General features: G+C 70.4%; 180 protein-coding genes and 3 pseudogenes (1 of these 183 cut by a window edge). 80 read left to right on the forward strand and 103 right to left on the reverse strand.

All coding sequences use genetic code 11. The features are described from left to right. Window positions 1-675: 675 nt before the first annotated feature. Complete coding sequence (locus LXT23_RS39490; protein ID WP_253985625.1) at window positions 676-3162, forward strand: PAS domain-containing sensor histidine kinase; 2487 nt, start codon at window positions 676-678, stop codon at window positions 3160-3162. On the opposite strand, the gene LXT23_RS39495 is transcribed toward LXT23_RS39490, so the two are convergent. Beyond that, window positions 3159-3635 carry an FBP domain-containing protein gene (locus LXT23_RS39495; RefSeq protein ID WP_253985626.1) on the reverse strand — a complete coding sequence of 159 codons (477 nt, stop codon included), beginning with the start codon at window positions 3633-3635 and terminating at the stop codon, window positions 3159-3161. The genes LXT23_RS39490 and LXT23_RS39495 overlap by 4 nt on opposite strands. A gap of 257 nt (window positions 3636-3892) precedes the next feature. Between LXT23_RS39495 and LXT23_RS39500 the strand changes: the two genes are divergently transcribed. Genes LXT23_RS39500 through LXT23_RS39510 form a run of 3 tightly spaced genes read left to right on the forward strand, consistent with a single transcriptional unit; the run spans window position 3893 to window position 7002 of the window. Then, window positions 3893-5416: a flavin-containing monooxygenase gene (locus tag LXT23_RS39500; RefSeq protein WP_253985627.1), complete on the forward strand. Its 1524-nt coding sequence runs from the start codon at window positions 3893-3895 to the stop codon at window positions 5414-5416. Between the two features lie 39 nt (window positions 5417-5455). After that, window positions 5456-6301, forward strand: a complete 846-nt coding sequence (locus LXT23_RS39505) for an SDR family NAD(P)-dependent oxidoreductase (RefSeq protein ID WP_253985628.1) — start codon at window positions 5456-5458, stop codon at window positions 6299-6301. Then, a complete protein-coding gene (locus LXT23_RS39510; protein ID WP_253985629.1) occupies window positions 6298-7002 on the forward strand; it encodes a QsdR family transcriptional regulator in 705 nt (234 codons plus the stop codon). Before LXT23_RS39505 ends, LXT23_RS39510 begins: the two co-directional genes overlap by 4 nt. A gap of 12 nt (window positions 7003-7014) precedes the next feature. On the opposite strand, the gene LXT23_RS39515 is transcribed toward LXT23_RS39510, so the two are convergent. Continuing rightward, window positions 7015-8289: an APC family permease gene (locus LXT23_RS39515; protein WP_253985630.1), complete on the reverse strand. Its 1275-nt coding sequence runs from the start codon at window positions 8287-8289 to the stop codon at window positions 7015-7017. A 161-nt stretch (window positions 8290-8450) separates the two neighbouring features. Then, window positions 8451-10979 (reverse strand): ATP-binding protein, encoded by a 2529-nt coding sequence (locus LXT23_RS39520; RefSeq protein WP_253985631.1) that lies wholly within the window; start codon window positions 10977-10979, stop codon window positions 8451-8453. A 486-nt stretch (window positions 10980-11465) separates the two neighbouring features. Between LXT23_RS39520 and rsgA (LXT23_RS39525) the strand changes: the two genes are divergently transcribed. Beyond that, window positions 11466-12557: a ribosome small subunit-dependent GTPase A gene (gene rsgA / locus LXT23_RS39525; RefSeq protein WP_253985632.1), complete on the forward strand. Its 1092-nt coding sequence runs from the start codon at window positions 11466-11468 to the stop codon at window positions 12555-12557. A gap of 192 nt (window positions 12558-12749) precedes the next feature. Here the strand turns inward: rsgA (LXT23_RS39525) and LXT23_RS39530 are convergent, their stop codons facing one another. Genes LXT23_RS39530 through LXT23_RS39555 form a run of 6 tightly spaced genes read right to left on the reverse strand, consistent with a single transcriptional unit; the run spans window position 12750 to window position 23054 of the window. After that, window positions 12750-13760 carry a hypothetical protein gene (locus LXT23_RS39530; protein ID WP_253985633.1) on the reverse strand — a complete coding sequence of 337 codons (1011 nt, stop codon included), beginning with the start codon at window positions 13758-13760 and terminating at the stop codon, window positions 12750-12752. Beyond that, entirely contained in the window at window positions 13757-15337 is a 1581-nt protein-coding gene (locus LXT23_RS39535) for an AAA family ATPase (RefSeq protein ID WP_253985634.1), read from the reverse strand. Before LXT23_RS39535 ends, LXT23_RS39530 begins: the two co-directional genes overlap by 4 nt. Then, window positions 15337-16572: a restriction endonuclease subunit S gene (locus LXT23_RS39540; RefSeq protein ID WP_253985804.1), complete on the reverse strand. Its 1236-nt coding sequence runs from the start codon at window positions 16570-16572 to the stop codon at window positions 15337-15339. Before LXT23_RS39540 ends, LXT23_RS39535 begins: the two co-directional genes overlap by 1 nt. A gap of 5 nt (window positions 16573-16577) precedes the next feature. After that, window positions 16578-18086, reverse strand: a complete 1509-nt coding sequence (locus LXT23_RS39545) for a type I restriction-modification system subunit M (RefSeq protein ID WP_253985635.1) — start codon at window positions 18084-18086, stop codon at window positions 16578-16580. Further along, window positions 18083-21496 carry a DEAD/DEAH box helicase family protein gene (locus LXT23_RS39550; RefSeq protein ID WP_253985636.1) on the reverse strand — a complete coding sequence of 1138 codons (3414 nt, stop codon included), beginning with the start codon at window positions 21494-21496 and terminating at the stop codon, window positions 18083-18085. Before LXT23_RS39550 ends, LXT23_RS39545 begins: the two co-directional genes overlap by 4 nt. 52 nt (window positions 21497-21548) lie before the next feature. Beyond that, a complete protein-coding gene (locus tag LXT23_RS39555) occupies window positions 21549-23054 on the reverse strand; it encodes a sigma-54 interaction domain-containing protein (RefSeq protein ID WP_253985637.1) in 1506 nt (501 codons plus the stop codon). Window positions 23055-23205: 151 nt separating this feature from the next. Here LXT23_RS39555 and LXT23_RS39560 point away from each other — a divergent pair, with 151 nt between their 5' ends. From LXT23_RS39560 to rsgA (LXT23_RS50510), 3 genes and pseudogenes are all read left to right on the forward strand, one after another. After that, window positions 23206-24903: a hypothetical protein gene (locus LXT23_RS39560; protein ID WP_253985638.1), complete on the forward strand. Its 1698-nt coding sequence runs from the start codon at window positions 23206-23208 to the stop codon at window positions 24901-24903. 115 nt (window positions 24904-25018) lie between these two features. Then, window positions 25019-25207 (forward strand): annotated as a pseudogene (locus LXT23_RS39565) (IS3 family transposase); the annotation flags it as partial. 654 nt (window positions 25208-25861) lie between these two features. Next, window positions 25862-26302: a GTPase RsgA gene (gene rsgA, locus LXT23_RS50510; RefSeq protein ID WP_253985639.1), complete on the forward strand. Its 441-nt coding sequence runs from the start codon at window positions 25862-25864 to the stop codon at window positions 26300-26302. A gap of 51 nt (window positions 26303-26353) precedes the next feature. On the opposite strand, the gene LXT23_RS39575 is transcribed toward rsgA (LXT23_RS50510), so the two are convergent. From LXT23_RS39575 to LXT23_RS39600, 6 genes are all read right to left on the reverse strand, one after another. Then, window positions 26354-26890 carry a heme NO-binding domain-containing protein gene (locus tag LXT23_RS39575; RefSeq protein ID WP_253985640.1) on the reverse strand — a complete coding sequence of 179 codons (537 nt, stop codon included), beginning with the start codon at window positions 26888-26890 and terminating at the stop codon, window positions 26354-26356. A 149-nt stretch (window positions 26891-27039) separates the two neighbouring features. Further along, a complete protein-coding gene (locus LXT23_RS39580) occupies window positions 27040-27333 on the reverse strand; it encodes a hypothetical protein (RefSeq protein WP_253985641.1) in 294 nt (97 codons plus the stop codon). A 91-nt stretch (window positions 27334-27424) separates the two neighbouring features. After that, on the reverse strand, window positions 27425-29488 hold the full coding sequence (locus tag LXT23_RS39585; protein WP_253985642.1) for a PAS domain S-box protein: 2064 nt from the start codon (window positions 29486-29488) through the stop codon (window positions 27425-27427). Between the two features lie 11 nt (window positions 29489-29499). Further along, complete coding sequence (locus LXT23_RS39590) at window positions 29500-31029, reverse strand: sensor histidine kinase (protein WP_253985643.1); 1530 nt, start codon at window positions 31027-31029, stop codon at window positions 29500-29502. Between the two features lie 11 nt (window positions 31030-31040). Continuing rightward, window positions 31041-31502 carry a response regulator gene (locus tag LXT23_RS39595; protein WP_253985644.1) on the reverse strand — a complete coding sequence of 154 codons (462 nt, stop codon included), beginning with the start codon at window positions 31500-31502 and terminating at the stop codon, window positions 31041-31043. Between the two features lie 205 nt (window positions 31503-31707). Further along, entirely contained in the window at window positions 31708-32463 is a 756-nt protein-coding gene (locus LXT23_RS39600; RefSeq protein ID WP_253985645.1) for a class I SAM-dependent methyltransferase, read from the reverse strand. A 213-nt stretch (window positions 32464-32676) separates the two neighbouring features. On the opposite strand from LXT23_RS39600, the gene LXT23_RS39605 reads away from it, so the two are divergent. Further along, window positions 32677-33279, forward strand: coding sequence for a hypothetical protein (locus LXT23_RS39605; RefSeq protein WP_253985646.1), 603 nt, complete (start codon window positions 32677-32679; stop codon window positions 33277-33279). A gap of 141 nt (window positions 33280-33420) precedes the next feature. Next, window positions 33421-34794 (forward strand): TAXI family TRAP transporter solute-binding subunit, encoded by a 1374-nt coding sequence (locus LXT23_RS39610; RefSeq protein ID WP_253985647.1) that lies wholly within the window; start codon window positions 33421-33423, stop codon window positions 34792-34794. 436 nt (window positions 34795-35230) lie between these two features. Here LXT23_RS39610 and LXT23_RS39615 read toward each other — a convergent pair whose 3' ends face one another. The 5 genes from LXT23_RS39615 to LXT23_RS39635 all read right to left on the reverse strand — a co-directional run bounded on the left by LXT23_RS39615 (window position 35231) and on the right by LXT23_RS39635 (window position 40514). Continuing rightward, window positions 35231-36169 carry a TolB family protein gene (locus tag LXT23_RS39615; RefSeq protein WP_253985648.1) on the reverse strand — a complete coding sequence of 313 codons (939 nt, stop codon included), beginning with the start codon at window positions 36167-36169 and terminating at the stop codon, window positions 35231-35233. Window positions 36170-36321: 152 nt separating this feature from the next. Continuing rightward, window positions 36322-37128, reverse strand: coding sequence for a LytR/AlgR family response regulator transcription factor (locus tag LXT23_RS39620; protein WP_253985649.1), 807 nt, complete (start codon window positions 37126-37128; stop codon window positions 36322-36324). Further along, window positions 37125-38258 (reverse strand): sensor histidine kinase, encoded by a 1134-nt coding sequence (locus LXT23_RS39625; RefSeq protein ID WP_253985650.1) that lies wholly within the window; start codon window positions 38256-38258, stop codon window positions 37125-37127. Before LXT23_RS39625 ends, LXT23_RS39620 begins: the two co-directional genes overlap by 4 nt. Window positions 38259-38361: 103 nt before the next feature. Further along, the gene (locus tag LXT23_RS39630) at window positions 38362-38910 is read right to left on the reverse strand and encodes a hypothetical protein (protein WP_253985651.1); all 549 of its coding nucleotides are present in this window, start codon (window positions 38908-38910) and stop codon (window positions 38362-38364) included. A 14-nt stretch (window positions 38911-38924) separates the two neighbouring features. Continuing rightward, window positions 38925-40514 carry a carboxypeptidase-like regulatory domain-containing protein gene (locus LXT23_RS39635; RefSeq protein ID WP_253985652.1) on the reverse strand — a complete coding sequence of 530 codons (1590 nt, stop codon included), beginning with the start codon at window positions 40512-40514 and terminating at the stop codon, window positions 38925-38927. Between the two features lie 218 nt (window positions 40515-40732). Here LXT23_RS39635 and LXT23_RS39640 point away from each other — a divergent pair, with 218 nt between their 5' ends. Beyond that, a complete protein-coding gene (locus LXT23_RS39640; protein ID WP_253985653.1) occupies window positions 40733-43633 on the forward strand; it encodes a PAS domain-containing sensor histidine kinase in 2901 nt (966 codons plus the stop codon). An 8-nt stretch (window positions 43634-43641) separates the two neighbouring features. On the opposite strand, the gene thrA is transcribed toward LXT23_RS39640, so the two are convergent. The 4 genes from thrA to LXT23_RS39660 form a co-directional block, all read right to left on the reverse strand. Continuing rightward, window positions 43642-46110: a bifunctional aspartate kinase/homoserine dehydrogenase I gene (gene thrA, locus LXT23_RS39645; protein WP_253985654.1), complete on the reverse strand. Its 2469-nt coding sequence runs from the start codon at window positions 46108-46110 to the stop codon at window positions 43642-43644. Window positions 46111-46487: 377 nt separating this feature from the next. Continuing rightward, window positions 46488-47513 (reverse strand): inorganic phosphate transporter, encoded by a 1026-nt coding sequence (locus tag LXT23_RS39650; protein WP_253985655.1) that lies wholly within the window; start codon window positions 47511-47513, stop codon window positions 46488-46490. Window position 47514: 1 nt separating this feature from the next. After that, complete coding sequence (locus tag LXT23_RS39655; RefSeq protein ID WP_253985656.1) at window positions 47515-48141, reverse strand: DUF47 domain-containing protein; 627 nt, start codon at window positions 48139-48141, stop codon at window positions 47515-47517. A gap of 185 nt (window positions 48142-48326) precedes the next feature. Continuing rightward, a complete protein-coding gene (locus LXT23_RS39660) occupies window positions 48327-48740 on the reverse strand; it encodes a nuclear transport factor 2 family protein (RefSeq protein WP_253985657.1) in 414 nt (137 codons plus the stop codon). Window positions 48741-48913: 173 nt separating this feature from the next. On the opposite strand from LXT23_RS39660, the gene LXT23_RS39665 reads away from it, so the two are divergent. The 3 genes from LXT23_RS39665 (at window position 48914) to LXT23_RS39675 (ending at window position 52116) form a co-directional block, all read left to right on the forward strand. After that, window positions 48914-50512 (forward strand): sigma-54-dependent Fis family transcriptional regulator, encoded by a 1599-nt coding sequence (locus LXT23_RS39665; RefSeq protein WP_253985658.1) that lies wholly within the window; start codon window positions 48914-48916, stop codon window positions 50510-50512. Window positions 50513-50709: 197 nt separating this feature from the next. After that, window positions 50710-51177, forward strand: a complete 468-nt coding sequence (locus tag LXT23_RS39670; protein WP_253985659.1) for a VOC family protein — start codon at window positions 50710-50712, stop codon at window positions 51175-51177. A 24-nt stretch (window positions 51178-51201) separates the two neighbouring features. Continuing rightward, on the forward strand, window positions 51202-52116 hold the full coding sequence (locus LXT23_RS39675; protein ID WP_253985660.1) for a pyridoxamine 5'-phosphate oxidase family protein: 915 nt from the start codon (window positions 51202-51204) through the stop codon (window positions 52114-52116). On the opposite strand, the gene LXT23_RS39680 is transcribed toward LXT23_RS39675, so the two are convergent. From LXT23_RS39680 to LXT23_RS39690, 3 genes are all read right to left on the reverse strand, one after another. Then, complete coding sequence (locus LXT23_RS39680; RefSeq protein ID WP_253985661.1) at window positions 52092-53147, reverse strand: zinc-dependent alcohol dehydrogenase family protein; 1056 nt, start codon at window positions 53145-53147, stop codon at window positions 52092-52094. The genes LXT23_RS39675 and LXT23_RS39680 overlap by 25 nt on opposite strands. Window positions 53148-53226: 79 nt before the next feature. After that, a complete protein-coding gene (gene trxA / locus LXT23_RS39685) occupies window positions 53227-53553 on the reverse strand; it encodes a thioredoxin (protein ID WP_253985662.1) in 327 nt (108 codons plus the stop codon). Window positions 53554-53675: 122 nt separating this feature from the next. After that, window positions 53676-54560, reverse strand: coding sequence for a LysR family transcriptional regulator (locus LXT23_RS39690; RefSeq protein ID WP_253985663.1), 885 nt, complete (start codon window positions 54558-54560; stop codon window positions 53676-53678). Window positions 54561-54726: 166 nt separating this feature from the next. Here LXT23_RS39690 and dusA point away from each other — a divergent pair, with 166 nt between their 5' ends. Both dusA and LXT23_RS39700 read left to right on the forward strand, forming a co-directional pair. After that, a complete protein-coding gene (gene dusA / locus LXT23_RS39695) occupies window positions 54727-55725 on the forward strand; it encodes a tRNA dihydrouridine(20/20a) synthase DusA (protein WP_253985664.1) in 999 nt (332 codons plus the stop codon). 38 nt (window positions 55726-55763) lie between these two features. Beyond that, window positions 55764-56720 carry an alpha/beta fold hydrolase gene (locus LXT23_RS39700; protein WP_253985665.1) on the forward strand — a complete coding sequence of 319 codons (957 nt, stop codon included), beginning with the start codon at window positions 55764-55766 and terminating at the stop codon, window positions 56718-56720. Between the two features lie 96 nt (window positions 56721-56816). Here LXT23_RS39700 and LXT23_RS39705 read toward each other — a convergent pair whose 3' ends face one another. From LXT23_RS39705 to LXT23_RS39720, 4 genes are all read right to left on the reverse strand, one after another. Further along, a complete protein-coding gene (locus LXT23_RS39705; protein WP_253985666.1) occupies window positions 56817-57260 on the reverse strand; it encodes a hypothetical protein in 444 nt (147 codons plus the stop codon). A 213-nt stretch (window positions 57261-57473) separates the two neighbouring features. Then, window positions 57474-59297 carry a bifunctional metallophosphatase/5'-nucleotidase gene (locus LXT23_RS39710; RefSeq protein WP_253985667.1) on the reverse strand — a complete coding sequence of 608 codons (1824 nt, stop codon included), beginning with the start codon at window positions 59295-59297 and terminating at the stop codon, window positions 57474-57476. Between the two features lie 108 nt (window positions 59298-59405). Continuing rightward, window positions 59406-62207: a TonB-dependent receptor gene (locus LXT23_RS39715; RefSeq protein WP_253985668.1), complete on the reverse strand. Its 2802-nt coding sequence runs from the start codon at window positions 62205-62207 to the stop codon at window positions 59406-59408. A gap of 29 nt (window positions 62208-62236) precedes the next feature. Next, a complete protein-coding gene (locus tag LXT23_RS39720) occupies window positions 62237-63217 on the reverse strand; it encodes a hypothetical protein (protein WP_253985669.1) in 981 nt (326 codons plus the stop codon). 169 nt (window positions 63218-63386) lie between these two features. On the opposite strand from LXT23_RS39720, the gene LXT23_RS39725 reads away from it, so the two are divergent. Next, window positions 63387-64118 (forward strand): PaxA, encoded by a 732-nt coding sequence (locus LXT23_RS39725; protein WP_253985670.1) that lies wholly within the window; start codon window positions 63387-63389, stop codon window positions 64116-64118. Window positions 64119-64141: 23 nt separating this feature from the next. On the opposite strand, the gene LXT23_RS39730 is transcribed toward LXT23_RS39725, so the two are convergent. The 3 genes from LXT23_RS39730 to LXT23_RS39740 form a co-directional block, all read right to left on the reverse strand. Then, window positions 64142-65077 carry a bestrophin family protein gene (locus LXT23_RS39730; RefSeq protein ID WP_253985671.1) on the reverse strand — a complete coding sequence of 312 codons (936 nt, stop codon included), beginning with the start codon at window positions 65075-65077 and terminating at the stop codon, window positions 64142-64144. 83 nt (window positions 65078-65160) lie between these two features. After that, window positions 65161-65724 carry a CGNR zinc finger domain-containing protein gene (locus LXT23_RS39735; RefSeq protein WP_253985672.1) on the reverse strand — a complete coding sequence of 188 codons (564 nt, stop codon included), beginning with the start codon at window positions 65722-65724 and terminating at the stop codon, window positions 65161-65163. After that, complete coding sequence (locus LXT23_RS39740) at window positions 65724-66659, reverse strand: arginase family protein (protein ID WP_253985673.1); 936 nt, start codon at window positions 66657-66659, stop codon at window positions 65724-65726. Before LXT23_RS39740 ends, LXT23_RS39735 begins: the two co-directional genes overlap by 1 nt. A gap of 211 nt (window positions 66660-66870) precedes the next feature. Here LXT23_RS39740 and LXT23_RS39745 point away from each other — a divergent pair, with 211 nt between their 5' ends. Further along, window positions 66871-67503, forward strand: a complete 633-nt coding sequence (locus LXT23_RS39745) for a hypothetical protein (RefSeq protein ID WP_253985674.1) — start codon at window positions 66871-66873, stop codon at window positions 67501-67503. Here LXT23_RS39745 and LXT23_RS39750 read toward each other — a convergent pair. Both LXT23_RS39750 and LXT23_RS39755 read right to left on the reverse strand, forming a co-directional pair. Beyond that, on the reverse strand, window positions 67481-68206 hold the full coding sequence (locus LXT23_RS39750; RefSeq protein WP_253985675.1) for a tetratricopeptide repeat protein: 726 nt from the start codon (window positions 68204-68206) through the stop codon (window positions 67481-67483). The two genes, LXT23_RS39745 and LXT23_RS39750, sit on opposite strands and share 23 nt — an antisense overlap. An 8-nt stretch (window positions 68207-68214) precedes the next feature. Next, window positions 68215-69744 carry an acetyl-CoA hydrolase/transferase C-terminal domain-containing protein gene (locus LXT23_RS39755; protein WP_253985676.1) on the reverse strand — a complete coding sequence of 510 codons (1530 nt, stop codon included), beginning with the start codon at window positions 69742-69744 and terminating at the stop codon, window positions 68215-68217. Window positions 69745-70014: 270 nt separating this feature from the next. Here LXT23_RS39755 and LXT23_RS39760 point away from each other — a divergent pair, with 270 nt between their 5' ends. Then, complete coding sequence (locus LXT23_RS39760) at window positions 70015-72234, forward strand: M3 family metallopeptidase (RefSeq protein WP_253985677.1); 2220 nt, start codon at window positions 70015-70017, stop codon at window positions 72232-72234. 39 nt (window positions 72235-72273) lie between these two features. Here LXT23_RS39760 and thiD read toward each other — a convergent pair whose 3' ends face one another. Continuing rightward, complete coding sequence (gene thiD / locus LXT23_RS39765; protein ID WP_253985805.1) at window positions 72274-73083, reverse strand: bifunctional hydroxymethylpyrimidine kinase/phosphomethylpyrimidine kinase; 810 nt, start codon at window positions 73081-73083, stop codon at window positions 72274-72276. A 123-nt stretch (window positions 73084-73206) separates the two neighbouring features. Further along, entirely contained in the window at window positions 73207-74997 is a 1791-nt protein-coding gene (locus tag LXT23_RS39770; RefSeq protein WP_253985678.1) for a glycosyl hydrolase family 18 protein, read from the reverse strand. Window positions 74998-75214: 217 nt separating this feature from the next. Between LXT23_RS39770 and LXT23_RS39775 the strand changes: the two genes are divergently transcribed. The 4 genes from LXT23_RS39775 (at window position 75215) to LXT23_RS39790 (ending at window position 81516) form a co-directional block, all read left to right on the forward strand. Next, entirely contained in the window at window positions 75215-76672 is a 1458-nt protein-coding gene (locus tag LXT23_RS39775) for a M20 family peptidase (RefSeq protein ID WP_253985679.1), read from the forward strand. A gap of 257 nt (window positions 76673-76929) precedes the next feature. Further along, a complete protein-coding gene (locus LXT23_RS39780; protein ID WP_253985680.1) occupies window positions 76930-78663 on the forward strand; it encodes a DUF4215 domain-containing protein in 1734 nt (577 codons plus the stop codon). 204 nt (window positions 78664-78867) lie between these two features. After that, on the forward strand, window positions 78868-80322 hold the full coding sequence (locus LXT23_RS39785; protein WP_253985681.1) for a hypothetical protein: 1455 nt from the start codon (window positions 78868-78870) through the stop codon (window positions 80320-80322). A 57-nt stretch (window positions 80323-80379) separates the two neighbouring features. Next, window positions 80380-81516 carry a tetratricopeptide repeat protein gene (locus LXT23_RS39790; protein WP_253985682.1) on the forward strand — a complete coding sequence of 379 codons (1137 nt, stop codon included), beginning with the start codon at window positions 80380-80382 and terminating at the stop codon, window positions 81514-81516. Here the strand turns inward: LXT23_RS39790 and LXT23_RS39795 are convergent. The 5 genes from LXT23_RS39795 to LXT23_RS39815 all read right to left on the reverse strand — a co-directional run bounded on the left by LXT23_RS39795 (window position 81508) and on the right by LXT23_RS39815 (window position 92304). Beyond that, window positions 81508-82191, reverse strand: coding sequence for a carbonic anhydrase (locus LXT23_RS39795; RefSeq protein ID WP_253985683.1), 684 nt, complete (start codon window positions 82189-82191; stop codon window positions 81508-81510). The genes LXT23_RS39790 and LXT23_RS39795 overlap by 9 nt on opposite strands. A 158-nt stretch (window positions 82192-82349) precedes the next feature. After that, a complete protein-coding gene (locus LXT23_RS39800; protein ID WP_253985684.1) occupies window positions 82350-83057 on the reverse strand; it encodes a hypothetical protein in 708 nt (235 codons plus the stop codon). A gap of 115 nt (window positions 83058-83172) precedes the next feature. Further along, window positions 83173-83982 carry an SAM-dependent methyltransferase gene (locus LXT23_RS39805; protein ID WP_253985685.1) on the reverse strand — a complete coding sequence of 270 codons (810 nt, stop codon included), beginning with the start codon at window positions 83980-83982 and terminating at the stop codon, window positions 83173-83175. 46 nt (window positions 83983-84028) lie between these two features. Next, window positions 84029-86449 carry a penicillin-binding protein 1C gene (gene pbpC, locus LXT23_RS39810; protein WP_253985686.1) on the reverse strand — a complete coding sequence of 807 codons (2421 nt, stop codon included), beginning with the start codon at window positions 86447-86449 and terminating at the stop codon, window positions 84029-84031. 113 nt (window positions 86450-86562) lie between these two features. Further along, window positions 86563-92304 carry an alpha-2-macroglobulin family protein gene (locus LXT23_RS39815; protein ID WP_253985687.1) on the reverse strand — a complete coding sequence of 1914 codons (5742 nt, stop codon included), beginning with the start codon at window positions 92302-92304 and terminating at the stop codon, window positions 86563-86565. Between the two features lie 325 nt (window positions 92305-92629). Here LXT23_RS39815 and LXT23_RS39820 point away from each other — a divergent pair, with 325 nt between their 5' ends. The 8 genes from LXT23_RS39820 to LXT23_RS39855 all read left to right on the forward strand — a co-directional run bounded on the left by LXT23_RS39820 (window position 92630) and on the right by LXT23_RS39855 (window position 101187). Next, window positions 92630-93778 carry an ABC transporter substrate-binding protein gene (locus LXT23_RS39820; RefSeq protein WP_253985688.1) on the forward strand — a complete coding sequence of 383 codons (1149 nt, stop codon included), beginning with the start codon at window positions 92630-92632 and terminating at the stop codon, window positions 93776-93778. Between the two features lie 21 nt (window positions 93779-93799). Beyond that, a complete protein-coding gene (locus tag LXT23_RS39825) occupies window positions 93800-94822 on the forward strand; it encodes an ABC transporter ATP-binding protein (protein WP_253985689.1) in 1023 nt (340 codons plus the stop codon). A 3-nt stretch (window positions 94823-94825) separates the two neighbouring features. Continuing rightward, window positions 94826-95785 (forward strand): ABC transporter permease, encoded by a 960-nt coding sequence (locus LXT23_RS39830; RefSeq protein WP_253985690.1) that lies wholly within the window; start codon window positions 94826-94828, stop codon window positions 95783-95785. Further along, window positions 95775-96602 (forward strand): ABC transporter permease, encoded by an 828-nt coding sequence (locus tag LXT23_RS39835; protein WP_253985691.1) that lies wholly within the window; start codon window positions 95775-95777, stop codon window positions 96600-96602. Before LXT23_RS39830 ends, LXT23_RS39835 begins: the two co-directional genes overlap by 11 nt. 70 nt (window positions 96603-96672) lie before the next feature. After that, window positions 96673-98097 (forward strand): gamma-aminobutyraldehyde dehydrogenase, encoded by a 1425-nt coding sequence (locus LXT23_RS39840; protein WP_253985692.1) that lies wholly within the window; start codon window positions 96673-96675, stop codon window positions 98095-98097. A 22-nt stretch (window positions 98098-98119) separates the two neighbouring features. Beyond that, window positions 98120-99394: a 4-aminobutyrate--2-oxoglutarate transaminase gene (gene gabT, locus LXT23_RS39845; protein ID WP_253985693.1), complete on the forward strand. Its 1275-nt coding sequence runs from the start codon at window positions 98120-98122 to the stop codon at window positions 99392-99394. Between the two features lie 270 nt (window positions 99395-99664). Next, window positions 99665-100282 carry a hypothetical protein gene (locus tag LXT23_RS39850; RefSeq protein ID WP_253985694.1) on the forward strand — a complete coding sequence of 206 codons (618 nt, stop codon included), beginning with the start codon at window positions 99665-99667 and terminating at the stop codon, window positions 100280-100282. A 116-nt stretch (window positions 100283-100398) separates the two neighbouring features. Next, window positions 100399-101187, forward strand: coding sequence for a type VI immunity family protein (locus LXT23_RS39855; RefSeq protein WP_253985695.1), 789 nt, complete (start codon window positions 100399-100401; stop codon window positions 101185-101187). 12 nt (window positions 101188-101199) lie between these two features. Here the strand turns inward: LXT23_RS39855 and LXT23_RS39860 are convergent, their stop codons facing one another. Genes LXT23_RS39860 through LXT23_RS39875 form a run of 4 tightly spaced genes read right to left on the reverse strand, consistent with a single transcriptional unit; the run spans window position 101200 to window position 105574 of the window. After that, window positions 101200-101439, reverse strand: coding sequence for a hypothetical protein (locus LXT23_RS39860; protein ID WP_253985696.1), 240 nt, complete (start codon window positions 101437-101439; stop codon window positions 101200-101202). An 8-nt stretch (window positions 101440-101447) separates the two neighbouring features. Next, window positions 101448-102437 carry an FAD binding domain-containing protein gene (locus LXT23_RS39865; RefSeq protein ID WP_253985697.1) on the reverse strand — a complete coding sequence of 330 codons (990 nt, stop codon included), beginning with the start codon at window positions 102435-102437 and terminating at the stop codon, window positions 101448-101450. A gap of 18 nt (window positions 102438-102455) precedes the next feature. After that, complete coding sequence (locus tag LXT23_RS39870) at window positions 102456-104930, reverse strand: xanthine dehydrogenase family protein molybdopterin-binding subunit (RefSeq protein WP_253985698.1); 2475 nt, start codon at window positions 104928-104930, stop codon at window positions 102456-102458. After that, window positions 104930-105574, reverse strand: coding sequence for a (2Fe-2S)-binding protein (locus LXT23_RS39875; protein WP_253985699.1), 645 nt, complete (start codon window positions 105572-105574; stop codon window positions 104930-104932). Before LXT23_RS39875 ends, LXT23_RS39870 begins: the two co-directional genes overlap by 1 nt. 217 nt (window positions 105575-105791) lie before the next feature. Here LXT23_RS39875 and LXT23_RS39880 point away from each other — a divergent pair, with 217 nt between their 5' ends. Next, window positions 105792-107402, forward strand: coding sequence for a flavin monoamine oxidase family protein (locus LXT23_RS39880; RefSeq protein WP_253985700.1), 1611 nt, complete (start codon window positions 105792-105794; stop codon window positions 107400-107402). Between the two features lie 294 nt (window positions 107403-107696). Here LXT23_RS39880 and LXT23_RS39885 read toward each other — a convergent pair whose 3' ends face one another. Then, window positions 107697-107864 (reverse strand): hypothetical protein, encoded by a 168-nt coding sequence (locus tag LXT23_RS39885; RefSeq protein WP_253985701.1) that lies wholly within the window; start codon window positions 107862-107864, stop codon window positions 107697-107699. 32 nt (window positions 107865-107896) lie between these two features. Further along, a complete protein-coding gene (locus tag LXT23_RS39890) occupies window positions 107897-108490 on the reverse strand; it encodes a DUF1989 domain-containing protein (RefSeq protein ID WP_253985702.1) in 594 nt (197 codons plus the stop codon). Window positions 108491-108502: 12 nt separating this feature from the next. Here LXT23_RS39890 and LXT23_RS39895 point away from each other — a divergent pair, with 12 nt between their 5' ends. Next, complete coding sequence (locus tag LXT23_RS39895) at window positions 108503-109669, forward strand: hypothetical protein (protein ID WP_253985703.1); 1167 nt, start codon at window positions 108503-108505, stop codon at window positions 109667-109669. A gap of 328 nt (window positions 109670-109997) precedes the next feature. Here the strand turns inward: LXT23_RS39895 and LXT23_RS39900 are convergent, their stop codons facing one another. Together LXT23_RS39900 and LXT23_RS39905 are read right to left on the reverse strand one after the other, a co-directional pair. Then, entirely contained in the window at window positions 109998-111065 is a 1068-nt protein-coding gene (locus LXT23_RS39900) for an STAS domain-containing protein (protein ID WP_253985704.1), read from the reverse strand. A 192-nt stretch (window positions 111066-111257) separates the two neighbouring features. Beyond that, complete coding sequence (locus tag LXT23_RS39905) at window positions 111258-112286, reverse strand: kinetoplast-associated protein (RefSeq protein ID WP_253985705.1); 1029 nt, start codon at window positions 112284-112286, stop codon at window positions 111258-111260. 296 nt (window positions 112287-112582) lie between these two features. Here LXT23_RS39905 and asnS point away from each other — a divergent pair, with 296 nt between their 5' ends. Next, window positions 112583-113983 carry an asparagine--tRNA ligase gene (asnS, locus tag LXT23_RS39910; RefSeq protein ID WP_253985706.1) on the forward strand — a complete coding sequence of 467 codons (1401 nt, stop codon included), beginning with the start codon at window positions 112583-112585 and terminating at the stop codon, window positions 113981-113983. A 171-nt stretch (window positions 113984-114154) separates the two neighbouring features. On the opposite strand, the gene LXT23_RS39915 is transcribed toward asnS, so the two are convergent. The 4 genes from LXT23_RS39915 to LXT23_RS39930 form a co-directional block, all read right to left on the reverse strand. Continuing rightward, window positions 114155-115873, reverse strand: coding sequence for a CotH kinase family protein (locus LXT23_RS39915; protein ID WP_253985806.1), 1719 nt, complete (start codon window positions 115871-115873; stop codon window positions 114155-114157). A 204-nt stretch (window positions 115874-116077) separates the two neighbouring features. Beyond that, window positions 116078-116704 carry a LysE family translocator gene (locus LXT23_RS39920; RefSeq protein WP_253985707.1) on the reverse strand — a complete coding sequence of 209 codons (627 nt, stop codon included), beginning with the start codon at window positions 116702-116704 and terminating at the stop codon, window positions 116078-116080. 101 nt (window positions 116705-116805) lie between these two features. Continuing rightward, a complete protein-coding gene (locus LXT23_RS39925) occupies window positions 116806-117276 on the reverse strand; it encodes a heavy metal-responsive transcriptional regulator (RefSeq protein WP_253985708.1) in 471 nt (156 codons plus the stop codon). Then, complete coding sequence (locus LXT23_RS39930) at window positions 117245-117694, reverse strand: hypothetical protein (RefSeq protein ID WP_253985709.1); 450 nt, start codon at window positions 117692-117694, stop codon at window positions 117245-117247. Before LXT23_RS39930 ends, LXT23_RS39925 begins: the two co-directional genes overlap by 32 nt. Before the next feature lie 192 nt (window positions 117695-117886). Here LXT23_RS39930 and LXT23_RS39935 point away from each other — a divergent pair, with 192 nt between their 5' ends. Together LXT23_RS39935 and LXT23_RS39940 are read left to right on the forward strand one after the other, a co-directional pair. Then, window positions 117887-120649: a TonB-dependent receptor domain-containing protein gene (locus tag LXT23_RS39935; protein WP_253985710.1), complete on the forward strand. Its 2763-nt coding sequence runs from the start codon at window positions 117887-117889 to the stop codon at window positions 120647-120649. Window position 120650: 1 nt separating this feature from the next. Further along, window positions 120651-121958: a hypothetical protein gene (locus LXT23_RS39940; RefSeq protein ID WP_253985711.1), complete on the forward strand. Its 1308-nt coding sequence runs from the start codon at window positions 120651-120653 to the stop codon at window positions 121956-121958. A 6-nt stretch (window positions 121959-121964) separates the two neighbouring features. Here LXT23_RS39940 and LXT23_RS39945 read toward each other — a convergent pair whose 3' ends face one another. Then, window positions 121965-122636: an abortive infection system antitoxin AbiGi family protein gene (locus LXT23_RS39945; RefSeq protein WP_253985712.1), complete on the reverse strand. Its 672-nt coding sequence runs from the start codon at window positions 122634-122636 to the stop codon at window positions 121965-121967. Between the two features lie 313 nt (window positions 122637-122949). Between LXT23_RS39945 and LXT23_RS39950 the strand changes: the two genes are divergently transcribed. Further along, window positions 122950-123246 (forward strand): ArsR/SmtB family transcription factor, encoded by a 297-nt coding sequence (locus LXT23_RS39950; protein ID WP_253985713.1) that lies wholly within the window; start codon window positions 122950-122952, stop codon window positions 123244-123246. A gap of 89 nt (window positions 123247-123335) precedes the next feature. Next, window positions 123336-124418, forward strand: a complete 1083-nt coding sequence (locus LXT23_RS39955; RefSeq protein ID WP_253985714.1) for an alkene reductase — start codon at window positions 123336-123338, stop codon at window positions 124416-124418. 22 nt (window positions 124419-124440) lie between these two features. Here LXT23_RS39955 and LXT23_RS39960 read toward each other — a convergent pair whose 3' ends face one another. Continuing rightward, window positions 124441-125814, reverse strand: a complete 1374-nt coding sequence (locus LXT23_RS39960) for a cytochrome P450 (RefSeq protein ID WP_253985715.1) — start codon at window positions 125812-125814, stop codon at window positions 124441-124443. A gap of 193 nt (window positions 125815-126007) precedes the next feature. On the opposite strand from LXT23_RS39960, the gene LXT23_RS39965 reads away from it, so the two are divergent. The 3 genes from LXT23_RS39965 to LXT23_RS39975 all read left to right on the forward strand — a co-directional run bounded on the left by LXT23_RS39965 (window position 126008) and on the right by LXT23_RS39975 (window position 128858). Then, window positions 126008-126355 carry a TonB family protein gene (locus LXT23_RS39965; RefSeq protein WP_253985716.1) on the forward strand — a complete coding sequence of 116 codons (348 nt, stop codon included), beginning with the start codon at window positions 126008-126010 and terminating at the stop codon, window positions 126353-126355. Window positions 126356-126375: 20 nt separating this feature from the next. Continuing rightward, entirely contained in the window at window positions 126376-127110 is a 735-nt protein-coding gene (gene deoD / locus LXT23_RS39970) for a purine-nucleoside phosphorylase (RefSeq protein ID WP_253985717.1), read from the forward strand. 197 nt (window positions 127111-127307) lie between these two features. Continuing rightward, complete coding sequence (locus tag LXT23_RS39975; RefSeq protein WP_253985718.1) at window positions 127308-128858, forward strand: LysM peptidoglycan-binding domain-containing protein; 1551 nt, start codon at window positions 127308-127310, stop codon at window positions 128856-128858. Here the strand turns inward: LXT23_RS39975 and LXT23_RS39980 are convergent, their stop codons facing one another. The 4 genes from LXT23_RS39980 to LXT23_RS39995 form a co-directional block, all read right to left on the reverse strand. Continuing rightward, the gene (locus LXT23_RS39980; protein WP_253985719.1) at window positions 128859-131546 is read right to left on the reverse strand and encodes a hypothetical protein; all 2688 of its coding nucleotides are present in this window, start codon (window positions 131544-131546) and stop codon (window positions 128859-128861) included. It lies immediately after the preceding gene. Between the two features lie 65 nt (window positions 131547-131611). After that, on the reverse strand, window positions 131612-133156 hold the full coding sequence (locus tag LXT23_RS39985) for a caspase family protein (protein ID WP_253985720.1): 1545 nt from the start codon (window positions 133154-133156) through the stop codon (window positions 131612-131614). After that, window positions 133156-133905 (reverse strand): zf-HC2 domain-containing protein, encoded by a 750-nt coding sequence (locus tag LXT23_RS39990; RefSeq protein ID WP_253985721.1) that lies wholly within the window; start codon window positions 133903-133905, stop codon window positions 133156-133158. The genes LXT23_RS39985 and LXT23_RS39990 overlap by 1 nt, the downstream gene beginning before the upstream one ends. After that, entirely contained in the window at window positions 133902-134387 is a 486-nt protein-coding gene (locus LXT23_RS39995; protein WP_253985722.1) for an RNA polymerase sigma factor, read from the reverse strand. Before LXT23_RS39995 ends, LXT23_RS39990 begins: the two co-directional genes overlap by 4 nt. A gap of 86 nt (window positions 134388-134473) precedes the next feature. Here LXT23_RS39995 and LXT23_RS40000 point away from each other — a divergent pair, with 86 nt between their 5' ends. Beyond that, window positions 134474-135352 carry an alpha-ketoglutarate-dependent dioxygenase AlkB gene (locus LXT23_RS40000; protein ID WP_253985723.1) on the forward strand — a complete coding sequence of 293 codons (879 nt, stop codon included), beginning with the start codon at window positions 134474-134476 and terminating at the stop codon, window positions 135350-135352. 7 nt (window positions 135353-135359) lie between these two features. Here LXT23_RS40000 and LXT23_RS40005 read toward each other — a convergent pair whose 3' ends face one another. From LXT23_RS40005 to LXT23_RS40020, 4 genes are read right to left on the reverse strand one after another with little or no spacing between them, the layout of a single operon-like run. Then, entirely contained in the window at window positions 135360-136616 is a 1257-nt protein-coding gene (locus LXT23_RS40005) for a DEAD/DEAH box helicase (RefSeq protein WP_253985724.1), read from the reverse strand. A 58-nt stretch (window positions 136617-136674) separates the two neighbouring features. Further along, complete coding sequence (locus LXT23_RS40010; RefSeq protein WP_253985725.1) at window positions 136675-137583, reverse strand: VWA domain-containing protein; 909 nt, start codon at window positions 137581-137583, stop codon at window positions 136675-136677. A gap of 35 nt (window positions 137584-137618) precedes the next feature. Beyond that, window positions 137619-139019 carry an adenylosuccinate synthetase gene (locus tag LXT23_RS40015; RefSeq protein ID WP_253985726.1) on the reverse strand — a complete coding sequence of 467 codons (1401 nt, stop codon included), beginning with the start codon at window positions 139017-139019 and terminating at the stop codon, window positions 137619-137621. A 48-nt stretch (window positions 139020-139067) separates the two neighbouring features. Then, complete coding sequence (locus tag LXT23_RS40020) at window positions 139068-140690, reverse strand: right-handed parallel beta-helix repeat-containing protein (protein WP_253985727.1); 1623 nt, start codon at window positions 140688-140690, stop codon at window positions 139068-139070. Window positions 140691-140943: 253 nt separating this feature from the next. Between LXT23_RS40020 and LXT23_RS40025 the strand changes: the two genes are divergently transcribed. Further along, a complete protein-coding gene (locus tag LXT23_RS40025) occupies window positions 140944-141648 on the forward strand; it encodes a hypothetical protein (protein ID WP_253985728.1) in 705 nt (234 codons plus the stop codon). Between the two features lie 69 nt (window positions 141649-141717). Here LXT23_RS40025 and LXT23_RS40030 read toward each other — a convergent pair whose 3' ends face one another. The 4 genes from LXT23_RS40030 to LXT23_RS40045 all read right to left on the reverse strand — a co-directional run bounded on the left by LXT23_RS40030 (window position 141718) and on the right by LXT23_RS40045 (window position 145879). Further along, entirely contained in the window at window positions 141718-142914 is a 1197-nt protein-coding gene (locus tag LXT23_RS40030) for a hypothetical protein (protein WP_253985729.1), read from the reverse strand. 79 nt (window positions 142915-142993) lie between these two features. After that, window positions 142994-143689, reverse strand: a complete 696-nt coding sequence (locus LXT23_RS40035; RefSeq protein ID WP_253985730.1) for a MotA/TolQ/ExbB proton channel family protein — start codon at window positions 143687-143689, stop codon at window positions 142994-142996. A 193-nt stretch (window positions 143690-143882) separates the two neighbouring features. Further along, window positions 143883-144860 carry a VWA domain-containing protein gene (locus LXT23_RS40040; protein ID WP_253985807.1) on the reverse strand — a complete coding sequence of 326 codons (978 nt, stop codon included), beginning with the start codon at window positions 144858-144860 and terminating at the stop codon, window positions 143883-143885. After that, on the reverse strand, window positions 144860-145879 hold the full coding sequence (locus LXT23_RS40045; RefSeq protein ID WP_253985731.1) for a protein kinase family protein: 1020 nt from the start codon (window positions 145877-145879) through the stop codon (window positions 144860-144862). Before LXT23_RS40045 ends, LXT23_RS40040 begins: the two co-directional genes overlap by 1 nt. A 35-nt stretch (window positions 145880-145914) precedes the next feature. Here LXT23_RS40045 and LXT23_RS40050 point away from each other — a divergent pair, with 35 nt between their 5' ends. Then, entirely contained in the window at window positions 145915-146373 is a 459-nt protein-coding gene (locus LXT23_RS40050; RefSeq protein ID WP_253985732.1) for a putative toxin-antitoxin system toxin component, PIN family, read from the forward strand. Here LXT23_RS40050 and LXT23_RS40055 read toward each other — a convergent pair. Together LXT23_RS40055 and LXT23_RS40060 are read right to left on the reverse strand one after the other, a co-directional pair. Further along, window positions 146349-147881, reverse strand: coding sequence for an NADase-type glycan-binding domain-containing protein (locus tag LXT23_RS40055; protein WP_253985733.1), 1533 nt, complete (start codon window positions 147879-147881; stop codon window positions 146349-146351). The genes LXT23_RS40050 and LXT23_RS40055 overlap by 25 nt on opposite strands. After that, window positions 147878-148873: a cytochrome c family protein gene (locus LXT23_RS40060; RefSeq protein ID WP_253985734.1), complete on the reverse strand. Its 996-nt coding sequence runs from the start codon at window positions 148871-148873 to the stop codon at window positions 147878-147880. Before LXT23_RS40060 ends, LXT23_RS40055 begins: the two co-directional genes overlap by 4 nt. A 76-nt stretch (window positions 148874-148949) precedes the next feature. On the opposite strand from LXT23_RS40060, the gene LXT23_RS40065 reads away from it, so the two are divergent. Beyond that, a complete protein-coding gene (locus LXT23_RS40065; RefSeq protein ID WP_253985735.1) occupies window positions 148950-149963 on the forward strand; it encodes a zinc-dependent alcohol dehydrogenase family protein in 1014 nt (337 codons plus the stop codon). 150 nt (window positions 149964-150113) lie between these two features. Beyond that, the gene (locus tag LXT23_RS40070; protein WP_323379133.1) at window positions 150114-151607 is read left to right on the forward strand and encodes an ATP-binding protein; all 1494 of its coding nucleotides are present in this window, start codon (window positions 150114-150116) and stop codon (window positions 151605-151607) included. Window positions 151608-151643: 36 nt separating this feature from the next. Here LXT23_RS40070 and LXT23_RS40075 read toward each other — a convergent pair whose 3' ends face one another. Next, window positions 151644-153716, reverse strand: a complete 2073-nt coding sequence (locus tag LXT23_RS40075) for an RIO1 family regulatory kinase/ATPase domain-containing protein (RefSeq protein ID WP_253985737.1) — start codon at window positions 153714-153716, stop codon at window positions 151644-151646. Between the two features lie 273 nt (window positions 153717-153989). After that, window positions 153990-154541 (reverse strand): DUF4833 domain-containing protein, encoded by a 552-nt coding sequence (locus LXT23_RS40080; RefSeq protein WP_253985738.1) that lies wholly within the window; start codon window positions 154539-154541, stop codon window positions 153990-153992. A gap of 291 nt (window positions 154542-154832) precedes the next feature. Here LXT23_RS40080 and LXT23_RS40085 point away from each other — a divergent pair, with 291 nt between their 5' ends. Next, window positions 154833-155588 (forward strand): EF-hand domain-containing protein, encoded by a 756-nt coding sequence (locus LXT23_RS40085; RefSeq protein ID WP_253985739.1) that lies wholly within the window; start codon window positions 154833-154835, stop codon window positions 155586-155588. Between the two features lie 5 nt (window positions 155589-155593). Here the strand turns inward: LXT23_RS40085 and LXT23_RS40090 are convergent, their stop codons facing one another. Beyond that, window positions 155594-156766 (reverse strand): hypothetical protein, encoded by a 1173-nt coding sequence (locus tag LXT23_RS40090; RefSeq protein ID WP_253985740.1) that lies wholly within the window; start codon window positions 156764-156766, stop codon window positions 155594-155596. 192 nt (window positions 156767-156958) lie between these two features. Between LXT23_RS40090 and LXT23_RS40095 the strand changes: the two genes are divergently transcribed. The 6 genes from LXT23_RS40095 (at window position 156959) to LXT23_RS40120 (ending at window position 165304) form a co-directional block, all read left to right on the forward strand. Further along, window positions 156959-159739 (forward strand): response regulator, encoded by a 2781-nt coding sequence (locus tag LXT23_RS40095; RefSeq protein WP_253985741.1) that lies wholly within the window; start codon window positions 156959-156961, stop codon window positions 159737-159739. Between the two features lie 113 nt (window positions 159740-159852). Beyond that, window positions 159853-161271 carry a glutathione-disulfide reductase gene (gene gor, locus LXT23_RS40100; protein ID WP_253985742.1) on the forward strand — a complete coding sequence of 473 codons (1419 nt, stop codon included), beginning with the start codon at window positions 159853-159855 and terminating at the stop codon, window positions 161269-161271. A gap of 256 nt (window positions 161272-161527) precedes the next feature. After that, window positions 161528-162256, forward strand: coding sequence for a DUF6310 domain-containing protein (locus tag LXT23_RS40105; RefSeq protein ID WP_323379134.1), 729 nt, complete (start codon window positions 161528-161530; stop codon window positions 162254-162256). Between the two features lies 1 nt (window position 162257). Then, window positions 162258-163016 carry a DUF5953 family protein gene (locus LXT23_RS40110; protein ID WP_253985744.1) on the forward strand — a complete coding sequence of 253 codons (759 nt, stop codon included), beginning with the start codon at window positions 162258-162260 and terminating at the stop codon, window positions 163014-163016. A 207-nt stretch (window positions 163017-163223) separates the two neighbouring features. After that, window positions 163224-164519 carry a DNA polymerase beta superfamily protein gene (locus LXT23_RS40115; RefSeq protein ID WP_253985745.1) on the forward strand — a complete coding sequence of 432 codons (1296 nt, stop codon included), beginning with the start codon at window positions 163224-163226 and terminating at the stop codon, window positions 164517-164519. Then, the gene (locus LXT23_RS40120) at window positions 164516-165304 is read left to right on the forward strand and encodes a nucleotidyltransferase domain-containing protein (RefSeq protein WP_253985746.1); all 789 of its coding nucleotides are present in this window, start codon (window positions 164516-164518) and stop codon (window positions 165302-165304) included. Before LXT23_RS40115 ends, LXT23_RS40120 begins: the two co-directional genes overlap by 4 nt. Before the next feature lie 45 nt (window positions 165305-165349). On the opposite strand, the gene LXT23_RS40125 is transcribed toward LXT23_RS40120, so the two are convergent. Beyond that, on the reverse strand, window positions 165350-166615 hold the full coding sequence (locus LXT23_RS40125) for a chitosanase (protein WP_253985747.1): 1266 nt from the start codon (window positions 166613-166615) through the stop codon (window positions 165350-165352). Between the two features lie 141 nt (window positions 166616-166756). Next, window positions 166757-167677 carry a hypothetical protein gene (locus tag LXT23_RS40130; protein WP_253985748.1) on the reverse strand — a complete coding sequence of 307 codons (921 nt, stop codon included), beginning with the start codon at window positions 167675-167677 and terminating at the stop codon, window positions 166757-166759. A gap of 194 nt (window positions 167678-167871) precedes the next feature. Here LXT23_RS40130 and LXT23_RS40135 point away from each other — a divergent pair, with 194 nt between their 5' ends. Next, on the forward strand, window positions 167872-169098 hold the full coding sequence (locus LXT23_RS40135) for a hypothetical protein (RefSeq protein WP_253985749.1): 1227 nt from the start codon (window positions 167872-167874) through the stop codon (window positions 169096-169098). Between the two features lie 17 nt (window positions 169099-169115). On the opposite strand, the gene LXT23_RS40140 is transcribed toward LXT23_RS40135, so the two are convergent. From LXT23_RS40140 to LXT23_RS40150, 3 genes are all read right to left on the reverse strand, one after another. Continuing rightward, a complete protein-coding gene (locus LXT23_RS40140; RefSeq protein WP_253985750.1) occupies window positions 169116-169493 on the reverse strand; it encodes a hypothetical protein in 378 nt (125 codons plus the stop codon). A 131-nt stretch (window positions 169494-169624) separates the two neighbouring features. Continuing rightward, on the reverse strand, window positions 169625-171589 hold the full coding sequence (locus LXT23_RS40145; RefSeq protein ID WP_253985751.1) for a protein kinase domain-containing protein: 1965 nt from the start codon (window positions 171587-171589) through the stop codon (window positions 169625-169627). Window positions 171590-171689: 100 nt separating this feature from the next. Next, window positions 171690-171944, reverse strand: a complete 255-nt coding sequence (locus LXT23_RS40150; protein WP_253985752.1) for a peptidase associated/transthyretin-like domain-containing protein — start codon at window positions 171942-171944, stop codon at window positions 171690-171692. A gap of 464 nt (window positions 171945-172408) precedes the next feature. On the opposite strand from LXT23_RS40150, the gene LXT23_RS40155 reads away from it, so the two are divergent. Next, window positions 172409-173206 carry a hypothetical protein gene (locus LXT23_RS40155; protein WP_253985753.1) on the forward strand — a complete coding sequence of 266 codons (798 nt, stop codon included), beginning with the start codon at window positions 172409-172411 and terminating at the stop codon, window positions 173204-173206. A gap of 6 nt (window positions 173207-173212) precedes the next feature. Here LXT23_RS40155 and LXT23_RS40160 read toward each other — a convergent pair whose 3' ends face one another. Further along, on the reverse strand, window positions 173213-176335 hold the full coding sequence (locus tag LXT23_RS40160) for a poly(A) polymerase (RefSeq protein ID WP_253985754.1): 3123 nt from the start codon (window positions 176333-176335) through the stop codon (window positions 173213-173215). Between the two features lie 150 nt (window positions 176336-176485). After that, window positions 176486-177811, reverse strand: coding sequence for a BamA/TamA family outer membrane protein (locus LXT23_RS40165; RefSeq protein WP_407692943.1), 1326 nt, complete (start codon window positions 177809-177811; stop codon window positions 176486-176488). Window positions 177812-177957: 146 nt separating this feature from the next. On the opposite strand from LXT23_RS40165, the gene LXT23_RS40170 reads away from it, so the two are divergent. Together LXT23_RS40170 and coaA are read left to right on the forward strand one after the other, a co-directional pair. Further along, entirely contained in the window at window positions 177958-178689 is a 732-nt protein-coding gene (locus LXT23_RS40170) for a M90 family metallopeptidase (protein WP_253985756.1), read from the forward strand. Between the two features lie 71 nt (window positions 178690-178760). Next, entirely contained in the window at window positions 178761-179714 is a 954-nt protein-coding gene (gene coaA, locus LXT23_RS40175) for a type I pantothenate kinase (protein WP_253985757.1), read from the forward strand. Between the two features lie 4 nt (window positions 179715-179718). Here coaA and LXT23_RS40180 read toward each other — a convergent pair whose 3' ends face one another. After that, window positions 179719-181329, reverse strand: a complete 1611-nt coding sequence (locus LXT23_RS40180; RefSeq protein ID WP_253985758.1) for a tetratricopeptide repeat protein — start codon at window positions 181327-181329, stop codon at window positions 179719-179721. A 122-nt stretch (window positions 181330-181451) separates the two neighbouring features. Beyond that, a complete protein-coding gene (locus tag LXT23_RS40185) occupies window positions 181452-181925 on the reverse strand; it encodes a GNAT family N-acetyltransferase (RefSeq protein ID WP_253985808.1) in 474 nt (157 codons plus the stop codon). 105 nt (window positions 181926-182030) lie between these two features. On the opposite strand from LXT23_RS40185, the gene LXT23_RS40190 reads away from it, so the two are divergent. Together LXT23_RS40190 and LXT23_RS40195 are read left to right on the forward strand one after the other, a co-directional pair. Beyond that, complete coding sequence (locus LXT23_RS40190; protein ID WP_253985759.1) at window positions 182031-183101, forward strand: AbrB family transcriptional regulator; 1071 nt, start codon at window positions 182031-182033, stop codon at window positions 183099-183101. 76 nt (window positions 183102-183177) lie between these two features. Next, complete coding sequence (locus tag LXT23_RS40195) at window positions 183178-184041, forward strand: NAD-dependent protein deacetylase (RefSeq protein ID WP_253985760.1); 864 nt, start codon at window positions 183178-183180, stop codon at window positions 184039-184041. Here the strand turns inward: LXT23_RS40195 and LXT23_RS40200 are convergent. Both LXT23_RS40200 and LXT23_RS40205 read right to left on the reverse strand, forming a co-directional pair. Further along, window positions 184038-186089 (reverse strand): radical SAM protein, encoded by a 2052-nt coding sequence (locus LXT23_RS40200; protein WP_253985761.1) that lies wholly within the window; start codon window positions 186087-186089, stop codon window positions 184038-184040. The genes LXT23_RS40195 and LXT23_RS40200 overlap by 4 nt on opposite strands. A 121-nt stretch (window positions 186090-186210) precedes the next feature. Then, window positions 186211-187596: an aldehyde dehydrogenase family protein gene (locus LXT23_RS40205; protein ID WP_253985762.1), complete on the reverse strand. Its 1386-nt coding sequence runs from the start codon at window positions 187594-187596 to the stop codon at window positions 186211-186213. Between the two features lie 187 nt (window positions 187597-187783). Here LXT23_RS40205 and LXT23_RS40210 point away from each other — a divergent pair, with 187 nt between their 5' ends. Both LXT23_RS40210 and LXT23_RS40215 read left to right on the forward strand, forming a co-directional pair. Further along, complete coding sequence (locus LXT23_RS40210; protein WP_253985763.1) at window positions 187784-188992, forward strand: serine hydrolase domain-containing protein; 1209 nt, start codon at window positions 187784-187786, stop codon at window positions 188990-188992. Continuing rightward, window positions 188992-189933 (forward strand): class I SAM-dependent methyltransferase, encoded by a 942-nt coding sequence (locus LXT23_RS40215; RefSeq protein WP_253985764.1) that lies wholly within the window; start codon window positions 188992-188994, stop codon window positions 189931-189933. The genes LXT23_RS40210 and LXT23_RS40215 overlap by 1 nt, the downstream gene beginning before the upstream one ends. A gap of 33 nt (window positions 189934-189966) precedes the next feature. On the opposite strand, the gene LXT23_RS40220 is transcribed toward LXT23_RS40215, so the two are convergent. Together LXT23_RS40220 and LXT23_RS40225 are read right to left on the reverse strand one after the other, a co-directional pair. Then, window positions 189967-191403, reverse strand: a complete 1437-nt coding sequence (locus tag LXT23_RS40220; RefSeq protein ID WP_253985765.1) for a serine/threonine protein kinase — start codon at window positions 191401-191403, stop codon at window positions 189967-189969. A 177-nt stretch (window positions 191404-191580) separates the two neighbouring features. Then, window positions 191581-192222, reverse strand: coding sequence for a TetR/AcrR family transcriptional regulator (locus LXT23_RS40225; protein ID WP_253985766.1), 642 nt, complete (start codon window positions 192220-192222; stop codon window positions 191581-191583). A 180-nt stretch (window positions 192223-192402) separates the two neighbouring features. Between LXT23_RS40225 and LXT23_RS40230 the strand changes: the two genes are divergently transcribed. Then, complete coding sequence (locus LXT23_RS40230; RefSeq protein ID WP_253985767.1) at window positions 192403-192720, forward strand: DMT family transporter; 318 nt, start codon at window positions 192403-192405, stop codon at window positions 192718-192720. A 1380-nt stretch (window positions 192721-194100) separates the two neighbouring features. Here LXT23_RS40230 and LXT23_RS40235 read toward each other — a convergent pair. The 3 genes from LXT23_RS40235 to LXT23_RS40245 form a co-directional block, all read right to left on the reverse strand. Continuing rightward, window positions 194101-195315 (reverse strand): hypothetical protein, encoded by a 1215-nt coding sequence (locus LXT23_RS40235; protein ID WP_253985768.1) that lies wholly within the window; start codon window positions 195313-195315, stop codon window positions 194101-194103. A gap of 276 nt (window positions 195316-195591) precedes the next feature. Continuing rightward, entirely contained in the window at window positions 195592-195762 is a 171-nt protein-coding gene (locus tag LXT23_RS40240; RefSeq protein WP_253985769.1) for a hypothetical protein, read from the reverse strand. A gap of 614 nt (window positions 195763-196376) precedes the next feature. Beyond that, on the reverse strand, window positions 196377-196850 hold the full coding sequence (locus LXT23_RS40245; RefSeq protein ID WP_253985770.1) for a tetratricopeptide repeat protein: 474 nt from the start codon (window positions 196848-196850) through the stop codon (window positions 196377-196379). A 255-nt stretch (window positions 196851-197105) separates the two neighbouring features. On the opposite strand from LXT23_RS40245, the gene LXT23_RS40250 reads away from it, so the two are divergent. Beyond that, window positions 197106-198251, forward strand: coding sequence for a serine hydrolase domain-containing protein (locus LXT23_RS40250; RefSeq protein ID WP_253985771.1), 1146 nt, complete (start codon window positions 197106-197108; stop codon window positions 198249-198251). Between the two features lie 10 nt (window positions 198252-198261). Here the strand turns inward: LXT23_RS40250 and LXT23_RS49910 are convergent, their stop codons facing one another. After that, the gene (locus tag LXT23_RS49910) at window positions 198262-198909 is read right to left on the reverse strand and encodes a transposase (protein ID WP_256561633.1); all 648 of its coding nucleotides are present in this window, start codon (window positions 198907-198909) and stop codon (window positions 198262-198264) included. Window positions 198910-199691: 782 nt separating this feature from the next. Between LXT23_RS49910 and LXT23_RS40260 the strand changes: the two genes are divergently transcribed. Genes LXT23_RS40260 through LXT23_RS40275 form a run of 4 tightly spaced genes read left to right on the forward strand, consistent with a single transcriptional unit; the run spans window position 199692 to window position 203783 of the window. Then, window positions 199692-199904 (forward strand): hypothetical protein, encoded by a 213-nt coding sequence (locus tag LXT23_RS40260; RefSeq protein WP_253985773.1) that lies wholly within the window; start codon window positions 199692-199694, stop codon window positions 199902-199904. A gap of 24 nt (window positions 199905-199928) precedes the next feature. Beyond that, window positions 199929-201326, forward strand: a complete 1398-nt coding sequence (locus LXT23_RS40265; RefSeq protein ID WP_253985774.1) for an MFS transporter — start codon at window positions 199929-199931, stop codon at window positions 201324-201326. Continuing rightward, window positions 201323-202393 carry an ornithine cyclodeaminase family protein gene (locus LXT23_RS40270; protein WP_253985775.1) on the forward strand — a complete coding sequence of 357 codons (1071 nt, stop codon included), beginning with the start codon at window positions 201323-201325 and terminating at the stop codon, window positions 202391-202393. The genes LXT23_RS40265 and LXT23_RS40270 overlap by 4 nt, the downstream gene beginning before the upstream one ends. Window positions 202394-202400: 7 nt before the next feature. Continuing rightward, a complete protein-coding gene (locus LXT23_RS40275) occupies window positions 202401-203783 on the forward strand; it encodes a hypothetical protein (protein WP_253985776.1) in 1383 nt (460 codons plus the stop codon). A 107-nt stretch (window positions 203784-203890) separates the two neighbouring features. On the opposite strand, the gene LXT23_RS40280 is transcribed toward LXT23_RS40275, so the two are convergent. Further along, window positions 203891-205033, reverse strand: a complete 1143-nt coding sequence (locus tag LXT23_RS40280) for a M57 family metalloprotease (RefSeq protein ID WP_253985777.1) — start codon at window positions 205031-205033, stop codon at window positions 203891-203893. Between the two features lie 1905 nt (window positions 205034-206938). On the opposite strand from LXT23_RS40280, the gene LXT23_RS40285 reads away from it, so the two are divergent. Continuing rightward, the gene (locus tag LXT23_RS40285; RefSeq protein ID WP_253985778.1) at window positions 206939-209863 is read left to right on the forward strand and encodes a hypothetical protein; all 2925 of its coding nucleotides are present in this window, start codon (window positions 206939-206941) and stop codon (window positions 209861-209863) included. A gap of 58 nt (window positions 209864-209921) precedes the next feature. On the opposite strand, the gene LXT23_RS40290 is transcribed toward LXT23_RS40285, so the two are convergent. Together LXT23_RS40290 and LXT23_RS40295 are read right to left on the reverse strand one after the other, a co-directional pair. Continuing rightward, the gene (locus tag LXT23_RS40290; RefSeq protein ID WP_253985779.1) at window positions 209922-211271 is read right to left on the reverse strand and encodes a hypothetical protein; all 1350 of its coding nucleotides are present in this window, start codon (window positions 211269-211271) and stop codon (window positions 209922-209924) included. After that, on the reverse strand, window positions 211217-211549 hold the full coding sequence (locus tag LXT23_RS40295) for a hypothetical protein (RefSeq protein WP_253985780.1): 333 nt from the start codon (window positions 211547-211549) through the stop codon (window positions 211217-211219). Before LXT23_RS40295 ends, LXT23_RS40290 begins: the two co-directional genes overlap by 55 nt. Window positions 211550-211957: 408 nt before the next feature. Here LXT23_RS40295 and LXT23_RS40300 point away from each other — a divergent pair, with 408 nt between their 5' ends. Both LXT23_RS40300 and LXT23_RS40305 read left to right on the forward strand, forming a co-directional pair. Next, on the forward strand, window positions 211958-212512 hold the full coding sequence (locus LXT23_RS40300; RefSeq protein ID WP_253985781.1) for a serine hydrolase domain-containing protein: 555 nt from the start codon (window positions 211958-211960) through the stop codon (window positions 212510-212512). 14 nt (window positions 212513-212526) lie between these two features. Beyond that, on the forward strand, window positions 212527-213468 hold the full coding sequence (locus LXT23_RS40305) for a class I SAM-dependent methyltransferase (RefSeq protein ID WP_253985782.1): 942 nt from the start codon (window positions 212527-212529) through the stop codon (window positions 213466-213468). 33 nt (window positions 213469-213501) lie between these two features. Here the strand turns inward: LXT23_RS40305 and LXT23_RS40310 are convergent, their stop codons facing one another. Then, window positions 213502-214938: a serine/threonine protein kinase gene (locus LXT23_RS40310; RefSeq protein WP_253985783.1), complete on the reverse strand. Its 1437-nt coding sequence runs from the start codon at window positions 214936-214938 to the stop codon at window positions 213502-213504. A 131-nt stretch (window positions 214939-215069) separates the two neighbouring features. Beyond that, the gene (locus LXT23_RS40315) at window positions 215070-216158 is read right to left on the reverse strand and encodes an alkene reductase (protein ID WP_253985784.1); all 1089 of its coding nucleotides are present in this window, start codon (window positions 216156-216158) and stop codon (window positions 215070-215072) included. Between the two features lie 34 nt (window positions 216159-216192). On the opposite strand from LXT23_RS40315, the gene LXT23_RS40320 reads away from it, so the two are divergent. The 5 genes and pseudogenes from LXT23_RS40320 (at window position 216193) to LXT23_RS40340 (ending at window position 220532) form a co-directional block, all read left to right on the forward strand. Beyond that, window positions 216193-217230 carry an AraC family transcriptional regulator gene (locus LXT23_RS40320; protein ID WP_253985785.1) on the forward strand — a complete coding sequence of 346 codons (1038 nt, stop codon included), beginning with the start codon at window positions 216193-216195 and terminating at the stop codon, window positions 217228-217230. A 614-nt stretch (window positions 217231-217844) separates the two neighbouring features. Then, a complete protein-coding gene (locus tag LXT23_RS40325) occupies window positions 217845-218483 on the forward strand; it encodes a hypothetical protein (protein ID WP_253985786.1) in 639 nt (212 codons plus the stop codon). Between the two features lie 537 nt (window positions 218484-219020). Beyond that, the gene (locus LXT23_RS40330; RefSeq protein ID WP_253985787.1) at window positions 219021-219260 is read left to right on the forward strand and encodes a hypothetical protein; all 240 of its coding nucleotides are present in this window, start codon (window positions 219021-219023) and stop codon (window positions 219258-219260) included. Window positions 219261-219297: 37 nt separating this feature from the next. Further along, window positions 219298-219990 (forward strand): annotated as a pseudogene (locus tag LXT23_RS40335) (amidohydrolase family protein); the annotation flags it as partial. Window positions 219991-220082: 92 nt separating this feature from the next. Then, a complete protein-coding gene (locus LXT23_RS40340) occupies window positions 220083-220532 on the forward strand; it encodes a GFA family protein (RefSeq protein WP_253985788.1) in 450 nt (149 codons plus the stop codon). 335 nt (window positions 220533-220867) lie between these two features. Here the strand turns inward: LXT23_RS40340 and LXT23_RS40345 are convergent, their stop codons facing one another. The 4 genes from LXT23_RS40345 to LXT23_RS40360 form a co-directional block, all read right to left on the reverse strand. Further along, the gene (locus LXT23_RS40345; RefSeq protein ID WP_253985789.1) at window positions 220868-221176 is read right to left on the reverse strand and encodes a hypothetical protein; all 309 of its coding nucleotides are present in this window, start codon (window positions 221174-221176) and stop codon (window positions 220868-220870) included. A 173-nt stretch (window positions 221177-221349) separates the two neighbouring features. Beyond that, window positions 221350-222981: an invertase recombinase-like protein gene (locus tag LXT23_RS40350; protein ID WP_323379135.1), complete on the reverse strand. Its 1632-nt coding sequence runs from the start codon at window positions 222979-222981 to the stop codon at window positions 221350-221352. A gap of 227 nt (window positions 222982-223208) precedes the next feature. Then, window positions 223209-223643, reverse strand: a complete 435-nt coding sequence (locus LXT23_RS40355) for a RidA family protein (RefSeq protein ID WP_253985790.1) — start codon at window positions 223641-223643, stop codon at window positions 223209-223211. A gap of 113 nt (window positions 223644-223756) precedes the next feature. Next, a complete protein-coding gene (locus LXT23_RS40360) occupies window positions 223757-224095 on the reverse strand; it encodes a winged helix-turn-helix transcriptional regulator (RefSeq protein WP_253985791.1) in 339 nt (112 codons plus the stop codon). A gap of 77 nt (window positions 224096-224172) precedes the next feature. On the opposite strand from LXT23_RS40360, the gene LXT23_RS40365 reads away from it, so the two are divergent. Next, on the forward strand, window positions 224173-225096 hold the full coding sequence (locus LXT23_RS40365; protein WP_256561656.1) for an NAD(P)-dependent oxidoreductase: 924 nt from the start codon (window positions 224173-224175) through the stop codon (window positions 225094-225096). A gap of 131 nt (window positions 225097-225227) precedes the next feature. Here LXT23_RS40365 and LXT23_RS40370 read toward each other — a convergent pair whose 3' ends face one another. Further along, window positions 225228-225704: an imm11 family protein gene (locus LXT23_RS40370; RefSeq protein WP_323379137.1), complete on the reverse strand. Its 477-nt coding sequence runs from the start codon at window positions 225702-225704 to the stop codon at window positions 225228-225230. Window positions 225705-226634: 930 nt separating this feature from the next. On the opposite strand from LXT23_RS40370, the gene LXT23_RS40375 reads away from it, so the two are divergent. Then, window positions 226635-226835: a hypothetical protein gene (locus tag LXT23_RS40375; protein WP_253985794.1), complete on the forward strand. Its 201-nt coding sequence runs from the start codon at window positions 226635-226637 to the stop codon at window positions 226833-226835. 56 nt (window positions 226836-226891) lie between these two features. Here LXT23_RS40375 and LXT23_RS40380 read toward each other — a convergent pair whose 3' ends face one another. After that, window positions 226892-227653 carry a hypothetical protein gene (locus LXT23_RS40380; RefSeq protein WP_253985795.1) on the reverse strand — a complete coding sequence of 254 codons (762 nt, stop codon included), beginning with the start codon at window positions 227651-227653 and terminating at the stop codon, window positions 226892-226894. Window positions 227654-227861: 208 nt separating this feature from the next. Here LXT23_RS40380 and LXT23_RS40385 point away from each other — a divergent pair, with 208 nt between their 5' ends. Next, on the forward strand, window positions 227862-229346 hold the full coding sequence (locus LXT23_RS40385; protein WP_253985796.1) for a TIGR02996 domain-containing protein: 1485 nt from the start codon (window positions 227862-227864) through the stop codon (window positions 229344-229346). On the opposite strand, the pseudogene LXT23_RS40390 reads toward LXT23_RS40385, so the two are convergent. Beyond that, window positions 229338-229442, reverse strand: a pseudogene (locus LXT23_RS40390) (metallophosphoesterase); the annotation flags it as partial. The gene LXT23_RS40385 and the pseudogene LXT23_RS40390 sit on opposite strands and share 9 nt — an antisense overlap. A gap of 348 nt (window positions 229443-229790) precedes the next feature. Here LXT23_RS40390 and LXT23_RS50515 point away from each other — a divergent pair. Then, entirely contained in the window at window positions 229791-229919 is a 129-nt protein-coding gene (locus tag LXT23_RS50515; RefSeq protein WP_407692942.1) for a transposase zinc-binding domain-containing protein, read from the forward strand. 289 nt (window positions 229920-230208) lie between these two features. Next, window positions 230209-230686, forward strand: the 5' portion of a protein-coding gene (locus tag LXT23_RS40400; protein ID WP_256561638.1) for a transposase family protein. Its footprint extends 77 nt past the window's final position; 478 of the gene's 555 nt are visible here — the first part of the coding sequence; the start codon lies at window positions 230209-230211; its stop codon lies beyond the right edge, outside the window.

Below are 230686 nucleotides of genomic sequence, written 5' to 3' on the forward strand. Positions count from 1 at the left end.
AGCACGGGGCAGCACGGCGGGATCGGGCAGCAAGGGCGGCGGGTAGGGCGGGGCAGCACGGGGCAGTACGGCGGATCGGGGTAGCAAGGGCGGCGGGTCGGGCGGGCAGCAAGGGCGGCGGGTTGGTCGGGCAGCACGGGCGGTGGGCAGCACGGGGCAGCAAGGGCGGCGGGTTGGTCGGGCAGCACGGGGCAGGAAGTACGGGCGGTGGGCAGCACGGGGCGGCAAGGGCGGCGGGTCGGGCGGGGCAGCACGGGGCAGTACGGGCGGCGGGTTGGTCGGGGCAGCACGGGGCAGTACGGGCGGCGGGTCGGTCGGGCAGTACGGGCAGCACGAGCAATACGGGCAGCAGCGGGGTAGGGCAGGGCAGCAAGCGCGGTACGGGGCAGTACGGGCGGCGGCGGGTAGGTCGGTCGTGGTGTACGGGCGAGGCAGGTGGGGCTCGCTCCAATCAGACGGCTCGGGCGTGGTGGATGGGGAAGAGGGAGCCGGTCCTCGGCGGAGGAGTGCTTTCGTGAGGGCCGGTTCGTCTCATTCAAGACCCTGCCGTGCGCCGAGCCGGAAGGCCGTCATCCAGGCGTGCACCGGGAGAACAGCTCACACGAGACAAAGCCTCGCCTGAGCGGATGACGCCTGGGGCGCATCGTGTTGGGTTCGATGGGGCACCCCCCATCCATGACGCCCTCCTCGGTCCTGCCCCAGCTCCAGCGGCTTCTCGATCTCGAGCGCATCCATGCGCCCAGCGAGCCGCCAGCGGATGCGCTCCTCCATCGGCTGCTGGCCACGCTGGATGCGGCGCCGGTGCTGCTCTCCTATATCGACACGCAGTATCGCTATCGCTTCTGCAACCGCGCTTATGAAACGTGGTTCGGTCATCCGCGCGAGCACTACGTGGGACGCACCATCCCGGAGGTGCTCGGTCAGAAGGCTTTCACGGCCATCCGCACCGAGGTGGAGGCGGCGCTCGCCGGCCAGATGGTGCGCTTCGAGCGGGTGGTTCCCTATCAGCATGGTGGCGCCCGCACGGTGGAGGCCTCCTACCTTCCCCACGTCCTCTCGGACGGGAGCGTTGCCGGCTACGTGGGGCTGGTGGTGGACATCACCGAGCTCAAGAGCGGCGCCGAGGCGAAGCGCCTGGCCGGTGTGCTCGAAGAGAGCGAGGCCCGTCTGCGGATGGTGCTGGAGGCCGGCTCGTTCGGCACGTGGGAGCTGGACCTCGCGACGGACCAGCACCGCTGGGACGCGCGCACCCGCGAAATCTTCGAGGCCCCCGGGGACGCGCCGGTGCCCCACGAGGCCTTCCTCGCCTCGGTGTGCGCGGATGACCTCTCGCGGGTGCGGGCGGGCGTGGCGCGCGCCCGGCGTGATGGCGTCTTCAGCCTGGACGCGGACCTCTGCGTGCACGGGTGGCAGACGGGACGGCAGCGCTGGCTCGCGGTGCGCGGCCGCGTCCACGCGGATGCCGCCGGCCGGCCCTCGCGCATCCTGGGCACGGTGCTGGACATCACCGAGCGCAAGCGGGCCGAGACGCGTGAGCGGCGGCTCCATGCCGCCGTCACCGCGCTCGCGCGCACCACCTGGCCGGAGGAAGTGGGGCGCGTGTTGCTGCGCGAGGCCGCTGGCGCGCTCGGCGCGGCCAGCGCCTCACTGGTGCTGGTGAGCGAAGACGGCCAGCACCTGGAGCTCCAGGCCGCCCAGGGCTTTCCCGAGGAGGCGCTGGCCGGGTGGCGCCGCTTTCCGCTCGACACGCCGGTGATGTTCGGCGAGACGGTGCGCGAGCGGCGGCCGGTGCTGCACATGAGCCTCGCGAGCCTCCTCACCGACTACCCCGCCCTGTCCGGCGCGGGCGAGAGCCTCGTCGGCCGCTCCTTCGTCTCCGTTCCCCTGCTGCTGGACGAGCAGGTGGTGGGGGCCATGGGCCTGAGCTTCGCGCGCGAGGACGCCTTCGATGCGGAGGACGTCTTCTTCCTCCAGTCCCTCGCCGGACAGGGCGCCCTCGCCGTGGAGCGCGCGCGCCTGCTCGCCGCCGAGCGCAAGGCGCGAGCCAGGGCGGAGGCGCTGCAGGCCGCGCTGGAGGCCGAGCGCCGCCAGCTCGCCTCGGTGCTGGAGCACCTGCCCGTGGGCGTCATGCTGGCGGAGGCTCCCTCGGGGCGCATCCTCAAGGCCAACCCCCATCTGGACGTGGTGCTGCGCAGGCCCTTCAGCACGGCGGAAACGGTCGCCGGGTACTCGGAGGCGTACCCGGCCCGACACCTCGATGGCCGCCCGGTGCTCCCGGAGGAGTGGCCGCTGGCGCGCTCCGTCCAACACGGCGAGACGGTGCGTGGCGAGACGGTGGAGCTGGAGCGCGGTGACGGCACGCATGGCATCGTGGAGCTGTCCTCCGCGCCCATCCTCGGCGCCGACGGACAGGTGGCGGCCGCCGTGGTGCTGGTCAGCGACGTCACCGAGCAGCGCCGCAACGCGGAGGCCCTGGAGCGCTCGGTGGCGCTGCGAGAGCAGTTCGTCAGCATCGTCAGTCATGACCTGCGCAGCCCCCTGCAGGCGGTGCTCACCAGCGCCGCCCTCCTCCAGCAGCAGCCGGAGCAGGGACCCGAGCGCGTGCGCCGCAACGCCACCCGCATCACCGCGAGCGCGGAGCGGATGGCGCGCCTCATCCGGGACCTGCTCGACCTGGCCCGCGCGCGCAGCGGCACCCTCATGCCCCTGCAGCCCCGCTCCGGGGTGCTCGAGGACGTCATGCGCGCGGCGGTGGCGGAGCTGGAGGTGGCCTACCCGCGCCGTGCCATCTCCCTCGACGTGGAGGGAGATACCGAAGGCCTGTGGGACGCGGACCGGCTGGAGCAGGTGGTGGGAAACCTCGTGGCCAACGCGCTCACCCACGGCGACCCGGAGCACCCCGTGCAGGTGCACCTGCGCGCGGAGCCTGAGCGGGTGGAGCTGTCCGTGCGCAACCGCGGCCGCCCCATCTCCCCCGAGCAGCTGCCCCGCCTCTTCGAGCCCTTCGCGCGCGGTGACGCCACCGGCGCGCCCTCCGGGCTGGGGCTGGGGCTGTTCATCGTGCGGGAAATCGTCGCGGCGCACGGCGGCCAGGTCTCCGCCCGCTCGTCAGAGGCGGAGGGCACCGTCTTCACCGTGGTGCTGCCCCGGCAGGCCGCCTAGACGGCGGGCTGGGGGCTGGGCTCGATGCCCAGCGCCTCCTGGGCGAAGCGGAACATGCGTGCGTTGAGCCGCTCGACGACTTCGAGCGGGTGGCGCCCGTCGCGGTCCGCCGCGTCCTCCAGCTTCTCCCGGCAGCGCAGGTCGACGCAGAGCGTGACGCCCACGCGGCGCCGGTTGTCCACGTCCGTGGTGAGCAGGCCCACCTCATGGGAGGCGCCGGAGTTGTGGCACCAGTCGCACATGCGGGTGGCCGGCTCCCCGCCGGGCGGCTCGCGCCGGAAGATGATGCCGATAGGCTTGCGGCTGCCCGGCGCGGAGAAGATGAGGTACACGCGCGCCCCGGACGTCTCGGTCCACGCGAGGTAGTCCCGGACGAAGAGCGGGAAGGTGATGCCCTCGGGCATCTCGATGACCCGGCGGTCCCGCGGTCTGAAGGACTCGATGAGTGCCCGGTCGGTCTCGAAGCGAAACACGGCGGCTCCTTTGGGAAGGCCTGCACTAACAGTCGACCCTCGCGGTAGCCACCCCAACCAGGCGGGCAGCCGGGGCCACCCCCGTCCGAGCCAGGAGCGCCGGGGCGGGCAGGAGCCGTCCCCCCACCGTGAGTCGTCCTCCGTCACTAAATCAACGGTGCGTCATCTTGCGGATTCGACGCATCTGGCGCCATGCTGGGACGCTGTAGCAGGGGCTCCACGGCCCGTGTGCTGGAACCTTCCACCCGGAGACCGCCATGTCCCCTCGACCTGCGCCGCACTTCCACGTCGCCATCGCGGGGAGCGGCTTCGGCGGCCTGGGCATGGCCATCCGGCTCAAGCAGGAGGGCCAGCAGGACTTCGTCATCTTCGAGCGGGCGTCGGAGGTGGGCGGCGTCTGGCGCGACAACTCCTATCCGGGCTGCGCGTGTGACGTGCAGTCCCACCTCTACTCGTTCTCCTTCGCGCCCAACCCGGGCTGGTCCCGCTCCTACTCGCCCCAGTCCGAAATCCACACGTACCTGCTGGGCTGCGCCGACCGGTACGGCATCCGGCCGCACATCCGGTTCAACCATGCGCTGCACTCGGCCCGGTGGGACGAGGGCGAGCAGCGCTGGCACCTCGAGACGTCACAGGGGCCCTACACGGCGGACGTGCTCGTCTCCGCCGTCGGAGGGCTGAGTGAGCCCGCCATCCCCCGGCTGCCCGGAATGGAGACGTTCCAGGGCAAGGTGATGCACTCGGCGCGGTGGGACCATGGCCATGACCTCACCGGCCGCGGGGTGGCCGTCATCGGCACCGGGGCCTCCGCCATCCAGTTCGTCCCGGCGATTCAGCCGAAGGTGGGCCGGCTGCTGCTCTTCCAGCGCACGCCGCCCTGGGTGATTCCGAGGAAGGACCGGGCCATCGGCAGGGCGGCGCGGTGGGTGTTCCAGCGGGTGCCGGGCGCGCAGCGGCTGCTGCGCGGGGTCATCTACGGGCTGCGGGAGCTCACCGCGTTCGGCTTCACCAACCCGTGGCTGCTCAAGCTCCTCCAGCATCAGGCCGTCCGGCACCTGAAGCAGTCCGTTCCGGACCCGGTGCTGCGCGCGAAGCTCACGCCGAGCTACACGCTGGGCTGCAAGCGCATCCTCCTGTCGGATGACTACCTGCCGGCGCTCACCCGGCCCAACGTGGACGTCATCACCGAGCCCATCCGCGAGGTGCGGGCGCACGCCATCGTCACCGCGGACGGCGTCGAGCACGCGGTGGACACGCTCATCCTGGGCACCGGCTTCCACGTGACGGACATGCCCATTGCCCACCACATCCGGGGGCGCGGCGGGCGCACGCTGGTGGAGGCGTGGGGCGGCACCATGAAGGCGCACCTGGGCACCACGGTGAGCGGCTTCCCCAACCTCTTCTTCCTCCTGGGGCCCAACACGGGGCTGGGCCACACCTCCGTCATCCTGATGATTGAGAGCCAGATAGAGCACGTGCTCGGCGCGCTCCGCTACCTGGAGGGCCGGGGCCTGGCCGCCGTGGAGCCCACCGCCGAGGCGCAGGCCGCGTTCGTCCAGGACGTCGACAGCAAGCTGGCCGGGACGGTGTGGATGCGGGGCGGCTGTGAGAGCTGGTACATGGACGCCACGGGCCGCGTCTCCACGCTGTGGCCGGGCACCACGTATGCGTTCCGCCGCCGCGTCGTGCGCTTCGAGCCTGGCGAGTACCTCGCCATTGCGCGCCACCGCCTTCCCGCCCCCGCTCCCCGGCGGAGCCTGCCGGCCCTGACTGGCGCCTGAAGCATCACCGAGGTTCCCCTTTCGCAGCGGAGGCAGTCCATGAAGTCCATCAAAGGCAAGGTCGCGGCCATCACCGGGGCGGGCTCGGGGATTGGCCGGGCGACGGCGGCGCTCTTCGCGCGCAACGGCTGCAACCTGGCGCTGTCCGACGTGAATGAGCAGGGCCTGTTCGAGACGGCGGAGCAGTGCCGCGCGCACGGCGTCCAGGTCCGCACCACGCGGGTGGACGTGGCCCAGCGTGAGGCGGTGCATTCCTGGGCGGATGACGTGGCGAGGGAGCTGGGCGCCGTCCACGTCGTCGTCAACAACGCGGGCGTCGCCCTGGGCGCCACCATCGAGGACACTCGGTACGAGGACTTCGAGTGGCTGATGAACATCAACTTCTGGGGCGTGGTGCACGGCACCAAGGCCTTCCTCCCGCACCTCAAGGCGGCGGGGGAGGGGCACATCGTCAACGTCTCCAGCGTCTTCGGCCTCATCGGCGTGCCCACGCAGGCGGCCTACAACTCCGCGAAGTTCGCGGTGAAGGGCTTCACGGAGGCGCTGCGCCAGGAGTTGGAGGTGGAGTCGCTGCCCATCGGCGTCACCTGCGTCCACCCGGGCGGCATCAAGACGAACATCGCGAAGAGTGCCCGGCTGACGCACCGCAAGGGGTGGGTGGACGCGGCCTCCAACGCGGACTTCGAGAAGTCCTTCGCCACCACGCCGGAGCGCGCCGCGTCCGACATCCTCTCCGCCATCCTGAAGAACCGGCGGCGCCTGCTCATCGGCGGTGACGCCGTCGTCATCGACCTCATGCAGCGGATGCTGCCCTCGCTGTACCAGCGGCTGATGGTGGTGGGGGCGAAGCGCCGGCGGCGCAAGCTGCTGGAGCAGCAGCCATGAAGACGCCGCGCGGCCAGGGGCCCGGTGCCGCGCGGAGGCCGGCGAAGCGTCCGGCCCCCTCCGTGCGGCGCACGCGGCCGAGCGCCCGGCTGACGCCGCTGGCCCGGCGGCTGGAGGCCCCGTCGCGAGCCACGCCCAGGGACTTGTTCGCCCTGGCGCTGGACTGGTGGACGCAGGGCGAGCGCTTCGACATCGGGAAGATGGCGCGGGTGCTGGGCGTCAGCCGCGCCACGGTGTTCCGCTGGGTGGGCACCCGGGAGCTGCTCTACGGGGAGGTCATCTCCTCGCTGTTCGAGGAGGCCCTCACCCGCGCCCGGAGCGAGTCGCGGGCCGAGGGGCCGGAGCTCATCGCGGATGTCACCTCGCGGCTGTTCCAGCTGCTGGTGACGCACGAGCCCCTGCGCCGCTTCGTCCAGCAGGACGCCGAGTACGCGATGCGCATCCTGATGTCGCGCAGCAGCACGGTGGAGCAGCGCTGCGCCGCCAGCGTCCGCGCGGCGCTGGAGGACGGCGTGCGGGCGGGCCTCATCCGGCCGGTGATGGAGCTGGACGCGCTGGCGTACGTCATCATCCGGATTGGCGAGTCCTTCCTCTACCGCGACGCCCTCACCGGAGACCCGGTGGACGTGGAGTCCGCCATCACCGCCATCCGCGTCCTCCTCACCGTGGAGCGGGAGGACGGGCAGGCGCGCCGCCGCTGAGGGCCGCGCGCGCTACTCCGGGGTGTCCGTCCGGGGAGGGCTGCGCAGCGCGTACAGCACGCCGCCCACCGCGAGCGCCACCGCGCCAGCGATGAGGTTGCGCGGCTGGGCGCTCAGCGCGAAGACGACGCACAGCGCGGCGGCCGCCACCGGAATCACCGGCCCGCCGGGAATCCGGAAGGCGCCCGGCTGCTGCTGGAGCTTGCGCCGCAGCACGGGGACGGCCAGCGCCGTGCCGAAATACGTCGCCAGCCGCGCCACCACCGACAGCGTGGCGAGCACCTCGAACGAGCCGGAGAAGGCCAGGGGCAGGGCGATGGCCGTCTGGGTGAGGATGGCCACCGCCGGGGTGCGGGTGCGCGGGTGGAGCGTCGCCAGCGCGCGGGGCCCGAAGCCGTCGCGCGCCAGGGCATAGAGGTAGCGCGGCCCCGCCAGCACCGTGTTGCTGTTGGTGCCGAGGATGGAGAGCACCGCGCCCACCGTCATCAGCAGCCCGCCCCCGCTGCCCAGGAAGCGCGCGGCCGCGTCCGCCAGCGGCGTCTTCGCCCCCACCACGCCCGGAAGGGTGCCCAGGGCCACCCACTGCACCGCCGTGTAGATGAAGGTGACGACGCCAATCTGCACGACGAGCGCGAAGGGCACGTCCCGCTTGGGGTTCTTGAACTCTCCGGCCGGCGCGGCCGTGTTCTCGAAGCCCGCGTAGGCGAAGAGCAGCAGCAGCACCGCGGCCCCCAGGCTGCCCTCGGACGTGGGGGCGACGGAGGCCGCCTGCTCCCACGACACGAAGAAGATGCCCACGCAGATGAAGACCAGCAGCGGCACCGTCTTGGTGATGGCCAGGAACACGGCCGTGCGCGCGCCGGACTTCACGCCCGCGACGTTGATGGCCGTGAGCAGCAGCAGCGGCAGGGCGATGGCCAGCGTCCGTCCCAGCCCCTCGTTGGCCTGCGGCCACAGGTACCCCAGCGCCCGCGCGAAGCCCGCGGACAGCGAGGCCACCGAGGAGACGCGCGCGAGCCACGTCATCCACCCCACCTCGAAGCCCACCAGGTCTCCGAAGGCCTCGCGCGTGTAGACATAGGCGCTGCCCGGCCGGTCGAAGTAGCTCGCCGCCTCCGCGAAGCAGAGCACCAGCATCAGCACGCCCAGCCCCGCCAGGACGATGGCGCCCACGCTCGCCGAGCCCAGGTTCGCCGCCGCCGCCGCCGGCAGCAGGTACACCCCGCTGCCGATGACGTCGTTGATGGAGAAGCCCACGATTTCCCAGCGGGAGACCGCGCGCTTCATCCCGAGGTCCGCGGGGGCCGGGGTCGCGGACGCCGCGGCCGGGGGTGGGGGAGTCGTCATTGGTGGAGGAATGCCGGCAGGGGTGGGGCGACGCAGGATAGTCGGACCCACGCCCCTTGTTGCCTGAATTCCTGAGAGGACGGGAAAAAGTGGCGGCCGGGTCAGCGATTCGGGCGCAGCGGCAGCACCACCTCGAAGCACGCCCCCTCGCCCGGGTGGCTCTCCACGCGGATGGTGCCTCCGTGGGCCTCCACCAGCTGCCGGGCGATGTAGAGGCCCAGGCCGAGGCCGCCGTAGTGGCGCTCGGAGATGGCGCGCTCGAACTTGCCGAACAGGCGCGGCAGCGCGTCGGGGGAGATGCCGATGCCCTCGTCCCGCACGGTGATGACGGCCTGGGGCCCGGCGGCCGTGGCCTCCATGTGGATGGGCCTGCCCGCGCCGTACTTCAGGGCGTTGGAGAGCAGGTTGCCGAAGACCTGCTCCAGCCGCGCGCGGTCCCAGTGGCCCATCACCTCCGGTGGGGCCTTCAGCTCCACCGTGCAGCCCGCCTTCGCGCACTCCGCCTCGAAGGCGGTGGCGACGTCCCGCAGCAGCGAGGCGAGGTCCACCGGCTCCAGGTGGACCTCCAGCTGGCCGGCGCTGATGCGCGAGACGTCCAGCAGGCCATCGACGAGGTGGGTGAGCCGCTTCGTCTGCGTGCACACCGCGTCGAGCACGGGCATGACCCTGCCCGCCGGAAGCATCCCATCGGGCGCCGCCTCCGCCTGACGCTGCAGCGCCTGCACCTTCAGGGTGATGGGCGTCAGGGGCGTGCGCAGCTCGTGGCTGGCCACGGAGATGAACTCGTCGCGCAGCCGCACCGCCTCCCGCGAGGCCTGGTACAGCCGGGCGTTCTCCACGGCGAGCGCGGCGCGCCGGGCGAGGTCCTCGGCCAGACGCACGTCCGCCTCCGTGAAGTGGCGGCCCGACTCGGCCTGCGCCAGCGACAGGGCCCCCAGCACCCGGCCGCGTGCGACGAGCGCCACGGTGATGTACGCGCACACGCCCAGCTCCCGGGCGAGGCGCGGGCGCTCCATGTCTCCCCAGGTCGACTCCACGAGGGCTTCCTCGGGGATGTGGCCCATCCAGTCGCTCTCGCCGGTGCGGAGCACGTGGGCGATGCCGCGGCGCCCCTCCGGGCGCAGGGGGTGGCGGCTCACGAAGTCCCGGACGTACTGCTCCTTCTCCGGGTCCGAGTGCGCGACGGCGAGGCGCCGGAAGCGGCCTTCCCCGTCGAGCACGTCCACCGCGCACCAGTCCGCGAGCGTGGGCACCGCGAGCCGCGCGAGCTGCCGGAGCGTGGTGTCGGTGTCCAGGGAGTTGCCCAGCAGGGCGCTCGCCTCCGCGAGGAAGCGGCTCGCCTCCGAGGCGCGCCGGGTGTCGTCGACGTCCGTCGCGGTGCCGAACCACTTGAGGAGGCGGCCCTGCTCGTCCCGCATGGGGAGGGCCCGCACGAGGAACCAGCGGTGCTGGCCGTCCGCGCGCCGCATGCGGTACTCCACGTCGTACGGCTCGCCCGTGCGCAGGCAGTGGGCCCACTGCTCGGAGGCCCGGGGCCGGTCGTCGGGGTGGATGAAGTCCGTCCACGTCACCGCGAGCGCCGCCTCCACGGTGCGGCCCACGTAGGCCGCGAAGACCTGGTTGATGTAGTCGGTCGTCCCGTCCGGCCGGGCCGTCCACACCACCTGGGGCATGGACTCGGCGAGGCTGCGGTACTCGCGCTCGCGCTCGCGCAGCGTGCGCTCGATGTCCTTGAGGTGGGTGATGTCCTGGAACGTCACCACGGCGCTCGCGGCGCGCTCGCCCAGCGGGGGCACCTGCGCGACGTCCGTCAGCAGCACCCGCTTGCCCAGGGGCGTGTGCCCGATGAACTGGAAGCCGGTGACAGTCTCTCCCCGGGCGGCCCGCACCGCGGGAAGCCCGGAGACGGGGATGGGACGCCCTTCCAGGTCCGTCGTGGTGAAGTCGCGGGCGTACTCCGCTTCCGAGGCCGTCCTGGGAAACGCACCGCCCCAGTGCTCGTCCGCCTTGTCGTTGGCGAAGAGGATGCGGGCCGTCTCCGCCTCCACCAGGACGAGCGGCACCGGCAGCCGGCGCAGGATGGACTGGAGCCACTCCTGCTGGGCCACCAGCGTGGCGTTGAGGTCATCCACCCGCCGCCGCTCCTCCTCCGCGCGCTGGAGCGCCTGGAGCTCTCGCGCGCGCAGGTCCTCCCGCTCCAGGGTCCTCGCGTGCCACAGCTCGAGGAACAGGGTCACCTTGGCCTTGAGCTGCTCCGGGAAGAGGGGCTTCTGGAGGAAGTCCACCGCGCCCGCCTGATAGGCGTGCACGACCTGGAGCGTGTCCGCGGGGCCGCCGGTGATGAACAGCAGGGGCAGGGCGTGGTGTCGTGACTCCTCGCGGATGCGCCGCGCCGTCTCGAAGCCATCCCAGGCGCCCGAGAGCCGCAGGTCCAGCAGCACCGCCACGAACTCGTGGCGGGGGAGCACGTCCAGCGCGGCTTCACCCGACGTCACGCACACGAGCGTGACGCCGAGCGGCTGGAGCACGCGCTGGAGCGCGAGCACGTCGGCCTCTGAGTCCTCGACCAGGAGGATGGCGGGAGCGGCCCTGCTGGATGTCACGCCGCGCACGTCGAATGCGGCACTCACGAGTGATGGCCCTCCGAAGGTGGGTTGCGGGGACAGCGGCCAGGGGTCGTCTTGCCTGGACGGGGGGCGTGTCCCGGCCGGAACATGGGGCCTCCCCCTGGGGCACGCCAGCCCCATCGCGGATTTCCTTGCGGCCGGTCCGGGCACCGCTCCGTCCCCTCGAAAGGCGCCTGGATTCGCGGCTCCAGAGTGCGGGATTGTGGACGCTTGGGGGCAAGGCCGGCGGCGTGCACGGGGCAGGTGCAGGGGCGCGGGAGGGTTGATATGCAGGGGGTGCCGGGCGGCGATGGACGCTGCCCCGCCAGTCCTCGGAGGCACGATGAACTCGCCCATTGCCCGTGACGCGGTGGAAGTCCTGTTCGCCCCGAGGGCACGGGCCGCCTAGGCGGTCTCTCGAGAAGGTCCGACGCAGCGCGGTCCCGCTCCCTCCGGGTGCCCTGAAATCCAGGTGCGCCTCAGGCACCGCTCTGTTCGGAGTTCCTTCCAGTGTCCATTGATTCTCTCGGCTGGGGTCCAGACCTCGCCCACGCATTCTCCGCCGTCCTGTCGCAGTCCTCCCTTCCCCTCGTACCCGGCCGCGTGGTGCGCCAGGCGCGCGGGCTCCTCTCCGTCCAGACGTCCGGGCAGGTCCTCCTCGCGCGGACGGCCGGACGGCTCCTCCACCATGCGCCCGACGCCGAGGCGCTGCCCACCATCGGTGACTGGGTAGCGCTGCAGCTGCCTGGCGGCGGCGGGGGCGAGGCGCTGCTCCACGCGGTGCTGCCCCGCCGGGGCGTCCTCATGCGCCGCGAGGCGGGCAGCGAGCGGGAAGGCCAGCTCATCGCCGCCAACCTGGACGTGGTGTTCCTGATGGCCGGGCTGGATGGGGACTTCAACCCCCGCCGCATCGAGCGGGCGCTCTCCCTGGCCTGGAACAGCGGGGCTTCCCCCGTGGTGGTGCTCAGCAAGGCGGACCTCGCGTCCGACCTGGCCGGGCACGTCCTCGAGGTGGAGGCGCTGGCGCCCGGTGTGCCCGTGCTCACGCTGAGCGCGCACAGCGGGGAGGGCGTCGAGGCGCTGCTCGCGCTGCTTCCCGCGGGGAGGACGGGCGCGCTGCTCGGCTCCTCGGGCGTGGGCAAGTCCACCCTCGTCAACCGGCTGCTGGGCGAGGCGCGGCTGACCACCCAGGCGGTCCGCGCCGATGACAGCCGGGGCCGCCACACCACCACACACCGCGAGCTGTTCGTGCTGCCCCACGGCGGGCTGCTCATCGACGGGCCCGGGATGCGCGAGCTGGGCGTGTGGGGTGAGGAGGAGGGCGTGGGCCAGGTGTTCGCGGACATCCTCGCGCTGGCGGAAGACTGCCGCTTCACGGACTGCGAGCACCGGAGCGAGCCGGGCTGCGCGGTGCGGGGCGCCGTGACGGCGGGCACGCTGCCCCAGGCGCGGGTGGACAGCTTCGAGAAGCTGCGGCGCGAGCAGGCCCATCAGGCGCGCCAGACGGACGCCGTCGCGCGGCGCGAGCAGAAGCGCAGGGAGCGCAACAACACCGTCCTGGGCTGGGAGGCGGGGAGGGCCAAGCGGCGCGGCCGTGACTGAGCGCTGAGACGGGACGGAGGCGGCGGGGACGCTCCCCGCCGCTTTCAAGCAGTAAAGAGCCTCGTGGCGCCGCAAGGTGCCACGGGTTTTCTTTTGTGCGGCCGAGCGCGTCCATGGACCGGGAAGCAGCGCATCCTCAGCATGGCTTGCCTCCCCTCTCCCTCATGTCTTGAAGAACGCGGCCCCCTAGGATCAAGGGCCATCAGCTACGACCGGAGGAGCCCCCGCGAAGCGGCTGTCCGCAATCAAGCGGTAGGCCGTGCCCCCCTCGCGGTACTCCGCCCAATGCGCGGCGTATTGCTCCTGGGTGAGCACTATCAGGTCGTCCGTCTGACGCGCTCCAGGCTCGCTCCGGTCAAGCCCGGTCAGCAGTGCGACGCCCCCCACTTCCGTCAGCACATAGCGGTTGTGCGGCCTGACTCTCCCTGAGCCTTCGGCCCATGCGAACACCCGAGCACTCACGCCCGGCTGAAGGAGTGGCTGAAGGCGCCGCTCGCACGCCGCCAGCCTGTTCCTCGCCAGCTCCTCCTCCGTCACACGGCGGCTCTGGACTCGCGCGGCCTGTTCAATGTCCTTGGGCTTGATCTCGAAATGGACCTGAATCAGGAGTTCGCCAACGCCGCGGCGCTTCTGCGCCACAAGCAGGTACTCCCTCATGGGCTCGAAGAACGCGGCAACCTCTACGTCGAAGTAGGGGTCGACGAACCGCAACTGCCTTGCGCAGCGGAGCACCGGCGCGAGCGCATTCGCCAGCTCTCGCGGGTGCCTCATGACGGGTGGAGCCGGAGGCGTCCAGGCAGGAAAGTCTTCCTCACCGAGTCGCTCCGCGACCACGAGATACGGCTCCGTGCGGGTGGATGTCCGGACGACAATCCCCCCGAAGGGGTACTGGCTGTGCTCGCGAGTGGCGGCCTCCAGCCAGGACTCTCCCTCTGCGAGCCTGCCACTCCGCTTCGTGCCGGACTGCTGGAGGTGCCGGAGCAACACCTCCAGGTTTTTGCGCGCTCGCTGTGCCTCCGCCGCCCCACCCTCGGCGAAGCTCGCCTGCAGCGCGCCCATCACGAGCTTCGCCCAGGCGGGGAAGGGGAACGCACAGGCCACGCGCCTTTGCCCCAACCCCATCTGGCAGAGAAAGGGATAGGCGACCCGGCGGTCATGCCAGGACGCCACCAGCTCCGGCTCGAGTGCGAACTCGTGAATCACGACCCGTAGACCTCCGCGAAGCGCTCGTCGAAGAATCCCCGGGGCCACGAGTCGAGGAACTCACCGTGCTCATCGACCCGGAGCCGTCGGATGCGGACACCCTCGGGAGTACTCTCCACGTACAGCACGCTCAGCATGTCCGCCGAGAAGGCCGGCGCCCCCTCGGGGAGGGTCTTCTCGGTCGTCTCGCGGATGCGGCGGAGCAGCCGCAGGATGAGGTGCTCGCTGTGAGTCTCCACCAGCACAGTGCGCCGTGAGCCTTCGCGCGTGGCGGCCTCGCTATACAGGTCTCCCAGGCCGACCTGGACCGCCGGATGGACGTGGATCTCCGGCTGCTCCACCAGCGAGAGCCCCCCACGCCCCTCGAGCGCCGCGACCACGACGGGGAGGACCTGGGAGATGCCTGCCCCCACCTCGGACGGCAGCACCAGATTGCCCACGCCGGTGTCGAGCAGCAAGCGGCGCACCGTCTTGTCGACGTGGCCCGCGGACAGCTCCTCTGCCGTGGCGGCATGCTCAAAGAGCTGCTGGACGACGACCTGGCACCCGGCGCCAAGCCGCTTCAGCCAGGTGTTTGTCCGCTCGACAAGGGTTCCGCGGTCTGCGAGCAGCAGCTCCCAGGCGGCGAGCCCGTCGGCCCAACTCGTGAGCCGGCCCGCGCGCTCGTAGAGAAACCCACGCGGAGGAACTGTCCGCAGCGGGCCGATGTAGAGCGCGTCCCGCAGCGACGACAGAAGCTGGGCGATGGTCCCGAGCACGACCATCTCCAGGAAGATCCGAACCTGGGCGGCGACCGCGACCTTCTCCTCGGTGTCGTCGCCCACCGCAATGACCCTTAGGGGCTCGTCCACGGGTGGGAGCGCGGAGCGACGCGACCGTGAGACGGCGAAGACGGGCTGCGAGCGCCCGTGGCCGAAGCCAGAGCCATCTCTGAGCCCGGAGCCAGCGACGTGCCCACCTCCCTCGGACTCCATTGCGCGGTGGAGCACCTCCTGGGGAACGGCGATCTCCGCCCAGCCTTCCTCGACGTCGCGTGCCGGCTCGGCGATAAGTGGGTGCTCAAGATTCACCCGGACGTTGAGTGGCTCGCCCTCGCGGAGGGAGGTTCCCGTCTCCAACCAGACGAGCGGTTCCGGCGCCCCCGCCACGCCAATGACCGCGCTCTCGACGAGCGGCCCCTGGTAGGTCGTGGTGGTCCTGTGGCGGATCGTCAACTCCAGCCAAGCGGACTCGACCTCGTCGTCAAGGTCTGGGAATGGGAATCCAGTGAGGTCCCTGCCGAACCGCTCCAGGTTGCCGGGGGTCGCGAACTCGGCTTTCAGCACGATAGCCCGATTACTCTCGTGCCGATGAACGAGTCGCGCGAACCCACCCAGTTCGAGCACGCTCCCACCGAGTTCAGTGCGGTCCACATCCGCGTTGCCGTGCTCAAGAACCTCGTGCAGGTAGAGCAACGCTTGGAGCACGGTGCTCTTTCCCGCGCTATTCGCGCCGAAGAGGAGCGTGAGCGAGGCGAAATCGATGCGCTGGCTCGAGGCGATACCCTTGAAATTCTCGATTTCAAGAGCGCTCAGCATCAGTTCACCTCCTTTGGCTGAAAGGCTCGATAAACAAGCGACGCGAAAAAATCGTTGGCAGTCTCGCGTGCAATCTCAAGCTGACGCGTCATTGCACGGATGCGCATCGTCGTTTCTGCAAACTTGCGCTGCCGTTCAAGTGGAGGAATTGGCAAGAGCAAGCTCTTGACCAAGCCGAGATTGAGCCCATGCATGATTGCTCCACGATTCGAGGCCGCAATCTGACTCAGAACTTCTGGATGGCGGAACAACGCCTGGGAGACGAACTCAGGTTCTGCCTGAGATCGATCTAGGGTTATTGTCGCCAGATGCTTCGTTGTGATCGCGGTTGGAATGTCATCGGGCACGACTGCCGAGCGCCCCGTAGTCCCCATGATCGTTACAATCACATCCCCAGGGAAAACCGTGTACCGACGCAGACGCTCGTATTTCTCCGGCGTGACGAATCTCCGCTCACCCCAAGCGAATCTGTTCTGAACAGCGTTATCAATTCCGAGAACGGCAACACCCTCGTCAGCAAACTCCGAATGCAGCAAGTCACTTCCGAAGGGGCCAGTACGCATCGAGTTCGGGCGAGAGGCCGCGAGACTCCCGACCGAACGCACATTCCAGGTTCCGTAGTCTGCCGCACCAGGCCCGACCATGTCCAAGAACGCCGAGCGCAGCAGTTCCTCGGTGAGTGCGATGGCATCCTTCCGCTTGCGGCGGATGGCGTCGGCCTTGTCGAGAATGTCGGCGATGCGGCGCTGCTCTGGAAGCGGAGGAAGCGGAATCTGCATGTCCCTCAGCTTCGCACCGCTGATTTTTGGCATACTACCTGCGGCGCCAGTAGCCATTCGGTCAAAGAATCTCCGACCATGCGGCGAATTCATATATCGCCAGACCCATCGCGTCGTCGCTTCGTCGGCAAAGCGCAATCGCATCATCAAGTCTGGATATATATATTCCTTCGGTGGTCCGTCATAGATCGCGGCGGTTCCAACAAGCTCCGCCGTGTTTGCACGTTGCACCAGCAGATCGCCAGGCTCTAGCCATGCCCACGAGTCCTCTGGAATCGTTTCGTAAAGAGGCTTGATGGTATCGGCAGAGAGTATGAAGTACCCTGCGGTAGTCGCACTCAGTTTGAGAGAGCGCGTTCCTTGTGCATCTGGCCCCGTTGCTGGCGAATAGCCGTTTGTCGGACCTTCAACCGCGATCTCTCCTAACCGAGCAAGCCGCCATCCAGGAGGAAGCATCTCAGTCACAGCTTTGCCTCCAGGTCGCTCAAATCCTTCGCAATCTGTGCCTCCAGGCAGCGCAGCCTCGCAAGAATCTCTTTCGGCGGGTCGTATTTGCTCTCTTCGTGCTGATCCTCCCTATACCGGTTGATCGACAGGTCGAAGTCCTTCCCCTCGATCTCCTTTACCGGCACCATGAAATGCTTCGCCGTGCGATCAGTGTCCTTCATCACGCTCCGCTTCCGCCAGCGTGCGAGCGCGTCGGGCAGGTCGTTCTCCTTCACCGGGTCGCGCTTGTCGTCGAGCGAGAAACCATCAGCCTCGACCTTGTAGAAGAACACATGGTCCGTCTTCCCGCCCTTCGTGAAGACGAGAATCGCGGTCGACACACCCGCGTAGGGCTTGAACACCCCCGACGGCAGCGAAATCACAGCCTCGAGCTGGTTCTCCTTCACGAGCAGCTTCCGGATCCCGGTATGTGCCTTCGACGAGCCGAAGAGCACCCCGTCTGGAACGATGGTGGCGCTCCGGCCGCCCTTCTTCAGCATGCGAAGGATGAGCGCCACGAACAGCAGCTCGGTCTTCTTCGTCTTCACCGCCTGCGTGAGCGTCGGGTGGACGTTGCCTTCGTCGAGGCTTCCCTTGAACGGGGGATTGGCGAGGATGACGTCAAAGCCACCCGTCGCCTGCTTCGGGAACTTCTCGGGGAACGCATTCGAGAGCGTGTCCTGGAAGTGGATGTCCGGATTCTCCACACCGTGGAGCATGAGATTCATCGAGGCGATGCGCAGCATCGTCGCATCGAAGTCGAAGCCGTGGAACATGCCACGCTGGACATGCTCCCGGTAAGGTTCGAGCAAGTCGCCAGTGTAGAGGGTCTCCCCAGTCTCAACCTTCAGCCTGCCCTCCGGCGAGGTGTGCGTCTCCAGCAGGTACTGCATCACGCTGACAAGGAAGCCGGCGGTGCCGCACGCTGGGTCACCGACGGTCTCCGTCGGCTTGGGCTCGAGCAGTTCGACCATAAAGCGGATGACATGGCGGGGCGTGCGGAACTGGCCATTGATGCCGGCGGTCGTGAGCTTGCTGAGCAGGTACTCGTAGAGGTCACCCTTGGCGTCACCATCGGTGATGGGCAGCTTGTCAATCATGTTCACGGCCGACACGAGCAGGCTCGGCTTATGAATCATGAGTTGCGCATCCTTCATGTACTCGGAGAAGGTCGTTCCGCCGTTGAGCTTGCGGAAGTGCGGGAACACCTCGTCGCGCACTACGCGCAGCATCCCTTCCGCGTCCTTCTGCTTGAAGTTCTTCCAGCGCCGCGGGTCGTCCCTGCCCGAGAAACGTCCCTGAAACGGCTTCTTCGTGCGCTCCGCCTTCCGCTCGCCGGTGGTCTCCATGACGTCGAGCAGGCGCGCGAACATCAGGAAGGAAATCTGCTCAATGACCGTCAGCGGATTCGTGATGCCGCCGGTCCAGAACTCGGTCCAAAGCTTGTTGATATCGCTCTGATACTGGGCTGAATGGGTGCTCATGAGGCCTGGCTGGTGGGGGGGCGGTCACCCGGGGCCGCCCGCTTGGGTTCGAAGGTGCTCAGAATGGCGAGGAACTCATCGACGGCACCGGGCTCGGTGAAGATGCCATCGACGCTCTCCGCATGGAGAGTGGTAAAGGGCGGCTCATAGAGGCGCTCGATTTCGATGCTGCCGTTCTGCGCGATGTGGTTCTGCACGGCCTGCAGGAAGCGGAGTTGCTGGGACGAGAGCCGCGGGTGCTTATGAACGAACGCGGTGAACGCCCGCTCCACTGCTGCCGCGTCCAGCCCGACGAGTCCACGGAACACGGTCAGCAGCGAGCTCCGTGTCTCCGGGTCATGGCCCACGAGGTGTTTCACGTTGGCCTTGTCGTCTACCTCAAGAACGAGCCGCGCGAGCTCTTCCAGCTCTTCCTCCCGCACGGTGCCGCCCGCGCGAATGCGCTGGAGAGTCGGGTTCTCGGCCAGGCGCTCGCGCAGCACCGCCTCGACACGCCGCTTGTACTCAACCAGGTCGAGCCCTTCGAGGCGGGGGATGTAGGTCGTCGCGGAGAAGTCCGCGTCGTCCACGTCGAAGACCTGCGGCGCGACGCGAGTGACCGGCGGGAGCTGCTGGTACTTCATGATTCCCCGCAGCTCCCGGCGGAGCCCCTCGAGCTGATGGACTTCGACCGAGGCCCAGAACTCCCTGCTCCGCACCTGCTGGATGGGCTCGGCAAGCGCCCTGACCGGGTTCTGATTCTTGGCCAGCAGCTCCACGGCCTCCTGCACCCGGGCCCGGAGGTCCTGCACCTTGGGTGCGCTTGGCCCTCCGCGGACCAGCTCGACTTCGAGCCGCGTCATGAGCAGGTCGAAGCGGTAGGCATCCTCGTCGCCGCGGATGTTCCGCAGGTGCTGGAGGGGCGCCGCGATGGACAGGAGGTCCGATTTCGTCGCGGCGGCGAAGTGGTGTACCCGGTCGCCATCCGCCAACATTTCGAGCTCCCGCCACTTGTCACGCGCATCAATGCTGTTCGTGTCCCGCGCGGCGCGGACATCCCCGATGATGAGCGCGGCGGCGGCCTCGAATGTGAAGGAATCCATCCTGTCCAGCGCGACCTGGGCCAGCTCGACGCGCGCCTCGAAGAGCTGCTGCAGCAGCGACTTCTGCGGCGAGGGCTGCGTCTCCTTGTACTTCTCATCGAAGTACCAGAAGTTCGACCAGAGGTCGAAGACGAGGAACTCCGTCTTGTCCCGGCCGGGGCCGAAGAGGTTTTTTCGGAGCCGCGTCCCGCGACCAATCATCTGCCAGAACTTCACGTAGGACTTCACCGGCCTGGCCAAGACGAGGTTCACGACCTCGGGGACGTCGATGCCAGTGTCGAGCATGTCCACCGAGATGGCGATGGTGAGCTCGCTGTCCGGCTTCTTGAAGTCGTCGATGAGCTGGTCGGCTCTGGGCTCCTGGTTGTCGATGACGCGGCAGAAGGTGGAGCCGTACTGCGGGTACAGCTCGCTGAACACCTCCGCGAGGTGGAGGGCGTGGACGTGGTTCCGCGCGAAGACGATGGTCTTCCCGACGTGGCTGCCGGTGGCCTCGCGGATTCCCTCCTCCATCAGCGAGCGCCAGATGAAACGCGTCGTGTCCTTGTTGAAGAAGAGCTTGTCGATGTCCTCCGCAGCGAAGTCCACCTGCTCGGCCGCTGGGTCCTGGGCCTCAAGCTGCTCACGCTGCTCCTCGGTCATCTTCCAGTAGCGCGCCCCCTCTACGCGGAACTGGCTGCTGAGCACGCGCACCCGGAAGGGCACGAGGAACGGCGGCTTCGAGTTGACCGCATCGTCGTAGCTGAAGTGCGAGGTCGGATCCTTGTCCTCGCAGCCGAAGAGCTCGTAGGTGTTGCGCTCGATGAAGCGGACGGGCGTCGCGGTGAGGCCGACTTCCAGGGCGTCGAAGTACTGGAATAGCGCGCGGAACTTCTTGTAGATGCTGCGGTGTGACTCGTCGGCGATGATGAGATCGAAGAAGCCGACGTCGAACTCCTCGAAGCACTTCATCATCGCCGGGTAGGTGGCCAGGTAGATGCGCTTATCGCGGTCTCCCGACGTGGTGCTGTCCACGACGACGCGCGGCTCGCCTGGCATGAACTCCTTGAAGACGCGATCCGCCTGCCTGCGCAGCTCCCGCCTGTCGCAGAGGAACAGGATGCGCTTCACCCAGCCGGCCCGCATCAGCACGTCACAGAGCGAGATGGCCACGCGCGTCTTGCCGGTGCCCGTCGCCTGCACCAGGAGCGCCTTGCGGAAGTTGAGGGTGAAGCGCTCGCAGACCTGCTTGACCGCCTCAAGCTGGTACATGCGGTTCGCGATGTCGAGGTTGGGCTCGACCATGGCGAGCGGCTTCTTGTTCGTCCTCTGGTGGGTGAGGTACTCGAGGCTGTCCTTGGAGTAGAAGCCGTATACCTTGCGCCACGGGTACTTCTGCGCGTCGTCCCACAAAAAGATGTCGACGCCGTTGGTGTAGAAGATGACCGGGCGGACTCCGCTCTCCTGCTCGAGGCTGTGGGCGTACATGCGGGCCTGCTCGGCGCCGGCACGGGCCTCCTTTGCGGTCCGCTTCGCCTCGATGACAGCCAGCGGCTTGCCGTCATCGCCGTAGAGCACGTAGTCAGCCACCCCCACTCCGGAGTCCGTCGGCAGGCGCGACAGCGGCACCTCCTGACCCACCTCGGCGGTGCTCTTGCCGTCCGGCCCCACGTCCCATCCCGCCGCCAGGAGCGCATGGTCGATGAGGCGGCGGCGCGTCGTCTCCTCATTGAACTGGAGGAGGGATGCGACGTTCTGCCCCTCCGCCTTGAGCCCGGCCAGCTCGGTGGCGTGCTCGGTGGCGGCGCGCTCCGCGTCGAGCCGCTTCCGGGTCTCCTCCTCCAGCGCGGCGAGCACCGACTCGTACTTCGCCTCGGCGAGGCGCAGCTTCTCGAGTGCCTCCCTCGTCTTGCCGGCGGCTCCCGGCTCCGGTGGGGGCGCCACGTACGCCGGGGCATCCTGGCGGTCCCCCCCATCAACCTGCACGTGGAACCAGCGGGCGATGTCGAAGAGCTGGGCGAGGCAGCTGAGCGAGAGCTGGCTCGTGATGGGGCGCCGGGGGTGGGCGGCGTGGTTGCCCCCCTTGCGTACGGCGTGGAGCTTGTTCTGGACGACCTCGGGAACGGACTGCCGGAACGGCTCTGCGGTCATCAAGTCGTTCAGGTTGTCGGAGAAGGGCGGCTGCAGCCGGTACTTCGTATAGATGGCGGCGACCGCGTGCTCGACGAAGCTGCGCTGCTTGATGAGGGAGCTGGCCGGGTCCTCGTGCGCGTAGCGCTCCGCGAAGCCCGCGAGGTCCGCGAGGACGGCGCGCTTGGCGCGGAGGAACTCGAAGTTCTGTGACTTCATGTTCGCGCGCTCCATGCTGACCATGCCGGCGTTCCTATCAATGACCGTGCCATCAGTCGTGGACCTCGTACTTCGCAAGCCAGTTCGTGAGGGTCTGGTAGCTTGGCAGCCCCACCAGCTCCGCCGCACGGGTCTTGTTTCCCTGAGCTTCGTCCATGGCGCGGCGCAGGTAGTCGCGAGCGACGTCTCTCAACAATTCCGGCAGGTTGAAGCCACCACCGAGCGGCCTGCCGAGCACGTCCCGCCGGCTGGAGGCGGCCACGGGGAGCAGGGCCTCACGAGTGTCCTCAACGGAGATGGAGGCGCCCTCGCTCCAGATGGCGGCGCGGCGCAGGGTGTTGAGCAGCTCGCGCACGTTACCGGGCCAGGCATGTGAGAGGAGAAGATTCCTTGCACCAGCGGAAAGCTTCTTCTCCCGGTATGCCGGCTCGCTGGCCGCCTCGCGGTTCACCTGTTCCAGAAGGTGGTCGATGAGCGCACCCAGGTCGCCGACGCGCTCCCGAAGCGGCGGAATCTTGAGGACGGCAACGGCGAGCCTGTAGAAGAGATCCTCGCGGAACCTGCCTGCGGCGATCTCCTCCGTGAGCGTCCTGTGAGTGGCGGCGATGATGCGGACGTCGACCTTGAGCGGCTTCGTGGCGCCCAGGCGCGCAACCTCGCCCTCCTGGAGCACGCGCAGCAGCTTCACCTGAGCAATGCGGGGAAGCTCGCCGAGCTCGTCGAGGAAGAGCGTGCCGCCGTCGGCGGCTTCGAAGTAGCCCTTGCGCGGCTGCTTCGCGTCGGTGAACGCACCCTTCTCGTGGCCGAAGAGCTCGGACTCGACGAGCTCTGCGGGGATGGCACCGCAGTTGACGGCGATGAAGGGGCGCTCGTGCCGGGGGCTCGCCCGGTGGATGGCCCGCGCGAGCATCTCCTTGCCCGTGCCAGACTCGCCCTCGATGAGCACGGGTACGTTGCGGAACGCGACGCGGCGCGCGCGCTGGATGAGCCGCGCCATCACCCGGCTCCGGTGGATGATGTCGGCGAATTCGGGCGCGGCCGGAGGCTCGCCCGCGCTGGCCTGGCGCAGCCGCTCGTCCTGCTCGCGCAGCAAGTCGGGGATGAAGTCCGCCGAGATGTCGAAGGGCACCGAGACGGTGCGGACGCCGTGGGCCCTGGATGACTCGATGAGCTCGGCGGGGAAGCGTGTCTTGCCGAGGAGAATCCAGACGGCCGCCATGGCCGGCGTGCCGGGGCTCAGGTGAAAGGAGAGCGCGACGTCGCGGGGGCGGTCGTTCAGCGCGCGCTGCACTCCGCGCACGGCGGCCTCGTGAATTTCACCAAACTCCGTGGGGCCGCTGAGCCGCTCGTACAGGACCTCGATGCGCGCCTTCGTCCGGCCTCCGAGCCACTTCACGTAGGGTGAGACCTGGGAGGCCTCGTAGTCCGACAGCAGGAAGGCCTCGTCGAAGGCGCGGGCGTCGAGCGCCTGCGCGATGGGGCCCGCGCCCACCTCCTCGCCCTCGGTGGGGGCCCGGAGGTCAGTCCTTCCGACCCAGGCGACAAGCACCTTGCGCATGGGGAGACGCTACAAGCTCTCTTGCCTCTGAACAATAAATCTTGTTGACCTCCTCCAGACTGGCCTACCTGCTCCGAGAGTGGGAGCGACCCGGCGAGTGGGCGCTCCATCGCTGGCGCGGCCCATGCAGTGGGTGCCCGCCATGACAAACATGATTCGCATCCCACAGGTTGAAGTCTCCGTTGTCTGTACCTCCGAGCAGGTCGCGGCGGAGGTGCGCGACCGTCGCCCGGACAGCCTCGCCCTCTTCGGCGACCTCGGCGAGGGGCAGCGGGAGCAGCTCGTCCTCGACGCGTGGAGCATCGGCTTCCGGGCGCTCCATAACGCGCATACCGCCGCACAGGAGGCGAAGCTGAAGGACGTGGGCGAGGCCCTCGTCTCGGACGTCGACAGACAGCTCCGTGCCCACGTCGACCAGCAGCAGGAGATGATGGCCTCCGTGCTCCGGACTTTCTTCGACCCGAAGGACGGGCAGGTGACGCAGCGCCTTGCGGCCTTCGTCGAGGACCAGGGCGTTCTCGCGCGGCTGCTCGACAGGTATCTCGGCCCGGGAAACAGCGTGCTCGCCGAGGCCCTCGCGCGGCAGGTGGGTGAGACGAGCCCTCTCTTCAAGAAGCTGAGCCTCACTGAGAGCGACGGCCTGGTGAAGGTCCTCGAGGGGCAGCTCCGGGTGGTGATGAACCACGGACACGCGGAGTTGGTGCGCGCATTGGACCCGCTCGCCGAGGATGGCGCCGTCGCCCGGTTCCTCCGCAGCCTCCGCGAGGAGCTGAAGGGGGCCGACGAGGACCGCGCCAAGCAGCTCTCTGCGGCGCTCGCCGCGCTGAACGCGAACGACGAGAATTCGCTCCTGAGCCGCCTCGTGCGCGAGACGCACCGTGCCCGCCAGGAGGTGCTGTCGGCGGTGAATCCGGACGCGCCCGACTCGCCCATGTCGATTCTGAAGGCGAGCCTCACGAAGCTCCTCCAGGAGCAGGGCGCGACGCAGGGGGCCCTCGCCCGGCAACAGGAGGAGCGCCAGGCACGCTTCGAGAAAGAGGTCCGCGAGGCGCTAGCCCGCATCGAGACCCGGCGGGCCCAGGAGCAGAAGAGCACGCGCGGCGGGCTCGTCTTCGAGGACGCGGTCGTCTCCTTCCTCCAGGACGCCACGCGGGCAGCTGCCTGCGTCCTGGACGTGACGGGCGCGACGGCAGGCATTGGCCGGTGCAAGAAGGGCGACGCGGTGCTCCGGTTCACCGACGAGAGCGCCTTCGCCGGGGCGTGCGTGGTGTTCGAGGCGAAGCGTGACGCGACCTACACCGTGCAGAAGGCACTCGATGAACTCGACGCCGCGCGCAAGAACCGGGAGGCCGTCGCGGGCGTGTTTGTGATGGCACGCTCGCATGCGAGCGAGACGTTCCCGAGATTCATGCGCTACGGGAGCAATGTCCTCGTGAGCTGGGACGAGCAGGATCCGGCGACGGACGCCTACCTTCAGGCGGCCGTGCTCCTCGGGATGGCGCTTGTCACGCGTAGCCGCACGACAGGCGACACGGGCGACATCACCGCCCTGAGGGACGTCGAGACGCGCATCGAAGCCGAGCTCACTCGCCTCGAAAAGGTGGAGAAGTACGGCGACGCCATCCGCAAGAACGTGGATGGCATCAGCGACGAGGTACGCAAGGCCCGGAAGGCCCTCGACGTTCTGCTCCGGAAGGCGCAAGACACCCTGCAGGCGCTGAAGGTCGAACTCCACGATGAGGGGGCCGAGCGCGGCTCGCCGATTGGGCTGCCGAACGGCGCCTTCCGGGCGCCGGTACTGCCCCTCCCTGGTGTCGCAGTGGCATCCCTTGCCTCGTTGAACGACTAAACCATCCGGGTAAATCTTGGCCTACCCTGCGAGGGCGAGCAGGAGTCATCAAGCGTCGGAAGCCGCATAGGCGGCCCAACTGCTTCAGGAGGTGGATGACAGCAAATGGGCTTGCGCGGACCGCGGCACCTCGAAGACCTCCAAGCCCGTGGCCCTGCTGATGGCGGACCTGAGCATGACGAAGACGTATTCCAGGCCCCATGTCTCCAGCGACAACCCCTTCATTGAGGCGCACTTCAAGACGCTGAAGTACTGGCTTGGCTTTCCTCAACGCTTCGGCTGTCTCCAGGACGCCTGCGACTTCTTCTACGGCGCTGGCGGCTGCGGCGCCCGAATCTACAAGAGCTGGAACTACTGAGCTGACGTAGCAGCGGCCCGCTCCGGATGTGCACCGGAGCGGGCCGTCCTCCGGGCGTCGTGCCCTCGCCCCATCCGCTGGCTATGGACTGTCGTCGCGAGCCGCGGGGCCCGAAGTGGCAGGACGTGACGGAGTCAGGGCGGGGAGGTAGCACGCGCCCTTGTATTCAACGCCGCCCCACTCATCACAATCCTTCACGTCCACGGGGAGCTTCGTCCAACAGCCGCCATTGAGGCGACCTGCACCTTACCGGGGCAGCGGCCCTTGTCGTCCGGACGCCGCTGCCCGGGGAGGGGCTTCGGTGGCAGGTCTGCCGCGATGCAGGACCACACGGAGGGGGTTTTCTTCGGCCCCACCGGCGCCGTCAGCGCGGAGTCCCCGTGGGCCACGGTGCCGCCATCCTCTGACTCTTCCTGCTCCGCAAGGAAGGCCGCTGCGGGCTCCTCGAAGGGACTCACGTTCGGCAGCCCCCTGTCGCTCAGCGCGAGTGTAGCTCCGAGGCCGACGGCCGCGAACCCCGACCACTTCTGCATTCGAGGGGGCTGCACCGTGACGCGCTGGGGGAGGGGAGAGAGGCGCGCGGGCCGCGGCTCTTCTCCTGTGAAGAGCGGCACGTCCGCCTCGCTTCCGGAGGTCCGCGCCGACGACAGCCGGGGCCGCCACACCACCACGCACCGTGAGCTCTTCGTGCTGCCCCACGGCGGGCTGCTCATCGACAGGCCCGGGATGCGCGAGCTGGGGGTGTGGGGTGAGGAGGAGGGCGTGGGCCAGGTGTTCGCGGACATCCTCGCGCTGGCGGAGGGCTGCCGCTTCACGGACTGCGAGCACCGGAGCGAGCCGGGCTGCGCGGTGCGGGGCGCCGTGGCGGCGGGCACGCTGCCCCAGGCGCGGGTGGACAGCTTCGAGAAGCTGCGGCGCGAGCAGGCGCACCAGGCGCGCCAGGTGGACGCCGTCGCGCGGCGCGAGCAGAAGCGCAGGGAGCGCAGCAACACCCTCCTGGGCTGGGAGGCGGGGAGGTCCAAGCGGCGCGGACGTGACTGAGCGCTGAGACGGGACGGAGGCGGCGGGGGCGTTTCCCGCCGCCTCCGTCCTTTACCGGGCGCGTCGGACCTGGAACTCGCAGCTCGGCGCGCCCTTCGTCATGCACTGGCTCTCGAGGACCTCCACGGGCTGCTCCATCGCCCGGCCGATGCCCCGGATGAAGCCGATGCCCACGGCGCACAGCTGGCGCTTGGACATATAGGACACCTGCACCAGGTCCGGCGCCACGCGGCGGCAGACCAGGTGCGGCGGCGTGGCCAGTGGATCATTCCGCACGCGGTCGTGGATGCGCTCCACGTGCTCGACGAGGTCGAGCACGCTCCACTCCGGCTGGATGACCGCCTTGTAGCCGCGCAGCAGGTTGGGGGCGATGTACTCGCCGAAGTCCTCGAGGATGGCGCGGGCCGGCTGGCCCGTCAGCTTCGAGGCCGCGGTGACGAGCGCCACCGCCTCTTCATCCGGATACGACTTGAAGGCGAGATAGATGCGCTTGGGAAGCCGGGCCTCCCTGAGCAACTTCTCCCAGCCCTGCTCTCCCATCCGGGCAAGGGTGTAGCGGTTCAGCTCATTGAAGATGATGCCGTGCATGTGGGGGTGTGGGCTCCTGAAGAGGCGTGGCGACCCACGCCTCATGGCCCGGAGTATCCGCTCACATGTTCCGAGGGCTGTAGCGCTGGCCGAGCAGCGGACGAGCGGGGCTGACGTGACTTCCCCAGGTCACCACCCACCCCTCGGCATCAGTACGTCTGCCAGCCGCTGTCCTTGCAGGTGGAGGGGCAGTGGGCCTCGCACCGGCTCTGGGCGCGGGGCTTCGACATGGTGGCGTACTCACACGCCAGGGACTCGTACTCGAAGAGCTCCCCGTCGTTGGGGCACGTGTAGTAGCCGTAGCTGCAGATGTTCGCGTGCACCTCGCCGGGAGCCTCGGCGCCCTCGGGCGCCTGCTCCTGCTCCACGGGGCCGCCACAGCCCACGCTCATCACGCTCACCAGCACACCGCACATCGCCAGCCACTTGCTCATGGTCTTCATGGTCGAAATTGCTCCGTCAATGAGGGCCCTGGAATCCGGGCACTCTGTCAACGAGGCAGGGGCTGAATCTTCCTCTCTTCCTTCCCCATGCTCATGCCTGGACGGCTCGTGCGGGAGCCCCCTCCGCCCCGAGCTGTAGCTCCACGCGCGGCAGGGTGAAGTGGAAGGTGGCGCCCTTGTCCACTTCGCTCTCGGCCCAGGTGCGTCCACCGTGGCGGGCGACGATGCGCCGCACGTTGGCCAGGCCGATGCCCGTTCCCTCGAACTGGTCTGCCCGGTGCAGCCGCTGGAAGACGCCGAAGAGCTTGTCGACGTACTGCATCTCGAAGCCCACGCCGTTGTCGCGCACCACCACCTCGACCTCCTCCTCCCCCACGCGAGCCCAGACCTCGATGACGGACTCCTCACGCGTCTTCGAGTACTTCAGCGCATTGGAGAGCAGGTTCCTGAGCACCAGCCGCAGCAGCGCCGGGTCTGCCTGGACTTCGGGCAGGTTCCCCACGCGCCACTGCACCTTGCGCCCCTCGGCCTCCGGCGCGAGCTCGCGCTGCGCCTCCGCCACGGCGTCCCGCAGGGACACCGGCGCCTTCTTCAGCTCGGTGCGGCCCATGCGGCTGAAGTCGAGCAGGTCATCCACCAGCTTGCCGCCCTGCCGGGCCGCGTCCGCGATGGTCTTCACGTGGCGGCGGCCGGTGGCGTCCAGGCTCTCGCTGGAGCGCGACTCGAGCAGCTGGGCGAAGCCCATGATGTGCCGCAGGGGCGCGCGCAGGTCGTGGCTCACCGAGTAGCTGAAGGACTCCAGCTCCTTGTTGGCCTCCAGCAGCGCCGCGGTGCGCTCCTGCACCCGCCGCTCGAGCTGCTGGTTGAACCGCCGCATCTCCTCCGCGGCCTGCCTGCTCTCCGTGATGTCGATGACGCTGCCGATGTAGCCCAGGTACTCGCCGGACGGGCTGAAGCGGGGCGAGGCCGCGTCGATGGCCCAGCGGTACTCCCCGTCCTTCCGCTGGAGCCGGTACTCGAGCTGGAAGGGCGCCTGCTTCGCGTTGGCCGCGAGGAAGACGTCCTGGGCCCGCTTCACGTCCTCCGGGTGGGTGGCCGACAGCCACCCGAAGCCCAGCCCCGTCTCCTCGGTCTGCCCCGTGAACTCGTACCAGCTCTTGTTGAGGTAGGTGCAGGAGCCCGAGGGGTCCGTCACCCACAGCATGACGGGGGCGTGGTCCGCCATGTTGCGGAAGCGCTCCTCGCTCTCCTTGAGCGCGGCCTCCATCCGCTTCTGCTCGGAGATGTCGTGGCCCTGGACGAAGATGCCCGACACCTTGCCATCCGCGCCCAGGATGGGCTGGTAGATGAAGTCCAGGTACGCCTCCTCCGCTGGCGCGTCGGCGTGCCGCTGCAGGGTGATGCGCACGCCGCGGCCGACGAAGGGCTCACCCGACGTGTAGACACCGTCGAGCAGGCCGATGAAGCCCTGTGCCACCACCTCGGGGAGCGCGTCCCGCACGGGCTTTCCCACCAGGTCCCGCCGTCCCACCAGCTGCTCGTAGGCGGGGTTGGTCAGCTCGAAGACATGCTCCCGGCCCCGGAGGAAGGCCATGAAGCTGGGGGCCTGCTGGAAGAGGCTCAGGAGGTGGCGGCGCTCGGAGTCGAGCACCCGATTGGCTTCCTGGAGCTTCCGGGCCCGGCCCAGCACCCCGGCCTCCATGGCCACGGCCGCGGCGGACCCCTGCCGCTCCTCGGCGGCCTGCTTGAGCTGCTGGAGCTCCGTCACGTCGACGGTGTGCTGGAGGATGTGGGTCACCTCGCCCTGCGCATCCAGCAGGGGCGTGTGGGTGGCGCTCCAGAAGCGCTCCACCACCACCACGCCCTGCTCGGTGTGCATGGGGACGCGGTAGGGGATGAGCGCCAGGACATCGGCCGCCCGCGTGGCGAGCACCCGCTCCAGGGAGCCGCGCAGCATCTGCACGCTCGCGTTGTTGGGGTCGTTCGGGTCGTGGGGAAAGAGGTCGAAGACGCCCCGGCCCTGGAGGTCCTCGAGCCGGCTCGCGGTGGCGCGCAGGTAGGCCTCGTTGGCCGTCACGTAGCGGAGCTGGCGGTCCAGCACCATGTAGGGGTTGGGCGAGAGCCGGAAGAGCTCCGCGAAGTCGAGTGGGCGCATGGAGGGGACCTCTAGGCGGAAGGGGCGCCGCGCGGCAGGCGGACGGTGAAGCAGGTGCCCTCGGCGGCCGTGGAGCTCACGTGGAGGGTGCCGCCATGGGCGCGCACGATGCTGTCCACGATGTACAGCCCCAGCCCGATGCTGCGGGTCTGCATGTCCGCGCGCACCGTGCCGCGATTCAGCGGCTTGAACAGGTCGGGAAGCCGCTCGGGGGGAATGGGCTCGCCCGGGTTGTGGACCTCGAGGAGCACCGCGTCCTCCTCGCCCCGGGTGCGCACCGTCACCACGCCGTCCCGGGGGGAGTACTGGAGCGCGTTGCCCACCAGGTTGGAGATGACCTGGGCCATCCGGTCCGGGTCCCACGCGCCTTGCGTGTCGCCCTCCTGGGTGAGCTCCAGCCTGCGCTCGGGATGGGCATGGCCCAGCTCGTCGAGCACCTGGCTCGCGAGCGCGTGCAGGCACAGCGGAGCGCGCTCGACGGGGATGCCGCCCAGCCGGGCCTGGGTGAAGTCGAGCAGGTCGCGAATCATGCGGCCCGCGCGCTCGGCGCTGGAGAGGATGCGCCGCACCGCGCCGGTGACCTTCTCCTCCAGGCCCTCGCGCTTGAGCAGCATGGCGGCCCCCAGGGTGATGGCATTGAGGGGGTTGCGCAGGTCGTGCGAGACGATGCCGATGAGCTGCTGCTCGAACTCGATGCGCCGCTTCACCTCTTCCTCGGCCTGCTTCTGCTGGGTGATGTCGGTCAGGAATCCCTCGAAGTAGTCCGGCCCTCCTGGCGGACCGGGCCGGGGCAGGGAGCGGCTCCACAGCCAGCGCTCCTCGCCCTGCCGGGTCCGGATGCGGTAGGTGAGCGTGAGCTGCCGCCGCTCGGCGAGCGCGGCCTTCGCTTCCCGCTCCAGCCGCTCCACGTCCTCCGGGTGGACGATGCTGTCCCAGCTCAGCGGCCCGCCCTCGGAGAAGGCCTCGGCGGGCCACCCGGTGAGCGCCAGGCACCCCTCGCTGGCGAACTCGAGGCTCCAGGGGTTGACGCCCGCCTTGCGCCGGAAGGCCATGCCCGGGAGGTTGGCCATGAGGGTGGAGAGGGTGTGCTCGCGCTCCTGCAGCCGGGCCTCGGCGCTCCGGCGCTCCGCCCGCTCGCGCGCCTCGCGCAGGGCGCGCTGGATGCTCGGCACCAGGCGCTCCAGCCGGTTCTTGAGCACGTAGTCGGTGGCGCCGCGCTTGAGCAGCTCGATGGCCCGCTCCTCGCCCAGGGCGCCCGAGACGAAGAGGAACGGCACCTCCGGACAGCGGTGGTGGCTGATGGCCAGGGCGCTCAGCCCGTCGAAGCCTGGGATGCTGTAGTCGGAGAGGACGAGGTCGAAGCGGCGCTCGGTCAGGGCCGCATGGAAGCTCTCGGCGCTGTCCACGCGGTGCAGCTCGAAGTCCAGCCCGTCCGCCTCGAGGCGCGCCGCGATGAGCTCGGCGTCCAGGGGGCTGTCCTCCACCAGGAGCAGGGCCAGCCTGTCTTCCGGTGCCTGCTCCTGGACGCGACGCTCCGCCAAGGCACGACCCCTCATGGCATGTTGGACCTGCGGAGCGAGCCCGGAGGTGGCTCGTTCACCACCGCCCAGAACAGCCCCAGCTCCTTCAGGGCCTGGACGAACTGGGGAAAGCCCACGGGCTTCACCACGTAGGCGTTGACGCCCAGCCCATAGGAGCGCGCCAGGTCGGCCTCCTCCCGGCTGCTGGTGAGCATCACCACCGGCACCGACTTGAGCTGCGGGCTCTGCTTCACCTGCTCGAGCACCTGCAGGCCATCCACCTTGGGCATCTTCAGGTCCAGCAGGACCACGGCCGGCAGGCCGGGCGGACGGTTGGCGAAGACCCCCTCATATTGCAGGTAGTCGAGCGCCTCACGGCCATCCCTCACCCACACCACCTCGTTGGCGAGCCCCGTCTCAGCGAACGCCTCCAGGGTCAGCTCCGCGTCGTTGGGACTGTCTTCCACGAGCAGCACGCGCTTCAGTTCCACCATCGGAGCTCCTCCCTATCGTGATTGACGAAAACCCCCAGCTTCGGATGTCCGAGGCGCGCGCGGAATTTCCATTGGTCAACAGCCCGCCCCGAGGTCCGGGGGCCGGCTGTCCAGCAGCCTGCTCGGACGGGCAGGGGGCGCACCGCGGGTGTGTGGCGGGGGCCCGGACGGTGCTGGCGTCCGGGAGCCGTGGCGCGTCACGAAGCTACGGCTTGGGGATGAGGATCAGGTCCTCGTCCTGCTCCAGGCGGTACACCCCATCGGCGCCCCGGCAGCGCTCGGCGTGCACGCGGACCTTGTCCTCGAGCGCGCGCACCTGGTCCGCGCTCATGGCCGCGAGCTGCGCCGCCGTGAAGCAGCCCTCGAGCACGAAGAAGCGGCAGAGCGTGTACATCTCCTCGAAGGTGTTCGTGGAGAACCCGGCCATCGTCGGGATGACCTCGTGCGGCAGCCGCAGCCGCCGCGCCGTGGCGGCGACATGCTCGCTGAAGACGAGGGTCTGCGTGAAGTCACGGCACAGCTCGTAGGTCGGCCCGCGGGAGGCGGCCATGACGAGCAGGCACGAGCCCCCGGGGCGGGTGAACGAGAGCAGCCTGTCGATGAACCCGCCCCAGTCGGAAGGGGGCACGTGGTACATGACGTGCGAGCACAGGACGAGGTCGTACTGCTCGGGCGAGTGGAAGCGCTCCAGCGGCTCGAGGAGGACCTTCGCCTTCTCGTGGGCGAAGCCGACAAGCTGGTCCGGGTTGGGCTCCACCAGCGTGAGCGAGGCGAAGCGCGGCGCGAGCCGCTCGGCCACCTTGCCGGACCCGGCGCCCACGTCCAGCAGGGTGGGGTGCTCCGGCAGCCGGGAGCCGAGCCGCTCCTCGACGACCCGGGCGATGTTCTCGGGGTGGCGCGCGGTGGCCGCGAGGATGCGGAACGCGGTGGCGTACTCCTGCTGCGACATCGTGATTCCCATGTGAGATTCCTCTTCCCGTTGTGCCGCTGAACGCCAGTGCTCGCGGAGTCCAGGACGGTAGCTCCCATGGGGGGGTCGTCGCACCCCAGGCGGAGCGACGCCGTGAGATTCTGATGCCATTGCGTTGCGCACGGCGGCACTGGTGGGGCGTGTTGTGAGCTGTCAGGAATGGAGAATAGAGTTTGCGCTTCTCTTCGCTGGAGCCTTCCCCGCATGCAAGCCTTCAAGCACGCTGTCTGGGTTTGTGCCGCCGTGTCCCTGTCCGCCTGTGGTGTCCCCGAGGAGCCCTCCCAGCAGGAGGCGCTGGCGGAGCAGCAGGCCGCGCTGGTCACCGGTACCTCGCAGGGCTGCACCTTCACCATCTCCAGCGCGCAGATTCCGAATGTCCTTCCGCCGCGCTGGCGCGTCACCCTGACGCGCTCCGCCTCGGTCACCTGCGCCCCGGGCGCGGGCAGCCTGGTGCTGGGGGAGTCCTACAACCCGCCCAGCATCGCGCTGCTGGCGAACAGCCTGGGCGTGGCCACGGCCTTCCCGTACAAGCACTCGCCGAGCGGCAGCTCCAACATCCAGTGCAAGGTCAACCACATCGACCCGGCCACGCTCGCGGTGGTGCGTGACACGAACATCGTCGCGTACTTCGGCATGGGCAACATCACCAGCTGCAACCTGGACCAGACGGATGCGGGCGCGACGCTGGTTGTCTATGGGATGAAGACGGGCGCCCTTCCGGGCGAGGTCGGCAACAAGGCCAACTACGTGGCCACGTACTACGACTTCTTCACCAGCACCACGCCGCCCGTCTACTACACCTATTGACAGACGCGGCCGCGGCTCCGGATAACGCGTGAAGTCCGTGAGCACCTGGGCCCGCGCTCCCGTCGGGCCTGGTCGCTCCCTTGGGGCCCATACGACCTGGGTGGGCCCTGAAGCACGGGTGGCGTCTATACTCGGCGCCTCATGAAGACTGACAAGCTCAAGGCCCAGCTCCGGCGCACGCTGCGGCGCGACCTGTGGATGACGCTCGGCCCCGCGCTGGCCCTCATCGCCATCGCGTTCGCGGTGACGTTCTACTTCGTCAAGCCCGCGCCTCCGAAGACGATTGTCATCGCGACGCCGCAGGACGAGGGCGGCTTCCGGTACTTCGCGCGCAAGTACGAGGAAATCCTCGCGCGCGACGGCATCAAGCTGGAGATGCGCCCGACGAAGGGCTCCGTCGCCAGCATCGAGCTGCTCTCCGACGAGTCCTCGGGCGTCGACGTGGCCTTCGTGCAGAGCGGCACCGTGGGCGCCGAGAAGGCCGAGCGCGTGGTGTCGCTCGGGAGCCTGTCGTACGTGCCGCTGTGGGTCTTCTACCGGGGAGAGCCCATCGAGGACGTGCGCGACCTGAAGGGCCGGCGCATCTCGGTGGGGGCGGAGGAGAGCGGGACGCGCGCGCTGGCCCTCACCATGCTGGAGGCCAACAAGGCGGACCAGGCCCCCACGCAGCTGGTGGCGCTCGGCCGCGATGAGTCCATCGAGCAGCTCAAGCAGGGAGCGGTCGACGCGATATTCATCGTCGCCACCGCGGAGGCGCCCGCCATCAAGAAGCTCGCGGCGGTGCCCGGCGTGCGGCTGCTCAGCTTCTCGCGGGCCGAGGCCTATGTCCGCCGGTACACCTACCTCTCCCGCCACGTGCTGCCCCGCGGCGTGTTCGACCTGGCGGCGGACGTCCCGGCCGAGGACGTGACGCTGCTGGCGCCCACCGCCAACCTGGTGGCGAGGGACTCGCTCCACCCCGCGCTGGCGTACCTGCTGCTGCGCGCCGCGAGCGAGGTCCATGGCAAGGCTGGCATGCTCGACAAGACGGGGGAGTTCCCGGCGCCGATGGAGGCGGGCGTGCCCCTGAGCAGCGAGGCCCGCCGCTACTACGAGTCCGGCGTCCCGCTGCTGCAGCGCTACCTGCCATTCTGGGCCGCCAACCTGGTGGACCGCCTGTGGGTGATGCTCGTGCCCATCATCGCCGTGGTGGTGCCCCTGGTGCGCGCCGTGCCCGCGCTGTTCCTCTGGCGGGTGCGCTCGCGCATCGTCCGCTGGTACGCGCGCCTCAAGGAAATCGAGCTCCAGCTCGATGAGAATCCCAACGCGGACCGGCTCACCGACATGATGCGGCGGCTCGATGAGGCGGAGCGCGAGGTCAATCGCATCCCCATGCCGCTCTCGTATTCTGAGAATCTCTACTTCTTCCGCGAGCACATCGAGGTCGTCCGGCGGCGGCTGGCCCGCCGGCTCTCGGACGCGCAGCACGAGGAGGCCGCGGCGGGCCTCGCCCCTGGAGCGAAGGCCACGGGCTGAGCGGGTGGGCTCGCAGCCGACGCCCCGGGGTGTGGGAGCCTGTGCGGATGCGGGCACCGCGAAAAAAAGTGAAAAGGCCCGCTCAAGGATTTGGGGGCCGTGCGTTTGAATTATTGAAGGTGGGGGCGCCAGGCAGAGCCGAAGCGCTCAAGGGTTCAGACGCAGAGCGTCTGAGAGGGGGTTGGGAAGGGTGTCCGGGTAATCGACGGCACTCGGATTTTTCGGACGCACTGCGTCTGAGTGGGGGGGAAGCCGGCCCGGGGGGGCTTGCTTCCAAAAGGGGGGCGCTCCGCTGGCTGGGAGCGCGACGTCATTGGGAGCACGTCGAGGGGGCGTGCTCCCAATGTTTTTTTCTGGAGCTCTCGTCAGAGCGGCTCACGCGGCGGGGAGTGCGTCGGGGGGCGCGCTCCCCGCTGTGTTCTTTTTATGGGTCTGATTACGGCTCCGCGTCCTCGCCGGTGGCGCAGGGCTCGCCGGGGCGCAGCAGGCCCCGGACGCGGACGTGGAAGAGGTCCGCGGGCAGGTACTCGGGCTCGTACTCGTGGCGCACGAAGAAGAGGGTGCGCTCGTCGGGCGACAGGGACGGGTGGTACTCGTCCTGCGAGGTGTTCACCGTGGGCCCCAGGTTGCGGGCGGGCTGCCACCGGCCCCGGACGCGCTCGGCCGTGTAGAGGTCCCCGTAGCCGTAGCCGTCCTCGCGGCCGATGGACGCGAAGAGCAGCGTCTGGCCGTCGGCGGTGATGGTGGGGTTGAAGTCCAGCGTCTCCGTGTTGATGGCGGGGCCCAGGTTCTCCGCGGGCCCGTAGGTGCCGTCCCGGCGCGGGTGCGCGCGCCAGATGTCCCAGATGCCGTAGCCGCCCGGCCGGTCCGAGCCGAAGTACAGCGTCCCGTACGCGTCCACGCTGGGGTACAGCTCATCCGAGGTGCTGTTGACGAGCGCGCCCAGGTGGCGCGGCTCGCTCCAGCCGTCTCCCCGGCGCTCCACCACCCACAGCTCCACGTCCTCGCGGGGCGCGCCATTGACGGGGCGGATGGAGGAGAAGAACAGGCGGCGCCCGTCCGGGGAGACGAACGGGTCGATGTCGCTGTACACGCCGGAGAACGGCGCCACGCGCGGCTCCGTCCAGCGGCCGTGGCGCCACTCGGAGTAGAGGATGGTGGACTGCCGCGAGACGGGGAACAGCTCCTCGCCCACGCCCCAGAAGGCGGTGCGCCCGTCCGGGGTGAAGACGATGCGGTACTCCTCCTGGCCCGGCAGCGAGACGAGGCCGGGGAGGAACACCTCGGGCACGAGGGGCGCGGAGGCGGAGGCGGACGGCGCGAGCAGCGACAGGGCCAGCGCGGCGAGCAGCGCGGGCGGGGACTTCAGCGACATGGAGGACTCCTGGTCAGCGGTGACACGCGAGGGAGAGGGCTGCCCCGCTCCCACCGTGGCCTCACAGGTACGCCCGCGCCGCGCCGCCGTCAGGGATGCGGGGACGGGCCGGACCGCGCCTGGGACGAACGGGCGTGGAGCGGGGACGGCCCTCAGCGCGAGCCCGGCGCCGCGGGGCCCAGCCCCAGGGCCTGCTCCACGCGCGCGCGGTGGCTGCGGCCGGTGCGCACCGCCGTGCCCGCGCCCAGCACGAGCAGGTACTCACCCTGGGACAGCGGCTCCAGCTCGCGCACGTGGTCCAGGTTCACCAGCACCGAGCGGTGCACGCGCACGAAGCGCCGCGTGTCCAGCCGCTCCTCCAGGTGCGTCAGCGTCTCGCGCATGACGTGCTGTCCGTCCGCGGTGTGGACGCGCACGTAGTTGGCCTCCGCCTCCACGTGGGTGATGGCGGCGCAGTCGAGGAAGCGGATGCGGCCGTCCTCCTTCACGGGCAGCCGCCGCAGCGGCGCCTGGGCCAGGGCCAGGCCCGACAGCAGCGCTTCCTGGCGGGGGCCCGCGTCTCCCCGGCGCACCAGCCGCACCTGCTGCCGCGCCCGCGCCAGCGCCGCGCGGAAGCGCTCCCGGTCATACGGCTTGAGGAGGAAGTCCAGCGCCTGGGCCTCGAAGGCCCGCACCGCGTACTGCTGCCAGGCGGTGACGAAGACGACCACGGGGACGGACTCCGGCGGCAGCGCGCGCAGCACCTCGAAGCCGTCTCCGGCCGGCATCTCGATGTCCAGCAGCAGCACGTCCGGCGCGTGGGTCAGCACCGCGCGCACCGCCTCGGCGCCGCTGGCCGCCTCGGCCACCAGCGCCACGTCCGGCTCCGTGCCCAGCAGCGCCCGCAGGCGCTCACGGGCCAGCGGCTCGTCGTCCGCCACCGCCACCCGCAGGGGCGCTTCACCCGTACCGGCGCTCACGCCGCGCTCCCCGGGGCCACCTCGCGCAGGGGCAGGCGCAGCTCCGCCACCGCCCCCCTGGGGATTCCGGGCCTGAGCTCCAGCACGGCCCGGGAGCCATAGAGCGTGGCCAGGCGCGCGCGCAGGTTGGACAGGCCCACGCCGCCGCCGCGCCTGGGCAGGCTCGTCGCGGGCAGCCCCATTCCATCGTCCTGTACCTGCACGCGCAGCGCCTCGCCGTCGCGCTCGGCGCAGATGCGCACCCGGCCGGGCTCGGCGCGCGGGGCCAGCCCGTGGCGGATGGCGTTCTCCACCAGCGGCTGCAGGGCGAGGTGGGGGACGCGGGCCTCCAGCACGTCCGGCGCCAGGCTCCACTCCACCTCCAGCCGGGAGCCGAAGCGCGTGCGCTCGATGTCCAGGTACGGGGCCAGCGCCGCCAGCTCCTCTCGCAGCGTCACCTCCTGGCGGTCCCCGGACTCCAGGCTGTGGCGCAGCAAATCTCCCAGCCGCGCCAGCATCCGCTCCGCCCCGTCCGGGTCTGTGTGCACCAGCGAGGCCACCGCGTTGAGGGCATTGAAGAGGAAGTGCGGCCGCAGCTGCGCCGCGAGCCCCTGGAGGCGCGCCTCCGCCAGCTGCGCCTGGAGCTGGTCCGCGCGGCGCTGCCGCACGTGCGCGCGCCGGGCCAGCCCCAGCGCATGGGCGCCCGCCGTCAGCAGCAGCCAGGTGAGGAGGTTGTTGGCCACGCTCTGCACGAGCACGTCGCCCACGCGCGGGGCCCGCTCGTACCAGCCGATGACGTCCTGGGTGAGCAGCACGAAGGCCGCGCGTCCCAGCACCACCAGCACCAGCGCCCCCAGGTGGGCCGCCACCGCGCGGGCCGCGCGCCCGGCGCCCAGCGGGAGCCGCTCGGACAGCCGCAGGCACATGACGGTGATGGGGACCCAGAGCAGCGAGCTGGCCAGCGCCATGGGCCACAGCGAGCCCTTGTCGACCTCCGCCTCGCCGATGCCCTGCAGCAGGCGCACCTGGCTGACGGTGACGACGGCGTCCGTCAGCCACCAGGCCACCGTCCCGGTCCACACCGCCCAGGAGGGCAGGGGGGGCACCTCACAGCGCCAGGGTTCCGGAGAGTCCTGCTCGAGCTCGCGCATGGCCCGGCAACCTAGCGACGCGCTGGGATGGCCGCCACCGGGCCTGGGACGAATGGCCGCACGGGCGGGGACGAGCCGGCGTCCCCGCCCACTTCCGGACCGGCTACTGCCCGCCGCCGGACGGCATGACCTTGATGCGCTGGCCGTCCTCGCCCGTCACGGTGGTGCCGGTGGACTTCTGCTGCTCCTTGGAGGGCGTGCCCACCGCGAAGCTGGCGACCTTCGACTGGTGCGCGCCCCGGAAGTTGCCGGTGACGGCCACCACGAGGTGCGAGCGCCCGGCGCCCGGCGTGAAGGTCACGTCGAAGCTGGACTCCCCGGCGGCCACGAAGCTGGCGCCGTCCACGGGCGTGGGGGCGCTCTTCACCGTGAGGCCGTCCACGCCGGAGATGTTCACCTGGACGTCCGTCGCCGGGGCGTCGAAGCGCAGGGTGACGCGGGCCCGGTCCTTGTCGAGCTCCGCCTTCACGTCCACGGGGGCGCTGGGCTTCGCGGTGTCGGGCCTGTGGGTCTTGGTCATGTCGGACCGGGCGGCCGACGGGGTCTCCGGCTGGCCGCTCGGGGTGGAGGCGGACTTCGCCTGGGAGGAGCAGGCCACCGGCGCCGAGAGCGCGAGGAGGCCCGAGAGGACTGCGAGTGCCTTGCGGTTCATGTGTGCTCCTGACGTCATGGGCTCGTGATGGAGAGGCTAACGGGGTAGTTGGCTTCCGTCTCCGAGAAGCCGGTCACCACCAGCACGTACCTGGCGTCGAGCTGGCTGTTGAAGGTGAAGGACTCCTCGCCGAGCAAGCCCGTGTCGGCCGAGCCCACCACCTCACCCAGGCGGTACGCCTCGATGCCCACGTCCTCGCTCGCATTCGACGCGGCGATGCGCATGGGGCGGCCCGTGCCCGTGAACACGAAGTACCGGTTCTGCTCCTGCTTGTTGTAGTCGTCGCCACCGCGCAGGTTGAAGGTGGTGGTGTACGGGTACGTCGCCGGCACGTTGACGTACATGGCGCGCAGGCTCGCGTCGCCGTCGCCGAAGGCCGACGTCACCGAGCCCACGCTGTAGTGCGCCACCAGGGTGTCCACCGCCGCCGCGCTCACGCCGTTCTGCGCCTTGAGGCCGGTGAGGAAGGCGCCGAGGGTCGTCAGCGCCTCGGTGGACTTCTGCGGGCCCACCAGGACGTCGTGAATCGTCCCGAGGTTGTAGGACACGGTGTCGTACGTGGGCTCGTTGGTACCGGAGTCGAACAGGTCATAGAGGATGCGCATGACGCTGGACTCCGAGAACACGCCCGGCAACGGGTCATCCGTGGGGACGGGCGCCGTCTCCGCGTCGAAGCCGAAGGCCGTCAGCCCGCGCGAGCCGCTCCAGAAGGTGTCGGCGTACATCGGCTCCGGGAGGATGATGGCCGCCAGGGCATTCCCGTAGCCCTCGCCGAAGGACAGGCGCGGGTCCAGCACGTCGCCGGAGCTATGGGGGCCGCCCGGGCTGTCCGAGCGGGACAGGTTGCCCTCGAAGTAGTGCCCCCACTCGTGGACGATGACGTGGTTGTCGAACTCGTCGGTGTCCGCCCCGTCCCGGCCGAGGATGTAGATTTCGTTCTCGTTGAAGGAGAAGTGCGACGTGCCAATCTGGCCGAGCGCCTTGTTGCCGCCCTGGGGGACGTTGTCCGGGCTCCAGTTCACCTTGAGCGCGGGGAAGTTCACCGTGCGGACCGCCATGAAGGCCTGGGCGGCGGTGTACATGCTGTCGAGGATGGCGAAGGGCGCCGCCGTGCGCCGGGTGTTGTTGAAGGACGACCCCGTCCAGCCATGGGCCGCGTGCAGGTCCTTGCTGGTGGTGTCGGCGTCGATTTCGGTGCCGACCGCCCAGATGGCGTCCCCATCCGTGTTGTCCTCGACCTGGATGTCCGGCGTCGCGGTCTTCGCGAGCGCGTAGAACATCAGGTCGTCGTCGCCGCTCGGCGTGAAGGTGAGCGTGTACTTCCCCTCCGCGTCCGTGGTGGCGGTGGTCAGCACCTTCGTTCCCTGCCGCACCTGCACCTGGGCGCCGCGCACGGGCTTCACGACAGTCTGGTTGAAGGCCAGCGTGCCCGAGCGGGTCGTCGCCGAGTAGGTGGACGGCACGAAGTCGTACGTCACCTTGCCGCTCAGGGTCACCGGCTCGCCATCGCCCTCATCATCGGAGCACCCCGCCAGCGTGAAGGCGAGCGCGAGCGCGAGCGCCTTCCGGGTATGGCCCCATACAGACCTGCGAGACACGAACATTCCGTCCTCCCCCTGCCCCTTTGCTTGTCGAGGGCAGCCGCGCATTCTGGGCAGGTCGGCGGCCAACTTCAAATGCACCTTTGGGGGGACGTGCCGAATCCGGTTTTCCGGGAGTGGGTGGGGCCAGGGGAAGTCGGTGCCGGGTGCCTCGCTCTGGCACCAGGGCTGTAGAAGCATCGCAGTGTCAATAATGCCCCGCCGAGCCGCGGGGCGGTTGGTTGGCGGCGTGGCCGGGCGGGGCCTGGCTGGTCGCTGACTCGCTGGTTGGTGCGCCCATCGTCCGGCAGCACCTTTCAGGGGTGACGTTCATCGAGGGTGCTGGAGAGGAGTCGAGCCGGGAGGAGGCCACGGTCCGGACGGAGCGGGAGCGGCTGCTCCACCGCCAGTCCGTGCTGCTGGAGCAGTCCGCCCTGCTGGAGCTGGCGGCTGCCCAGGCGCCCGACTTCCAGGCCGGGCTGCGGCGCATCCTCAAGAGCGACGCGGAGCTGCTGGGCGTGTCGCGCGTGAGCTACTGGTCCCTGGACCTGGAGGCGCGCGCCCTCGAGTGCGACCTGCTCTACGTGCGGGAGCGGGATGCCTTCGAGCGCGGAGCCCGGCTGCTGGAGCGCGACTTCCCCAGCTACTTCCACGCCCTGCTGAACGAGCTGTACATCGCCGCGGACGATGCCCGGCGGGACGCGCGCACCCGCGAGTTCACCACCAGCTACCTGGAGCCGCAGGGCATCACCTCCATGCTGGATGTCCCCGTGTGGGTGCGGGGCCGGCTGGGCGGGGTGGTGTGCCACGAGCAGGTCGGCCGGCCCCACGCCTGGACGGCGGAGGAGCTGGCCTTCTCCCGCTCCATCGGCCACGTGCTCTCCATGGCGCTGGAGACGGCGGGGCGGCGCCGGGCGGAGGCGTTCCTCGAGCAGAGCGAGGAGCGCTTCCGGCTGCTGGCGGACGGCGTGAAGGACCAGGCCCTCGTGATGCTGGACCCGGAGGGGCGCGTGGTGAGCTGGAATGCCGGGGCGCGGCGCATCCTGGGCTACGACACGGGGGAGGCGCTCGGGCGGCACGTGTCGGCCTTCCTGCCTCCAGAGGGCGTGGAGCACGACCTCGTCCAGGCGCGGCTGCGCGTCGCGGAGGCGCGCGGGCAGGTGGAGCTGGAGGAGTGGCGGCAGCGCAAGGATGGCTCGCGCTTCTGGGCCCGCATCGTGCTGACCTCGCTGCGCGACGCGGAGGGCCGGCTGAGCGGCTTCGCCGAGGTCAGCCGCGACATGACGGAGCGCAAGGTGGCCGAGCTGCAGCGGCGCCTGCTCGCGGAGGCCAGCCTCGCCGAGCAGCGCCAGCGGCTGCTGGCCGAGGTGAGCGCCGTCCTGGTGTCCTCGCTCGACTCCGAGGCGGCGCTGACGGCCGTCGCGCGCCGGGTGGTGCCCCAGCTCGCGGACACGGCGCTCCTCCATCTCCAGGAGGACGGCACCCCGCGGCGGGTGGCGTGCGCGCATGCCCCCGGGAGCGCGGCGGCGCGGCTCCATGGGGACGCGGCGGAGGAGGGGGACGGAATGGGGCCCCCGGCGGAGCTGGTCCGGGTGCTGCGCACGGGCCGCCCCCGGCTCATCCCGGACACGCAGAAGCTCTTGCGGCGGCTGGGGACGCGGGGCGCCTGCCGCTTCCCGTTGCTCGAGCTGTTCCGTCCGGCCTCCGCGCTCGTGGTGCCGCTCATCGCCCGGGGGCGCACCCTGGGCACGCTCACGCTGCTCCGGGAGCAGCCTGGCCACCCGTACACGGGGGAGGACCTGTCCCTGGCGGAGGAGCTGGCGCGGCGCAGCGCGTATGCGGTGGACAACGCGCGCCTGTACGTGGAGCTGCGGCGGGCCGAGCAGTCCCAGCGCTTCCTGGGCGAGGCGGCCCGGGTGCTGGTGGAGTCGCTCGACTACGAGACGACGCTCGGACAGGTGGCCCGCCTCGGCGTGCCCCTGCTGGCGGAGTGGTGCGTGGTGGACATCGTCGAGGAGGGCAACGTCCTGCGCCGCGTGGCGGCCGCGCATGCCAACCCGGAGAAGGAGCCGCTGCTGCGCGAGCTCCAGAGGCGCTACCCGGCACGCTGGGACTCGAACCCTCCGGCGACACGGGTGCTGCGCACCGGCAGGCCGGAGCTCTTCGCCGAGCTGACCGACGCGCTGCTGCTGCCGACGGTGGAGGACGCCCGGCACGCGCGGCTCATCCGGGAGCTGGGCACGAAGACGGCCCTGTCCGTTCCCCTGGTGGCGCGGGGCCGCATCCTCGGGGCCCTGACCTTCGGCTCGGCCGTGCCCGGGCGCCGGTATGGTGAGACGGACCTGCTGCTCGCCCAGGAGCTGGCCCACCGCACGGCGCTGGCCATCGACAACGCCCGGCTCTACCAGCAGGCGCAGCAGGCCGTCAGCCTGCGGGACGAGTTCCTCTCCATCGCCTCGCACGAGCTGCGCACCCCCATCACCACGCTGCACCTGCAGCTGCAGCACCTGCAGCGGCTGTGCTCGAAGACGCAGGAGCCGGCGCTGTGCCAGAAGCTGGAGGCCTCCACCAAGCAGATCCACCGGCTGGACAAGCTCATCGACGGGCTGCTCGACGTGTCACGCATCAGCCTGGGGCAGATGCGCTTCGACCTGGAGACGCTGGACCTGAGCCAGCTGGCCCGGGAGGTGCTGGAGCAGTTCCAGCAGGATGCCGGGAATGCACGCTGCGAGCTGGTGCTGCGCGCGCCGGCGCCGGTGACGGGCCGCTTCGACCGGCTCCGCCTGGAGCAGGTGCTGGCGAACCTGCTGTCCAACGCCATCAAGTACGCCGCCGGCAAGCCGGTGGTGGTGGAGGTCGAGGACCGGGGGGACTTCGCCCGGCTCTCCGTGGTGGACCAGGGCATCGGCATCTCGGAGCAGGACCTGGGGCGCATCTTCGGCCGCTTCGAGCGCGCGGTGTCCTCCCACCACTACGGAGGCCTGGGGCTGGGCCTCTTCATCACCCGGCAGATCGTGGAGGCGCATGGCGGCTCCATCGAGGTGACGAGCCGGCCCGGAGCGGGCTCTACCTTCACGGTGTTCCTGCCGCGCCGGTTCCTGGCCGGCGCGGAGGACTCCGGGGACGCGGCCGCCGCGCGCTGACGCCCGCGTCAGGGCAGCGGCACCTCGACGAGCCGGAGGATGTCCGCGAGCACACCGGCCGCCGTCACCGCCGCGCCCGCGCCATAGCCGCGAATCACCATCGGGGTGGGGCTGTAGCGCTCGGAGAGGAAGCTGAGCGCATTCTCGCCGCCCTTCACCGCCGCGAGCGGGTGCTCCAGCGGCACGGCCACCAGACCGACCGAGCACCCCTCAGGGGTGACGCTGCCCACGTAGCGCAGCACCTTGCCCTCCTGGCGGTGCGCGTCCACGCGGCGCTGGAAGCCCGCGTCCACCTGGGGCAGGCGGGCCAGGAACGCATCCAGCGGGCCGGAGGCGTCGAAGTCCGCGGGGAGCAGCGAGTCGAGGGCCACGCCCTCCAGCTCCTCGGTGCGGCCAATCTCGCGGGCGAGGATGAGCACCTTGCGCGCCACGTCGGTGCCGTGGAGGTCGTCGCGCGGGTCCGGCTCCGTGAAGCGCCGCTCCATGGCGGTGCCCACGGCCTGGGACAGCGGCACGCCCTGCTCCGTCAGGCCGAGGATGAAGGACAGCGAGCCGGAGAGGATGCCCTCCACGCGCAGCACCCGGTCGCCGGTGCGCAGCATGTTCTTCAGGGTGTCGATGACGGGCAGGGCCGCGCCGACGTTCGTCTCGTAGAGGAAGCGGCGCTGGTGCCGCGACGCCGTGTCACGCAGCTTGCGCCAGTGGCTCCACCGGCCGGAGTTGGCCTTCTTGTTGGCCGTCACCACGTGCAGGCCGGCCTCCATCAGCGACGGGTAGGCGAGCGCCACGTCCTCGCTGCTGGTGCAGTCCACGAAGATGGGCCGTCCGGGCCGCTTCGCCCGGGCCCAGTCGCGGAAGGTGTCCAGCGCGGGGGTGGTCTCTCCCGCGGCCAGCCGCTCCTGCCAGCCGTCCAGGGGAAGCCCCTCGCCGGAGGCCACGCAGCGCTTGCTGTTGGAGATGGCGCACACGCGCAGGTCCACGCCGTGGGCGCGCAGCTTGGGGGCCTGCTGCTGGACCTGCCGCAGCAGCTCCGCGCCCACGCTGCCCACGCCCGCCACCAGGAGCTCGACGACCTCCGTCGTGCCGAAGCAGCGGCCGTGCACGTGGGCCAGGGCGCGCGGGCCGTCCGCCTCGGAGATGACCGCGGAGATGCTGCGCTCGCTGGAGCCCTGGGCGATGGCGGCGATGCTGCAGCCCACGTCCGCCAGGGCGGCGAAGAACGTCCCCGCCACGCCGACGCGGTGGCGCATCCCATCACCGACGATGCTGAGCACCGCGAGCCCGCCCTGGCGCTCAATCGCGTCCACCTTGCCGGCCTCGCGCTCCACCTCGAAGGCGGCCTCGAGGGCCCGCACGGCGCGCTCGGCCTCGGCCTGCTGCACGCAGAAGCTGATGGAGCACTCGCTGGAGCCCTGGGTGATGAGCACCACGGAGATGCCCGCGTGGGCCATGGCCTCGAAGACGCGGGCGGCGGTGCCCGGCACGCCCTTGAGGCCCGCGCCGGCGATGTTGACGAGGGCCACGTCGCGCAGGAAGGACAGGCCCCGCACCGGGTGCTGGGGCGGCGCGGCGGCGGCCGTCACGCGGGTGCCCGGGTGCTCGGGGCGGAAGCTGTTGCGCACGGAGACGGTGATGCCGCGCTCGCGGGCGGGGGCGATGGTCTTCGGGTGCAGCACCTTGGCGCCGAAGTAGGCCAGCTCCATCGCCTCCTCGAAGCTCACCTCCGGCAGCGGGAAGGCCTCCGGGACGAGGCGGGGGTCCGCGCTGAAGATGCCGTCCACGTCGGTCCAGATTTCCAGCAGCTGCGCGTCCAGCGCCGCCGCCGCCAGCGCGGCCGAGTAGTCCGAGCCGCCGCGGCCGAGCGACAGCGTCTTGCCCCGGCCGTCCCCGCCGAAGAAGCCCGGCATCAGCAGCAGCTCCGGGCCCCCCGCGCGCAGCGTGGCGAAGCGCGCGCGGGTCTCCTCCATGAGCGGCGTGGCCTGGAGCGGGTCGCCCGCGCAGATGATGACGTCGCGCGGGTCCACCGGGTGCGGGGCCAGCCCCCGGGCGTCCAGCAGCGCCGCGAGGATGAGGCAGGAGGCGCGCTCGCCGAGCGCGGAGAGGTGCGCGAGCACGGACGGTGAGCACTCGCGCAGCAGGCCGACGCCCTGGAGGAGGCCGCGCAGCTCGGAGTCCAGGGCGGCGAGCCCCGCCTCGAGCGCGCGCTGGCGGGAGGCGCCCAGCTCGCCGGCCAGCTCCCGGACGATGGTGGCGTGGGCGCTCTCGAAGCGGGTGCGGAGCTCGTGCACCCGGGCGCTCTCCGGCCCCTCGTCCTGCGCCAGGCGCCCCGCGTCCACCAGGAGGTTGGTGATGCCGGACACGGCCGAGGCGACCACCATCACCCGCGTCTCCTGGCGCGCCGCCGCCGTCAGGTCCACCACACGGCGCAGCTGCTCGGCGCCGCCCACGCTGGTGCCACCGAATTTCATCACGCGCATGACGCCACCTCGCGCAGGGACGGCGGGGAGGAGGGGCGGTGCTGCCGGCGGGTCGTCTGGGAGGTGGGCTGCATGCGGGGCTCCTGGGAAGACGGCAAAAACGAAAAGGCCCCGCGCCGGAGAGCGCGGGGCCGAGCTGGGGAACCTGGAGGTTTCCGAGCTAGACCGCCCGCGCTCCGCGGGGAGTCGTGGTCGTGGAGGTAGTCGTGGTGGTGGTGGCGGTCGCCGGGCACACGGAGGCGGAGGCCGTCAGGCCCTCGCGCTGCGTGGTGCTCACGTTCGAATCGCTCACGGAGTGAAATGCTGGCTGAACTCGCGGACGCGAGTCAAGCGAGCGGGCCCGCGCGGCCAGGCGCGGGCCCCTTTGCCAGGGAGGCTCAGCCGACGAGCTTCACGACCAGCTGGGTGAGCCCGTAGACGACCACGGCCGTCAGGGCGGAGGCGGGGATGGTGAACACCCACGCCCAGATGATGCGGCCCGCGACGCCCCACTTCACGGCGCGCCAGCCCTTGGTGGAGCCCACCCCGACGATGGCGCCGGTGATGGTGTGGGTGGTCGACACCGGGATGCCCAGCTGCGCCAGCGCGATGATGGTGACGCCGCCGCCCGTCTCCGCGGCGAAGCCGCCGATGGGCGCCAGCTTGGTGAGGCTGTGCCCCATGGTGCGCACGATGCGCCACCCGCCGAAGAACGTCCCCAGGGAGATGGCCGCGTGGCAGGAGATGATCATCCACCAGTCGATGTGGAACGGGCGGTCCTTCCAGATGGTGCCGAAGAGCACCACCGCGATGATGCCCATCACCTTCTGCGCGTCGTTGGTGCCGTGGCTGTAGGAGAAGATGGCGGACGACACCAGCTGCAGCCGGCGGAACCACGCGTCCACGCGCAGGGGCGTCTGCTTGTGCACGATCCACGTGCTCGCCACCATCAGCGAGATTCCGAGCGTCATGCCGATGAGCGGTGACAGCACGATGAACGCGGCAATCTTGGCGATGCCCGAGCCCACCAGCCCCGCGAAGCCGAGCACCGGCAGCGTGGCGCCAATCATGCCGCCCGCCAGCGCGTGGGACGAGGACGAGGGCAGCCCCCACCACCACGTCAGCAGATTCCAGACGATGGCGCCCATCAGCGCGGAGAAGATGACCGCGAGCACCGCGGCCTCGCCCCGGTCGCGGAGCATGTCGAAGTTGATGATGCCCTTGCCCATGGTGTTGGCCACATGGACACCCCCGCCGAAGGCCGCGACGAAGTTGAAGAAGGCGGCCCAGGCCACGGCGAGGTTGGGGGAGAGCACGCGCGTGGACACCACGGTGGCGATGGAGTTCGCCGCGTCGTGGAATCCATTGATGAAGTCGAAGATGAGCGCGACTCCGACGATGATGATGACGGCGGTCAGTAGCATCTCAGGAGTGCTCCAGCACCACACCCTCGATGACGTTGGCCACGGACTGGCACTTGTCGGTGGCGGTCTCGATGAGGTCGTAGATCTCCTTCCACTTGATGACCATCAGCGTGTCCACGCCGCTCTTGAAGAGCCGGCCCACGCCCGAGCGCAGCGCCTCGTCCGCCTGGGACTCCAGCCGCTTGATTTCCTGGCAGCCGGCGAGAATCTGCTCCGGCTTCTTGATGAGCCGCAGCGCGCCCACCACCTCCTGGACCTTCTCGGTGGACAGCACCAGCAGGCGCGCCAGCTCCGTGGCGTCCGGCAGGCTGCTGGGGATTTCGTAGTAGTGCAGCCGGGCGGCGGCCGCGTTGGTCAGGTCCAGCACGTCGTCGATGCGCGACAGCAGGGAGTGAATCTGCCCGCGGTCGAACGGGGTGATGAACTGCTGGTGCAGGCGGTTGAAGGCCGTGTGGGTGACCTCGTCACCCCGGTGCTCCACGTCCTTGAGCGCCTTCACCCGCTCGGGTACGTCGCGGTAGTCGCTCAGGAGCGCGTGCAGCATCTTCGCGCCCTGCACGGTGACGGCACATTGCGCGTCGAAGTCGTCGAAGAACTCGTCGGACTTCGGCATCAGCTTCTCGAGCATCCGTCCCTCCAGTCACCTGGATGTCCAGGCGAGGCTTTTCCAGGAGCCGTTACCTGCGCGTGACGCTCCCGTGGCGCGCCCGTGACTACCCTACCTGGAGAGAATCTCCAGCCTTCCTTTCACTTCACTGGGCGTCCCAGACGCCGGGCAGGGGGGCGGGAGGGCGACCGGAGGGGCGAGCCCGGTCACCGGTAGCGGCGCTCCTCCTCTGCGATGGGGAGGTCGTTGGCGCTCATGTCCCGGCGGCGCATGAGGCCTTCGGGGTCGAACTCCCAGTGCTCGTTGCCATGGGTGCGGAACCACTGGCCGGCGGCGTCGTGCCACTCGTACTCGAAGCGGACGGAGATGCGGTTGTCGGTGAAGCACCACAGCTCCTTCATCAGCCGGTAGTCGAGCTCCTTCGCCCACTTGCGCTGGAGGAAGCGCCGGATGGCGTCGCGTCCCCGGAAGAACTCGTCCCGGTTGCGCCACTCGGAGTCCACCGTGTACGCGAGCGCCACGCGCTCCGGGTCCCGGCTGTTCCAGGCGTCCTCGGCGGCCTGGACCTTGGCCCGGGCGGTGTCGTGGGTGAAGGGGGGACGCAGGGGGGAGGCGGCCATGTCGTGCTCCTGTTTCAAGGGGTGAGGCCCCGGGAGATTGCAGCTGACATGCCCATGCAGTTGCAGCCAGGTGCCTGGAATCACTAGTGTTTTCTCCCTCCGCGCGTCACGAGGTCTCGTGGCCCCACGAGAAATCGTGGAGCCCGGGCGCGCTCCCGGTTAGGGGGACAGCCATGTACGCGGACGCGCTCCAGTCGGTAGCCCTCGCCGTGGCGCAGGTCCGCTCGGTGGACCTGGTGCTGGCGCGGGTCGTCCATGGCCTGGCCGCGCAGCCGGACGTGGCGCTGGCGCGGCTGTGGCTCATCGCGCCTGGGGACATCTGCGACGTGTGTCCCATGCGCGCCGAGTGCCCCGAGCGGACGCGCTGCCTCCACCTGGCGGCGAGCGCGGGCGGCTCCCGGGAGGACCCGGAGGAGGAGTGGTCGCGGCTGGACGGGGCGTTCCGCCGCTTTCCCCTGGGCGTGCGCAAGGTGGGGCAGGTGGGCGCCACGGGCGAGCCCGTGCTGCTGCAGAGCCTGGGAGGACAGGCCGGCTGGCTGGTGCGCGGCGAGTGGGCGCGGCGCGAGGACATCCAGAGCTTCGCGGCCCAGCCGCTCGTGTTCCGGGGCGATGTGCTGGGCGTGCTGGCGGTGTTCAGCCGCAGGGCGCTCGGCGCACAGGAGTTCTCCTGGCTGCGCAGCTTCGCGGACCATGCGGCGGTGGCCCTGGCCAACGCGCGCGCCTTCGAGGAGGTGGCGCGGCTGCGCGGCCAGCTGGAGCTGGAGCGCGACTACCTGCGCGAGGAGGTGAAGGACGCGCTGGCCTTCGGGGAGCTGGTGGGCCGGAGCGCGGCGTTGCAGCGGGTGCTCCAGCAGCTCCAGCCCGTGGCGGCCACCACCGCCAGCGTGCTCATCCTCGGGGAGTCCGGCGTCGGCAAGGAGCTCATCGCCCGGGCACTCCACGAGCAGAGCCCGCGCCGGGAGCGGCCCCTCATCCGCGTCAACTGCGCGTCCATTCCGCGCGAGCTGTTCGAGAGCGAGTTCTTCGGCCACGTGAAGGGCGCCTTCACCGGCGCGCTGCGAGACAGGGCCGGCCGCTTCCAGGCCGCCGAGGGCGGCACGCTCTTCCTCGACGAGGTGGGGGAGATTCCCCTGGAGCTGCAGGGCAAGCTGCTGCGGGTGCTCCAGGAAGGAACCTTCGAGCGGGTGGGGGACGACGTCACGCGGAAGGTGGACGTGCGCATCGTCGCCGCCACGAACCGCAACCTGAAGGCGGAGGTCGCCGCCGGGCGCTTCCGTGAAGACCTCTACTACCGGCTGAGCGTCTTCCCCATCGAGGTGCCGCCGCTGCGCGAGCGCGCGGAGGACATTCCCCTGCTGGCCGAGCACCTGCTCCAGCGCGTCTCCGCGCGGCTCAAGGTCGCTCCGCCCCGGCTGTCCCAGGCCCACGTGCAGGCGCTCCAGCGGTACGACTGGCCGGGCAACGTGCGCGAGCTGGAGAACGTGCTGGAGCGCGCCGTCATCCTCTCACGAGGCGGGAAGCTCCGCCTGGAGGGGGCCCTGCCCGAGACGACGCGCCCGGAGGCTCCGCCGGAGCGCAAGGCGCCTGCGCCCTCCACGATGTCCTTCCTCAACGAGACGCAGTGGCGCCAGCGGGAGAAGGAGAACCTCCAGGCGGCGCTGGCCGCGGCGGGAGGCAAGGTGTACGGCCCGGGTGGGGCCGCGGAGCTGCTGGGGATTGCGCCCACCACGCTGGCCTCGCGCCTCAAGGCGCTGGGCATCAAGGTCCGCTGACGGCGCCGGAGGCACACCGGAATCCCGCGCCAGTCCGCCACGAGAAGTCGTGATTCACGAGTCCTCGTGGTGGCGTGGGAGGGCAGGCAGCGCCGGAAGTGGCTGAACTCCCTGGGGCTGGGGCGCGCGCCGGGGTTGGCCGGCGGGCTGCAATGGAGGGTCGGGCAATCTCGCGGTCATCCAGGAGACGCACTTCCATGAGCAGCGCGGCAACCCACGGCCCCGGCTTCCAGACGGGCCATGTCGGCATCACCGTCACCCACCTCGAGCGCTCCACGCGCTTCTATCGCGACGTCTTCGGCTTCGAGGTGACGGCCGAGTCGAAGGAGCAGGGGCGGGAGTACGCCTTCCTCAGCGCGGGCAAGCGACTGGTGCTCACCCTGTGGCAGCAGGGCACCGGGCGCTTCGACCGCAGCCGGGCGGGCCTGCACCACCTGTCCTTCCAGGTGGAGGGCATGTTCGAGGTGAAGGAGGTGGAGAAGAAGCTCAAGGCGCTCGGGGTGCCCTTCCTGCATGACGGCGTGGTGCCGCATGGCGAGGGCATGCGCTCGGGCGGTATCTTCTTCGAGGACCCGGACGGGACGCGGCTGGAGATCTACGCTCCCACCGGCGCGGAGGGGCACGCCGCGCCGACGCCGGGCGCTCCCTCCTGCGGCTTCTTCTAGGCCCGAGGCACCGTGAGGACCACCATGGAGAATCCCTTTCATCGAGGCGAGCTGGCCGTGCAGGCCCATGAGGGCACCGTGCGAGAGGCGGAGCGCGTGGGCCGCTCCATCGGCTCGGTGTTCCCGCCCGCGGCGCGGGACTTCCTTCGCGCGCAGCGGATGGTGGTGGTGGCCTCGCGAGTGCCGGACACGGGGCAGGTCTGGGCCTCGCTGCTCACGGGCGAGCCCGGCTTTGCCTCGGTGCGCGACGAGCACACGCTCGTCGTGCTCGCGGAGCCGGTGGAGGGAGACCCGCTCCAGGCCGTCCTGCGGGAGGAGGCCGACGTCGGGCTGCTCGGCATCGAGCTGGCCACCCGGCGGCGGATGAAGGCCCGAGGCCGCGCGGAGCCAGGGCCCGACGGAGGCTTCCTCCTGTGGCCGCGCAGCGTGTACTCGCTCTGCCCCAAGTACATCCAGGCGAGGGCGGTGGAGCCGCCGCCGGAGCCACGGCCCACGCCGCGCGCCGAGGCGGTGTACTCCGGCACGGCGCTCACCGAGACGCAGCAGCAGTGGCTCGCGCGGGCGGACACCTTCTTCATCGCCACGCACACGCAGGAAGGGGGCGCGGACGCCTCGCACCGGGGTGGCAACCCGGGCTTCGTGCGCGTGCGGGACGCGCACGCGTTGGAGTTCCCGGACTACGCGGGCAACAACATGTTCAACACGCTGGGCAACCTCGCGCTGGACGCTCGCGCGGGGCTGCTGTTCATCGACTTCGAGGCTGGAGGCACGCTCCAGCTCACCGGGACGGCGCGGGCCACCTGGGAGCCGGAGCGCCTGGCGCGGCATGCCGGGGCGAAGCGGGTGGTGGACTTCCAGGTGGAGGAAGTCCATGAGCTGCGCGGCGTCACCTCGCTGCGCTGGCGCTTCCTCGACTACTCACGCTTCAACCCCCGCTGATGAACCGCGCGCGGTTCAGGCCAGCCCTCGATGACGATCTTCCCGAAGTGGGCGCCCGCCTGCATGTGGCGCAGGGCCTCGCGCGCCTCCTTGAACGGGTAGACACGGTCGATGACGGGCTTCAGCTGGTGCTGGCTGAGGACCCGGTTCATGTCCTCGAACATGGCGCGGCTGCCGACGTAGGTGCCCTGGACGTTGAGCTTCTTCGGCTCGATGAGGGCGGCGTCTGGCTTCGCGAAGCCGCCGCTGAGCATGCCGATGAGGGAGATGTGTCCGCCGGGCCGCGTGGCGCGGATGGACTTCGGAAGCGTCTCCGAGCCACCCACCTCCAGGACGTGGTCCACGCCCTGGCCTCCCGTCAGCTCCAGGACCTTCTCCTCCCAGTCCGGGTGCTTCTTGTAGTTGACGGTGCCGTCGGCCCCGAGCCCCTTCGCGCGCTCCAGCTTCTCGTCCGAGCTGGAGGTGATGATGACGCGGGCCCCCAGCGCGCGGGCGAGCTGGAGGGCGAAGATGGAAACACCCCCGGTGCCCAGCGCCAGCACCGTCTGGCCCGGCTGGAGGTGGCCCTCGGGCACCAGCGAGTTCCACACGGTGACGGCCGCGCACGGCAGGGTGGCGCCGTCCTCGAAGGTGAAGTGCTCGGGCAGGTGCACCAGCCCCTCGGCGTCCACGGTGACGTACTCGGCCAGCACGCCATCGACGCTGCCTCCCAGGGCGTTGGCAGTCTTCTCCTTGGCCGGCGGGCCGTCCGTCCAGGTCTGGAAGAACGTCGGGGCCACGCGGTCACCGGGCTTCACCCGGGTGACGCCCGCGCCCACCGCGACCACTTCGCCGGCGCCGTCGGACGTGGGGATGAGGTTCGCGGGGCGGGTGCCCGGATACTTCCCCTGCACGATGAACAGGTCCCGGTAGTTCAGCGAGACGGCCCGGATTCGCACCAGGGCCTGGCCCGGTCCGGGCTTGGGCTCCGGACGTTCCACCTGCACCCAGCCGTCGATGTCGCCTGCCTTCTGGAGTTCGTATGCGCGCATGCGCGCATCACTAGCGGGAGCAGTCCCGGGCCGCCACGCCAACCGTGTGGCGCGCGGCCCGGTGTCCGGTGCCGGAAGCTCACAGGTGCTGGCGCAGCTCCTCCTCCAGCTTCTTCCGGGGCATCGCGCCGACCAGCTGCTTGACCACTCGGCCCTCCTTGAAGATGAGGAACGTGGGCATCGCGCGGATGCCGTACTGCTGGGCCGTCGCCTGGTTCACGTCGACGTCGACCTTCGCGACCTTCATCCGCCCCCGGTACTCGGTGGCCAGCGCGTCGACGACGGGCGAGATGGCCCGGCACGGCGCGCACCACGCCGCCGTGAAGTCCACGAGGACGGGCTCCTTCGACTCGAGCACCTCGCGTCCGAATTCCGCATCCCCCACCGTGATGACGTCCCCTGCCATGACTCGTCCTCCTCGAGAGGCCCCGGCCAGGACGGCCGCGGCTTGGTACGGGGAGAGGTGTAATGACGGCGGGTGTTCCGGACGAGAGCCCCTGGTGCAACGCATTGTTCCGCGAAGCGCCCCTACTCGGTTTCATCCCAGGGCAGCGAGGCGCCGCGCTCGGACAGCAGCGTCAGGAACGAGCGCACCTTGGGAGGGAGCTGGCGGCTGCTGGGGTAGACGGCGAAGACGGGGATGCCCGGCGGCGTCTGGTCCACCAGGACGGGAATGAGCATTCCGCCGCGCACGTCATCGACGACGAGCGAGGCGGGCAGCCTCACCAGGCCGAGTCCCGCGCGCGCCGCCGCCTGTCCGGCGCGGACGCTGGGCACGCGCAGCCGGCCCGACACGGGCACCGTCCTGGCGCGCTTGCCCTCGCCGAAGAACCAGACCTCGTCGGTGCCGGGCTCGGCCAGGAGGACGCACTCGTGGGCCTGGAGCTCGTCGGCCGTCCGGGGCGTGCCGTGGCGGCTGAGATAGGTGGCGCTGGCGTAGTAGCCCGTGCGCAGGCGGCCCAGCCGGCGCGCCACCAGCGAGGAGTCCGCGAGCGGCCCGGTGCGCAGGGCCAGGTCGTACTCCTCGGCGATGAGGTCCACGTGCGCCTCGGCGAGCGACACCTCCACCCGCATCAGCGGCTGGCGCAGGAGGAACTCGGAGATGAGGGGCGTGAGCAGCTCGCCGAGCAGCGACAAGGTGGCGAGGCGGAGGGTGCCCTGGGGCGTGCCGCGTGACTCACTCACCGCGCGGTTGACCTCGCGGGCCTCGGCGACGAGCCGGGCGCAGTGGGCGTGGTAGTCACGGCCGGCCTCGGTGAGTCGCAGGCGGCGGGTGTTGCGCTCGAGGAGGCGGATTCCCAGCCGTTCCTCCAGGGCGGCGAGCCGGCGGCTCACGGTCGACTTGCGCAGGCCGAGCCGCTCGGCGGCGGCGGTGATGCCGCCCGTCGCCACGACTTCGGCGAAGAGGAGCATGTCATCCAGAAGGGGAGGGCTCGAAGACACGGCAGCAGCCTACAGGGGACGGGGGTGTCCGCCTCTTCCCTCTCCGAGCAGCCGGGCGGCAAAGAGGGATGGGCACCACGGGAAAAGCCGAGTAGATGCTCCGCAGGACGCTCAAGGCGCTCCCCCGGGTTCTTCCATGATGCCGCTTTCCCCGATGCCGCTGTGTGTCGCGCCGATGATGGACTGGACGGACCGGAACTGCCGGTACTTCCACCGGCTGCTCAGCCGCCACACGCTCCTCTACACGGAGATGGTGACCACGGGCGCCATCCTGCACGGCGACCGGGAGCGGCTGCTGGGCTACGAGCCCGCGGAGCACCCGGTGGCGCTCCAGCTGGGAGGCTCGGAGCCGGACGCGCTCGCCGCGTCGGCCCGGGTGGGCGAGGAGTGGGGGTACGACGAAATCAACCTCAACGTCGGCTGTCCGAGCGACCGGGTGCAGTCCGGGCGCTTTGGCGCGTGCCTGATGGCGGAGCCGGACCTGGTGGCCCGGGGGGTGGCGGCGATGCGGGAGGCCGTGCGCATCCCGGTGACGGTGAAGTCGCGCATCGCCATCGATGACCTCGAGGAGTGGCCCACGCTGGAGGGCTTCGTGCGGAAGGTCTCCGCCGCGGGCTGCACGCGCTTCATCGTGCACGCGCGCAAGGCGTGGTTGCAGGGGCTGAGCCCGAAGGAGAACCGGGACGTGCCCCCGCTGCGCTACGAGCTCGTCTACCGGCTGAAGAGCGAGTTCCCGCACCTGGACATCAGCATCAACGGCGGCATCAAGACGCTGGACGCCGCCGCCGAGCACCTGAAGCAGGTGGACGGGGTGATGATTGGCCGCGCCGTGTACGAGAGCCCGTATCTGCTGGCGGAGGCGGACCAGCGGTTCTTCGGCTCGAAGGAGGCTCCGCCGGAGCGGCACGCGGTGGTCGAGGCGATGCTGCCCTATATCGAGCGGCGCATGTCGCAGGGCGCGCCGCTGGGGGCGATTACGCGGCACATGCTGGGGCTGTTCCAGGGGCTGCCCGGTGCGCGCGCGTGGCGCCGGCACCTGAGTGAGAACGCGCACAAGCGCGGCGCGGGGCCGGAGGTGCTGGTCGGCGCGCTGGCGAAGGTGCGGCGGTCGCCCGACGCGGACGTGGCGGCGTAGCCGTTCGCGACAATCCTTGAAGAAAGGCCCTGCCTCCCATGCCTGAAATCACACACCGCACCGTCGAGACGAACGGCATCCAGCTCCACATCGCAGAGGCTGGCGAAGGCCCTCTCGTGCTGCTCCTCCATGGCTGGCCGGAGTCCTGGTACTCCTGGCGGCACCAGCTCCACGCGCTCGCGGCCGCCGGCTACCACGCCGTCGCGCCCGATGTCCGGGGCTATGGCCGCAGCGACAAGCCGGGGGCCGTCGAGGCGTACAGCCTGAAGAACCTGCTCGCCGATTTTGTCGGCCTGCTCGATGTCCTCGGGGAGAGGACCGCCGTCGTCGTCGGCCACGACTGGGGCGCGGCGATGGCGTGGACCTGCGCCGCGCTTCACCCCGACCGTTTCCGCGCGGTGGTCGGCATGAGCGTCCCGCACCTCGGCCGCACGCCCATGCCGCCGACGCAGCTCTTCAAGCACATGTTCGGGGACCGCTGGTTCTACATCCTGTACTTCCAGGAGCCCGGCGTCGCGGAGGCGGAGCTCGAAGCGGACGTCCCGAGGACGATGCGCACCCTCCTTGCCGGTGTGCCCGGGTTCGACACGACGGCCGAGGTCGTGCGGACCCGGAAGAAGGGGGACTCGTTCCTCACGGGCATCGAAACCCCGGCCACGCTCCCTGCCTGGCTCACGGAGGACGACCTCGCGCACATCGTGAAGGAGCTCCAGGGCAGTGGGTTTCGTGGCGGGCTCAATCGCTATCGCAACATGGACCGCGACTGGGCGGAGCTGCCCGAGCTCGCGACGGTCCGAATCGAGCAGCCCGCGCTCTTCATGGTTGGCGAGAAGGACCCGGCGCGCGCCTTTGCCCCGGTAGACCTCATGAAGCCACTGGTGCCCAACCTCCAGGAGGTGCTCGTCATCCCTGGGGCGGGCCATTGGCTCCAGCAGGAGTGTGCGGCCGAGGTCAGCGCGGCGCTGCTGGCCTTCCTGAAGCGCCTGCCCACCTGAACTGGAGCTCGGGCTCACAGGCGATTTGCAGTCGAGGGGGGACTGGCTTGACGGACCCACGGAGCGCGGCTCCATGGGTCCGGGAGTCGCCGCGACTCAGCAGCCGCAGGTGCTCAGGACGTTCTGGTACTGGTATTCCGTGTGCGTGTAGGCGCCCGCCTCGTTGAAGCACGCGCGGTAGCTGTACTGCTGGGCAAAGGTGCCCGGGTTGTAGACGCGATGGGGATAGGAGTAGCCATCGGGGCAGAGGGGAGGAGGGGCCTTGTCCGGCTCCTCGGTGGAGTCGTCCGCCAGCATCCCCGCGATGTAGTCGTCGCACGACAGGTAGTAGCCGCAGCCCTGGTACTCACACGTGGTTGCGCCCGTGTTGTTCCACTCGGACCAGTTGGCGCAGGAGCCCAGCTCCGACTCTGCCTGTCCCAGCGCATCCGCCTCCAGCGAGGCCGCTTCCTCGGGCGTCAGCTCTCCACCACAGGCCGCCAACGCCAGACTCGCTCCCACCAAAGTCACTGCACGCACGAGTGTGATTGCGAACTTCAAGGACAGCTCCTTGCCGGAGGGGTGTGGGAGGTCCAAGGGGAGCCCCAGGTTCCGGTCGGCCAAGGCTACATGGGTTCGGGTGGTTGATATATCCATTTGGCATGGAATGAATTGACGCGCCTCGGCGCAAGCGCTGCTTGATGGCTTGGAATGGATTTCAATGGTGGAAACCCACTAGCGGATGCACAAGGCCAATCCCTCACACCGGGGAGCTCAGGGCCGCCCGGCGGCCTCCGCGGGGCAACCGGCCGCTCCGCTCGCGCGCAGGATGCGGCCGGGCGCGGGCGCCACCAGCGGCTTGCCTCGAGCCTTCCAGTGCTCGATGAGCGCGTCACGCAGCGTCAGCGCCTGACGCTCGCCCAGGTCGATGCTCCCGGGAGGCAGCGGCTTGAGTGCCTCTTCCAGCCCGCCGCCACCGCGCGCCAGGAAGTCCGGCATGGCCACCCGGAAGCGCTTCCCGGCCGGAAGGGGCTTTCCATTCGGCAGGGTGACGGAGGCGAGCCGCGACACCCCGCCGCACACCTCCACCCGCACCTTCAGCCCCGACACCTGGAAGGTGCCCTTGCGCCCATAGGCGGCCTCCAGCAGCCGCCGCAGCTCCGGGGCCGAGACGGTGACGACGGAGAGGGTGTTGTCGAAGGGAAGCACCTCATAGACGGCGCCATAGGTGAGCTCGCCGGCCGGCAGGTCCGCGCGCAGCCCACCGCTGTTGAGCAGGGCGATGTCGGTCCCCGTGACTTCGCGCAGCCCATCCGCCAGCACGCTGCCGAGCGGGCTCTCCGCGTCGTAGCTGCGCGTGAGCGCCGCCGGCACGCGCACGCCCAGGGGGCGCCGCTGCTCCTGCTCCACGCGGGCGAGCGCCTCGGAAAGCTGCGCCTCCAGCGCCGCGTCGGCCACCACCGCGCGCCCCCGGAAGGTGGCGGGAACGAGCTCGAGCCGCTTCGCCTCCTTCAACACCCGCTCCTCACAGGTGCCCAGCGACGCGTCCACCCGCGCGCACACCGGGATGGAGCCCTCCAGCCGGGTCCGCTCGGGGAGCACCTTGCGCGTCACCGGGTCCACGAAGAGCTCCACGAGTCCGAAGGCGCGGCCCCGGCCCGACGTCTCGATGACCGGCGTGCCGCGGATGAAGTGGCCCACCGGCTGGTGCGTGTGACCGGCCACCACCGCGTCCAGCGTCCCCTCGGGCAGCTCCTCCAGGAGCTCGACAATCTCACTGTCCCCGCGGTCACACGAGGAGGCGTCGCGCGGCTCGTCCAGGCGCTTGCACACCGCGCCCGCGTGGGCCACCGCGACCACCACGTCCGCCCCACGGGCGCGCAGGCCCTGGGCCGCGGCGAGCGCCGCCGGAGCCATGGGCGCGAAGCGCAGGCTCGCCACATTCACCGGGTTGGTCACCTTCGGGGTGTGGGGCGTGGCCAGCCCGAGGATGCCGATGCGCACCCCCCTCCGCTCCACCAGCAGCGTGCCGTCGTTGCCGAGCCAGGCGGGGCCCGCGCCCGTCCCGCTGTCGGTGACGTTGACCCCGAGCACCGGGAAGCGCGCCTGGGCAATGCGCGCCTTGAGCGCGCCGAAGGGGTCGTCCCCCTCGAGCGCCACCGAGCGGGGCCCCACGGGCCCGTAGTCGAACTCGTGGTTCCCGAGCGCCGAGGCGGCATAGCCCAGGGCATTCATCGCGCCGATGACCACCTCGCCCTCGGTGAGGTTGGAGGCGAGGGTGCCCTGGAACAGGTCCCCTCCGTCCAGCAGCAGCACTCCGTCCGGATTCTCCGCCCGGAGCACGGCCAGGTAGCCCGCGAAGGTCGCCAGCCCGCCCTGCTCCACGCCGGTGCCATCGGGCAGCGTGGCACGCGAGGGCATCACCCACCCGTGCAGGTCATTGGTCCCCACCAGGGTGAGGCGCAGGGGCTCCGGCGCGCTGGGGCGCGGGGGCACCGGCGCCACGGCGGCGGCCGCCGGCACGGACGGAGCAGAGGCACAGGAAGCGAGGAGGGCGGACAGCAGCCCGAGGAGGAGCGGACGGGAGGCGGAAGTCACACGCCCGTCTAGAACGGCGGCACCGCCGGATTCAAGTGGCCTCAAAGACACGGGGCCCCCCGCGAGCGAACGCGAGAGGCCCCGGTGTGGCATTTCGGGCCTGAGTGGCTAGTTGCGCACGCGCAGCAGCAGCTCGGCCTGCATCGGGCTGCGGCGGCTCGTCGCCGTGCCGAAGCGGTTGTTGGTGGCGCGCCACTGCTCCTGCACGAACGTAACGTCGCTGTTGTTGAGGACGTTGAACATGATGAGCGTGAGCTCCATCTTCGTCTCGTCCGTCTTCACGATGCGGTTCAGGTCATAGCGGGCCTGGACGTCGAACAGGAACTGGCTCGGCTGGCGCAGCTGGGACACGGCGGCCGGGTCGTTGAAGTCCGGGATGCCGTTGTTGGTGTTGTAGGAGTGGCCGGTGCCACGCTCCGAGCGCACCACGCGCTGCCGGTCCACCGCGCCCTCCTGGTACATCCACATGGGCGCGCCGGTGCGGTAGTTGAAGCGCACGCCGAAATCGAGCCCGAACTTCGTGGTGTACCCGATGGAGCCCTTCATGGTGTGGCGGATGTCCTCCGGCGACGGCCCCTCGAAGAAGTGCTTGAAGCGGGGGTTGGCGCCGTAGCCGTCGAAGTAGTCACCCACCGTGCCGTTGCTGAAGGCCAGGGTGTAGTTCGCGAGCAGGTCCCACGGGCCCGTCCGGCCCTGCACCCACAGGTCCATGCCCCGGTAGTCGCGCCAGGCGTCGTCCGGGTTGTGGATCTTCACCACCGTGTGGTTCACGCCGTCCGCGTATCCCACCACGCGCTGACCGGACGGGTCCCAGATGCGGTTCATCTCCTCGTCCACCCACATGTTGGAGTACTTGCGGTAGGTGAAGTCCACGCCGATGACGGACTGCTCGCTCATCGCGTGGTGCAGGCCGAGCGCGACCTCATCCACGTGCGGCGGGGTGTGGTCCTCCTTGTCGAAGAAGCGGCCGGAGGGGCCTCCGGACACGCTGCACTGGCTGTTGCCGGTGGTGTCCGGCGCGCAGTCGGCGAAGGCGCCGCCGCTGAAGGTGGACCGCACCTGGAGCAGGTCCGGGTTGGCGTGCTGGGCGATGAAGACGTCACCCACCTCGTTGGAGCGGCCGTAGTGCGCCTTGAAGAGCGTCGTCCGGTTGCCGAACAGGTCGTAGGTGGCCGACAGGCGCGGGCCCACGCCCACCAGGTTGGTGATGAACTGGTTGTTGTCCCCGTACAGCCGGCCCACGTCCGCGCGCAGACCCGCCACCAGCGTGAGGTAGCGGTTGACGTTCCAGCGGTCCTGGACGAAGGCGCCGGTGATGAGGTCCCCGGCCTCGGTGGTCAGCGGGCCCTGCACGCCGTCGGAGTTGTAGAAGTCGATGCGCTCGTTGCAGAACTGGAAGGTGGACGGGTCTTCCGGGTTGCACTCGCCGTTGCGGTCATTGAAGCGACGGTTGCCAATCACCTGCGTCGTCTTGTCACCGCTCAGGTAGCTGACCTGCACGCCCGCCTTCATCTGGTGGTTCTTCACCTTGAAGAGCAGCGTCGGGTCGAACTGGAAGCGCAGGCGCTGCTCCGTCACCAGGTTGCCCGTCTCGTTGCGCAGCGCGCCAGCGTTCCGGTACGTGGTGCTGTTGTAGATGTGGGCAATCTCCTGCGAGTCCTCGTTCATCGGGCCCTGCCAGATGTCCTTGAACGTGGTGCCCGTCTGGAGCTGGAAGAGGACGTTTTCGCTGATGCTGCGGTCGTAGTTGACGATGGCGAAGAAGCCGCCGCGGTCGATCTGCGTCTCCGCTTCCGGGGAGGCGGACGTCGACGAGACCTGGTTGGTGATGGCGTTGTTGTCGTAGTTGAACGCCACGGACACGCGGTCCTTCGACGTGGGCTGCCAGGTGAGCTTCAGGCGGGCCAGGCGCGTCTCCGTGTCGGACGTGCGGTTCTCCTCACCCAGCGGCGTGTCGCGCTTGGAGAAGTTCCACTGGCCGGAGAAGTAGAACCACAGCTTGTCCTTGATGATGGGGCCGCCCACGCCCACCAGCGGGCTGTAGAAGGACGTCTCCGACAGCGGCACCTCGTTCTGCGTGTAGCCGGCCACGTTGGGGCTCTGGTTGGCGGCACCGCGGTACTTCGCGTTGGCCCAGGCCGGCGAGAGGATCATCGTGACGTCGTAGGTGAGCTTGTTGGAGCCGCTCTTGCTGACGACGTTCTCGATGAGGCCCAGCGAGTTGTACTGGGCGTCCAGGCCGCCGGTGATGACCTCGAAGTTCTCCACCGCGTAGAAGCTCATCGGCGAGCTGATGCTGCCGTCCACCACGTCGGACGTGTCCATGCCGTCCACGAAGAACTTGCCGTAGCGCGACAGGCCGGCGCGCAGGCTGGGCGCGTTGCCCTGGCCCACGCCCGCCACCAGCTGGGGCATGGCCTGCACCTGCGTGAAGACGGGCGAGGTGGCCGCCTTCTCCGCGTTCATCACCGCGCCCATCTGCGCGGAGTCCGGGTTGATGATGGGGTTGACCTTCTCGACGATTTCATAGGTGGCCACCGCCTGCGCCTCGGTGAACACCTCCAGCTTCACGTCCACCTGCGTGGCCTGGCCGAGCAGGACGGTGATGCCGGAGCGCTTGATGGCGGCGAAGCCGGGGACGTTGACCTCGAGGACGTAGCCCTCGCCCGGGGGCAGGGTGGCGAACTCGAAGCGGCCGTCCTCGCCGCTGGTGCTCGACTGGGGCTGCTGCAGCGCCGGGCCGCTCACGGTGAGGGGCACCTCGGCGAGCGCGGCGCCCGTCGGGTCGTACACGTAGCCGGCGATGCGGCCGTAGTTCTGGCTCGCGGCCAGCGCGGGCACCGGGAGGACCGCGACCAGCGCCAGCAGCAGCGCGAGCGCGCGGGCGCCATGGAAGGAGGGAGTCTTCATGGAAGGGCTCTTGGAAGGAAGGGTGGCGCTCACAGGGTGCTCCCCACGACGAAGAGCACGCCGGCGTACCGGTTGATGGGCGTGAGGTTGAGCTCGGTGTCCGTGCAGACGTCGACGCACAGGCCGGTGTAGCTGGAGGCCGGCTTCGCCGCGGTGGCGGTGAAGGTGCGCAGGCGCACCACCGGGGACCAGCCCTCTTCACCGGGCCGGGCCGTGAACAGGTACACGGGCGTCTCGGTGGTGGGCGCGCCCGTCGGCGGGCTCACCAGCACGCCGTCCATCACCCTCACGTTGCCGGCCTCGTCCACCTGCACGGGGCCGCCGTCCAGGAAGGCCAGCTGCAGTCCGCGGTACCAGCCGCCCTGGGAGGTGAACTCGGAGCCCTGGCTCAGCGGGTTGAGCTGCGCGGACACGTCGATGATGGCGCGCAGCGCGAGGGTGTCGCCCTCCTCGGCGGCGCCGCCGAAGGCGCCCTTGGTGAGCGAGGTGACATCCTTGATGGCGTTGCACTGCTCGCTGCCCGTGCCCGTCCACCGCGTCACCTTCACCAGCGGCAGCACCGGAGGCGTGGTGTTGCCGGTGACCGCCAGCGGCAGCGCGCCGAAGAGGGGCCACTGCACCGTCTCCGGGTAGTTGTCGGTGCGGAAGTCGAAGTCCGGCTTGCCCGTCCTGCAGCCCTCCGTCAGGTCATAGGAGGTGGCCACCACCCGGCTCGCCGGCAGGTAGGGGCGCCCGGTCTCGTCCACGGGGACGCCCGAGTTGGTGATGGCGCCCTTGTCGTCCTTCCGCTCGGTGGCCACCTGCCCCAGGTTGTAGAAGGGCACGTTCGTGCCCTTCACCCGGGCCGTCGCGGGCCGGTAGACGCCGCTCGTGGGCCTGAACTTCGCGTCGAGCGTCGAGGCGTCGACGACGCCCTGGTACTTGTCGCCGACCTCCTCGGTCGACTCACCACATGCCACCGCACTCAGGGCCGCTGCGAGCCCGAGCGCGCACATCATGTCTGTCTTCACGGAAAAGACCTCTGGGGATGGGGACGAGGTGGCGGCGCTGTACCACGAGTGCGAGGTTCTCTGGTACCAGCCGGGTGCCATCCACGTGACAGGAGGGCTTGTCCCACTCATGAAGCAGGATGTACCTCATGAGGCATGGCCCCGGGCTTGTGGTATGCCCGGCCCCAGCATGTTCGCGCAGCAGACCGATCCTCCCCAACGCATCCTCGGCTTCGCCGCCTTCTCCATCGCCGTCCATGTCGGCGTCGTGGCGGTGCTGGTCTTCCTGGTGAAGCCCATCGTCATCGAGGTGGAGCAGCCCCTCGACGTGGTGCTGACCCTCGGCAAGGCCCCGCCGCCGCCTCCTCCTCCGCCCCCGCCGCCCGCGGCGGCCAGGACGACCCCACGCAAGGTGGAGAAGAAGCCGAAGACCGAGCTGCGTCAGCCCGTGGAGGTCCAGCCGGTTCCCGAGCAGAAGCCCGTCGAGCCGGAGGCGCCCGAGCCGGAGGCGCCCGAGGCGCCCGTCGAGGGCGGAGTCGAGGGCGGCGTGGCGGGGGGCGTGGCCGGTGGGGTGGTGGGAGGCGTGGTGGGAGGTGTCGTGGGCGGCACCGTCGGGGGCACGGGCACGGGCGAGCCGGTGAAGCCCAAGAATGTGCCCCCCTTCGTCATCCAGCGGGACGTGGTGCGCCAGTCGTCGCCGCGCCTGTCCGAGGTGTTCAAGCAGGCCCACCGCGGGCAGACGCTGCAGGGCATCTACAAGGTGTGCGTCGCCACCAACGGCAGCGTGTACGAAGTGACGCCGGTGAAGTCCGTGCCCGGCGCGGACGGCGACATCATCCAGGGACTCAAGACGGGGTGGGAGTACAAGCCCCAGAAGGTCCCGGTCTGCTTCCTCTACAACATCCCCATCACCATCCAGTGAGCGCGTCCGTCCGCGGGTAGCGGCTACGGGAGGATGAAGTCGACTGGCCGGAGCGGCTCGGGCTGGGGCTCACCCAGCGCCTCGAGCAGGTTCATCTCCGCCGTGCGGGCCATCGCGAGCAGGGGCAGGTCGTTGGGCGCATCCCCGAAGGGCTCCTCCAGCTCGTCGCTCAGCCGGTCCAGTCCGAAGAACGTGTAGGCAATCATCGCGGAGAGCACCGGGGTGAACCAGCCCAGGGCCTCGGCGAGGCCGAAGGGCAGCAGCAGGCAGAAGAGGTACGCGGTGCGGTGGAGGAGCACCGTGTACGTGAAGGGCACGGGGGTGAAGCGGATGCGCTCGCAGGCGCAGAGCACGCCCATCAGTGCATGCACCCGCTCGTTCAGCGCGCTCCAGGTGATGTCGGACAGCCGCCCCTCGCGCCGCAGCGCGGCCAGCTCTCCGGTGTGCTCGCGCAGCAGGGCATTCGGCCGGTTCCCGCTGGCCAGCACGCGCGAGCGCTCCGGCTCCGGGACGAAGCGGGAGATGTCCTCGCCCGCGTCATGCCCGCGCAGGTGCGCGGCGAGCGCGTGCGCGAAGGCGATGTTCCGGTGCACGAGCCTCCGCGCGGCCTGCCGGCCCGCGAGGGGCAGCTCGGCGCGGCCGTCGTCCAGCTGCGTGATGGCCTCGTGGGAGTACTCGCGCAGCTCGATGAGGAGCGCACCCCAGACCTTGCGGGCCTCCCACCAGCGGTCATAGGAGGCGTTGTTCCGGAAGCCGAGGAAGATGGAGAGCGCGATGCCGAGCAGCGACAGGGGCGCGGGGGTGGCGACCGGCAGGCGCAGGTCGGTCTGCTTCGTCGCCCAGACGACGAGGCAGGCCAGCGCCGCGATGCCCACCACGTGAGGCAGGACGCGGGGAAGGATGGTGCCGCGGACGACGAAGAGGAGCCGGAGGAGACTGGGGCGCGGACGGACAATCACGGTCGCAGCCCTCTGCTCCAAATCCCCGGCGGCTGCAAGCGCGCCACGCCAGGCTGCTCAGGAGGCGCCGGGCGCCCGGGCCCTCAGCGAGGCTGCCGTGCCGCACCGGCCCGGAAGCGCTGGAGCTTCATCCGGTTTCCGCACACGCGCATGCTGCACCAGCGCCCCGAGCGGTTCTTCGACGTGTCGTAGAAGGCGCACTGGCAGTCACCGGCAGGACACACCTTGAGCCGCTCCCAGCGGCCGTCCCGCTGCGCGGAGACCACCGCCGCGAAGACTCCGCCCAGCGCCTTCCAGCCGCCCTGGGCCGCCGCGCGCAGCGTCGCCACGCCTTCCGCGTCGAAGCCCACCGTGAGCGGGCAGGCCGCCGACACCCGCTCCAGCGTGCGCAGCTCCGCCGCGGGCAGCGGCTCTCCGTTGTGCGCGAGCAGCACCGCGCGCAGGGCCTCGCGGACCTGGATGGCCGCCGTGAAGGCCTCGGGCGACACCAGGTCACCCGGGGCCAGCAGCCCCCGGGCGCGGAACCAGCCGGCGAGCGAGTCGGGGGAGGGGACCTCGTCGAGCAGCTTCTCCACGTCGAGCGTGTTGACGAAGTCGTGCACCAGCGCGATGTCGGCGGGCAGCTCGGAGCCAGGAAGCGAGGCCATCACCCCTCAGACTGGCGCTTCCGGGGCGGCGAGGCCAGCGTCCCGAGCCCCTCGACCAGCACGTCCACCAGCACCCGGGCGGCCCGGCGCTCCGGGTCCAGGCTGGGGTCGTAGATGGTGACGTCCACGCCCGCCAGCCCGCCCGAGCCCGCCAGCCGGGCCAGCAGCTCGCCCAGCTCGCCCGGCCGCAGTCCGTCCGGCTGGCGTGAGTCCACGGCGGGCATCACCGCGTCATCCAGCACGTCCGCGTCCAGGTGCACCCAGAAGTCCTCCACGCCCGGGGCGCGCAGGCGCTTCAAGGCGCGCTCCGCCGAGGCCGCGATTCCGTCCCGGCGCAGCGTGTCCAGGTCCAGGTAGGCCATGGCCGTGTCGCGGGCATGCTCGCCCTCCACCGCGCCCCAGTCGTCCGGGTCTCTCACCCCGAGCAGGGCGACGTCCTCGTCCCGCACCAGCGGCCCGCGTCCCTCCAGGTTCCCCAGGATGGCCGGCGCCCGGCCGGTGGCGAACCACAGGTCCATGCCCGCCACACCGCCCAGGGGGCCCGCTTCCGGAGGCCAGAAGTCGGTGTGTCCATCCAGGAAGGCGAGCCCATGCCGTCCCCCGAGGCGCTTCAGTCCCAGCAGGGCGCCGAGCAGGACGCTGCAGTCGCCTCCCAGCACCAGGGGAATCCGCCCCGCGCGCCGCACCGCCTCCACCGCGTCCGCCAGCCGGTGCGACTGGTCCACGATGCCATGCGGGTTGAGGGCGTGGACGTCCGGGTCGCGGACCGGGTTGTAGGGCCCGGGCGTCACGGTGGCCTCCACCACCGCCCCGAGCCGGCGTCCCAGCCCTGCCTCCAGCAGCGCCTCCGGGAGCAGGTCGGGCCGGGGCGTCCGGGTGGCCCGGTTCAGGCCCAGGTTGGTGGGAACGGCGATGAGGGAGATGGCGGACGACATGGGCGCCTCCGGGGATGGGAGCCTGAAACCTTCGTAAGTTATTTGAAGGTTACATGAAGGCTAGGGGCGCCCGGGGGCGCTGGCAACCCCCAAAGTGACTTTGGTGGTGTTGGCTGCCGCGTCCGCCATTTCCCACGAGGCTCCCACCCGTGCGCTATCATCGGTCGGGAGTGAACGGTGGGTGGGCAGCCACTCCACGGAGGGGTGATACGTGCGGTTCCTGGGAATGGTGCTCGTGGCCTGGTGTCTGGGGCTGACGGCCTGTGGAAGCGAGTTCGATGAGCCGACGGCCGCGTGTGCCCAGAGCTGCGCGGGGTGCTGCTCGGGTGACAAGTGCTTCGACGGTACCGGCATCGAGGCCTGCGGAGCGGGCGGCGCCATCTGCGACCGGTGCGAGGGCCTCGAGGACTGCGCCGACCGGGGTGAAGCGGGGCGGTCGTGCTACTTCGACAGGAGCGAGCGCTGGCGCATCCAGCCCGTCTCCGCGGTGATTGCACCCATCAACCCCATCGGCGATGAAGAATGGGACATCGATGGCTCGGCCCCGGACGTCGTCGTCGAGCTGGAGTGCCCGGCCGGTGACAAAGACATCAAGACCCGGACGCCGGAGGGCTCGGGCTACACCCCGACGTGGACCGAGGGTGGCTGCACGACGACGCGCGGGGACCTGGCGGACCGGTCCATCTACATCGAGGTCTTCGACGTGGACGTGACCATCGACGACGTCATGTTCTCGGAGCGCTACTTGCTGAAGGCGGAGGACTTCCGCAGCGGGACCTTCTCCATCGCCCTGCCGGAACAGGAGAAGGGCGTGGTGCGCTTCACCCTGACGCGCAGTCCTTGAGCCCCTGCCGGAGCGCGTCCAGCAGCCCTGGCGGGTCGCCCTCGCGCAGGGCGGCCAGCCCCGCCTCGAAGTCCGCGCGCGCGCCGTCCACGTCTCCCAGCCGCGCGCGCAGCGCCCCGCGCTCCCGCAGCAGCTCCGGGTCCACGTCCTCGCCCTCCCGGGGCGCGAGCGCGGCTGTGAGGTCCTTCACCGCGTCCTCCAGCCGGCCCAGCCGCGTCCTCGCCGTGGCGCGCTGCTGGAGCAGCCAGGGGTTGCCGGGGTCCTCCTCCAGCGCGAGCGTCCAGTCCCGCTCCGCCTCCTCGTGCCGGCCCAGCGCCTCCAGCGACTCCGCGCGCTTCATGTGGAGCACGAGCGCCTTGCGCGCGCCCGCCGCTATCAGCGCGTCGAAGTCCGCCAGCGCCTCCGGGTGGCGCCCCAGCCGCGCCAGCGACAGGGCCCGGTGCAGCCGCGTGGCCAGGTGGCCGGGCGCCAGCTCCAGGACGCGCTCGTACCAGCCGAGGGCCTCGACCGGCACACCGCCCCAGATGCCGAGCGTCTGGCCCAGCTCGCTCAGCACGCGCACCTGTCGCGGGTGCTCCTCCGCGAGCTGACGGATGAGCGCGAGCGCCGACGCGTACCGCCCGCTCCTGCGCAGCCGGTCCACCTCGCGCATCCGCTCGGACAGCTCCGGGGGCCAGGCCTCCCGTCCATTCCGCTCCGCCATGCGCGCGCTCACCCGCCCCGCGGGAAGGCGCGGCACGCGTCGTCGTAGTCCCGCCACCAGCCATTCAGCGCCTGCATGTCCGTGGCGCGGGGCTCGTCTCCGGCGCCCGCCATGTCCAGGTAGGCCTTCAAGAGCGGCCGGAAGTGCGGGTGCGCGCAGCGCTCGATGATGTCCAGGGCCCGCCGCTTCGGCGAGCGGATGTCCATGTTGAGCGCGTAGCCCTGCTCGGTGACGACGCACTTGATGTCGTGCTCGGTGTGGTCGATGTGCCGCACGTACGGCATGACACAGCTCACCGTCCGCCCGTCCTTCAGCCTTCGCGTGGACGGCGTGTGGACGATGCTCAGGTAGGCGTTGCGGAAGAAGTCTCCCGAGCCGCCCAGCCCGTTGACGATGCGCGAGCCGTCGATGTGCGTGGAGTTCACATGCCCGTAGATGTCCACCTCGATGGGCGTGTTCATCGCGATGACGAACAGCCGGGAGATGATTTCCGGGCTGTTGGACAGCCACATGGGCCGCAGCACCAGGCGGTCCCTGCACCGCTCGAAGAGCTGCTGGAAGCGCTGGCGCCCCTCGGCGGAGAAGGACACCGCGGTGGCCGAGGCGTACTCGAACTTCGCGTCGTCCTCCACGTAGCGCAGCATCCCGTCCTGGAAGACCTCGGTCCAGAAGCGGATCTTCTGGAAGGGCGAGTCGTAGAGCTCGCCGATGATGGCGTTGGCCACGTTGCCCACGCCGGACTGGATGGGTGGCAGGCGCTTGCCCCAGTGGAACTGCTCGCGGCACTGCATGAGGAAGGCAATCACGTGCTCCGCGATGCGCCGGTCCGTGGCGTCCGCGGCCTTGAAGGGCACCGGGTGGTCGGGCGTGCGGGACTCCACCACCGCCACCACCTTGCGCAGGTCGAACTCCACGTAGGGCGTGCCGATGCGGTCCCTCACGTTGACCACCGGCAGCGGCCAGCCCACGTGCGGGTGGACGGGCGGCACGACGATGTCGTGGAACCCCGTGTAGTCCGGCACGGAGGTGTTCACCTCCAGGATGACCTTCTTCGCGCGGGTCAGCGCCTCCGCGCTGATGCCCACCGATGACGAGAGGACGACGCTGCCGTCCGGGCGGATGCGGGACACCTCCACCACCGCCACATCGATGTCCCCATAGAACCCGTACATGAGGTTGCGCGCGAAGGCGGACAGGTGGACGTCCGTGAAGTCCATCTCCCCGGCGTGGATGCGCCGGCGCGACGCGGCCGAGGACATGTAGGGGCCGCGCTTGCGGATGAAGGGCGCCAGGGGGCCCTCCACGTCCTCCGACAGCGAGGCCCCGGTCAGCAGGGTGATGCGGGCCTGGGGCGCCGTCTGGGAGAGGTGCCAGGCCAGGGCCGGGAGGAACGTCTTCGGCTCGCCCGACTTGGTGAAGCCGCTGATGGCCAGCGTGCACCCGTCGGTGACGTGCTTCACCGCCTCCTCGAGGGGGACGACGCGGGAGAGCAGCTCGGGGTTCTCGATGCGGTCCTTCAGGGAGCTCGTCACGGTCATGGCTTACTTGGAACGACCGGGGTGGGGAGGGTCGTTCGCGGCGCGGGAAGATGTCACACCGGGTGCCTCCCCGGGGGCCGAGGAGGAGTGCGGGCCCTCGCGGTGCCCGGGGTGTTGCACCCTGTCGCACCGCGGGCGCGGAGGCTCGGGATGAGGCAGCCAGGCGAGCGTGTTGGGGACACCACGAATCCGTCCTACGGTTCGCCCCGGGCCGCCGCCAGGCTCCGCCCCTACCAGACAGCCACCCTCTCAGTGGGAGACCTCCACCTCATGCGTAAGCTCCTCTTCGCCGGCGCGGGCATGGCCGTGCTCGTGTCCGCCGGTTGTGCGACGACCGCCCAGCCCACCCAGGAGTCCCAGAACATGACCTCCGCTCCTCCGCCCGCCGTCGCGCCCGCCAGCGAGCCCGCGAAGGCCAGCAACCCGCTGCTGGCGAAGTGGGCCGGTCCCTACGGGGGCGTGCCGCCGTTCACCGAGGTGAAGGTCGAGCACTTCAAGTCCGCGCTCGAGGCGGCCATGGACGAGCAGCGCCGGGAGATTGCGGCCATCACCGGCAACTCCGCCGCGCCGACCTTCGAGAACACCCTCGTCGCCCTGGAGTCCGCCGGGCGCACCATGTCCGACGTGGAGACGCTCTACGGCATCTGGGGCTCGTCCATGAACACGCCGGACTTCCAGGCGCTCCAGCGGGAGATGGCGCCGAAGCTCGCCGCCTTCGAGGACGAGATTGCCCAGAACGAGGCCCTCTTCCGCCGCATCGAGGCGGTGTACCAGTCGCCCGAGAAGGCGAAGCTGACGCCCGAGCAGCAGCGCCTCGCCTGGCTCTACTACACGCGCTTCGTGCGCTCCGGCGCGAAGCTGGACGCGGCGGCGAAGCAGAAGCTGGGCGCCATCAACCAGCGCCTCGCGTCGCTGTACACGTCCTTCAGCCAGAACGTGCTCGCCGACGAGGAGGGCTACACCGTCGTCCTGGAGTCCGAGGCCGACCTGGCGGGCCTGCCCGACTCCGTGCGCGCTGGCGCGGCGGTCGCCGCCGAGGCCCGGGGCCAGAAGGGCAAGTGGGTCATCACCAACACGCGCTCCTCCATGGAGCCGTTCCTCACCTACTCGTCCCGGCGGGACTTGCGCGAGAAGGTCTGGCGCAACTACGTCAACCGCGGCGACAACGGCGACGCGCGCGACAACAACACCCTCATCTCGGAGGTGCTGAAGCTGCGCGCGGAGCGGGCGAAGCTCCTGGGCTTCGCGACGCACGCCCACTGGCGCCTGGAGAACACCATGGCGAAGTCGCCCGAGCGCGCCATGGAGCTGATGGAGGCCGTCTGGAAGCCCGCGGTGGCCCGCGTCCATGAGGAAGTGCGGGACATGCAGGCGGTGGCCAACAAGGAAGGCGCGAAGCTCAAGATTGAGCCCTGGGACTACCGCTACTACGCGGAGAAGGTCCGCAAGGCGAAGTACGACCTGGACCAGAACGAGGTGAAGCCGTACCTCCAGCTGGAGAAGCTGCGCGAGGGCATGTTCTGGGTGGCCGGCGAGCTGTTCGGCTTCACCTTCGCGCAGGTGAGCGACGTGCCCGTCTACCACCCCGACGTCCGCGTCTGGGAGGTGAAGGACAAGGCCAGCGGCCGGCACGTGGGCCTCTGGTACTTCGACCCGTACGCGCGCACCGGCAAGCGCTCCGGCGCGTGGATGAACGCGTACCGCAACCAGGAGCGGTACCGGGGCGAAGTCACGACGATTGTCTCCAACAACTCCAACTTCGTGAAGGGCGCGCCCGGTGAGCCCGTGCTCATCAGCTGGGAGGACGCGTCCACGCTGTTCCACGAGTTCGGCCACGCGCTGCACGGCCTGAGCTCCAACGTGACGTACCCGGCGCTGTCGGGCACGGCCGTGGCGCGCGACTACGTGGAGTTCCCCTCGCAGCTCTTGGAGCACTGGCTGGCCACGCCCGAGGTGCTCAACACGTACGCGCTGCACTACCAGACGGGCAAGCCCATCCCGAAGGCGCTGGTGGCGCGCATCGAGAAGGCCGCGACGTTCAACCAGGGCTTCGCCACGGTGGAGTACCTGTCGAGCGCCCTCATCGACATGAAGCTGCACCTGGCGGGCGACAAGCCCATCGACCCGGACGCCTTCGAGCGCGACACGCTCACCGCGCTGGGCATGCCGAAGGAAATCGTCATGCGGCACCGCACGCCGCAGTTCGGCCACGTCTTCGCGGGCGACGGCTACTCGGCGGGGTACTACAGCTACCTGTGGTCCGACACCCTGACGGCGGACGCCTTCGAGGCCTTCACCGCGGGCAAGGGCGCCTATGACCGCGCGGTGGCCGAGCGGCTGCGCAAGAGCGTCTTCTCCGTGGGCAACACGCTGGACCCGGCCGAGGCCTACCGCGCCTTCCGGGGCCGCGACGCGGGCATCCAGGCGCTGATGCGCAAGCGCGGCTTCCCCGTGCCGGCCTCGACGGCGCAGTCGAAGGACGCGAAGTAGCCGAGGCCCGCGGGCCCGGGGCGTGGATGAGCCCCGGGCCTACCCGTCCAGCGGGAAGAAGTGGCTGAAGGGGCCGGGGCCCTTGCCCAGGGCCAGCGGGTGCTCCAGCGCGGCGGTGACGTAGGCCTTGGCGCGCCGGGTGGCCTCCAGCGCGTCCTGGCCGAGCGCCAGGTGCGCGGCGATGGCCGCGGACAGCGTGCAGCCGGTGCCGTGCGTGTTGCGCGTGTCCACCGAGCGCAGGTGCAGCGTCTCCAGGCGCTCGCCGTCGAACCACACGTCCGTGCCACGCAGCGCGCCCGCCATGCCGCCGCCCTTCACGAGCACCGCGCGGGGGCCGAGCCGGTGGATGCGGCGCGCGGCCTCGCGCATGTCCTCCAGCGTGTGCAGCTCCATCCCCGCCAGCAGGCCCGCCTCGTGGCGGTTGGGCGTGGCCACGTCGGCCAGCGGCAGCAGCAGCTCCCTCAGGGCGCCCACCGCAGCGTCGTCGATGAGCCGCGCGCCGGCCCGGGACACCATGACCGGGTCCACCACCAGCGGCCCCAGCTTCAGCGCGCGCAGCCGTCCGGCCACCACGGTGATGATGTCCGGGTTGACGAGCATGCCCGTCTTCACGGCGCCCGCGCCGAGGTCACCCGCCACCGCGTCGATTTGCGCGGCGACGGAGGCGGCGGGCAGCACGTCCACGCGGGTGACGCCCAGCGTGTTCTGCGCGGTGACGGCCGTCAGCGCGCTGGTGCCATGGACGCGGTGGAAGGCGAAGGTGGCGAGGTCGGCCTGGATGCCGGCGCCACCTCCGCTGTCGGAGCCGGCGATGGTGAGCGCTGTGATGACGGACGGTGGGGACGCCATGTCCCCATGCTGGGCCAGCGCGCCCGCCATGGCCAGCGATTCGCGCTCCGGGCCCGGGAGGGCCCGGCCGTCACCCCGGCGAGCAGCGGGGGCGGCCCGGTGCCCCAGGGCCACCCGCGAAGCTCAGGGGTCCAGGAAGGCGCGCTTCACGGCCTGGAGCAGCGGGTCCTTCTGGCCCTCGGGCGCCCGGGGCAGGTGGCCCTGGTTGATGGTCCAGATGATGGTGCCCCCCAGGCCCTTCTGGCGCGCGAAGCGGCCCTTGGCCGCGACGGACTGCGCGTCCTCGTAGGAGATGTAGTTGCAATGGCCCGGCCCGTTCGCCGAGGGGAAGGACAGGTAGGGCGCCTCGGCCTTCCCGTCCCAGCGGTACGCCTCGGGCTCGTAGTAGTCCGTCATGATGTTGGTGTAGCTCATGGCGTTGTCGCTCTGGCCCTCGATGACGTCCTTGCGCCCGTCGAGCGGCGTGCGGGGCTCGGTGATGCCCTGCCAGCACGTGCCGAAGAAGCCGATGCCCATGCCCAGCCGTCCCGCGGGGACGCCGGCGTCCAGGTAGCCCTGGACGGAGGTGGAGACGGAGCTGGGACGGTTGGGCGCGTCGTCCTCGAGCGGGCTGGAGTGCCAGCTCTCCCAGCTGCCCCAGTGCCCGCTCATCTTGTAGGACATGATGTTGATCTGGTCGACGCGCGCCGCCAGCTTCGCCACGAACTCCGCCCGGACATCGCTGATCATGAAGTTGGAGTTCATCCAGTCCACGGGCACCGTGAGGATGATGCCGGGGCGCGCGGCGCGCAGGTCGTCCAGCAGCGCGAGCAGCCGCTCTCCGTCGTCGGTGGGGATGGGGGCTCCGGCGGGGGTCTCCGCGGCCAGGATGATGGGCTCCCAGTCCACGTCGATGCCGTCGTAGCCCAGCTCGTCCATGAGCTTGATGAGGTTGCGCACGAGGATGGGGCGCGACTCGTCGGCGGTGGCGGACACGAAGTTGTCGTGCTCGCCGAAGCCGCCGAGCATCATCAGCGCCTTGCGCCCGGCCGCGTGGGCGCGCGTCGACAGCTTCTTGGCGAGCGCGGGGCCCTCGTAGTCCGTCACGTCCAGGTCCGCGTTCACCGTGCCGAAGGGGCCGGGCTTGAAGCGGCCGACCACCAGGTGGGTGAGGCCGGAGAAGTCCACCGCGTCCGCCGGGTAGAGGTGGCGCTGGTAGCCCACGTAGTAGCCCGTCACCCAGCTGGACGGCGCCCCGCCGGCCTGGGGCCGCACCGGCGCCGGCGTGGCCGCCTCCGGGCTGTCGCCCACCTCGTTGGTGGCCACCACCGTGAAGGTGTAGGGCACGCCATTGAGCAGGTCGGGGATGCGCACGCTCGCGGCTGGCGCGTCCACGGTGCGCGAGGTGCCACCCGGCTGCACGGTGATGCGGTACGACGTCAGGGGCCGCCCACCGAAGCTCGCCGGCGCCAGCCAGCTCACGTACACCTCGTGGTTGCCCGCCGTCGCGCGCACGGCCCGGGGCTGGCCAGGAAGGGTGGGGTTCGGGATGCGGGCGCCGGCCAGCGGCGTCACCGACTCCGTCGGAATGGAGGTGGGGCCCTCGCCCACGGCGTTCACCGCCGACACCTTGAAGAGGTACGGGAAGCCGTTGTTGAGGCCGAGCACGGTGGCCTGCATCTCCCCCGCGCTGACGATGGCGCCGCCACACGCGGGCTCACACCGCACGACGTAGTAGAGGAGGGGATTTCCCCCGTCACTCGTGGGCGGGGTCCATCTCACCAGTGCCTGGGTATCCGCCGCCTCGGCCTTCACGGACGTGGGCGCCCCGGGCAGCCCTGTTTCGTCGCCCTTCCCTGTGCCGCAGGCTCCCAGCAAGGTCCCCAGCACGAACAGAAGCACGCACTGCCACTGCTTCGCGGACTGAGTCAGCATCGACAACCCCCTCGGAAGAAGGGCGTATATACGGAGACTGTCCGACACTGACAGTGGAAAATTGGATAAAGACGTCTTTCCGGCCTCTCCGACCTCAAGGCGCGTTGCATTAGTCTCAGATTCCAAGAAATCGGTGGTGTCGGGCGCTTCCGTCCGGCGTGGCTGAAGTCGAGCGCCACGCGTCTGCTACCGTGTTTCGCCCCTCCCGCGAGCTCCGATGAAACGCTTCCTCCTGCTGTTCCTGCTCGGCATCTGCGTCCTGGCCAGCGTCGTCGTGGTGCGGGCGCTGCGCTTCACCTCGCGCCAGGTCGCCCCGGAGGCCCCGGAGGCCTTCCCGGTGGACGCGGACGCGGCGGCCGCCCGGCTGGCGGGCTCGCTGCGGCTGCGGACGCTGGCGGCGTCGGACGGCGTCCCCGCGCGGGACGAGGCCTTCGTCGCGCTGCACGCCTACCTCCAGGAGCACTTCCCCCGCGTCCACACGGCGCTGCGGCGCGAGCCGGTGGGGGGGCACTCCGTCCTCTACACGTGGCCGGGCAGCGAGGCGTCGCTGCGGCCGATGATGTTGATGGGCCACCTGGACGTGGTGCCCGTGGAGCCCGGCACCGAGGCGTCCTGGACGCGCCCGCCCTTCAGCGGCGAGGTGGTGGACGGGTACGTCTGGGGGCGCGGCGCGCTGGACGACAAGGGCAGCGTGCTCGGCATCCTGGAGGCGGTGGAGGGGCTGCTCGCGGCGGGGTACCAGCCGCGGCGCACCGTGCTGCTCGCCTTCGGCGCGGACGAGGAGGTGGGCGGCAAGGGCGCGCAGGCGATGGCGGCGCTGCTGCAGGAGCGCGGCGTGAGGCTGGAGTCCGTGCTGGACGAGGGGGGCATGATGATGACGGGCACCGTCCCCGGCGTGGCGGCGCCGGTGGCGCTGGTGGGCGTGGCGGAGAAGGGCTTCGTCAGCGCGGAGCTGGTGGTGGAGGGGGAGGGCGGCCACTCGTCCATGCCGCCGAGGCAGACGGCGGTGGGCGTGCTCAGCCGCGCCGTCATGCGCCTGGAGGAGCAGCCGATGCCGGCCGAGCTGCGCGGCGGCAGCCGGGCCCTCTTCGAGTTCGTCGGGCCGGAGATGCCGTTCGGCCTGCGGCTGGTCTTCGCCAACCTGTGGCTCTTCGAGCCGCTCGTGCTGCGACAGCTGGAGGGCCAGCCTTCCACCAACGCGGCGGTGCGCACCACCACCGCGGCCACCATGTTCGAGGGCAGCGTGAAGGACAACGTCCTGCCGTCCCGCGCCCGCGCGGTGGTGAACTTCCGCATCCTTCCCGGAGACACCGTGGAGGATGTGCTCGCCCATGTGCGGCGCGTGGTGGATGACCCCCGCGTGAAGGTGGGGACGCTGGGCTTCAAGAGCGAGCCCTCGCCGGTGTCCCGCACGGACTCCGAGGCCTGGGGCGTGCTCCAGCGGAGCATCCGCCAGGTGTTCCCCGAGGCCGTGGTGGCCCCCTACCTCATGGTGGGCGCCACCGACGCGCGCCACTACGCCGGGCTGAGCGACAGCGTCTACCGCTTCATGCCGCTGCGCCTGGAGCGCGCCGACCTCGCGCGCCTGCACGGCAAGGACGAGCGCGTCTCCGTCGCCGGGTATGCGAACGCGGTGCGCTTCTACGCGCAGTACCTCCGCGACGCCACGCGCTGAAGCTCCCCGCGCACGGGCGCGCAAAGCCCGCGCCGTGAGACATCCCGCGGCTTTTGCGACGCCTGGATGGATGGCAGGGAAGCCCTGGCTGCCTGCTCTGCCCGCATGAATGTGGATGTGCGAGGGACGTGTGCACAAGGCTCGAAAGTCCGCCCATCCTTCACATGTGCGTGCTTCCTGCACTTCCGAGCGGCCTTCGGCTCGCGGAATGCTCTGATGCGTTGACACATGCGCCAAGCAATTTCAGCATTCGTCTCATGCTGAATCCCCCCCGCGCAGGAACCCGACTCGCGAGTCTCGTACTCGCCTCATTTCTCTTCTCGCTCGTTGCATGTGGAGGCGATGGTGACTCCAAGAAGCCGGACGCAGGGGTCGTCACCCCCGAGCCCGATGCTTCGGTAGACGACGGTGGTCTGCTCTGTGGTGACGGGCAGTTGCAGGCGCCCGAGGTGTGTGACGACGCCAACGCCACCGGTGGTGATGGCTGCAGCGCGAACTGTGGCGCCATCGAGACCGGCTGGTCGTGTGACACGGCTGGCCAGCCCTGTGTCCGCACCCAGGGCTGCGGCAACGGCCGCGTGGAGGCCCCCGAGGTCTGCGACGACCGGAACATCACGTCCAACGACGGCTGCAGCGCCACCTGCACCGTGGAGCCTGGCTACAACTGCCCCTCCACGGGCGGCCGCTGCCGGGCCGCGCAGTGCGGTGACCGCATCATCGCCGGCGAGGAGGAGTGCGAGGACGGCAACGCCACCAATGGCGACGGCTGCAACTCCTCGTGCCGCCTGGAGTCCGGCTACAAGTGCCCCACCGCCGGCCAGGCCTGTGTGCGCACCACCTGCGGCGACCGCGTCGTGGAGGGCACCGAGCAGTGCGATGACGGCAACAACAACATGGGTGACGGCTGCTCGCCGCTGTGCGTGCGCGAGCCGGTGTGCAACAACGGCACCTGCCAGGCGGTGTGCGGCGACGGCGTGATGCTGCCCGGCAGCACCGCCGAGCAGTGCGACGACGGCAACACGCGCGCCAACGACGGCTGCTCGCCCTCCTGCAAGTTCGAGGAGGGCTTCGCGTGCGAGCTCATCGAGGAGGACCCGCCGGCCCAGGTGTCCATCCCGGTCGTCTACCGCGACTTCCGCGGCTATGACCTGGCGGCGTCGGGCGGCCTGCCGCGGGGCCACATCGACTTCGAGAACAAGAACGCCGGCCTCGAGACGGGCATCGTGGCGGCGACGCTGGGGACTGACGGCAAGCCGGTGTACGGGAAGGACGGCGTCGCCTCCGCCAACACCAACGGCAAGGCCGCCTTCGACCAGTGGTACCGGGACACGCCGAACGTGAACAAGACGGTCGTCGGGACGCTGGACCTCATCCGGCAGCCGGCGAACGGCTCGTACGTCTTCGACAACGCGGCCTTCTTCCCGCTCGACAACGCGGGCTGGGTGGCCACGAGCCAGGAGCCCCGGCGCGATGGGAACCACAACTTCAACTTCACCAGCGAGGCCCGCTACTGGTTCGAGTACAAGGGCACCGAGGTGCTCACCTTCCGCGGCGACGACGACGTGTGGGTGTTCATCAACAAGAAGCTGGCCATCGACCTCGGCGGCGTGCACGGTCCGGAGAGTGGCACCATCACCCTGTCGCAGCGGGCCAGCCAGCTGGGCCTCACGGTGGGCGGCATCTACGAGGTCGTGGTGCTCCAGGCCGAGCGTCACACCACCGGGTCGAACTACCGGCTCACGCTCAACAACTTCGTCACCCGCCGCACCGAGTGCGCCGCCACCTGCGGCGACGGCATCACCCAGACCGACAAGGGTGAGGAGTGCGATGACGGCGTGAACGACGGCGGCTACGGGCAGTGCGCCCGTGGCTGCGTGCTGGGGCCCCGCTGCGGCGACGGCGTCAAGCAGGATCCGCCGGAGGAGTGCGACGACGGCAACACCCGCAACCGCGACGGCTGCGACGCCACCTGCAAGCTCGAGATTGGCTGAGCCCCTGAAGCGGTAGCACCCACGAGGCTTCCGCTCCAGGCATCCTGGCCTGGAGCGGGGCCCGACAGGCTCCACCCCGCCGGACGGGTCCCCGAAGACTCCGGGATGCCCGGCGGGTGAGAGGGGCGCGAGCAGGGAAGCAGGCGCTCCAGGAGAGGTTCGGCAGCGCGCCGGGGCCCGTCTGGTATGGTCCGCGCGAGCTCCATGTACCCCCGTTCGCGCCTCCGCCTTCCGGTCCTCGTGTTGCTCCTGCTGGCCGTCCCGGCCGCGGGCGCGGCGCCCCGGGCGGTGCTGCCTCCCGCCGGGGAGGTGCTGGGGATGCTGCGCCAGGTGGAGACGGCCCGGGTGCGTGGCGGGACGCGCGCGCTGGAGGACTCCCTGGAGGAGCAGGTCCGGGCGCGGCCGAACGACCCGATGCCGCGCATCTACCGGGCCTGGCTGTCGTTCCCCGCGGACGCGTGCTGGAACGAGCTCAAGGCCATCTCCACGCTGTACCCGGAGAACCCCTGGCCCCACGTGGGCATGGGGCTCATCTACGTGCGCTGGAAGCTGCTGGCGGAGGCCCGCCCCCACTTCGACGCCGCGCTGCGCGAGGCGCCGGGCTTCGCGCCCGCGCTCTGGGGGCAGGCGCTGCTGCTGCAGGCGGAGGGCCGGCTGCCGGAGGCGGAGGCGCGGCTGCGCCAGGCGCTGTCCACGCTGGACGCGCCGCAGCTTCGCGCCAGCCTGGGCCTGCTGCTGGCCGCGCAGCCGGGACGGGAGGCCGAGGCGCGGGTGGAGCTGACGCGCGCGGTGGAGGGCTGGCCGGAGCAGCCCGAGGTGCTGAGGAAGCTGGCGGAGCTGGCCCGGACGGCGAACGACGTGCGCGCGGCCGCCGTGGCGGGAGACCGGCTCATCGCCCTGAAGCCGAAGGACCGGGAGGCCCACCGGCTCCAGGCCGAGCTGTGGCTGGCCGCCTCGGAGAAGGACAAGGCCGCGAAGTCGCTGGAGCGGTACGTCGAGCTGGGCGGCGCGGCCCCTGCGCCGCTGGCCCTGCTGGCGCGGCTGTACGCGGAGCTGGGGCGCGCCGCGGACGAGGAGAAGGCGCTGGAGCGGCTCGTCGCCGTGGAGCTGAAGGACCCGGCGCCGCTGCTGCGCCTGGCGGAGCTGGCCGAGGCGCGGGGAGACGGCGCGGCCTGCGACGGCTACATGGTGAAGGCGGTGGAGCGGGCGCCCCAGCGCGCGGACCTCCACGTGCGCCGGGCCCGGCAGCTGGTGAGGCAGGAGCGGCTGCGGGACGCGCTGACGTCGTACCGCGCGGCGCTCGCGGCGCCCGAGCAGCGGGTGCCGGAGGCGGAAGGGGAGGCGGCCGCGCTGGTCCGGCGCTTCCGGCTGCCCGCCACGCCGGCGAAGGGGACGTCGGACACCATCTACGCGCGCGTGTCGCTGGGGCTGGTGGCCCTCTACACGGAGCGACTGAAGGAGCAGCCGGGCCTCAAGGGCATCCTCAAGGTGCGGGTGCAGGTGGACGAGTCCGGCCGCGCGACGCAGGTGGCCGTCGTGCACGACAGCCTCAAGGACGCGCTGCTGGCCGGCCACGCGCACTTCGCCTTCCTGGACGCGCAGTACCCGCCGGGGCGCGACGAGCCCGTCTTCCAGTACGTCTTCCGCCCGCCGAAGTGACGGCCAGCGGGGGCCGGCCCGTCCGGCCTATGCTCCCGGGACGGGAGGGAAGGACCCATGGCGATGGATGACACGGCGAGCCCCGAGCAGGTCGTGCAGGGGGTGCTCGACAGGGCCAACGAGCTGGGTGAGGCGGGGCAGTTCGAGGAGGCCCTCTCCCTCTACGACGAGGTCATCCAGTGGTTTGGCGGCTCGCTGTCGCCGGCCGTGCGCCTCCAGGTCATCCGCGCGCTCGTCAACAAGGCGCTGGCGCTGGTGCAACTGGACCGGCCCGAGGACACGGTGGCCGCCTGTGACGAGACGCTCCGCCAGGCAGGCGGCTGGAAGGACCTGCGGCTGCGCGAGGGGCTGGTGCGGGTGCTGCTCTACAAGTGCGTGGCCCTGGGGCAGCTGGGACGGCACGAGGCCGGGGCCGCCACCTGCGACGAGGCGCTGCGCCGGCTGGAGGGCGGCACGGACCTCATCCTGCGCGAGCTGATGTCGGAGGCGCTGCTGCGCAAGGCCGTCTTCCTGCGCTACCTGGACCGGTGCGAGGAGGCGCTGCCCGTCCATGACGAGCTGGTGCGCCGCTTCAGCGGGGACGTGGAGGCGGAGCTGCGCATGCAGGCCGCGAAGTCGCTGATGTTCAAGGCGTCCCTGCTGGGACGGATGGGGCGGCCCGAGGAGTCGATGGCCACCTTCGCGGAGGTGGAGCGGCGCTTCGGCGGCGAGCGCGTGCTGGACCTGCGGGTGGAGGTGGCGCGAGCGCTCATCTGCCGCGCGGAGGTGCTGAGCGAGCTGCGGCGCGTGGACGAGGCGCTCGCGGGCTTCGACGACGTCGTGCGCCGCTTCTCCGAGGCGGTGGAGCCGGCCCTGCGCGAGCGCGTGTCCAATGCCCTCAACAGCGCGGGCTTCGCGCTGCTGTGCGAGGCGAAGCGGGTGTGGCGGCGCGAGCCGGAGCGGGCGCTGTCGCTGCTGGAGCGGGCGCGCGAGCGGATGCAGGCGACGCTGGAGCGCCGGCCGGGAGAGCCGCTCGCGCTGGGGAGCGCGGGCTACATCGCGTTTCTCCTGGGCCGGCGCGACGAGGCCCGCTCGCTGCTGGCGGAGGCCCTGCGGCGGGGTGGGGAGTCGCTGCGCGAGACGGAGCTCAAGGACTCCGGCATCCACCCCATTCCAGAGGACGAGGAGTTCCGCGCGCTGCTGCGCTCACTTTGAGCGGGGCAGCGGGTCGGGAGGCCACTCCTGCTGGTTGCTCTCGCCGGTGAGGTCGTAGACCTCCTGGATGGTCTCCAGCGTCTTCTTGAAGTCGAGCTTCAGGTCCTTGAGGGTGCCGGTGTTCATGTCGAAGACCCAGGAGTGCACTATCGGGTAGCCGCGCTTGAGATACGACTTCTGCACGGCGGCCGTCTTGATGATGTTGATGGACTGCTCGATGACGTTGAGCTCCACCAGGCGGTCGTAGCGCTTCGCCTCGTCGGTGATGGCGTTCAGCTCCGCCTTGTACATGCGGTACACGTCGCGGATGTTGCGCAGCCAGGGGTTGAGGATGCCCAGGTCCTTGGGCTGCATGGCCGCCTGCACGCCGCCGCACCCGTAGTGGCCGCAGACGATGATGTGCTTCACGTCGAGGTGCCGGACGCCGTAGAAGATGACGGACATCACGTTGAGGTCGACGTTGTTGACGAGGTTGCCGACGTTGCGGTGGACGAAGACGTCACCGGGCGCCAGGCCCATGATTTGATTCGCCGGCACGCGGCTGTCGGAGCAGCCGATGTAGAGGAAGTCGGGGCGCTGCTCGCGCGAGAGCCGGTGGAAGTACTCAGGGTCCGCCCGGAGCTGTTCCTCTGCCCACCGACGGTTGTTCTCGAAGATCTGATCGTAGGGCGTCACGAAGGCCCCTCGCATCTCGGAGGCGGCCCATTCCGCACCCCGGCCTGGCGCGTCATCAGGCGCATGGCGGCGGCACCCTCGCATGACAGGGCGCGGTGGGGAAGATTCTCCCGCACCGCGCCCGTGAGTCACGCCCCTGGAAACGTCACCTTCCCGCGTCACTCCTCGACGGGGGTGCCGCTGCCGCCGTAGCCCTGCGCCTGGGTGCGCAGCCGCTCCCACTGGGCGCGGGCCTGCTGCTCCTCGCGCGTCTGCGAGTCCACCCGCCTGCGCGCCTCCTCGACCTTGCGCTGGGCGCTGGCGATGGCCGACGCGAAGTCCGCCTCGGACATCTCATCGGCCCGCACGTCGCCGTTCTCCTTGAGGGCGAGGTACTCGGCCTGGTTGAGCTTCGCCTCGGCCACCTCCAGCTCGTTCTCCCGGAGCTGCTTGCGCGCCTGCAGCGACTCGATGGACTGCTGGCGCCAGTTCACCTGCGCCTGGGCCGCGGTGACCCCTGTCTCCGAGTTCATCAGCTCGGCCTTCGCCCGCTCGATGTCGGCGCGCTGGCCGGTGGCCTGGGCGGCCTCCAGCGCGGCCTGGTTGGCCTCCTTGCGCAGCTCGGACGCGTCCGCGTTGCGGCGGGCCACCTGCAGCGCCCGCTCGGCGTCATTGAGCGCGACGTCCGCCCGGGTGACCTCGTCCTGGGCCTTGCGTCGCTCCGCCTCGGCCGCCCGGACGTCGCCCAGCCGCTCCTCCGGCACCCGGGCGAGCCAGGACTCCTCCACCTTCGCGGCGCGCGACGAGCCACAGCCGCTGCCGAGCAGGGACAGCGCCGCTCCCATCGCCACACCCACGAGTACCCGACGTCTTCTCGCCTGGAACATGCTCGCTCCTCCCGAAAGTGATTCCGTGCCCGCGTTGCCTGATGGACACGGTAGTCACGGCGCCGGGTACAGCGTGCGGCGGGATGGCCGCACGGCTGCTCCTCGGGCGGGCGGCCTACCGCTTCTCCAGGACGACGGCGTAGAACTCCACGCCCACGCCCTCGCGGTCCTCCTCGGTGATGTGGCCGGAGGGCAGGGCGAGGAACTCGCGGACCGTCTTCACGCCCTCCGCGTCGGGCGTCCACGGCGAACAGAAGTCGAGGTACTCGGGGAGGGAGTAGAGGTGGAACAGCTCCCCCATCCGCTGGAACATGCCCACGAACTGCTCCCACTGGGGCGTGCTCAGGCGCGGGTCCTTCGTCTCGAAGGTGGTGAAGAGCTTGGAGCCCGGCGCGGCCCAGTCGTAGAGGGCGCGGAAGAACCTCCGGTTCTCCTCGGCCGTGAGGAACACGGTGATGCCGTTGGCACCGAAGGCGACGCGCCGCTCGCCCTGGAGGAAGTCGACGACGTCGGGCCGTTGGAGGAAGCTCCCTGCCTGACGGAGGTCGCACTCCAGGTAGCGGACATTCGGGTTGTTGCCGAGCAGGTGCTTCGCCGTGGCGATGGTCAGCGGGTTGATGTCGCTGTAGAGCACGCGGGCGTCGGACAGCACGGTGTGGACGTGCTCCTCCGTGGGCAGGCCGGAGCCGAAGTCCACCCAGTACTCGAAGCCCTCCATGGACATGCGCCGCGCCGCGGTCCGCAGACAGGTGCGCAGCATCCGCACCCACTTGGGCGTCGAGGGCAGCAGCGAGAACAGGTACTCGGCGGCCCGCCGGTCCGCCTCGAAGTTGTGCGTGCCTCCCAGCGTGTAGTCGTAGATACGGGATGCTTCCGGAATCTGGGGGTTGATGCCGGGTACGCGGTTGAGCTCGAGGGGGTCCATCGTCGTCTCCGTCGCTGGATCCTCCCATGGTACGCCTGCCTGACGCTCATCGCACCTCGATATCCACCGGCTCGCTTCGCAGTCCCCGGGCCGCCAGCTCCAGTCGGTGCTTCCCTGGCTGGAGGGCCCAGGAAGCGTCATAGGGCCATGCGGCGCGGCCCACGGGACGGCCGTCCACCAGCCAGGTCACCTCCGCGAGCCGGGGCTCCACCTCCGCGCTCAGTCGCAGCGTCTGGGTGCGGCGGGTGTAGCCGGGCTCGATGACGAAGACCTCACCCGGGCGAGGCCAGGTGATGACGAGCGCTCCGGGCACGGGGCCCTCCTCCGGGCACAGGGGGGAGTAGCGCGTGGGCGCGGCCGGGGCGGACTCCTGCCCGTGCGAGGCCTGCCAGGAGGCGTACGCGGGGGGAAGGAACGCGAAGGCGCGCTTCACCACGTGCTCGGAGGGGCACTTGTCCCCGGCCAGCAGGCCGTTGCGCGCGTCCAGGCGCACCTCGCGGTGCCAGGGGCAGGGCTGGGATGGCACGTGCGCCGCCGGCAGCCGCACGCGCCGATGCACCGGGCAGGACGGGGTGGGCAGCAGTCCGGAGTGTGCGCACACCTTGCCCTCGACGATGCCCTCCGGTGGAGGCACCCGCTCCGGGAGGGCGGTGGGGTCCGCGCGGCGCGCCACGCGCTTCATCACCTTGTGGAAGAGGGGGCCGGCGCCGGTGGCTCCGGTCATCCCGTGCAGCGGGCGGTTGGAGAAGTCCCCCGTCCACACCGCCACGGTGAAGCGCGGCGTGTAGCCCACGGCCCAGTTGTCACGCCAGTTGGTGCTGGTGCCCGTCTTCACGGCGACGGGGAAGCCGAGCATCAGCGCGTTGCCGGCGCCGAAGCCACGCATGCGCAGGGACTCGTCGGAGAGCACGTCGGTGATGAGCCAGGCCACCTCCTTCGAGAAGGCGCGTCGCGGCTCCTGCACGGTATGGGGGAAGGGGGTGGCGCGGCAGGTGAGGCCCTCGCGGGCGAACATCGCGTACGCCTGGGCCAGCTCCAGCAGCGTCACCTCGCCATTGCCCAGGGTGAGGCCCAGGCCGTAGTGCGACGCGGGCGCATCCAGCGAGGTGAAGCCCACGTCGCGCAGCCGGGTGAGCAGGGGCTTCAGGCCCACGCGGCGGGCCACGCGGATGGCGGGGATGTTGAGGCTGCGGCCCAGCGCCTCGCCCATCAGCACGGGGCCGGAGTAGTCGCCCGAGTAGTTCTTCGGCGTGAAGAGGTCGCCATCCGCCTCGCCGTAGCGCGTCTCCACGTCCGCCGCCACGGAGGCAGGCGTGTCGCCGCCCTCGAAGGCGAGCGCGTAGGTGAAGGGCTTGAGCGCCGAGCCGGGCTGGCGCCGCGCCAGGGCCCCGTTCACGGAGCCCGCGGACGTTGCGTCGCCATAGCGGGCGGAGCCGACCATGGCGCGGAGCTGACAGTCCGCGTTGTCCAGCACCACCACGGCGGCGTTCGTCACGCCGCCCGCGGACAGGGCGTCCACGTGCCCGCGCACGAGGGACTCCAGCTCCCGCTGGAGGTCGCCGTCCAGGGTGGTGCGCACGTCGCCGGAGGGCGGGCGCAGGGACACGACGTAGTCCGTGAAGTGCAGCGCCGTGTCAGCGGTGACGGCGGCAGGGACGTCGCCGCCGACGAGGCGCAGGGGCTCCGCGAGGGCGCGGGTGTGCTCGTCCTCGGTGATGATGCCGGTGGCGCCCATGCGGGCCAGGACGGTGCGCTGGCGGACGCGGGCGCGCTCGAGGTCCTTCAGGGGATTGAGGGTGGTGGGGGCCTGGGGGAGCCCGGCGAGCAGCGCGGCCTCGGCGAGGCTGAGGTGCGTGTTGGGCTTGCCGAAGTAGCGCTGGCTGGCGGCCTCGACGCCGATGGTGCCCGCGCCGTAGGGCACGCGGTTGAGGTACTGCTCCAGCACGGTGGACTTGTCCGCCGCACGCTCCAGCCGCAGCGCCACGAGCATCTCCTCCAGCTTGCCGCGCAGCGAGCGCGGGTGCGGACGGAGGCGCCGCGCCAGCTGCATCGTCAGCGTGGAGGCGCCGGACACCACGCGCCGGTAGCGCACCGCCTGCGTCACCGCGCGCGCCACCGCGCGCACGTCCACGCCGGGATGCTCATGGAAGCGCGAGTCCTCCACGGCGATGGTGGCCTTCACGAGCAGGGGAGAGATGTCCTCCAGGGCACGCCAGCGCGCGCGCTCGCCCTCCGCATTCACCACCTCGCGCAGCAACTGGCCTCGCGCATCGTGGATGCGCAGGGAGTCGCCGGTGCGTGCCTGCAGTTCCTCCACGGGGAAGGGGCTGCTGACGACGGCCACCCAGAGGGCCACCGCGAAGGCCGCGGTGGCCAGGGCCAGGACGCCCGCCGCCCTCGTGCAGAGGCGGAGGACGCGGCGCCGTCTGGAGGCGGGGCGGGGTGGAGTCGTGGTGTCAGGCTTCACGGGAGCTCCGGACGGCACGGAGGTGTCGGATTCGGCAGCGCGCTCGGACGCCGCGGCGGTCTCGGGTGACGCGGGAGCCCCGGATGGTGCGGGCTCCCCTGAGGGGAGCCGGCTCATTGCACCGTCACCTCGTCGATGGCGGTGGCGCCCGCGACCTCGGGCGCGTACATGGCCTCGGCGCCGGCGGCGGGGCGGAGGAACGTGCCCGGCGTGGTGGCCCTCGCGACGTAGCTGAACTCGTAGTCACCCTCGACCATGTCGTCCACGTAGAAGGCCACGCGGTGGTCCCGCATCTCGCTGTAGGAGAGCGTGGCGAGGCCGCGCTGGAGCGCCGCCGTCATCGGCCCCTGGGACACCTTCTCCGTGGTGGCCAGGCTCGTGTTCATCGGCTCCAGGCCAGCGGGCAGCTTGTCGTCGATGGCCACGTAGTTCTGGTGGGTGGAGGCCTTCACCTTCAGCCGCACGCGCACCAGCGAGCCCAGCGGAATGGGCCCGGCCAGCGGCTGCCCGGACACCGTCTCGTACTGGCGCTCCACGCGGAAGCCGTCCTCGCGCGGGGCGCGGTTCTTCGCGTTCAGCTCCGCCTCGTACTGCGCGCGCACCCGGAGGATGGCCGGGCTCGGGCCCCGGTTGGTGAGCCGCACCTGGTGCGTGTGCGCCTGGCCCGCCTTCAGGCCCAGGTCCGCCTCCGTCAGCCGCAGCCGGCGCACGCGCTGGCTGACGGCCTCCATGTCCCCCTCCTTCACCGTCCTGCCGTCCAGGGTGAGGGACATCGGCGGGACGTTGCCCCCCTGGGCCGACTTCGCCAGGCGCACCACGCCCATGATGCCGAAGACGTTCTCCTGCGTGTTGCCCCACATCCCGCCCTGCTGGCGCCTGAGCAGGCCGGTCAGCAGCCTGGCGCCCATCGGCCCCCCGCTGCCTCCCGCGGAGGCGAAGGCCAGCAGCGACGTGGCGTGCGTGCGCAGCGGCGAGTCCATGGACCAGCCCCCGTGCGGCTCCCCGTCGAACCACGCCTCCTGCTCGCTCTTCTGCGCCGCCGCCTCCACCTCCGCGAGGATGGGCTGGAGCAGGGACTGGTCCTGCCCCTTCAGCTCGCTCACCGCGACGGCCAGGAAGGACAGGCCGAACGGCGTGAGCTTCGACTTCTCCCGCCACAGCGTGGAGATGTACGCGGGCTGCGGCCGGCCCAGGCGGCCCAGCGTCATCACGAAGTAGGCCCGCGAATCCGCGTCCGCCATGGAGGTGTGGGGCATCTCCTCCGAGATTTCCCCGTCGCGCAGCCGCAGCTCCAGGTAGTCGCCCATCCGCTTCAGGGCCTCGTCCGGCACGTCGTAGCCGCGCTTCTTCCCCTCGATGAGGGCCGTGAGGCCGAAGGCGGTGGCGAAGGCGTGAGGCTCCGTGCCGCCGGGCCAGTAGGACAGCCCGCCCGCCGTCGTCTGGAAGGAGAGGATGCGCTTGATGCCGGCCTCGGAGAACTTCTGCAAGTCGGCCTCGTTCACCGTGACGCCCATCTCCGGCAGCAGGTCCTTCAGCACCACCAGCGGGTAGGCCGTGCTGGTGGTCTGCTCGATGCAGCCGTTGGGGTAGTCCATCAGGTAGCCCACCGCGTCCTTGAGCTCGCTGAGCGCGGTGCCGGACACCGTCACCTCCAGCTCCACGCTGCCCGGCTGCCGGTCCGCGGGCAGCGCCAGCTCCAGGCGCTGCTCACCGGAGACCTGCGCGCTCGACACCATGACGCGGCGCGAGCCGGGGTTGAGCACGGGCAGCGTCACCTCCACCGCATCCGTCGCCTCGCCCAGGCGCGCGGCGAAGCGCACCTTCGCGGCGCCCCGGCCGGCCACCTTCACCGGGAAGCCGAAGGACGCCGACTCGCCCGGCTTCACCGCCTGGGCCGGCGGCACGAGGTTGCCGCCCTGCTGGAGCTCCAGCCCGTCGAAGGACGCGGTGACCTGCACCGGGCCCGCCTCCGCCTGGCCGTTGAACGCGAGCACCTCCACCCGGAGCGTGTCGCCGGGGTACGCGAAGCGCGGCAGTACGGGCTGCAGCATCAGCGGCTTCTTCACCACCAGCCCCTTCTCGCCCGAGCCGGCACGCCCCGCCTCGTCCACCACCACCGCCATGATGCGGTAGCGGGTGAGGTTGTCGGGCAGCTTCACGCGGAGGCTCGCCTTGCCGTCCGCGCCCACGGCGACGCGCGGGTTCCAGTACGCGGTGCTCTGGAAGAGCGTGCGCAGGTCGGCCGGGAAGTCGCCCAGCGCGAAGCCCTCGCCGCCGTCACCTCCCGGGAAGAGCAGCTCGTGGCGCTGGCGCCGCGCATGCGGCAGCTCCAGGCGGCTCTCCGCGGTGCGCACGCCCAGGGCCTGGGCCGCGTACAGCGCGGGCACCGGGTCCGGTGTCCGGTAGCCGGTGAGGCCCAGCACGGCCTCGTCCACCACCATGACGGCGGCCTGCCCGGAGGCGGGCCGGCCCGCGGCATCGCGCACCGTCACGTCCAGCGTCACCGTGGCGCCGGGCCGGGCCACCGGCTTCTCCGGCGCCACCTCCACGGCGAGGCGCTGGTTCCCCGGCTCGACGTGGAGCTGCGCGTAGCCGAGCTTGAAGGCCGGCGCGCCCGTCTCGAAGCCCGTGGCGTCCTTCTCCGTGTGCACCCGGCCGCGCAGCAGCACCACCGAGACGTACACGTTGGGCACGTGCGCGTCGGTGATGGGAATCTCCAGTGTGGGCGTGTCACCGCGGATGTCGAAGACGCGGTGCTCCAGGATGCCGCCGCGCTCCACGGTGAGCAGCCCGCGCGCCTCCGTGAAGGGCGTCTGCACCACCAGCCGCGCCGTCTCGCCGGGGCTGTAGCGCGCCTTGTCCGCCACCACCTGGATGCGGTCCTGGTCGAAGCGGGGCCAGGCCACCGCGTTGCCACCGGAGGCCGACACCTGGAAGCCCGCCTGAACGAGGTTCTTCGCCGGGTCCTGCGCCCACGCGCGCACCTGGTACTGGCCCGCCTCCGGCACGGGGAGCCGGCACGTGACGGCCGTCTTCTCCGTGGTGACGAGGCACTGGCCCGCCTCCACCTTCTCCTCGCGGTTGACGAGCTGCGCGCTGGTGCCGCTCAGGCGCGCATAGGTGTGGTGGTCCACGCGCTCCAGCTGCGCGCGCACCTGCACGCCCTCGCGCACCGTGCCGTCCGGACGCACGGCGATGATGGGCACCTCCAGCACCTCACCGGCGCGCACCACCGCGCGCGCGGGGGGCAGCACGCCCACGTAGAAGGCGGCGGGGTGCACCACCCGCGACAGGCGCCCGGCATAGGCCTGCCGGTCCACGTCCGTGACGCTCGCCTCCACGGTGTAGCGCATGGGGCCCGCGTAGGACGGGTGGTCCACCTTGAAGCGGACCGTCTTGCGGCCCTGGCCGTCCAGGCGCTCCTCGCCGCTGTCGACGAGCCCCGCGCCGGAGCCGTCCTCCGGCAGCCCGAAGGCGAACTGCGAGAAGCCGGAGGCCGCGAAGGACTCGCGGGCCCGCCACACCTGGTAGCGCACCTCACGTCCGGACAGCTCGCCGCCGTGCAGGTAGCGCGCGTCCACCACCGCCTCCACTTCACTGCCGGACGGCCACTCCTGCTGCGCGCCCGTCACCTTCACCTCGAACGTGGGCACGCGGTACTCCTCCACGCGGAAGGTGTGGCCCACCGCCCGCCCGCCATGCGTGAGGCGCAGCGAGTACTCACCCACGGCCGCGCCGGCCTTCAGCTTCAGGTCCACGTCCGCCGTGCCGAAGGTGTCCAGCGCCAGTTCCGTGTCCAGCACGCCCTGGCCGCGCGGGTCCTGCACGCGCACCTGCACGCCGCGCTGGCCCTTCGGCAGCTTCCCCGCGTCCTTCACCAGCGCCTTGATGTGCACCGTCTCCTCCGGCCGGTAAACACCCCGGTCGGTGAAGACGAGCGCGGCGAGCCGCTCGGCGCCCTTCACCTCGCCCGACAGGCCGAACTGCCAGGCGTTGGACAGCTTCTGCTCGTCCACCTCCGCCACCAGCCGGTCCTCGTCCTTGCGGGCGGAGATGAAGACGCGCTTGTCCAGGCCGCTGCCGGAGGCGATGCCGGGCGCGCGCAGGAGCGCCACGCCGTCCGCCCCCGTCTCCGCGGAGGCCAGCTTCGCCCCCGTCTCGTCGAGCAGCGCCACCTGGCCCTGCGCCACCGGCGCCGCGTCCGCCAGGCGGGTGAGCCACACCAGGATGCCGCCGTCGTGCACCTTGGCGGTGAGGCCCAGGCCGGAGAGCTGGAGCAGCATCGCGTCCTGGATGGCCCGCTCGCCCGCCTCGCTGCCCCGGCCCTTCGCGGTGAGCTGCAGGCAGTACAGGCCCGGCTTGCCGCTCTCCAGCGACACCTCCAGCGGCTCCACCGTGTTGAGCGACTTCGGGCGGGGCGCGCTCACGCTGCGCTCCGGCCCCATGGCGACGCCGTAGCTGGCGCAGTCCGTCTGCCGCGCGTGCACGTAGGCCTGCACGAAGGCGTCCGGCGCGGTGATGCGGCGCGCCTGGGCTTCGAGTGTGCCCAGGTTCATGCCCTGGAAGGGCAGGCGGGCCCCTGGCAGCTCCAGCGTCAGGTGCTGCTGGGGAAGCTGGAGCCGGGGCGGCAGGTCCTGGGCGCGGAAGGCCCACTTCGGCGTGCCCTCCAGCGGGTTGCCCAGCACGTCCTCCAGCCCGCGCTTGAGCGCTGCTCGGTAGCGCTGGCCCGGGGTGAGTCGCATCGTCACCGTCGCGCCCTTGCCCCAGCCGGAGACCTCGAGGGACTCGGGCGCCGGCTCCACGTCGAGGTGCGTCCGGAGCGCGTCCGCGTCGACGGGGTTGTTGAAGCTCAGCTCCCACTGCGAGGACAGGGGCGCGCGCTGCGGGTCCTCTCCGGAGGTCAGCGTCTGCGCGTCCAGCGTCAGGCGGCGGTTGACGGTGAGGACCATGGAGTGGACGGCGGGCTCGGCGCCCTCGCCGTCGGTGTGGGTGGGGCAGAGGACCGTCACGGTGGTGCCGTGCGCAAGCGAGCGGGGGAAGCGCAGCGCGAGCACGTGCTCGCTGTCCACCGACACGCTGGCGGGGCCCTCGCCGTCCGCCAGCGCCGCCACCTTCACGGGCACCCGCTTGCCGGCGTCGTCCTCGGCGATGATGTGCCGGTCCAGCGCCTTGGAGGAGACGGGCTGGTCATAGAGCGCCAGCAGCGGCCCGTTGCCCACCTGGTCCGTGAAGTCGTTGAGGAAGGCGATGAAGCGCGGGCGGCCCGGGATGACGGGCCACGAGGCCACCTTGCCCGCCACCTGGAAGAAGGGCACCTGGAAGGTGTCCTCCCACGCCGACGCGAGCTGTGGCCCCGCGTCACCCGCGGCCGCTGCGCTGGCGACGCGCACCGTCACCTCATGGCCCCACTGCAGGGCCTCGGGCTCGGGGCTGAAGACGAGCTCCGTGGGGGAGCGCCAGGACCACGCGCCCTTCTGCGGCGGCGTGAAGGTCGCCGGCACCCCCGCCGTGTCCATGGGCGCGCTGAAGGTGAGCACCAGCTCGCACCCCGCCTGCTCGCAGGCGCTTCGTGTGATGGTGAGCATCTCCGCGCCTTCCGTGCCCTCGGCCCCGGGCTCCACGGGCTCCCCAGGCTCCGTGGGTTCCGCCGGAGGTGGGAGAGGTGGGGGCTCCACGGGCGGAGGCAGGCTGACCAGGGGCACTTGCGGGACGGAGGCCCCGTCGCTCATGGGGGCCTGGGCCCCCTCGGGAGTGGCTTGCGGGGCGGAGTCCTGGCCCCGCTGACATGCGACGAAGCAGAGGGCGGTGAGGACCCACCCGAGCAGCGGGGGGCCGAGGCGGCGGGGACGGGACATTGCGGGCTCCTGGGAGGAGGCGAGAGGCGGGGAAGGCTCTGCCGGGGCCGCACAGCAACCGCCGTACCAGGGGCTGAGACGCGGCGCGTGGGTGCTGGACGCAGGCTCCGAGCCACGGCGGGAGCGCTCGTGCGTCCGCCCGGACACGCCGCGCGTGTCACCCGGACCGCGTGCGCGACGGCGGGCCCACGGTTCCCGGGGGACCCCGGGAGTCACAGCGGGAGCGAACGACCCGCCGCGTTGATGGAACCGGCGCGCACCGCTTTGAAGCCCCGGTGCGCTCTTCTAGAGTCCCCTGCCGTCACACAGCCAACGGGGAGGGTTCATGCTGAAGCTGAAGCAGCTGGCAGTGGGTGCAGTGGTGGTCGCCGCGACGCAGAGCCTGGCGGCTCCTCCGCAGAAGCTCGGCAAGCCGGAAGGACAGCTCAACATCGTCGCGTGGCCCGGCTACATCGAGCGCGGTGCGACGGACAAGAAGTACGACTGGGTGACGAAGTTCGAGAAGGACACCGGCTGCAAGGTCACCGTGAAGACCGCCGCCACGTCGGACGAGATGGTCTCCCTGATGAACCAGGGTGGCTACGACCTCGTCACCGCCTCCGGCGACGCCAGCCTGCGCCTCATCCACGGCAAGAAGGTGCAGGAGCTCAACATCGCCCTCGTCCCCTCGTGGAACACGGTGGACGAGCGGCTGAAGAACGCGCCCTGGCACACGGTGGAGGGCAGGCACTACGGCGTGCCCTACCAGTGGGGCCCCAACGTGCTCATGTACAACACCAACGTCTTCAAGACGCCGCCCACCTCGTGGGCCGTGGTGTTCGAGGAGCAGAAGCTGCCGGACGGCAAGTCCAACAAGGGCCGCGTGCAGGCGTACGACGGCCCCATCTATGTCGCGGACGCCGCGCTGTACCTGATGAAGAAGCAGCCGGAGCTGGGCATCAAGGACCCGTTCGAGCTCAACGACAAGCAGTACGCCGCCGCCGTGGCGCTGCTGCGCGCCCAGAAGGGCCTCACGCACCGCTACTGGCACGACGCCACGGTGCAGATGAGCGACTTCAAGAACGAGGGCGTCGTCGCGTCCAGCTCCTGGGGCTACATGGTCAACGCGCTCAAGGGTGAGAAGCAGCCCGTCGACTCGGTGATTCCGCAGGAGGGCTCCACCGGCTGGGCGGACAGCACCATGCTGCACGTCAACGCGAAGAACCCGGTGTGCGCGTACAAGTGGATGGAGCACTCGCTCAACAAGGACCTGCAGGCGTCGCTCGCCGAGTGGTTCGGCTCCAACCCGGTGGTGCCGGACGCCTGCAAGACGAAGGCGCCGGGCGGCACGGACTTCTGCAAGACCAACGGCTTCGAGCGCTTCACCCAGGTGCACTTCTGGAAGACGCCGGTGGCCAAGTGCGCCAGCCAGGCGACGTGTGTGCCCTACAGCCGCTGGACGCAGGACTACATCGCCATCATGGGCGGCCGGTAGGCAGCAGGAGCGGGACACGCCATGAGCAGCATCGCCGTCGAGCTCAAGAACGTCAGCCGTCACTACGGAGCCGTGCGCGCCGTGGATGGCGTGTCCCTGTCCATCCAGGACGGTGAGTTCTTCTCCATGCTGGGCCCTTCCGGCTCGGGGAAGACCACCTGCCTGCGCCTCATCGCCGGCTTCGAGCAGCCCACGTCCGGCAGCATCCAGCTGCACGGCCAGGAGGCCGCCGGACTCCCGCCCTACGAGCGGGACGTCAACACCGTCTTCCAGGACTACGCGCTGTTCCCGCACATGAGCGTGCTGGACAACGTGGCCTATGGGCGGATGGTGAAGGGCGTGGGCAAGGCGGAGCGCCACCGCGAGGCGGAGGCCGCGCTGGAACTGGTGGCGCTGGCGGGCTTCGGGGCGCGGCGGCCCGGGCAGCTCTCCGGCGGCCAGCGCCAGCGCGTGGCCCTGGCGCGCGCGCTCATCAACAAGCCGCGCGTGCTGCTGCTGGACGAGCCGCTGGGCGCGCTGGACCTCAAGCTGCGCGAGCAGATGCAGGCGGAGCTCAAGTCCCTCCAGCGCCGGCTGGGCATCACCTTCGTCTACGTCACCCACGACCAGGGCGAGGCGCTGTCCATGTCGGACCGGGTGGCCGTCTTCAACCAGGGCCGCATCGAGCAGGTGGCCAGCCCGCGCGACCTCTACGTCCGGCCCAGGACGGTCTTCGTCGCCAGCTTCGTGGGCACCGCCAACGTGGTGACGGGGCCGCTGGCCGAGCGGCTCACCGGCAGCGAGCAGCCCTTCTCCGTGCGCCCCGAGCACGTGCGCTTCGCCGCGGCCGAGGACGCCAGCCGGGTGAGCGTGGAGGGCCGTCTGGAGGAGGTGCAGTACCACGGCGCCACCAGTCGCTACGAGGTGCGCGTGGAGGGCAACCAGCTGCTCACGGTGAGCGTGCTCAACGGCGAGGCGGACGAGGCGAAGCTGCCGCGCCGGGGCGAGACGGTGCGGGTGGCCTGGGCCCGCGAGGCCATGGTGCGGCTGGAGCCGGGAGGGTAGGGCGTGGAGACCTTGCCACCCATGGCGCTGCCCTCGACTGCCCGCTCCCGCGCCCCCTGGACGCGGGCCGTGTCCAACGTGCTGTACCGGCACGGCACGCTCTATCTGCTGCTGCTGCTGACGCCGCCCATCTTGTGGTTCGGCGTGGTGTACCTGGGCTCGCTGCTGGCGCTGCTGGTGCAGAGCTTCTACACCTTCGACGACTTCACCATGGGCGTGACGCCCGAGTTCACCTGGGCGAACTACCGGGCGCTGCTGGACGCGGCCAACCACGACATCATCCTGCGCACGGTGGGCATGGCGGCCGCGGTGACGGTGGCCTCCGCGCTGGTGGGCTTCCCCGTGGCCTACTACATGGCCCGCTACGCCACCGGCTGGCGCAAGGGGTTCTTCTACATCGCCGTCATGCTGCCCATGTGGGCCAGCTACATCGTCAAGGCGTACTCGTGGACGGTCATCCTCTCCAAGGGCGGCATCGTCTACTGGCTGGTGGAGCGGCTCTATCTGCTCCCCGCGCTGGAGTGGGTGCTGGCGCTGCCCGTCGTGGGGGGCTCGTCGCTGTCCACGTCCAACCTGGGCCGCTTCCTCGTCTTCACCTACGTGTGGATGCCGTTCATGATCCTGCCCATCCAGGCGGCGATCGAGCGGGTGCCGGGCAACCTGCTCCAGGCCGCGGCGGACCTGGGCGCGCGGCCGGCGCAGTCGTTCCGCACCGTGCTGTTGCCGCTGGCCTTCCCGGGCGTGGTGGCGGGCTCCATCTTCACCTTCTCGCTCACGCTGGGGGACTACATCATCCCGCAGCTGGTGGGCCCGCCCGGCCTCTTCATCGGCAACATGGTCTACACGATGCAGGGCTCCATCGGGAACATGCCCATGGCGGCGTCCTTCACGGTGGTGCCCATCGTCATCATCGGCCTCTACCTGACGCTGGCGCGCCGGCTGGGAGCGTTCGATGCGCTCTGACGCACGGCGGGACGACGGCCCGAAGGCGCCGGTGTGGCTGCGGGTGCTCGCCTATGGCGGGCTGGTGTTCCTGCACTTCCCCATCCTCATGGTGGGGCTGTACGCCTTCAACACCGAGGAGAGCGCGTTCAGCTTCCCGCTCAAGGGCTTCACGCTGCGCTGGTTCCAGGCGGCCGCCGAGCGCGAGGACGTGCTGGCCGCCATCAAGCTGTCGCTCCAGGTGTCCCTGGCCTCCACGGCGGTGGCCCTGGTGCTGGGCTCGCTGCTGGCCGGGGCGCTGTACCGCCGCCGCTTCTTCGGCAAGGAGGCCCTGAACCTCATGGTCATCCTGCCCATTGCCCTGCCGGGCATCATCACCGGCATCGCGCTGCTGTCCGCGTTCCGGCTGGCGGAGGTGTCCCCCAACTTCTGGACGATTGCCGTGGGCCACGCCACGTTCTGCGTGGTCATGGTCTACAACAACGTGGTGGCCCGGCTGCGGCGGATGCCCCACAGCCTGCTGGAGGCCTCCGCGGACCTGGGCGCCGACGGCCTCCAGACGTTCCGCCACGTGGCGCTGCCGCAGATGGCCACCGCGCTCTTGGCCGGCGGCATCCTCGCCTTCGCGCTCAGCTTCGACGAGCTCATCGTCACCACCTTCACCGCCGGCTCGGAGAAGACGCTGCCCATCTGGCTGCTCGACCAGCTGGGGCGCCCGCGTGACGTACCCATCACCAACGTCGTGGCGGTGTGGGTGATGCTCATCACCGCCGTCCCCATCCTCGTGGCCTGGCGCCTGACGCGGGGGACGGAGGACGTGGCCGGCAGCAGCAGGTGATTTCAGCGGCCCTGTGGGGCCGCGAGACTCACGGTGGCCCGCGTGGCCACCCGAACCAGGGGAGGACCGCATGGACGGCAAGCTGTTGATTGGTGGCGAGCTGGTGGCCGGCGAGGGCCCGGCGGAGGAAGTCCTCAATCCGGCCACGGGCGAGGTGCTGGCCCGCGTGCCCGAGGCGTCCCTGGCGCAAATCCAGGCCGCCGTGAAGGCCGCGGAGAAGGCCTTCCCCGGCTGGTCCCGCACGCCGCCCAAGGACCGCGCCACGGTGCTGCTGAAGCTGGCGGACGCGATTGAGGCGCAGGGCGCGGAGCTGGCCCGGCTGGAGTCGCTCAACTGCGGCAAGCCCTACGCGCTGGCGCTGGGGGACGAGATTCCGGCGGTGGCCGACGTGTTCCGCTTCTTCGCGGGCGCGGTGCGCACCATGCAGGGCGCGGTGGCCGGGGAGTATGCCGCCGGGTACACCAGCATGGTTCGGCGGGACGCGCTGGGCGTGGTGGCCTCCATCGCCCCTTGGAACTACCCGCTGATGATGGCCGCGTGGAAGCTGGGGCCCGCCCTGGCCGCCGGCAACACGGTGGTGCTCAAGCCCTCCGAGCAGACGCCGCTCACCACGCTCAAGCTGGCGACGCTGATGGCCGGCCTCTTCCCGCCCGGCGTGGTGAACGTGGTGACGGGACGCGGCGAGTCCGTGGGCGCCCCGCTCATCCGCCAGCCGCAGGTGCGCATGGTGTCGCTGACGGGCGACGTGGCCACCGGGCAGAAAGTCCTCGAGGCGGCGGCCCAGGGCGTCAAGCGCACCCACCTGGAGCTGGGCGGCAAGGCGCCGGTCATCGTCTTCGACGACGTGGACCTGGAGACGGTGGTGTCCGGCATCCGGACGTTCGGCTTCTACAACGCGGGGCAGGACTGCACCGCCGCGTGCCGCATCTACGCGGGCCCCCGCGTGTACGAGAAGCTGGTGGCGGACCTGTCCACCGCCGTGGCCTCGCTCAAGGTGGGCACGCAGGAGGCGCCGGGCGTGGAGATGGGCCCCCTCATCACCGAGAAGCAGCGCCAGCGCGTGGCGGGCTTCGTGGAGCGCGCCGCGGAGCTGAAGCACGTGGAGGTGACGGTGGGCGGCAAGGCGCGCGGCACCCAGGGCTTCTTCTTCGAGCCCACCGTGGTGGCGGGCGCGCGGCAGGAGGACGAAATCGTCCGCCGCGAGGTGTTCGGCCCGGTGGTGTCGGTGACGCGCTTCGAGGACGACGAGCAGGCGATTGCCTGGGCGAATGACTCGGACTACGGCCTGGCCTCGTCGGTGTGGACGAAGGACATCTCCAAGGCGATGCGGGTGGCGGCGCAGCTCCAGTACGGCTGCACGTGGATCAACTCGCACTTCATGCTGGTGAGCGAGATGCCCCACGGCGGCGTGAAGCGCTCCGGCTACGGGAAGGACCTTTCCATGTATGCCCTGGAGGACTACACCGCCGTGCGCCACGTCATGGTGAAGTACTGAGCGAGGCCTGGAGGGCACGCACATGAAGAAGGAGAACGCCGACCTGTTGCGCCGCAAGGAGGCCGCCACCCCGCGCGGCGTGGGGGTGATGGCCCCATTCTTCGTTGCGCGCGCGGAGAACAGCGAGCTGTGGGACGTGGAGGGCCGCCGGTTCATCGACTTCGCCGGAGGCATCGCCGTGCTGAACACCGGCCACCGCCACCCCCGTGTGGTAGAGGCCGTGCGGGCGCAGCTCGACGCGTTCACCCACACCGCGTACCAAATCGTTCCGTACGAGAGCTACATCTCGCTCGCCGAGCGGCTCAACGCGGTGACACCTGGGACGCACGCGAAGAAGACGACGTTCTTCTCCACGGGCGCGGAGGCGGTGGAGAACGCGGTGAAGATTGCCCGGGCAGCCACCGGGCGCACCGGCGTCATCGCCTTCAGCGGCGCCTTCCACGGGCGGACGATGATGGGCATGGCGCTCACCGGGAAGGTGGTGCCGTACAAGGCGGGCTTCGGCCCGTTCCCCGGCGAGGTCTTCCACGTGCCGTTCCCGGTACCCCTGCACGGGGTGAGCGTGGCGGACTCGCTGAAGGCGCTGCAGGTCCTGTTCAAGGCGGACATCGAGCCCAAGCGCGTGGCCGCCATCATCATCGAGCCCGTGCAGGGCGAGGGCGGCTTCTACGTGGCGCCGCCGGAGCTGATGCAGGGGCTGCGCAAGGTGTGTGACGAGCACGGCATCCTGCTCATCGCGGATGAAATCCAGACGGGCTTCGGACGGACGGGGAAGTGGTTCGCCATGGACCACTACGGCCTGGCACCGGACCTGATGACGATGGCCAAGTCGCTGGCGGGTGGCTTTCCGTTGTCGGCCCTGACGGGCCGGGCGGAGGTGATGGACGCGCCCGCGCCGGGCGGGCTGGGCGGGACGTACGCGGGCAGCCCCATGGCCATCGCCGCCGCGCATGCGGTGCTGGATGTGATGGAGGAGGAGAAGCTGGTGGAGCGGGGCAACCGCCTGGGCGGCGAGCTGCGCGACAGGCTGCTGGCGGTGAAGGCGAAGGTGCCCCAGATGGCGGAGGTGCGCGGGCTGGGGGCCATGCTGGCGGTGGAGTTCTGCCAGCCGGGGGGCCACACGCCGGACCCGGAGTTCACGCAGCGGGTACGGGCGCGGGCCATGGAGCGCGGGCTCATCCTGCTCACCTGCGGCGTGTATGCGAACGTCATCCGCTTCCTGTTCCCGCTGACGATTCCGGAGGCGCAGTTCGCCGAGGCGCTGGGCATCATCGAGGGGGCGCTGACGGGCACGTGAGTCCGGCGCCGCCCCGCTTCGAGTGGAGCGGGGCGTGTCAGGCCGCCGGTGTCCCAGTATCAGGAGCTGCTCATGCCGCCACGGTGCTCAGTGTTGTTGCTCACGGTCTGTGCACTGCTTTTGGCGTCGTGCGCAGGGACTCCGGACCGAGGAAGGGCGGGTCGGTACGCGCTCGACTCGGTGACGGCGAAGTGCAGGCAGCGCCCGGAGCTCTGCGCGGAGCTGGCGCGCGAGGGGGCAGTTGCACGTGGGGGGCGTACAGCAGAGGCCGTGGCCTCGGCCACCAGGGCCGGAATTGGCGCCCTGCGTGTGCTGGATGCTGCGACCGACGTGCTCGTCCGGCAGGAGCTGGTGGCGTGCGCCGAGCATGCGCGGTCGCAGGTGCTCATCGACCATATGGATGGAAAGTCCCCGACACCCGCTCAGTGCAATGAGGTGGTGCACGACGAGAAGTCGGACAGACGCATCTCCCGCGCGATGCTTCTCGGGTGCCTCATGCACGAGGTGGCATTGGCCTGTGTCGGGGAGAGACTCGGAAAGCGGCTCCCTGGCCGCTTCAGCCTGGAACAGCGCTACCGTTATGACCGACAGTCAAGAAGCTTGACGGTGATGAGCAAGGAGGAGGTCCGTTCCCTGCTTAGACTGAGATGCGGCGAGGAGTTGAGGGGCACGCTCGTGCCGGACGTCGTCATCCACTCCGGAGACCCGCTTGAGGTCCTGGCTGTCTATGACTTCAAGTTCCCCTGCGTGAGCACCGGTAAGGTACCGAGTTGGAGAGAATACGAGATAGGGCATCCCTACCAGAGAAAGACTCAAGCAGATCTCTACCAGGAAGCCTTTGGCGTGATACCTCATCGCGTGACTCCAAGAATCGGAGTGACTGAATGAGCGCAAGGTACCCGCAGGTGCGCCTCCGAGCCGAGAGCGGGTTCACACCGGCGCGGGAGGCAATACAGATTTGCTTCTATGTCCGCCGTCCCCATTCCGAAGTCTCACAGGACGTCTTGCGCGCGCTGGACGTGTTTCAGGCTGCGATTGCTCCGAAGGCGTTGAGCCATTACGCGGACTATGAAGGTGAGTGGCAGGAACTCGATGAGGCGGGGTGGCAGTTCGCCCGTACGAAGCTGCTTGGAAGACCATTCGGGCGGCTCCATCTCATTGGCTCTACGAGTGCCGACCGCTTCGACTTCGATTACTGCGGTTTGCTCACCCATGATTCTTCTCTCCACGACGCCTGGGAGGATCCGGTGTGCGCCGTCTCATTCCAGCTCACCACCGAATACCTGAAGGAACATGGCCCCGACCGGGTCCGAGCCCTCGCGCTTCAGCTGGCCGAACTGTTTCCCCTGTCCTCGGGACACGCGGGGCTGGCCCTCTGCGGTGACCTCGACCTCATTGGCGTGATGAGCGCGCTCCGGAAATACTGTTTCCGGTATCCAGGGCTGGACATCGTGGACATCGGGTACCTGGCCTATCGCATCGGGTCGAAAGTCCATGGCCCCGCCTGGCTGAACTTCCTCGGACGCCCCGCGCTCGATGGGCTCGGTGGTGTCGCCGGGCTGCGAAGCAGGCTGCATTCACCCGGCACCACCGTCGACGAGCTACCGGATGGCCGCGCCGTCATCACGCTGGGACCCGAGCCCGACGCGGGAGACAACGAGCAGGGCAACGTGCTCCCCGCCTATCGCGAGCTGGCGCGTGTCCTGGAGCCCTGGCTCTACCTGAGGGAGGGCCACATGCTCGACTTCACCCCCGAGGAAGCCCACGCCTGGAGGCGCCGCTTCCTCGACTGAATACGCCTCGCGCTACTCCAGCGGCTCCTCCACCGGCACGCGGTAGCACACCCGCGTCTCTCCACAGGAGTGCGGGTGCACCAGGTCGTCGTCGGGGCCCACGCACTCGCCCGTGGCGACGCACCAGAACGTGGCCGTGTTGACGAAGCCCGACTCCCAGTCCACCGCCGCGTCGTACAGGACGCCCGGCGTTCCCTTCGAACGCAGGCGCCGGCAGACGGGCGGTGGCTTCGGCTCGGTACCTGAATCCATCCGGCTCCTCAGGCCCCCGCAGCGGCGAGCAGCGTCCGTCGAACCACCGCCTCCAGCACCGGCACCTTGTAGGCGTTCTTCGACATTGGCGTCGCTCCAGCCACCGCCGCCTTCGCCGCCTGCCGTGCCAGGTCCTCGGTGAGCGGCTTGCCCACCAGGAGCTGCTCCGCCGCCGTCGCGCGCCTCGGCGTGGGCGCCACCCAGCCCATGGCGATGGACGCCTGGCGCACCGTCTTCCCCTCCAGCCGCAGCACCACCGCCACGTCGCAGATGGGCCAGTCGTAGCTCTCCCGCTCGCCCTGCTTGTGGTACGCCGCCTTCGTGCCCGCTCCCGGCGCGGGGATTCGCACTCGCGTCAGGACTTCATCGGGCGCGATGACCGTGTCCCGCGGGCGCTTCATGTCCGGCGGCAGCAGGAACTCCGCCACCGGCACCACCCGCGTCTTGCCTCCCGGCCCCGTCAGCTCAACCGTCGCGCCGTACGCCACCAGCGCCGTGGCCGGCGTCGACGCGTGCACCAGCGCCGTGCGCTGGTTGTCGAAGATGGCGTGGTACTGGTTCTCCCCGTCACGCACCCGCGCCGCGTCATCGCCGCCGGCCTGATGGAAGAAGTCACTCCGGAAGTACCAGCAGCGGGGCCGCTGGAGCAGGTTGCCGCCCATCGTGGCCGCGTTGCGGACCTGCGGCGTCGCCGCGTGCTCGGCCGCGTCCGCCAGCGCCACGTAGTTGCGCCGCAGCTCCGGCTCCCGGGAGATGCGCGCCAGCGTCACCAGGGCCCCCAGCTCCAGGCCCTGCTTGCCGTCGTAGCGCACCCCGTCCAGCCCCTTGATGGTCTTCAGATTCACCAGCCGGGCCGGCGACACCACGCCATTCTTCATCAGGTCCAGCAGGTCCATCCCGCCGGCCTTCGCCATGACGGGCTTGCGCTCGCTGCTCTCGCCCAGCAGCGAGGCGGCCTGCTCCACGGACTCCGCATCTACCCACTCGAAGGTCTGCATGAATCCTCTCCGTCCGGCTCAGGCCCGCAGCGCCGCGAGCACGTTGGCGGGCGTCATCGGCAGCGTGCGGATGCGCTTGCCCGTCGCGTTGTAGAAGGCATTGGCCACCGCCGCCGCCGTCGCCACGTTGGCGGGCTCGGCGACGCCGCGCGCATCCGTCGACGTCTGCGCGCCCAGTTGCTCCAACAGGATGACCTCGATGTTCGGCACCTCGCGCGAGCCCACAATCTTGTACTGGTCCACGTTGGCGTTGAGCTGGTGCCCGCTGGCCGCGTCCAGGTGCCGCTCCTCGTAGAGCGCGTAGCTCATCCCCTGAATCACGCCGCCGTAGATTTGACTCTCCGTCAGCTTGGGGTTGATGGGGCGCCCACAGTCGTGCACCGCGACCACCCGCTCCACCCTGACGATGCCCGTCTCCGTGTCGACCGCGACTTCGGCGAACTGCACGCCGCCGATGCCGTGCTTGCTGATGGCCACCTCCGGCGTCACCATCGCGTACCCCTCGTAGTCGTCGCGGCGCTCGGCCCGGTGGGACAGCTCCGTCACCCCGGCCTTCTTCACGGCGTCCTTGAAGGCAAGCGCCGTGTTGGGCCGGCCCTTCACCATCACCTTGCCGTCGACGAAGACGATGTCGTCCGCCTTCGCCTCGAAGTGCGGCGCCAGCCGCGAGGCCAAATCACGGGCGCAGCGATACGCGGCATTGCGGGCCGCCGGCGTCAGCGAGCTGGTGACCTTGCTGCCGCCGGAGGACGGCCCCATCGGATAGCGCGAGTCACCGACATGGGCGCCAATCTGCTCGGGACGCAGGCCGAACTCCTCCGCCACCACCTGCGCGAAGATGGTCCGCGTCCCGGTGCCGATGTCCTGCGTGGCGTTGAAGGCCTCCACCGAGCCGTCGCCCGTCAGCCGCACCTCCACCGCCGTGTTGCGGTGGACGAGGTAGAGCCACTGCGACTGCGCGAAGCCCATGCCCCGCTTGATGGGGCCCTTGTCCGAGCCCGCGGGCCGGCGCTTGCTCCAGCCGAACCGGTCCGCGCCCACCTTGCGCTCGTGTGCCCGGGCCAGCGAGTCGTCCGTGCCGGAGATGTCCAGCTTCGCGCGCAGCGCCACCGGGTCCAGCTTGAGCTGCTCCGCCACCTCGTCGATGGCCTGCTCGAGGCCGAAGATGCCCTGGGCCTGTCCCGGCGCCCGGAAGGCGGCGCAGGGCCCGGCGTTGGTGAAGACGTCGTACTGCTCCACCTTCACGTTGGGACAGTCGTAGAGCGTGGCGTGGGCGAAGCCGACGCCCGCGCCTCCGGCCACGCCGCCGCTGCCATGGGCCTGGAGCTGCAGCGCCACCAGCGAGCCGTCGCGCTTCGCGCCAATCTTCAGCTTCTGGATGCTGTTGGGCCGGTTGCCGCCGGACACGTGCTCCTCGCGGCGGTCCAGAATCATCCGCACCGGCGCATGCGCCTTGCGCGACAGGTGGATGGCCAGCAGGCCGAAGTTGCCGATGCCGTACTTCGCGCCGAAGCCGCCGCCCGTGAAGTCGCTGATGACGCGGACCCGGTTCTTCGGCAAATCGAAGTGCTCGGCGGCCTCGTCGCGCACGCTGCCCACGTGCTGGGTGGAGGCGTAGAGGGTGAGCAGGTCGTCCCGCCAGTCCGCCACCAGGCCATGCGGCTCCATGGGCACGTGCGTCTGCACCTGCGTCCGGTACTCCGCCTCCACCACCACGTCGGACTCGCGGAAGCCCTTCTCCACGTCGCCGCGCGGGCCCATGCCTCGCGGCCGGGTGTCGGGGCCGCGCACGTTGCCCTTCTGCGGCAGGCCCGGGGGCGCGCCGCCGCCGCCCGCCGTCGCGGGCTGCTCGGTGGGGCCGGGGAAGACGATGGGCGCGCCCTCCTTCATGGCCTCTTCGATGCGGGTGACGTGGGGCAGGCGCTCGTACTCCACCTTGATGAGCCGGACCGCGGCCTCGGCGGCGCGTTGCGAGTCCGCGGCGATTCCGGCGATGGGCTGGCCCGCGTAGCGGATGGTGGGGTAGCGGTTGCCCTGCTCGGCCTTCGGGTCCCTCAGCCGCGCGGTGGCCAGCAGCTTCTCCATGACGTGGATGGCGCGCACGCCCGGGTAGCGCTCGGCCGCCGACGTGTCGATGGACTTGATGCGCGCGTGCGGGTACGGCGACACCAGCCGCGCGCCCCAGAGCATTCCCGGAAGCTGCACGTCGAACGTGTAGCGGGCCCGGCCCGTCACCTTCTCCACGCCGTCCAGCCGGGAGATGGGCTTGCCAATCGACTTCAGCTTCGCGTTCTCCGGGAGGGGAGGGGGCTCATCCTCGGGGACGCGGCGGGTGACCTCCTTCATGCCCGCGCCGACGATGCCGTACTGCATCGTCTGCTGCCTCGCGGGGCCGGGGTTGGGAGGCGGCGGCTTCTGGGGGCCCGAGGCCTTCGGGCTCTCCGCCGACTTGGTGGGGCCCTGGGTGCCGGTGGTGTCCTTGACGTCTTGCATCAGCTCTTCCCCTTGCCCTTGCCACCCGCCTGGGCCGCCGCCAGGGTGGCCTTGAAGACGTTGGGATAGGTGCCACACCGGCACAGGTGCCCGCTGACCGCCTGCTTCACGTCATCGAGCGTGCACTTCGGGTTGCGGTCCACCAGCGCCGCGCAGCTCATCACCATGCCCGGCGTGCAGAAGCCGCACTGGAGCGCGTCGTTCTCCACGAAGGCGCGCTGCACCGGGTGCAGCTCGTCGCCCTTCGCGAGCCCCTCAATCGTGGTGACCTTCCGGCCCCGGGTGTCCAGGACCAGCGTCATGCAGGCCGCGGCGACCTCGCCGTCGAGCCACACCGTGCAGGCCGAGCAGGCCCCCCGGTCGCACCCCACCTTCGTCCCCGTCAGGCCGAGCTGGTTGCGGAGCAGGTCCGCCAGCGTCGTGCCCGGGTCCACCGTGACGGCGGTGGGCCGGCCATTGATGGAGAGCGTCAGCGGCTCGGGCTCGGGACCCAGGACGGTGGGGCCCGCGGCGGCCGTCGCGGCCTCCGCGGCCGTCTGGACCAGGGTGGCGCTGATGGCCGAGGCACCCGCGCCGGTGAAGAAGGCGCGACGGCTCAGCTTGGGCAGCAGGGGCTTCGGGGCGTCATCGTCGGAATGGGCCACGGTCGATTGCTCCTCCGTCTGATGAAGGTACAAGAGCCATTTCCGGAGAACCGGGAGAGTTGTGGGGCGCGCGGCAATAACTTCGGGTGCTTAACGAAGCGATGCGAAGTGGGCCCTCCCCCGCTGCCTCTTTCGGCGGCGGATATCGTTTTGTAGGGGTAGTTGAAAATTACTGGGTGATTGGAACACGATGTGCCTCCACTCCCCCGGAGGCCTCGTGGCCCGCACCCCCCTCTTCGAGCTGTTCCGTCAGACCACCCGCGTTGCCCTCGCTTCGGACCGGCGGGGCGTTCCCAGCCGTGAGGCGGCGCAGGCCATGCGGATGGACCGGCGCTCGGTGCTGAAGGGGCTCACCGTGGCGGGCGTGGGGCTGGCGGTGGCGCCGGCGCGGGCGCAGGAGGCGAAGCCGCCGCCGTCGTCCCTGCGGGTGGGCATCGTGGGTGGAGGCCTGGCGGGGCTGGCGTGCGCGTATGACCTGAAGCGCGCGGGCATCCTCGCCACGGTGCACGAGACGAACGACCGGCCCGGCGGGCGCGTCTTCTCCCTGGGCGGCACCTTCGGAGGGCCCGTGAGCTTCCCGGGGCAGGTGGCGGAGCGCGGCGGCGAGTTCATCGACAACGGCCACAAGACGATGCTGGGCTACGCGCAGGAGTTCAACCTCGCGAAGGAGGACGTCCAGAAGGTGGCCGGCGAGGTGTTCTACTTCTTCGGAGGCCAGCGCCACCCCGAGTCCGCGGTGGTGGACGAGTACCGGGCCTTCGTCGCCGCCATGCAGCCCGACCTTCGGGCGCTGTCCGGGGCGCCGACGGCGGACCTGCACACCCCGGTGGACCGGCAGTTCGACCTGATGGACCTGCGCACGTACCTGGAGACGCGCGGCGCGGGCCCGGTGGTGAAGGCGGCCATCATCGCCGCGTACGAGGCGGAGTACGGCGCCCCGGCGGACCAGCAGAGCTGCCTCAACTTCCTCTTCTTCATCCGCGCCAACCGGCGCTCTCGCTTCGAGCCCTTCGGCAGCAGCGACGAGCGCTACCACCTGGTGGGCGGCAACCAGCAGATTCCACGCGAGCTGGCCGCGCGCCTGTCCGGGCAGCTGCGCTACGGCGAGCGCCTGGAGGCCGTGCGCAAGACGGCGGCGGGCGCCCTGCAGCTCACCTTCCGGCGCGGGAGCACGGCCGTCACCGCCACGTATGACGCGGTGGTGCTCGCGGTGCCCTTCACCGTCCTGCGCGGCGTCACGCTGGACGCCTCGCTGGCGCTGCCGGCGTGGAAGACGCTGGCGATTCAGCAGCTCGGCTACGGCACCAACGCGAAGATGATGGTGGGCTTCCAGGGCCCCGTCTGGTCCGAGCGCGGCTGCACGGGCACGTCATACTCGGACCTGGCGGACCACCAGTCCACCTGGGAGACGAGCCCCACCACGGCTACCACGCAGCATGCGATCCTGACGGACTACTCCAGCGGCCCGCGCGGCGCCTCGCTGGACCCGAGCAACGTGGCCCGCGAGGCCGAGCGCTTCGTGGCGGCCCTGGACCGCGTGATTCCGGGCTCGGCCGCGAAGGTGAAGCGCGGCGCGGGCGGCCGCATCCTCGCGCACCTGGAGCAGTGGACGACCAACCCCAACACGCGCGGCAGCTACACCTCCTACAAGCCCGGCCAGTTCACCAGCATCTGCGGCAACGAGGGCAAGCCCGTGGGCAACCTCTACTTCGCCGGCGAGCACGCGAACTCGTTCTACTGGTGGCAGGGCTTCATGGAGGGCGCGGCGCTGTCCGGCAAGGACACCGCGGCGGCCATCCTCCAGGCGGCGAAGGTCGCCACGCTCTGAGGGGGGGCGGGGCTGCTACGCAGGACGTTCACGCTGGACGTGTGGGCCTGCGAAGCTGTTCCCGGCACAGGGCCCACCGCAGTTGGCGTGGTGTTGAGGCTCAAGCAGTCGCGCTACTCCAGAAGCTGAAGCTCACGCCCCTGCTGCCCCCTTGCTGGAGGGGCCGTCTGGGTTGGCGTGTGCCCAGAGGAGGCTGCACGGCCTCTTCCTCAGCCTGGCGCACAGCTCGGCGGCACCCGTCAGCGGACCTCCTCGCACCCTGTGCATCAGCGTCGAAGTCCGTCCAGTCCAGCGCTACCACCGCTTCGGTACGCTCAGCCAGGACGTACGGCACCAGGCGGCCGCCAACTTCCACACGTCCACCGCCTCGTTGGGCAGCAAGCGGTCCACCTGCGTGATGCCGTGCTTCTGCACGCTGCCCCGAGCCCACGCCAGCGCCTGGCCAATGGTGTGCACCGACAAGGAGGCGGCGTGCACCACGCCCAACGTTGCGCTCAGGCTGGCGGCAGCACCTCGAAGGCGAGAGGCCGCGGCGGCTGTCCGCCGTTGCAGGTGGAGGCGGGACAGGAGGAGAGCGCGACGGCCAGGTCCATCTCTGCGCGGAAGGTGATTGCCGCGCCAGGGCGCGAGGGCGGTGGACGGAAGGAGAGGGCGCCGTCCGGCCCGACGTCGGCGCACATGAAGACATTGAACGCCGTCGGCGGCGGCCCGGGGTCCACGCCGAGCCCGCGCAGGGCGTTGCCGAGGTTGTCGGCGCAGTTGGGGTGGTTGCCTTTGACGCCGTACTGCAGGCGGTACATCTCGATTGTGCAGGAGGCATAGAGGAAATCGTGCCGCCCCACGTCGTCGGCGACGATGGTGAGCATCGGTCGGCTGCGGTCGGACCACAGCACGTCGCCGGTCGAGAGGTAGATCTTCCCCTGGTAATCAAAGGTGCGGCCGTTCGACAGCCGCTCCGCGCCGTCGGCCGACACGGCGAACACGTCCCCGGACTGCCCGCCCTGGGGATCGATGACGCGCAGTCGCTCCCCCTGGCGCAGGCGAACGCCCACGCCTCCCGCGGCCGGAATGATTTGTTCCTGTGACATGCTCAGTCCTCCGTGACCGACAGGATCGTCAGTTCGCGCTGGCGACGCCACATCGAACTGCGCCGCATCGCTCTCCGCCGGCCTGACGACAAGCGCCTGATGCAGAGCCCGGCCGGTCACCACCACTGGGTCGTTGACTCCGGGTCAGGGCTCCAGGAAACAGCCCATGTGCTCGAATCGAGCGCCCAGGAGACTTCCATGCCCCACCGTCCCTACCCTCGCCTTCGCCCGCATCCAGCCGTTCTCGCCGTGGTCTTCGCGCTGTCTTGCACCCGTGCGCTGGCCGCCAACGCAACCTTCCCAGCCAACGGCGTCCGGTATGACACCCAGCTGTTCCGAGACGCGACGCAGGCCTGTGCGGCGTTCGTCAAGGGCTTCGGCCGGGGCAGCGTGAGCGGTGCGCCAAAGTACGAGGACCAGGGGCGCTTCCGGTGCTACTTCAAGGACGGAGACGACGAGAAGGACCAGATCGCCGCGTATGTCGACTGCCCGCCGCAGGCAAGTGCCGCGGGGCCCACGACCTGCCACTGCGACGGAACGCTGGTCTACGCCAACGGAGCTTGCGTTGAACCCAGCCAGGCAGAGGCAGACGCGAAGGATGACGGCACCCGCGACGAACCGGGCCCGGCAGCGACAACGGACGCGAAGGATGACAACGACTGCGCAGCGCTCGACGCTCTTGAGGCTGACAAATTGAAGGATGAGCTCACAGAGCGGGTGGGCACCCTGACAGAGCGCGCGCATTCCGAATTCGCCGCGGACCCCAGCATCGCGATGCAGGTGCTGACCGAAAATGAGGTCGCCTATATGTTCGGCGGAGGCGGGTATCGGCCCAATCCCAACGTCGAGCCGGGCAAGGACGTGCAGACGATGACCGAGCGCATGTTCAATGTGCTGTACGGCAAAGCCCTCGAGCGACTGGCGGCGCGCCATGTGAAGGGCGACGCCTGCGTCTCCCGCTACATCGACCATTTGTCAGACGCCGTCCAGATGAGCAAAGGACACAAAGAGGGAGGGGCGCCCGACTTCCTGGGCAAGGGAAAAGCGAAGGGGCTGGAGCTCGACATCACGACGCCACAGCAGGTGCCGGTGAAGAAGGGCAAGGGCAAGGAGTACAAGTTCATCACCTACCAGCGGCGGCTGCGGCTGGACGAGACCGGCAAGGCGGTGAAGCTCTAGGCGGAACGGACGTGCCCCGGGTGCCGAGCTTGCTGGGCTTCTGAATGATGTGGATGAGCCCGTCGCGACCGCTGATGCGACCGCCATGGCTGGCCCCGGCGGGCCATGGTGCTGTCATCAATCCAGCTGCTTGAACGAGGAGCCGCACCCGCCCTCGCTTGACGGTTGGCGCATCCATCCGGCGGCGCGCCCCCATCCCCTCAACACCTCTCCCATTCGCCTCATGCGTCAACCCGGACCTTTGCCGTGGTGGCTCGCTGCATGCTCGCGCCGCGACCAGGCCACGTCGCCGTCGTCAAGGCCCCGTGCCGCCCGTGGCGGCGAAGTGCTACCGCTCCAGGCGCATGCCCTGGTCGGCGAGGCACGCGCTCAGTCCCTCTTGCAGGTTGCGCAGGGTGGTGATGTTTCCCAGCCCCACCCCGAGCGACACCAGCGTCTGCGACACCGCGGCGCGAATGCCGGTGACGACCACGCGGGCTCCCAGCAACTCGACGGCGCGGACGATTCGCAGCAGATGGTCGGCGATGTTGGTGTCGACCATGTCGACCGCGGTGAGATCGAGGATGACGTGCCGGGTCTGGGTGCCGGGAAGCGCGTGCAGCAGGCGATCCATGAGCGAGGTCGCGCTCTCCTGATTGAGGCCACCCATCACGGGCACTGCCAGGACTCCGTTCCACACTTGCAGAATCGGTGCAGACAGCTCGCGTAGCGCCCGCTCCTGTTCTTGAATGAGCAACAACTTCTCGCGCAGTTGCTCTTCCGACCGGGCGCGCTCGTCGATCTCCGTCCGCAGTTTTTGCAGCGCGACCGCCAGGTCCGCATTGGTGGCTTGACCGGCCGCGAGCAACAGGTTCAGTCGCTCCTCGATCGTCACGTCGGTCGGGCTCACCAGGAATTCATCGTGGGCGGCGCCGGTGGCGGCGAAGGAGGTCTGCTCGGCCCAGCACGGCGTGTCGAACAGCTTCGACGTGATTCCCGCCAGCTTGCCCGCCATCATCGCGCTGCCCCACTTCACGTTGAGCGCCCGCTGGTAGAGCGCCTCCCAGCCGTTGGTCACGCGATAGTGGGCCTGCTTGCGCTCGCGATCGAGCGAGACCAGCTCCCAGCGGCCCCACCCGGCCGGCCAGGCGATGCTCGCCATCAGCTTCAGCCCCTCCTCGAAGGATGGCCGCGAGCTGATGACGGCCCAATCGCCCTCCACGCTCTGCTGGCCGCCGAGCTGCATGCACAGGTTGAAGCGCTCGACTCCGACCATTGCACACAGCCCCTCCATCATTCCGGCGACCGTGGTCGGGACCCACATGCTCAGCGTCGGGGTCCCTGCCCACAGGTTGAGCCCCCGCTCGAGGTCCCACTCGACATCAAAGCCGATATTGATCTTCGGGTTCGCGGCCATGGGATCTTCATTACCACCCTGCACGGCTGAGCGCCGAGCCAGCCTTCAGCTTCGTGTCCGCCGTGTTGGTGCGAAGACAGGGTGTACCGACACTCGGGCAAAGCCGTTCAGTCAAGCAATGCAACGGGCGCAAGGGCCCACTCCCACCCGGGAGGGGCCCCTGGCCAGACTCATGCCTCGGGAGCCTCGGGACTACTTGCCCTTGTTGTACTCGCGGCTCTGGATGACGCCCTGGACCTCGGCCAGCGCGCGGGCGCCGGAGGCGGACTCGAGGGCCTTCTCGGCGATGGCCTGCACCTGACGCTTGGCCTCGTTCAGCTCGGCCTGGAGCGACTGGATGGCCTGGGCCTGCTTGGAGGTGGTCTCCTTCAGCGAGGCAATCTCCATGCTGGCCACGCGCTGCGCCGTCTCGGCGTCCTTGGTGGCGAGCGTGAGCTTCAGGTCCCACTCGGACTTCACGCGGTTGCCGACGATGGCGGACGCGGTGTCCGTCTCCTTCTTCAGCACCAGCGGGAACTCGGCCACCTGCTTGCGCAGGTCCTCCAGCTCCTTCTCACGCAGCTTCAGGGACTCCTCGCGGGTGGCCCACTCCTTCTCCAGCTTCTCCTTGCGGTCGCGCTCGGTGGCGGACTGCTGGCGCAGCCCCTCGGCGAAGGCGTCCTGCTCCTTCTTGCGGTTCTGCTGGGTGTCGTAGGCGTACAGTTCCTCGGCGCGCTTGCGGGCCACCTCGGCGGCCTCACGCTCGGCGGCGAGGTCCGCGGCGGCCTTCGCGCGGGTGTCCGCGATGTCCTTGCGCAGCCGCTCCATCTCCGTCTCCAGCTCGGCCTTCTTCTTGTCGTACTCGGCCACGAGCACGTCGATGGCGCTGGCGGCGATGTCCTTGCCGTGCAGGCCGTTGAGCTCCTCCGTCTTGAGCTGGATGGCCTCGTCGAGCTGCTTGAGCTCCTCCACCAGCGAGATGACCTGCTCGTTGATGCCGGCCAGCGTCTTGTTGATGGTGAGGCCGGCCTCGGTGACCTTCTTCACGGCCGCCTCGGCGGTGAGGCTGGCAACGTCCGCGAGGACGTTCTTCGCGTGCGTGTCGCGGGCGTCCTGCTCCTTGGAGACGACGACGGGCTTGCTGCGGGCCTTGCGGGCCAGGTCGTCGAAGGCGGCCTTGGTGGCCTCGGCGGAGCGGTTGCGGGCGACGGCGTTGCGCTTGGACGTGGTGCGAGAAGCCATGTGACTCTCCAGGTATGGCAAGGCCAGGGCAGGCACGCTGGCCTGCGAATGGCGTGGTGGTTTTGTTGGGAAGGCTGGCCCCCTCTCTGGCGGCCATGGGAGAAAGATACCCAAGGGGTCTGACATGCAGGGCAGGGGTCCAGGCATGCGCCAGGGGGGCCCCTGGGGGCCCTGGAAGCCCCCCGGAAGGCCCTCCCGGACCCCCTCCGGTGGCCCCGGGAGCGCACACCGCCCTTGTCCTCCGGCCCGGCGCACGGCTAACTCGGCCCCCTGAATCGGCTCAAGGGAGAGCGTCAATGCAGGTCGTCAGTGTGAAGAAGGTCCTCGCGGGCGCCCAGGAGGAGGGTTCGAAGGTGGAGGTCCGCGGCTGGGTGCGCACGCGCCGCGACTCCAAGGCGGGCATCAGCTTCGTCAACGTGAGCGACGGCTCCACGTTCGACCCCATCCAGGTCGTCGCCCCGGCCACGCTGCCCAACTACGAGAAGGAAATCCTCCACCTCACCGCGGGCTGCTCCGTGGTTGCCCGGGGCACGCTGGTGAAGTCCCAGGGCAAGGGGCAGGCCTTCGAGGTCCAGGCCGATGAAGTCCAGGTGCTGGGCTTCGTGGACGACCCGGACACGTACCCCATCCAGCCCAAGCAGCACACGCTGGAGTTCCTGCGCGACGTGGCCCACCTGCGCGTGCGCACCAACACGTTCGGCGCCATTACGCGCGTGCGCCACAAGGCGGCCCAGGCCGTCCACCGCTTCTTCGACGAAGAGGGCTTCTTCTGGGTCAACACGCCCATCATCACCGCCAGCGACGCGGAGGGCGCCGGGCAGATGTTCCGCGTGTCCACGCTGGACACCGTCAACCCGCCCCGCACGCCGGAAGGCAAGATTGACTGGCACAAGGACTTCTTCGGCAAGGAGGCTTACCTCACCGTCTCCGGCCAGCTCAACGTGGAGGCCTACGCCATGGCCATGTCGAAGGTGTACACCTTCGGCCCCACCTTCCGGGCGGAGAACTCCAACACCACGCGCCACCTGGCCGAGTTCTGGATGATTGAGCCCGAAATCGCCTTCGCGGACCTCAACGAGGACGCGAACCTGGCGGAGCGCTTCCTCAAGTCCGTCTTCAAGTCGGTGCTCACCGAGTGCGCGCCGGACTTCAAGTTCTTCGAGGAGCGCGTGCAGAAGGGCGTCACCGAGCGCATGGAGAAGTTCATCACCTCCAGCTTCGAGCGCATCGACTACACCGAGGCCATCGAAATCCTGAAGAAGGCCAAGAAGAAGTTCGAGTACACGCCGGAGTGGGGCAAGGACCTCCAGACGGAGCACGAGCGCTACCTCACCGAGGAGCACGTGGGCCGGCCGGTGGTGGTGATGAACTACCCGGAGGCCATCAAGGCCTTCTACATGCGCATCAACGAGGACGGGAAGACGGTGGCCGCCATGGACGTGCTGGCGCCCGGCATCGGAGAAATCATCGGCGGCAGCCAGCGCGAGGAGCGGCTGGACGTGCTGGACGCGCGCATGAAGAAGTTCGGCCTCCAGCCCGAGCACTACCAGTGGTACCGCGACCTGCGCCGCTACGGCTCGGTGCCGCACGCGGGCTTCGGGCTCGGGTTCGAGCGGCTCATCGTCTACATGTGCGGCCTGCAGAACATCCGCGACGCCATTCCCTACCCGCGTGTGCCGGGCTGGGCGCAGTTCTGAGCCGGTAGTCCCCGCGGGCTTCGTGCCCTCGGGGGATGGCCCTCACGGTGTGGCGCGCTGACCCCGCGGGGGCGCCCACCGTGAGAGCCGGGCTCAATCCGCACCTCGACCAGGCGGCAGAGTGGCTCGCCGCCAGTGCCCGGAGCGCGGTAGGCCGTCCGCCGCGTCACGCTACGGAAGCTGCTGCTGGAGCGCCGGCCAGCGGGTCTTCACCCACTGGCGCACGTACTCCACCTCCTGCTCGTACTCGTTGAAGTCCTGGCGGTCGTCCCAGTTGGGGAAGTTGCCCTCGCCCCCCGACGCGGCCGTGCCGAAGGTCTTGTACCGGGTGTCCCAGACGGCCCAGTCGCGCCGCGCCGCGGGCGCCGTCTCCTTCACGTAGGTGTCGATGAGGGCGAGCACCGTCTCCAGCTTCACCTCGTTCTGCAGGAGCTTGCGGTAGCGCTCGCGCATGGGCCCGGCGATGGTCGGCTCGGCCAGCATCCTCTTGAAGAGCAGGTTGTCCTCCGCGAACGTCATGCGCGCGGTGGCCGAGGTGCGGGTGGTGTCGAAGCTCTGGCCGAAGCTGGCGTCCAAATCCCAGGGGATGTAGCGCCAGGGGCCGCCGGTGGCCGGGTCATAGGCGTGGTAGGAGTTCTTCGCCTGCGAGTCCACGCCCAGGATGAGCGTGTTGAAGATCCACCAGTCCACGTAGTCGCTGGCGTTCATCCGCTGCGGGAAGTCCGCACGGAACACCTCCGCGTCCGAGTCCGAGACGAAGGCCACCAGCGCATCGTACGGGTCGAAGGCGTAGGGCTTGCCCTCCTCGGGTGTGCCCTCCTTCTTCTCCACGCCCTCCCACAGGTTGGCTTTGGGCGCACCGTTCTTCGTCAGCCGGGAGAAGTTGGCGGTGTTCAGCACGGCCTTGAACAGGTCCGCGTCCTTGTCGATGCCATGGGCGGCCATCAGCCGCTTGCTCACGTGGTCAGAGACGGTGAACAGCCCCAGGTACTTGCCGTTGACGTACAGCACCCCGCTGTAGGTGCGAATCTTCACGTGGTCCGGAGACATCCGGTTCCACAGGTCGAACGCCAGCCGCGCCCGCAGGTACGAGTTGTCGTTGAACGGGGTGATGAGCACCACGCGCTTGCGGTCCATGAAGCCGTCGCCGAAGACGGGCTCGTCGAAGAGGTCCTCGTCCTTGAACTTGAAGGTGAGGCTGCGCTTGGGGAACACGCTGGAGGTGGCGCCCCGGTACTGCGCCTCGATGTCGTGGCGCTTGCCCCGGTAGACGAGCTGCGCGGGGATGTAGCCGCCCGAGCTGAGGGCGCCCTCATGGGTGAGGTGGAACACCGGCAGGCCGTACTCCTCCGTGTAGGTCATGGGGTCGGGGATGACGACCGACGTCCGCCCGTCGGCATCCGGCGGCAGCCGCACGGCCACGCCCACCTTGAGCGTGCCCGTCTCGTCCGTGCTGCGCTCGCGCAGCGTCAGGTTCCACACCGCCGCCTGTCCCTTCGCCGTCGTCCAGCGCAGGGTGGCGGTGGTCTCGTCGAAGCTCGCACCCGCGGGCAGGTTGTCCACGGCGAAGCGCAGCGTCGGCGCGACGTGGCCGGTGCCGCACGTCACGGTGGCGGAGACGGCCTCGCCCTCCGTCACCCACTGCGGCTCGCCCGCGGTGGGCGCGCACACGGTGGGGCGCGTCGGCGGAGGCCCCGCGTCCGGCACTCCGGCGTCCGGCCCGCCTGGCGCCGGGCCCGCGTCCGGTGTCCCGCTGTCCGGGGCTCCCGCGTCAGGCAGGCCCGCGTCGGGGGGCTCATTGCCGGGAGGTCCGGGCGGCAGCCCCGGAGACTCGCCCGGCGGCCCGGCCCCGTCCGTCGGGCCCGCACCAGAGCCTCCGCACGCCACCATCAGGCCCGCGACACATGCCAGCAAGACGCTCGAAAAGCGTTTCCCGCCCACCTGGTTCCTCCCCCTCGCCCGTCCCACCCTCAGGCCAGGAGGAGTAACCATCCCGTCACGCCGGAGGGAGCCGGCGGGGACTCGCGTCTGTCGGCTCGTGGACGGTGAAGGGCAGCCAGGCAGGCGTGCCGTGACTCACCCCTGGCGGCCGGCTCAGGCCCTGCCGCGCACCGTCGCCAGCACGGCGCCGATGGAGACCAGGGCGGCGCCGGACAGCCGCTCGCGCCAGACGATGGCCCGCGTGGAGCTGGAGACGCGGCCCCCCGCGACGCCCAGCCAGGCGTAGACGGCCAGCACCGGCACCTCCACCACGACGCAGGTGAGGCCGTAGACGGCGAACTGGAGCGCGGTGTCGTGCCCGGGGCTGATGAACTGGGGCAGCAGCGAGCCGAAGGTCAGGATGGACTTGGGGTTGGCCAGCTGCTTCACCACGCCCTGCGCGAAGGCGCCGCGCCACAGCGGAGGCTTGGGCCGCTGGTCCAGCGCCAGCCCCTTCCGGGCCGAGAGGATGGTGCGGATGCCCAGGTAGACGAGGTACGCCGCGCCCACGTAGCGGATGCCGTCGAACACGAGAGGAGACGCGGCCAGCGCCGCGCCCAGCCCGGCGGCGGAGATTCCGAAGTACACCCCGTTGCCCGTCTGGACTCCGAGCGCCGCGCCCATTCCCGCGCGGAAGCCGCGCGACATCGCCTGGGACACGACCAGCAGCACGGCCGGTCCCGGGGTGATGGCGAAGAGGAACATCGTCAGCGTGAAGGTGGCCCAGAGGGTCAGGTCCATGATGGAGGTGCGGCGCGTTGGGTGTCCTGGTCCGGCAGTCTACGGAGGCGCCTGCTCCGGCATCAAATGGGCCCCCGGGTTTCGAGGGCGCGCGGGGAGGGTCAGCCCCGCGCGCGCCGGGAGGACGGGCTGGCGGGAGCGCCGCCCAGCGAGGCCAGGACGGGGCACTCGGCGTCCGCGTCCTCGCACACGCCCTCCGCCAGCAGCCCGAGGATGGCGCGCTTCATGCGCTGGAGGTCCTTCACCCGCGCGTCGATGGCCTCCAGCTTCGCCGCCGCGAAGCGCTCCACGTCGGTGGAGGAGGGCACCTTCCTGTCGGAGACGGCCAGGAGCGCGCCCACCTCCTTCAGCGAGAAGCCCAGCTCCTGCGCGCGGCGGATGAAGCGCACCCGCGTCACGTGGCGCGGCTCGTAGGCGCGGTAGCCGCTCTCCGTCCGCTGCGGGGAGGGGAGGAGCTTCTTGCGCTCGTAGAACCGCAGCGTCGGGATGCCGACGCCCGCGGCGCGGGCCAGCTCGCTGATGCGCAGGGTGGAGGGAAGGTCAGGTCGCTTCCGCGAGTCGCGCGTGCTCATGGTGTTTCCTCCAGCGCAGGATGGCACCGCCCTGGACGAAGAACCACCCCAGCTCCAGCACGAGGAAGGCGACGAGCAGGCGGGACTGCCCCAGCCAGAGCGCATGCGCCATCCACAGCGAGAACGCGGCGCGCCCCGCCGTGTCCACCGCGCCGAACGCCGGCTCGGGACGCCACACGCGGACTGCCGCCCACAGCGTGACGATGGTGCCGAACAGGCTCACGAAGAGCAGGTGGAGCGGGTCGAAGGCCGGCGGGGCCGCCCCGGCGAGGCCCAGCTGGCCATGCAGCCGGTGAAGCCCCTCCACCACCAGGCTGGCCGTCCAGGGCGTGGCGAAGGGCAGGGTGACGAACAAATCGTAAAGAGCGCTGGCGCGCACGACGCGGGCCGTGCCTTCGAGGGAGTCGGGTCGGTTCATGCACGCAACCCTACGGTCTGCACCAAGGTGCAGGGTCAAGCCCCTTTCCCTCCGCACCCGAGATGATTGCGGGCCGGGTCCTATTCCCACGAAGGGATGGACAGTTGCGGGTGCATGTGGCGTCAATGCTGGAGGCGGGCCGGAGCCACAGAGAGCCATCAGACGACCTCGGATGTGTGCTCGGGTTGGTAAATGAGAGTCCCGCTTCTTCTCGCCGTGCTGCTGTCCGCGTTGCTCGCCTTGCCGGGCATCTCGGGTGCCCAGGCGCCCCCCTCCGCCACCAGCGAGCCCCGAGCGGTGGAGGTGGATGTCCAGGTCACTGACGCCGGCACCGCCGTCTCCCAGGACGATGCGTCGCGCCTGGGGTTGGGCGCCGCCGACGGCGGGGTGTGGTTGCAGCCTCCCGTCCTGAGCTCCGACTCGCCCGCCGCGTGGCCCGAGGGGCTGGTGGGCGCTCCGGGCGAGGTGAAGCTGGAGTTGGTGGTGGACGAGCAGGGGGCCGTCACCGAGGTGAAGGTGGTGGAGGCCCCCCCGGAGGCGCGCCTCACCGAGGCCGCGCTGAAGGCCGCCCCGGGCCTGCGCTTCTCCCCCGCGAAGCTGGGGGACCGGGCGGTGTCGGTGCGCCTGCCGTTCGTCTACCGCTTCGAGCCTCCCGCCGCGCTCGCGTTCACGGACGCCCGGCTCACCGGTGAGGTGCGCGCCCGCGGCACGCGCAGGCCCCTGGCGGACGCGGCGCTCTTCCTGGATGGAAGCACCGAGCCGGCCACCCTCGTGGATGCCCAGGGGCGCTTCACCCTGGAGGTGGCGCCGGGCACCCACCGCCTCGAGGTGCGCGCGCCGGGCCACAAGTCCGCCACCTTCGAGGAGACGCTCTCCTCGGGCCAGTCCATCGAGGTGGTGTACCGGCTCCAGCCCGGCATGGTGAACCCGTATGAGACGGTGGTGCGCGACGACCGCCCGCGCACCGAGGTCACCCGCATCACCCTGCACGAGCAGGAGCTGCGCGAGGTGCCCGGCACGCAAGGCGACCCGTTCAAGGTCATCATGCTGATGCCCGGCGTGGCCAGCGTCGCCTCCGGCCTGGGCTACCCCGTGGTGCGCGGAGGCCAGCCCGCCTCCACCGGCTACTTCCTGGACGGCGTGCGCGTGCCGATGCTGTACCACCTGCTGCTCGGGCCGGCCGTCATCCACCCGGACTTCATCGACACCATCGACTTCCATCCGGGCACGCCGCCGGTGCAGTACGGGCGGCTCATGGGGGGCGCGGTGGAAGGGCGCCTCAGCAAGCCCCGCGAGGACCGGCTGCACGTCACCGCCTACGCGGACCTCGTCAACAGCGGCGGCTTCATCGAGTATCCCTTCGAGTCGACGGGCACGTCCGTCACGGTGGCCGGCCGCTACAGCTACATGGGGCTGCTCATCCCCGTGGCCTACGCCATCTTCAACAACGAGGAGGAGCACCGCCTCCATGCCGGCTTCTGGGACTACCAGGTGCGGGTGGAGCAGAAGGTGGGGCAGGGCCGGCTGCGGGTGTTCGCGCTGGGCAGCTCCGACGACGTGGGCGAGGGCGCGGGGAACTACGAGGGCGGCGTGGGCGGCACCGTCACCTCCGCCTTCCACCGGGTGGACCTGCGCGGCACGCACCCGCTGGCGGGAGGCGAGGGCGAGCTGGGCTTCACCGTGGGCCTGGACGAGATGGGCGTCGAGGGCGAGCAGATGATGGTGAACGAGCGGCTCCCCAGCCGGCCCCTGGAGGTCGTCACGGTGGGGAAGTACGGCCTGAACCAGGTCAGCTTCGCGGCCCGCGCGGGCTGGAAGCGGCCGGTGGGCGAGTCGCTGGAGCTGCACGTCGGCGGCGACGTGGAGCACCGGCGCGTGGCCACGGACATGAGCGGCACCGCGCGGCCTCCCGGCTGGCGGCCCACGGACGAGGCGCACCCGCTCAAGAAGCCCTCGTCGCTGGGGACCCTGGCTGGCGCGTTCGCGGCCGTGACGTGGCGGCCGTCCGAACGGTGGGTGGTGCTGCCCGGGGCGCGCGTGGACTCGTACCACCTGGTGCCCGGCATCACCCACGTCTCGGTGGAGCCGCGCGTCAGCGTGCGCCACACCCTCACGGAGGCGGTCACCCTCAAGGGCGGCGGAGGCGTCTACCGCCAGGCGCCCACCATCCTGCTGCACCTGCCCGCGGTGGACGCGGCCGGCCTGCGCTACGGCCTGCAGGAGGGCGCCCAGTTCGACGTGGGCGCCGAGTGGAAGGTCGCCGAGGGCCTGGAGCTGAGTGGAGACGTCTTCTACAACCCGCTGTGGCGCACGGTGGAGTTCGACGTGAAGTCGGTGCTGGAGAACCGGCAGCGCCGGGGCCTCTTGCGCGAAGACCCGGCCGCCAGCGGCTACACCTACGGCCTGGACCTGATGGTGCGCCACCCGCTGAGCCGCCACTGGTTCGGCTGGGCCACCTACAGCTTCGTCCAGAGCAAGCGCCACAAGCGCTTCCCCCGCTACGCGGACAACGCCACCGTCGAAGGGATGGCGGAGGCCGACCTGCCCTTCGCCTTCGAGCAGGCCCACGTCGTCAACGCCGCCATCAGCTACAAGCTCGGCGACAACTGGACGCTGGGCACGGTGGTGCACTTCAACACCGGCCGGCCCGAGTCCGGGGAGATCTCCTCGGTGACGCAGCGCGAGGGGATGACGCCGGACAAGTACCGCGTCTGGGTGCGGGAGGACGCGGACCGCGTGGACCGGCTGAGGCCGTTCTTCCGCGTGGACTTCCGCGCCGCGAAGTCCTGGGCCATGGAGGACTTCAACCTGGAGGCCTACCTGGACATCCTCAACCTGTCCCTCCAGCAGGAGGTCTTCGCGTACGAGTACACGCGGCAGAACGGCAAGCTGAAGCGCGAGTCCATCGGCGTGCCCGTCGTCGTCCCGCTGCTCGGCCTCAAGGGGAGCTACTGACATGCGCCGCCTCTACCTGTCCCTGGGACTGCTCGCCGTCCTCTTCTCCGCCGGCTGCGACCGGATGGATACCGACCCCATCTTCGCCTACGGCAGCGCGTGGAACCGTGACGGCACGCCCCTGGCCGGCGCGACGCTGGCCTACGAGCGCACCCTCCAGACGGACCCTCCCAACGGAGGGGGGCCGCCGGCGCCCTTCCGCATGCCCGACTTCAAGCCCTATGGCACGGCCGCCACCGAGGCCAGCGGGGACTTCTTCCTGGAGATGCGCTTCGGCGACGTCCAGGCGCCGGACCCCACGCAGCCGGAGTGGGCCCGCCAGCCCTACCGCTTCCGCGTGTCGCGGCTGGAGGAGGACGGGACGGGCACCTTCGTGTCCTTCCTCTTCTGGGACGACGTGGAGCTGCCGGCGCTGAAGCCCTGGGATGCGCGCCTGACGGTGGAGCAGGGCCCTGGAGGGCAGGTCGTGTCCTTCCAACCGGCGCCCCCCGTGCCGGAGCTGCCCCCCACCGGAGAGCTGGCGAACACCTCCACCCTGGAGCAGGAGATCGTCCCCGCCCCCCCCACGACGCCGGAGGCGGTGCTGCTCGTCACCAGTGAGGGGAAGACGGTGTACCGCTGGTGGGGCGCGACGTCGCCCTGGACGGCGAGCCCCTACATCCTGGAGGACTTCGCCAGTCCGGCGCTGCAGCTGCGGGCCCTCTCGCTGGGCGAGTGGCTGTTCCGTCCGCTGGGCGCCGTCAGCTCCTTTCTCACCTTTCGCATGGAGTGGCGCACGGCGGTGGAGCCTTTGCCCGTCGGCGGCCTCGTGCCCGTCAGCCGGGGGGCGTCGTGCGAGCCTTCGCCAGGGGAGGGCGCCTGCCCCTGGACGGATGGGCGCCTGGAGCAGGTGGGGCTCCGCGATGGACCCATCGGGCCGTCCAGCCTCATCGTCACCCTGGCGGAGCCCCGGCGGCTCCGGCATGCCGTGGTCCGGGGCATGAGCGGACACGGCGGCATCCACTTCAAGCTCGAGGGGAGCCTCGATGGCGAGCAGTGGTCGCTCCTGGCGCTCTCCCCACTGCTGCTGCCCGAGCGGGACAGGTCCTTCCTCTACTTCCCCGAGCCGCGGTTTGGTGAGCGGACCCAATGGGACAGTCCCTTCGACGGGCCGCTGCGCCCCGAGGATGGGGTGGCCTTCGGAGAGGCGCCCCTGGCCGACGTGGGGCCCGTACGCCTCGTGCGCTTCACGGCGGCGAACTTCTCCGCAGGGAATCCCGGACAGCCATTCGGGCTCTCCTCCCTGGCCGAGCTGTCCCTGTTCGAGTAGGGACGGCTAGCCCGCCTTGAGGCGCGCGGATTCCTCGGCGTGCTTCGCCAGGGCCTCGGCAATCTGCTCCGCCTTCCACAGCGGGTCCAGGCAGGGGCAGAAGTAGCCGGGGCCGGCCTTCTCCTTCACGGCCCACTCGAAGAAGCCGCGCGCGACAGGGTGCAGCTCCTCCGGAAGGAAGAGGGCGGCCACGTCGTACTCGGTGAAGCGCAAGAGCCCCGGCACGCGCCACTCCCGCTCCCAGTCGAAGCGGTAGCTGTAGGGCGCGTTGTGGGTGTCGCCCTGGATGTCCACGAAGGGCGTCATGGACCAGATGGGCTCGCGCTGGGGCTCCTTCGCCGCGAGCGCCTGCTGCACCTGGTGCTTCAGCGCGAGGTGCGCGGGCGAGGCGTACTGGACGTACCAGACGGGACCGCCGCCCTGGGAGAGGATGTAGCTCTTGCTGAAGCCGATGCCATACAGGCTGCGGCGCTGGACGAGCCGCCCGAGCTGGTCCAACGGAATCTCGCTGAAGCACACCGAGCGGTGACGCTCCGCGACGGCCGGCTCCCTGCGGGCCATGCCGAAGCCCTCTCCGCCAGGGATGAGCGTCCTCGAGCCGAGGATGTTCATCATGTTCTGGTAGGAGTCATGGTAGGGCGGCCCCGGCTTCGTGAAGTGCACCACGAAGTCAGACATGTCCCGCCACTGTGGATTTGTCTGGTAGCCAAGCATCGTCCCTACTCCGCCGGTAATGTCCCGGACGTGCGGGGGGGATGCAACCCGAGGTGGCGCGGGTGCTCGACGCCTGCTCGCCTCACGGCCGGGCGGGGCGGACCTCGCTTCGGCCCGGGCGGGCCCGCTCGGCGCCCGGACGCGCGCCCGGGGACCCGGCCGGATGCCGGCGCGAGGCGCGACAGGCCGACGGCGCCCGGGCCTCGCAGCGATGTGGGCCGGCGGCGTTGGCGTGGGCGCGTTGCGGTGCCAGGGGCCCCCTGGTTAGGGTTGCTCCGTGGCTGCTCCCGCTCCCCAGCCTTCCGCCCCGCTGACCGCCGAACACCGGGCCAAGGTGTTCAAGGCGCTGGCCGACCCGTGCCGCGTCCGCATCGTGGAGATGCTGGCGCACCAGGGAGACCTGTGCGGCAACCAGCTCGCGGAGGCCATGGGGGTGAGTGCTGCCCTCCTGTCCCACCACGGGAAGGTGCTGGAGGGCGCGGGCCTCATCTCCAAGCGGAAGGACGGGCCTCATGCCTACTGCGTCCTCAACCGCGAGCTGCTCGCCGAGGCCATCCGCGGCCTCGTGGACTGAGCGCCCGACACTCAAACATTCATTTGAATGTTTGAACGCCCCTCATTACTTCAGGCGTCATCGACTCTTTCCCTCGCGGGAGGTGCTCCATGTCGCAGCCCCTGTTCACTCCGGTGACCGTTGGTTCCCTGAAGCTTCCGCATCGCATCGTCATGGCGCCCATGACGCGCAACCGGGCGGGGCCGGAGCAGGTGCCCACGCCGCTGATGGCGGAGTACTACGCGCAGCGGGCGTCGGCGGCGCTCATCATCACCGAGGCCACCCAGGCGTCGCTCCACAGCTACGGCTACCCGAATACGCCGGGCATCCACACGGACGCGCAGGTGGAGGGCTGGCGGCGCGTCACGGACGCCGTGCACGCGCGCGGTGGCCGCATGTTCCTCCAGGTCTGGCACGTGGGGCGCATCTCCCACCCGGTGATGCTGCCGGGCGGGGCGCAGCCGGTGGCGCCGTCCGCCATCGCCGCGAAGGGCACGCTGTACACGACGCAGGGGCCGAGGGAGTTCGTCACGCCGAGGGAGCTGGCGCTGGAGGAGCTTCCGGGCCTCGTGCAGTACTTCGCCGAGGCCGCGCGCCGGGCGAAGGAGGCGGGGTTCGACGGCGTGGAGGTGCACGGGGCGAACGGCTACCTGCTGGACCAGTTCCTGAGGGATGGCAGCAACCACCGCACGGACGCGTACGGCGGCACCGTGGAGAAGCGCGCGCGCCTCCTGTTGGAGGCGACGGAGGCCGTCATCGGCGTGCTGGGCGCGGACCGGGTGGGCGTGCGGCTGTCGCCCACCAATCCGTTCAACAGCATGTCGGACTCGGACCCGGCGGCGACGTTCGGCTACGCGGCCGGGGCGCTGGACAAGCTGGGGCTGGCCTACCTTCATGTGATGGAGCCGGCGCCGGGGCTCGACATGCCGCCGGGGACGACGCGGGTGCTGCCGCTGCTGCGTGAGCGCTTCCGGGGGCCGCTGATGGTCAACGGTGGCTTCACGCCCGAGAGCGCCAACGCCATCATCACCGCGGGGATGGCGGACCTGGTGTCCTTCGGCGCGCCCTTCCTGGCCAACCCGGACCTGCCCGAGCGCTTCCAGAAGGGCGCTTCGCTCAACCCGGCGGACCCGTCCACCTTCTACGGCGGCGACGCGCGCGGCTACACGGACTACCCGGCCCTGGCGGCCTGAGTCCTGGGGCCTGGAGCCCGTGTCAAGCCTGGGTGGCCGTCACCCAGACGCCGGGGCGCGGGCGCAGGGTGATGGCCGGCGCGGGCGCGAGGTCGTGGCCCGGCGCCAGGTCCAGCCGCACGCGCTGGAGCAGCGTGGCCAGCACCAGCACCAGCTCCATCATCGCGAACTGGTTGCCGATGCACTGGCGAGGCCCGCCTCCGAACGGGAAGAAGGTGAAGCGCGGCCGCTCGCGCTCGTGCTCGGGCAGGAAGCGGTCCGGGTCGAACTTCTCGGGCGCTTCCCAGAGGCGCGGGTGGCGGTGCGTCACCCAGGGCACCAGCAGCACGTAGGAGCCCCGGGGGATGCGGAAGCCGCACACGACGTCGTCCTGGATGGCGTTGCGGGAGAAAATCCACGCGGGAGGGTAGAGGCGCAGCGACTCGTCCACCACGCGGCGGGTGAGCGCGAGCCTTGGCAGGTCCTCCACCGTGGGGTTGCGGCCCGCCAGCTCCCGGGCGAGCTCCGCCTCCAGGCTCCGCCGCACCTCGGGGTGGCGCGACAGCAGCACCACCGTCCACGCCAGCGCGCTGGCCGTCGTCTCGTGCCCGGCCAGCAGCAGCGTCATCACCTCGTCGCGCAGCTGCGTGTCGCTCATGCGCTCGCCGGTGTCCTCGTCGCGCGCCTCCATCAGCATCTGGAGGAGGTCGTGGTGTTCTGCTCCCTCCCGGTGCCGGCGCTCGATGATGGTGCGCACCACCCGGTCCAGCGTGGCCGCGTCCCGCTCGAAGCGCCGGTGTGACGGGAGGGGCAGGGCGCGGGGGAGCTGGATGAGCTGCGTGAGGCGCGCGTTGGCGAACGTCTGCACCCGGCCGAGCGCCTCGCCCACCGCGCGCGACTCGTTGCTCACGTCGGTGCCGAAGAGGGTGAGGCCGGCGATGCGCAGCGTCAGGTGCGTGAGGTCCTCCGCCACGTCGAAGGGCTGGCCGCTGGCGATGCGCGCCTCCAGCGCCGCGGCGAGGTCCGCCGTCGCGTCCACCATGGTGCGCGCGAAGCCCGCCAGGCGCTGGCGGTGGAAGGCGGGCTGGGCCAGTCGGCGCTGGCGCAACCAGAAGTCTCCCTCGCTGGTGAGCAGCCCCTGCCCGAGCAGCTCGCGTATCACCGCGAAGCCGCGCGTCTGCTTGTCGTAGTTGCGCGCGTGGTCCTGGAGGACGTGGCGAATCGCATCCGGGTGGGCCAGCAGCGTCACCGACACCGGGCCCACCCGCATGCGCACCACGTCGCCGTACTCGCGCACCTGCGCGGGGAGGAAGGTGAGCGGGTCCTTGCGCAGCGCCCGCAGGTTGCCCAGCAGCGGCTCACCGCGGGGACCCGGAGGGAGCAGCGCGGCGCTGGCGGGTGGAAGGGTGGTGGACATGGCGGTGCGCTCCCTTCTCGGGCGGGTGTTCCATTGTCGACCCGCGCGGCAGCGGGCGATAGGGGCCCGTGCTGCTTGCCGTGGGACAGGCTAGCTTCGCGCCCCGTCCACCGATGGAGGGAGCACCCTGGAGCCCCTGTCCCGCATCCGCCGTCTGAGCCTCGTCGCGCTGCTCACACTCTGCGTGGCCCCCGTGGCGCTGGCCGCCGCCGGCAGCCCGCGACTGGAGGCCTTCTTCCAGAACGAGCTGAAGAGCGCCGACTACCAGCAGAAGGTCTACACCCGCGTGGCCGGCAAGTGGCGACAGCCCGGTGCCAAGGGCACTCCGGCCCTGGGGAAGAAGACCGTCGTCCAGGCGGTGATTGGCCGCGACGGCAAGCTCGTCTCCGCCACGGTGTCCATGGAGTCGGGCTCCAAGGCGTGGGACGCCGCCGCGCTGGCCGCCGTGAAGAAGGCCGCGCCCTTCCCGCCGCTGCCCTCCACCTACAGCCTGTCCACGCTGGATGCCCACTTCCACGTATCGTGGGTGGCGGGGCCGTAGCTGCGCTAGGGTGCGCGCCCATGGCAACCCCCCATATCTCCGCCGCACCGGGCGACTTCGCCGACGTGGTGCTGATGCCCGGTGACCCCCTCCGGGCCCGTTACATCTCCGAGCGCTTCCTGGAGGAGGCCCGTGGCGTCACCTCCGTGCGCAACATGTATGGCTTCACCGGTACGTACCGGGGCCGCCGCCTGTCCGTCATGGGCCACGGCATGGGCGTCCCCTCCATCTCCATCTACGCCACCGAGCTCATCAAGACGTATGGCGCGCGCGTGCTCATCCGCGTGGGCAGCTGCGGGGCCCTGCGCCAGGACGTGAAGCTGCGGGACGTCATCGTCGCGACGGCCGCCGGCACCGACTCGAAGGTGAACCGGATGCGGCTGATGGACCATGACTTCCCGGCCGCCGCCGACTTCACCCTCGCGCGGCGGGCGGTGGAGGCGGCCGAGCGGCGCGGCAGGCCGGTGCGCGCAGGCTCCGTCTTCACGTCCGACCTCTTCTACCACCCGCAGGAGGGCCTCAACGCCACGCTGGCGCGCCTGGGCATCCTGGCCATCGAGATGGAGGTCGCCGGGCTCTACGGCGTGGCCGCGGAGCTCAATGCCCGCGCGCTGGCGCTGCTCACCGTCTCCGACCACCTGCTCTCGGGCGAGCACCTCACCCCGCAGGAGCGGCAGACGTCGTTCGACGAGATGATCGAGCTGGCGCTGGACGTCGCCGTCGCCGAGCCGCCTCCCCCGCCCGTCGCGGGCTGAGCGGCCCCGGCGCCTGCCGTCAACCGGCCCCGCCGCGCCTCTCCGGATAGCAGCCGGGCAGGGCGGTGGGCCGGCACGCTCCACTCTGGAGGGTGTGCGGTGCCGGGCCCCGGGCGGCCCCCGAGGGCAGGGGGGCGTCCACAAATCCGAGGCAGGTACTTGGAGCTCGGACGGATTCCGGGTCATCCTTCGGGACGGTGCGTTACCCAATCTGGCTCCTGCTCGTCTGCGCCGGCTGTGCCGCGCGCGTATCTCCCACCGCTGGCACTGCGCCGGCCCTCGCTGCTGCCCGTTCCGAGGTCTCGGACGCGGCGCGCGCCGAGCGGCCGCCGGATGCGGCCCTGTCTCCCGTCACGGAGGGCGCCGTCGCGGCGACACCCGCCGCTGGCGCTCCGGACGCCAGCGAAGGCTGCGCGCTGAGCGCGGAGGACCTGGAGGGCGAGGAGGACACGGCGGAAGGTGAGGGCGGCGACGTCGGCGAGGGCGAGCTGACGGAGGTGCCGGGGGACGCGGTGCCGACGGGCCCGCTGTACACGGCCGAGATTTCCGAGGAGGAGCTGACGCGGCGGTGGAAGGACGAGATTGCGTCGCTCGGGTCCATGGCCGTGGGCTTCGTGCACAGCGGCCGGCTGGTGAATGCGAAGCCGTTCCCGAAGGGTCCGGACTGGATTGTCGTCTCCCCCGAAGTGGCGTGGGCCACCGAGGAGACGGTGAACTACCTGGCCGAGGCCATCCGCGAGGTGCGGGCCCGCTTCCCGGAGGCGCCGCCCCTGCGCGTCAACGGGATGAGCAACAAGGAGGGCGGCTACCTGCGCCCCCACAAGAGCCACCAGAACGGCCGGGACGTGGACGTCGGCTTCTACTACCCGACGGCGGAGCCCATCCGTGAGCGCGAGCGGGAGCGGTACATCAACGTGCCCCTCAACTGGGCCTTCCTGAAGGCGCTCGTCACCAAGACGGACGTGCAGATGGTGCTGGTGGACCGCCGCGTGCGGCAGGTCATCTACAACCACGCGCTGGCGGCGGGCGAGGACAAGGCCTGGCTGGACTCGCTGTTCAACGACGGCCCCACCGGCGTCATCCGCCACGCGCGCCGGCACCGCGACCACTTCCACATCCGCTTCCACAACGCGCGCGCCCAGGAGCTGGGCCGCCGGGTGCAGCCGCTGCTCGCGCTCCAGCCCGAGCACAACGTGACGGTGCACCGCATCCGCAACGGCGACACGCTCGGCGGGATTGCGCTGCGCTACGGGTCGACGGTGGCGTCCATCAAGAAGGCCAACCGGATGCGCAACAACTTCCTGCGCGCCGGGCAGCGGCTGTCCGTGCCGCTGCGCGGGCCCTGCACGCACTGCCCCGTGCCGCCGCCCTTCCTGTTGCCCCCGCGTCGGCTGCCCCCCGAGGCCCCGGCGCTCGCGCAGGTCGCCGCGAAGGCCGAGGTGCCGGCGGCGTCCGAGTGCGCGAAGCCCGCTCCGGCTCCGGCCAATGTCGCCGTGCCGGTGGTGGCGAAGGTGTCCGCCGAGGCTCCTGCCGCCGTTGCCGTGCCGGTGGTGGCGAAGGTGTCCGCCGAGGCTCCTGCCGCCGTTGCCGTGCCAGTGGTGGCGAAGGTGTCCGCCGAGGCTCCTGCCGCTGCCGCGGTGCCGGTGGTGGCGAAGGCGTCCGCCGAGACTCCGGCCGCCGTCGCGGTGCCGGCGGTGGCGAAGGAGCCCTCCGAGGGCTCCTCCGCTGGCATCACCCACGCGCGCTGACTACTCCACGCGCACGGCCAGCGGCAGGGACGTCCCGCCGCCGGGCCCGGGTGTCACCACCGTGACGGAGGCGGTGCCCCGGGCCGTGAGGGAGGTGCCGGGGACCCGTGCCTCCAGGCCCCGCTCGGAGTACGACTGCCACTGCCGCGTGGGCAGCGGCTCGTCATTCCAGTAGACCTTGCTGGCCGTGTGGAAGCTGGCGCCGGAGACTCTCAGCCATAGCGCGGGAGCCCCGGCGCGCACCGTCGCGGGCTGCACCCCGGTGATGAGGGGCACGGGCCGCTCTGTCACGACGTTGAGGATGGCCGGGAGCGAGGACGTTCCTCCTTCGGCGGCGCGGGACACGCTCACGAGGAGTGTCCCCGGCCGGGCCAGGTCTGCTCCGTCGAGCTGTGCATGGAAGCCGATGTTCCAGTCCCAGTGATAGGCCAGGGGATGCGAGGCGCCGCCCCAGTCGACGGTCGTGACCAGGGCATGGGCCTCCCAGGAGTAGTCGAAGGAGGCGAAGCCCAAGCCCTCGACGAACAGGGGGTACTGCTGACCGGCGTCCCAGGACCCCACGGAGACCACTGCCGGATTCAGCGCCCGAAGTTGAGGGGGGCGGGGGCCCACCACATGCAGATAAGCCGGAGCGCTGGGCGGCTGCCCGGGCGTGACAGCCTGGAACTCCACCGGGCCCGGAGCGCTCAGGTCCTCAGGGGAGAGGCGCAGGGCTCGAAAGATGGAACCCGTGTGGGTGGAGGCAAGCATCCGGCCGTTCATCAGGAACTGCGTTTCCTCGGTGAAGCCGCTGCTGCCCCGCACCTCGAGAAAGAGGTCCTTGTCCGGGCGTTCGAGGACGAGAGTGGAGAGCCTGAGGGATGAGGCGCCCGGCTCACGGATGACGAAGAGGAGCTCCTCGCTCGTGCCTCCTCCAGGAGCGGGGTTCGTGACCTTCACCCGGGCCACTCCTGGTGTTTCCAGGAGCCTTGCAGGCACGGAGATGTCCAGCCCACCGCTGTCACAGCAGCTCCAGCTCGAGGGAATCACCTCTCCATTCCAGCGCACCTCGGAGTAGGGCCCCATGCCATGGCCCCACAGGTCGAAGCTCCGCGCGCCGCCTCCGGCAGTCACGGACAGCTCCGACATGCCCTTGAGGCTGGGCACGGGCCTGCGGGCATCCACCCGCAGCAGCAGGGGGAGTGACGTTCCGCCCCCGGGGCCGGGGGTATGTACCGTCACCGTCCGCACGCCCGCCTGCGCGAGGTCCGCCCCCGTCAGCGTGATGGTGAGGAGTTCCTCCGAACCGAAAGACGTCGAGCGGTCCTGGCCATCCAGCCGTACGACGGAGCGCTTCGTGAAGTCTCGGCCGGAGACCACGAGGCGCTCTTCGACGCCGGTCGTCACCACCGCGGGCTGGAGGGAGAGGGCCACTGGAGCGGTCGTCTCGGTCACCACCTGGAAGGGAAGCGCTTCCGACACGGTGCCATCCGAGCCCCGGCGCACCGTCACGAGCTGCGTGCCCGGAAGCGCCAGCTCCTCGGGCGGCACGGTTGCCTGGAGGGAGTCTCCCCGTGTGTTCCCCCCGTGGGTCGTGACCAGCGCCCGGTCATTCCAGTAGACGACCGAGTCGCGGCCGAAGCCCTCTCCGTAGATAGCGAGGGCCAGAGCGCCCGCGCCGGACAGCGCCGACACCTGCGCCCGCTGCGGCGAAAGCTCGTGCAGCGCGGGCCCCGGGAGGACCGGAACGAGGAAGGGCGGCGACACCTGGCCCTGGCTGTTCTGCAGCCTCAAGGAGGCCACGCCCGGAGCGGACAGCTCCTCGCGCGGCAGGGACAGATGGATTACGTCATGCGCCTGGTAGTGCGCCGAGCGCACCGGCCTTCCATTCCAGGTCACCTCGGTGAAGGGGCGCAGGTCCCGCCCCCGGATGCTCAGCGGGACGGAGGAGTAAACACCTCCGTCGGCGGTGTCATGAGCGGCGGTCGCGCTCAGGGTGGGAGGCCAGACGCCTTCGATGTGGGGCTCGGGGTCGCGCACGCTCATCAGGGGGAGCGGCTGGGTTTCAATCGCCAAGGGCCCGGGCGCGCTGATGGAGAGGGAGGCTCCCTCTTCCCTGGGTATGGCGAACAGGGCCGAGGTGGGAAGCTCCGCCTCGGCGGAGCCGGTCCCCAGCACCGTGGTGGGGTACTGCTTGCCTCGGAAGCGCAGCATGCCTCCCGCCAGGAAGTTGCGGCCGGTCACCGTCACGCGGAGGGGCGCGTCAGGCTCGGAGACCACCGTATCCGGGCTGACGCTGAAGAGCTCGGGACGGGGATAGGGCAGGTACAGCGGGGGGGCCCTCCTCCCGCCGGGGGCCGGGTTTCCCACCGTGAACGGGATCGCGCTCCATGCACGGCCTTCCATGGGAATGGCGGCCACCAGCTCCGTGTCGCTCACGAAGGTGTACGGGACAGGCGTGTCGACGAGAATCAGGGCCTTTTCGGGAGTGAACCCGGTGCCCCGCACCCGGACTCTTATCTGCTTCGCCTCCACGTCCGCCCACTCCGAGTCGACGCCAGTGAGGGAGGTCTCCGAGTTGATGGCGGAAGAGTCCGGGCCTCCCCCGTCCGGAGCCCCGGGCTCCAGCTCCCGGCTCACCCCCGGCCCGCAGGCCACCCACAGGCACAGCGCTCCCAGCCACAGCACACCCGCTCTGCTCCGCGTCACGACAGCCTCCGTTGCTTCGGTCACGCGGAAGAACCCCGCAGCGGTTGGAACTGCGCAACCCGCCGTCAGAGGTCGATACGCACGCCCAGGTCCGCGCCGGGCAGCAGCCGCGCCTTCCCGGCCCCGTCCTCATGAACGAGGAGCAGGGGCGCGCGGCCTCCGAGCTGCAGGGCCAGCCGGGACGCCACCCTCCATGACAGCGTGGCCGAGGGGCCCAGGCCGGGCGCGATGAACCAGCCGACACCGGCTCCCGTGGACTGGCGGACGAACTGCGCTCCTGCATCCAGGCCCGCTGTGGCCTCCATTGCGCCCCGCCGCACGCCCCAGCGATAGCCCAGCGTCAGCGCGCCCGAGAACTCGCGCCCCTCGGGCCGGGCCCCGCGCGCCAGCTCCGCGGACAGCACCGGCCCCTGTAGGGCCGCCCCGGTCAGCTCCATCCGCAGCGCCTGGAGCGGCCCCACGCCGTCCGCCACCCCCTGGCGCAGGCCACCCCTCACGCCCAGGCGCAGAAAGGGCTCACGCGAGGGCGCCGGTGGGGCCGCCACGGTGATTCCCTTGGCACCGCCGGACACCGTGGTGGCGGCGGACATGGGCGTGAGGTCTTCCCAGCGCACCTGCCTCACCTGTCCATTGGAGGCGTGCACGGTGCCCCGGTGCTGGCGTCCGGCGCGCCAGGCGCGCAGCTCGTACTCGCCGGGAGGCACCGCCAGCCGGGGCACCGCGCCCGGGCCCAGCTCCGCCAGCACCTGTCCCCGGCCGGGGCGCAGCAGCAGCGCGCGCTCGAAGTCCCGCGGCAGCTGCAGCGCCGTGCCGGGGCTGGGCAGCTGGGTGAGCACGAACTCGCCCTTGCCGCTCAGCCGGTAGTCATAGGCCGGGTGCTGGCGGCCCAGCAGCACGTCCGCCGTGGCCGACACGGTGTGGGCATACGCGTATTGATAGGCCTCGGCGAGCGTCACCAGCCCGTCCCCCGAGGAGTCCGCCGCGCCGCGCAGCCCGGACACCAGGTGGTGCGTGAAGAGCGAGCCGCCCACCTCGCGCGACTCCAGCGCCAGCTCGTCCTCCGCGCTGGAGGTGAGCAGCGCGTGGCCGCTGCTGTGCAGTTCGTCCGTCAGCCGCAGCTCGAAGCCGGGGCCGGGGCGGCCGCCCTTGAAGCGCAGCAGCGCGCCGCTGCGGCAGCTGTCCACGATGGCCAGCCGCACGTCGGCCCGCGTCGCCTCCAGCCACTGGCGCAGGTCCGCGTAGGGCAGGCGCTCCGTGCCCAGCTCCAGCGCGACGCCGTCGGAGTGGCCCGAGAAGTAGAAGAGCAGCACCACGCGCGTGCCGGGCTCGGCGCGCAGCGCGGCCACCTGACGGGCCACGCGCTCCAGCGCGGCGCGCACCGTGGTCAGGTCCTTCCCCTGGAGCATGAGGACGTCCGAGGGCGCCACGTCCCCCAGCTCCGTGAGCACGCCCGCGAGCTTCGCGGCGTCCGCCTCCGCGTAGCGCAGCGGCGGGCGCTCGCCGCTGCCGATGTTGTGGCCCACGAGGACTGCGAGGCGGCGCGTGTTGGCGTGCGCGGGCAGGGCCGCGGTGAGCGCGGCGACGAGCAGGAGGCAGCGGGCGAGGAGCATCAATGCCGGGTCTTTTCGAAGAGGAAGGTGGCCTGCGCACTCGCGGGGACGGGCAGGTGGGTGCGCTCGCGGATGGTAGCCGCTCCGCCCTCCGCGAGCGCTCGCAGCGCCGGGGCGACCGCGTCGAAGGTCAGCGGCTCACGGGAGAAGAGGGCGAAGAGCCGCTCCGGGCCGGGCGCCTCGTCCAGCACGATGCTGCCGGGCAGCTCCGCCATGTCGCTCAGGGGCAGGAGGACGCTCGCCTGTCCACCGAACGGGTAGTACGTGTTCACCTGACCGGCGCCATCCACCGACACCACCAGTGCGTACGGCAGCCCGCCGCCATCCATCCGGAAGCGCACCTGGTCCCCCGGGGCCAGCGCCTCGCCCTCCTCCACCTTCCAGGTGCGCTCGCCCCGGTGGGCGTAGAGCTGGAGCGCCGCGCCGCCCTTCACGCCGAACTCGGGGCCGTCGTCCGGAGTCACCGGACGCACCATCACCAGCAGGACGGCGGTGGCGGCGGCCAGCGCGGGCACCCACCAGCGCCAGGCGGAGCGCCACGCGGGAGGCCGCTGGAGGGCGGACACGGTGCGGGGGAGCACATTCACGGTGAAGTGGCTCCGCAGCGCCGCCAGCTCGTCCGCGCGGGCGCGGCAGGTGGCGCAGGTGTCGAGGTGGGCCCGGGCGGCGGCGCGCTCCCCGGCGGGCAGCGCGTCCAGCGCGAGGGCATCGAGCTTGAGACTGGAGAGGTGGACGGGGGCGGGGTTCATGAGGGGTTGCTCCCGGTGAGCGTGCGCGCATGCCGGTGGAAGTCGGCGAGCCGGTTGACGACGGTGCGACGGGAAATGCCGAGGACTTCCGCCACCTCGTCCTGGGTCATCCCGTCGGCGAGGTGGAGCCAGGCGACCTCCGCCACCTTGGGTGGGGCGGTGGTGATGAGGCGGCGGGCGAGGTCCCGGTCCTCCAGCAGCCGCTCCGTGTCGGCGCCCAGCACGTCGGGCAGCTCGGCCACGGGCTGCGCCTGGCGGCGACGGTTCCTCGCCTGGTTGAGGCAGTAGTTGGTGGCGATGCGGTAGATGTAGGCCAGGGCCTGGGTGCCATCCGGAGCCCGGTCCAGGTGGCGGTGGACGCGGAGGAAGGTCTCCTGGGCGGCGTCCGCGGCGGCGGCGTCATCCCCCAGAATCTGGCGGCACCGGGCGTACAGGGCGGGCCCGTAGGTGCGATACAGCGCGTGAATGCGGTCTTCGGGCATGGGGCTTTCGGTGCTCGGCCTCCTACCAACACTCCAGCCGTCCGGATTGCGCAAAGGCCCCTGTCGGCTGTAGCACGGGGGCGCTCATGGCCCTTCCTCCCAGCCGGGGGCGCTCCCTGGCCCACAAGGCCCGCCAGCGCACCCCGGGCCACCACTACAACGCCAGCTTCCTGTCGGCGGCGGACCGCGCGGAGGCCGTCGCGTGGCTCGGCGCGCTCCACCCGCTGTGGGAGATGCGCTACTCGAAGCACTTCCCGCCGCCCGCGGGGCAGTCCCAGCGGCGGCTGCTGCGGCCGGTGTACTGGCTGGGCAACTGGCAGTTCGCGTGCCTGGACTACTACCGCCCGCCGAAGGGCGTGCTGAACCGGTGCGTGAAGGCGGAGCCCTTCCCGGCGGTGCTCCAGCGCCAGGTGACGAAGATTGAAGAGCTGGCGCGGCGGATGTTCCGCGGGCCGGACATGCCCCCGCGCTGGCACCTCAACACGTGCCTGGTGAACTTCTACGGCAGCCGCTTGGAGGACGGGCGCTGGGTGGACACCGCGCGCGTGGGCGAGCACAAGGACTTCGAGCCGGGCCCGGTGGCCTCGCTGTCCTTCGGCGAGCGCGCCCTCATCCAGTTCGTCACCTCCTCCCGCCCGGGCGAGCGCGACGAGGTGGTGCTGGAGCAGTGGCTGGATGACGGCTCGCTCCAGCTCTTCGGCGGGGCGCGCTGGAAGGAGCAGACGTTCCACCGCGTGCAGCGCGTGGACACGCGCGCCGGCCACGTCATGCCGCCGGAGCTGCCGGACTTCCGCACCCGCCGCATCAACCTCACGTTCCGCTACGTGCCGGACGAGCACGTGATTCCCTTCGCGCAGCTGTCCGCCGAGGCCCGCGAGGACGTGCGGCCGTACATGGCGGAGCTGGCGCGCGGGAGCGCGTTCTTCCGGGCGGAGCTGGAGAAGGAGCCGCAGGGCTCCCCCTGAGCGGCGCTCAGGGGCTTCGCTTCTTGTGCGTCCGCGCGTGCCGCCCGGGGCCCTGGTCCGGTGCGCGCTTGCCCTGGCCGTGGTCCTGCTGCGGCGGCCCCGGGTCCTTCTGCGCGGCGAGGAACTGCTCCCACGCCTCCTTGAAGACGGGGTCCTCGCGCGGCACCGGGACGCGGGGAATCTCCGAGCGCATGATGTGCTCGATGCGGGAAATGACCTGTCCCTCGCGTGTCATGGCGAAGGTGGACGCCACCCCGCTGGCCGAGGCGCGAGCGGTGCGACCGATGCGGTGCACGTAGTCCTCGGGCGCGTGCGGCAGGTCGTAGTTGATGACGTGCCCCACGTTCTCCACGTCCAGCCCGCGCGCGGCGATGTCCGTGGCCACGAGGCAGCGGTAGGTGCCGTCGCGGAAGCCCTCCATGGCCTGCCGGCGCTGGTTCTGCGTGCGGTCCGCGTGCAGCAGGGCGGCGCGGTAGCCCGCCTTCTGGAGCGCCTTGTGCACCTTCTCCACGCGCTCCTTCGCGCGGGTGAAGACGAGCGTCGTCTGCTCGTCGCGGGCCATCAGCGTGAGCAGCAGCGGCGTCTTCTCCTCCGGCCTCACGAAGTAGAGCCGCTGCTCGGCGCGCTCGGCCGGGGTGCCGCTGCGGGTGACCTCCACGCGCACGGGCTTGTAGAGGCGCTCGCGGGCGAAGCGGCTCACGTCCGGGCCCAGCGTCGCGGAGTAGAGGAGCGTCTGCCGGCGGCGGGGAATGGCGGCGAAGATGCGCTCAAGCTGGGGCAGGAAGCCCATGTCCAGCATCCGGTCCGCCTCGTCCAGCACCAGGGCTTCCAGGTTCGGGAAGTCGGCGGCGTCGTTCTCCAGCAGGTCCACCAGCCGCCCCGGCGTGGCGAGGACGAAGGTGGGGCGCGTCTTCAGGGCCTCGACCTGGGCGCCCATGTCCTCGCCGCCGATGACCACCGCGTGGGTGAGGCCGAGCGGCTCCGCGAAGAAGCGCACGGGCTCGGCAATCTGGAGCACCAGCTCGCGCGTGGGGGCGAGCACCAGGCCGAGCGTGCCCTTCTTGCCGGCGAAGCGCTCCGCCAGGGGCACCACGTACGCGGCCGTCTTGCCGGTGCCGGTGGCGGCGCAGCCGATGACGTCCCGCCCCTCGAGGGCCGGCGGAATGGCCTGCTCCTGGATGGGGGTGGGCTGGGTGAAGCGCGCGCGGCGCAGGGCGCCGAGCGTCTCCCGCGAGAGGCCGAGCTGTTCGAAGGAGTGACTCACGGCCCCCGGGGTACCACGGCGCGAGGCCCCGTGGGAAAGGGCCTCGCGGGCATCTGTCCTACCGTGCGCGCCGCTGGAGGACCTTCGCCCACGGCTCGATGGCGTGGACGACGCCCTTCACGCGCTCCTTCGGGGCACCCGCCGCGCGCAGCCGCTCGGCGATGGCGTCGACGCTCTGGACGGCACCCTCGGTGAGGGCCACCAGCGCCGCGGCCACGTCGCAGGTGTCCGCCGGGTCGTCCATGCAGATGACGCGGTCGCCCAGGTAGCCCCGCCAGAAGCTCTCGCAGCGGGCCCGGCGGCGCTGGTCGGGGATGAGGAAGAACGGGTGGAAGGTCTTGTCCAGCCGGCTGACGACCTCCTCCATGGGCACGTCCCGGGTCATCTTCGTGCCGATGAGCGCTTCGACGTGCTCCTTGGCCACGTGGGGGAAGCCGGGCTCGTCGCCCGTCGTGAAGTAGTAGCCCTTCTTCCCGCGCTTCTCGTAGCAGTCCATCGCGGTGTGCTCGGCGGCGAAGTACATGCCCAGCTCGTACGTCTCGCCGGGGTTGGAGCCGCCGCCGCGCTCCAGGAACATCCAGGTGAGCCACTGGTCCAGCTGCTGCTCGGAGGACTCGAACTGGCCCACCTGGAGGGCCGCGCGGTCCATGTAGGCGTCGCCCACGGCCATGAAGAGAACCTGCGGGTCGGGGATGCCCGCCGCCATCAGGTCCTTCATGAAGGAGGGGAACGTCTGCCGCGCGAGGATTTCGGGGATGTTGCCCATGGAGCCCGTCACGTCGAGCGCCATGATGACGGCGAGCGAGTTCGGGTGCTCGGCGCTGTCACGGCTCTCGCGGAGCTTCACGCCGTATGGGTCCATCTTCGGATGACAGGCCTTCTGCTGGAAGACCTCCTGCTGCGGCAGGTCCTTGCGGGCCCGCGTCATCGCCTCGTGCGCTTCGTAGCTGTAGCTGCCGTACCCCATGTGGCGGAAACCCCCTCTGAATGACGGGCCAGAGGCTAGCCCGGACGTACACGCGGCGTCAGCCCCCGCTCCCGCTTGTCCCTCGCCGCGGGGCCGTGGGAGGTCACCGCCACCCGGATTCCCAGCGTGGACTCCACCCAGGCCACGAAGCGGTCCGTGCGCCCGTCGGGCTGTTCGCCCAGGTCCAACTCCTCCCGGACGCGCTCGCACGTGGCCAGCGCGTGGGTGAGGCGCTCCTGGTGGGCGAGGTCGCGGTGGGGGCCCAGGCGCAGCGCCGTCACCCGCGAGGCGTCCACGGTGTCCCGGACGAGCACGTCGTCGTACCCCGGGGGCGCGCGGTACGTCGTACACACGGGCCAGTGGCGAGCAAGGCGGTCCAGGTGCGTGAGGGCCAGCGCGTCCACACCTCCGACGGCGGCCAGGGCGTAGCGGGCGAGCACCGCGTCGAAGGCGCCCACGCGGAAGCCGCCTTGCCAGCCTCCGGCGCCGTTGTGGGGCTCGGGGACGCGCGGCGCGAGCGCGGGCTCGTCGGTGGGGAAGGGGCCCTCGCCGTGGCGGGTGGCGTAGGTGCGCAGCACGCCGAGCCGGTGCACCTCGCCGTCGAAGCCGGCCTCGCGCAGCAGCTCCAGGGCGAGGTCGAAGGTGCAGGTGCTCCAGGTGGTGTGGGGATGGAAGCCACGCCACTCGTCCAGCAGCACGCCCTGGGCGCCCTCGAAGACGGTGCCACCGCCGCGGAGGCGTGAGGCCAGCCAGTCGTCGCCCACCACGCGCTCGCGCGGGCGCAGGGCCTCCACTGCGTCCGCCCAGTTGGCGGCCACGTTCGGGTGCTCCAGCAGCGTGATTTCGGAGGTGGCCTGGGGCAGTCCTCGCGTGACGCGCAGCACCTCGGACAGCTCGGCGCGCAGGCGCTCCTGCGCGGCGCGGGCCTTGCGCACGAGCACGGCGGGCTGGGCGAGGTCCCCGCCATGGAGCGCATCCCCCGGGGAGGCGAGGGCATCGCGCACCGTCTCTCCCACGCCGACGCCGCAGGTGCCGTGGCGTCCCGCGCCTCGCGCCAGCTCGCGCAGCCGGTTCGCGGCCTGGTGGAAGGGCGTGATGATTCGCGCGCCCTCGCTCAGCGTGGTCCGCTCCAGCGCGTCCGGCACGCCGCGCTCCGCCAGGTAGCGGGCCTCCACCAGCATGGCCAGCGGGTGGAGGATGGTGGAGCGCGCCAGGTGCGTGCGCACGCCCGGGACGAAGGTGCCGGCGCCGAACTGGGCGAAGGTGTGGTGGCGCCCGTCGTCGGTGACGACGTTGTGCCCGGCCTGGGCGCCGCCGTTGAAGCGCACCACGAGCCCCGCGCCATGGCGGCGCACCAGCCAGTCGGTGAGCGTGCCCTTGCCGGCGTCACCGAAGCCGAGGTCGACGACGAGCCAGGCTGTGCGCGAGGTGCTCATCCGTGAGGAGCCTTCACGATGCTCGACCTTACAACCTCCGCCAGGGGCTCAGGGGTAGTAGCACCAGGCGGCCCCACGGATGTGACACTCGCCACCGTTGCCGTCGTGCTCCCGGCAGCCGTAGCCCTCCGAGCTGATGCGCAGGGTGCGCGCAATCCCGAGGTTCCCCACGCTCAGGGTATTGCGCCCCAGCCAGCAGCTGCCTTCGGCGGGCACATCGGAAGCGCGGACGACGCTGAGCATGTCAGGGGGTACCGAGGCGAGCTGGGCGTCGCTGATGCTTCCGTATTCGAGGTTGCACGCCGCGCGCGCGCCGATGAGCTGGCCAAAGCTGGGGCAGAAGACGACCCCGCTGCAGCCCTCGTCGCTGCCGGAGATGGCGCAGCCGAAGGGGAGCTCGTCGATGCGACAGCTCGTGTCCCAGGCATACTGGAGGTCCCCGTCGTTGCAGGTCAGCTGGATGCCCCCGCAGTACGGAGCGCCGGCGCCGTCGCGGAACACGTCGACGCCGCGGCCATGGCTGATGAAGTCAGTCGTGTACGCCTCTGGAACGTAGCAGCCCGCCAGCCGGGACACGGCGCTGGTGACCGTGGTGTTGTGGCCGACGTAGTTCGGCGAGTTCGGATCCGGCCAGCGCGTCTGAATCATGTCGGCGACCGACCGCACGTAGAGCTGGTTCTGCATCACGACGTTCTCGGTCGCGAAGTCACGGTCATCCACGCTGCTGCCGTACCCGAAGCCGGCATCGAGCCCGCAGTAGTTCCGGTTGCCGTTGCGCGCCCCGAGGAAGACCGCCGGATTCGAGCCGCTGTACGTGGCGTAGTAGAAGACGTTGTTGATGATCTCGTTCGAGCTCGGCGTGGTGATTCGAATCGTCCCTCCCTCGCCGCAGTTGCGATAGAGATAGATTCCACCGTCCTCCAGCGATGAGAAGCGATTGCTGATGATGCGGTTGTGGGAGGACGCGTCGATTGCAACGAGCTCCCGGCCGGTGGTGTTGGTGTCGATCTCGTTGTCCCGGAGGGTCGTGCGGGTCGACTCCGCGTCCAGGTACACGGCGACGCTGCTCGAGGTGCCGGTGATGTGCGAGCGGATGAGGGTCGTGCCCTGCACGCCGGGCGCGATGTAGAGCGGAATCCGCCCGATGCCCCTGATGGTCACCCCGTCGAGGGTGATGCCGCTGGGCGCGGCGGCGCGGGCGCGCGAGACGTGGCCCGACACGCGTGACGAGGCGCGGAGCTGCGCGCCCTCGCCGTTGGAGGCCATCCCCATGATGCGCACGGAGCCGACAAGCTCGCAGTTGCGAATGGTGACGTTGCTGACGCGCTCCCACGTGGACACCCCGGCGATGCTGGACGGCCCCACCTCGCGGGAGCGGACCTCTATCGTGGAGAGCGGTGCGTTCTCGATGACACCTCCCCCGCAGTCGAGCGTGCGTCCCGTGCTCGGCGCGCCCAGGAAGACGAGGCGCCGGGTGATGGCTGCCGCGGACAGCGGGGTCAGCGTGAGGTCGCAGTCGACGACCGCCTCGACGCTGGTCTCGGTGGCCGGGGCGAGGATGGCGTTCCACTGCGCGGCGGTGCAAGGCGCGGCCACGGCCGCCGCTGGCAGCGCGAGGACCGCCATGAGCAGACCGACCGACCAGGTGCCTCGTTTCAATAGACACGTCATGACGCCCCTCCCGGGTTTGCTCCCGGAGGCACTCGTGTCCGGGGTGGAGCAAGTCTAACAGGATGGGTGCTTCACAGCGACATCAGTGTCCCGGTTGTAACGCCGGATGTTACGGCGGTGTTTGTTTCGGACGCGGATGCCAGACCTGTAACATCAGACGCTACAATTCATGTCTCGACGTGAGTTGTTGATAGTGTTAATGCTGTCAGTGTTTCAATTCCTGCAATGCGAAGCTTTCGCCGAAGGGGGTAACATGCACGTCGAGAACCCGCTGTCAGCCTGTCGTTCCAGCGCGTCCCGCAGCTGGCTGTTCGTGATGGCCGTGGCACTGGCGCTCGTTGTCGCCGCGCCCGGTCGCGCGGACGCCCAGTGTCTGAGCTGGCCGACCAATACGTCCGTTGCGCCCAACACCTCGTACGCGGACACCATCAATGTCTCGGGGCTGGCATACGGGACGTACTACATCACCGCGTCGTTCTCGGGCAGCGCCGGCCTCATCAACCTGGCGTTCAGCGCCGCCCCTGGCTTCACCAACACCAGCACGGGTCAGAAGGGCTTCATCGGCTCGGCGACCACGCTCTACCTGAGCTTCATCATGGCCCCCGGCGCGCTCCCGGGGCGGCAGTCGACCGTGACGATGCAGGTCATCAACACCCTGGGCCAGGTCGTGTGCGGCTCCAGCTTCGTGGTCACCGTGCCGGGCGATGCGTGCCCGCTCGATGCCACCTGGAATGGCTCCACGATCGATGCCGTCTATGATGGCGCCAACTGCTACGTCCACGCCGTCCCGGCGACTGACGGCTCGCCGTTCATGCACGCCAACCACTATTACATGACGCGCGGCCCGAACAACGTCTGCGAGCAGGGCTGGTTCGACGGCGCCAACTGCTACCTGGGCTCTCCGCCGAGTGGCAAGAGCGGCTTCCTCTGGGGCTCCGCCTTCTATTACACCCCCTGACGGACACGCCGGCTGGAAGGCCTCGCGTGGCGTCTTTGGATGGCGCCGCGCGGTTCCCTGGAATGCCTTTCAGCTCCTCACCCGGCCCCTGGGCGGGGCCGGGGTCGTCTCCTGGAGGTCCTGGATGGGCCGGAGCGAGGCACGTTCCTCGCTGTCCATGTGCTCCAGGGCCTCGGTCACCGCGTTGAGCTCCTCGCGCACCCGCCCCAGGCCCCGCTCGAGGTCGGGTGAGGGGGCGGTGCTCCCGACGCTCTTGACCTGGACGAGCTGGGCCAGCACCGAGTCCATGCTCCACTTCAGCCGGGTCAGCTCCGCGTCGAGCCGGTCCGCGTTGCGTCCGAGCCGCTGGCGCTGGGCGAGCTGCTCGTCGATGGCGGCGACGGCGCCCTCGAGCGTCGCGCGCACCTGCTCATCGGTGGCGGCCGCAATCCGCGCCTGGAGCGCGGTGCGCTCGCGCTCCAGCCGGGCCAGCAGCTCGGGGGCGACCTCCCGCCGGAGGCCCCGCTCGCGCGCCAGCAGGTCTCGCACCCCGGTCCGCAGCGTCGCGACGGAGCCCGCGTCCGTGCCCAGGAAGGCGCGGAGCGCCGGAGAGCCATGGCGCAGCTCGGCTTCGAGCTTGTCACAGAGCGCCTCGAGCTCCCGGGCGCGCGAGTCCTCGACGACGGGGGCCGGCTCGGGAGCCGCGGCGAGGGCGGGGCGAGCCGGTACATGGGCCGTCACGTCGCCACCCAGCGTCCCGCCTGCCCCGAGGTGTCCTCCCGCCCGCAGCACGGCGTTGCGCCCCACGGTGGCTCCCGCGCCGACGCTGGCCCCGTGCTGGACGGTGGCGCCCTGCTTCACCGTGGCGCCCCAGCCAATCACCGCACCGCTCTCCACCGTGGCCCCGCTCTCCACGGTGGCGCCCATGCGGACGACGGCGCCCGACTGCACCTTCGCGCCGGGGCCAATCGTCGTCCCCATCTCGATGACCGCTCCCGGCTCGACGACGGCGGTGGCGTGCACCTCCGCGCCCAGGCCGATGCGGGGCGCGTGCGTGGGGAGCGCTCGACCCGAGTGGTCGGCGAGCGCTTCTCGCACGATGTAGACGACACCGGAGGCGACCGCGAGCACCCCCGCCGGGATGTAGAGCCAGGGCGTCGTGAGCAGGCCCGCGGCTCCGAAGGAGGCACCGCTCAGCAGGAGCCCCTTGCTCACGATACCGAGCACCGTCACGGCCCCCACGCCTCGCGGACGAGCAAGCTCCCGGTTCGGCACTTCATCCTTCACGAACGCTCCCAGGTGAGGTCCGGGCGAGTCTTCTCTCTTTCCCCGCGCCCGTGCAAGGTCACGGGAGCAGGGGAGGCGCTCACCTCGCGGCGGCGGCGGCGGCGCGGGCGCGCTTGAGGGCGCGGGCGGCGGCGTCGAGGAACTCGTTGCTGGCCTCGGAGACGTCCACCGCGCGGGCATCCACCCAGCCCTGCAGGGAGTTGTAGGCCATCACCGCGGGGATGGCGACGAGCAGGCCGAAGGCCGTGGTGACGAGCGCCTCGGAGATGCCCGTGGAGATGGTCCCGATGCCTCCCGCGTTCGACGCGCCCATCTGCTCGAACGCGGTGACGATGCCCATGGTGGTGCCGAGCAGGCCCACGAAGGGGGCGGTGGACGCCACGGTGGCCAGCAGGCCCAGGCCGCGCTTGAGGCTCTGCACCTCGCGCTGGGCCTGGCGCTCCAGGCTGCGCGCCACCGACTCCATGGCCTCGTCACGGCTGTCCGAGTCCGTGGTGGAGACGTTGTAGGCGGCCAGCCCCGCGCGGATGGTCCGGCCGAGGTAGCCCATGTCTCCGCCCGTCTTCGCCCGGGCCACGGCCTCGAAGTCGCCCCTGGCGAGCAGCGGGCCCATCTCCGCGGCGAACCGGCGTGAGTTGCGGCGGGACGTGCGGAAGACGAGCGCGCGCTCGGCGAGGATGACCAGGGAGACGACCGACATGACTGCCATCACGATGATGATGAACTGCGCGAAGGGGCCCATGTGGCCCCACAGCTCCGTGAGTTTGAAGGTCATGGCTGGAACGAGACGCGCCTCCTCGCGCGTTGGGCCAGGGCGTGGCCCACTGGGGAAACGACGGGTGCGAACAACCGAGAGCCACGGTACGCAGCCGCCCTGACCGGAGGGTGGACCCGTGTCCATGAGTTCGTCATCGTTCCGTCATTGCCTCGGAACCCGATTCGACGCCCGTTCCGTGGCCGCCGCCGCTTCAGCCGATGCGCCGGTGGCCGGACTCCCCGTCGTTCGTGGGGAGGTAGTCATCCTCCAGGCGGGGCCGGGGGATGCCGTCCCGGCCGAGCGTCGCCGCGAAGGGCGTGAGCGCGCGGATGACCGCGCCCAGCCGCTGCCGCGTCATGTCCTGGGTCTTCAGATGCCGGGCGAGCGCGTCCAGGTCCGAGAAGGCCCCCTCGCACAGCCCCACCAGCCCCGCCGCGACTTCCACGGTGTCGGTGGGGTCCTCCATGCAGATGACGCGGTCGCCGAGCAGCTCCCGCCAATCCCGCTCGCAGTTCCGGGCACGGGCGATGTCGGGGATGAGGAAGAACGGCTCGTAGGTGCGCTGCAGCTCGTCCACCACGTGCTTCACCGGCAGGTCCTGCTCCAGTGAGTCGCCGATGAGCTGCTTCACCTGGCGGCGCGAGACGTAGCCGTAGGGCCGCTCGTCACCCGTCATGAAGAAGTAGCCGCGGTGCTGCCGCTTGCGCCAGCAGTCCAGGTCCGTGTGGCGGGCGGCAAAGAACATGGCCAGCTCATACGACTCCATGCCCGCCGGCCCGCCTCCGCCCTCCAGGAAGCTCCAAGTGAGCCACTGGTCCATCTGCCGCTCGGAGGACTCGAACTGGCCCACCTGGAGCGGCGCGCGGTCGTCGTTCGCGTCACCCACCGCCATGAACAAGACTTGTGGATCGGCGATGCCCGCATCCAGCAGCGCCTTCATGAAGGCCGGCAGCCGCTGGCGCGCGAGCAGGTCGGGGATGTCACCCATGGAGCCGGTGACGTCCAGTGAGAAGACGATGCCCAGCGACTTCGGGTGCGCGTCGCTGTCCCGGCTCTCGCGCCACTTCACGCCGTGCGGCTCCATCAGCGGATGGCAGCGGCGCTGCTTGAAGACCTCCTGGCGCGGCAGCACCGCCCGCACGCGGGTCATCGTCTCGTGGGCTTCGTAGCTGTAGCCGCCGTATCCCATCAGCGCCACCCTGGCATGGTGAAGTGGATGAACTTCGGCGGGCCGAAGGACTCGCGCGCCGCCTGGTCCACGAGCTCCTTGAGCCGCCACGCATCGGCCGCCTCGGCGGGCTTCTCGTCGCACTGCCTGCGCAGCAGGTCCGCCAGCGCGGGAGGCACGCCTCCGGGCATGGCGCCCGACACGGGGTCGCCTCCCAGCAGCCACGCGATGCAGCGGGCGCTCATCACCAGGTCCGTGGTGGGGTCCGGTGTCTCTCCGCGCAGGAGCGCCTGAGGGTAGAAGTCGCGGTGCGCGGCGCTGAAGGCGGGCAGCTTCTGGCGCGTGGTGTAGCGCACGGCGCTGGCCCAGCCCACGAGCATGAGGCCGTGGTCTCTCGGGTGCACCAGCAGGTGTGGGGGGAGGACGGCGCCATGCGCGTAGCCGGCGCGGTGCACGAAGCCGAGCAGCTCCAGCAGGCGCTTCCACATCCACACCGCCGCGCGCGGGTCCACGCCGCTGGAGTACTCCTCACGTATCTCGGTGAAGGCGTGCTGGAAGCCGCTGTGCCACCGGTACACCGCCGCCGCGCGCGGGGTGCCCTCGGGGTCCTTCACCGGCCCCCGGGCCACCGGCCGGGGGAGGAGTCGCGAGAAGTGCTCGGCGCCCTGGGCCTCGCTGCGCTGGAGCGCCTCCAGAATCTCGTACTCGCGCGTGAGGAGGTCCGCGTCCGACAGGGCCCGGACCACCTTGAGCACCACCAGCTCGGTGATGCGCGCGTCCCGCCGCGCGAGGAACACGTCGCTGCTGTCCCCGCGGCCCAGGCGCCCGAGCAGCACGTAGCGCGTGCCCGCGACGGTGACGCGCGGCCGGTCCGGAGCGAAGGGCGGGTCATCCGCGGGGCGCGCGGGCATGGGCCACACCGCTGCTCCCGAGGCGGACACCATGGCGCCGCAGTACTCGCAGACGAGGATGCCGTTGGGCGCGGAGGGAATCGGCAGCTTCGCGCCGCAGCCAGGACACTTCAGGAGCTGTAATTCCATCCCACCCTCATGAGCTTCCGGGCGAGCATAGCGCAATGCCTCCTCCCCTGCCGGTGGTGCTCGACACCAACGTGGTGCTGGACCTGTTCGCCTTCGCGGACCCGCACGCGCGCCCCCTGGCCGAGGCCCTGGACGCAGGCACGCTGGTGGCGTGGGCGGACGCGGACACGCTGGCGGAGCTGGGGTACGTGCTCGCCTCGCGCCACTTCCGCCCCGGCTGGGACGCGGCGGCGCGGCAGGCAACATCGGAGCGGTACCGGACGCTGGTGCGCGTCGTCTCTTCCGAGGACGTACCCGTGCCGGAGCTTCCCCGGTGCCGGGACAGGGACGACCAGAAGTTCCTCCTCCTGGCCGCCCGGGCCGGGGCCGCGTGGCTGGTGAGCAAGGACAAGCGGGTGCTGTCCATGGCCGGCCGCGCGGGACTGCCCTTCGCCATCCTCACCGTGCGGCAGGCGGTGGAGCGCCTGCGTCACGCGCTGGTGGCGGGCCGGTAGCGCACCACGCGCACGGAGAGGTCGTTGACGATGAACGTGGTGATGGAGGCCAGGCGCGACCTGCCGTCCGCCTCGTCGCTCCACTCCAGGACGTGGATGCGCAGGGGCTCGCCCACCTCCAGGTGCTCCTCCGCGTGCGCGCGGACCAGCACCACCGAGGCCCTGTCGCCCGCGTAGCTGACGAGCGTCTGCCGGAAGGTGAGCCAGGACTCGCGGCTGCCGGACTCCTCCGTGGTTCCCCGGAGGAAGGCCGTGGGGCGCGCGAGGGGGCCGATGGCGAACTCTCCGCCGGAGAGCTGGTGCTGGAGCTGCGTCGCCTTGTCGCTCAGGGGCGCGTCGTTGCAGCCCATGCATTCCCATTCGCAGTCACAGTCGTAGCTGTCCGCGGGCTTCGCCTCCGTCTTGCGGTGCTGCTCGCACTGGCTCACGCAGACCTTCAGCGCCCGGGCCTCCTTCTTCTTCGTCTTCTCGATGTTGGCGCGCATCTGCGACTGGGTGGCGTCGGCCTCGAAGAAGGAGGCGTCCGCCAGGTGCAGCAGCCCGGCGATGCGCACCAGCCCGTCATCCTCCATGGCGGACAGCGCCGCCCGCGCCGCGGCCTTCTGGGGGCGGAGCTGGGCGGGCTTCACCCGCGTCCACTTCGTCCGGGCCTCCGAGGTGTCGCCCTCGTTCTCCAGGTCCGCCCGGTCGAACAGCGCGGCCACCTCGCGCGCGCGGACGAGCGCGTCACGGTAGCCCTCCTTCTCCGGGACGGCGGCGAGGATTCCGGCCGCGGCCTTGCCGGCGTCCTGCCCCGGATGCCCGGTGCGCTTCAGCGACAGCAGCGTCTGCGCCTTGTAGCGCGGCGCCCAGGCCAGCTTCGCCTGGGTGTCGTTGCGCTCGGCGGCCTGCTTGCGCTCGTAGGCGAAGGAGCGCACCTGCTCGTAGGCGGCGGCCTCCGCCTCGGGCTTGTACGGGTCCTCGCCCTCCACGTAGACGCGCAAGTCACTGAGGCAGGTGTCGTCGTAGGCGGTGCCCGGGTACGTGGAGGCGAGGGTGAGCCGCACGCCCTGCACCTTCGCGGGCACGGGCAGGCGGACCTCCTGCCAGCCCTGGACGTCCTTCAGCTCCACCTCCAGCGCGGTGCCCGTCACCTGCGCGCCCGTCTCGCCCTGCACCAGCGGCTCCAGCTTCACCTTGCGCGGGCGCGCGTTGGCGCGGAAGAGCTTGTCGGACTTCTGGAAGCCGTTGCGCAGGAAGACGCGGAAGGACTTCGCCTTCGTCAGCGCGGGGCCCCACCACTCCAGCGCCTCGCCCTCGCCGCGGCCCTTCGCGCCCTCCACCCATGCGGTGGTGGGGTCATCGTCCGCGACGTAGAGGGGCAGGTAGTTCTGCGCGTGCTTGTTCCAGCCGTTCTCCAGGAAGGAGGACGCCGTCACGCGGCGGGGGTGCAGCCGGTGCGCTCCGCCCGCGTCGGGCTCGAGCATGACCGGCGGCGTGGCGGCGAGGAGGAGGGAGAGGAGAATCATGGCTTGCGCTCCTTGGACGGCGGACGGGAGGGAAGGGCGGCGGCCCACAGCACCAGCCGGGACAGCCCCGCGGGATAGAGCCCCGAGTCCTCCTGCTCCCGGGACACGAGGTGGTAGACGATGCGGGCGTAGCGCGCGCCCGGAGGCAGGGCCACGCGGCGCACCTCTCCGGGCACGAGGCGCGTGTCCTCCACCGCGCCCAGGTGCGGCAGCGGCTCGGGCGGCCAGGCGCGGACCTCCAGGCGGCGGCCGAAGGTGGCCACCGTGCGCGGGGCCTCGAAGAGGGGCTCGTCCGCCACCTCCACGCTCACCCAGCGCATGACGTCTCCGGTGGGGAAGGCGTGGCCCACGTCGCGCGTGGAGACGCGGAGCTGTCCGGGAGCGGGCTCGACGACGAGGGCGGCCTTGAGGGACTCGGTGCGGCGGGTGCCTCCCAGGCCATGGTCTCCGCCTCGCATGTGGCAGGCGGTGCAGTGGCGGGTGTCTCCGGACTGCTGTCGCCAGCGCGTCCACTCGCCCACTGTGTCCTGCTGCCATCCGGTGGAGGAGAGCCGCACGCGCTGGCCCGCGCCGTCCAGCACGGGGAAGCCGAACTGGTGGCAGCCCGCGCAGGGCATGCCGGGCGTGGCCTTCGCCTCCGCGAGCGGGGCGTGACAGCCGGCGCAGGTGACGCCGTGCTCCTCGGGTGGGCTGCCCGCGGGCAGGGGGCCTCGTTCGAGGTTTCGCGCGAGGGGCGCGTGGCACTGGACGCACCAGCCGGGCCGGTCCTCGGTGAGGGCCACCTGGAAGACGTCGTCCGTGCGCGCGGTGGCGTGGCCGCTGTGGCGCCACGAGTCCACCTGCGCGGGGTGGCACCCGGCGCAGCGCTGGACGCCCCAGTCGGGAAGGCCATGCGGCGCGGAGCCCACGTCCATGCGCGCCGTGCCCTGCGGGAAGCGGGGCATGGGCGCGGTGGCCAGCAGCGAGCAGGTGAGGAGCAGGAGCGCGTGCACTGTTGGCGACAGAGTGTAGGCGGTGCGGGGTGGAAACCGCGACTCCTGCCCTGGTGGGCGGGGTAGAACGCCACACATGAAGGCCTACGAGATTCGCGACGGCTTCGGGCTGGACAAGCTGGTGCTCACCGAGCGGACGGAGCCCACGCCCGGCCCCTTCCAGGTGCGGGTGCGGGTGAAGGCCACGAGCCTCAACCAGCGCGACTTGATGATGGTGGAGGGGCGCTACAACCCGCGGCAGAAGCTGCCGCTCATCCCCAACTCGGACGGGGCGGGCGTGGTGGACGCGGTGGGGCCGGGTGTCACGCGCGTGAAGCCAGGCGACAGGGTGATGGGGCTGTTCTCGCAGATGTGGATGGCGGGAGAGCCGACGCGGGCCGCGCAGACGAGCACGCTGGGTGGGCCGCTCGACGGCGCGCTGGCGGAGTGCATGGTGCTGCACGAGGACGGGGTGATTCCCACGCCCGCGCACCTGTCCGACGAGGAGGCCGCGACGCTGCCGTGCGCGGCGCTCACCGCGTGGAGCGCGCTCGTCACCTATGGCGCGCTCAAGGCGGGAGACACCGTGCTGGTGCAGGGCACGGGGGGCGTCTCCATCTTCGCGCTGCAGCTGGCGCGGCTGCTGGGGGCGCGCGTCATCGTGACGTCCAGCCGGGACGACAAGCTGGAGAAGGCGCGGGCGCTGGGCGCGAACGAGCTCATCAACTACGCGACGACGCCGGACTGGGACAAGGCGGCGCGTGCGCTGACGGGCGGCGTCGGCGTGGACCACGTCGTGGAGGTGGGCGGGGCGGGGACGTTCGAGAAGTCACTGCGCGCGGTTCGCGTGGGGGGCACGGTGTCCGTCATCGGCGTGCTCAGCGGTGGCGCGGGCAACGTGCCGCTCACGCCCATCCTGATGCAGAACCTGCGCGTGCAGGGCATCCTCGTGGGGCACCGCCAGGGCTTCGAGGCGCTCAACCGCGCGCTCACGCTGCACGGCGTGCGGCCCGTGGTGGACCGGGTGTTCCCCTTCACCGAGGCGCGCGCCGCGTTCGAGTACCTCAAGAGCGGAGCGCACTTCGGGAAGGTGGTCATCCGGGTGGGGTGAGGTGGCCCGTGCCTGGCCGTGGGCTTCGGAGCGGGCGGGCATCCAGGATGGGCAGGACTCGCAACGTGGAGGTGTTACCTTCGCGGCATGCCTCGTTGGTTCAACACCGCCGGTCCGTGCATGTCGGCTGACCACTACATGCTTCCGGCCATGCGGCGTCTGCCGGAGGTGGTCCCCCTCATCGACCAGAGGGGATACTTCGTCCTGCATGCACCTCGGCAGGTAGGCAAGACGACGGTGCTCCGGTCCCTGGCCGAGCAGCTCACCGCCTCCGGCCGCTACGCCGTGCTTCATTTCTCCTGTGAAGCCGGCGAGGTCGCCGGTGATGACTTCGCCGAGGCGCAGCGGGGCATCCTGGAACGCATCCGTCACAGCGCCGAGCTCTACCTGCCCGAAGAACTGCGCCCCCCTGCATTTCCGGAGGCAACCGACACCCAGCTCCTGGGTAAAGCTCTTTCAACCTGGGCGCGTACCTGCCCTCGTCCCCTGGTGCTCTTCTTCGACGAGATTGACGCCCTCCGGGGGCAGAGCCTGCTGAGTGTGCTGCGGCAACTGCGTGAAGGCTTCACGGACAGGCCCGTTGGCTTCCCGTCCTCCGTCGTCCTATGTGGCCTGCGCGATGTTCGCGACTACAAGGTGGCCTCGGGAGGACGGGAGCACCTGGGCACGTCGAGTCCCTTCAACATCAAGGTGGAGTCGCTCACCCTGCGCAACTTCACGCGCGACGAGGTGGCCGAGCTCTACCAGCAGCACACCGACGACACCGGCCAGCACTTCCTCCCCGAGGCAGTGGACCGCGCCTTCTACTGGACGCAGGGTCAGCCCTGGCTGGTCAATGCGCTGGCCCGGCAGATGGTGCAGCAGCTCGCGCCGGACCGGACCCAGACCCTGACGGCAGACCACGTGGATGCCGCGAAGGAGCTCCTCCTCAAGCGCCAGGACACGCACCTGGACAGCCTGGCCGAGCGACTGCGCGAGCCTTGGGTGCGGCGCATCCTGGAACCCATGCTCGCCGGGCTTGCACTGGGCGACGTGCCGCAGGACGACCTGCGCTTCATCCAGGACCTGGGACTGGTGCGCATGGGCACCACGGGCAGCGTGGAGATGGCCAACCCGCTCTACCGGGAGGTCATCCTCCGCGTCCTGTCGAACACGGCCTTCGCCTCCCTGCCTCCAATGAAGTCAGCGCCTCCATGGCTGCGCGCGGATGGCCGGCTCGACATGGAGCGCCTCATCGAGTCCTTCGTGGCCTTCTGGCGCCAGCATGGCCAGCCGTTGCTGGGCACGGCGCCCTATCACGAGATTGCGCCGCACCTGGTGCTGATGGCCTTCCTGCACCGGGTGGCCAACGGCGGTGGGACACTGGAGCGCGAGTACGCCATCGGCACCGGGCGCATGGACTTGTGCCTGCGCTACGGGCCCGACACGCTCGCCATGGAGCTCAAGGTGTGGCGTGACGGGGAGAAGGACCCGGTGGATGAAGGGCTGGCCCAGCTCGACAAATATCTATCGGGACTGGGGCTCGACTCCGGCTGGCTGGTCGTCTTCGACCGGCGCACCGGGCAGCCGCCCATCTCCGAGCGCACGCTCGCGACGCGTGCCCAGACTCCATCGGGTCGTCAGGTCACCGTGCTGCGGGCCTGACGCCCCTCGCCTGGACGCGAGGGGCACATCGCCCGCTCAGGAGCCCGTCTCGTGCGGACCCGGGTCGGAGGAGGACGTCGGCCGACCCACGAACGAGACCTGCGGACTGGAGGAGCGCGGCGGACGAGGTCCTCCGCGGCCCTGGCCCTGCCTCGGCTGCCGGGGCCCCGAGCCGGTGTTGCCCGGGCCCGGCGAGCGCGACTCCCGCAGGGTGTTCGTCTCCGGACCCGTGGGCTGCCCGTTGCTCGAGGGCCGGCTCTCCACCACCGGCTGCGAGCGGGGCCCTCCGCGCCTGTCACCCCGCGGAGCTCCGTTGCCCCCGCGCGGCTCCCGAGGCGGAGCGCCATTCCCGCCACGCTGCTCGGTCCGACCCGGTGCTCCGTTGGCCTCGCGCGGCTCCCGCGAAGGAGCGCCGTTGCCGCGCCGCTCGGGCCGGCCCGGCGCACCAGTGGCTTCGCGCGGCTCCCTCGGAGGGGCGCCGTTCCCACGCTGCTCGACCCGGGGCGGTGCTCCGTTGACCTCGCGCGGCTCCCGCGAGGGGGCGCCGTTCCCACGATGCTCGGCCCGGGGCGGTGCTCCGTTGGCCTCGCGCGGCTCGCCCGCAGGGACGTAGGGGCTGCCCCCGCCACGTGCATCGCCCCGAGGCGGACGTCCGTTGCCTCCCGGGCGCTGCTCGGTCCGGCCCGGCGCACCATTGGCCTCGCGCGGCTCACCACCCCGCGCGTCGCTCCGGGGCGGACGCCCGTTGCCTCCGGGGCGCTGCTCGCCGCGAGGCGGGCGGCCTCCGCCCTCCGCGCGCTGTTCCGTCACGGGCGCGGACGTGGGAACTCCACCCCGCTGCTCGTTCCTGGCCGGACGCCCGTCACGCTGCCCGTTGGACGCGGGGCGCTCGTTCGTGATGGCCCGTGCCCCGTTCTCCGGGCGCTGCCCGTTGGACGCGGCACGCTGCCCGTTCGGAGGCGGCGGACGCGCGCCGGTGTTGCCCTGACGCGGCCCGTTCGGAGGCGGACGCGCTCCCGCGCCACCGCGCTGCTCGGTGGCGGGCGGACGCGGCCCCCCTCCACCTGCCGATGCCGGACGGTTGCCGCCATTGCGCGGCGGCCCCCTGCCAGGGCCACGATTCCGGCCTCCTCGCGGAGGAGGCGCCGCCGCGGGCTTGCCGCGCTCGCCGCCGCCCTGCTTCAGCACCAGGGCCTCCAGCTCGCGCAGCTCCGCTTCCGCTGCCTCCTCGGGCGTCATGTTCGCCTGGGGGACGGCCACCAGCGCGGGCTCGGGCTCCGGGCGGAAACCACCACCCCGCTCCGCCGGGAAGCCCGGACGGGCGTCGCGCGGACCCTTGAAGCCACCCCGGCGGGACGTGTCGCGGAAGCCACCCCGGGGGGTGAAGCCCGGCGACAGCTCCCGGCGCACATACGCATTCCAGATTTCGCTCGTGTCGCCCTCCGCGTCGTACAGCTGCGGGGCGATGCCGGCGAGGAAGTTGCGGACGTTGTCCAAATCTCGCCGGAAGTAGAACTCCGCCTGGTTGTTGCGCGCCGCCGCCACCGTCTGCGGGAAGTCGATGATGATGGCGCCCTGCCAGCTCATCAGGATGTTGAACGGGGACAGGTCGCCGTGGATGAGGTCGGCGCACAGCATGTTCACGACCTGGGAGCGCAGGTCCACGTAGAGGGCCTGGGCCTCCTCGGGCGTGGCGGGCGGGGCCTCCACGAGCCGCGGGGCAGGGTGGCCCTGCGCGTCGAGCACCACCTCCATCAGGAGGATGCCCTCGTAGAACAGCACCGGCGCGGGCACGCGCACACCCTGGGCGTGCAGCTTGTAGAGCGAGTCCGACTCGGCGCTCTTCCACGCCTCCTCGGCGGCGGCCTGACCGAAGCGGCTGCCCTTCTCCATGGCGCGGCGCGTGCGGGAGTTGCGCACCTCGCGCCCCTCGCGGTAGCCCACGTTGTTACGGAAGTTGCGCTCGTGGCGCTCCTTGTACAGCTTGGCCGCGACCACCTGGCCGGCGTGCTGGACCAGCCACACCTCCGCTTCCTTCCCCGTCTTCAGCTGGCCGATGACGGCTTCGATGATGCCGTCGGCGAGGAGGGTTTCTAGTGAGTCATTCATTCAGACGCGGGAGTCCAGTGGGGTCCGGGCAAGGTGTCGCAGGCGCGCGCGAGCGGCCCTGTGCGCCGCGCGTGGTGGCATGTGAACATCTCCCGAGCCCCTCTTGCTACCGCCATGCAACGGCAACCCGCCGGGAGGCCCGGCCCCCGGCCTGCTACCAGTTTGTACGCCCGGGTTCCAGGGTAGCCAGACCTTCGTACCAGGGGGTGGGTCATCTGGGACCAAGGCGACGTCACAAGCGTGTGCCTGACGGGCTGGCTGCTCCCGATTCCGTCAGCGGCGGATGACCTCCTTGACGGAGCGGCCGTCTGCCCCGGTGCCACTGAGCAGCACGTAGGAGACACCTGTCGGCCAGGCCGTCTTCACGAAGATGCGGTCTATCTGCGCCGGCCTGCCCTCCAGCTGGGTCCACGCCCGGGCGGCGCAGCGGCCGTTCTCCCGGAAGACGTCCACGCCGATGACACGCTCCGGCCAGGCCCGCAGGCGGACGTGGACCTTCCAGCCCTTCGGGGTGGACTCCACCTGCTGGACGTCACCCAGGCCGTAGGCTGGCAGCTCTCGGCCGAGCAGGGGCTCGACGGCCGTCTCGCCCTTCTCCAGCATCCGCCAGTACGCATGCACCGGCTGGGCCCCCTGGGGCTTGCAGTCGCCGTCCAGGCGGATGCCGTAGTGGACCTGGTTCCGGTTGGTGCTCCGGGTGATGAAGAAGGCCGAGTCCGCGGCGCGCGCGGGAGCTGCCTGCCCCGCCGGTTCCGCCAGCGCCGGGGCCTGGCCGGACAGCAGCCCCAGGCAGAGACCTGGCAACGTCCAGTCCTTCAGTCGCACGCGTCCTCCTGCTCCCGCCTTTTATGTGGAGCGGCGCGGTGCCGGGTGCCAGGGGCGTCGCGCGATTCGCCTCGCAGACTGCATGAAACGCGTCAGCGGACGCCAGTCTCTGGCAAATCTTCGATCATTCATGGGGCGGGCAGCGCCCCGGTGTCGTTCCGAGGTCCGACGCAGCGCTTCCAGGAGGCGCCGCGGTCCGGGCCCGCTCCCGGGTGGAGCTTCCACGACGAGAAGCTGCTGACCCGCACCCGGAGAGCGCTACGATGCGCATCCGTCAGGGAGGGGTTCACCATGGCGACGAAGTCACGCAAGACGACGGCTGCGAAGAAGTCATCCCGGCGCGCTTCCACGGCGAAGAAGGCCACCACGAAGAAGGGTGCGGCGAAGAAGGCGGTCGCGAAGAAGGGGGCGGCGAAGAAGGCTCCCGCGAGGAAGGCTGCGGCGAAGAAGGGTGCGGCGAAGAAGGCTCCCGCGAAGAAGGCTGCGGCGAAGAAGGCTCCCGCGAAGAAGGGTGCGGCGAAGAAGGCCGGGGCCCGGAGGGCGGCCACGAAGCAGGGCGCGGCCAGGACGGCCTCCGTGAAGAAGGCCCCTGCCCGGAAGGCGGCCTCGAAGGGCGCGGCGGCACCGGCGGCGCGCAAGCCGGCGGCCCGGGCCCGGAAGCCGGAGGCTGCTCCCCAGTCCCAGCTCGAGCTCCTCCCCCGGAGTGAGCCCACGCCCCCGAAGGAGGCCCTGGACGCGCGGCCCGCCACGGGCTCCCCGTCCGTCGAGGAGGTGGAGACCACGTCCGCTGGCGTCCAGCCGCTCGCGCCCGAGCATGCGGCCGTGGACGAGCTGACCAGCTCCGGCAACGAGGTGCTCGACATCTTCCAGCGCTATGACCGCAACCGCACCGGCTCCATCGAGCGCTCCGAGTTCGCGCGGCTGCTGGAGGCGCTCGGGCAGAACGTCACCGACGAGGAGCTGGAGATTGCCGTCGACGCCGTCGACACCGACCGCACGGGCAAGATTTCCTGGAAGGAATTCAAGGCCTGGTGGAGCAGCCGGTAGCCACGTCAGAAGCGCATGAACATCCCGGCGCCGGCGGCGACCCCGTCGTTGCGCCGGCCGGCGGGGACCACCACCGGCACGGGCACGGGCTGGAAGCCGCTGTCGGCCCGTGCATCCAGCTGCGTGGGCCCCTCTGGCGACAGGGCATTGAGCAGGACGGTGATGGCGAAGGTGCCGGCCATGGTGCCGAGCACCGTCTTGGCCACCGTGACGTCGCTGACGTCCAGCCGCGAGCCGATGAGGAGCGCCACGGCGCCCATGCCGATGGGGAACACGGTGGCGTCCCTCAGGGACGAGGGCGACAGGTCCAGCGGGAGGGCCAGCAGCCCGCCGACGAGCATGCCCGCCGCGGGGGCGATGAGCAGCGGCGTGAAGCGGAAGTCGTCCCCCGTCTGCCGCGCGCCGATGTACTCGACGAGGCCGGTGGTGAGGAACGCATAGAGCGTCGTCACGCCTACCAGCCCCGTGTCCCCTCCGCTCACGTCCTCGCCGCCCGCGGTGAGCAGGAGCACGGACGCGACGCCCACCTGGGACGTGGTCAGCGCCAGCAGCGCCCGTTGCCGGCTGTTCAGGTCCCACCCGTTGGCGGCGCTCACGCCGGCGGTGAAGCCCAGCGTCGCGGCGCCCGCGGCCAGCAGGGACTCGTTGCGCTTCACCGGGACGAAGTACTGGTAGAGGGTGCTCGCCGTACCCAGCGTGAGGGTGCCCAGCATCGCGCCCGCGTAGGCGTTGTCGCTCCGGCCCCCCGGGTCGTCGTAGCTGGCGCCCAGCATGGCGCCGAGGACCATGCCTCCCACCGCCTCGGACAGCACCAGCGTGGGGCCGCCCGAGGCGGCGGAGAGCCGGCTGTAGCGCAGGTCGTCCCGCCGCTTCACCGGCCGGGACCGGGTGGGAGGCGCAAGGGACTCCACCCGCCGGGGCTGCGCGTCCGGGATGGCAGGGGCCGCCGCCGGCCGTGCCAGCTCGGGCGTGTCGGAGGAGGGAACCGCCGGCCGTGCCACCTCGGGCGTGTCGGAGGCGGGGGCGAAGTCTGGCGGCGTGGCCCACTCGGGCTCGTCCGGGGAGGAAGGCGAGGAGGTGAGCGGCGGCGGTGGAAGCGGGTCCTGGGAGGACTCGGCCGGCTGCTGGGCGCTCGCGACGGTGGCGGCGAGGCCCAGCACGAGGACGATGGGACGCATGGGGACGACTCCTGGACTTCGCATCTTGGTGGACCCGGCCCCCGGGGGAAAGGCCACCTCACAACGCGCCGCATCCCACCCCCATCTCCAGAACCGCTCGGCTGTCTGGCATGATGCGGGGCCGCTGCCCGTCCCGCGGCTCATTGCGTGACGAGAGACCGAGCTGACCTACACTGGCCTGTAGGGGGAAGGGTGTCCGACCTGGCGTCCAGCGCACATTCCGCCGTGTTCGAGCACTCGCGTGACGCGGTGCTCGTGCTCGATGCAGCGCAGCGGGTCCGCGAGGTGAATCGCGCCGCGGAGCGCTACTTCGGGCCGCGTGCGGGACTGCTGGGCAGTGCCGTGGCGCAGGTGCTTCCCGGCTGGCGTCCCCCCGAGTCGCGCGCCAGCACGGAGGCGCCCCACGAGACGGAGCTGGCCGGGCAGCGTCCGGGAGGCGGCGGGCAGGCGTACTACCTGCGCGTGCTGACGCTCCCGCTGACGGGCGCCGACGGCCCCGGCTGGGTGCTGCAGCTTCAGGACATGACGGGCCGCCTGGAGGTGGAGGCCTCCATCCGCCAGCAGAAGGAGTTCTTCGAGGCGGTGGTGCGCAACAGCCCGGTGGCCATCGTCACGATTACGCGCCAGTTCCGCGTGCTGTCGTGGAACCCCGAGGCGGAGCGGCTCTTCGGCTACACGCCCCAGGAGGCGCTGGGGAAGCACATCTTCGAGCTGGTGGCCACCGAGCAGACCGTGCTCCCGGAGGCGGAGCGCGCGTCGCGCGAGGTGGTGCAGCGGGGCCGCGTCCACTCCGTCACCCGGCGCGTGCGCAAGGACGGCAGCGTGGTGGACGTGGAGCTGCTGGCCCTGCCGGTGTCGGTGGGCGGCCGGCAGCTGGGCTTCATCGCCATCTACCACGACATCACCGACCTGCAGCGGGCGCGCCAGGCGGCCGAGGCGGCCAACCAGGCCAAGAGCCTCTTCCTGGCCACGATGAGCCACGAAATCCGCACGCCGATGAACGCCATCATCGGCATGACGGGGCTCCTGCTGGACACCGCGATGTCGGAGGAGCAGCGCGACTTCGTCTCCACCATCCGCCAGAGCAGCGAGGCGCTGCTCACCCTGCTCAACGACGTGCTGGACTTCTCCAAGATTGAAGCCGGCCGGTTCGAGACGGAGCTGCACCCGTTCGACCTGCGCCAGTGCGTGGAGTCGGTGCTGGACCTGCTGGCGGTGCGCGCCAGCGAGAAGGGGCTGGACCTCAACTGCGACATCGCGCCGCACGTGCCGCAGATGCTGGTGGGCGATGCGTCGCGCCTGCGCCAGGTGCTCCTCAACCTGGTGGGCAACGCGCTCAAGTTCACCGAGCAGGGCGGGGCGCTCGTGACGGTGGACGGCACGCGCAGCTCCGAGGCGCACGACGCGCCCTGGGAGCTCATCTTCTCCGTGCAGGACACCGGGCCGGGCATCCCCGAGGACATGCGGGCCGGCCTCTTCCAGCCCTTCAACCAGCTGGACGCGTCGGTGTCCCGGCGCTTCGGCGGCACCGGGCTGGGGCTGGCCATCTCCAAGCGGCTGGTGGAGGCCATGGGCGGCCGCATCTGGGTGGAGGGCGCGGGCGCCGCCGGCACGGGGACTACGTTCAGCTTCGCCCTCAATGCCCAGTCCGCGCCGCAGGTGCCCGCCGTGCACCTGCGGCAGGAGCAGCCACTGCTGCAGGGCCGGCGCGTGCTCATCGTGGACGACAACGCCATCAACCGGCGCCTGCTGGGCCGGCAGCTCCAGGCCTGGGGCATCGACTCCGTCGAGACGGCGTCCGGGTCCGAGGCGCTGTCGCGGCTCCAGGCCGGCGCGCGCTTCGACGTGGCCCTCATCGACCACCAGATGCCGGGGCTGGACGGGCCGGCGCTGGCGACGCGCATCCGCCAGTGGGGCGACATGCGCAACCTGCCGCTGCTGCTGCTCACCTCGCCCGGCCGCCGGGGCGCCACGCCCGAGGGCCTCTTCTCCGGTGTGCTGTCCCGTCCGGTGAAGGCGTCCCAGCTCCACGACGCGCTGATGTCGTGCCTGTCCACCGACGTGGTCCATGCGCACGTCGCGCGGGTGGAGCAGCGCGCGCCCCGCAAGGCGCCCTCCCCGGGAGAGCGGCCGGGAGACCGGCTGCCGCTGGACATCCTGCTCGTGGAGGACAACGCCACGAACCAGAAGCTGGCGCTGCTGGTGCTGGACCGGCTCGGCTACCGCGCGGACGTGGCCTTCAACGGGCGCGAGGCCGTGCACTCCGCCACCCAGAAGCGCTACGACGTGGTCTTCATGGACCTGCAGATGCCGGAGATGGACGGCCTGGAGGCCACCCGGCGCATCCGCAACGAGCTGCCACCCCGGGCACAGCCGTGGATCATCGCCATGACGGCGAACGCCATGGACTCCGACCGGGACCAGTGCTTCGCGGCGGGCATGGACGACTTCCTGACCAAGCCCATCCGCGTGGATGCGCTGGCTGCGTCGCTCCTGCGCTGCCAGCCCCGGCGCGCCGATGCACGCATGCCGGCCCGCCCGGAGACGACGCTCCCGGTGCCTCCTCCGTCCCTCATGGACGAGATGCCCGAGTCGGCGCGGGTCCCCGGGCTGGAGCCGGTCGCGCTGTCGCGCCTGTGGCGGGAGCTGGGGGCGCAGTCGGGGCAGATACTCCCGGAGCTCATCGAGACGGCGATGCACAGCATGCCGGCCCTGCTCGACGACGCGGACACCGCGCTGGCGGCGAGCCGGCTGGACGACCTGGGCCGCGCGGCGCACACGCTCAAGTCCAACGCGGCCTGGTTCGGCGCCTCGGCGCTGGAGAAGCAGTGCCGGGACATCGAGCTGCTCGCCGACGCGGGCAACCTGGAGGGCATGGCGGAGCGGCTGGAGCGCTGCCGGGTGGAGCTGGACGGCACGCGGCGCCTGCTGGCGCGCCTGCGCGAGAACATCATGGCCCTGGGGCGCAACTAGGACCGCACTGTCCGCTGTCGAGGGTTCCGGCACCGGGGCCTCACGCGCCGGGTGCGGTCCGTGTGCGCTGGCGCTATCTCTGAGGGCACGCGCGTTGCCCACGGAGGAGACACATGGCCCGGTACGACTTCGACCTGTTCACCATTGGCGGCGGCTCCGGAGGGGTGGCGGCCAGCCGCAGGGCGGGCTCGCATGGCGCGCGGGTGGCGCTCTGCGAGGACCGTGACCTGGGAGGCACCTGCGTGCACCGGGGCTGCGTGCCCAAGAAGTTGCTGGTGTACGGCTCCCACTTCCACGAGGAGTTCCAGGACGCGGCGGGGTACGGGTGGACGGTGCCGGAGCCGACGTTCGACTGGGGGAAGCTGCTCGCGGCGAAGGAGCAGGAGCTGAAGCGGCTGGGCGGCGTCTACGCGCGGCTCTTGCGCGACTCGGGGGTGACGGTGGTGGAGGGGCGCGGGCGGCTGGTGGACGCGCACACGGTGGAGGTGGCCGGGAAGCAGTACACGGCGGAGCGCATCCTGGTGGCCACCGGCTCGCGGCCGTACCTGCCCGCGGACGTGGCGGGCATCGAGCACGCCGTCACCTCGGATGACGCGCTGTCCTTTGCCCAGGTGCCGAAGCGGCTGGCCATCGTCGGGGGCGGGTACATCGGCGTGGAGCTGGCGTGCATCTTCCACGGGCTGGGCTCGAAGGTGACGCTCATCATCCGCGGCTCCTCGGTGCTGAGCGGGTTCGATGGGGACGTGCGCTCCTTCCTCACGGAGGAGCTGCGCAAGAAGGGCATCGAGCTGCAGGTGGACACCTTCGTGCGCGACATCGAGAAGCGCGGGGACGGGGTGAGCCTGCTGACGCGCGCGGGGGAGACGGTGGAGGCGGACGCGGTGCTGTACGCCACCGGCCGGCTGCCGAACACGGGAGGGCTGGGGCTGGAGGAGGTGGGCGTGACGCTGGACGCGCGCGGCGCGGTGGCGGTGAACGAGTGGTCCCGCACGTCGGTGGAGAGCATCTTCGCGGTGGGGGACGTGACGGACCGCATCAACCTCACCCCGGTGGCGATTGCCGAGGGGCGGGCGCTGGCGGAGACGCTCTACAACAACAACCCGATGAAGATGGACCACACCAACGTGGCCTCCGCCGTCTTCAGCCAGCCGCCGGTGTCGTGCGTGGGGCTGACGGAGCTGGAGGCGCGCGAACGCTACGGGAAGGTGGACGTGTACGTGGCCAGCTTCAAGCCGATGAAGCACACGCTGAGCGGGCGCAACGAGCGGACGATGATGAAGCTGGTGGTGGAGCGCGCCTCGGGGCGGGTGCTGGGGTGCCACATGGTGGGGGCGGACGCGCCCGAAATCATCCAGGGCCTGGCGGTGGCGGTGAAGTGCGGAGTCACCAAGGCGGTGCTGGATTCGACGGTGGGCATCCACCCCACGGCGGCGGAGGAGTTCGTCACCATGCGCGACCGGAGGCCGGACCCCGAGGAGCGGCTGGCCGCGGAGCTGGGGCATGATGCCGGGGCGACGACGGGGTCGCGCTGAAGGATGGACTGGGAGGCGTGATATCGGGAACACGTGGGACTTCGGTGGTTCCCGGCTCGATTGAAAGGACGTGTCCATGCGCCTCCACGCCTGCCTCTCACTGCTGCTCCTTGCTTCGGCCTGCGCCACGTCAGCGCCAAGAGCGAAACAGCCTGCTCTCCAGGACCTGAAGCTCGCCAATCTCCAAAGAGCGGCGGTGCTTCCGTGGGGCGATGGAGGGCGCTGCGTCGTCCAGCAGGCTTCCCAGCCCTGGCCCGTGCTGGTGGAGCGGTGCTTCCATGCGCTCGACCAGGAGCAGGTCCGGTTTCAAGATCCCGAAGGGAGATGTGCAGTCGCCTCCGCAGGTGCTGCTGCTGTGGGAATCGGGGTCTGTATCCTGGTGGCTCCGGAACTCGTCGTTGGAGCCGTCATCATCACGGGCGTGGTGGTAGTGGGTGTCGCCATCAAGCATGCACTGGATGCGTATGCGCTGCAGGGGAGCAATTCCGAGGACTCGCGGCCTGTGCCCGAGACCGAAGCTGCTCCTCGCGAGCCCGTCGCGGAGCGGAGGCCCAGGACTGGGTCTTCAGGGCAGGGGTGGCCTCCTCACGTGCCGCCCGAGCTCCGGGACCGGGAGCGCAAGTTGGACTGCACTCCTCGGCCCGTGCCACACCTGGGTGGCGATGCCCTCCACAACAGGTGCGCCGACAGGGTTCCGCAGAATCACTTCCCTGGCTCGGATGTCCTCGTCAATGGCAAGAACTTCGACGCGCTGCAGCTCGCGACGCGGACGTTGTGGGAAATCAAGACAGATGACTTTGACAAGCAGTCACCCCACTCCCAGAGATTCTTTGCCAGAATGAAACTGCCGGAAATACAGAGCGAGAAGAGGCTCGCGGAAGCGTGTGGGTATGACTTTGTCGTGGGGGTGCGAAGCGCCGCGCATAGAGCCGCGCTGCTCGACTTGGACCCCGAGCTCAAGGTCGTCGTCATGGACTGGTGCTGACATGGCAGCCGCCCCAAGGCTCCTCAACCTCAGCGTCTACGCGCCTGCGCTCGAGGGTGATGATAGACGCCCCCTCGCAATCGTCCATGGTATGGAGCGCGCGCTGCCCGATTTGCGGCTGAGGTGGACGCTTTCTGAAAAGGAAGAGCTCATCGCATTGCCTCACCGCGATGAGTGGGTGGCGACCCACAGGGCAGACGGCGGGTTTCCCTTCCTGTGTAACGATGACGAGAGCCGTCCCGTGACGCTTACCGGGTGGGAAAACCCAAGCGGCCTTGCCGCCGGGGGGCCGCCACGCTTCGAAGTCCATGCGACCTTGCCGCAAGACCCAGGTGGCCTTACGGCGGCAGGGGCGGTGCTGGAGGCCATAGGGGAGGGCGCTCGTGCGGTCTGGGGGCAGCTGTCGCCAAGCGGCTATGGCGAGGTCGTGTCGCAGCAGTTTCGCCGCCCGGGCGATGCGCCCCATGTGTCGCCCCATGGCCTGCCCTGGCTGAAGCTCCCGCGGTACAACCCTGCGCCTGAGCTTCCCCATTACCTCGGGTGGCTGAACTACTGGTCGGACGCTTCCGCACGCGCCATTGGATTCCCGGACCCCGCTCGCGATGCCGAGTTGCTGTCACGGGCGCGGCGCACGGAAACAGGTGGATGGGTTGTGCAGCTCACGGATGCACCCCTCGATTTCGACAACCCTACACACCTGGACGCGCTCCTGCGCGCCTATGGACGCTTCCCGAAAATCGGTGGGCGCTCAGCGACTTGACCCCTTTTCGCCAGCACTGACGACCCCGTTCCGACGCTCGGCATGGACTGAGGCTCCGGCGCCAGGGGAGCGGCCCGTTCTCCCCTGGCGGTCTCCCTCGTCGGGGAAGTTGCCAGCAGAGCCCGGCGTTCGCCTGTAGGGTGACAGTCAGGTCCGTGCCGCTCCTCTCGTCCGTGGGCGGCTTCGCACCGCACCGGGAGGTGGACGATGAGTGATTCTCCAACGGATTCTCCGCGCCAGGGCGCCCCGCGCATCAAGGGCCTGGAGCAGGTGGACCGGCTGTCGGTGCCCCTGCCGCACGGTACCGAGGTCACCACCCGCGTCGAGCGCATGGCCTCGGGTGGCCGCCGCATCCCCCAGGGCGTGGTCGGCCGCGTCGTCCGCGCCCATGACGGCGGCTTCGACGTGCAGATTGTCGGCGTGGGTGAGGTCTGGTTCGCGCGCGAGGAGCTGGTGCCCCGCCGCATGGGCCAGGTGAACTTCGCCCGCCGCCGCGAGGCTGCCTGGGCCGCGCTCACCCCCTGCGTGGTGCTGGAGACGCGCGTGGGCAGCCATGCGTGGGGCCTCGCCAACGAGAGCTCGGACGTGGACGTGCGCGGCGTCTTCGCACTGCCGCTGCCGTGGACCTTCGGCCTCGTGGAAGCACCCATGGACCTGGTGAGCGCCGATGGCAGCACCACGTACTGGGAGGTGCGCAAGACGGTGGAGCAGGCCCTGCGCGCGGACCCGAACACGCTGGAGACGCTGTTCGTCCCCGGCGCTAAGGCCACTGACGTGCTGGGCGAGTGGCTGCTCGCCGAGCGCGACGCCTTCGTGTCCAAGGCCATCTTCGGCAGCTTCGGCCGCTATGCCATGAGCCAGCTCGACAAGCTCACCCGCAGCCAGCGGCTCGCCGAGCACCGCGACCTGCTCCTCGGGTGGCTGTGCGAGGACCCCGTGCCGGACCTCGACGAGGTGGCGAAGCGGCTGGCCGCGGTGTCGCCTCGGGGCGCGCCGTCCCAGCAGGACGCACTGCTGGCCGCCAAGACGTACGTGAAGCAGCTCTACCGCTCGCTGTGGGACCAGGGCCTGCTCACGGCCAACGACTTCACGGCGCTCACCGCCTATGCCCGCGGCGGCGGGCAGCGGCCTCCGTCCGCGCGCGAGCTGCGGCCGAAGAACGCCTACAACCTGCTGCGCCTCGTGGCCACCGCCACCGGGTGGCTGCGCCATGGCGCTCCCACCTTCGAGGCCTCGGGCTCGCTGAAGGCGCGGCTGCTGGACATCAAGGCGGGCCGCGTGCCGCTGGAGGACGTGCTCAAGGACGCAGAGGACATGGCCCCGGAGCTGGAGGCCGCGCACCGCGACAGCAAGCTGCCGGACCACCCCGACTACGAGCGGGCGGACCGGCTGCTGCGGCGCGTGGGAGACGAGGTGGCACGGCGCTGGGTGCTGAAGGAGCCCGGCCCGCTGGGCCGTGACGCGCCGGAGGCCCCGGCCATGGAGTGGAGGGACGCCGAATGAAGGGCACCATGAAGGAGCACGAGAAGACGGTCGCCGACCGCGTGCTCGACGAGGAGTCTGCGAAGCGCGAGCACCTGGTCGTGTCCCTCTCCGGGGCGCACGCCTACGGCTTTCCCTCGCCCGACAGCGACCTGGACCTGAAGTCCATCCACGTGGCCCCCACCGCCGTGCTGCTGGGCCTCCAGCCCAAGCACATCACCGCCGAGCGCCTCCAGGTCATCGACGGCGTGGAGGTGGACTACTCGTCCAACGAGCTGCAGCCCGTCCTCCAGGGCCTTCTCCAGGGCAACGGCAACTACCTCGAGCGCATCCTCGGGGCCATCTGCGTGCGCGCCTCGCCGGACCTGGAGTCGCTGCGGCCCCTGGTGCGCGCCGTGCTGTCTCGCCGCGTGCACCGGCACTACCGGGGCTTCGGCCACGGCCAGCTCCGTGAGTGGGAGAAGAGCGGCTTCAAGTCCGCCAAGAAGCTGCTCTACGTCCTGCGCACCACCCTCACTGGCACGCACGCGCTGCGCACCGGTGTCGTGGAGACGGACGTCACCGAGCTGCTCGACCTGTATGGCTTCTCCGACGCCCACGCACTGGTGGAGCAGAAGCGGCGCGGGGAGAAGAGCGAGCTGCCCGACGAGCTGAGCAAGAAGTGGCAGGGTGAAGTCGCCCGCTCCTTCGAGGTGCTCGACGCGGCGCTCGCCGAGTCCGTGCTCCCCGAGGACCCGCCCGAGGACGCCGTGCTCGCGCTGGAGGCGTGGATGCTCGACCTGCGCCGGCGCAAGTTCACCGCCTGAGGTGAAGCCCGGGGGAGGGGGCTCGCCTCCCCCGGGGCCTCCGCGCTACTGGCAGGAGTACGTGTACGTGCTCGGCGTGCTCCAGGTGCCATCCGGGTTGATGGCGCGCACCGTGTAGCCGCTGAACGGATAGCTCGTCCCCCAGCAGTCCCGGGCGCGAACGTCGGTGCGGAACGCCGTGCCCAGGTCCCAGTTGCCGCGCCGGCGCAGCTTCTCGTACGCGGCCACCCGGTCCACCGCCTCAATCCACGTGGAGTCCGCCGCGAGCACGTCGCGCCGCTTCTCCAGGAACCGCTGGAGCCACAGGTTCTCGGTGATGCCGTTGTAGCCGATGACCGGCGCCACCTGCCCGCTGTTGCCCACCGCGTTGTTCGCGGCGCGGATGAGACTCTTGATGCCGGACTCGCCGTGGTTGATGTACGCGTCGTACAGCGCCGCCTTCGACAGCGCCGTGACGAGCCCCCACTTCGTGGCCTCGTTCATGGCTGGCGTGTAGTAGAGCCTGTCGCTCACCTGGTCCTGGCAGCTCTTGAAGTCCGCGCGCGTCGTCGTGTTGTTGTAGCTCGTCCCCCAGTCCGCCACCCAGTTGCCCACGGCGTCGAGCTCGGCGGTGGACGCCTGGGACTGGCCCGTGGACAGGAAGCGGTTGTTGATGGTGGTGAGCCCCGGCATGTACTTCGCCATCAGGTTGCCGTTGCCCGCGCTGCGCAGGTTCACGTAGCACTGGATGACCTGGATGGCGTCGCCCGTGCCCGTGCAGAAGCCCGCGCGCCCGCTGGTGTACCCGCGCCCGTCACCGATGTTCTCCGAGTACGCGTAGTTGATGTTGGGCGTGTCGTTCTCCCAGATGCTCGTCAGGTCCTCCGACACCTTCTTCTGATTGGCCGTCATCCCGGGGCCCGGAGGCGGCGGCGTGCTGCCGCAGCTCGGGTCGGAAATCTGGATGTTGGTGGCCGTCCACGACGTGTTGGAGTTCGTCGAGTAATAGAACGTGTAGGACGCATTCACTCCGACGGTGAGCCCCGACGTCCGCGAGTACGTACACGTCGAGCCGCTCTGCGTGTGCGTCCAGCCGGGCTCGTCATGGTCGCAGACCACGCCGCTCGGGACGCCGAACGCAATCGTGGGGCTCGTCATCGCGGCGGTGCCCGTGTTCTTGAAGACGATGGTGCCCCACCACTCGGAGCCCACGTACGTGTTCGTGGTGATGGTGTACGCGCACGCGGCGAGTGCCTGGGCCTCCGTGGCGACGGCTGCCTCCGTTTCCGCCTCACCCGCGTCCGGCGCGCAGCCGGCGAGGAGCGCGGCCACGCCCGCGAACATCCACCGCCAACCCCTCACTCCGCCTCTCTGTTGTCCACGCTGTGCCATGTCTGGTCCCTTTCCTGGCGCGGCCGTGAGGTCCGACTGAAGCCGCGCCAGAACGGGAATACCAGAAACCACTGACCGCATTCAGCGGGTGGAATTTTCGAGCCCGGACAGCTTGCGATTGCGGACCTTGAGCCACGCCTGCTGGCGGAAGAGGTACGTGGCGCAGACGCGGCGCCACGTCCACACGTCCTCCAGCTCCCACCACCGCGCGGGAGGAAGCAGGCCCTTGTCCCGCAGGTTGCCGATGCCCCGGTAGCCGACGCCGTCGAGCGTGTAGGCGGAGTTGGACTCCAGCATCAGCACCTTGTCGGTGGCGGCGTGGTGGTCCACGACGAGGAAGGTGTGCCCCGAGCGCCACTGGTTGCGCCAGCCCTGCACCAGCGTCCACGGGTGGGGCGGCACGTCCGGAGACGGCGCGGGAATGGCCATTCCGCTCTCCACGGCCGCTGTCACCGGGGAGAAGTAGTCCTCCGACGAGGCCACCATCATCTGCCGGTGGCGGCGGGCATCCCACTCGAAGGCGGAGCCGTGCGCGTCGGCGAAGGCCTTCACCGCCAGCGCCTCCACGAAGGTGCAGCAGTTGTTGACCGCGGGCGGCGCCAGCGGAAGGACGATGCCGGGCAGCACCCACGGGTAGCGCGCCAGGTCCAGCTCGTAGCGGAAGTCGCGGAATGCTCCGAGCAACGACGTCAGCCGCTCCTCGTCGATGGCCAGCGGCTCCTCGCTGAAGGTGAGCCGCGCCACCGGGGGTGGCTTGTCCAGGTCCAGGAGCCTCGCGTACCGCTGGGTGCGCCAGCGCAAGCAGACCCACGTGTCGAGCGCGCCCAGCGTCGGCACCTCCAGCCGCGCGTAGTCGACGTCCGGGGTGGGGAAGCCGAGCTTCTCCTCCAGCACGTGGTAGTCGCCCGGCTCGACGTAGCCTTCGAACTGCGAGCCCGTGTCCGGGGCGACGAAGCCGCGCAGGCGGATGGGGAGCCGCGCGACACGATAGGTTTCCGGCATGGACGTCCTCCGCGAGGAAGTGGCCGTCCATCATCGCACGCCTCCCGCACACAGTCCCTTGGACGGCGGCGGCGGTGCGGCCTACAACTCCAGGCGCCATGCCCACGCGCCTCCGACTCCTGCCTGCCCTCGTCCTCACCTCCGCGCTGCTCGCGTGTGCCACGCGCGGCGCGACGCCTTCGCCCGAAACGCCCATGACGACTCCCGCTCCCCTGAATGCCGCCGCCGAGCAGTACGTGAAGCTCGTCCTCGCCGTGGGCCAGCACGACAAGAACTACGTGGACGCGTACTACGGGCCGGAGGCGTGGGCGAAGGAGGCCGAGGCCGCGCGCATGTCCCTGCTGGACATTGGCGGACGGGCGGCCGCGCTGGTGAAGGAGGTGGAGGACGTCCCGGTGCCCGACGACGCGCTCCTCGCGATGCGCCGGCGCTTCCTGCTCACGCAGCTCAACGCCCTCTCCGCGCGGGTGCGGATGCTGTCGGGCGAGCAGCTGAAGTTCGACGAGGAGAGCGAGGCCCTGTACGGCGCCCGGTCGCCGCGCCACACCGAGGCGGACTTCGAGGCGGTGCACGCCGAGCTGGAGAAGCTCATCCCCGGGCCGGGCCCTCTGCCCGAGCGCCTCACGCGCTTCCGCCAGGACTTCGTCATCCCCAAGGACAAGCTGGATGTCGTCATGCGCACCGCCATGGAGGAGGCGCGCCGCCGCACGCTGAAGTTCGTGAAGCTGCCCGCGCACGAGAGCTTCACCCTGGAGTTCGTCACCCACAAGCCGTGGGGCGGCTACAACTGGTTCAAGGGCAACGCCACCAGCCTCATTCAAATCAACACCGACCTGCCCATCTTCATCTCGCGCGCCATCGACCTGGGGGCGCACGAGGGCTACCCCGGCCACCACGTCTACAACGCGCTGCTGGAGCAGCACCTGGTGCGCGAGCGCGGGTGGGTGGAGTTTTCGGTGTACCCGCTGTACTCGCCCATGTCCTTCATCGCCGAGGGCAGCGCCAACTACGGCATCGAGATGGCCTTCCCCGACGCCGCCGACTACCTGCGCGACGTCCTCTTCCCCCTCGCGGGGCTGGACCCGAAGCGGGCCGACGAATACTCGCGGATGGAGGAGCTGAACAAGAAGCTGTCGTACGCGGACAACGAGGCGGGGCGCCGGTACCTGGATGGAGAAATCAGCCGGGACGCCGCGCGGGACTGGCTCATCCGCTATGCGCTGCTCTCGCCCGAGCGCGCCACGCAGCGCATGGCCTTCATCGACAGCAACCGCGCGTACATCATCAACTACAACGCGGGCCAGGACCTGGTGAAGCAGTACGTGGAGCGGCAGGCGGGCCCGGGGGCCACGCCCGTGCGCAAGTGGGAGGTGTTCCTGGAGCTGCTGTCCTCGCCACGGCTGCCCGCGGACCTGCGCTGACCGCGGCCGCGCGGGCTTCAGCGCCCGAGCGCGGTGCGGATGAGGGGCAGGGAAGGGTCGGGGGGCTCGGCCGGGGGAGGCCGCTCCACCAGCACCACCGAGTCCTCCTCCAGCTCGAGGCGGCCACCCCCCAGGAACTCGATGCGCGCGGAGGCCTGCGCTCCCGTGCGCACCCAGTCCCCCGAGCGGAACGTCGCTCCGGGCGCGAGCGGCTCCCAGAAGGACTGGCCGCCCCTCAGGACCTCCACCCTGCCGCTGGCGGTGGCACACGTGGCGATGATGTCCGCCAGCTTCCGCGTCAGGCCCGCGGTGTCCACCGGCGCCTCCCGGTTTCGCCCGCAGGCGGAGAGTCCGCTGGCGAGCGCCACCAGCGCCCATCCCCAGGCCCTGCACATGCCGTCCCGCCTCGTCGCATCCCGCCTGGACTCAGGTCCTCCAAGCCCCGGAGTGCTCGTGTCCACGAGGCCTCCGAGCACCTCCCGGGCGGACGCGCTCGAACGCGCGCGCAGCCGTGGGCCAGCAGGCCTCATGGCGCATCCCGGGTGGTGTGGCTGCGGCTTCGGACCTGCTCCTCGAGCACCCGCATGCGCTCTCGCAGCGGCGCGCGGCTCGCGTCGGCCTCCAGCGCCGCACGGAAGTGGGCCACCGCCTCGGACACGTCGCCGCGTTGCTCGGCCACCTCTCCCAGCCGCGTGAAGGTGTCCGCCAGCAACCGGAGCCTCGCGAGCACTCGCGGGTCTTCCGGGCTCAGCGCCAGCGCTGCCTGGAGCTGGCCGAGCGCGGTGTCCTCGCCGGACCCCACCAGTCGCGCAATGGAGGCGAGCCGGTCCGCGCGCTCCAGGTGCTCGCCCACGAGTGCCTCCTGCTGCCGCTGTCTCCACATGAGCCCGCCTCCCGCAATGAGCACCACGAGCAGTCCCGCCAGGCCCCTGCGCAGGGCCCGGCGGTGGCGCGCGATGACCAGCCGCAACCAGCGTGGCATCAGCTCCCGCAGCGCCGTGGTGGCCCAGCGGTACGCGTGCGAGGGGTCTCCGCCATCCCTCCGCCGCGCGATGCTGATGAGCTTCCCCGTCTCGAGCTGGGCCTCTTCCAGCTCGTCGCCGAACAGCTCCCGCATCGTCTTCACGAGGTCGAAGGGCGGCAGGGTGGCGCGCACCTGCTCCAGCGCCACGCGCAGCGCCCGGGCGCTCGGGGCCCGGCGCGTGCGGTCATACTCGGTGGCCCATTGCACCAGCCGGTCCAGCTCCGCGGGCACCTGGGGGTTGACGGCCGACGGCCTCAGCTTCGTGCGGCGCGAGGCGACGATGGCCGCCGGCTCGGTGATGCCCTCGAAGGCCCGCTCCAGCGTGAGCAGCTCGTACAGCACCAGCCCCAGGCCGTAGATGTCCCAGCCCCGCTCCGGCATGCCGCCCGCCGCCTGCTCCGGTGACATGTACGCGCGCTTGCCCACCATCAGCGAGTCGTTGCCGCTGGCGATGCTGGCGGAGGCCACCCCCATGTCCACCAGCTTCACCGCGCCGTGCAGGCCGACGAGCACGTTGCCCGGGCTCACGTCCCGGTGGACGAGGTGCAGGTGCCGGCCGTCCAGGTCCCGCTTCTCGTGGAGGTACTCCAGCGCCCTGCCCAGCTCGATGCCCAGCGCCACCGCCAGGGCGATGGGCGGAGGCCCGCCCCGCTCGCGCAGGCGCTGGACGAGCTCCGCGCCGTTGCAGCCGTGCACGTACTCCATGGCCATGAACGCGCGCCCGGCCGCGGAGCCCACGTCGAACACCTGGATGAGGTTGGGGTGCTGCAGCGTGGCGCTGAGGCGCGCCTCCGTGAGGAAGAGCCGCGACAGGCGCGGGTGGCAGGCGTACTCCCGGAAGACGAGCTTGAGCGCCACCAGCTTGTCCACCCCGTCTCCCATCAGCCGGCGCGCGAGGATGACCTCGGCCATGCCTCCCACGCCCAGGTGCCTCAGGAGCTGATAGGGACCGAAGACATCGAAAGGCCGCAGGCCTCCCTGCCAGGCGTGGGGGTCGAAGGCGTGCAGCAGCTCCTCGTTCGAGTAGTCCGGGAGCCCCGTGGCCGTCTCGTCCACGGAGCGGGGGAGGATGCCGACGGGGGTGACCTCCTCCCTCGGCGCGGAGTCGGGCTCTGTCACCGGCTCGGCGAAGACGCGAGGGATGGGCCCGGAGCGGCGCGCGGGCCTGGGGCCGCGCGGGTTCAGGGGTAGCTCCAGGCTCCCAGGGTCCAGCTCCACGTACTTCACGAAGTAGCCTCGCAGACGTCCCGTCATGCCGTGCTCGACGACCTGCACCTTCCCGGACACGACGGGCCTGCCGCTCTGGAAGGTGAGCTGGAGCGGGAACTCCGTGCCCACCGGCTCCAGCTGGTCGGCGGGAACGAACAGCCCATGCACGGTCATGCTCCGGGAGAGCCGCTCCCGGGACTCCGGCGCATCCGCGCACGGCAGCCGGAACACCCGGCGCTGCTCCTTCAGCGGTCTCACGCCTTCCCCCCGCGTGGTGTGTCCTGGTTCCGTGCCGGGCCACGCTGGCCGCCGGGCCCGGCGCGCGCCCACCCGTGGCGTCATGTCGGTGCGCCGCGCCTCAGGGCAACGGCGTGAGCGTCACCTGGAGGGGCTCCAGGCGCTCACCCACCGCCACCTGCGAGCGCCACGTCACATGGCCCGGGTGGCGGATGCTGACCTGGTGGAGGCCCGGGAGCAGCAGCACGCCTCCCGCGGAGCGCAGGTGCTCCGCCGTGCCCACCAGCCGGCCATTCACGATGACCTGGGCCCGCGGGGGCAGCACGTCGAAGCGCAGCCCGGGCCCGTCGGCCTGTGGCGGCCTGGGCGCTTCCACCAGGCGGGGCTCCGCTCCCGGCGCGGGCTTGCCCTGTCGCTCCAGCCGACTCCCTGGCGCCGTGCTCGCGCAGCCGAGGCTCCCTGCAATCACAAGCAGGAGAAGACAGGGGTTCCTGGTCGTCATGCCAGGGATTGAGCGCCTTGAGGGGGTTGCGCGTCAAGCGGGTATGTCATTGTTCTGGAGGGGTGTCATTGAGAGGACGCCCTGTGTGCCCGTGGGCGCGGGTGTCCCTTCCACCCCTCGGGAAGCGTGGGTGGCAGCTCCGGAGCCCCCATTCGTCCCCTGCATTACAGGCCTACCCGCCTCCAGGGCCATGGGGATGCATTTCCGACTCTGGTGATATTTCTTGGAAATTGTCAGTAATTGTCTTGGGGGGAGCAAATGTCAGCAAAGGCTTGCGGTTCGGAAGGGGGCGCGTGTGACGCCGCCAACGCATGCGGCCCTGACCGCGGGCGCTTCCCATGAAGGGCTCGAGCGAGCGTGAAGCGGCGCTGTCCGGAGAGGGCACCGGGCGCGGGCCGGTGGAGCACCTGGGCCCCGCGCTGGAGCTGTTCCTCGCGGTGGAGGACACCACGTGCGAGAGCTGCTTGCTCGTCAACGGCGCGCTCGCATCCGGCGAGGCCGGGGACCTGGACAAGGCGCTGGCCCTGCTGGACGAGGCGATGGCGAAGAGTACCCGGGAGGGCAACCGGAAGACCCACGCCCTGGCCCGCCTCAACCTGGGCTGCTTCCTGCTGGAGCGCGGCGAGGCGGCGCGGGCCTGTGAGCACCTGGAGGCAGTGGCGCGCACCGGGCGGCAGCTCGGCATGCGGCTGCTGGAGGGTGTTGCGCTGGGCGAGCAGGGACGCGCGCTGCTGGTGCGAGGCCGGCCGGAGCTGGCCCAGTTCGTCCTGATGGAGGCCATTGGCATGCTGGAGCGGGTGTCGCGCTGGCACACGCTCCGCTTCTCCGCGCACCTGGCCGCGGCGCAGGCCGCGCTGGGCAACGTGCTCGCGGCGCGTGAGGGGCTCGCCGCCCTGGAGTCCTCCGCCGAGCTTCGGGCGGACCCGAGCCTGCGCGGACTGACGTCCATGCTGCGGGCCAGCGTGGAGGCCGCGGTGGCGCGGACGGGCGTGCCCGGCAGCCGCGAGGCGGAGGTGGCGCTGGAGGCCGCACGGCGACGCCTGGCGCGGGCCCGGAGCGCGCTGCCCGCCGAGGCCTCGTCGGACCTGCGCGTGTCACTGCGGCTGCTGGAGCAGACGGTGATGGCGCGCGGCTGAGGGACGTCAGTCCTCCACCAGGTCCACCCGGAGCGAGGTGCCCTCGGGACGGTGGTTCCACTCGTGGAACGAGGTGCGGAAGTCCTCCACCGCCTCGAAGAGGAAGCCATACCGGCGCAGGACGACCTCTCCGTGTCCGGCGTTCCGCGTCTCCAGCCCGAGGGCGAAGGGCGCATGGGGGCCAGGGGAGGGCAGGGGCCGCATGAAGAGGCGGCGGTCTCCCTCCAGCCGGAACAGCAGGGCGGTGAGATGCCCGAGCACCCAGCCAGCGGCCGCCTCACGCGCCTCGGGCGACGGCGCGTCGATGGCCAGCACCAGCCGGGCGGGTGGCTTGTACGTCCGGTCCAGCGGCTCGAAGAGGGCTTCCCAGGACTCCGCGGTGCCCTGGGCGCGCGCGGAGGCGACCACCTCGCGGGCCCGGGTCAGCTCGTCGCGCAGCGTGCGGGAGGTGGAGCGCGAGATGTTGCGCGCGGTGTTCCGGGGGGGCGCCGCGGGCGCGAGGATGGGCAGGAGGTCCCGCTTGCCATCCGGGCTGTAGCGCGCCGTCTCCGGGGTGAGCGTCACCGGCTGGGGCCAGCGCCAGGTGGAGAACGTCTCGAAGAAGCGCGCGAGCAGCGCCGCGTCCGAGCCGGCGTCCTGTTCGCTCATCCGCGTGCAGGCCCAGGCGGCCAGGATGGACCAGGACAGGCCGCCCAGGTAGCCCAGCGCGTGGGAGTAGAGGCCGCGGGCCTTCGCCCAGGCCTTCACCGCGCGCAGCAGGGTGCGGAAGCGCTCGGGGGCTGCTCCCGCGTGCTCCAGCGCGTCGAGCAGGCCCCGCGTGTCCGCCAGCCCGAGGACGGAGCGGAGGCCCGGGACGTCGAGCCGCTCGGAGTGCAGCGCCAGCAGCGTCTCGGGAGGGCAGGGGTCCACGCCCTCGGGACGGCTGGCATAGGAGAGGTCGATGCTCACGCCTCCGAGGGAGAGCTTCACCAGCGGAATGGCGGCGTCCGCCACGAAGCGCGCGGACGCGGGGCCTGCTTCCTGGATGAGCGCTCGTGCGAAGTCCTCGCGCAACAGGCTCGCGGGGCCGATGGCCACCGCATCCACGTCACTGCCCGCGCCGTCCGTTCCCAGGAGGTACGAGCCATACGGGTGGAGCTCCGCGCCGACACGCGTGCAGAGGGCCTGGAGTTGCTCCACCGCCGCCGTGCGCGCGGCGCGGGCTTCGGGGGCCGCCGCGGCGCCGTGGCGGGCCAGGGCGGCGTGGAGGAGGGTGTCAGTCGCTCGGGCGTCCTCGGGGGTGGGGGCGCTTCTGGGCTGCTTGCCCGCGAGGGGAATGCGCCGGACGACCTCGAACGGCGTGTCCCCCTTCCTGCGGATGATGCACACCTCGCGTGCCTCGAAGGTGAGCGGACGCCAGTGCTTCTCCCATGCGGACAGCGTGCGCGCGAGGTCGGTGGCGCTGGCGCGGGGAAGCTGGCCGACGGAGAGGTGCGGCGTGAAGCCGCGCGCGGACTTGTGGCCCTGGTCGTCGCACTCGGGCAGGGCCTGCTCGAGCTTCGCGTGCAGGGCCTGGAGTGCTCCGTACGGCTTGTCCTCCGGGCGGAGCCACGCCGTCACGTTGGCGCGGTGCTCGAAGTGGTGGAAGCCGGAGAGCGTCACCTGGAAGGGCTTCACGTCGCGAAGCGCCTCGGTGAGCAGCGCCTCGACCTCGTCGAAGGACTCCTCGGGGAGGAAGGGGTAGAGGAGCGTGACGTGCGGCATCCACCGGGTGAACTTCGCGTCGTGCTTCCGCCGCAGGGCCTGGATGGGCTCCCACACCTCGTCGGGCGGGATGAGCACCACCGCCGTGTGGTGGACGAGCCGGGCCGCGCGGGGGCGGGAGGGCGCGGGCTCCTGGGGGACGTCGCCCCGGCGCAGGACGCAGCGCAGGCCGAAGTGGTCGGACAGGAAGAGGGCCGCTCCAGTGGGCGCGGGAGGCCCCTTCAGGGGCGCCTCGCCAAACAGCTCCACGGCCTGCGCGGTGAGCCTCCCGGACGGTGAGCACACCAGCACCCGGTCCAGCCGCTGCCGCCGGCCCGAGGTGGTGGTGGTCGCCGCCAGCGCGTTGAGGGCGGGGTCGTACGTCTCGCCGCCCTCTCCGGGTCGCAGCGTGGGCCAGGCGTCCACGAAGCCCGCGTCGGCGAAGGCGTCGGCCTCGGGCTCGCCGTCGCCGAAGTTGAAGTCACCCGCCAGCACCACGTCCGGCGCGCCTTCCTCTGCTTGCGTCCCCAACGTGCGTGCCCACTCGACGAGCGTCCGGACCTGGGAGGCCCGCGCGTTGCCGCCGGAGGGTGCGTGGTTGCTCGTCAGGTGCTGCGTGGCCACCCACAGCGGGTGGCCCGCCACGGCGAGCCGGGCCGCGATGATGCGCTTGTCCCGGGTGAAGACGCGCTGGCACAGCGTGGCGAACGGGACGCGGGACAGGAGCACCTGTCCATAAGGCGTCACGGTGGCGGCGCCCGGACCTTCGGAGAGCCAGTAGCCCTCACGCACCCACGGCTCCGCGAGCAGCGCCTGGAGGAAGGGCGCGGTGACTTCCTGCAGGGCGATGAGGTCCGCGTCCAGCGTCTGGAGCTGCGCGAGCGTGGCGGGCGTCCGTCGCTCCGTGGCCAGCTTCTCCGCGTCGTGCAGGTCGAACAGCACGTTGAAGGTGACGAGCGTGAGCTGCTCGGGCGAGGGGCGCGGGCGGGTGTCATCGGCCTGGGCGGAGGACTCCACCCACGTGGAGGTCCGCGCATCGAACCGGTACGCCGGCAGCGGGGTGAAGCCGGAGGCTTCTCGCGAGGCAGCGGGCGCGGCCCTGGGCGCTGGTGCCACGTCCGCCCGCGCGGGAGCCGCCACGGGGGCGGGCTCCTCGGCGGACGGGGTGAGGGAGTCGAGCAGGTCGAGGCGCTGCTTGCGGTCCCACACCACCTGGCGGCCGCGCTTGAAGTACCAGACGCGGTGCCAGGGAATCTCCCCATCGGGGACGAAGGCCTCGAAGGGCATCTCCTCCAGCGCTTCGAGGTGGGCGTCGTAGCCGATGACGAACTCACGGGCATCGAGCCGCGGGTCCCAGCGGATGCGGTGGTACACCTCGCGGCTGGTCGTGAAGCGTTCCTGGGACATGACGGTGGCTCGCGAGCAAGGGGCCCTGCAGCGTACCCAAAGCCCGACAGGTGAAGCAGCAGGGCCCGGTGCGCGAGGCACCTGACGCCGGGCCGGAGTCCCAGCTGACAGGTGCCCCGGACGGGGCCACCCACCGAGGGCCCGGCGCGCTCAGGTCGGATTCACGCCCGCGACGAGGTAGAAGCGGAACTCGCCCGAGTTGACGCCGTAGGCCACATCCACGCCCACCAGCGGGAGGACGACGTTGCGCAGGTACAGGCGCAGCCCCGCGCCCACCCCCTGCGCCACCGTGGCGCCGTCCAGCCCCTCCTCCGCGTCCGGGAGGAAGCCGCGCACCACGCGCCCATTCACGTCGCGCAGCTCGCGGTCCTCGGGGATGTCGCGCCACAGCATCAGCCCTGAGTCGGAGAAGGCCACGCCCCGGAAGGACAGCTGGCGGACGGTGAAGAGGGGGAAGTGGTACTCGGCGGTGAAGGACAGCCGCGTGTCGCCGCGGAACTGGCGGTGGAGGAAGCCGCGCAGCGAGTTGCCGCCCAGCACCAGCTCCTGGTGGAAGGGCAGGTCCATGCCGGCGGCGGCCTCGCCCCGCAGCACCAGGTTGTGCTCGCCCATCAGCCGCAGGCCGTGCCGGTACAGCAGCCCGAAGCGCCGGTAGGTGAACTCGCTCCACACGCCGGGGGTGGACACCTCGTACGAGGCCTCGATGTTGAGGCCCTCCATGACGGCATGCAGGTTCTGCCGCGTGTCCACGCCCACCATCAGCCGCAGCGAGGTGTCCCGCTGCGAGGGGCCCGTCGAGAAGGCCTGCGTGGTGACCTCCTCGTCGTCGCTGGGCGACTTCGCGTCGATGCTCATCAGCCGGTACTTCGCCGCCGCGCGCACGCGCTCGAAGAGCATCACCCCCAGCTCGCCGCTGATGGACGCCGAGTTGAGGCGCGTGCGGCGCACCACCTCCGGGTCCTCCTGGCTCGCTCCGGACAGGTACTCGTCCACGCGGTCACTGCGCAGCTGTCCCTCCAGGCTGAAGCGCAGCTGCGGCAGGCCGAAGAGGTTCGGGTCCAGGTAGCCGGCGAACACGCCGCTCTCCGCCGTGCTCACCTGCGCCGCCGCTCCGAACTTCTTGCTGCGGCCCCACAGGTTGTTCTCCGCGTACAGCACGCCGCCGCCGATGTTGGACGACGACAGCGCGAAGGTGGGCGCCACCACCCAGGACGCCTTGTCCTCCACTTCGAGGATGACGCGCACCCCGCCCGTGCCCGTGGGCTCGGTGGTGACGCGCACCTCTTGAAAGAGGCCCGTGGCCACCAGGCGCCGCTCGATTCGGGTCAGGTCGTCGTCGGTGATGGCGTCGCCCGCGTCCACCCGCGAGTACGCCTGCACCGTCTCCGGCTTCGTCTTCTCCGGGCCGCGCACCACGACCTCGTCCACCACGCGCCCCGGCTCCTGGGCCTCTGCGCCCCGCGCCACCAGGCCCATCACCAGCGCCGCACACCACTTCACCACTCGTCCGCTCATTGCTCGTGCCACGTCCGTGCCGTCTTCCAGGGGGCCTCCGGCCCGGGCCCACGGGCGCAACCCTACCTCCAGACGCGAGCCCGGCGGGCATCTGCTATGCCATGTGAATGATTTCGCTCTTCCGCCAGCTCCGGCGCCGACGCCTTCAGCGCAACCCCTTCCCGGAGGCCTGGCTGGGCTACCTGGACGCGCGGGTGCCCTTCTTCCGCACGCTGTCTCCGGAGCTGAAGACGCCCTTCCTCGACAAGCTCAAGGTCTTCGCCTGGGAGAAGGAGTTCGTCGGAGCGGGCGGGCTCACCATCACCGACGAGATTCGCGTGGTGGTGTCCGCCTCGGCGGTGCAGCTCGTCCTGCACCTGGACCTGGCGTATTACGACGCCCTGCGGGAGGTCATCGTCTATCCCGCCGCCTTCAAGCTGCCGGACCGCACCGGCGCGGTGCTGGGGGAGGCGAAGCACTGGGGCAGCGTCATCCTCTCCTGGGAGGCGGTGGTGGCGGGGCTGCGCAACCCGGCGGACGGACACGACACCGCCACCCACGAGTTCGCGCACGTGCTGGACCGGGCGGACGGCGCCTTCGACGGGACGCCGGAGCTGCGGCGGTACTCGCACTACCAGGCGTGGGGCTCGGTGATGAGCGAGCACTTCCGCAAGCTCCAGGACGGGCAGCGCCAGGAGCGGCAGGTGCTGGACGACTACGGCGGGCTCAACGAGGCGGAGTTCTTCGCCGTGGCCACCGAGTCCTTCTTCGAGAAGCCCCGGCAGATGCGGGAGAAGACTCCTGGCCTCTATGAGGAGCTGAAGCGGTTCTACGGCTGGGACCCGGCCACGGAGGGCTGAAGGCCCGCGCGCGAGGGCCCGGGCTGTGGTAGGCGACGGACGCGGTGTCCATCCTCCTGGAGGAGCACTTCATGTCCGCACCCGGCAGCACGGCTGCTTCCATGTTCATCGACCTGGAGCGTGAGGCGTGGCGGGCCCTGCGTGCCTCGACGCCGCTGCCGCTCTCCGAGGCGGAGGTCGACGGGCTCCGGGGCCTGGGCGAGCAGCTGGATATGGAGGAGGTGGTGGACGTCTACCTGCCGCTCTCCCGGCTGCTCAACCTCCAGGTGGCCGCGGCGCAGCGGCTGTGGGCGGAGCAGCAGGCGTTCCTCGGAGGCCATGCCCGGAAGGTGCCGTTCATCATCGCCATCGCCGGGAGCGTGGCGGTGGGCAAGAGCACGACGGCCCGCATCCTCCAGGCCCTGCTGGGGCGCTGGCCGGACCACCCGCGCGTGGAGCTGGTGACGACGGACGGCTTCCTGTTCCCCAACCGCATCCTCACCGAGCGCGGGCTGATGAAGCGCAAGGGCTTCCCGGAGAGCTATGACCGGCGCGGCCTGGTGCGCTTTCTCGCGGAGCTCAAGGCCGGGCGCCCGGAGGTGACGGCGCCGGTGTACTCGCACCTCGTCTACGACGTGGTGCCCGAGGAGGCGAAGGTCATCCGCCAGCCGGACATCCTCATCCTGGAGGGACTCAACGTCCTGCAGTCCGGGCCGGTGGAGGGCAAGCGGATGCCGGGCACGTTCCTGTCCGACTTCTTCGACTTCTCCATCTACGTGGACGCCAGCGAGCACGACATCCGCCACTGGTACGTCAACCGCTTCCTCCAGCTGCAGCAGACGGCGTTCCGCGACGAGCGCAGCTACTTCCGCCGCTTCTCCGAGCTCACCCACGAGCAGGCCGTGGCCATGGCCGAGTCGGTGTGGGCCGAAATCAACGGGCCCAACCTGGCGCAGAACATCGCGCCCACGCGCTCGCGGGCCCGGCTGATTCTCACCAAGGGGCCGGACCACAAGGTGAAGCGCGTCCGCCTGCGCAAGCAGTAGCGGCTCACGGCGCGGGCGCGGCCTTCGCGCAGAGCGTCCCGTCGGTGAGCCCCGCCAGCCGCTCCGTCAGCACCCGCTCCACCTCCGGGTTGCCCTCCTCCTGGATGAGCTCGAGGGCGCGCTGCTCCGTCTGGACGGCCTCCTCGCACGCGCCGCTGCCCGCGAGCGCCATGGCGTATGTGTCCAGCGCGTAGGTGCTCCACGGCGTCAGCGTGACGGCCCACTGCGCCAGGGGGAGTGCCTCCTCGATGCGGCCCTGCGTGACGAGCTGCCACGCCAGGCCCGTCGCCGCGTAGGCATTGCGCGGCTCCAATTCGAGGGCCTTCTTGTAGGCCGCCTCGCGCTCCACCCGGGCCTCGGGCTCCGAGCCCAGGGCGGTGGCGAGCAGCAGCCACGCCTCGCTCTCGTCGGGCCAGGCCTCCACCGCGGCGCGGGCAATGGCGGGCCGCTCGCCCTCGGGCGCACTCCACAGCTTCGTGGACAGGGCCAGCAGGCTCTTCGGGTCCAGCCGCAGCGCCTCGTCCAGCTCGTCCTTCATCAGCTTCTTGCGGTTCTGGATGAAGGGCTCCCGGGGGGCCATGTTGGCGGCCAGCGCGGCCAGCTTCGCGCGGATGGCGTGCACCTCCGCGTCGTCGAGCACCTGCTCCACGTAGCTGGTGCCCACCGGAGGCACCTTCACCGTGCGCTCCGGGAAGGAGCGCTTGCGGACGTACTCCAGCAGCAGCTTGTCCAGCACCTGGGTCTCCAGCTCGGGCAGCGCGCGCCGCAGGGCCACGTCGGGCTCGACGCCTTGCGCGAGCAGGGCCTGGTACGCGGCGAACTCCTGGGGCCGGGCGTTGACGAGCCAGTGCACCATGAGCCAGCTCCCCGCGTACATCGCCGCGACGAGCTGGTCCCGCTCGTCCTCGGCCACGGATTGTTCCTCGGCGCGGTTCCAGGCGAACAGCCGGCTCGTCGTCCAGGGCACAGGCTGTCTGCGCCGGGTGCTCTTGTCGAGCTTCGCCTCGACCCAGCGCAGCCGCCACACCACCTCATGGAGGGCCTCCAGGTGCGGCCCGCCGACGATGGCCGTCGTCCCATCCTCGGACAGGCGCAGCAGCTCCAGGTACTCGGCCAGGCCCTCCGACAGCCAGCGGGGCTGGCGGGCGAGGGCGTAGGTGCTGAGGTGGTGCGCCAGCTCGTGGTTCAGCCGCGAGGACGAGGCCTCCGAGCGCCCCGAGAAGCGCCGCTCCCACGAGTCCGGAGTGCCCGGCAGGACGATGAGCGCCTCGCTCTCCCCCTTGAAGAAGAAGGCCCGCACGCGCCGGGGGTAGAGCCCCTCGAACTCGCCCACGTCGCGGAGCACGTAGACCTGGAGCTTCTGCATCGGCTGGCCCAGCACGTGGGGCCACATGGCCGCGAGCATGGCGACGCGCGTGCGCTCCAGCTGCACCATGGCCTTGCGCGCCTCGTCGGAGGGCAGGTCCGTCTGGAGCGTGAAGTGGTCGCTGTCCAGCTGCACCCACGGGCGGCCGCCCTCGCCCGGGCACCGGGTGAAGCGGGGGCCCACCACGCAGGCCACCTGGGATGAGACGAGGAACGCGAGCAGCGCTCCCATCGCGAGGCCATGACGCACTTCCAACACGCTCCTCCGCCGAGGCTCCCGCGCCCGGACCGTGACGGAAGTGTAGCCCGAGCCGCACGGAGCGCCGGAAGCCCGCCCACGTGCGTCATCAACGTCCGCACGGACGATATGTCTCACCGTGAGCGGCGTTGGGGGCGGACCATCTCGATGTGGGGGATGCCGTCCTCGTCGTAGACGTCCCCCTCGGCGTGGAAGCCGGTGCTCTCGTAGAAGCGCTGGAGGTAGTGCTGGGCGGAGATGCGGATGGGCACCGTGGGGAAGTCGGCGTCGAGCCTTGCAATGCCCCGCTCCACGAGCTCGCGTCCGAGGCCGCGCCCGCGTGCCCTGGGGGACGTCACCACCCGGCCCAGGCTGCTCGCGCCGGGGAACTTCACGTCGGGGGGCAGGATGCGCAGGTAGGCGGCGAGGAAGGGGACGCCGTCCGCGTCGTCATGGGCGAGCAGGTGGAGGGACGCGGCGTCCAGCCCGTCCACGTCCTGGTAGATGGAGCGCTGCTCCACCACGAACACCTCCTGCCGCAGGGCGAGCAGGGCGTACAGCTCGTCGAGGGTCAGCTCCCGGAAGCTCTTCCATTGCCAGCGCAGCATGAGGCGGGCGTGTAGCACGCTCCGGTGCTCCGGTCCCAGACACCGCGTGCGCGGACCCACGCTCCCGCGCGGCGGAGGTCCGCTGCTGTTACCTTCGCGGCTGTCATGACGAAGGACTCTGGAGCGCCGGGCCCGTCGCGCGGGCGCGTGGCGGCCGTCACGGTGGCGTCGCTGCTCGGCGCCGCGCTGGCCGAGGCTGCCCACCTGCCCGCGGGCGCCCTGCTGGGCGCGATGCTGGTGTCGATTGCCGGCGCGCTCTCGCTGTCCGTCCACGTGCCGGTGCCGCGCCCCCTGCTGGTGGTGGCGCAGGCCGTGCTGGGCGGCGCGCTGTGCTCCTCCTTCCGGCCGGAGGCCTGGGCCGCGCTCGCCGAGCACTGGCACGTCGCGCTCGGCGCCGTGGTGGGCGTGGTGGCCGTGGCCCAGGGTGTGGCGCTCATCTGCGCGCGGCTGGGCCACCTGGATGCGCGCACCGCCACGCTGGGCCTGATGCCCGGTGGCGCCTCGGCGATGATTGCGCTGAGCGAGGAACTGGGCACCGACTCACGGCTGGTGACGCTCTTCCAGTACGTGCGGTTGAGCGTCGTCATCCTCGTTGCCGTGCTGGTGGGGCGGTGGGTGGGGGACTCGCCGGACGTGCGGGTCGCCAGCGCGGCGGCGCTGCCCGGCGCACCGCCCCCGTGGCTCGCGTGGGGGACGACGGCACTGGTGGCGCTCGTTGGAGGCTGGCTCGGCGCCCGGCTGAAGCTGCCGGCGGGCATCTTCCTCGGGCCCGTGCTGCTGGGCATTCCACTCACGGCGATGGGCGTGCCGGTGGGGGCGTGGCCTCCGGGCGTGTTGCCGCTGGCGCTGTGGGTGCTCGGCGCGCGCGTGGGCAGCCAGTTCGACGCCGCGGCCGTGCACGAGCTGCGGCGCGTGGCACTCGTCGCCGTGATGGCCGCGCTGGCCATGGTGGGTGGCTGCCTGCTGCTCGCGTGGGGCTGGTCGGCCGCGAGCGGGGTGGACCTGCTCACCACCTACTTCGCCACCTCACCCGGCGGCGCCGACTCGCTGCTCGCGATTGCGCTGGGCACGCGTGCCACGCTGTCGCTGGTGCTCGCCGTGCAGGTGGGACGCCTGCTGCTCGTCTTCCTCGTCGCGCCCACCTTCCTGCGGCGCCTGTCCGCCCGCCCTCCCTGACGACACTGGCGTACATGGGTGTCGGGAGTGCGCGTCTCCAGCGGCGCCAGGCCCGCATCATTATATGTAGGCCGCGATGACCTCTCCGCTCGACGCCCTGCCTGCCCCCGAAGCAACCGGGGCCGTGGACGCCCTGGCCTCCGTGCTGCGTGGCCGCCGGATTACGGTGCTGACAGGCGCCGGCTGCAGCACCGAGTCGGGCATCCCGGACTACCGCGGGCCGGGGACGCGGGCACGGGCCCGGAATCCCATCCAGCACCGCGAGTTCCTCAACCGCCCGGAGATTCGCGCGCGCTACTGGGCGCGGAGCCTGCTCGGCTGGCCTCGCTTCTCGCAGGCCAGGCCCAATGCCGCGCACCACGCGCTGGTGGCGATGGAGCGCGACGGCCTGGTGCCGGGGCTCATCACCCAGAACGTGGACCGGCTGCACCACGCAGCGGGTAGCTCGCGAGTCATCGAGCTGCACGGCGCGCTCGCGCGGGTGCGCTGCCTGGACTGCGGCGCGCAGGAGGCGCGGGTGGAGCTGCAGGAGCGGCTGCTCGCGCTCAACCCCGGCTTCGAGCACCACGTGCTGGAGCTGAGGCCGGACGGTGACGCGGAGCTGTCCTCGGAAGTGCTCCAGTCCTTCCACGTCCCGGAGTGCCTCGCCTGCGGCGGGACGCTGAAGCCGGACGTGGTGTTCTTCGGCGACAACGTGCCGGCGCCCACGGTGGAGGCGGCCTTCTCGCTGGTGGAGGAGGGCGACGCGCTGCTGGTGGTGGGCTCGTCGCTGGCCATCTTCTCCGGCTACCGCTTCCTGGTGCGCGCGTCGGAGCGGCGCATGCCCATCGCCATCCTCAACATCGGCGAGTGCCGGGGCGTGGAGCTGGCGGACGTGCGCGTGGAGGCGCGCGCCGGAGACGTGCTGCCCCGGCTCGCGGTGGAGCTGGCGCGCGGCTAGCGCCGCTTGAGCTCCGACTCCAGCTCCTGGCGGATGCGCTGCAGGGCCTCCATCAGCGGGTCCGCCGCCTCCACCTCCACAAGGGTCCTCATGCCGAGCAGCTTCCCCCGCTCGACGACGGCGGGCATCACCCGCAGCGGCTCCAGGGTGTCGACGTGCAGGGTGCTCCAGCGGCGCGACCCGCTGGTTTCCACCCGGTCCTCGGGCCGCAGGTAGGGCCGCAGGCGCGATGCGAGCTCCGCGGGCTCCAGGTCCGCCTCTCCGAACGTGACCAACACGGTGACACGCTTGCTGGTGAGGACCTTGCTGATGCCTCCATGGCGCTGGGCGATGAGCCCCAGCCTGGAGCCGATGTGGTCCGCCTCGACCAGGACATCCGGGCCCGCCACGCTGAACGCGCCGCCCAGGCTCCGCGCGAACCGCTCGGCGGACTCCAGCTTGTCGAAGGAGATCCACAGGCGCTCCGGGCTCGAGGACGGCGGCTGGAAGGGAAGGTGTTGCTCGAAGCGGTCATCCTCCTTGAGCTGCTTCACCATCTCCGCAGCGAGCACCGCGCCATGTTCCCGGGCCAGGTCCCCCAATCGGGCCACCCGCCTCGGCGTCGGCAGTGGATTGATGGTCACACCCGTCTCTCTGAAGTCGACGAGCCCGAACAGGTGGGGCCCCTGTCGGACGAAGGTCCCGAGCTCCTCGACGGCCAGCGCAGCCTCCACGCGCTCGAGCGACGACTCCGCCTTCGCCCCGAAGCCCACCGCGAGCATGTGGCCGTCGCGACCATTGATGACCGAGTGAACGACGCGCCCTCCGCGCTTCCACAACAGGTGTCGCAGCGCGGCGAAGTCGTCCCCCACCGTCATGCCCGTGTGGATCAGCACCGTGCGGCCGATGGCGGTGATGGAGTCCGGCGACGACGCGTCTTCGCCGATCTGGATGCCCTCGGCGGTGAGCAGGGCCTCCCAGTGTGCCGAGTAGGCCTGTGCGCGGGCGAAGCCGGGAAGCAGCGCCTCGACGAAGTCCGTGGCCTCCTGGGTCGTCTCGAAGCGCCCCACCAGGACGCAGTCGCCGCTGTTGTTGCCGGAGAAGCCCCGCCACAGGCGAACGCCGTCGGGCAGCCTGTCACCTCGCGCAATACCTGCCCGAGCGCAGCCCTTCAGCGGCGAGGCAGCGGATAGCACCTCCTGCCGCCCAGCCCAGCTCGCGAGCACGTCCTCCGCCGAGGCCACCGGGATTCCCCCGCCCTGGAAGGAGCACGCCTTCAGCTTCCGGTCCGAGGTGAGGGTGACGAAGTCCAGCCCCGCGCCGCAGTCGCCGCCGAACAGCCGGGGCACCTCCACCAGCGCGTCGCCGAAGCACACCGACAGCCGCGTGCGGATGGGGCTCGCGGCAATCACCGCCGTGAGCCGCGCCTCATCCTCCGCGCGGAGCTGGAGGCGTGCGTCATTCCCCACGTAGCGCAGCACGGCGGCGTCGCGGCAGCCAAGCCCGGCCAGCGTGTCCAGCATGGCAGGCAGCGCATCCAGCCGCTCCGGGGTGGCGAGGATGTTCACGCCGAAGGTCTGCCCCGACCGGGCCAGGCGCTGGACCGTCTCCTCCCACGCGTTGTCGTCATAGAGCGACACGCGGACCTCGCCGAGGTACGGCGTCAGCCGCGCCAGCCGCTCGTCGCTCAGCAGCGTGCCATTGGTGGTGATGTGCACGGCGAGCTTCGTCTCCGTCGCGAGCCGGCGGACCAGCTCATCGAAGCCCCGGAACGCCAGCGGCTCGCCACCGCCGAAGGCCACCTCCAGCGTGCCCGCGCGGGCCAGTCCCGAGAGCACGTCGAACGCCGAGTCCACCGTCCAGTCACTGCGCGCCTGGAGGTCCCGCGAGCAGAAGCCACAAGCGAGGTTGCACGCGTTGGTGATGCCGAACAGCGCCAACCGAGGCGCCCTGCGGCGCAGGTGCCGGGTGCCGGGGCCGTCGAAGCGGAGGTTCGTCCCCGTCTTCCGGTGGAACCAGAGCAGGGCGCCATCGAGCGCGTGGGGACGCCAGTCAGAAGCGGGCAGCATGGGAGACCTCGGGACGGTGGCGTCCCTACACGTTCATCGTCCCCTCAGCCTGACACCCGCGGGACACCCTGCTCAAGGCGCCGGCCGGTGAAGCCGGCGCCCACGCCGCGTCCGGGCAGGCTCAGAAGCGCAGCCGGTAGTGCAGGGCCTTCGGGCGCGTCAGCGAGTCGAAGCCGAGCGCGCTCAGCGTCACCCCTCGCCCGGAGTCCTTCACGCCGCTCCAAGGCAGCGCCGGGTCCAGCGAGTCGCAGCGGTTCATGTAGACGGTGCCGGCCTCCAACTGGCGGGCGAGCCGGTCGGCGCGCTCGCGGTCGGACGTCCACACGCTCGCGGTGAGGCCCAGGCGCGAGGCGTTCATCCGGGCCAGCGCCTCCTCATCCGACGCGACGGGCGCAATCGGCAGCAGCGGCCCGAAGGACTCCTCGGCCATCACCCGCGCGTCCGCGCTCACGTCGCGCAGGAGCGTGGGCTCGAAGAAGCGTCCCTTCCCGTTCACCTGGACCGCCTTGCCGCCGTGGACGAGCTTCGCCCCCCGGCTGGTGGCGTCCTGGACGAAGGCCTGCAGCTCCGCCGGGTGCCACGGCTGGGCGATGGGGCCGAGATTCGTCTTGTCGGACTCCGGGTCGCCCATCATGTACGCGCGCACCAGCGGCTCCACGGCGTCCACGAAGCGCTCGTAGAGGGACTTGTGTACGTACACGCGCTCCACGGCGCAGCAGCTCTGCCCGGCGTTGTACATGGCGCCGTCGACGATGTTCTCCACCGTCTTGTCGAAGTCGCAGTCTGGCGCGACGTAGGCCGGGTCATTGCCTCCCAGCTCCAGGCCGATGTGCAGGAAGCGCTCCTTCGCGGCCGCCTGCATCTTGTGCCCGCCCAGCACCGAGCCGGTGAAGAGCACGTGGTCGATGCGCGCGTCCCCGACGAGCTTCTCCGTGCCCGGGTAGTCCAGGAAGATGGCCTGCACGGTGCCCTCGGGCGCGCCGGCCTCCGCGAAGGCGCGGGCGAAGTGCTCGCCGCACAGCGGGGTGCGCGGGGAGTGCTTGAGGACGACGGCGTTTCCCGCCAGCACGGCGGGGGCCACGGCATTCACCGCGGTGAGCAGCGGGTAGTTCCACGCGGGCAGGTCCAGCACCACGCCCAGCGGCTCCTTCGCGATGCGGCGCTCGAAGTTGTCCTTGGGCGGCAGGACGATGTCCGCGAGCGACTCGGCGGCGATGGAGGCCATGTGGCGCAGCCGGCCGGCCATGCCGCCCACCTCGCCCCGGGCCTGGGACAGCGGCTTGCCCATCTGCCGGGTGATGTCGCGGGCAATGGCGTCGGTGTTCTTCTCCATCACCTCGCAGGCGCGGAGCACCAGCTTCACGCGCGCCTCCACGCTCATGGCGCGCAGGGCCTTCGCGGCGCTCCGGGCGCGCTCCAGCACGGCGTCGAGCTGGGCGGGAGAGGTGGGCTCGACGGACGCTGCGACGTCGCCAGTGAACGGGTTGTCGACGATGTGTGTGCTCATGAGGGGCAGGAAAGCCGACGGACGCGGGCGCCGTCACGGACTGGAGTGGGGGAGCGGCTGAAGAGCGTGGTTTACGACAGAGCAGAACAGCCAATTGTTACCGGCCAACCGCCCACGGGGCCGTGCATGATGCGGACTCCGCCGGGCCGCCTGGAGAGCAGCCTGGCTTTCACGAAGGGAGCGGACGATGAGCACCGGAGGACTGTCCAGGGCGCGGCTCGTCCGCATGCACGACGTGATGGCCCGGCACGTGGAGCGTGGTGAGGTTCCCGGGCTCGTCATGCTCGTGGGCCGGCGGGGCGAGGCGCATGTCGACGTGATTGGCGAGAAGGCCTTCGGTGGCGAGCCGATGCGGCGGGACACGCTCTTTCGCATCACCTCGATGACCAAGCCCATCACCGCCGTGGCGACGATGATTCTCGTCGAGGAGTGCAGGCTGTGGCTGGACGCGCCGGTGGAGCGGTGGCTGCCCGAGCTGGCCGACCGCCGGGTGCTGAAGCGGATCGATGGGTCGCTCGAGGACACCGTGCCGGCGCAGCGGCCCATCACCGTGAGGGACTTGCTGACGTTCCGCCTGGGCTTCGGCGCGGTGATGGCGCCGCCGGACCGGTACCCCATCCAGCGGGCCGTGCGAGAGCTCCAGCTCTCCCTGGGGCCGCCGAAGCCGGCGTCACCGCACTCACCGGACGAGTGGCTCCGCCGGTTCGCGACGCTGCCGCTGATGTACCAGCCGGGGGAGCGGTGGCTGTACAACACCGGCTCGCACCTGCTGGGCGTGCTGATTGAGCGCGTGTCCGGCCAGCCGCTGGAGACGTTCCTCCGCGAGCGCATCTTCGAGCCGCTCGGCATGAAGGACACCGGCTTCAGCGTGCCGCCGGAGAAGCAGGAGCGGCTGGCGACCTGCTACGCGGACGGCGGGGAGTCGGGGGCGCTCGTCATCAGTGATGGTGTCGGCGACAGCCAGTGGAGCCAGCCGCCCGCCTTCCCGGATGGCGCCGCGGGCCTGGTGTCCACGGTGGACGACTACCTGGCCTTCGGCCAGATGATGCTGAACCAGGGACAGCACGGGCGCGAGCGCATCCTGTCGAGGCCCTCGGTCGAGCTGATGACGACCGACCACCTCACGCTCGAGCAGAAGGCCGTCTCCGGCTTCTTCCCCGGCTTCTTCGACAACACCGGCTGGGGCTTCGGCGTCTCCGTCGTCACCCGGCGGGATGATGTCTCGCTGGTGCCTGGACGGTTCGGTTGGGATGGCGGCTATGGCACGTCGTGGGCGTCGGACCCCCAGGAGGACCTGGTCGGAATCCTGCTGACCCAGCGGGTGATGGACTCTCCCGAGCCTCCGGGGCCTTTCCGTGACTTCTGGACGCTGGCCTACCAGGCCATCGACGACTGATGGCTCGCCGCTTCCATGACGAGCCGCTCGTCGTCGTGCTCCGCCACCTGAAGGAAGCGCTCGGCGCGGGCACGGCGTGCATCGAAGTCCCCGACCCGGACCTGGGGCGCGGCTGTTATCCGGGGGAGCGCGTGGGGCCGCTCGGCGGGCTCGTGCACCGGCCGCTGCGAAGCTGGTGCGACCTGGCGGAGGGGCTCGGCTGCCGGCTGCTCACCCCGCGCGCGGTGGACGACACGCACATCTCACTCACCTTCGAGCGGCTGGGCGCCGAGGCCTCGTGGCACGCGGGCGGAGCGTCCTCCGCGGAGGTGGAATCGCCCACGCGGGAGGAGCGCTACGGCGCGGGCTCGGAGTTCGCGCGGGTGCGCAAGCTGGAGGACGCGGGCTTCCTGCTGCCGTGGCTGGAGGCGCTCGGGCGCATCAGGCTGGACGCCGGCGCGCGGGTGCTGGACCTGGGCGTCAACCGGGGTGACGAGCTGGCCGCCTTCGCCTGGCTGGAGGGGATGCCGGACGTCACCTTCGTCGGCGTGGACCACGGCGCGAGCGCGCTCGCGGAAGCACGGGCGCGCTTCCCCGACGCGCGGCATGAGTTCGTGCTCGCGGACCTGAATGCGCTGCCGGCGGGACTGGGGCGCTTCAGCCTGGTGCTGTCGGTGGGGACGCTGCAGAGCCCCGGGGTGGATGACCACGCACTGTTGCGACGGCTGGTGCAGGAGCACGTGGAGCCCCGGGCCGCGTTCGTCCTCGGCTTCCCCAACTCGCGCTTCCGGGATGGGGAGGTGGTCTACGGCGCGCGCGTGCGCAACCTGCGCGAGCCGGACCTGTCCCTGCTGGTGAAGGACCTGTCTTTCTACCGGCGCTATCTGCACCAGCATGGCTTCCGCACGTTCCTCGGCGGCAAGTACGACCTGCTGCTCACGGCGGTGCGTGGCGGGGACTGAGGCCCGGGCCTCGCTCCTGGACGCGCCCCTGAGTCATGGAGCGTCGTCGCGATTCGCGGGCCCTGAGGTGGAAGGGCGTGGCAGTGCCAGAACGGGCACGTAGCACTCGCCCTTGTATGCAAGGCCGTCCGCGCCTTCGCAGTCCTTCAGCTCTACAGACAACTTCACCCAGCAGCCGCCGTTGATTGCGACCATTTCCTTCCCGGGACATCGTCCGTTACCAGCGGGCCTCCGCTGACCCGGGAAGGGCTTCGGCGGCAACTCAGCCCGGATGGCCGGCCCCATGGAGGGGGCTCGCTCGGGCGCGACTGGGGCCGTCAGCGCGGTGTCTCCGGCGGCGATCGTGCCGCCATCCTTCGCCTCTTCCCCTTCCGCGACGTGCGGCTGCTCGGGCAGCTCGAAGGACCGCGTGCTCCACAGCACTCCCACGCCCAGGGACAGGGAGGCACCGAGGCTGGCCGCCACAAGCCCGGGCCACCTCGCCGCACGAGGGGGGCTCCGCACCGTGACGCGCTGAACTGGAGGAAACAGGCCCGCGGGCTTCGCCTCTTCGCCGGTGAAGAGAGGCACATCCGCTTCTGGCCCCGCCTTCCGTGCGGCCCGCTCCAGTGCTTCGGCCACCTCCTCTGCACGGCCCCGCGCCTCTGGTTGCAGCGAGAGCATCCGGGACACCAGGGCGCTCAGTTGCGGAGTGCAGCGGGCGTTGCTCGTGCTGGCAGTCCAGAGCGCCAGCTTCTCCGGGTGCCACAGCCAGGCGTCCTCGCCCCGTGGATGCGGCGAGGGCGGGTACTTGCCGGTGACGAGCCGGTAGGCGGTGATACCCAGGGCGAAGACGTCATCGGCGGGGCCGGGCGCATACGGGACGGGGGGAGGCTTGCCGGGGCCCAGCACGAAGCCCCAGGCCTCGGGAGCGCGGTAGGCGGAAGTCCCAGGAGGCCACGAGTCCCACGTCAGGGTGGAAGCGCCCAGGAAGTGTCCGGAGCCGAAGTCCATGAGGAAGGGCTGGCCGTCCGCACTTCGCACGCGGATGTTCTCGCCCTTCACGTCCCGGTGGATGCCGCCTGCGGCATGCGTGGCCTCCAACGCCCGCGCCAGCCGGGCGAGGAGGTGGAGCACCTGCCGTGACGATGGGCGCTGCGCCACGGCCCAGTCATAGAGGGCTGCGCCCTCTATCCACTCCATGACGAGCCATGCGTAGGACGCGCCCTCGCGGGGCTGCCACTGGCCGTGGTCGAGGAGGCGCGGAACCGCGGGATGGTGGATGCGGGAGAGCAGCTCGGCCTCACGGACGAAGCGCGCATCGCCGGGGTGCAGGGCCAGCTTGAGGGCCACGACGCCCTGAGTCCCGTCCACGCTCTCGGCTCGGTAGACGACGCCGAAGGTGCCCCGGCCGCACGGCTCCAGCAAGCGCCACCGGCCGACGAGAGTCCCCGAGGGCAGGCTTGCCGGATTGAGGGAGTTGGACTCCATGAAGTGCCTCGCAGGCGGTCCATTCCGCGTACCGTCAGGCTACTCACAGGGTCTCCGATTCCCAAAGCAATCCGCCAGGTGGACCGTGGCATTTCGTTCCCCTGAGTCCTGCGGGGGCTCCCTCCCACTCGACGCGAGCGCCTGGGCGAACTCGTCCAGATCCGTAGCGGACGCCTCTCACGATTTCTGGCCTCGGCTCGTCCGCTGCTTCGCACCAGGGGCTGCTCGGCGGGGTGGGGCTCCGGTGGACACGTCTACGAGCGGACCCGTTTCGCGTGTGAGGGCGAGCAACAGGTCTCGTTCCTCGGTGAGCTCGCGCGTGCCGAGTTGTCGTTGGAAGAGCGAGGCCATCGTCGCGCCGTCACACGCTCGAGTGATGAGCACGACACGTTGGGCGTCGAGGCCATCTTGCGCAAGGCGCTGGCTCCAGCGCTCGCCCTCTTCGTGGATTCGGCGCACCACCTCCGGGACCGTGCCGAGGATGCCCACGAGGGTGGCGCGCTCGTGAGCGAGCTTGCTGTCGGAGAGGTCCTCGAAAATCGAGCGTATCCACGCGCGCGCAAAGCGGCCGGGAGCGGTATCCGCCGGGTCCAGCGCTCTTGCCACCGCAGCGTCGAACTCCTCCACCAGGTGCTCGACGAGGCCTAGCAGGAGCGCCTCGCGAGAGGGGAAGTGGTGCAGCAGTCCCCCCTTGGAGACGTCTGCCTCGCGCGCGACGAGGTCCAAGCTCACACCGGCGCCGTGCTCGGCGATGACGCGCGCGGCGGTGCTCAAGAGGGTGCGCCGGGTACGGGCCGCATCGCGTTGTGGTCCAGGCATGCGCTCTTGCCTCCTCCGTGAGCCGCCTACCGTCCAGCCGGTTGATAGTCCATCGTGACGGATATTGCCAACGAACCGTCTGGACGGTACGTTAACCGGCATGGAGCTTCGCGGTGTCCGTGAAGTGCTGCGCAAAGACGGGGATGGGGCACACGCCCTCCGAACCCAAGGAGCGCGAAAATGAGTTGGTTCTATCTCGCCCTGGCGGGGCTGCTCGAGATTGGCTGGCCGTTCGGCCTGAAGGTGGCGCAGCAGCCCGGAACCCGATGGAGCGGGGTCGCCATCGCCGTCGCGTTCATGGGCTGCAGCGGCTTCATGCTCTGGCTCGCGCAGCGCTCCATCCCCATCGGGACGGCGTACGCCGTTTGGACTGGCATCGGTGCCGCCGGAACGTTCCTGGTCGGGGTGCTGTACTTCGGAGACCCTACGTCCTTCGCCCGGTATCTCGGCGTCGCGTTGATTGTCGCGGGGGTCGCGACGCTCAAGCTGGCGCACTAGGTCCGTTCTTGCAGGTGGAACCTGCCGTCGAGCATCCTCCGGTGGTCGCGCGTCGGGCGGCCGACCGGCGGCCTCTGCGGTGACGGCAAGGGAGCAGGCCGCTCCCACTCGGCAACGGTCAGGTCCTTGCGCCCCATGCGCCGAGAACAACCGGGCCGCCTCGACCTATTTGCAAACAGGACCTGGGCCTCCGCATCCCGTTGCAGCCGGGGGACACGGCCTGTCGGCGTGGGGCCCGGGGCCAGGGCCAGCGGGGGGACGTTCCCCAAGAGAAGGCGGAGCCGGAGGAGAAGAGCCCGTCGTTTGCCGCGACGGTGGAGGAGCCGAAGAAGGAGTGCACGCCACGATTGGACCAGGCGGGGCTGCTACGCAGGACGTTCGCGCTGGACGTGTGGGCCTGCATGAGGTGTGGCGGCAGGCGTCGGGTGCTGGCGTAGCTGACGGCCCCCGGTGGGGGCGCGCCATTCTGGAGCACCTGGCATGGCCCTCACGGCCTGCGAAGCGGGCCCCGGCACAGGGTCCACCCCAGAGCGCGTGGTGTTGAGCTCAAGCACCCACAGTGACCTGGAAGCCCCCCCTGCGGCCTGCCGCTTGGCTGGGCCGCTTGGGCCGGCATGTGCCCCGAGGGGCGGCACAGCCTCTGCTCCGGCCCGACGCACAGCCCGCGTGTCACCCTCCAGCGGCCCTTCTTGGCCCCTCTTCACCAGCCTGCCGCCCTCAACAGGGCTCCTATCCGTCCTATACTTCTCTCTGCTCTCCCTCGTCCCCCTCAATCGTGCGCCTATCGTTGTTATGCCCTTCGTCTTTTCAGCCCTCCGCTCTCCTTCCCGTCATTGACAATCTGATGAGCTCTTGCTGAGTTGGGGTTTCACTCTGGAGGAACCCCATGAAGACTCTGCGTATGGCAACAGCGGCAGCCCTGGCATTCACTCTCATGGCGTGCGGTGGTGTCCCCCCTCCGTCGGAGCCGGCTCCCGCGCCTTCTGCGGAATCGGAGGTCTCTGCTCAAGCCTGCACCCTCTACTACCGCTGCAACGGTTCCACTTCTGTGTACAACAGCAACTCCGAATGTGGCTCCTACTGCCCGGATGGCGAAGCGGGCTGCGATGGGCAATTCCTCTGCTGCGTCGGCAACCGCTGTGAGTGGCATTAACGCCAGGGATATGCGGCAGCTGTAGCCCCCTCGTCACGGACTGAAGTCCCGGACTTTGCGCGCCCCGGCGGGCACACTGGACCGTTCACCGCCAGGAACGAGCCGTTCAGCTCCACGCGGCCGTTGGCTGGAGCATCCAGGTCCATCCTTCCGCTCACACAGGAGGAAGCATGGGCATCGGTTTGGGAGCACTCCCTCAACACCCCTCCCATTCGTCCTATGCGTGCCTAAGTGGGGAAGAGCCAGCTGGTCAGGAGGCTGGAGCCCGTGGCGACCGCGCCGCCCACGAAGTTGAGCCCGGGAATCGTCGCGATGATGGACCCCGCGGCGGTGATGGTGTCGCCCACCTTCTTCCCAGTGCTGGCATTGGGATCGGCCCAGCTCTTGACGGCCTGCGCGGTATCGAGCGCGGCGATGGCCACGTTCGCTCCCGGCACGAAGCGTCCCGCGGCCTTGGCGACGGCGGGTGGCACCACCTTGGGCAAGTACTTGCCGGCGTCCTCGATGAGCTGACCGCCCGTTGCCACGAGGTTCGCCGCGTGCTTCGCGACCTGGCTGCCGTTGTTCACCGCGCCAGCGATGTCACCCCGCTTCAGACTGTCGACGGTTTCGCCCACCTGGCGAGGCGCATTCGTGAGCGCGTTGCCCGCCGCGAAGAGGAGCCCCGCGCCGTTCAACGCCGCTCCCCCACGCTCCACCATCTCCCTGACCCTGTCGGGAGGCGTCGGCAGTTGGGGAGCCGAGCCCGTTCGGGCCGTGAACTTCTGCTCGCCGTCGACGGTCTCGACGCCCGGGCCGCCGATGTTGACCGTCCTGCCTGCGCGTACCTCGTTAGCGGTCATGTTGGGTGAGCCGTCGAGTCTATACATGCGCGCACCCCCCTCCTGAACGTAGAGGTGAACGTTCTTGTTTGCGTAACGGGCCAGGTTTCCCGTCTTGGTGTGATACCTGGGATGCAGGTCGAGATCAGAGTAGGTCTTCCCGTGCTTGCTCTCCACCTCTGCCCGCCAGGTGGCGAACGGAGGACTGCGGGCAGCCTCCTGATTCGCGGACAAAACGTCCTGAGGGACCCTGCGGAGATTGGGCGTGAGTCCCGCAATGCCCGTCAGGGTGCCCCAGGTCTTCGTGCTCGCCGTGAAGGCATCACCGATGCCCCTGCTGAGTGGGGAGATGGTCGGGGTGTACTCTGGCGCTTTCGCGGAACCGGAGAGTTTCGTTACCCCGGTCGTCACGCCGCGCCCGGGGACGGGCTGGGTGGCCTTTCCCACTTTCGCGGAACCGGAGAGCTTCAGCCCGCTCGCCCCGCCGACCCCCTGTGTGCTTCTCGTGAAGGTATCGGCGTTCGTGCCCGGGGAGACGGCCGGGGCGGGCTTTCGCAGCTTCGCGGAGGAGAGCTTCAGCCCGCTCGCCACCTTGGCCTTGGAGACGGCCGCGGTGACCACCCGCTGTGGCGGGGGAGGCGGACGCGGCGGCGGGGGAGGCGGGGGCGGGGGAGGCGGCCTCTTGGTGATCGGCGCGGGTGCCATGTGGGTGTCTCCGATTATGGGGACTGAGAGGGGAATCGGAGGTCAGTACGCACTTGCGCGTAATTGGGTTACATGAGCCTCGGCGTAACTCTGAAAACAGGCGGTCCGGTGGGCGGGCGGCTTGAGCAGGCGTGCACCCTCTAGAGCTGCGCGGTGGGCACACCCTCGGGGCTCTCGGCTCTCCGGCACTCTTCAGCGGTCCTCCTCTGCCTCTCTATGCTCTCGCCCCTTCCCTTCAACGCCGTACAGCGCGCAGCAGATGAGGTTGGTGGCGTTGCCGTTGCCCGTCGTCCGGGGGATGGTGGCCGCGGCGGCCAGGCCCATCTCCGTCTGGAGGGTGTTGGGCGTGCTGGTGAGGTGCATGGCCCCGCCCTGGGTGTCGGTGGAGAACGGTCCGCTGTTCCACTTGTTCAGGGGGTTGTAGGCGGGCCGTCCCGTGGACGGGTCGATGCCCCCCTGCCCGTTGGCGTCATGCAGGCACAGGTCGTTCGAATTGAATCTGCGGCTTGTCGAGCGTCGTGCGGTACAGCTCCCTCAAGCGGGGGCGGATCCGGGGCTGGAGGAGGAGGGCCCGGCCTGCGGCTGCGACGGTGGAGTCGACGATGGAGCGCACGCCGCGATTGGATTGGGCGGGACTGCTGCGCCGGACGTTCGCGCTGGATGTCTTCGCCTGCTCACGGTGTGGAGGCCGCAGGAGGGGGCTGGCATACCTGACGGCCCCCGGAGGGGGGCGCGCCATTCTGGAGCACCTGGCATGGCCCTCGCGGCCTGCGAAGCGGGCCCCGGCACAGGGTCCACCCCAGAGCGCGTGGTGTGGAGCTCAAGCCCCCACAGTGACCTGGAAGCCCACGCCCCTGCGGCCTGCCGCCTGGCTGGGCGGCTTGGGCCGGCATGTGCCCCGAGGGGCGGCACAGCCTCTGCTCCGGCCCGGCGCACAGCCCGCGTGTCACCCTCCAGCGGCCCTTCTTGGCCCCTCTTCACCAGCCCGCCGCCCTCAACAGCGCTCCTATCCGTCCTATACTTTTGGCGACCTCGAGGCTCTCGAATGCCTTCAGGGTGGCGTCGGCAGCGTCGTTCAGCTCCGTCTCCGCCTCTTCCCATTCCTTCGCCTTGGCATGGGCCAACGCCCGAGCCAGCTTGGCGGAGACCTCCGGCCCCTGAGTCTTGAAGTCCTCCTTGCCGCGAAGCTCCCTCACGCTCGAAAGCATGGTCGCCGCGTCTGCGTTACTTGGAGCCAGGGCACTCGCCCTCTCCAGGAGGGGTACGGCCTCGGCCGGCTTCGCGGCGGCCAACAACTCGCGGCCCTTGGCCAGGTACGCCTCGCCACACGGCGCCCAGCTCTTCTCGGGGATGTCCCGGAGGTCCCCCGAAGCTGTTGCAGAGGTCGACGGCTTCCTGGGGAGCCGACGTCGCGACCACTGCAGCAATGCGCGCGGACATGTCCGCTTCATGGGCGCGACTCTCGGCGACCTTCTGCCGCCCCTCTTCGGCAGAGGCCCGAATCATCGCAATATTGCAGGAACTCTCGTTCCCGTTCCCGATGGCGCCAATGAAGACGAAGACGGAAGCAATTGCGCCAATGACGGCAGCGCTGCGGTGCTTGGAGTCCTTCTTCCAGGCTATGCGCATGAGCCGGTGCTACCGCGAGGGGGGCCTCGCGTGTCTGGCTCCGACCTGGGGGGCGTGCGAGAGTGCCCATCCCCTTTATGCGCCTGATGAACAAACGCTCCGTAGCCATTGCTGGAATGATGCTGGTGCTGGCCGCTTGCAAGACGACGGGCCCTGCACCCGCCCGCGATATCCCCACGGCAATGAACCAAGCCGCGACGACCCTGCTGCAGTCACGACTGCTGCACGCAACGTCGATCGCAGTGGTCTATCGCGGCGAGGAGTTCATCCTGCATCGGGGTGAGCTGGAGACCGGCAAGTCCAATCCGCCCGATGATTCGACCCTCTATGAGATAGGGTCGGTCAGCAAGACCTTCGTCGGCCTGCTGTTGGCAAACGCTGTCCTCGAAGGCAAGGCGACCCTCGACGACCCGATACAAAAGTATCTGCCGTCCGCCTATCCGAACCTTCAGTCAGACGGCGGGCCGATCCGTCTGCGCCATCTGGTTACACACACCAGCGGCATGCCGGGGATGTTGCCACTGCAAGTGAATGAGGTGTTGAGGGACTTCACTGCGCATGCCACCCCGGCAAAGCTCAATGCCGCCTATGCGGACTACGGGCAGCCGCAGTTCTGGCAGGACCTGCACACCGTCAGCATCAAGGGCCCGCTCGGCAAGGACTATGCTTACTCGAGCGCCGGCACCGAGTTGGTCGCGCACACCCTCGAGAAGATCCACGGGGCTCCCTACGAGTCGTTGCTCGCGGAGTTCCTGGCGCGGGAAGCCGGTATGCACGATACGTGGCTGCGCCTGCGTGCCCAGGACGCCAACCGCTTGGCTCCTGGCTACCACAGCGACAACCCGGTCGGCACCACGCCGATGCCACTCCTGCCCTGGGGCGCGGCGGGAGCATTGAAGGCGACGATGCCGGAGATGGTGAAGTACTTGCGCTTGCAGTTGAGCAACCATCCCGCGGTGACAGAGTCACACAAACCGCTGGTGCGCTTCGCGGAGGACTTCAGCATTGGCTATTTCTGGAACATCGGCCAGAGCAGCCAGTTGGGCACCCACTACGTGCATCACGGCGGCGTGCCTCGCGCGCAATGCTATCTCTACCTCGTGCCGAAGTATCAGTTGGGGGTGTTCATCATCACCAACCAGAGCGGCGATGCGACCGCCAACGCCATGGAACGCGCGCTGGCGCCCCTCTTTGACAGGGTCGAATCCATGCAGGGTCGCTAAGCCAAGGAGATTAAATCCGTTCAGGGGGTGCTCGAAGCGCCAAGTGTCGCAGATGTCCTGAGCGACGCAGCCTGCGGAGGAGACGAACGGCATCTGGATAGAATGCTTCCCGCTGCTCGGTCAGCATCCGGCTGAAGTAGGTCTTCTTGAGGTGGCCCCAGAAGTTCTCAATCCAGTTGAGGGTTTCGGAGGTGTACTTCGGCAGCCGGAAGGCACGCACGTAGGGACTGGCCGCCTCAAGGGCCATCTGGGCGAGGCGGGAGTTGAAGGGCACCCCGTTGTCGAGCACGAGCACGATGCGTCTGCCGGTGCGCTTGGCTCGTCGTACGAGCCGCTTGAGGAGCGGCAGGAAGAGCGCCGTGGAGGCGCTCTTGGGCTGGTGGGTGAAGAGGAACTGCCGGGTGGGGAAATGGATGGCTCCGCACACGGCGACTCGGAAGTTGCGGCCCGGCTCCCCCAAGCAGGTGAGGAGGAGGCGAGAGCGGGAAAGGAGGCAGCGGCCAGAACGGAGCGGATGAAGCAGAGAACGCCGCGAGTGGACTGGGCCGAGTTGCTGAGGAGGACGTTCGACTTCGACGTGTTCACCTGCGTCAGGTGTGGAGGCAGGCGGCAGGTTGTGTCGTACGTGATCGCCCCCTCCCAGGCAGGGGGCCAGCATGTTCCGGCACCGCGCGCCATCACTCCCTGGGGGGAGCCGCAGGGCCTGCTCACGGGTGTATGCTGGAGAGACCTTCCCCGTTCGCAGGAGTGCCCATGCGCCCTGTCCGCGTTTGCCTCACCCTTGTCGCCATGGTCATTGGGCTCCCGTCGTGGGCGGAGGAGAAGCGGCCCGATTTCTTCATGGCGTTCAAGCAGTGCAAGGCCCTGGGAGTAGCGGCCCGTTTGAGCGAGCCGAACCTCACGGAATCGCGGGAGTACTCTCTTGTGTGCTGGCGAAACAGCCAGGAGGTTTCCTGCCTCTTCAAGGGCGATGGAGAAGAGAAGGTCATCCACTACACTGTGGACGCTGACATTCCGCCTCTCCTGGTGCTCGTCCAAGGGCAGCACGCGGGCGACTTCATCTCCATCAACACGGAGCGCCACTCCGCGTCCAGCATGACCCGTTTGTTGCTCGCGGAGGGTGGACTGGTCGCGAAGGTCTGCTCCGGCATCTTCGCAACGGCCGACGAGCTGGACGCACTGCGCGCCAGCGAGTCTGGGTCAACCCGATCCTCCGAACCCGCCGACGCGCGGCGACCCACGCCTGCGGTCGCTCCGAGGTTTGTGCCGGCGCCTGCCCCCGCGCCGGCACGAACCTGTTGCAAGGTGTGTACGACAGGGTGCCCGTGTGGTGATTCCTGCATCTCGTGCAGCAAGACGTGTCGGAAGGGCCCCGGCTGCGCGTGCTGAGGAATCACAAGCTTCCTGCCGACCTCGCAGAACCTGTGGGCGGACCGCACCATGCAGGGCTACTGGCACCACGGCGGCACGCTCCATCTTGAGAACTTCTCCGGCAACAACTGGAACAACAAGATTGCCTTCGTGGAATTGACGCGCATCGGCCCGCTGCCGTTGGCGCTCGCGAACCGGCCCTCGGACTGTGATTGCCGTGTAGGAACAACAGCAACACGTATGCGTATGTCGGGCGGCTCGGATGTCAGAGAGGGCTCGTAGGGTGCTCATGTCCACGAGCCCTCCTTGCATCCGAATCCATCCACACAGCCCGCTCCTCCTCCCGCCCGGTGGCTCGTCGTCGCCGCCGTGCTGGCGGCGACCGTCGTGGAGGACCTGCCCTCGGGCATCCTCACCGTCGCGCTGCCGGACGTGATGCGGGACTTCTCCGCCAGCGTGGCGCAGGTGGAGTGGGTCGTCAGCGGGAAGATGCTCACCCTGGCCGCGCTGACGCCGTTGGCCGGCTGGCTGTCGGTCCGGTGGGAGCGGCGCCGGCTGCTGCTCGGCGCCATCCTGCTGATGGGGATGACGAGCCTCGCGGCGGCCTTCGCACCGGGGCTGCCCTGGCTCGTGCTGGCTCGCGTCCTGGAAGCCGTCGCGACCTGTGTCATCACCCCCGCCTGCATGGTGATGCTGGCCGGCGCCTTCGCTCCGCACGAGCGCCCGAGGGTAATGGGCACGTGGCTCTTCGCCTCCACCTCGGTGCGCCTCGCCGCTCCACTCCTGGGTGGCGCCCTGACGCAGTGGGCGTCGTGGCGTGCCATCTTCGGGGTGATGGCCGGGCTCTGCCTGCTGACGTGGGCGGTGGGCCTGCGAGCCTTTCCCCTTTCCCCTCCCTCGCCTGAGCAGGACCGGGCCCTGGACCCCTGGGGTTTGCTCGGGCTGGCCAGCGGACTGGGAGCCTCGCTGCTGGCGGCGCGGGGATGGCCGGGCGCCGCTTCCGGGGAGGGCCGACTCCTCGCCGTGGCCGTGGCGCTCGCGGGAGGGGCGCTGTTCGCCCTGCGAGCGCGGCGTCCGGACGCGGTGCTGGACGTGGGGCTGCTGCGCCAGCGCAACCTCGCCCTGGCGCTGCTGATGGCGCCCTTCCGGGGCTTCGTGCTGATGGGCTCCGTGTTCCTGCTGTCCCTGCACCTGCCGGAGTCGCTGGGGCTCACCCCGCCGCAGGTGGCCCTGGTGTTGATGCCGGCAACGCTGGTGGCCGCGGCGGTGACGCCCGTCGCGGGCTGGCTGGTGGGACGCTGGGGCGCGCGGTGGCCCGCGGCGCTGGGCGGGTTGCTGGTGGCCCTGTCGCTGGGCGGACTGTCCCGCGCCGTTCCCAGCGGCCCGGTCGAGGTGGCCCTGCTGCAGGCGCTCCGGGGCGCGGGCGTGGCCCTGCTGTCGACGCCGCCCCATGTCGCCGTCATCAACGCCTTGCCCGCCGCCCAGGCGGGAGCCGGCGCCAGCTGGCACGGCCTGGCCTATGGCGTCGGCTCCACCTCGGGCGTGGCCGGGTGCGCCGCGCTGCTGGCGTGGCTGGAGCCCACCCTGGGCCGCGCCGCCGCCTTCCAGGGCGCGCTGCGCCTCACCGCCCTCATCGCGCTCGTCGGACTCATTCCCGCGCTGCTGCTCGACGACCCCCAGACCCGAGGAGCCGACCCCGTATGAACACCCCACACCCGCACGACGCGCGCCTCGACCCTGGTAGCGGGGACGTGCTCTTCCTGTCCCTGGAGGACGTCCTGGCCTGCGGCGGCGGGGACGTCGTCCTCGCGAGCGAGGACGTCCACCAGGGCTTCGACCTGCTGCGGCGCGGGCTCATCCAGCAGCCCTCCAAGGTGTCGCTGCAGCCCAGCCCGGAGCAGCCGGACTGCGAGACGGGCTACGTCAACTTCATGCCCACGCTCATCGAGCGCAACGGCCGGCAGGTGCTGGGCTGCAAGGCCATGGGCTCCATGCCCACGAACGTCGGGCGAGGGCTGCCGCGGGCCGCGGGGCTCATCCTCCTCTTCGACCCGGCGACGAAGCTGCCCGCCTGTGTCATGGACTCGCAGGTCATCAGCGCCACCCGCACCGGGGCCGTGTCGCTGCTCGCCGCGCGCCGGCTGGCCTCGCCGGCCACGCGGGAGGTGGGGCTGGTGGGGGCGGGCGTCAACATGCGCACCCAGCTGCTGGGCCTGCGCGCCAGCCTGCCGGCGCTCCAGCGCTGCCGGGTGTACGCGAGGGGCGACTCCCGCCACCGCTTCGCGGAGGAGATGTCGGCGCGCACGGGCCTGGAGGTGCGCGCCGTGGACAGCGCCGAGGAGGCCGTGCGCGACCAGGAGCTGGTCGTCACCTGTGTCTCCGTGGACCATGCTCCGGTGGTGCGGGAGCGGTGGGTGCGCGAGCGCGGGCTCACCGTCTTCTCCATCAGCGGCTTCGAGGTGGAGCTGGAGCTGCTGGGCCGGATGGACCGCATCATCGCGGACCGGTGGAAGGACGTGCGCAGCCGCGGCGTGCAGGCGCATGCCATCGCCGTGGCCCGGGGCCTGCTCGCGGAGTCCCGCGTGGAGGACCTGGGCCCCATCCTGGCGGGTGAGGTGCCCGGCCGGCGCTCGGACGCGGAGAACATCTTCTTCTCGCCGGTGGGGCTGGCCTTCGAGGACATCCTCGTGGCCGACCGGGTGTTCCACACCGCGCTCGCGCGCGGCCTGGGCCGGCGGCTGCCGTTGTGGGAATCCAGCCAGTGGGTGTGAGAGAGCCATGCAACTGACCGCCGAGCAGCTCTATGAAGGACTCGCCCGCCTGACGCCCGCCCGGCGTGCCGGCTTCGTCGCGGACGCCCTCGCCAGCGTCCCGCCGGAGGATGCGCACCTGGCGGAGGCGGCACCTTTCATCGCGCCCCTGAGCCTGGACGTGGCCCAGGTGCGCGGCGCCATGCACCGCACCCAGGTGCTGCTGGACGCGCTCATCCGGCTGGAGGAGCACGTGCTCACCCCGGAGGGCGAGCCGCTGCGCCAGCGGCTCGTGCACTCACTGGAGCCGGGCAGCGCGCGGCTGGTGGCGCAGTGCACCCACGAGTCGCGGTACTCGCTCCAGCGAAGGCTGCGGAGGATGGACGCCTTCCTGGAGCCCACGACGGGGCGCTACTCGGTCATCGAGGTGAACCAGGTGGCGCCGCTGTCGTTCCGCCCGCATGACGTGGACCAGCGACTGGCGGCGCGGCTGATGGAAGCGCTGGGGTTCGACTACACGCCCCGGTTGCTGGCACCCCGCATCCTCCGGTGGCTCCAGGGCGAGCTGCACGCGCGGCACCCGGGCCGGGAGCTGCGCCTGGTGGCGCTGGTGTCCGAGCATGGCTACCCCGCCAAGTCGGGGCTGCCCGGTCTGGCGCAGCTCGTCCAGGAGGCCGCCCGCGAGGCGGGCTTCTCCACGGAGGTGGTGCACTGCTACCCCCCGGAGGTCCGGCGCGTGGGAGGGCGTCCCGTGCTGGCCGGGCGGGAGGTGGATGTCATCTGGCGCCAGTCGGTCTTCCTGGACTGGTACCGGGAGCGAGGCGAGGACGTGAGCGACTACGAGGCGCTGTGCTCACACCCGGAGGAGCACCTCATCGTCAACTCGACGCGCTCCTTCCTCACCGCCAGCAAGGAGGCCTTCGCGCTGCTGTGCGAGCCCGAGGTGCAGCGGGCGCTGCGGCTGCCGGTGGAAGCGGTGGCGGTGCTGGGTGAGACGGTGCCGGAGACGGTGAGCCTGGCCCATGCTGCCCACCGGCGCGTGGAGGTGCTGGAGGACAGAGCGGCGTGGATTTCCAAGCCCACGGACTCCTCCTTCGGCCAGGGCATCGAGTTCGGCACCCGGCACACCGCGGACAGCTGGGCCCGGCTGGTGGAGGCGCGCTCCGGGGACGGCTTCGTCTTCCAGCGCCGCGTTGGCTATCCGGTGCTTCGGTGGCCACAGGTGACGCGCTCGGGCGAGTTGGTGCGCCGAGACATCGAGTTCGACTTCTGTCCCCACCAGGTGGACGGGGCGATGGCGGGCACGGCCTTCATCCGCGCCCACCTGCGCGACGCCACCGTCGGCAGCGACCGGGTGATGAACGTGTCCTCGGGCTCGTGCATGGTGCCCTTCCTCGCGCCCGCCGACTGACGGGCATGCCCGCGCGGGTGCACTGCCGGCTCGGGACTACCTCGCGGCACGGCAGGCACCACCGCACGGCGGGAGCCTCCCCCAAGGAGAGGCCCCGCCACCAGCAGCTACGGCTTCGTGTAGCTGATGTTCAGCGAGTACGTGCCAGCGGCGTAGCCACGCACCTGGACGTAGGCGCTCGTCTGGCCCGAGGGCACGGTGAGCTCGCACGTCTCGGCCGCGCCGCCGAGGAACGGACGGCAGTTGTACGCGGTCGTCGTGGGCGCCGCGCCGAAGCGGACGTACAGGTCCGGGTCACCCGTGCCCGTCATCACCACCTTGAACGTGGTGCCGGCCAACACCGTGTAGGGGCCGAAGTTCGCCGTGCCATTGCGAGCGATGCTGCCCGAGCGCGTGTCCGTGGCGGGCGTGCCCGTCGGCGGAGGAGGCGGGTTGGTGCCCGGCGCGCCGTAGAGCGCCTGGGCGCCCTGGATGTCCTTGGCCGTCAGCACCAGGTCCCCCGTCTGCGAACCGTTGCAGTGCGGGTAGTGCATGACGGACGCGGAGTCGTACGTCGTCAGTGCGCGCCAGCTGTTGTCCTCGAAGCAGGTGCCCGACTCGGGGCGGGTGTGCTCGTGGCGGAAGCCCAGCGTGTGGCCCAGTTCGTGACGGATGATGCCCAGCAGCGTCACCGGCGGGCTGCCGCCCCACGCCGTGTTGTCGATGAGCACGTTGCGGTACGCGCGCGACTCATTCGGGAAGAAGGCGCGGGCCATGTACTGGCCACCCGAGTTCACCGGGCGCACGTCGAACACCACGTTGGTGTTGCTCGCGGTGCAGTTGGCGTCCTGCGAGCTCACGTAGACGAAGTCCACGTTCGCCACCTGCTCCCACGCGGCTGCCGCGTCGGCCAGCATCGTCACCGCGCGCGAGTAGTTGCTGCCGAACGTGGTGCTCACGCAGTAGGTGATGTTCTTCTTCTGCGTGTCGCTCCACTTCGCGTCCACGCCACCCGACGTGTGGACGATGAGCTGGCCGCTCTTCACGTTCTGCTCGTAGAACTCGCGCAGCGCCTTCTCCGAGGTGAACAGGGTGTCGCCGTCGGCGATGAAGACGCCCGTATCCGGCTCCTGGTACACGACGGAGAGGAACTGCTCCCACGTCATGCCCTGGCTGGTGGTCTCAGGGGCAGGAGTGGAGCCTTCGCCACCGCCGCAACCGGCGAGCAGCGCCAGGCCCGCGAGGGCGCCGACGAACTTGTGCTGGGACATGAACTTCCTTTTTCGATGGGGGAAAGCACCGGGACTGCATCACCCGGTGTTTCCCCTCATAGGGCAGGCGTCATGCCAACCACCAAGCTGTTGATGTAACTGGGTTTCTACGGAGGTCGAATGAATGGATGGGACGTCTAGACTCCATGCGTCATGGCTCGGGCGTAAAGAAACTTCGCAATCACGGGCCGCGAGGGTCATGACTTCGGGCAGTTGACGTGTTTGTTACATCTGTCCTGGTGGAGGACAGGGTGCCCGGAATCGCGACAGGGGCATCCGGGGCTCTCCCCGCGGGCCTTGTCCCCGGCCGCCGGAGTCTGAAGCGCGCGGCCAGCTCGGCAGCCGCGAGGCCCGCGTGCACAGGTCCTCCACGGGCACCACCAACGCCCACGCAACCCACGGGCCGCGTGAGCCTGTTCAACCGGGAGAAGTATCGATGCCATCACAGGTAAGAACGAGTGTTCCCCCAAGCAGGTGAGGAGGAGGCGAGAGCGGGAAAGGAGGCAGCGGCCAGAACGGAGCGGATGAAGCAGAGAACGCCGCGAGTGGACTGGGCCGAGTCGCTGAGGAGGACGTTCGACGTTCGACGTGTTCGCCTGTGTGAGGTGTGGAGGCCGCAGGAGGGTGCTGGCATACCTGACGGCCCCCGGTGGGGGCGCGCCATTCTGGAGCACCTGGCATTGCCCTCGCGGCCTGCAAAGCGGGCCCCGGCACAGGGTCCACCCCAGAGCGCGTGGTGTTGAGCCCAAGCACCCACAGTGACCTGGAAGCCCACGCCCCTGCGGCATGCCGCCTGGCTGGACCGCTTGGGCCGGCATGTGCCCCGAGGGGCGGCACAGCCTCTGCTCCGGCCCGGCGCACAGCCCGCGTGTCACCCTCCAGCGGCCCTTCTTGGCCCCTCTTCACCAACCCGCCGCCCTCAACAGGGCTCCTATCCGTCCTATACTTCACCACCTACCCATTGCTTCATGCGCAGCCGGAACGCGAACATCACAAACTCAACGAAGGAGGGGGAATGTCCCGAACACAACCATGGCTTGCAATGGCGTTGGTAGCGCTCGTGTCCTGCAGCAGTGCGACCGAGGAGGGGCGTAAGGACAACTTTGAATGTGGCATCCCCACCGAGGAGGACCGCAGCAAGGCAACATACTGTGATGGCGCCAACGAGAGGTGCGTCTGCTCCACGAGGAGGTGTGCCGTTCCGGTGAAGCCGGGCAGTGGTGAGTGCTCCAGCTCAGGCTATGCGTACCGGTTCGAGCCGAAGGACTGTGTGGATGCGGGCGACCTGCGCACGGCTCTCCAACGCAACGACCACACCAACTTCTGCCCGGACCAGGCTCCCCAGCTTCCACTTTGCGGTGACGGCTCGGATGCGGGGGTCTGTGGCGCCGAGCAACTCTGTCTCTGTGGGGTGAAGCCGGAGAGCCCCGCGCTGGCACATGGCGCTCGCCGCTGTATTGGAAGGAGCCCTACCAGCGAGTGTCCCCTGGGCTGGCGCTACTCTTCCAGCGGAGAGTGCGTCGAGGGACCGACCTCGGAACAGAACCTCATCCTTCGCTCCGCGAGCGACCCCGTCTGTCCGGAGCTGGAGCTGTATCCAAGCCGCTGCGGAGTGCCAGGGGCGCTGGGCAACCGAGCCTGCGCCTCCGACCAGTTCTGCCTCTGTGGCCTCCGCGACAGCGCCAGCGGCACGCTCGGAGTGTCCAGCTACACCTGCGTGCGGCAGAGCGTGCGGTGTCTCCGCGCGAATGGGCAGCCAGGGTTGGAAGACCGGGATGGAACGTGCGTGGGCATCGAACCCACCGACCTGGTTCTCTTGCGTCCGGGTGAACAGGCCTGTCCAGGAACCGCTCCGGGAGACCTGTTTCCCGACGCGGGCACGTCCCTGGACGCGGGAGGGACGCCATGAAGCTCCTGCGCCCCTGCTTCCTCGTTCTTGCCGTGCTCGGGTGGGCCCCAGCAGTCGAGGCACAGGCTCCCGCGGAGCTGAGTGTCACGCTGGCCTCGAACGCAGCTCAGCGGGACACCATCAAGCTGCCCGTGAACTACCTGGCCTGCAAGCCTGTCTCGGGGGTCGTTGATTTTCAGCCCGATGCGAACACGCTCAAACTCAAGGCGCCAGATGACCTGACGGCAGCGGTGGAAATCGAGGCCAGCGTCGCCGCGCATGGTGCTGCCGCGTCGCGTTGTAGCGCGGGGACCCCGCAGAAGGTCAGACTCCGCCTGCTGCGCCCGGTACTCCGCAACAGCGAGCTGCCCCTCACGGAGATGGCCTTCGACTGGTCATCCAGCCAGCCGGAACAACTCCGGCTGCTGGCCCGGTCGTTGCTGGCTGTGAGCAACGCCCTGCTTCGTGAAGGAATGGGTCTGGAGGTGGTCGGCAGCCCCGCGCAAGGTCGCTGGACGGGCCCCTGCGACTCCATGCGGAATGTCTGCACCTTCGCCATCAACGCCCCCTTTGACTGGAAGATTCACCCCTCCTTCGATGTGCGGATCGTCCCGGTTGACTTCAACCCAGCCCAGCTGGCCAACGCCCCCGTCTATCGCGCCGAGGACGGACAGGCGTACCTCTCAACGGACTTCGACGCGCGCAAGTTGAACAACTGGCTGGCGCGCGACCTTCGAGCCGCCGTTCGCCTCGATGTGAAGGACGCCGACGTAGATAAAGCCAACCAGAAGGCGAACGTCGCTCTGCAGCACGATCTCCTCCGGTTCCTGCAGTACACGCGCTACGCGTGCGCCAGGCCCTCGGAGCCCAATTGTGCCAATCTGGTGCGAGCCGATGCACCTTCTCCCGCGGCACGCGTCGAGCTGAGCCTGACGAATGCCGTTGTGAAAGATCAGTTCATCAGCGCAAGCGGAAGCGTGGAACTGGCCCCCATTCCATTCGCGCCCGCGGTCAAGCTCGTGGACGCGGCGTTCAGCTCGCTGGCCTTCAGCGACGTCACCCTGTCCATTGCGCACGTGGCTTGTGATTACAACCTCCAGCAAGTCAACCGGGTCTTCGGCGGTCTCAAGGACGGGTGGGTGTTCTACCGCGTGACGACCCCGGAAGGATGCGCTGAGCCGAGAAACTGGCGCGTGGAGACACAGGATGCACGGCTCAGGTTTGACCAGGTCCGTTGGTACAACTCACCGGGCGTCCTGGGGCTCCGCTTCTCCATCCCCGACGTCGATGCAGCCGCCTCCGTGCCCCTGACCTTCAAGACCGAGGCAAGCAGCGAGGTACGGGCGACAGCACTGCTCCAGATTGGCGCGCCCATCCGGTGGGAGCCGGCCAGTGTCACCGTGGCGCCCGACACCGCCCCTCTGCCGGGCCCGGGGCTCATCGCCCTCCGCAAGCCGAGCCAGGTCTCCGTTGCAACCGCGTTTCCCGAGCAGTGGCGGGTCGAGATTGAGTCCAATACGGTCGAGGCCTGCGAGCAAGGCGGAGTCTCGGAGAGAGGCTATCCGCAGACGCGTCTCGACGTGAACGGACAGCTGTGTCTGAAAGGGCGTCAGGAATCGGATACAGCACCCGTGATGCGGCTCAACCTGGACTGGGCCACGTCCCAGTTCGCCGTGCCTGGGAGCGAATCGCTCTTCACCTCCCTGGCAAGCCAGGGTGCGCCCCTGGGGTTGGGGCACCGCCAGGTCAGCCTGCCCTTCAAGCCGAAGGTCCTCCGCCTCGCCTATCCCCTGCGGGAATTGGTCTATCTCACGTGCCCTCGTACGTGGGGCAGCCGGCCGAACCCGGCTGACGGCAAGCCAGGGGTGACCTACGTGTCGTCCAATAGCGGCATCCGGGCCGTTGAAATCTCGAGCCTCACAGAACGCAGAAGCTGCGCGCTGCGCTTCGAGCTCCCCCTGACCCTGGATGAGCAGACCCGGCTCCGGAAACTCGTCGAGAAACGAAATGCGGCAACGAGAAGCTGTCACGGGTCCTGCGCCAAGGGGTATGAAAGCGCCTTCGATGATGCGGTGAGGGATATCAACAAGGTGGAACGCGAAGTGTTCGAGCGGCAGATGGAACACTACGGCCCGCAAAGATTCATCATCAAGCTCGAGACTTCATCCGACGGCAAGGCGTTCACGGACGTTCCCGTCGCGAGCAAGGAAATCCTTCTCTCGAAGGAAACGAAATTCGACGAACTCCAGAATGCCTGGTTGGCCTTTGACGAAGTGGAGGAGGACGTCGTGGACGTTGTCTGGGAGGTCGACCTCCTCCAGGGAGACGAGAAGCGCGTTCCTGAATATGGCGAGGTCAAGCTGACGCTCTCCCATGCGGAAGCACCGGGTGCCTATCTTCCCGCCACGCCGGGAGGTACGACCAATCTGACCCCCTTCGCCGTTCATGTCCGGCGGATGCCGGACCGTTTGGTTCTTCCTGGGTTTGCCTACGAGCGTGCGTCCGGAAGGGGGCCGCGAATGTACCTGAGCCTGCAAATCCCCCTGGGGCTGTTGCGCGTGAACAACACGGGTCATTCCGCCGACACCTCCAGCGAGGCCGCGCGAATGGAAACCGCGGTCTTCGGTGCCGGCGGCGTGTTCACGTTGGAAATCTGGGACTTCAACCAGAACGAGCCCTGGAGCCCGATTTTCAACCCGCAGCTCAACTTCGGTGTCTTGCTCAACTCCGCCTTGGGAGACCTCGCGAAACTGGAGCGGCCCCGCGTCTCGTTCATATCGGGAGTAGCGCTGCGGTTGCCGGGAGGAACGAAGCCTGACGGCACGGCGGAGTCGAGCCTCTCACTGCTCCTCTGGTACGAGTGGACCCGCGGCCAGGTTCAGGGCTGGCAGAGCGGGGTCCTCTTCGGCCTGGGCGTCAAGTTCGGCTCTCTGGGAAGCTGAGCACAGGTGGAAGGGAGCACCGGGCGGCGGGTTCGAGGCCCGCCGCCCGGTGCCACGACTACCGCACCGTACCGTTGAGGACGCCGAGCGTGGCCGGGCCCAGCGCCCAGTCGCTCGCGGTGTCACTGTCCCCGGGCAACACGCGGCCCACCGTCGTCGTCTTGGTGCCACCGATAGGGAAGGCGGAGCCCCAGTCGAAGGAGACGTCAAAGGCGCTCGGGAAGGAGTTGTACGTGCAGGGCACGCCGTTGCAGTCGGACGGGGACCACTGCCCTTCCGCCTGGCGCGCCTGGAGCTGGACGGGATAGGCGGGGATGGGGGTGAAGCCCGGGATGACGGCGGCAAGGGCGTCCAGGGTGTTGCCCATCTGGTCCCGGATGCGGTGCACTCGCTGCCCTCCGCTGATGCCGAAGGTGCCACCCTGGAAGTCCCAGGCCGTGTCGTAGTTCGACGCGTACTGGGCCTGGGGCCAGGCCGTCTTGCTCGTGAGCTCCGAGCCCGGAGCGTCCACCCCGGGCGTCACCCGGTCCGGGTTGAAGTGGATGACGATGAGGTCACCCTCGAGCACCTCCACGTCCGGAAGGGTCGCCAGGGGGGTGGCGCTGGCGGCGTCCACGACGGTGATGCCCTCCGTGCTGCCGCTCTGGAGCACGACGAGCTCCATCAAATCCCGCTGGTTGGCGACACCGGGCGCAATCTCGGTGATGCGCAGCGCGGCGGGCGTCTTCCAGCCCCGGAAGTTGCCGGTGCGGCTCGTCGGTTCCACGCCGGTGCCCGCGTTGTCACGCACCGTGGACGCCACCGTCACGGTGTAGAACTGGCGGGGCACCTGGGCGCTGGTTTCGAGCCGCACCTCGCGGTTGCCGGGGGCGCTGGCGCCCGTGACAGTCAACCCGGCGATGGAGAACTGGCTGCCATCGGCCAGGACGCTGGCCGGGTCGATGCGCCGGTCGAGGCGGACGATGACCGACTCCGGGCCGGCGGCCTGCGCACCCGTCACCCGGGGCCCCGGGCACGTCGACGAGACCAGTTGCTGCGGCGCCCACACGGAAGGCTGGGTGAGCGGCGTCCCCGTCCCCGTCGAGAAGAACCACAGCGGCGAGACGATGCTCACCGTGCAGCCCTGGACCAGGTCGAGCTGGTCCCTCACCGTCTCCACCACGCGCAGCCGGAAGTTGAAGGAGCTCGGGGAGCCCGCGGGCACGCCGGCCGTCACCAGCGGCGCCTGCTCGTGGCCGGCGCCCGCCAGGGAGAATGGGCCGTTGAGGGTGCCCGTGAGGGCGATGAGCTCCGACTCGTAGGCTGGCAGGAAGGCGGGCAGGTCCACCTGGCTCACGTCCTGGGCGAACCCCGTCAGCACATCGCCGGTGCCCAGCACGCCGTAGCCGGAGAGGGTTGCTCGCACCATGCCTTGGCCACGCGCTTGTTGGAGACGAGGATGCTCACGCGCATGCCGGCCTGGGGCACGGAGCTCAGCACCGCCGGGTCCACCTCCACGAAGAGGGCCGGGCCGCTGCGCTCCGCCTGGAGGAAGAAGCCCGCCGGGTCATTGGCGAGGGTGCCCACGCCCGGCTTGACGAAGGTGATGTAGGCCCCGTCGACGCGCAGGTCCACCGGGCCGTCCGCCGCGGCGCGCACAGCGGCAATCTGCGCCGAGGCGGACTCGCCGGTGGAGTTCGGCAGCACGTTCCCCCAAGCAGGTGAGGAGGAGGCGAGAGCGGGAAAGGAGGCAGCGGCCAGAACGGAGCGGATGAAGCAGAGAACGCCGCGAGTGGACTGGGCCGAGTCGCTGAGGAGGACGTTCGACGTTCGACGTGTTCGCCTGCGTGAGGTGTGGAGGCCGCAGGAGGGTGCTGGCATACCTGACGGCCCCCGGTGGGGGCGCGCCATTCTGGAGCACCTGGCATTGCCCTCGCGGCCTGCAAAGCGGGCCCCGGCACAGGGTCCACCCCAGAGCGCGTGGTGTTGAGCCCAAGCGCCCACAGTGACCTGGAAGCCCACGCCCCTGCGGCATGCCGCCTGGCTGGACCGCTTGGGCCGGCATGTGCCCCGAGGGGCGGCACAGCCTCTGCTCCGGCCCGGCGCACAGCCCGCGTGTTACCCTCCAGCGGCCCTTCTTGGCCCCTCTTCACCAACCCGCCGCCCTCAACAGGGCTCCTATCCGTCCTATACTTCGCGGACGGCGGGGAGTCGGGGGCGCTCGTCATCAGTGATGGTGTCGGCGACAGCCAGTGGAGCCAGCCGCCCGCCTTCCCGGATGGCGCCGCGGGCCTGGTGTCGACGGTGGACGACTACCTGGCCTTCGGCCAGATGATGCTGAACCAGGGACAGCACGGGCGCGAGCGCATCCTGTCGAGGCCCTCGGTCGAGCTGATGACGACCGACCACCTCACGCCCGAGCAGAAGGCCGTCTCCGGCTTCTTCCCAGGCTTCTTCGACAACACCGGCTGGGGCTTCGGCGTCTCCGTCGTCACCCGGCGAGATGATGTCTCGCTGGTGCCCGGGCGGTTCGGCTGGGATGGCGGCTATGGGACGTCATGGGCGTCGGACCCCCGGGAGGCCCTGGTCGGAATCCTGCTGACCCAGCGGGTGATGGACTCTCCCGAGCCCCCGGGGCCCTTCCGCGACTTCTGGACGCTGGCCTACTAGGCCATCGACGACTGATGGCCCGCCGCTTCCATGACGAGCCGCTCGTCGTCGTGCTCCGCCACCTGAAGGAAGCGCTCGGCGCGGGCACGGCGTGCATCGAAGTCCCCGACCCGGACCTGGGGCGCGGCTGTTATCCGGGGGAGCGCGTGGGGCCGCTCGGCGGGCTCGTGCACCGGCCGCTGCGAAGCTGGTGCGACCTGGCCGAGGGACTCGGCTGCCGGCTGCTCACCCCGCGCGCGGTGGACGACACGCATATCTCACTCACCTTCGAGCGGCTGGGCGCCGAGGCCTCCTGGCACGCGGGCGGAGCGTCCTCAGCGGAGGTGGAAGCACCCACGCGGGAGGAGCGCTACGGCGCGGGCTCGGAGTTCGCGCGGGTGCGCAAGCTGGAGGACGCGGGCTTCCTGCTGCCTTGGCTGGAGGCGCTCGGGCGCATCAAGCTGGACGCTGGCGCGCGGGTGCTGGACCTGGGTGTCAACCGGGGCGACGAGCTGGCCGCCTTCGCCTGGCTGGAGGGGATGCCGGACGTCACCTTCGTCGGCGTGGACCACGGCGCGAGCGCGCTCGCGGAAGCACGGGCGCGCTTCCCCGACGCGCGGCATGAGTTCGTGCTCGCGGACCTGAATGCGCTCCCGGCGGGGCTGGGGCGCTTCAGCCTGGTGCTGTCGGTGGGGACGCTGCAGAGCCCCGGGGTGGATGACCACGCACTGTTGCGACGGCTGGTGCAGGAGCACGTGGAGCCCCGGGCCGCGTTCGTCCTCGGCTTCCCCAACTCGCGCTTCCGGGATGGGGAAGTGGTCTACGGCGCCCGGGTGCGCAACCTGCGTGAGCCGGACCTGTCCCTGCTGGTGAAGAACCTGTCCTTCTATCGCCGCTATCTGCACCAGCACGGCTTCCGTACGTTCCTCGGCGGCAAGTACGACCTGCTGCTCACGGCGGTGCGCGGCGGCGACTGAGGCCCGGGCCTCGCTCCTGGACGCGCCCCTGAGTCATGGAGCGTCGTCGCGATTCGCGGGCCCTGAGGTGGAAGGGCGTTGCAGTTCCCAGACAGGGAAGTAGCACACGCCCTTGTGCACAAAGCCGCCCATGTTATCGCAGTCCTTCAGCTCCACAAGTAACTTCGCCCAGCAGCCGCCGTTGATTGCGACCAGTTCCTTGCCGGAACATCGCCCCTCACCATTGGGTCTACGCTGCTTTGGAAAGGGCTTCGGCGGCACCTCCGCCCGGATGGCAGGCCACATGGAGGGGACTCGCTCGGGCGCGACTGGGGCCGTCAGCGCTGTGTCTCCGACGGCGATCGTGCCGCCATCCTTCGCCTCTTCGCCCTCCGCGAGGTGCGGCTGCTCGGGCAGCTCGAAGGACCGCGTGCTCCACAGCACTCCCGCGCCCAGGGCCAGGGAGGCACCGAGGCTGGTCGCCACAAGCCCAGGCCACCTCGCCGCACGGGGAGGTGGCCGCACCGTGACGCGCTGGAGCGGAGGAAAGAGGCCCGCGGGCCTTGCCTCTTCCCCGGTGAAGAGCGGCACTTCCGCTTCAGGCCCCGCCTTCCGTGCGGCCCGCTCCAGTGCTTCGGCCACCTCCTCTGCACGGCCCCGCGCCTCTGGTTGCAGCGAGAGCATCCGGGACACCAGGGCGCTCAGCTCCGGCACGCAGCGGGCGTTGTGCGTGCTGGCGCTCCAGAGCGCCAGCTTCTCCGGGTGCCACAGCCAGGCGTCCTCGCCCCGCGGATGCGGCGAGGGCGGGTACTTGCCGGTGACGAGCCGGTAGGCGGTGATACCCAGGGCGAAGACGTCATCGGCGGGGCCGGGCGCATACGGGACGGGGGGAGGCTTACCGGGGCCCAGCACGAAGCCCCAGGCCTCGGGAGCGCGGTAGGCGGAAGTCCCAGGAGGCCACGAGTCCCACGTCAGGGTGGAAGCGCCCAGGAAGTGTCCGGAGCCGAAGTCCATGAGGAAGGGCTGGCCGTCCGCACTTCGCACGCGGATGTTCTCACCCTTCACATCGCGGTGGATGCCGCCTGCGGCGTGCGTGGCCTCCAACGCCCGCGCCACCCGGGCGAGGAGGTGCAGCACCTGCCGTGACGACGGGCGCTGCGCCGAGGCCCAGTCATAGAGGGCTGCGCCCTCTATCCACTCCATGACGAGCCAGGCGTAGGACGCGCCCTCGCGGGGCTGCCACTGGCCGTGGTCGAGGAGGCGCGGAACCGCGGGATGGTGGATGCGGGAGAGCAGCTCGGCCTCACGGACGAAGCGCGCATCGCCGGGGTGCAGGGCCAGCTTGAGCGCCACGACGCCCTGAGTCCCGTCCACGCTCTCGGCTCGGTAGACGACGCCGAAGGTGCCCCGGCCGCACTGCTCCAGCAAGCGCCACCGGCCGATGAGAGTCCCCGAGGGCAGGCTTGCCGGATTGAGGGAGTTGGACTCCATGAAGTGCCTCGCAGGCGGTCCATTCCGCGTCCGGTCAGGCTACTCACAGGGTCGTCGATTCCCAAAGCAATCCGCCAGGTGGACCGTGGCATTTCGTTCCCCTGAGTCTTGCGGGGGCTCCCTCCACTGGCTCAGCGCAGCGTCGGGTAGTCCGTGTAGCCCTTCTCCTCGCCGGTGAAGAAGGTGGAGGCGTCCACCGGGTTGAGGGCGGCCTCGTGCCGGAAGCGCTCCGGCAGGTCCGGGTTGGCGAGGAACGGCACGCCGTACGCCACGAGATCCGCCTCGCCCAGGGCAATCGCTTCCTCGCCGGTCCGCGCGTCGTAGCCACCGTTGACGATGAACGCTCCCTGGAACGCCTTGCGCAGCAGCGGTGAGATGCGCTGCTCCGGGCTCGGCACGTCCTTTCCCGACACGGCCTCCGTCACGTGCAGGTAGCCGAGCCCCAACCGGCTCAGCTCGCGCGCCATATGGGTGAACGTCTCGGCCGGCGTGGAGTCCGTCACGCCTGCGTAGGGAAACGATTGCGGCGCCAGCCGGTACCCCACTCGCTCCGAGCCCCAGACGCCCACCACCGCGCGCGCCATCTCCAGCGGGAAGCGGGCCCGGTTCTCGATGCTGCCGCCGTACGCATCCGTGCGCTGGTTGGAGCCATCCCGCAGGAACTGGTCCAGGAGGTAGCCGTTGCTGCCGTGCAGCTCGACGCCATCGAAGCCCGCCTCCCGGGCGTTCTCGGCCGCGCGCCGGAACTGCTCGACGACGCCGGGCAGCTCCTCGGTCTCGAGCGCTCGCGGCGTCACGACGCGCTTCTTGCCCTGGAACGTGAAGACCTCGCCTTCGTACCCGATCGCCGAGGGAGCCACTGGCAAGCGGCCGTCATGGAAGTCCGGGTGCGAGACACGCCCCACGTGCCACAGCTGCGCGAAGAGGATTCCGCCCGCCGCGTGGACGGCCTCCGTCACCTTCCTCCAGCCCGCCACCTGCTCGGGCGAGTGCATGCCAGGCGTGCGGATGTACCCCACGCCCTGAGGGCTGACCTGGGTGGCCTCGGTGATGAGGAGCCCCGCGGAGGCGCGCTGCGCGTAGTAGGGCGCCGCCAGGGGGTTGGGCACATTGCCGTCGCCCACCGCCCGGCTGCGCGTCATGGGCGCCATCACCATCCGGTTCTTCAATTCGAGACGGCCGAGACGAAAGGGAGACAGCAGCTTCGAGGTGTTTGGCATGGCCAGGAAATGTCAGGGTCGCTATGGACGCGCCATGTCGTCCAGTCCAAAAGAATTTGCAGGGCGTCCAGAGGCGCTGGACGAGCAGAACTCGGATGTCCTCGCCGACGTGCTGGACACGATGCGCCTGTCGACCGTCATGTATGGCCGTTTCGAGCTGTGTGCCCCCTGGGGCATCCGGTTCTGCGAGCGCCCCGTCGCGCACATCGTCCTGCTCGCGCGCGGAAGCGCTCGCCTGGAAGTCGAGGGAGTCGAGGGCGCAGTCACCCTGTCGGCCGGAGACCTGGCCCTGCTTCCTCACGGCGGAGAGCACACGCTCCGCGACGCGGAAGGAAGTCCGTTCCACATCCTGGGGCAGGGCGAATGCAAGCGAACCCAGGGGGTGGGGCCGATACGGCTCGGTGGTGATGGCGAGCGCACCACCCTGGTCGCGGGCTCCTTCCGGCTCGGCACCGCGCCGCGCACGCTGCTGTTCGAGCGGCTCCCGCGCCTCATCCACGTCGCCGCGGATGCTCCGGCGATAGCCCCGTCGCTGGCGTCGACCGCTCAACTGCTCATCACCGAGAGTGCCTCGTCCAGCCCGGGGGCGACCGTCGTCATGAGCCGGCTCGCGGACATCCTGCTCGTGCAGGCCCTGCGGGCGCACATCGCGACAGGTCAGTGCGGGGAGAATGGGCTGTGCGCGCTCGCGGACCCCCAGATTCGAAAGGCCCTCTCGCTCCTCCACGAGAGACCCGCCGCCCCATGGACTGTCGAGAGCCTCGCATCGGCCGTCGCCCTCTCACGCTCCGGCTTCGCCGCCCGCTTCACCGCGCTCGTCGGAAAGCCGCCCCTGGAGTACCTCGCGCGGTGGCGGATGACGAAGGCCGCCCAGCTCCTTCGAGAGAGCGAGCTTCCGTTGAGCGAGCTCGCGGAGGCCAGCGGCTACCAGAGCGAGGCCTCGTTCAATCGGGCCTTCAAGCGCTGGGGAGGGAGCACCCCAGGGGCGTACCGGCGCGAACACCGCCGGGGAGGAGCCAGGAGCGTCCCCGCCGCCGAAGCCGCGGCCGCTACGGCACCTTCGGGGAGCTGAACTCGGGGAGCAGCTCTCCTGTGAGGGGGGATGCACGTCGTCACGTTCTCGTGCGGCATGGGGCCAACTTGGTGGAAGGACACATGAGTGCGTCGATGCCGACCCACACCCTCAACAGGCTTCCCAACTGCCCACTGGGCCTGCGAAGCGGGCCCCAGCACAGGGCCCACCGCAGTTGGCGGGGTGTTGAGGCTCAAGCAGTCGCGCTGCTCCAGAAGCTCACGCCCCTGCTGCCCCTTGCTGGAGGGGCGTCTGGGTTGGCGTGTGCCCAAAGGAGGCTGCACCGCCTCTTCCTCCGCCTGGCGCACAGCTCGGCGGCACCCGTCAGCGGCCCTCCTCGACCCCTCTGCATCAGCCCTCACCCTCAACACCCCTCCCATTCGTCCTATGCGTGGGCACGGAGCGGCGCGTCACGCGGAACACGACCCGCATGGCGTGATGCCACGAAATTCTGAGGCGCCATGAAACACGGCCCTGCCTCTCCCGTGCAGCATGGGCCGCGCGCGGCGAGGGTATCGGGCTTGCAGTCGCACGGCGGCGCGCGAACCGGGGCCGGACGACCTCGCTGCAGATGAGTCGGTGAGTCACATCCAACACCGCGAGAGGCAGGCCCCATGCGCAGCGCAGCCGTCATGCTCGGAACCATCGTCGTTGCACTCGCCCTGGGAGGAGCGCCCCGCGCCGAGGCCGCTCCCCAGGACACAGGCGTCACCCTCGGCCTGCGCGTCGGCCTCGGTCTGCCACTCGGCCGCCTGCAAGGTGGGGACGGCCACTACGACGTGCCGATGAGAAAGGTCGTCTCCGCCATCATCCCGACGCAACTCGACCTGGGAACCTTCCTCAGCTCGCGCATCTACGTGGGGGCGTCCTTCCAGTATGCCGTGGGGTTCCCCGCGGACGACTGCGTCCAGGGTTCGAGCTGCCTCGCGAGCGCGATGCGGTTCGGCATCAACATGAGCTACCACCTGCCGGTGTCAGACACCCTGAGCCCCTGGCTGGGACTGGGGGTCGGGTACGAGGTCTTCGCGCCCGACCAGTCCCCTTATGTCGTCGACCTCGAGCCCCGGAAGGTCAACAGCGCCTTCAATGGATTGGAGCTCGTCAACGTGCAGGGCGGCATCGACTTCGGCCTCGGTGGGCCCGCGTGGCTGGGCCCCTTCGTGACGCTCACGGTGGGCGAGTATTCGGACGTCAACGAAGAGGCGCTGCACTCCTGGCTCATCGGCGGCGTGCGCCTTCAGTTGCGTCACTGACCGGCGTGCGGGCCGGGTTCTGGGAAGGGGCTCAGGTGCGCGGCGCAGGCCGTAGATGCCCTGGCCCAGCTTCACGTCTCCGCGGCCTCCTGCCCGGCGCGAGGCGTGAGCGGGGCGGGCTCCCTCGCGGTGGCTCGCTGCGCGCTCAGTGCCAGCACCAGGAGGGTGCACAGCCGAGCTCGTGCAGTCCACCGCCACGCCCGCGCCATGCTCCATGCCATTGAGCGGCGAAGCGTGAGCGCCGTTCCGCCCGGCTCGCCATGAGACCCGGAGGCCAACAAGCGTCCGCTGCCGGGCGCTTGCCGAGACGGGAGCCTCGCCGGCCCGAATTCACTGGTGGTGGGCCGGTGATGAGGGGTGGGCTCATCCGCGCCCATGAACCCATCCTCTCCCCGAGCGCGTCCTGGCCGCCGTCCAGCCTTCGTCCGTGAGCGCGTGTGCTCCGCCGCGCTCGCGCTCCTCTGCGCCTGCGCGACGAAGGGCGCAACAGGCTCCGGCGGGGCGCGGACGAGCGTCTTCGTCGGAAGAATCCTCACCATGGATGAGCAGGGGACGCAGGCCGGGGCCGTCTCCGTGGACGAGCACGGCCGCATCCTGAAGGTGGGGACCGAGCAGGAGGTGTTGGACGGGCTCGACCCCCGAGCGCTGACGTTCGTGCGCCTGGAGCCCCAGCAGGTGCTGATGCCGGGCTTCATCGAACCGCACATGCACCTGCTGGCGGCGCTGCTATGTCCGGACGCAGCGGGAGCTGCTCCAGCCCACCCGGCCCGCCTGTGACGCCAGGACCGCGCCGCGCTGCAAGCTGCCGAAGTGGCTGGGGGCGAGCGGTATCAAGCTCTGGGTGGACGGCTCGACGCAGGGCTGCACCGCGCAGCTCGCGCCTCCCTCTCGGTACCGGGACACAGGGCACTGCAAGGGGGAGAACGAGGGCCGGTCCAACTACAAGAGCCCGAAGGACATCGCCGACAGCTTGAGGGGGCTCTGGCGGACGCGGGGCTGGCGTTTCCAACTACACGCCAACGGCAACGAGGCACAACAGTGGGCCGTCGACGTCATCGCGGAACTCCAGCGGGAGCGGGTCAATCCGCATCCGGTGCTGTTCATCCACCACACGGTGGGGACCGAGGACGTGGCCCGGAAGCTCTCCAGCCTGCGGGAGGGCACCTACGTCACGAGCGACGGGGCCGCCGTCCCCAGGGTGGACGCGCGGGTGACGCACCTCATTGGCCATGTGGCCTACTGGGGCGACTCTTTCGAGCGAATCCTGGGAGCGGAGGCGCGCAATCTCGACCCGATAGGGTTCGAGCGGCGGCACGGGATTCCCTTTTCCCTGCACAGCGACTCGACAGTGACGCCCCCTCGCCCGCTGTGGTTCGTGGAGCAGGCGGTGACGCGGCGCACCTGGGCCTATCCGGACTTCAAGAAGAGCTACGTGCTCGGCCCCGAGCATGCGGCGACGGTGGAGGAGGCGCTGCGCGCCATCACCCTGGAGCCCGCCCGTCAGCACGAACTGGAGGCGTGGCTGGGTGCCCCGAGGGGCGGCACAGCCTCTGCTCCGGCCCGGCGCACAGCCCGCGTGTCACCCTCCAGCGGCCCTTCTTGGCCCCTCTTCACCAACCCGCCGCCCTCAACAGGGCTCCTATCCGTCCTATACTTTGCGGCGCGGTTGCCTTCACGGCCAAGCTTGATCTCGCGCAGGGAACGCGTCGCTGCAACTGCTCCATCTGCACGAAGGCGCGAGCCTGGTTCGCAATCGTCAAAGCCGATGAACTGACACTCCAGAAAGGCGAGGAGCACCTGGCCGATTACAGCTGGACCCCGCCCGGTGGCCCCAAGGTCCATCTCCACTGCCGGTTCTGCAAGACATGCGGCATTCGCGCATTCGCACGAGGAGAGCAGGAAGACCTCGGCGGCACCTTCTATGCGATAGCCATCGCCGCGCTCGACGATATCGAGGTCGACAGCGACCAGCTTGCCAGCTCTATCACCTATGTCGAAGGGCGCCACGACGAGTACAGCAAGGCACCGGCCGACAAGCGCCTGATGTGACCGCGCCGCGGGGCTGGACGGCCGCCAGCCTCCGCGCGCAAGGACGCTTCTTCAGTTGTAGCAGATGCACCCCCCTCCGCGGTTGCAGAAGCCATACGAGAAGCCTGCTTCCGCGCAGAGCTGCTCGCAGTAGCCGGGGCATTCGACCATGAGGGGCCCCTCCTGCGGGGAGGAGACTGCCTGCGTGGCTCCGAACGACACGACAAAGCCAGCGGCAACGGCGAGCAATACCTGTCCTGCCTTCTTCACAGAGTCAAACATGGTGACCTCTCGGGGTTGGGTATGCAGTCGCTCGGGCGAAACGGACGCGCCCGTGGCTTGTCGGCTGGCGTGGCTCAGCCCTCGACGGAGGCGGAGTTCTCCGCCTCCTGCTGCGTCTCACTGCAGACCTGTGCGGGCGTATCGTCCTGCTGGGCCGGGTCCTGGGTCTTGGAAGTCATCCAGTCATGGGGCGGATAGCAGACGGTGTCGCACTCACCCCATCGACCACACGTGATGCGCGTGTTGGTTCCAATGATGCAGGTCGTGGAACAGGAAGCCTCACAGGTACAGGCGACCTCACACCGCTCGTAGGCCGAAGCGGCCGTGGGGGCGAGCGTCAGGACAGCAGCGGCGGACAGCAGGAACTTCAGTACTTTGCGCATGACTCCTCCATCAATGGGCCCATCACTGCCGGTGCACCAACAAGGTGAGCCGACGAGGTGGAAAATGATGCAGGAAATCTGCGGGGTGCCGGCCAGGGCCGGCTTCGTTGTTCGCCCATGGGACCGCGGGCTTCCCGGCCCGCGGTCCTTCGTGACTTCAGCAGCAGGCCCCGCTAGTCCTTCGTGCAGACGACGTCGTCGACCTGGAGGTGGTCGCGGTCGGCTTCGCTGCGGCCCGGGTAGAAGAACAGGCGCCAGTCACGCACGTTGCCCGTGAAGCGAAAGAACACCGGCTGCCACGCGTCGCTGTCGACGATGATGAAGTCGGTCGCCGGGCTCCATCCCGCGCTCGAGTAGCTGCGATGCCTGATGGTGCCGTGGCCCCGCACCCGGTACGAGCAGGAGTAGTTGCCGCTCGGGACGTTGAACTTCTCGAGCGAGAACCGCTCGGCGACCTGGATGGGGACCACGAACTGCAGCGCCGACGCGCCACCATGCACCGCGGTGGTGTAACGCACGAGGCGCGAAGGCTTGATTTCCGTGCCCGGGTCGGAGACGCCGTTGTCGACGCCGTACCAGTAGTCCGGGATGAGATGGTTGCCCTGGTAGGGGATGTTGTAGATGTTCCAGCTCTCGAAGCCACCATTGCGGATGATGTTCGCGGGGTGACCGGCGGAGACGCAGCGCCCGGTCGCCGTGTCGCAGGCCGGCAGCTCACCGACGCAGTCGTAGGTGGTGAAGCAGGCCCCCGGGGACAGCTCGCACACGCCACTCCTGGGGTTGCAGCTCGTCGCCGGGTGGTTGCACACGACGCCGGCGCAAGGGTCGCCCTCGATGCAGAGACGGCGGGCCGTATCGCAGACCGGCGTCTCCGGCGTCCCCGCGCAATCCGCATTGCGGGTGCAGCGGCCCTCCGCCACGACACACGTGTTCGTCTCGTCGCACGCCTGCCACTCGCTGCAGTCCGCGGCCTCATTGCAGCGACCGGCGAGCGGCTCGCAGGTCGCGGTGGCATTCACGCAGCGCTCCCAGGACTCGCAGCTGACCGCGTCACAGGGCTCGGCGGCCCGCGTGCAGCGCACGTCATCGATGCTCAGGTGCTCGCCGCTGGTGTTGCGGACGCTGAAGATGAGCTCGAAGGTGTCGAAGACGTCGCTGGTGAGGTTGAAGCTGTACGCCACCTGCGTCCACGTCGCGGTGTCGACGGAGGTGTAGGACGAGTAGCTGGAGTATTCGTCGTCGAAGAAGGCGTTCCGGACGTCACCGGTGCCCCGCGCCTGGAAGGTGCAGGAGTAGCGGCCAGCGGGCATCGACTTCGCCCCGGTGCTGAAGCGCCTGTGCGTGCCCGACGCGTTCGTCAGCCGGACCGCGTTCACGCCCTCGAAGGCGCTCGTGGTCACCTTCTGCACGCTGTCCGTCGTGATGTTCGACGCGCTCCCGAACCACAGCTCCGGAAGCGCGCCGGGCCACTCCTCGAAGCCCCAGTTGTCGATGACGCTCACCCCGGGCTCGCCGCCCCCGTCCGGCGTCTCACTGCCCGCGTCCGGCGTCTCACTGCCCGCGTCCGGCGTCTCACTGCCCGCGTCCGGCGTCTCACTGCCCGCGTCAGGCGTCTCACTCCCCGCGTCCGGGACTTCCGCGCCCGCGTCCGGCGTCTCGGTGCCGGCGTCCGGGGGCACTTCGCCGGCATCCGGGAGTTCCCCACCCGCGTCGGGCGTCTCGCTGCCAGCGTCCGGCGTTGCGTCGCCCGCGTCCGGCGTCCCTTCGCCCGCGTCCGGTCGCGTCTGGCCGGCGTCAGGAGTCACTCCGGGCTTCGATTCACCCCCGCAGGCGGCCACGAAGACCAGCAGCGCAGTCAGACACACTCGAAACAACGTCAAAGCAATCCTCCGGTTCGCGGGAACGGACTGCTCGTATCACACTTCCCTCGGGCGGGACCGGGCCGCCTCCCCGCGATGGCGCTGCGTCTGCCTCATGGCGTGGAAGAATTCTGAGAGTCCTACGCTTCCGTGATTCTTCCGCAACACCGCTGTCAGGCAGGGAGGACGGCGACCGCTTCGACTTCGAAGAGCATCCCGTCCAGCGCCAGCCGGGGGACGGGAATCAGCGTACAGGTCGGCTTCATGCCGCCGTTCCAGGCCGCGTCCAGCTCGGGGCCGATGATGCTGAGCTTCTCCTCCGTGTGGTCCACCACGAGCATCGTGAGCTTGGCGACATCGCCGACGCCGGCCCCCACGGACTCCAGGGCCGTGCGGATGTTCCGGAATGCCTGTCGCACCTGGAGCCGGAAGTCGGGCTGGAGCGCCCCGGTCTCACTCTCCCCACCCTGCCCCGCCAGGTAGATGAGCCGGGTGCCGGGCGCCACCTGCGCCACGTGCGAGAAGCCGTAGGGCGCCGGGTCGAACAGTCCCTTGGGATTCGTCAGGACCAGCGGCGACGTCTTCGAGGGCTCAGCGGTCTGTCCCATGATTCACCTGTATGGACTCTGGAGGCTACGTCTCCGGGTTCGGACCCGAATATGCGAGCAAGCCACCGTGGCTTCAATTGAATCTGGACGAGGCCCAGCCGGGTTCGTCTCGGTCAGCCGCGCTCGGCCGTTGCCAGGGAGGCGTGATTCCGCCCCCACTCCACCAAGGCGTGCACGGCATGGGAGAGTGCGGCGCCCGTTGGAGTGAGCGAATACTCCACCTTGGGGGGCACCACGTCGAACACCGCGCGACCGACCACGCCGTCGGCCTCCAGCTCCCGGAGCTGCTCGAACAGCACCTTCTCGCTGATGCCGAGCACCCGGCGCTTCAGCTCTCCGAAGCGCGCGGGGCGCAGATGCAGCTCACACAGAATGGCCGGCTTCCACTTTCCGCCGATGACCGTCAGCGCCGCATGGAGCCCGCAGTCCGGGGCGTACTGCTTTCTCGCCATGGTCCCTCCTGCTCGTCACGCAGTACTTACGAATTTGTAAGTACTTGTCATGAAACGAAATTCAGTCGAATAGACAGCTGCACGCATCCAGCGTAGCGCACCCAGGGACGGCAAACGTGAGCAATCCAAAGAGCGACGTGACGGTCATCGGCCTTGGCAAGATGGGCTCGGCTCTCGCGGGCGCCTTCCTGCGAGCCGGGCGTCGAGTCACGGTGTGGAACCGCACCGCGAATCGCGCCCAGCCCCTGCAACAGGCAGGGGCCGTGCTCGCCTCCAGCGCCGCAGCGGCGGTTCAAGCCAGCCCGCTGGTGGTGGTGTGCGTGTCCGACTACCCCTCCACCCGCGCCATCCTCGAAGCACCCGAGGTGGCCTCGGCGCTGTCGGGCCGCACGTTGGTGCAGCTCAGCTCCGGTACGCCACAGGAGGCCCGCGACCTGGATGGCTGGGTGCGCGCCCGGGGCGCCGACCTTCTCTGCGGTGCCATCCTCGCCTGGCCGAGTCAGATTGGCACCGAGGAAGCCTCCATCGTGGTCTCGGGCCCCAACGCGGCGCTGCGGCGTCATGAGGCCATGCTGCGCACCCTGGCTGGCACGCTCAATGACATGGGCGAAGCGGTGGGCGCGGCCTGTGCTCTGTGTGCGGCGGTGCTGTCGTATATGGCTGTGCACTGGATTGGCTTCGCCCATGGCGCACGCGTCTGCCAAGCCGAGGGGCTGAGCGTGGCGGACTTCGGCGAGACGCTGTGGGCCTTCGCACCCGGACTGGGGCAAGACGCTCGCCACATGGCCCAGGTGATAGAGACCGGCCGCTACGCCAACCCCGACAGCACCCTGGAGACGGCGGGCAACGATGTCGCCCGGCTGGTGCAACAGGCGCGAGAGGCCGGCATCAGTGGCGCGTTGCCCGCCTTCGCCGCTGGCATCTTCCGTCAGGCCATCGACGCTGGGCTTGGCGCCGAGGAGAATGCCGCTCTGTTCAAGGTGCTGCACGGGGCGAGCTAGGATTACGCGCTGCCGCGCGCTCCACGAACCTCGCAGGACGCTGAAAGGCTCACAGGTACTCGAACGTCTCGCGGGGCGACGCGGACAGCGGTGCGCCTGCTGAGGCAGCCGACACCGCTAGACCGAGCTTCTCAATCCCGGAGGTCACAATCCTCGCCCGTCTCCACGAAGGCCAGCCCGGTGAGTCCCCTGGCCGAGAGCTGCGCGCGCAGGTCCTCCCGGACGACCATCGCCGAGGGGAGCTGCTTGAGCCTGAACAGGCGGGCCGTGGGAGGGATTTTCGCCTCATCCAGCTCCAGCCGATTGATTTCGAGGTAGGTACCCGGACTCATCTGGGAGGGGACCCCCACCGTCCTTGTCGTGTCCGCGCAGTCCACCGTGGTCAGCACATTGGCGATGAAGCACTCCGCCGCCGCGACGCGCCCCTTGTGATTCAGGAGGGTAAAGGGAAGAAACTCGATGAGAGCTTCGGAGTGCTGCTCCAGGGCCTCCTTCGCGCCGTGCGACACCATCGTGCAGAAGGCCACGTTGAAGATGAAGTCCGGCACGACGATGTCTGGAAAGTGGTCCGACATCTTGATGCGGACTCTTGGCGGGTATTGCTTCATCACCGAGCCCTCCGCCTCGGGCAAACCTCACGAGGTTCCACGGCGTCTTCGCTCCAGGCGCCAGACTGCGGCCATTTCTGGTCCCCCAAGCAGGTGAGGAGGAGGCGAGAGTGGGAAAGGAGGCCGCGGCCAGAACGGAGCGGATGAAGCAGAGAACGCCGCGAGTGGACTTACGCCGAGTGGCTCAGGAGGACGTTCGACTTCGACGTGTTCGCGTGCGTGAGGCGTGGAGGCCGCAGGAGGGGGCTGACATACCTGGCCACCTCAACGGGAATATGCGCTCGTACGCGTTGCTGAACCAGCCGTCGCCCGCTTCATGGGCTGTTAAGCGGTGATTGACAGTGCCAACCCCGTCGCACGCGCTGCGCAGCACCTGGAACGACCCGTGCGGCCTGCCAAGCGGGTCCCGGCGCAGCGGCCAGCACGGCAACCAGATAGGTCTGCGGTGTGGAGACATTCTGGCGACGCGAAGAAGCCAGAAAGCACCAGGGCCGGAAACCGCTGGGATTCCAGCGGCATCCGGCCCCGGTTTCAGTGTCCCCTACGGGGTTTGAACCCGTGGACACGGGGTGCCCCAAACCCGTGACGGCACACGCCTTTCGCTGAATCGTGAGTGAATCCAGGCACTTCGAGCCCACGGGTGAATCCTCGGCAGTCCCACCTGTCACCCGGAGTCCCCTCCAGTTTTGGAGACATTTTGGAGACGAAGCCAGGGGCCCACTGAACCCCTCTATGGGCGAGGCGTGAGGGATTGGAAGCTGCCGCCACCTGGTCGCGAACCAAGGCCGGGGAAGCGGTCCAGGGTTCGCCCCTCCTGACGCGCTGTCCTGGTCGCGCCTCGAACCACCCGAGCAGCCAGGGGTTCCACGGAAGCCCGTGGGAGCCCCTCCGTAGTGTGAGCCCTGGCGAGGTGTGGCAGGGGAGGGGCAGGTGGAGGAGCGCGGGTGGGAGTACCGGCGGAGGCAGCCGGAGGGGACGGTGCTGTACGAGGCGGTGAGGGACAACCTCGCCACGCTGCTGGCGGAGGCAGGTGAGCTGGGACGCGGCCTGCCCGGTACGTGGAGCGGGACTTCGCCAAGTACCTGGAACGCGTGTGCACGAGGCGCGCCCCAAGGGGAGTGGCTGCACTGAAGGGCAGAGGCCCCCCGACACCTTCCGCCTATACGTATCACCGTGATGCATTCCGCTCACACCCGCGTGTCCTCGTTCTTGCGAACCCCATTCAGCCTCAGGCGGTAGCAGCTCTCCGCCGGGTTCACGATGCCCTGCGCGAGCGGAGTCTTCATGAACGTGCTGGCCTCCTCCGGCGTTCCCTGCCACGGACCGAGGCGGGCCTCGTCGAGCCGGTCCTGCTTGTTCGACCCCGGCTGGCAGTACAGCGAATGGTCGAAGCGCGCCTCCTTGCGGACCTTGCCGTCGTGGATGTGGACGGTGGGGAAGAACAGCCGCTCCGGCTCGCGACGCGGGAAGCGGAAGGCCATGGGGTGCACCGAGTGCGCTTCCTTGCGGAGCTTGAACACGGCGAAGCCAAGGTCCCGGTACTCGGGGAGCCGCTCCCACGTACCCGCTGGCAGACGGAAGCGCGCATCGAGCCGCTCGAAGTCCGCGACGGTGGGCACGAAGGAGGCCTCGAAGCCTCCCACCTTCACCACCCGGAGCGGGGCGCTCATCGGGGCCCTCGGCGCGTTCTGGGGGGCGCCGCGCAGGACGCGCGACGCGGAAAAGCCCGCCGCCATGTCGTTGAAGAAGCTCGGGTACTTCTCCAGATTGATGAAGCGGACCGCGTCCTCCCCCGTTCCCCGAGGGACTGGCAGCGGCAGCACCATGGCCAGGTCCTCCTTCGCGGAGAACCGCATGCTGTAGACCAGGAACTGGTCCACGCCCTGGTCGTCCCGGGCGAAGATGTTCGTGTCCGAGACCGACTCCACCGACCGTGAGAAGCAACACATGGTCCGCCCCCTGAGGCTCTTGCCTCACATCATTACAGCGGGACGCTCGGGTCGGCCATCCGCAGCGCGACGTACTTCAGCACCCGGGCCGTCCGCATCCATTCCCATGTTCCCCTCGCCCCGAGCCAGAGGCTGTGGCTGGAGCGGAAAGGGGCCCGCTACGACCGCGTCGAGTGGGACGTGCCGCCCGGGTGATAGGCTCCCCGCCGTGAGCGACAATGCGGCCAGGCATCTCAGACTTGCGCTGGAGACCTTCGAGCGGCATGAGGAGGAGGCGGCCCTCGGGTGGCTGCTGGAGGCCTGGCGTCAGGTGCGTGCCGAGCGCATCGCCGTGCTCGCCGAGCGGGTGACAACGCGCTTCAACCCATCGAGTCCGCGCCCGGGCCTGTTTGACCGGCCGAGCGAGCTCGAGTCACTCGTGAAGTTTGCGGACCGTAGCTCTCCCCAGCAGCTGGGCAGGAGGCTCGGCGGGCGCGCGCTGCGGAAAGCAGACCCGCGCTTCACCCCCGCGCTGCTCTCCCTCGCGGCCCGGCCAGAGGCCCGGGACGGTGCCGTCTTCCACCCGCTCTGCGAGCTGCTCATCCGGGTGAATGACCCGCGCTCCCTCGAACCGCTCCGCGCGCTCCATGCGAGCCTGCCTCCCGACAGCCCCTATGCGCGGCGGCTGGGCGAGGCCAACACGCTCATCGCCCAGGCGCCGGCTCCCTCGTTGGAGGCGGACGCCTCCGCCCTGTGTGACGCGCTGGAGGAGGCCCTGGCCCGGCGCGAGGAGGTCACGGCCCGGAGCACCCCGCTGCGCGAGGAGTTCCTCGCCCGCATCGCCGCGAATCCGGACGACGACGAGGCGCGGCTGGTACTGGCGGACCACCTGCTGGAGCACGGCGACCCGCTGGGCGAGTTCATCATGCTCCAGTGCCAACCCCAGCCCGACGCGGAGCGTGTCGCCCGGCTGCTCAGGCTGCACGGTGCGAAGTGGGAGAAGCAGCTGAGCCCCTGGGCCGCGCGGGGGCACACCCGCTTCGAGCGCGGCCTCCCGGTGGCCGCGCAGCTGCGGGTGTCAACCCTGGGTTGCCCGCCGCCCCCCGGGCCCTTCTGGGGCACCGTCCGGGAGCTGGACTTTGACTGGACCGGCGGCTCGGAGGAGCTCGTGGACTGGCTGGCGCACCCTCACCTGCGCGGCGTGACGGTGCTGCGGAGGGTGAATGGCGCCATCGCGTACCGGCTGGGCAGGCACCCCCTACCGCTGCGGCGAATCGAGATGCAAGGAAGCCCGCCGGGTATGGTCAATCTGAAGACGGGCAGGCCGGTCGAGGATGTGGACGTCTTCGCCCCGCTGTCCGCCCTGCCGCACCTGGCCTGGGTGGAGGTCCGGAGCGCCTGGGCGCGCGACGTGCGCTGGTGCGCGAGCGCGTTGGGTGAGCGCCTGGAGCGCTTCGAGGCCAACCACGAGGATTGTGAGACCTGGTCCCTCACGGTGACTCGCTCGGACGCGGTGCCCGTCGAGGCCACGCTGCTGAACGGGGGGCACCGCGAGGAGATGGCGGAGGCCATCCGCGCCGCGGCGGGCTTCAGCATCCGGGGGCTGCGCATCCGCACTCAGCTCCGCCTCACCCCGGACACGCTGCGCATGCTGGAAGAAGCTTCGTCCGGTTACATGCACGTCGAGTGGGAGCTGCCCCCCGGCTCAAGGTGACGCATTCACGTCCACGTACGCACGCCTCGCGGGCACGGAGACGAGGCGGCCCTCCGGCAGCACGTACGCGGTGAGCCGGCCACCGTACACGCTCCCTCAAGCGGGGGCGGAGCCGGGCTGGAGGCTCAGGTGGTCGGGGAGACAGGATTTGAACCCGTGGACACGGTGAGCCCCTCTATGGGCAAGGCGTGAGGGACTGGAAGCTGCCGCCACCTGGCCGCGCCTCGAACCACCCGAGCAGCCAGGGGCTCCACGGAAGCCCGTGGGAGCCCCTCCGTAGCGTGAGCCCTGGCGAGGTGTGGCAGGGGAGGGGCAGGTGGAGGAGCGCGGGTGGGAGTACCGGCGGAGGCAGCCGGAGGGGACGGTGCTGTACGAGGCGGTGAGGGACAACCTCGCCACGCTGCTGGCGGAGGCAGGTGAGCTGGGACGCGGCCTGCCCGGTACGTGGAGCGGGACTTCGCCAGGTACCTGGAATGCGGAGTGCTGGCACACGGCTTCGCGCGGGTGCGCTGCGAGAGTTGCAAGGACGAACTGCTCGTCGCCTTCTCGTGTGTTGCTGAGAAAAGTGGTTGATGGAGATCGCTGTCGCGACGAGCGCGCTGGTTGCCGGGAAGGGATGTTGCAGGCCGCGCGGAGTCCAGCAGCGAGCCGGATTCTGGCGCGCCACGCTGCGTGAGGTAGTCCGCGTGGCTCTGAGAGGACGGGGCGCGGCGGTGTTCGCCAGCTCGCGTGCGAGAAAGGTGACCTGGAGCGTGCGGCAACACGCTCACAGGTCGAGCGCCCCGCTTGACGTGTGAGAGAGAAGCGAGGCACCCAAGGAGTCGTACGGGCGCGCGTCGGCGTCAAGTCCTGGGCGGCACAGATGCCGTCCGTGTCGGCGGTACGCCCGGCGAGCTGCGCCGCTTGCGGCGCGGCGAGCCGCCCTGTGGGAGCGCCTCTGGGGCTTCATGGGCATGGCAGCCGGAGCCGCCAGGTGCGCGGGCCGCTGGACGCTGGCGCGTCGCCCGTCCTCGTAGAGTTGCGCGTGCGACGCTACCGCTGCCGTGCGTGCGGCGTGTCGCAGACGGTAGTGCCCGCGGAGGTGCTGGCCAGGAAGCTCTATTCGCTCGCGGCCATCGCCTGGGCGCTCGCCCTGTGGGGCCTTGAGTCGCTGCCGGCGGCGGCGGTGCGCAGGCGCGTGAGTCCGTGGGACGTGGTGGGGCCAGGGAGCGCTGGGCGCTGGGATGCCCTCTGCCGCTGGGCCGGGGAGGTCAGGCGCGGGACGCTCCTGTGCTGCGTGCGGCCGGCGCCCGCGGACTGGACGGCGCGAGCGGTGGCCGCACGAGCGGCGACGACAGTCG

Source organism: Pyxidicoccus xibeiensis, from assembly GCF_024198175.1.
Lineage (GTDB): Bacteria > Myxococcota > Myxococcia > Myxococcales > Myxococcaceae > Myxococcus > Myxococcus xibeiensis.

Bases quoted from the DNA above. Each gene is read 5' to 3' on its own strand.
- LXT23_RS39490 (WP_253985625.1), top strand. From the start codon at position 676: ATGACGCCCTCCTCGGTCCTGCCCCAGCTCCAGCGGCTTCTCGATCTC.
- LXT23_RS39500 (WP_253985627.1), top strand. From the start codon at position 3,893: ATGTCCCCTCGACCTGCGCCGCACTTCCACGTCGCCATCGCGGGGAGC.
- LXT23_RS39505 (WP_253985628.1), top strand. From the start codon at position 5,456: ATGAAGTCCATCAAAGGCAAGGTCGCGGCCATCACCGGGGCGGGCTCG.
- LXT23_RS39510 (WP_253985629.1), top strand. From the start codon at position 6,298: ATGAAGACGCCGCGCGGCCAGGGGCCCGGTGCCGCGCGGAGGCCGGCG.
- LXT23_RS39515 (WP_253985630.1), bottom strand. From the start codon at position 8,289: ATGAAGCGCGCGGTCTCCCGCTGGGAAATCGTGGGCTTCTCCATCAAC.
- LXT23_RS39535 (WP_253985634.1), bottom strand. From the start codon at position 15,337: ATGCTGAGCGCTCTTGAAATCGAGAATTTCAAGGGTATCGCCTCGAGC.
- LXT23_RS39540 (WP_253985804.1), bottom strand. From the start codon at position 16,572: ATGCTTCCTCCTGGATGGCGGCTTGCTCGGTTAGGAGAGATCGCGGTT.
- LXT23_RS39545 (WP_253985635.1), bottom strand. From the start codon at position 18,086: ATGAGCACCCATTCAGCCCAGTATCAGAGCGATATCAACAAGCTTTGG.
- LXT23_RS39550 (WP_253985636.1), bottom strand. From the start codon at position 21,496: ATGAAGTCACAGAACTTCGAGTTCCTCCGCGCCAAGCGCGCCGTCCTC.
- LXT23_RS39555 (WP_253985637.1), bottom strand. From the start codon at position 23,054: ATGCGCAAGGTGCTTGTCGCCTGGGTCGGAAGGACTGACCTCCGGGCC.
- LXT23_RS39560 (WP_253985638.1), top strand. From the start codon at position 23,206: ATGATTCGCATCCCACAGGTTGAAGTCTCCGTTGTCTGTACCTCCGAG.
- LXT23_RS39575 (WP_253985640.1), bottom strand. From the start codon at position 26,890: ATGCACGGCATCATCTTCAATGAGCTGAACCGCTACACCCTTGCCCGG.
- LXT23_RS39580 (WP_253985641.1), bottom strand. From the start codon at position 27,333: ATGAAGACCATGAGCAAGTGGCTGGCGATGTGCGGTGTGCTGGTGAGC.
- LXT23_RS39585 (WP_253985642.1), bottom strand. From the start codon at position 29,488: ATGCGCCCACTCGACTTCGCGGAGCTCTTCCGGCTCTCGCCCAACCCC.
- LXT23_RS39595 (WP_253985644.1), bottom strand. From the start codon at position 31,502: ATGGTGGAACTGAAGCGCGTGCTGCTCGTGGAAGACAGTCCCAACGAC.
- LXT23_RS39600 (WP_253985645.1), bottom strand. From the start codon at position 32,463: ATGGGAATCACGATGTCGCAGCAGGAGTACGCCACCGCGTTCCGCATC.
- LXT23_RS39605 (WP_253985646.1), top strand. From the start codon at position 32,677: ATGCAAGCCTTCAAGCACGCTGTCTGGGTTTGTGCCGCCGTGTCCCTG.
- LXT23_RS39610 (WP_253985647.1), top strand. From the start codon at position 33,421: ATGAAGACTGACAAGCTCAAGGCCCAGCTCCGGCGCACGCTGCGGCGC.
- LXT23_RS39615 (WP_253985648.1), bottom strand. From the start codon at position 36,169: ATGTCGCTGAAGTCCCCGCCCGCGCTGCTCGCCGCGCTGGCCCTGTCG.
- LXT23_RS39625 (WP_253985650.1), bottom strand. From the start codon at position 38,258: ATGCGCGAGCTCGAGCAGGACTCTCCGGAACCCTGGCGCTGTGAGGTG.
- LXT23_RS39630 (WP_253985651.1), bottom strand. From the start codon at position 38,910: ATGAACCGCAAGGCACTCGCAGTCCTCTCGGGCCTCCTCGCGCTCTCG.
- LXT23_RS39635 (WP_253985652.1), bottom strand. From the start codon at position 40,514: ATGTTCGTGTCTCGCAGGTCTGTATGGGGCCATACCCGGAAGGCGCTC.
- thrA (WP_253985654.1), bottom strand. From the start codon at position 46,110: ATGCGCGTGATGAAATTCGGTGGCACCAGCGTGGGCGGCGCCGAGCAG.
- LXT23_RS39650 (WP_253985655.1), bottom strand. From the start codon at position 47,513: ATGCTACTGACCGCCGTCATCATCATCGTCGGAGTCGCGCTCATCTTC.
- LXT23_RS39655 (WP_253985656.1), bottom strand. From the start codon at position 48,141: ATGCTCGAGAAGCTGATGCCGAAGTCCGACGAGTTCTTCGACGACTTC.
- LXT23_RS39660 (WP_253985657.1), bottom strand. From the start codon at position 48,740: ATGGCCGCCTCCCCCCTGCGTCCCCCCTTCACCCACGACACCGCCCGG.
- LXT23_RS39665 (WP_253985658.1), top strand. From the start codon at position 48,914: ATGTACGCGGACGCGCTCCAGTCGGTAGCCCTCGCCGTGGCGCAGGTC.
- LXT23_RS39670 (WP_253985659.1), top strand. From the start codon at position 50,710: ATGAGCAGCGCGGCAACCCACGGCCCCGGCTTCCAGACGGGCCATGTC.
- LXT23_RS39675 (WP_253985660.1), top strand. From the start codon at position 51,202: ATGGAGAATCCCTTTCATCGAGGCGAGCTGGCCGTGCAGGCCCATGAG.
- LXT23_RS39680 (WP_253985661.1), bottom strand. From the start codon at position 53,147: ATGCGCGCATACGAACTCCAGAAGGCAGGCGACATCGACGGCTGGGTG.
- trxA (WP_253985662.1), bottom strand. From the start codon at position 53,553: ATGGCAGGGGACGTCATCACGGTGGGGGATGCGGAATTCGGACGCGAG.
- LXT23_RS39690 (WP_253985663.1), bottom strand. From the start codon at position 54,560: ATGCTCCTCTTCGCCGAAGTCGTGGCGACGGGCGGCATCACCGCCGCC.
- dusA (WP_253985664.1), top strand. From the start codon at position 54,727: ATGATGCCGCTTTCCCCGATGCCGCTGTGTGTCGCGCCGATGATGGAC.
- LXT23_RS39700 (WP_253985665.1), top strand. From the start codon at position 55,764: ATGCCTGAAATCACACACCGCACCGTCGAGACGAACGGCATCCAGCTC.
- LXT23_RS39715 (WP_253985668.1), bottom strand. From the start codon at position 62,207: ATGAAGACTCCCTCCTTCCATGGCGCCCGCGCGCTCGCGCTGCTGCTG.
- LXT23_RS39725 (WP_253985670.1), top strand. From the start codon at position 63,387: ATGTTCGCGCAGCAGACCGATCCTCCCCAACGCATCCTCGGCTTCGCC.
- LXT23_RS39735 (WP_253985672.1), bottom strand. From the start codon at position 65,724: ATGGCCTCGCTTCCTGGCTCCGAGCTGCCCGCCGACATCGCGCTGGTG.
- LXT23_RS39740 (WP_253985673.1), bottom strand. From the start codon at position 66,659: ATGTCGTCCGCCATCTCCCTCATCGCCGTTCCCACCAACCTGGGCCTG.
- LXT23_RS39750 (WP_253985675.1), bottom strand. From the start codon at position 68,206: ATGGCGGAGCGGAATGGACGGGAGGCCTGGCCCCCGGAGCTGTCCGAG.
- LXT23_RS39755 (WP_253985676.1), bottom strand. From the start codon at position 69,744: ATGACCGTGACGAGCTCCCTGAAGGACCGCATCGAGAACCCCGAGCTG.
- LXT23_RS39760 (WP_253985677.1), top strand. From the start codon at position 70,015: ATGCGTAAGCTCCTCTTCGCCGGCGCGGGCATGGCCGTGCTCGTGTCC.
- thiD (WP_253985805.1), bottom strand. From the start codon at position 73,083: ATGGCGTCCCCACCGTCCGTCATCACAGCGCTCACCATCGCCGGCTCC.
- LXT23_RS39770 (WP_253985678.1), bottom strand. From the start codon at position 74,997: ATGCTGACTCAGTCCGCGAAGCAGTGGCAGTGCGTGCTTCTGTTCGTG.
- LXT23_RS39775 (WP_253985679.1), top strand. From the start codon at position 75,215: ATGAAACGCTTCCTCCTGCTGTTCCTGCTCGGCATCTGCGTCCTGGCC.
- LXT23_RS39780 (WP_253985680.1), top strand. From the start codon at position 76,930: ATGCTGAATCCCCCCCGCGCAGGAACCCGACTCGCGAGTCTCGTACTC.
- LXT23_RS39785 (WP_253985681.1), top strand. From the start codon at position 78,868: ATGTACCCCCGTTCGCGCCTCCGCCTTCCGGTCCTCGTGTTGCTCCTG.
- LXT23_RS39790 (WP_253985682.1), top strand. From the start codon at position 80,380: ATGGCGATGGATGACACGGCGAGCCCCGAGCAGGTCGTGCAGGGGGTG.
- LXT23_RS39800 (WP_253985684.1), bottom strand. From the start codon at position 83,057: ATGTTCCAGGCGAGAAGACGTCGGGTACTCGTGGGTGTGGCGATGGGA.
- LXT23_RS39805 (WP_253985685.1), bottom strand. From the start codon at position 83,982: ATGGACCCCCTCGAGCTCAACCGCGTACCCGGCATCAACCCCCAGATT.
- LXT23_RS39815 (WP_253985687.1), bottom strand. From the start codon at position 92,304: ATGTCCCGTCCCCGCCGCCTCGGCCCCCCGCTGCTCGGGTGGGTCCTC.
- LXT23_RS39820 (WP_253985688.1), top strand. From the start codon at position 92,630: ATGCTGAAGCTGAAGCAGCTGGCAGTGGGTGCAGTGGTGGTCGCCGCG.
- LXT23_RS39825 (WP_253985689.1), top strand. From the start codon at position 93,800: ATGAGCAGCATCGCCGTCGAGCTCAAGAACGTCAGCCGTCACTACGGA.
- LXT23_RS39835 (WP_253985691.1), top strand. From the start codon at position 95,775: ATGCGCTCTGACGCACGGCGGGACGACGGCCCGAAGGCGCCGGTGTGG.
- LXT23_RS39840 (WP_253985692.1), top strand. From the start codon at position 96,673: ATGGACGGCAAGCTGTTGATTGGTGGCGAGCTGGTGGCCGGCGAGGGC.
- gabT (WP_253985693.1), top strand. From the start codon at position 98,120: ATGAAGAAGGAGAACGCCGACCTGTTGCGCCGCAAGGAGGCCGCCACC.
- LXT23_RS39860 (WP_253985696.1), bottom strand. From the start codon at position 101,439: ATGGATTCAGGTACCGAGCCGAAGCCACCGCCCGTCTGCCGGCGCCTG.
- LXT23_RS39865 (WP_253985697.1), bottom strand. From the start codon at position 102,437: ATGCAGACCTTCGAGTGGGTAGATGCGGAGTCCGTGGAGCAGGCCGCC.
- LXT23_RS39870 (WP_253985698.1), bottom strand. From the start codon at position 104,930: ATGCAAGACGTCAAGGACACCACCGGCACCCAGGGCCCCACCAAGTCG.
- LXT23_RS39890 (WP_253985702.1), bottom strand. From the start codon at position 108,490: ATGTCACAGGAACAAATCATTCCGGCCGCGGGAGGCGTGGGCGTTCGC.
- LXT23_RS39900 (WP_253985704.1), bottom strand. From the start codon at position 111,065: ATGGCCGCGAACCCGAAGATCAATATCGGCTTTGATGTCGAGTGGGAC.
- LXT23_RS39905 (WP_253985705.1), bottom strand. From the start codon at position 112,286: ATGGCTTCTCGCACCACGTCCAAGCGCAACGCCGTCGCCCGCAACCGC.
- asnS (WP_253985706.1), top strand. From the start codon at position 112,583: ATGCAGGTCGTCAGTGTGAAGAAGGTCCTCGCGGGCGCCCAGGAGGAG.
- LXT23_RS39915 (WP_253985806.1), bottom strand. From the start codon at position 115,873: ATGGTGGCGTGCGGAGGCTCTGGTGCGGGCCCGACGGACGGGGCCGGG.
- LXT23_RS39920 (WP_253985707.1), bottom strand. From the start codon at position 116,704: ATGGACCTGACCCTCTGGGCCACCTTCACGCTGACGATGTTCCTCTTC.
- LXT23_RS39925 (WP_253985708.1), bottom strand. From the start codon at position 117,276: ATGAGCACGCGCGACTCGCGGAAGCGACCTGACCTTCCCTCCACCCTG.
- LXT23_RS39930 (WP_253985709.1), bottom strand. From the start codon at position 117,694: ATGAACCGACCCGACTCCCTCGAAGGCACGGCCCGCGTCGTGCGCGCC.
- LXT23_RS39935 (WP_253985710.1), top strand. From the start codon at position 117,887: ATGAGAGTCCCGCTTCTTCTCGCCGTGCTGCTGTCCGCGTTGCTCGCC.
- LXT23_RS39940 (WP_253985711.1), top strand. From the start codon at position 120,651: ATGCGCCGCCTCTACCTGTCCCTGGGACTGCTCGCCGTCCTCTTCTCC.
- LXT23_RS39945 (WP_253985712.1), bottom strand. From the start codon at position 122,636: ATGTCTGACTTCGTGGTGCACTTCACGAAGCCGGGGCCGCCCTACCAT.
- LXT23_RS39955 (WP_253985714.1), top strand. From the start codon at position 123,336: ATGTCGCAGCCCCTGTTCACTCCGGTGACCGTTGGTTCCCTGAAGCTT.
- LXT23_RS39960 (WP_253985715.1), bottom strand. From the start codon at position 125,814: ATGTCCACCACCCTTCCACCCGCCAGCGCCGCGCTGCTCCCTCCGGGT.
- deoD (WP_253985717.1), top strand. From the start codon at position 126,376: ATGGCAACCCCCCATATCTCCGCCGCACCGGGCGACTTCGCCGACGTG.
- LXT23_RS39985 (WP_253985720.1), bottom strand. From the start codon at position 133,156: ATGCTCCTCGCCCGCTGCCTCCTGCTCGTCGCCGCGCTCACCGCGGCC.
- LXT23_RS39990 (WP_253985721.1), bottom strand. From the start codon at position 133,905: ATGAACCCCGCCCCCGTCCACCTCTCCAGTCTCAAGCTCGATGCCCTC.
- LXT23_RS39995 (WP_253985722.1), bottom strand. From the start codon at position 134,387: ATGCCCGAAGACCGCATTCACGCGCTGTATCGCACCTACGGGCCCGCC.
- LXT23_RS40000 (WP_253985723.1), top strand. From the start codon at position 134,474: ATGGCCCTTCCTCCCAGCCGGGGGCGCTCCCTGGCCCACAAGGCCCGC.
- LXT23_RS40010 (WP_253985725.1), bottom strand. From the start codon at position 137,583: ATGGGGTACGGCAGCTACAGCTACGAAGCGCACGAGGCGATGACGCGG.
- LXT23_RS40015 (WP_253985726.1), bottom strand. From the start codon at position 139,019: ATGAGCACCTCGCGCACAGCCTGGCTCGTCGTCGACCTCGGCTTCGGT.
- LXT23_RS40020 (WP_253985727.1), bottom strand. From the start codon at position 140,690: ATGACGTGTCTATTGAAACGAGGCACCTGGTCGGTCGGTCTGCTCATG.
- LXT23_RS40025 (WP_253985728.1), top strand. From the start codon at position 140,944: ATGCACGTCGAGAACCCGCTGTCAGCCTGTCGTTCCAGCGCGTCCCGC.
- LXT23_RS40035 (WP_253985730.1), bottom strand. From the start codon at position 143,689: ATGACCTTCAAACTCACGGAGCTGTGGGGCCACATGGGCCCCTTCGCG.
- LXT23_RS40040 (WP_253985807.1), bottom strand. From the start codon at position 144,860: ATGGGATACGGCGGCTACAGCTACGAAGCCCACGAGACGATGACCCGC.
- LXT23_RS40045 (WP_253985731.1), bottom strand. From the start codon at position 145,879: ATGGAATTACAGCTCCTGAAGTGTCCTGGCTGCGGCGCGAAGCTGCCG.
- LXT23_RS40050 (WP_253985732.1), top strand. From the start codon at position 145,915: ATGCCTCCTCCCCTGCCGGTGGTGCTCGACACCAACGTGGTGCTGGAC.
- LXT23_RS40055 (WP_253985733.1), bottom strand. From the start codon at position 147,881: ATGATTCTCCTCTCCCTCCTCCTCGCCGCCACGCCGCCGGTCATGCTC.
- LXT23_RS40065 (WP_253985735.1), top strand. From the start codon at position 148,950: ATGAAGGCCTACGAGATTCGCGACGGCTTCGGGCTGGACAAGCTGGTG.
- LXT23_RS40070 (WP_323379133.1), top strand. From the start codon at position 150,114: ATGCGGCGTCTGCCGGAGGTGGTCCCCCTCATCGACCAGAGGGGATAC.
- LXT23_RS40075 (WP_253985737.1), bottom strand. From the start codon at position 153,716: ATGAATGACTCACTAGAAACCCTCCTCGCCGACGGCATCATCGAAGCC.
- LXT23_RS40085 (WP_253985739.1), top strand. From the start codon at position 154,833: ATGGCGACGAAGTCACGCAAGACGACGGCTGCGAAGAAGTCATCCCGG.
- LXT23_RS40090 (WP_253985740.1), bottom strand. From the start codon at position 156,766: ATGCGTCCCATCGTCCTCGTGCTGGGCCTCGCCGCCACCGTCGCGAGC.
- gor (WP_253985742.1), top strand. From the start codon at position 159,853: ATGGCCCGGTACGACTTCGACCTGTTCACCATTGGCGGCGGCTCCGGA.
- LXT23_RS40110 (WP_253985744.1), top strand. From the start codon at position 162,258: ATGGCAGCCGCCCCAAGGCTCCTCAACCTCAGCGTCTACGCGCCTGCG.
- LXT23_RS40115 (WP_253985745.1), top strand. From the start codon at position 163,224: ATGAGTGATTCTCCAACGGATTCTCCGCGCCAGGGCGCCCCGCGCATC.
- LXT23_RS40120 (WP_253985746.1), top strand. From the start codon at position 164,516: ATGAAGGGCACCATGAAGGAGCACGAGAAGACGGTCGCCGACCGCGTG.
- LXT23_RS40130 (WP_253985748.1), bottom strand. From the start codon at position 167,677: ATGCCGGAAACCTATCGTGTCGCGCGGCTCCCCATCCGCCTGCGCGGC.
- LXT23_RS40135 (WP_253985749.1), top strand. From the start codon at position 167,872: ATGACGACTCCCGCTCCCCTGAATGCCGCCGCCGAGCAGTACGTGAAG.
- LXT23_RS40140 (WP_253985750.1), bottom strand. From the start codon at position 169,493: ATGTGCAGGGCCTGGGGATGGGCGCTGGTGGCGCTCGCCAGCGGACTC.
- LXT23_RS40155 (WP_253985753.1), top strand. From the start codon at position 172,409: ATGAAGGGCTCGAGCGAGCGTGAAGCGGCGCTGTCCGGAGAGGGCACC.
- LXT23_RS40160 (WP_253985754.1), bottom strand. From the start codon at position 176,335: ATGTCCCAGGAACGCTTCACGACCAGCCGCGAGGTGTACCACCGCATC.
- LXT23_RS40165 (WP_407692943.1), bottom strand. From the start codon at position 177,811: ATGGGCCTGGTGGCGCGGGGCGCAGAGGCCCAGGAGCCGGGGCGCGTG.
- LXT23_RS40170 (WP_253985756.1), top strand. From the start codon at position 177,958: ATGATTTCGCTCTTCCGCCAGCTCCGGCGCCGACGCCTTCAGCGCAAC.
- coaA (WP_253985757.1), top strand. From the start codon at position 178,761: ATGTCCGCACCCGGCAGCACGGCTGCTTCCATGTTCATCGACCTGGAG.
- LXT23_RS40185 (WP_253985808.1), bottom strand. From the start codon at position 181,925: ATGCTGCGCTGGCAATGGAAGAGCTTCCGGGAGCTGACCCTCGACGAG.
- LXT23_RS40190 (WP_253985759.1), top strand. From the start codon at position 182,031: ATGACGAAGGACTCTGGAGCGCCGGGCCCGTCGCGCGGGCGCGTGGCG.
- LXT23_RS40195 (WP_253985760.1), top strand. From the start codon at position 183,178: ATGACCTCTCCGCTCGACGCCCTGCCTGCCCCCGAAGCAACCGGGGCC.
- LXT23_RS40200 (WP_253985761.1), bottom strand. From the start codon at position 186,089: ATGCTGCCCGCTTCTGACTGGCGTCCCCACGCGCTCGATGGCGCCCTG.
- LXT23_RS40205 (WP_253985762.1), bottom strand. From the start codon at position 187,596: ATGAGCACACACATCGTCGACAACCCGTTCACTGGCGACGTCGCAGCG.
- LXT23_RS40210 (WP_253985763.1), top strand. From the start codon at position 187,784: ATGAGCACCGGAGGACTGTCCAGGGCGCGGCTCGTCCGCATGCACGAC.
- LXT23_RS40215 (WP_253985764.1), top strand. From the start codon at position 188,992: ATGGCTCGCCGCTTCCATGACGAGCCGCTCGTCGTCGTGCTCCGCCAC.
- LXT23_RS40220 (WP_253985765.1), bottom strand. From the start codon at position 191,403: ATGGAGTCCAACTCCCTCAATCCGGCAAGCCTGCCCTCGGGGACTCTC.
- LXT23_RS40225 (WP_253985766.1), bottom strand. From the start codon at position 192,222: ATGCCTGGACCACAACGCGATGCGGCCCGTACCCGGCGCACCCTCTTG.
- LXT23_RS40230 (WP_253985767.1), top strand. From the start codon at position 192,403: ATGAGTTGGTTCTATCTCGCCCTGGCGGGGCTGCTCGAGATTGGCTGG.
- LXT23_RS40240 (WP_253985769.1), bottom strand. From the start codon at position 195,762: ATGCACCTCACCAGCACGCCCAACACCCTCCAGACGGAGATGGGCCTG.
- LXT23_RS40245 (WP_253985770.1), bottom strand. From the start codon at position 196,850: ATGAAGCGGACATGTCCGCGCGCATTGCTGCAGTGGTCGCGACGTCGG.
- LXT23_RS40250 (WP_253985771.1), top strand. From the start codon at position 197,106: ATGCGCCTGATGAACAAACGCTCCGTAGCCATTGCTGGAATGATGCTG.
- LXT23_RS49910 (WP_256561633.1), bottom strand. From the start codon at position 198,909: ATGCTGGCCCCCTGCCTGGGAGGGGGCGATCACGTACGACACAACCTG.
- LXT23_RS40260 (WP_253985773.1), top strand. From the start codon at position 199,692: ATGCAGGGCTACTGGCACCACGGCGGCACGCTCCATCTTGAGAACTTC.
- LXT23_RS40270 (WP_253985775.1), top strand. From the start codon at position 201,323: ATGAACACCCCACACCCGCACGACGCGCGCCTCGACCCTGGTAGCGGG.
- LXT23_RS40275 (WP_253985776.1), top strand. From the start codon at position 202,401: ATGCAACTGACCGCCGAGCAGCTCTATGAAGGACTCGCCCGCCTGACG.
- LXT23_RS40280 (WP_253985777.1), bottom strand. From the start codon at position 205,033: ATGTCCCAGCACAAGTTCGTCGGCGCCCTCGCGGGCCTGGCGCTGCTC.
- LXT23_RS40285 (WP_253985778.1), top strand. From the start codon at position 206,939: ATGAAGCTCCTGCGCCCCTGCTTCCTCGTTCTTGCCGTGCTCGGGTGG.
- LXT23_RS40290 (WP_253985779.1), bottom strand. From the start codon at position 211,271: ATGGTGCGAGCAACCCTCTCCGGCTACGGCGTGCTGGGCACCGGCGAT.
- LXT23_RS40305 (WP_253985782.1), top strand. From the start codon at position 212,527: ATGGCCCGCCGCTTCCATGACGAGCCGCTCGTCGTCGTGCTCCGCCAC.
- LXT23_RS40310 (WP_253985783.1), bottom strand. From the start codon at position 214,938: ATGGAGTCCAACTCCCTCAATCCGGCAAGCCTGCCCTCGGGGACTCTC.
- LXT23_RS40315 (WP_253985784.1), bottom strand. From the start codon at position 216,158: ATGCCAAACACCTCGAAGCTGCTGTCTCCCTTTCGTCTCGGCCGTCTC.
- LXT23_RS40320 (WP_253985785.1), top strand. From the start codon at position 216,193: ATGTCGTCCAGTCCAAAAGAATTTGCAGGGCGTCCAGAGGCGCTGGAC.
- LXT23_RS40325 (WP_253985786.1), top strand. From the start codon at position 217,845: ATGCGCAGCGCAGCCGTCATGCTCGGAACCATCGTCGTTGCACTCGCC.
- LXT23_RS40330 (WP_253985787.1), top strand. From the start codon at position 219,021: ATGGATGAGCAGGGGACGCAGGCCGGGGCCGTCTCCGTGGACGAGCAC.
- LXT23_RS40345 (WP_253985789.1), bottom strand. From the start codon at position 221,176: ATGCGCAAAGTACTGAAGTTCCTGCTGTCCGCCGCTGCTGTCCTGACG.
- LXT23_RS40355 (WP_253985790.1), bottom strand. From the start codon at position 223,643: ATGGGACAGACCGCTGAGCCCTCGAAGACGTCGCCGCTGGTCCTGACG.
- LXT23_RS40360 (WP_253985791.1), bottom strand. From the start codon at position 224,095: ATGGCGAGAAAGCAGTACGCCCCGGACTGCGGGCTCCATGCGGCGCTG.
- LXT23_RS40370 (WP_323379137.1), bottom strand. From the start codon at position 225,704: ATGAAGCAATACCCGCCAAGAGTCCGCATCAAGATGTCGGACCACTTT.
- LXT23_RS40380 (WP_253985795.1), bottom strand. From the start codon at position 227,653: ATGTGTTGCTTCTCACGGTCGGTGGAGTCGGTCTCGGACACGAACATC.